199 protein-coding genes, 3 tRNA genes, 1 other RNA gene and 1 pseudogene are annotated in these 214,192 nt (G+C 36.0%); 104 read left to right on the top strand and 100 right to left on the bottom strand.

Annotated features, from left to right (window positions below; all coding sequences use genetic code 11):
- Positions 1 to 374 precede the first annotated feature (374 nt).
- The 7 genes from RCH13_RS07840 to leuS form a co-directional block, all read right to left on the bottom strand.
- The gene (locus RCH13_RS07840; RefSeq protein WP_326986684.1) at positions 375 to 2,027 is read right to left on the bottom strand and encodes a tetratricopeptide repeat protein; all 1,653 of its coding nucleotides are present in this window, start codon (positions 2,025 to 2,027) and stop codon (positions 375 to 377) included.
- Between the two features lie 108 nt (positions 2,028 to 2,135).
- On the bottom strand, positions 2,136 to 3,008 hold the full coding sequence (locus RCH13_RS07835; RefSeq protein WP_326986683.1) for a PstS family phosphate ABC transporter substrate-binding protein: 873 nt from the start codon (positions 3,006 to 3,008) through the stop codon (positions 2,136 to 2,138).
- A 254-nt stretch (positions 3,009 to 3,262) separates the two neighbouring features.
- Positions 3,263 to 4,099 (bottom strand): energy transducer TonB, encoded by an 837-nt coding sequence (locus RCH13_RS07830; protein ID WP_326986682.1) that lies wholly within the window; start codon positions 4,097 to 4,099, stop codon positions 3,263 to 3,265.
- A gap of 19 nt (positions 4,100 to 4,118) precedes the next feature.
- Positions 4,119 to 4,688, bottom strand: coding sequence for an ExbD/TolR family protein (locus RCH13_RS07825; RefSeq protein ID WP_326986681.1), 570 nt, complete (start codon positions 4,686 to 4,688; stop codon positions 4,119 to 4,121).
- Between the two features lie 19 nt (positions 4,689 to 4,707).
- A complete protein-coding gene (locus RCH13_RS07820) occupies positions 4,708 to 5,310 on the bottom strand; it encodes an ExbD/TolR family protein (protein ID WP_326986680.1) in 603 nt (200 codons plus the stop codon).
- Between the two features lie 71 nt (positions 5,311 to 5,381).
- Positions 5,382 to 6,251 carry a MotA/TolQ/ExbB proton channel family protein gene (locus RCH13_RS07815; RefSeq protein ID WP_326986679.1) on the bottom strand — a complete coding sequence of 290 codons (870 nt, stop codon included), beginning with the start codon at positions 6,249 to 6,251 and terminating at the stop codon, positions 5,382 to 5,384.
- Between the two features lie 253 nt (positions 6,252 to 6,504).
- Entirely contained in the window at positions 6,505 to 9,321 is a 2,817-nt protein-coding gene (gene leuS, locus RCH13_RS07810) for a leucine--tRNA ligase (protein WP_326986678.1), read from the bottom strand.
- Positions 9,322 to 9,473: 152 nt separating this feature from the next.
- Here leuS and RCH13_RS07805 point away from each other — a divergent pair, with 152 nt between their 5' ends.
- Positions 9,474 to 10,226 (top strand): glycosyltransferase family 2 protein, encoded by a 753-nt coding sequence (locus RCH13_RS07805; RefSeq protein WP_326986677.1) that lies wholly within the window; start codon positions 9,474 to 9,476, stop codon positions 10,224 to 10,226.
- A complete protein-coding gene (locus RCH13_RS07800) occupies positions 10,226 to 10,837 on the top strand; it encodes a deoxyuridine 5'-triphosphate nucleotidohydrolase (protein WP_326986676.1) in 612 nt (203 codons plus the stop codon). The genes RCH13_RS07805 and RCH13_RS07800 overlap by 1 nt, the downstream gene beginning before the upstream one ends.
- A gap of 13 nt (positions 10,838 to 10,850) precedes the next feature.
- Here RCH13_RS07800 and RCH13_RS07795 read toward each other — a convergent pair whose 3' ends face one another.
- The 4 genes from RCH13_RS07795 to RCH13_RS07780 all read right to left on the bottom strand — a co-directional run bounded on the left by RCH13_RS07795 (position 10,851) and on the right by RCH13_RS07780 (position 14,443).
- Positions 10,851 to 12,098 (bottom strand): 3-deoxy-D-manno-octulosonic acid transferase, encoded by a 1,248-nt coding sequence (locus tag RCH13_RS07795; protein WP_326986675.1) that lies wholly within the window; start codon positions 12,096 to 12,098, stop codon positions 10,851 to 10,853.
- A gap of 35 nt (positions 12,099 to 12,133) precedes the next feature.
- Positions 12,134 to 12,841, bottom strand: coding sequence for a C40 family peptidase (locus RCH13_RS07790; RefSeq protein WP_326986674.1), 708 nt, complete (start codon positions 12,839 to 12,841; stop codon positions 12,134 to 12,136).
- Between the two features lie 17 nt (positions 12,842 to 12,858).
- Positions 12,859 to 13,506 carry an O-methyltransferase gene (locus RCH13_RS07785; RefSeq protein ID WP_326986673.1) on the bottom strand — a complete coding sequence of 216 codons (648 nt, stop codon included), beginning with the start codon at positions 13,504 to 13,506 and terminating at the stop codon, positions 12,859 to 12,861.
- A gap of 100 nt (positions 13,507 to 13,606) precedes the next feature.
- Positions 13,607 to 14,443, bottom strand: a complete 837-nt coding sequence (locus RCH13_RS07780; RefSeq protein WP_326986672.1) for an OmpA family protein — start codon at positions 14,441 to 14,443, stop codon at positions 13,607 to 13,609.
- A gap of 90 nt (positions 14,444 to 14,533) precedes the next feature.
- Between RCH13_RS07780 and tilS the strand changes: the two genes are divergently transcribed.
- From tilS to RCH13_RS07750, 6 genes are all read left to right on the top strand, one after another.
- A complete protein-coding gene (gene tilS, locus RCH13_RS07775; protein WP_326986671.1) occupies positions 14,534 to 15,829 on the top strand; it encodes a tRNA lysidine(34) synthetase TilS in 1,296 nt (431 codons plus the stop codon).
- 42 nt (positions 15,830 to 15,871) lie between these two features.
- Entirely contained in the window at positions 15,872 to 16,384 is a 513-nt protein-coding gene (locus tag RCH13_RS07770) for a hypothetical protein (protein WP_326986670.1), read from the top strand.
- Positions 16,372 to 17,103, top strand: coding sequence for an NRDE family protein (locus RCH13_RS07765; RefSeq protein ID WP_326986669.1), 732 nt, complete (start codon positions 16,372 to 16,374; stop codon positions 17,101 to 17,103). The genes RCH13_RS07770 and RCH13_RS07765 overlap by 13 nt, the downstream gene beginning before the upstream one ends.
- Positions 17,067 to 17,999 (top strand): DUF6695 family protein, encoded by a 933-nt coding sequence (locus RCH13_RS07760; protein ID WP_326986668.1) that lies wholly within the window; start codon positions 17,067 to 17,069, stop codon positions 17,997 to 17,999. The genes RCH13_RS07765 and RCH13_RS07760 overlap by 37 nt, the downstream gene beginning before the upstream one ends.
- A 92-nt stretch (positions 18,000 to 18,091) precedes the next feature.
- Positions 18,092 to 20,161: a protein-disulfide reductase DsbD family protein gene (locus RCH13_RS07755; protein ID WP_326986667.1), complete on the top strand. Its 2,070-nt coding sequence runs from the start codon at positions 18,092 to 18,094 to the stop codon at positions 20,159 to 20,161.
- A 190-nt stretch (positions 20,162 to 20,351) separates the two neighbouring features.
- Positions 20,352 to 21,152 carry an alpha/beta hydrolase gene (locus tag RCH13_RS07750; protein WP_326986666.1) on the top strand — a complete coding sequence of 267 codons (801 nt, stop codon included), beginning with the start codon at positions 20,352 to 20,354 and terminating at the stop codon, positions 21,150 to 21,152.
- Positions 21,153 to 21,323: 171 nt separating this feature from the next.
- On the opposite strand, the gene RCH13_RS07745 is transcribed toward RCH13_RS07750, so the two are convergent.
- On the bottom strand, positions 21,324 to 21,830 hold the full coding sequence (locus RCH13_RS07745; RefSeq protein WP_326986665.1) for a hypothetical protein: 507 nt from the start codon (positions 21,828 to 21,830) through the stop codon (positions 21,324 to 21,326).
- Positions 21,831 to 21,980: 150 nt separating this feature from the next.
- On the opposite strand from RCH13_RS07745, the gene RCH13_RS07740 reads away from it, so the two are divergent.
- Positions 21,981 to 22,478, top strand: a complete 498-nt coding sequence (locus RCH13_RS07740; RefSeq protein WP_326986664.1) for a YciE/YciF ferroxidase family protein — start codon at positions 21,981 to 21,983, stop codon at positions 22,476 to 22,478.
- A 54-nt stretch (positions 22,479 to 22,532) separates the two neighbouring features.
- On the opposite strand, the gene RCH13_RS07735 is transcribed toward RCH13_RS07740, so the two are convergent.
- Positions 22,533 to 23,063, bottom strand: coding sequence for a hypothetical protein (locus RCH13_RS07735; RefSeq protein WP_326986663.1), 531 nt, complete (start codon positions 23,061 to 23,063; stop codon positions 22,533 to 22,535).
- A 147-nt stretch (positions 23,064 to 23,210) separates the two neighbouring features.
- On the opposite strand from RCH13_RS07735, the gene RCH13_RS07730 reads away from it, so the two are divergent.
- Both RCH13_RS07730 and RCH13_RS07725 read left to right on the top strand, forming a co-directional pair.
- Entirely contained in the window at positions 23,211 to 23,432 is a 222-nt protein-coding gene (locus RCH13_RS07730) for a PspC family transcriptional regulator (protein ID WP_326986662.1), read from the top strand.
- Positions 23,433 to 23,507: 75 nt separating this feature from the next.
- Entirely contained in the window at positions 23,508 to 24,020 is a 513-nt protein-coding gene (locus tag RCH13_RS07725; protein WP_326986661.1) for a GNAT family N-acetyltransferase, read from the top strand.
- Here the strand turns inward: RCH13_RS07725 and RCH13_RS07720 are convergent.
- The 5 genes from RCH13_RS07720 to RCH13_RS07700 form a co-directional block, all read right to left on the bottom strand.
- Entirely contained in the window at positions 24,017 to 24,349 is a 333-nt protein-coding gene (locus RCH13_RS07720; RefSeq protein WP_326986660.1) for a phosphoribosylpyrophosphate synthetase, read from the bottom strand. The genes RCH13_RS07725 and RCH13_RS07720 overlap by 4 nt on opposite strands.
- Positions 24,350 to 24,385: 36 nt before the next feature.
- On the bottom strand, positions 24,386 to 25,117 hold the full coding sequence (locus RCH13_RS07715) for an SIMPL domain-containing protein (protein ID WP_326986659.1): 732 nt from the start codon (positions 25,115 to 25,117) through the stop codon (positions 24,386 to 24,388).
- Positions 25,118 to 25,314: 197 nt separating this feature from the next.
- Entirely contained in the window at positions 25,315 to 25,818 is a 504-nt protein-coding gene (locus tag RCH13_RS07710) for a hypothetical protein (protein WP_326986658.1), read from the bottom strand.
- Between the two features lie 26 nt (positions 25,819 to 25,844).
- Entirely contained in the window at positions 25,845 to 26,054 is a 210-nt protein-coding gene (locus tag RCH13_RS07705) for a carboxypeptidase-like regulatory domain-containing protein (protein WP_326986657.1), read from the bottom strand.
- 26 nt (positions 26,055 to 26,080) lie between these two features.
- The gene (locus RCH13_RS07700) at positions 26,081 to 26,881 is read right to left on the bottom strand and encodes a hypothetical protein (protein WP_326986656.1); all 801 of its coding nucleotides are present in this window, start codon (positions 26,879 to 26,881) and stop codon (positions 26,081 to 26,083) included.
- A gap of 496 nt (positions 26,882 to 27,377) precedes the next feature.
- On the opposite strand from RCH13_RS07700, the gene ssrA reads away from it, so the two are divergent.
- Positions 27,378 to 27,776, top strand: a transfer-messenger RNA (tmRNA) gene (gene ssrA, locus RCH13_RS07695).
- 161 nt (positions 27,777 to 27,937) lie between these two features.
- Here ssrA and RCH13_RS07690 read toward each other — a convergent pair.
- A complete protein-coding gene (locus RCH13_RS07690; RefSeq protein WP_326986655.1) occupies positions 27,938 to 28,678 on the bottom strand; it encodes an arylesterase in 741 nt (246 codons plus the stop codon).
- Between the two features lie 27 nt (positions 28,679 to 28,705).
- Here RCH13_RS07690 and RCH13_RS07685 point away from each other — a divergent pair, with 27 nt between their 5' ends.
- The gene (locus tag RCH13_RS07685; RefSeq protein ID WP_326986654.1) at positions 28,706 to 29,395 is read left to right on the top strand and encodes an ABC transporter ATP-binding protein; all 690 of its coding nucleotides are present in this window, start codon (positions 28,706 to 28,708) and stop codon (positions 29,393 to 29,395) included.
- 44 nt (positions 29,396 to 29,439) lie between these two features.
- Positions 29,440 to 31,932 (top strand): ABC transporter permease, encoded by a 2,493-nt coding sequence (locus tag RCH13_RS07680; RefSeq protein ID WP_326986692.1) that lies wholly within the window; start codon positions 29,440 to 29,442, stop codon positions 31,930 to 31,932.
- Between the two features lie 92 nt (positions 31,933 to 32,024).
- Here the strand turns inward: RCH13_RS07680 and pckA are convergent, their stop codons facing one another.
- The 12 genes from pckA to rimP form a co-directional block, all read right to left on the bottom strand.
- Positions 32,025 to 33,629 carry a phosphoenolpyruvate carboxykinase (ATP) gene (gene pckA / locus RCH13_RS07675; RefSeq protein ID WP_326986653.1) on the bottom strand — a complete coding sequence of 535 codons (1,605 nt, stop codon included), beginning with the start codon at positions 33,627 to 33,629 and terminating at the stop codon, positions 32,025 to 32,027.
- Positions 33,630 to 33,756: 127 nt separating this feature from the next.
- Positions 33,757 to 34,665, bottom strand: a complete 909-nt coding sequence (locus tag RCH13_RS07670) for a GYDIA family GHMP kinase (protein WP_326986652.1) — start codon at positions 34,663 to 34,665, stop codon at positions 33,757 to 33,759.
- A gap of 8 nt (positions 34,666 to 34,673) precedes the next feature.
- Positions 34,674 to 35,549 carry an ACP S-malonyltransferase gene (fabD, locus tag RCH13_RS07665; protein ID WP_326986651.1) on the bottom strand — a complete coding sequence of 292 codons (876 nt, stop codon included), beginning with the start codon at positions 35,547 to 35,549 and terminating at the stop codon, positions 34,674 to 34,676.
- Positions 35,550 to 35,596: 47 nt separating this feature from the next.
- Complete coding sequence (locus RCH13_RS07660; protein ID WP_326986650.1) at positions 35,597 to 37,522, bottom strand: amino acid ABC transporter substrate-binding protein; 1,926 nt, start codon at positions 37,520 to 37,522, stop codon at positions 35,597 to 35,599.
- Between the two features lie 37 nt (positions 37,523 to 37,559).
- A complete protein-coding gene (bshC, locus tag RCH13_RS07655) occupies positions 37,560 to 39,146 on the bottom strand; it encodes a bacillithiol biosynthesis cysteine-adding enzyme BshC (RefSeq protein WP_326986649.1) in 1,587 nt (528 codons plus the stop codon).
- 9 nt (positions 39,147 to 39,155) lie between these two features.
- On the bottom strand, positions 39,156 to 41,084 hold the full coding sequence (locus RCH13_RS07650) for a putative porin (RefSeq protein WP_326986648.1): 1,929 nt from the start codon (positions 41,082 to 41,084) through the stop codon (positions 39,156 to 39,158).
- Between the two features lie 100 nt (positions 41,085 to 41,184).
- Positions 41,185 to 42,636, bottom strand: coding sequence for a RagB/SusD family nutrient uptake outer membrane protein (locus RCH13_RS07645; protein WP_326986647.1), 1,452 nt, complete (start codon positions 42,634 to 42,636; stop codon positions 41,185 to 41,187).
- An 11-nt stretch (positions 42,637 to 42,647) separates the two neighbouring features.
- Complete coding sequence (locus RCH13_RS07640) at positions 42,648 to 45,503, bottom strand: SusC/RagA family TonB-linked outer membrane protein (protein ID WP_326986646.1); 2,856 nt, start codon at positions 45,501 to 45,503, stop codon at positions 42,648 to 42,650.
- 307 nt (positions 45,504 to 45,810) lie between these two features.
- Positions 45,811 to 46,869 carry a RagB/SusD family nutrient uptake outer membrane protein gene (locus RCH13_RS07635; protein WP_326986691.1) on the bottom strand — a complete coding sequence of 353 codons (1,059 nt, stop codon included), beginning with the start codon at positions 46,867 to 46,869 and terminating at the stop codon, positions 45,811 to 45,813.
- Between the two features lie 53 nt (positions 46,870 to 46,922).
- Positions 46,923 to 49,781: a translation initiation factor IF-2 gene (infB, locus tag RCH13_RS07630; RefSeq protein WP_326986645.1), complete on the bottom strand. Its 2,859-nt coding sequence runs from the start codon at positions 49,779 to 49,781 to the stop codon at positions 46,923 to 46,925.
- Between the two features lie 73 nt (positions 49,782 to 49,854).
- On the bottom strand, positions 49,855 to 51,102 hold the full coding sequence (gene nusA / locus RCH13_RS07625) for a transcription termination factor NusA (RefSeq protein ID WP_326986644.1): 1,248 nt from the start codon (positions 51,100 to 51,102) through the stop codon (positions 49,855 to 49,857).
- Between the two features lie 22 nt (positions 51,103 to 51,124).
- Positions 51,125 to 51,592, bottom strand: coding sequence for a ribosome assembly cofactor RimP (gene rimP, locus RCH13_RS07620; RefSeq protein ID WP_326986643.1), 468 nt, complete (start codon positions 51,590 to 51,592; stop codon positions 51,125 to 51,127).
- Between the two features lie 394 nt (positions 51,593 to 51,986).
- On the opposite strand from rimP, the gene RCH13_RS07615 reads away from it, so the two are divergent.
- From RCH13_RS07615 to RCH13_RS07550, 14 genes are all read left to right on the top strand, one after another.
- A complete protein-coding gene (locus RCH13_RS07615) occupies positions 51,987 to 53,297 on the top strand; it encodes a UDP-glucose dehydrogenase family protein (protein ID WP_326986690.1) in 1,311 nt (436 codons plus the stop codon).
- A 38-nt stretch (positions 53,298 to 53,335) separates the two neighbouring features.
- Complete coding sequence (locus RCH13_RS07610; protein ID WP_326986642.1) at positions 53,336 to 54,313, top strand: hypothetical protein; 978 nt, start codon at positions 53,336 to 53,338, stop codon at positions 54,311 to 54,313.
- A 33-nt stretch (positions 54,314 to 54,346) separates the two neighbouring features.
- Positions 54,347 to 55,195 (top strand): ABC transporter permease, encoded by an 849-nt coding sequence (locus tag RCH13_RS07605; protein ID WP_326986641.1) that lies wholly within the window; start codon positions 54,347 to 54,349, stop codon positions 55,193 to 55,195.
- A 69-nt stretch (positions 55,196 to 55,264) separates the two neighbouring features.
- Positions 55,265 to 56,542 (top strand): ABC transporter ATP-binding protein, encoded by a 1,278-nt coding sequence (locus tag RCH13_RS07600; protein WP_326986640.1) that lies wholly within the window; start codon positions 55,265 to 55,267, stop codon positions 56,540 to 56,542.
- Positions 56,539 to 57,399, top strand: a complete 861-nt coding sequence (locus RCH13_RS07595) for a glycosyltransferase family 2 protein (protein WP_326986639.1) — start codon at positions 56,539 to 56,541, stop codon at positions 57,397 to 57,399. The genes RCH13_RS07600 and RCH13_RS07595 overlap by 4 nt, the downstream gene beginning before the upstream one ends.
- 224 nt (positions 57,400 to 57,623) lie before the next feature.
- Positions 57,624 to 58,475 (top strand): glycosyltransferase family 2 protein, encoded by an 852-nt coding sequence (locus tag RCH13_RS07590; protein ID WP_326986638.1) that lies wholly within the window; start codon positions 57,624 to 57,626, stop codon positions 58,473 to 58,475.
- Positions 58,472 to 59,335, top strand: a complete 864-nt coding sequence (locus RCH13_RS07585; RefSeq protein WP_326986637.1) for a glycosyltransferase — start codon at positions 58,472 to 58,474, stop codon at positions 59,333 to 59,335. Before RCH13_RS07590 ends, RCH13_RS07585 begins: the two co-directional genes overlap by 4 nt.
- Before the next feature lie 9 nt (positions 59,336 to 59,344).
- Positions 59,345 to 60,286 carry a glycosyltransferase family 2 protein gene (locus RCH13_RS07580; RefSeq protein ID WP_326986636.1) on the top strand — a complete coding sequence of 314 codons (942 nt, stop codon included), beginning with the start codon at positions 59,345 to 59,347 and terminating at the stop codon, positions 60,284 to 60,286.
- 36 nt (positions 60,287 to 60,322) lie between these two features.
- Positions 60,323 to 61,270, top strand: a complete 948-nt coding sequence (locus RCH13_RS07575) for a glycosyltransferase family 2 protein (RefSeq protein WP_326986635.1) — start codon at positions 60,323 to 60,325, stop codon at positions 61,268 to 61,270.
- Positions 61,271 to 61,338: 68 nt separating this feature from the next.
- Positions 61,339 to 62,100: a class I SAM-dependent methyltransferase gene (locus tag RCH13_RS07570; protein ID WP_326986634.1), complete on the top strand. Its 762-nt coding sequence runs from the start codon at positions 61,339 to 61,341 to the stop codon at positions 62,098 to 62,100.
- Between the two features lie 32 nt (positions 62,101 to 62,132).
- The gene (gene asnB, locus RCH13_RS07565) at positions 62,133 to 63,929 is read left to right on the top strand and encodes an asparagine synthase (glutamine-hydrolyzing) (protein ID WP_326986633.1); all 1,797 of its coding nucleotides are present in this window, start codon (positions 62,133 to 62,135) and stop codon (positions 63,927 to 63,929) included.
- A 9-nt stretch (positions 63,930 to 63,938) separates the two neighbouring features.
- The gene (locus RCH13_RS07560; protein ID WP_326986632.1) at positions 63,939 to 64,871 is read left to right on the top strand and encodes a glycosyltransferase family 2 protein; all 933 of its coding nucleotides are present in this window, start codon (positions 63,939 to 63,941) and stop codon (positions 64,869 to 64,871) included.
- Positions 64,872 to 64,874: 3 nt separating this feature from the next.
- The gene (locus RCH13_RS07555) at positions 64,875 to 65,879 is read left to right on the top strand and encodes an acyltransferase family protein (protein ID WP_326986631.1); all 1,005 of its coding nucleotides are present in this window, start codon (positions 64,875 to 64,877) and stop codon (positions 65,877 to 65,879) included.
- A gap of 2 nt (positions 65,880 to 65,881) precedes the next feature.
- A complete protein-coding gene (locus RCH13_RS07550) occupies positions 65,882 to 66,823 on the top strand; it encodes a glycosyltransferase family 2 protein (RefSeq protein WP_326986630.1) in 942 nt (313 codons plus the stop codon).
- On the opposite strand, the gene RCH13_RS07545 is transcribed toward RCH13_RS07550, so the two are convergent.
- Genes RCH13_RS07545 through RCH13_RS07535 form a run of 3 tightly spaced genes read right to left on the bottom strand, consistent with a single transcriptional unit; the run spans position 66,815 to position 69,961 of the window.
- Complete coding sequence (locus RCH13_RS07545; RefSeq protein ID WP_326986629.1) at positions 66,815 to 67,741, bottom strand: hypothetical protein; 927 nt, start codon at positions 67,739 to 67,741, stop codon at positions 66,815 to 66,817. The two genes, RCH13_RS07550 and RCH13_RS07545, sit on opposite strands and share 9 nt — an antisense overlap.
- Positions 67,742 to 67,744: 3 nt before the next feature.
- Positions 67,745 to 69,178, bottom strand: a complete 1,434-nt coding sequence (locus tag RCH13_RS07540; protein ID WP_326986628.1) for an MBOAT family O-acyltransferase — start codon at positions 69,176 to 69,178, stop codon at positions 67,745 to 67,747.
- A 12-nt stretch (positions 69,179 to 69,190) separates the two neighbouring features.
- Positions 69,191 to 69,961 (bottom strand): class I SAM-dependent methyltransferase, encoded by a 771-nt coding sequence (locus RCH13_RS07535; RefSeq protein WP_326986627.1) that lies wholly within the window; start codon positions 69,959 to 69,961, stop codon positions 69,191 to 69,193.
- Positions 69,962 to 70,053: 92 nt separating this feature from the next.
- Between RCH13_RS07535 and RCH13_RS07530 the strand changes: the two genes are divergently transcribed.
- The 10 genes from RCH13_RS07530 (at position 70,054) to RCH13_RS07485 (ending at position 79,659) form a co-directional block, all read left to right on the top strand.
- On the top strand, positions 70,054 to 70,890 hold the full coding sequence (locus RCH13_RS07530; protein WP_326986626.1) for a glycosyltransferase family 2 protein: 837 nt from the start codon (positions 70,054 to 70,056) through the stop codon (positions 70,888 to 70,890).
- Complete coding sequence (locus RCH13_RS07525) at positions 70,891 to 72,057, top strand: glycosyltransferase (RefSeq protein WP_326986625.1); 1,167 nt, start codon at positions 70,891 to 70,893, stop codon at positions 72,055 to 72,057.
- The gene (locus RCH13_RS07520) at positions 72,054 to 72,614 is read left to right on the top strand and encodes an acyltransferase (RefSeq protein ID WP_326986624.1); all 561 of its coding nucleotides are present in this window, start codon (positions 72,054 to 72,056) and stop codon (positions 72,612 to 72,614) included. Before RCH13_RS07525 ends, RCH13_RS07520 begins: the two co-directional genes overlap by 4 nt.
- A gap of 49 nt (positions 72,615 to 72,663) precedes the next feature.
- Entirely contained in the window at positions 72,664 to 73,815 is a 1,152-nt protein-coding gene (locus RCH13_RS07515) for a glycosyltransferase (RefSeq protein ID WP_326986623.1), read from the top strand.
- Positions 73,816 to 73,921: 106 nt separating this feature from the next.
- A complete protein-coding gene (locus RCH13_RS07510; protein WP_326986622.1) occupies positions 73,922 to 74,473 on the top strand; it encodes a serine O-acetyltransferase in 552 nt (183 codons plus the stop codon).
- Positions 74,474 to 75,094: 621 nt separating this feature from the next.
- Positions 75,095 to 75,790 carry a DUF2490 domain-containing protein gene (locus tag RCH13_RS07505; protein ID WP_326986621.1) on the top strand — a complete coding sequence of 232 codons (696 nt, stop codon included), beginning with the start codon at positions 75,095 to 75,097 and terminating at the stop codon, positions 75,788 to 75,790.
- A 28-nt stretch (positions 75,791 to 75,818) separates the two neighbouring features.
- Complete coding sequence (locus RCH13_RS07500; RefSeq protein WP_326986620.1) at positions 75,819 to 76,571, top strand: carbonic anhydrase family protein; 753 nt, start codon at positions 75,819 to 75,821, stop codon at positions 76,569 to 76,571.
- Between the two features lie 358 nt (positions 76,572 to 76,929).
- Entirely contained in the window at positions 76,930 to 77,610 is a 681-nt protein-coding gene (locus RCH13_RS07495; protein WP_326986618.1) for a carbonic anhydrase, read from the top strand.
- An 18-nt stretch (positions 77,611 to 77,628) separates the two neighbouring features.
- Entirely contained in the window at positions 77,629 to 77,922 is a 294-nt protein-coding gene (locus tag RCH13_RS07490; protein WP_326986617.1) for a hypothetical protein, read from the top strand.
- Between the two features lie 138 nt (positions 77,923 to 78,060).
- Entirely contained in the window at positions 78,061 to 79,659 is a 1,599-nt protein-coding gene (locus tag RCH13_RS07485; RefSeq protein ID WP_326986616.1) for a SulP family inorganic anion transporter, read from the top strand.
- 101 nt (positions 79,660 to 79,760) lie between these two features.
- Here RCH13_RS07485 and pth read toward each other — a convergent pair whose 3' ends face one another.
- Genes pth through mfd form a run of 4 tightly spaced genes read right to left on the bottom strand, consistent with a single transcriptional unit; the run spans position 79,761 to position 85,380 of the window.
- Positions 79,761 to 80,324, bottom strand: a complete 564-nt coding sequence (pth, locus tag RCH13_RS07480) for an aminoacyl-tRNA hydrolase (protein WP_326986615.1) — start codon at positions 80,322 to 80,324, stop codon at positions 79,761 to 79,763.
- Between the two features lie 9 nt (positions 80,325 to 80,333).
- A complete protein-coding gene (locus tag RCH13_RS07475) occupies positions 80,334 to 81,221 on the bottom strand; it encodes a hypothetical protein (RefSeq protein ID WP_326986614.1) in 888 nt (295 codons plus the stop codon).
- A 51-nt stretch (positions 81,222 to 81,272) separates the two neighbouring features.
- Positions 81,273 to 81,998, bottom strand: coding sequence for a hypothetical protein (locus RCH13_RS07470; RefSeq protein WP_326986613.1), 726 nt, complete (start codon positions 81,996 to 81,998; stop codon positions 81,273 to 81,275).
- Positions 81,999 to 82,008: 10 nt separating this feature from the next.
- Entirely contained in the window at positions 82,009 to 85,380 is a 3,372-nt protein-coding gene (gene mfd, locus RCH13_RS07465) for a transcription-repair coupling factor (protein ID WP_326986612.1), read from the bottom strand.
- A gap of 222 nt (positions 85,381 to 85,602) precedes the next feature.
- On the opposite strand from mfd, the gene RCH13_RS07460 reads away from it, so the two are divergent.
- The 3 genes from RCH13_RS07460 (at position 85,603) to RCH13_RS07450 (ending at position 88,164) form a co-directional block, all read left to right on the top strand.
- The gene (locus tag RCH13_RS07460) at positions 85,603 to 85,977 is read left to right on the top strand and encodes a hypothetical protein (RefSeq protein WP_326986611.1); all 375 of its coding nucleotides are present in this window, start codon (positions 85,603 to 85,605) and stop codon (positions 85,975 to 85,977) included.
- Positions 85,974 to 86,585 carry a hypothetical protein gene (locus RCH13_RS07455; RefSeq protein WP_326986610.1) on the top strand — a complete coding sequence of 204 codons (612 nt, stop codon included), beginning with the start codon at positions 85,974 to 85,976 and terminating at the stop codon, positions 86,583 to 86,585. The genes RCH13_RS07460 and RCH13_RS07455 overlap by 4 nt, the downstream gene beginning before the upstream one ends.
- A gap of 79 nt (positions 86,586 to 86,664) precedes the next feature.
- A complete protein-coding gene (locus RCH13_RS07450; RefSeq protein WP_326986609.1) occupies positions 86,665 to 88,164 on the top strand; it encodes a GH3 auxin-responsive promoter family protein in 1,500 nt (499 codons plus the stop codon).
- A 73-nt stretch (positions 88,165 to 88,237) separates the two neighbouring features.
- On the opposite strand, the gene RCH13_RS07445 is transcribed toward RCH13_RS07450, so the two are convergent.
- Positions 88,238 to 89,101, bottom strand: a complete 864-nt coding sequence (locus RCH13_RS07445; RefSeq protein WP_326986608.1) for a T9SS-dependent choice-of-anchor J family protein — start codon at positions 89,099 to 89,101, stop codon at positions 88,238 to 88,240.
- A gap of 123 nt (positions 89,102 to 89,224) precedes the next feature.
- Positions 89,225 to 89,563: a DMT family transporter gene (locus RCH13_RS07440; protein WP_326986607.1), complete on the bottom strand. Its 339-nt coding sequence runs from the start codon at positions 89,561 to 89,563 to the stop codon at positions 89,225 to 89,227.
- A gap of 80 nt (positions 89,564 to 89,643) precedes the next feature.
- Between RCH13_RS07440 and RCH13_RS07435 the strand changes: the two genes are divergently transcribed.
- The 12 genes from RCH13_RS07435 (at position 89,644) to RCH13_RS07380 (ending at position 104,105) form a co-directional block, all read left to right on the top strand.
- On the top strand, positions 89,644 to 90,882 hold the full coding sequence (locus RCH13_RS07435; RefSeq protein WP_326986606.1) for an MFS transporter: 1,239 nt from the start codon (positions 89,644 to 89,646) through the stop codon (positions 90,880 to 90,882).
- A 239-nt stretch (positions 90,883 to 91,121) separates the two neighbouring features.
- Complete coding sequence (dnaB, locus tag RCH13_RS07430) at positions 91,122 to 92,708, top strand: replicative DNA helicase (RefSeq protein WP_326986605.1); 1,587 nt, start codon at positions 91,122 to 91,124, stop codon at positions 92,706 to 92,708.
- A 3-nt stretch (positions 92,709 to 92,711) separates the two neighbouring features.
- Positions 92,712 to 93,188, top strand: coding sequence for a ribonuclease HI (gene rnhA, locus RCH13_RS07425; protein WP_326986604.1), 477 nt, complete (start codon positions 92,712 to 92,714; stop codon positions 93,186 to 93,188).
- A 98-nt stretch (positions 93,189 to 93,286) separates the two neighbouring features.
- A complete protein-coding gene (locus RCH13_RS07420) occupies positions 93,287 to 93,916 on the top strand; it encodes an NAD(P)H-dependent oxidoreductase (protein WP_326986689.1) in 630 nt (209 codons plus the stop codon).
- A 37-nt stretch (positions 93,917 to 93,953) separates the two neighbouring features.
- Positions 93,954 to 94,175, top strand: a complete 222-nt coding sequence (locus RCH13_RS07415) for a hypothetical protein (RefSeq protein WP_326986603.1) — start codon at positions 93,954 to 93,956, stop codon at positions 94,173 to 94,175.
- A 295-nt stretch (positions 94,176 to 94,470) separates the two neighbouring features.
- Positions 94,471 to 96,042, top strand: coding sequence for an L-aspartate oxidase (gene nadB, locus RCH13_RS07410; protein WP_326986602.1), 1,572 nt, complete (start codon positions 94,471 to 94,473; stop codon positions 96,040 to 96,042).
- 108 nt (positions 96,043 to 96,150) lie between these two features.
- Positions 96,151 to 96,993 carry a sulfurtransferase gene (locus RCH13_RS07405; protein WP_326986601.1) on the top strand — a complete coding sequence of 281 codons (843 nt, stop codon included), beginning with the start codon at positions 96,151 to 96,153 and terminating at the stop codon, positions 96,991 to 96,993.
- A gap of 39 nt (positions 96,994 to 97,032) precedes the next feature.
- Positions 97,033 to 97,893: a carboxylating nicotinate-nucleotide diphosphorylase gene (nadC, locus tag RCH13_RS07400; protein WP_326986600.1), complete on the top strand. Its 861-nt coding sequence runs from the start codon at positions 97,033 to 97,035 to the stop codon at positions 97,891 to 97,893.
- 219 nt (positions 97,894 to 98,112) lie between these two features.
- The gene (locus RCH13_RS07395) at positions 98,113 to 101,424 is read left to right on the top strand and encodes a TonB-dependent receptor (RefSeq protein ID WP_326986599.1); all 3,312 of its coding nucleotides are present in this window, start codon (positions 98,113 to 98,115) and stop codon (positions 101,422 to 101,424) included.
- Positions 101,425 to 101,561: 137 nt separating this feature from the next.
- Entirely contained in the window at positions 101,562 to 102,008 is a 447-nt protein-coding gene (locus tag RCH13_RS07390; protein WP_326986598.1) for a hypothetical protein, read from the top strand.
- A 25-nt stretch (positions 102,009 to 102,033) separates the two neighbouring features.
- Positions 102,034 to 103,026 carry an aspartate-semialdehyde dehydrogenase gene (locus RCH13_RS07385; protein ID WP_326986597.1) on the top strand — a complete coding sequence of 331 codons (993 nt, stop codon included), beginning with the start codon at positions 102,034 to 102,036 and terminating at the stop codon, positions 103,024 to 103,026.
- A gap of 77 nt (positions 103,027 to 103,103) precedes the next feature.
- Positions 103,104 to 104,105 carry a cation diffusion facilitator family transporter gene (locus RCH13_RS07380; protein WP_326986596.1) on the top strand — a complete coding sequence of 334 codons (1,002 nt, stop codon included), beginning with the start codon at positions 103,104 to 103,106 and terminating at the stop codon, positions 104,103 to 104,105.
- On the opposite strand, the gene RCH13_RS07375 is transcribed toward RCH13_RS07380, so the two are convergent.
- Positions 104,102 to 104,542, bottom strand: a complete 441-nt coding sequence (locus tag RCH13_RS07375) for an exosortase F system-associated membrane protein (RefSeq protein WP_326986595.1) — start codon at positions 104,540 to 104,542, stop codon at positions 104,102 to 104,104. The two genes, RCH13_RS07380 and RCH13_RS07375, sit on opposite strands and share 4 nt — an antisense overlap.
- Positions 104,529 to 105,095, bottom strand: coding sequence for an exosortase family protein XrtF (xrtF, locus tag RCH13_RS07370; RefSeq protein ID WP_326986594.1), 567 nt, complete (start codon positions 105,093 to 105,095; stop codon positions 104,529 to 104,531). The genes RCH13_RS07375 and xrtF overlap by 14 nt, the downstream gene beginning before the upstream one ends.
- Positions 105,096 to 105,130: 35 nt before the next feature.
- Here xrtF and RCH13_RS07365 point away from each other — a divergent pair, with 35 nt between their 5' ends.
- The 6 genes from RCH13_RS07365 (at position 105,131) to RCH13_RS07340 (ending at position 109,126) form a co-directional block, all read left to right on the top strand.
- Entirely contained in the window at positions 105,131 to 106,141 is a 1,011-nt protein-coding gene (locus RCH13_RS07365; RefSeq protein ID WP_326986593.1) for an aminoglycoside phosphotransferase family protein, read from the top strand.
- Positions 106,142 to 106,176: 35 nt separating this feature from the next.
- Complete coding sequence (locus RCH13_RS07360; protein WP_326986592.1) at positions 106,177 to 106,587, top strand: GxxExxY protein; 411 nt, start codon at positions 106,177 to 106,179, stop codon at positions 106,585 to 106,587.
- Positions 106,588 to 106,633: 46 nt separating this feature from the next.
- The gene (locus tag RCH13_RS07355; RefSeq protein WP_326986591.1) at positions 106,634 to 107,047 is read left to right on the top strand and encodes a RapZ C-terminal domain-containing protein; all 414 of its coding nucleotides are present in this window, start codon (positions 106,634 to 106,636) and stop codon (positions 107,045 to 107,047) included.
- Positions 107,048 to 107,132: 85 nt separating this feature from the next.
- Positions 107,133 to 107,846 carry a nucleotidyltransferase family protein gene (locus RCH13_RS07350; RefSeq protein WP_326986590.1) on the top strand — a complete coding sequence of 238 codons (714 nt, stop codon included), beginning with the start codon at positions 107,133 to 107,135 and terminating at the stop codon, positions 107,844 to 107,846.
- Positions 107,847 to 107,855: 9 nt separating this feature from the next.
- Positions 107,856 to 108,614 (top strand): TIGR00730 family Rossman fold protein, encoded by a 759-nt coding sequence (locus tag RCH13_RS07345; RefSeq protein WP_326986589.1) that lies wholly within the window; start codon positions 107,856 to 107,858, stop codon positions 108,612 to 108,614.
- A 41-nt stretch (positions 108,615 to 108,655) separates the two neighbouring features.
- On the top strand, positions 108,656 to 109,126 hold the full coding sequence (locus RCH13_RS07340; protein ID WP_326986588.1) for a DUF6702 family protein: 471 nt from the start codon (positions 108,656 to 108,658) through the stop codon (positions 109,124 to 109,126).
- 262 nt (positions 109,127 to 109,388) lie between these two features.
- Here the strand turns inward: RCH13_RS07340 and RCH13_RS07335 are convergent, their stop codons facing one another.
- Positions 109,389 to 111,446: a DUF5689 domain-containing protein gene (locus tag RCH13_RS07335; protein WP_326986587.1), complete on the bottom strand. Its 2,058-nt coding sequence runs from the start codon at positions 111,444 to 111,446 to the stop codon at positions 109,389 to 109,391.
- 18 nt (positions 111,447 to 111,464) lie between these two features.
- Positions 111,465 to 114,206, bottom strand: a complete 2,742-nt coding sequence (locus tag RCH13_RS07330; RefSeq protein ID WP_326986586.1) for a carboxypeptidase-like regulatory domain-containing protein — start codon at positions 114,204 to 114,206, stop codon at positions 111,465 to 111,467.
- Positions 114,207 to 114,440: 234 nt separating this feature from the next.
- Here RCH13_RS07330 and RCH13_RS07325 point away from each other — a divergent pair, with 234 nt between their 5' ends.
- Positions 114,441 to 115,640: an endonuclease/exonuclease/phosphatase family protein gene (locus RCH13_RS07325; protein ID WP_326986585.1), complete on the top strand. Its 1,200-nt coding sequence runs from the start codon at positions 114,441 to 114,443 to the stop codon at positions 115,638 to 115,640.
- Positions 115,641 to 115,718: 78 nt separating this feature from the next.
- A complete protein-coding gene (locus RCH13_RS07320) occupies positions 115,719 to 116,135 on the top strand; it encodes a DUF6146 family protein (protein WP_326986584.1) in 417 nt (138 codons plus the stop codon).
- Between the two features lie 52 nt (positions 116,136 to 116,187).
- Here RCH13_RS07320 and RCH13_RS07315 read toward each other — a convergent pair whose 3' ends face one another.
- Together RCH13_RS07315 and rho are read right to left on the bottom strand one after the other, a co-directional pair.
- Positions 116,188 to 116,784, bottom strand: a complete 597-nt coding sequence (locus RCH13_RS07315) for a superoxide dismutase (protein WP_326986688.1) — start codon at positions 116,782 to 116,784, stop codon at positions 116,188 to 116,190.
- A 218-nt stretch (positions 116,785 to 117,002) separates the two neighbouring features.
- Positions 117,003 to 118,925: a transcription termination factor Rho gene (rho, locus tag RCH13_RS07310; RefSeq protein WP_326986583.1), complete on the bottom strand. Its 1,923-nt coding sequence runs from the start codon at positions 118,923 to 118,925 to the stop codon at positions 117,003 to 117,005.
- Between the two features lie 156 nt (positions 118,926 to 119,081).
- Here rho and RCH13_RS07305 point away from each other — a divergent pair, with 156 nt between their 5' ends.
- The 4 genes from RCH13_RS07305 (at position 119,082) to RCH13_RS07290 (ending at position 122,840) form a co-directional block, all read left to right on the top strand.
- The gene (locus RCH13_RS07305; RefSeq protein WP_326986582.1) at positions 119,082 to 119,471 is read left to right on the top strand and encodes a DUF4293 family protein; all 390 of its coding nucleotides are present in this window, start codon (positions 119,082 to 119,084) and stop codon (positions 119,469 to 119,471) included.
- A 98-nt stretch (positions 119,472 to 119,569) separates the two neighbouring features.
- Positions 119,570 to 120,493 carry a M28 family peptidase gene (locus RCH13_RS07300; RefSeq protein WP_326986581.1) on the top strand — a complete coding sequence of 308 codons (924 nt, stop codon included), beginning with the start codon at positions 119,570 to 119,572 and terminating at the stop codon, positions 120,491 to 120,493.
- Between the two features lie 47 nt (positions 120,494 to 120,540).
- Positions 120,541 to 122,379, top strand: a complete 1,839-nt coding sequence (locus RCH13_RS07295) for an ABC transporter ATP-binding protein (protein ID WP_326986580.1) — start codon at positions 120,541 to 120,543, stop codon at positions 122,377 to 122,379.
- A 17-nt stretch (positions 122,380 to 122,396) separates the two neighbouring features.
- Positions 122,397 to 122,840, top strand: a complete 444-nt coding sequence (locus RCH13_RS07290; protein WP_326986579.1) for an energy transducer TonB — start codon at positions 122,397 to 122,399, stop codon at positions 122,838 to 122,840.
- A gap of 39 nt (positions 122,841 to 122,879) precedes the next feature.
- Here the strand turns inward: RCH13_RS07290 and mutS are convergent, their stop codons facing one another.
- Positions 122,880 to 125,465, bottom strand: coding sequence for a DNA mismatch repair protein MutS (gene mutS, locus RCH13_RS07285; protein WP_326986578.1), 2,586 nt, complete (start codon positions 125,463 to 125,465; stop codon positions 122,880 to 122,882).
- 123 nt (positions 125,466 to 125,588) lie between these two features.
- Positions 125,589 to 125,735, bottom strand: a complete 147-nt coding sequence (locus tag RCH13_RS07280) for a hypothetical protein (RefSeq protein ID WP_326986577.1) — start codon at positions 125,733 to 125,735, stop codon at positions 125,589 to 125,591.
- Between the two features lie 248 nt (positions 125,736 to 125,983).
- Here RCH13_RS07280 and RCH13_RS07275 point away from each other — a divergent pair, with 248 nt between their 5' ends.
- Both RCH13_RS07275 and RCH13_RS07270 read left to right on the top strand, forming a co-directional pair.
- Positions 125,984 to 126,520 carry an RNA methyltransferase gene (locus RCH13_RS07275; protein ID WP_326986576.1) on the top strand — a complete coding sequence of 179 codons (537 nt, stop codon included), beginning with the start codon at positions 125,984 to 125,986 and terminating at the stop codon, positions 126,518 to 126,520.
- Positions 126,521 to 126,559: 39 nt separating this feature from the next.
- Entirely contained in the window at positions 126,560 to 127,390 is an 831-nt protein-coding gene (locus RCH13_RS07270; protein ID WP_326986575.1) for a mechanosensitive ion channel family protein, read from the top strand.
- A 104-nt stretch (positions 127,391 to 127,494) separates the two neighbouring features.
- Here RCH13_RS07270 and RCH13_RS07265 read toward each other — a convergent pair whose 3' ends face one another.
- The 4 genes from RCH13_RS07265 to RCH13_RS07250 are packed head-to-tail and all read right to left on the bottom strand — an operon-like array spanning position 127,495 to position 133,802.
- Positions 127,495 to 128,904, bottom strand: a complete 1,410-nt coding sequence (locus RCH13_RS07265; protein ID WP_326986574.1) for a TolC family protein — start codon at positions 128,902 to 128,904, stop codon at positions 127,495 to 127,497.
- A gap of 24 nt (positions 128,905 to 128,928) precedes the next feature.
- Positions 128,929 to 132,078 carry an efflux RND transporter permease subunit gene (locus tag RCH13_RS07260; RefSeq protein ID WP_326986573.1) on the bottom strand — a complete coding sequence of 1,050 codons (3,150 nt, stop codon included), beginning with the start codon at positions 132,076 to 132,078 and terminating at the stop codon, positions 128,929 to 128,931.
- A 1-nt stretch (position 132,079) separates the two neighbouring features.
- The gene (locus RCH13_RS07255; protein ID WP_326986572.1) at positions 132,080 to 133,306 is read right to left on the bottom strand and encodes an efflux RND transporter periplasmic adaptor subunit; all 1,227 of its coding nucleotides are present in this window, start codon (positions 133,304 to 133,306) and stop codon (positions 132,080 to 132,082) included.
- A 49-nt stretch (positions 133,307 to 133,355) separates the two neighbouring features.
- Positions 133,356 to 133,802 carry a transcriptional regulator gene (locus tag RCH13_RS07250; protein WP_326986571.1) on the bottom strand — a complete coding sequence of 149 codons (447 nt, stop codon included), beginning with the start codon at positions 133,800 to 133,802 and terminating at the stop codon, positions 133,356 to 133,358.
- 182 nt (positions 133,803 to 133,984) lie between these two features.
- Between RCH13_RS07250 and RCH13_RS07245 the strand changes: the two genes are divergently transcribed.
- Positions 133,985 to 134,308, top strand: coding sequence for a translation initiation factor (locus tag RCH13_RS07245; RefSeq protein WP_326986570.1), 324 nt, complete (start codon positions 133,985 to 133,987; stop codon positions 134,306 to 134,308).
- A 202-nt stretch (positions 134,309 to 134,510) separates the two neighbouring features.
- Positions 134,511 to 135,365, top strand: a complete 855-nt coding sequence (locus RCH13_RS07240; RefSeq protein WP_326986569.1) for a nucleoside phosphorylase — start codon at positions 134,511 to 134,513, stop codon at positions 135,363 to 135,365.
- A gap of 50 nt (positions 135,366 to 135,415) precedes the next feature.
- Here RCH13_RS07240 and RCH13_RS07235 read toward each other — a convergent pair whose 3' ends face one another.
- Positions 135,416 to 135,973: a DNA-3-methyladenine glycosylase I gene (locus RCH13_RS07235; RefSeq protein WP_326986568.1), complete on the bottom strand. Its 558-nt coding sequence runs from the start codon at positions 135,971 to 135,973 to the stop codon at positions 135,416 to 135,418.
- Positions 135,974 to 136,138: 165 nt separating this feature from the next.
- On the opposite strand from RCH13_RS07235, the gene RCH13_RS07230 reads away from it, so the two are divergent.
- Both RCH13_RS07230 and RCH13_RS07225 read left to right on the top strand, forming a co-directional pair.
- The gene (locus RCH13_RS07230; RefSeq protein WP_326986567.1) at positions 136,139 to 136,405 is read left to right on the top strand and encodes a hypothetical protein; all 267 of its coding nucleotides are present in this window, start codon (positions 136,139 to 136,141) and stop codon (positions 136,403 to 136,405) included.
- 104 nt (positions 136,406 to 136,509) lie between these two features.
- Complete coding sequence (locus RCH13_RS07225; RefSeq protein WP_326986566.1) at positions 136,510 to 137,319, top strand: enoyl-ACP reductase FabI; 810 nt, start codon at positions 136,510 to 136,512, stop codon at positions 137,317 to 137,319.
- Positions 137,320 to 137,379: 60 nt separating this feature from the next.
- Here the strand turns inward: RCH13_RS07225 and RCH13_RS07220 are convergent, their stop codons facing one another.
- Both RCH13_RS07220 and RCH13_RS07215 read right to left on the bottom strand, forming a co-directional pair.
- Positions 137,380 to 138,723 carry a M28 family metallopeptidase gene (locus tag RCH13_RS07220; protein WP_326986565.1) on the bottom strand — a complete coding sequence of 448 codons (1,344 nt, stop codon included), beginning with the start codon at positions 138,721 to 138,723 and terminating at the stop codon, positions 137,380 to 137,382.
- Positions 138,720 to 139,751: a threonine aldolase family protein gene (locus RCH13_RS07215; protein WP_326986564.1), complete on the bottom strand. Its 1,032-nt coding sequence runs from the start codon at positions 139,749 to 139,751 to the stop codon at positions 138,720 to 138,722. The genes RCH13_RS07220 and RCH13_RS07215 overlap by 4 nt, the downstream gene beginning before the upstream one ends.
- A 242-nt stretch (positions 139,752 to 139,993) precedes the next feature.
- Here RCH13_RS07215 and RCH13_RS07210 point away from each other — a divergent pair, with 242 nt between their 5' ends.
- The 4 genes from RCH13_RS07210 to RCH13_RS07195 all read left to right on the top strand — a co-directional run bounded on the left by RCH13_RS07210 (position 139,994) and on the right by RCH13_RS07195 (position 143,840).
- Positions 139,994 to 140,644: a metal-dependent transcriptional regulator gene (locus RCH13_RS07210; protein ID WP_326986563.1), complete on the top strand. Its 651-nt coding sequence runs from the start codon at positions 139,994 to 139,996 to the stop codon at positions 140,642 to 140,644.
- A gap of 74 nt (positions 140,645 to 140,718) precedes the next feature.
- Positions 140,719 to 142,344 carry an L-glutamate gamma-semialdehyde dehydrogenase gene (gene pruA, locus RCH13_RS07205; RefSeq protein ID WP_326986562.1) on the top strand — a complete coding sequence of 542 codons (1,626 nt, stop codon included), beginning with the start codon at positions 140,719 to 140,721 and terminating at the stop codon, positions 142,342 to 142,344.
- A 221-nt stretch (positions 142,345 to 142,565) separates the two neighbouring features.
- A complete protein-coding gene (locus RCH13_RS07200; RefSeq protein WP_326986561.1) occupies positions 142,566 to 143,483 on the top strand; it encodes a YncE family protein in 918 nt (305 codons plus the stop codon).
- Positions 143,484 to 143,597: 114 nt separating this feature from the next.
- Positions 143,598 to 143,840 (top strand): YtxH domain-containing protein, encoded by a 243-nt coding sequence (locus tag RCH13_RS07195; RefSeq protein WP_326986560.1) that lies wholly within the window; start codon positions 143,598 to 143,600, stop codon positions 143,838 to 143,840.
- 87 nt (positions 143,841 to 143,927) lie between these two features.
- On the opposite strand, the gene ypfJ is transcribed toward RCH13_RS07195, so the two are convergent.
- The gene (gene ypfJ, locus RCH13_RS07190) at positions 143,928 to 144,785 is read right to left on the bottom strand and encodes a KPN_02809 family neutral zinc metallopeptidase (RefSeq protein WP_326986559.1); all 858 of its coding nucleotides are present in this window, start codon (positions 144,783 to 144,785) and stop codon (positions 143,928 to 143,930) included.
- A 139-nt stretch (positions 144,786 to 144,924) separates the two neighbouring features.
- On the opposite strand from ypfJ, the gene RCH13_RS07185 reads away from it, so the two are divergent.
- From RCH13_RS07185 to RCH13_RS07175, 3 genes are read left to right on the top strand one after another with little or no spacing between them, the layout of a single operon-like run.
- Entirely contained in the window at positions 144,925 to 145,254 is a 330-nt protein-coding gene (locus tag RCH13_RS07185) for a hypothetical protein (RefSeq protein ID WP_326986558.1), read from the top strand.
- Positions 145,255 to 145,261: 7 nt separating this feature from the next.
- Positions 145,262 to 145,591 (top strand): hypothetical protein, encoded by a 330-nt coding sequence (locus tag RCH13_RS07180; protein ID WP_326986557.1) that lies wholly within the window; start codon positions 145,262 to 145,264, stop codon positions 145,589 to 145,591.
- A 5-nt stretch (positions 145,592 to 145,596) separates the two neighbouring features.
- Complete coding sequence (locus RCH13_RS07175) at positions 145,597 to 146,724, top strand: glutathionylspermidine synthase family protein (RefSeq protein ID WP_326986556.1); 1,128 nt, start codon at positions 145,597 to 145,599, stop codon at positions 146,722 to 146,724.
- Between the two features lie 40 nt (positions 146,725 to 146,764).
- Here RCH13_RS07175 and RCH13_RS07170 read toward each other — a convergent pair whose 3' ends face one another.
- From RCH13_RS07170 to RCH13_RS07120, 11 genes are all read right to left on the bottom strand, one after another.
- Entirely contained in the window at positions 146,765 to 148,852 is a 2,088-nt protein-coding gene (locus RCH13_RS07170; protein WP_326986555.1) for an LTA synthase family protein, read from the bottom strand.
- A 57-nt stretch (positions 148,853 to 148,909) separates the two neighbouring features.
- Entirely contained in the window at positions 148,910 to 149,419 is a 510-nt protein-coding gene (gene ribH, locus RCH13_RS07165) for a 6,7-dimethyl-8-ribityllumazine synthase (RefSeq protein ID WP_326986554.1), read from the bottom strand.
- 16 nt (positions 149,420 to 149,435) lie between these two features.
- Positions 149,436 to 150,146: a tetratricopeptide repeat protein gene (locus RCH13_RS07160; RefSeq protein WP_326986553.1), complete on the bottom strand. Its 711-nt coding sequence runs from the start codon at positions 150,144 to 150,146 to the stop codon at positions 149,436 to 149,438.
- Positions 150,147 to 150,274: 128 nt separating this feature from the next.
- Positions 150,275 to 150,811, bottom strand: coding sequence for an adenine phosphoribosyltransferase (locus RCH13_RS07155; RefSeq protein ID WP_326986552.1), 537 nt, complete (start codon positions 150,809 to 150,811; stop codon positions 150,275 to 150,277).
- Position 150,812: 1 nt separating this feature from the next.
- Positions 150,813 to 151,964, bottom strand: coding sequence for a DUF6694 family lipoprotein (locus RCH13_RS07150; RefSeq protein ID WP_326986551.1), 1,152 nt, complete (start codon positions 151,962 to 151,964; stop codon positions 150,813 to 150,815).
- A 78-nt stretch (positions 151,965 to 152,042) separates the two neighbouring features.
- Positions 152,043 to 153,374: a quinol:cytochrome C oxidoreductase gene (locus tag RCH13_RS07145; RefSeq protein ID WP_326986550.1), complete on the bottom strand. Its 1,332-nt coding sequence runs from the start codon at positions 153,372 to 153,374 to the stop codon at positions 152,043 to 152,045.
- 13 nt (positions 153,375 to 153,387) lie between these two features.
- Positions 153,388 to 154,110 carry a c-type cytochrome gene (locus RCH13_RS07140; RefSeq protein WP_326986549.1) on the bottom strand — a complete coding sequence of 241 codons (723 nt, stop codon included), beginning with the start codon at positions 154,108 to 154,110 and terminating at the stop codon, positions 153,388 to 153,390.
- The gene (locus tag RCH13_RS07135; RefSeq protein WP_326986548.1) at positions 154,103 to 154,624 is read right to left on the bottom strand and encodes a DUF3341 domain-containing protein; all 522 of its coding nucleotides are present in this window, start codon (positions 154,622 to 154,624) and stop codon (positions 154,103 to 154,105) included. The genes RCH13_RS07140 and RCH13_RS07135 overlap by 8 nt, the downstream gene beginning before the upstream one ends.
- A complete protein-coding gene (nrfD, locus tag RCH13_RS07130) occupies positions 154,611 to 156,011 on the bottom strand; it encodes an NrfD/PsrC family molybdoenzyme membrane anchor subunit (protein ID WP_326986547.1) in 1,401 nt (466 codons plus the stop codon). The genes RCH13_RS07135 and nrfD overlap by 14 nt, the downstream gene beginning before the upstream one ends.
- Positions 156,012 to 156,029: 18 nt before the next feature.
- Positions 156,030 to 159,095 (bottom strand): TAT-variant-translocated molybdopterin oxidoreductase, encoded by a 3,066-nt coding sequence (locus RCH13_RS07125; RefSeq protein ID WP_326986546.1) that lies wholly within the window; start codon positions 159,093 to 159,095, stop codon positions 156,030 to 156,032.
- Between the two features lie 21 nt (positions 159,096 to 159,116).
- On the bottom strand, positions 159,117 to 160,478 hold the full coding sequence (locus RCH13_RS07120) for a c-type cytochrome (protein ID WP_326986545.1): 1,362 nt from the start codon (positions 160,476 to 160,478) through the stop codon (positions 159,117 to 159,119).
- Positions 160,479 to 160,664: 186 nt separating this feature from the next.
- On the opposite strand from RCH13_RS07120, the gene RCH13_RS07115 reads away from it, so the two are divergent.
- Entirely contained in the window at positions 160,665 to 161,213 is a 549-nt protein-coding gene (locus RCH13_RS07115) for an SPOR domain-containing protein (protein ID WP_326986544.1), read from the top strand.
- A gap of 103 nt (positions 161,214 to 161,316) precedes the next feature.
- Here RCH13_RS07115 and RCH13_RS07110 read toward each other — a convergent pair whose 3' ends face one another.
- Together RCH13_RS07110 and RCH13_RS07105 are read right to left on the bottom strand one after the other, a co-directional pair.
- Entirely contained in the window at positions 161,317 to 162,003 is a 687-nt protein-coding gene (locus RCH13_RS07110) for a response regulator transcription factor (RefSeq protein ID WP_326986543.1), read from the bottom strand.
- 61 nt (positions 162,004 to 162,064) lie between these two features.
- Positions 162,065 to 163,627, bottom strand: a complete 1,563-nt coding sequence (locus RCH13_RS07105; RefSeq protein ID WP_326986542.1) for a sensor histidine kinase — start codon at positions 163,625 to 163,627, stop codon at positions 162,065 to 162,067.
- 185 nt (positions 163,628 to 163,812) lie between these two features.
- Between RCH13_RS07105 and RCH13_RS07100 the strand changes: the two genes are divergently transcribed.
- On the top strand, positions 163,813 to 164,304 hold the full coding sequence (locus tag RCH13_RS07100; protein WP_326986541.1) for an SRPBCC family protein: 492 nt from the start codon (positions 163,813 to 163,815) through the stop codon (positions 164,302 to 164,304).
- Positions 164,305 to 164,314: 10 nt separating this feature from the next.
- On the opposite strand, the gene RCH13_RS07095 is transcribed toward RCH13_RS07100, so the two are convergent.
- The 4 genes from RCH13_RS07095 to RCH13_RS07080 form a co-directional block, all read right to left on the bottom strand.
- Positions 164,315 to 164,671 carry a hypothetical protein gene (locus RCH13_RS07095; RefSeq protein WP_326986540.1) on the bottom strand — a complete coding sequence of 119 codons (357 nt, stop codon included), beginning with the start codon at positions 164,669 to 164,671 and terminating at the stop codon, positions 164,315 to 164,317.
- Positions 164,661 to 166,715, bottom strand: coding sequence for a S9 family peptidase (locus RCH13_RS07090; RefSeq protein ID WP_326986539.1), 2,055 nt, complete (start codon positions 166,713 to 166,715; stop codon positions 164,661 to 164,663). Before RCH13_RS07090 ends, RCH13_RS07095 begins: the two co-directional genes overlap by 11 nt.
- A 103-nt stretch (positions 166,716 to 166,818) precedes the next feature.
- Complete coding sequence (locus RCH13_RS07085) at positions 166,819 to 167,559, bottom strand: uroporphyrinogen-III synthase (RefSeq protein WP_326986687.1); 741 nt, start codon at positions 167,557 to 167,559, stop codon at positions 166,819 to 166,821.
- A 10-nt stretch (positions 167,560 to 167,569) separates the two neighbouring features.
- Positions 167,570 to 168,211: a DUF4271 domain-containing protein gene (locus RCH13_RS07080; protein ID WP_326986538.1), complete on the bottom strand. Its 642-nt coding sequence runs from the start codon at positions 168,209 to 168,211 to the stop codon at positions 167,570 to 167,572.
- 142 nt (positions 168,212 to 168,353) lie between these two features.
- On the opposite strand from RCH13_RS07080, the gene RCH13_RS07075 reads away from it, so the two are divergent.
- From RCH13_RS07075 to RCH13_RS07060, 4 genes are read left to right on the top strand one after another with little or no spacing between them, the layout of a single operon-like run.
- Positions 168,354 to 169,070 (top strand): polyprenol monophosphomannose synthase, encoded by a 717-nt coding sequence (locus RCH13_RS07075; protein WP_326986537.1) that lies wholly within the window; start codon positions 168,354 to 168,356, stop codon positions 169,068 to 169,070.
- Positions 169,067 to 169,432: a DUF4296 domain-containing protein gene (locus tag RCH13_RS07070; protein ID WP_326986536.1), complete on the top strand. Its 366-nt coding sequence runs from the start codon at positions 169,067 to 169,069 to the stop codon at positions 169,430 to 169,432. Before RCH13_RS07075 ends, RCH13_RS07070 begins: the two co-directional genes overlap by 4 nt.
- A gap of 5 nt (positions 169,433 to 169,437) precedes the next feature.
- Entirely contained in the window at positions 169,438 to 170,571 is a 1,134-nt protein-coding gene (tgt, locus tag RCH13_RS07065; RefSeq protein ID WP_326986535.1) for a tRNA guanosine(34) transglycosylase Tgt, read from the top strand.
- Between the two features lie 15 nt (positions 170,572 to 170,586).
- Positions 170,587 to 171,681, top strand: a complete 1,095-nt coding sequence (locus RCH13_RS07060; protein WP_326986534.1) for an LptF/LptG family permease — start codon at positions 170,587 to 170,589, stop codon at positions 171,679 to 171,681.
- On the opposite strand, the gene RCH13_RS07055 is transcribed toward RCH13_RS07060, so the two are convergent.
- Complete coding sequence (locus tag RCH13_RS07055; RefSeq protein ID WP_326986533.1) at positions 171,675 to 172,391, bottom strand: biotin--[acetyl-CoA-carboxylase] ligase; 717 nt, start codon at positions 172,389 to 172,391, stop codon at positions 171,675 to 171,677. The two genes, RCH13_RS07060 and RCH13_RS07055, sit on opposite strands and share 7 nt — an antisense overlap.
- Positions 172,392 to 172,476: 85 nt before the next feature.
- Here RCH13_RS07055 and rsfS point away from each other — a divergent pair, with 85 nt between their 5' ends.
- From rsfS to RCH13_RS07030, 5 genes are all read left to right on the top strand, one after another.
- Positions 172,477 to 172,839 (top strand): ribosome silencing factor, encoded by a 363-nt coding sequence (gene rsfS / locus RCH13_RS07050; protein ID WP_326986532.1) that lies wholly within the window; start codon positions 172,477 to 172,479, stop codon positions 172,837 to 172,839.
- Positions 172,840 to 172,892: 53 nt separating this feature from the next.
- Positions 172,893 to 174,887, top strand: a complete 1,995-nt coding sequence (gene ftsH, locus RCH13_RS07045) for an ATP-dependent zinc metalloprotease FtsH (protein WP_326986531.1) — start codon at positions 172,893 to 172,895, stop codon at positions 174,885 to 174,887.
- Positions 174,888 to 174,998: 111 nt separating this feature from the next.
- Positions 174,999 to 175,580 (top strand): LUD domain-containing protein, encoded by a 582-nt coding sequence (locus tag RCH13_RS07040; RefSeq protein ID WP_326986530.1) that lies wholly within the window; start codon positions 174,999 to 175,001, stop codon positions 175,578 to 175,580.
- A 55-nt stretch (positions 175,581 to 175,635) separates the two neighbouring features.
- The gene (locus RCH13_RS07035) at positions 175,636 to 176,511 is read left to right on the top strand and encodes a phosphatidate cytidylyltransferase (protein WP_326986686.1); all 876 of its coding nucleotides are present in this window, start codon (positions 175,636 to 175,638) and stop codon (positions 176,509 to 176,511) included.
- 9 nt (positions 176,512 to 176,520) lie between these two features.
- On the top strand, positions 176,521 to 177,174 hold the full coding sequence (locus RCH13_RS07030; protein ID WP_326986529.1) for a phosphatidylserine decarboxylase family protein: 654 nt from the start codon (positions 176,521 to 176,523) through the stop codon (positions 177,172 to 177,174).
- Between the two features lie 139 nt (positions 177,175 to 177,313).
- Here RCH13_RS07030 and RCH13_RS07025 read toward each other — a convergent pair whose 3' ends face one another.
- Together RCH13_RS07025 and RCH13_RS07020 are read right to left on the bottom strand one after the other, a co-directional pair.
- Entirely contained in the window at positions 177,314 to 177,634 is a 321-nt protein-coding gene (locus tag RCH13_RS07025) for a bacteriophage spanin2 family protein (RefSeq protein WP_326986528.1), read from the bottom strand.
- A 51-nt stretch (positions 177,635 to 177,685) separates the two neighbouring features.
- Entirely contained in the window at positions 177,686 to 178,894 is a 1,209-nt protein-coding gene (locus RCH13_RS07020) for an NAD(P)/FAD-dependent oxidoreductase (protein ID WP_326986527.1), read from the bottom strand.
- 292 nt (positions 178,895 to 179,186) lie between these two features.
- Here RCH13_RS07020 and RCH13_RS07015 point away from each other — a divergent pair, with 292 nt between their 5' ends.
- The gene (locus RCH13_RS07015) at positions 179,187 to 179,726 is read left to right on the top strand and encodes an acyl-CoA thioesterase (protein ID WP_326986526.1); all 540 of its coding nucleotides are present in this window, start codon (positions 179,187 to 179,189) and stop codon (positions 179,724 to 179,726) included.
- 42 nt (positions 179,727 to 179,768) lie between these two features.
- Positions 179,769 to 180,821, top strand: a complete 1,053-nt coding sequence (gene thiL / locus RCH13_RS07010) for a thiamine-phosphate kinase (protein WP_326986525.1) — start codon at positions 179,769 to 179,771, stop codon at positions 180,819 to 180,821.
- Between the two features lie 197 nt (positions 180,822 to 181,018).
- Here the strand turns inward: thiL and RCH13_RS07005 are convergent, their stop codons facing one another.
- The 4 genes from RCH13_RS07005 to rplU form a co-directional block, all read right to left on the bottom strand.
- Positions 181,019 to 182,590: a M20/M25/M40 family metallo-hydrolase gene (locus RCH13_RS07005; protein WP_326986524.1), complete on the bottom strand. Its 1,572-nt coding sequence runs from the start codon at positions 182,588 to 182,590 to the stop codon at positions 181,019 to 181,021.
- A 97-nt stretch (positions 182,591 to 182,687) separates the two neighbouring features.
- The gene (locus RCH13_RS07000) at positions 182,688 to 183,533 is read right to left on the bottom strand and encodes a UDP-2,3-diacylglucosamine diphosphatase (RefSeq protein ID WP_326986523.1); all 846 of its coding nucleotides are present in this window, start codon (positions 183,531 to 183,533) and stop codon (positions 182,688 to 182,690) included.
- Between the two features lie 106 nt (positions 183,534 to 183,639).
- The gene (rpmA, locus tag RCH13_RS06995; RefSeq protein ID WP_326986522.1) at positions 183,640 to 183,897 is read right to left on the bottom strand and encodes a 50S ribosomal protein L27; all 258 of its coding nucleotides are present in this window, start codon (positions 183,895 to 183,897) and stop codon (positions 183,640 to 183,642) included.
- 26 nt (positions 183,898 to 183,923) lie between these two features.
- Positions 183,924 to 184,352, bottom strand: coding sequence for a 50S ribosomal protein L21 (gene rplU, locus RCH13_RS06990; RefSeq protein ID WP_326986521.1), 429 nt, complete (start codon positions 184,350 to 184,352; stop codon positions 183,924 to 183,926).
- A gap of 125 nt (positions 184,353 to 184,477) precedes the next feature.
- Here rplU and RCH13_RS06985 point away from each other — a divergent pair, with 125 nt between their 5' ends.
- Positions 184,478 to 185,572, top strand: coding sequence for an acyltransferase family protein (locus RCH13_RS06985; protein WP_326986520.1), 1,095 nt, complete (start codon positions 184,478 to 184,480; stop codon positions 185,570 to 185,572).
- 28 nt (positions 185,573 to 185,600) lie between these two features.
- Here RCH13_RS06985 and RCH13_RS06980 read toward each other — a convergent pair whose 3' ends face one another.
- Positions 185,601 to 185,840 (bottom strand): hypothetical protein, encoded by a 240-nt coding sequence (locus tag RCH13_RS06980; RefSeq protein WP_326986519.1) that lies wholly within the window; start codon positions 185,838 to 185,840, stop codon positions 185,601 to 185,603.
- A 101-nt stretch (positions 185,841 to 185,941) separates the two neighbouring features.
- Here RCH13_RS06980 and RCH13_RS06975 point away from each other — a divergent pair, with 101 nt between their 5' ends.
- Both RCH13_RS06975 and RCH13_RS06970 read left to right on the top strand, forming a co-directional pair.
- Positions 185,942 to 186,520, top strand: a complete 579-nt coding sequence (locus RCH13_RS06975; protein ID WP_326986518.1) for a tRNA-(ms[2]io[6]A)-hydroxylase — start codon at positions 185,942 to 185,944, stop codon at positions 186,518 to 186,520.
- Positions 186,521 to 186,592: 72 nt separating this feature from the next.
- Entirely contained in the window at positions 186,593 to 187,222 is a 630-nt protein-coding gene (locus RCH13_RS06970; protein WP_326986517.1) for a DUF502 domain-containing protein, read from the top strand.
- Positions 187,223 to 187,335: 113 nt separating this feature from the next.
- Here the strand turns inward: RCH13_RS06970 and RCH13_RS06965 are convergent, their stop codons facing one another.
- Complete coding sequence (locus RCH13_RS06965; protein WP_326986515.1) at positions 187,336 to 189,462, bottom strand: elongation factor G; 2,127 nt, start codon at positions 189,460 to 189,462, stop codon at positions 187,336 to 187,338.
- 204 nt (positions 189,463 to 189,666) lie between these two features.
- On the bottom strand, positions 189,667 to 190,617 hold the full coding sequence (locus RCH13_RS06960; RefSeq protein WP_326986514.1) for an isopenicillin N synthase family dioxygenase: 951 nt from the start codon (positions 190,615 to 190,617) through the stop codon (positions 189,667 to 189,669).
- A gap of 296 nt (positions 190,618 to 190,913) precedes the next feature.
- Between RCH13_RS06960 and menD the strand changes: the two genes are divergently transcribed.
- Positions 190,914 to 192,578: a 2-succinyl-5-enolpyruvyl-6-hydroxy-3-cyclohexene-1-carboxylic-acid synthase gene (gene menD / locus RCH13_RS06955; RefSeq protein WP_326986513.1), complete on the top strand. Its 1,665-nt coding sequence runs from the start codon at positions 190,914 to 190,916 to the stop codon at positions 192,576 to 192,578.
- On the opposite strand, the gene RCH13_RS06950 is transcribed toward menD, so the two are convergent.
- The 3 genes from RCH13_RS06950 to RCH13_RS06940 form a co-directional block, all read right to left on the bottom strand.
- The gene (locus RCH13_RS06950; RefSeq protein ID WP_326986512.1) at positions 192,579 to 195,053 is read right to left on the bottom strand and encodes a DUF5686 family protein; all 2,475 of its coding nucleotides are present in this window, start codon (positions 195,051 to 195,053) and stop codon (positions 192,579 to 192,581) included.
- Between the two features lie 143 nt (positions 195,054 to 195,196).
- Entirely contained in the window at positions 195,197 to 195,823 is a 627-nt protein-coding gene (locus RCH13_RS06945; protein WP_326986511.1) for an aminotransferase class IV, read from the bottom strand.
- Positions 195,807 to 196,784: an aminodeoxychorismate synthase component I gene (locus RCH13_RS06940; protein WP_326986510.1), complete on the bottom strand. Its 978-nt coding sequence runs from the start codon at positions 196,782 to 196,784 to the stop codon at positions 195,807 to 195,809. Before RCH13_RS06940 ends, RCH13_RS06945 begins: the two co-directional genes overlap by 17 nt.
- Positions 196,785 to 196,861: 77 nt before the next feature.
- Here RCH13_RS06940 and RCH13_RS06935 point away from each other — a divergent pair, with 77 nt between their 5' ends.
- The 4 genes from RCH13_RS06935 (at position 196,862) to RCH13_RS06920 (ending at position 199,808) form a co-directional block, all read left to right on the top strand.
- Complete coding sequence (locus RCH13_RS06935; protein ID WP_326986509.1) at positions 196,862 to 197,584, top strand: hypothetical protein; 723 nt, start codon at positions 196,862 to 196,864, stop codon at positions 197,582 to 197,584.
- Positions 197,585 to 197,650: 66 nt separating this feature from the next.
- On the top strand, positions 197,651 to 198,385 hold the full coding sequence (locus tag RCH13_RS06930) for a beta-carotene 15,15'-monooxygenase (protein WP_326986508.1): 735 nt from the start codon (positions 197,651 to 197,653) through the stop codon (positions 198,383 to 198,385).
- Between the two features lie 78 nt (positions 198,386 to 198,463).
- Positions 198,464 to 199,546: an AI-2E family transporter gene (locus RCH13_RS06925; protein ID WP_326986507.1), complete on the top strand. Its 1,083-nt coding sequence runs from the start codon at positions 198,464 to 198,466 to the stop codon at positions 199,544 to 199,546.
- Between the two features lies 1 nt (position 199,547).
- A complete protein-coding gene (locus tag RCH13_RS06920) occupies positions 199,548 to 199,808 on the top strand; it encodes a DUF3820 family protein (protein ID WP_326986506.1) in 261 nt (86 codons plus the stop codon).
- A 21-nt stretch (positions 199,809 to 199,829) separates the two neighbouring features.
- Here the strand turns inward: RCH13_RS06920 and RCH13_RS06915 are convergent.
- The 3 genes and pseudogenes from RCH13_RS06915 to RCH13_RS06905 form a co-directional block, all read right to left on the bottom strand.
- Positions 199,830 to 200,305, bottom strand: a pseudogene (locus RCH13_RS06915) (GlcG/HbpS family heme-binding protein); the annotation flags it as partial.
- Positions 200,306 to 200,353: 48 nt separating this feature from the next.
- Positions 200,354 to 202,345, bottom strand: coding sequence for an excinuclease ABC subunit UvrB (gene uvrB, locus RCH13_RS06910; RefSeq protein WP_326986505.1), 1,992 nt, complete (start codon positions 202,343 to 202,345; stop codon positions 200,354 to 200,356).
- Positions 202,346 to 202,443: 98 nt separating this feature from the next.
- Entirely contained in the window at positions 202,444 to 203,940 is a 1,497-nt protein-coding gene (locus tag RCH13_RS06905; protein ID WP_326986504.1) for a S41 family peptidase, read from the bottom strand.
- A 46-nt stretch (positions 203,941 to 203,986) separates the two neighbouring features.
- Between RCH13_RS06905 and RCH13_RS06900 the strand changes: the two genes are divergently transcribed.
- Both RCH13_RS06900 and RCH13_RS06895 read left to right on the top strand, forming a co-directional pair.
- On the top strand, positions 203,987 to 204,367 hold the full coding sequence (locus RCH13_RS06900) for a hypothetical protein (RefSeq protein WP_326986503.1): 381 nt from the start codon (positions 203,987 to 203,989) through the stop codon (positions 204,365 to 204,367).
- 64 nt (positions 204,368 to 204,431) lie between these two features.
- A complete protein-coding gene (locus RCH13_RS06895; RefSeq protein WP_326986502.1) occupies positions 204,432 to 205,670 on the top strand; it encodes a PQQ-dependent sugar dehydrogenase in 1,239 nt (412 codons plus the stop codon).
- A gap of 7 nt (positions 205,671 to 205,677) precedes the next feature.
- Here the strand turns inward: RCH13_RS06895 and RCH13_RS06890 are convergent, their stop codons facing one another.
- The 8 genes from RCH13_RS06890 to RCH13_RS06855 form a co-directional block, all read right to left on the bottom strand.
- Positions 205,678 to 206,187 carry a DUF6973 domain-containing protein gene (locus RCH13_RS06890; protein WP_326986501.1) on the bottom strand — a complete coding sequence of 170 codons (510 nt, stop codon included), beginning with the start codon at positions 206,185 to 206,187 and terminating at the stop codon, positions 205,678 to 205,680.
- Positions 206,188 to 206,241: 54 nt separating this feature from the next.
- Positions 206,242 to 207,093, bottom strand: a complete 852-nt coding sequence (gene accD, locus RCH13_RS06885; protein WP_326986500.1) for an acetyl-CoA carboxylase, carboxyltransferase subunit beta — start codon at positions 207,091 to 207,093, stop codon at positions 206,242 to 206,244.
- Positions 207,094 to 207,155: 62 nt separating this feature from the next.
- Positions 207,156 to 208,223: a class II fructose-bisphosphate aldolase gene (fbaA, locus tag RCH13_RS06880; protein ID WP_326986499.1), complete on the bottom strand. Its 1,068-nt coding sequence runs from the start codon at positions 208,221 to 208,223 to the stop codon at positions 207,156 to 207,158.
- Between the two features lie 70 nt (positions 208,224 to 208,293).
- A complete protein-coding gene (locus RCH13_RS06875) occupies positions 208,294 to 209,163 on the bottom strand; it encodes an NAD kinase (RefSeq protein WP_326986498.1) in 870 nt (289 codons plus the stop codon).
- On the bottom strand, positions 209,164 to 209,817 hold the full coding sequence (locus tag RCH13_RS06870; RefSeq protein WP_326986497.1) for a CBS domain-containing protein: 654 nt from the start codon (positions 209,815 to 209,817) through the stop codon (positions 209,164 to 209,166).
- Positions 209,818 to 209,984: 167 nt separating this feature from the next.
- Positions 209,985 to 210,869 (bottom strand): DMT family transporter, encoded by an 885-nt coding sequence (locus RCH13_RS06865; RefSeq protein ID WP_326986496.1) that lies wholly within the window; start codon positions 210,867 to 210,869, stop codon positions 209,985 to 209,987.
- Positions 210,859 to 211,503, bottom strand: coding sequence for a leucyl/phenylalanyl-tRNA--protein transferase (gene aat, locus RCH13_RS06860; protein WP_326986495.1), 645 nt, complete (start codon positions 211,501 to 211,503; stop codon positions 210,859 to 210,861). The genes RCH13_RS06865 and aat overlap by 11 nt, the downstream gene beginning before the upstream one ends.
- Before the next feature lie 65 nt (positions 211,504 to 211,568).
- The gene (locus RCH13_RS06855; protein WP_326986494.1) at positions 211,569 to 211,940 is read right to left on the bottom strand and encodes a DUF3127 domain-containing protein; all 372 of its coding nucleotides are present in this window, start codon (positions 211,938 to 211,940) and stop codon (positions 211,569 to 211,571) included.
- Between the two features lie 155 nt (positions 211,941 to 212,095).
- On the opposite strand from RCH13_RS06855, the gene RCH13_RS06850 reads away from it, so the two are divergent.
- The 3 genes from RCH13_RS06850 (at position 212,096) to RCH13_RS06840 (ending at position 212,402) form a co-directional block, all read left to right on the top strand.
- Positions 212,096 to 212,180: transfer RNA gene (locus RCH13_RS06850), tRNA-Leu, on the top strand.
- Between the two features lie 57 nt (positions 212,181 to 212,237).
- Positions 212,238 to 212,310, top strand: a tRNA-Gly gene (locus tag RCH13_RS06845).
- Positions 212,311 to 212,318: 8 nt separating this feature from the next.
- Positions 212,319 to 212,402 (top strand) — tRNA-Leu (locus RCH13_RS06840).
- A gap of 373 nt (positions 212,403 to 212,775) precedes the next feature.
- On the opposite strand, the gene RCH13_RS06835 is transcribed toward RCH13_RS06840, so the two are convergent.
- The 3 genes from RCH13_RS06835 to RCH13_RS06825 all read right to left on the bottom strand — a co-directional run.
- On the bottom strand, positions 212,776 to 213,195 hold the full coding sequence (locus tag RCH13_RS06835; protein WP_326986685.1) for an RHS repeat-associated core domain-containing protein: 420 nt from the start codon (positions 213,193 to 213,195) through the stop codon (positions 212,776 to 212,778).
- A gap of 31 nt (positions 213,196 to 213,226) precedes the next feature.
- Positions 213,227 to 213,610, bottom strand: a complete 384-nt coding sequence (locus RCH13_RS06830) for an RDD family protein (protein ID WP_326986493.1) — start codon at positions 213,608 to 213,610, stop codon at positions 213,227 to 213,229.
- 11 nt (positions 213,611 to 213,621) lie between these two features.
- Positions 213,622 to 214,192, bottom strand: a 571-nt coding sequence (locus RCH13_RS06825) for a hypothetical protein (RefSeq protein ID WP_326986492.1), incomplete at its 5' end; no start/stop codon positions are given.

Genomic DNA, 214,192 nt, shown 5'->3' with positions numbered 1-214,192 from the left:
TCCACATTACTCATTTTAACCTCTTTTAATATCAATCTGCAGTCTAATCGCAATAAATCCAACTTCTACTAACTAAATACCAAACAAAAAACACAAGCTCATGGTGGTGGTTTTGTAACCTATGCTACTTATTAAAAAAACTTTATACGCGGATAACAATTTTTTAGAAGTGATGAATCGCCCATTAATATGAGCCTTAAGTAAAGGAAGCTTCAGTAAAGTCACCTAAATTGAATTACAATTCCACATTGTAGATTTAACCACACTCGAAAAATTTTTGATTAATAATTAATTAGATATGCACCAACATTCTACATAAATGTACGCGCAAAAAAAAATCCCACTTTACAGTGGGATCTTTATTTCAAATAATATTACTTATTGAGCTTTTGTTTCAGTTGAAGAGCACTTGTAGATGTTGGATCATACATGATCGCTTTATCCAAGTTTTCTTTTGCTTTCATTGGATCAGAATTCTTTACAGATTCTGCAATAGTATAATACGCGTATGATAGCGCTTTTCTATTCGTCTCGGCATCTGCTGGATTGATAACATCCAGATACTTCTGAAAAGCAATATTTGCCAATTCGTATTTTTCAATTTGCTGATAAGCTATTCCTTGACTATAGTAAGATGGCGCCCAATCAGGAAGCAATCCACTCATCTTTTGCCAAGCTTGTATTTCACCATTGAAATTTTTCGCTGCTTGATAAGCATTTGCTAATTCAAATAAAGCATTTGTATCCTGCGGATTTGCCGCTACTTTAACTTTTGCAGCTTCGATGGCTGGAGTTGTAGGTCCTTTCTCGATGCTTGCCTGCGTAATTCCACCGCCACCTTTAATTTTAATAAGCTCTGCATCCCAATTTAATGTCTCATCTTTAGCTGCTTTCGCAATTGCTACTTTTTGCTGAGCCGTCAAAAGATAAGCTGCTTTTTTAGTTGCATCTGTTTCTTTTTCTGCTAACCCTGCCGCTATCAGACCAAGTAATCCTTGATCAGCTGCTTGTACTCTACTTTTATCTGCTTTGGATATAAATTCATCCATATTAGATTTAGCTCCAGTATACTCCTGATCAGCATATAATAAATATGCACGCAACTTATATTTGATTGGATCTGTTACTTTATCAAATACTTTATCCAAATATAATTTGGAGTTAGCGTAATCTTCATTCGTGAAAAACAATTTGGAAATTTCCAACTGCGTATCAGAATCTTCATCAGCATATTTTGCATAATTTAAAAGGTCTTGCGTTGCCAATGCATTTTTCTGATATTTAATGTCATATCCAGCCATCGCTTTATAAGCGGGAGCATAAGTAGGATCTGCTGAAATTGCCCGGTCAATACTTTCCTTAGCTTTTTGCCATTGCTGTGCTTGCATCCACAATGTTCCAATTCTTGTAAAAACAGATGCTTTATTTTTTGCTATAGGTAGTGCTTTATCATAGGCCGTCATAGCTGAACCTGCAACTTGTGGGCTATTTGTCAGTTTTAATCTGTACGCATCACCTAAAGTATAATAATAATTGGCTGGGGTTCCATTTTTTTGAGATTTCTCAACTGCTCTATTTAAATAATCAATTGCAACATCTGCATTCTTTGCTCCACCAAATAAGGTTAAAGCTTCTGCTGCTCTATACAATACTTCTGCATCTTTATCTCTAGCATCTTTTACAATACCTGCTATTTCTGAAACACCAGATGTATTTCCTTTACCTAATTTTACAGAAGCTAACCCAATCCGATTTAGATTACTTTTTTTGTCGGCTTCTAGACCTTTATTAAAATTTTGTTCAGCAGCCTCAAAATTTGGTTCAAACTGAGTTAAGTAGGAGTTACCTAAATAAAAGTAGTTCTCAGCAGTTGGTGATTTTGTAATCATCTGATTAAAAACTTCTTTTGCTTTTGCATATTTATGACTGTCTGCATTTGCTACTCCCTCTTGAAGAGTCTGCCCGAAAGCGAAGTTGGTAAAAAAACCAACAGCGAGTCCTAAAGCAGCTTTCTTTGTTAAATTCATTCTATTTTTCATTTTAATTGTTTAAGATTAATCATTCTGAGTCAAAAAACACCCAATTATTATACCAATTTAAATTATGGTCAACAATTCTGCTATTTTTATGATTCATTAACGCATTTGAACTTCTCTTTTAAATATATTATAAGGTTGTAACCCTTCTTTTTCCACAATGATTTGACCCAGGTTTTGACAAGAAAATCTAATAAACCCATTACCTAAACCATAATAATTTTCATATGTTAAAAAATAAAGTACTCTGGTAAATGGATAAGACATATCTTTTAAATTTTCAAGTTCTGGCTGATAAGATTTTCCCTTATTGACCACAGGAAGGATTTTAACAGATTCTTTAAGTTTTTGCATTTCGTTGTTATACGGTCTGCTAATCGTGTTTAAGCTGATAACGCCAATCTTAGTAGGATAGTTACTTATTTCCTGCAACACATTTTTATTTCCACTAATAATGGAAAATTTTAGATTTTCAGGATTGACCCCTATCTTCTGTGCGACAAAATTTAAGTTGCTCGAATTAGTACCATCAAAAATTATATTCTTACTGTCAGAATTTAACTCTGCTTTAATCTCCTCGACAGATATGGACTCTCTCGTACTGTTTTTTGGAACGATAAAGACGACAGCATCAGCCGCAAATTTCGCGGGTTGTATATCATCTCTCACTTTTTCTCTAAAGGCCTGCTTTTCTTTCTCATTTAATTCACGAGACATTACGATAACTCGTACCTTTTTTTCCAAAAGATCCAAAAGTGCTAAGTCTTCCTTTTTAACTTCTAATTTAATTTTGGCGTCGGGATATAACGCCATGTACCTTTCAGTGAGGGCTTCAGAAACACTACGGAAAGATTCATCCACTGCGATAGTTATACTACCTTGGTGAGGATCATCTAATTTTTCCTGGGATTTTTTGCATGAAACTGTAATGGCTACAATCATAAACAGTAGCGCGATGTGAATTTTTCTCATTTTTGTCTAATTCTATATATTGCTCTTCCGATTCTGAATAAACCATATAAAATAAGCAGCCCACCCAAAGGATAAGCGATATTCGGTTCTAAAAAAATAATGAAGAATTTATAAATAATTACTGCTATTCCTAAAATAATATAGAAAAAACCAGTAACGAGGGAGAGCCAGTGAAACATCATAAAACAAAAATACAAAAAAATTAAAAAAAGAGAAGCAAATGCTTCTCTTTCTATGATAATGTGAGTGAGTACTTACTCGAACTGCATTGTTAATGGCAACCTGAAACGGTATCTTACCGCCTGACCATTAATTTTTGCTGGAGACCATTTATTTTTAATGGATTTAATGGTTCTCATTGCTTCTGCATTAAAGTCAGAATTACCTCCATTGGCTTTTACATCAGTAATACTTCCATCTCTTTCTACAACGAAAGTAATTTCTGTAGTTACTTTACCTTCATCTCCCTCCATTGCATCAACATCAAAACTGTTTTGAACTTTGGATCGGAAAGAGTTAATTCCTCCTGGAAATTCTGCTAACTGCTCTACTTCCGTATAAACTTGCGTTGCGGAAACCTGTGGTTTAACTTCAACTGTAGTTGATTTAGTTGGTCCCGCTGGCGGTGGGGGTGGCGTATAAACCGGAGTTTTTACCCCTTCTTGAGCAACCAAACCTGTAGTTGTTTCCAACTGCTTAGTAATTGGCGGCGGTGGAGTTTCCACTTTAGGCGCTTTCACTGGTTCCGGTACTACATTCTGAATAACTTCTTGTTGTTCTTCTTCTTTTGGAGGCGGTGGTGGAGGTGGTTCTTCCTCTTTCACCTCTTCAATAATAGGATCCTCTTCCAAAATATTCACCAATTCAGCTTGTACCTCTACCTTTTCTGGTTCAGTAAGTCTTTTTATAGTGCTATAAATTAGCGGAGACATTGCCATGATCAAGAATAACACCGTTCCAATAATGAAAGCTTTCGTTAACATTCTTGGATACGTAGTTCTTAAATCATAAGCACCATATTCCTTATTTCTATTTTCAAATACGAGTTCGTCTAGGGAAAGATTACTATCGTTTTGTCCTTCGTTTGCCATTTGTAATTAAATTATGTAATTATTTTACTTCTGCAGCTGCAGGAGCGGAATCCGCTACCTTTCTTTGATAAATTGCATCTTCCCAATCTTTAATATCGGTTACCCCATATCGTTCGTTTTTGGTAATTGCCATTTCATCTAAAATGTCTACAAAATTCTTATATACCGCATCATCTGTCGGCTTAATAATAACAGTAAAAATATCCTGTTTTATAGCTCCAGCTTTTGCTCTCTCAATTACTTTTGTAATCCCTTCTCTATCAAAAGTTGTTTCTTGTAAAGTCTCATCATTGAGGCCCGCTTGATCTAACTGATGATAAAATATTCTATTATTCTTACCAATGATTAAAGTGATAGAATTTTTAAGATCAACTTCAGTTGGTGGTGGTTTCGGCATATTCTCTTTAGGTTTTGCCGGCAAACCAAGATCCATCACATTCGGTTTACTAAAAGTAGTAGTAAACATAAAGAAAGTAATTAATAAAAATCCTAAATCCACCATTGGTGTCATATCTACTCTGGTATTCTGCTTTTTCGAGCGTACTTTACCGCCGTCCCCGCCTTTTTCCTGTACTTGTACTTCTGCCATTTCTAATGATTAATGTTCGTTAGTTTTTTCCTTCTTGGGACGTGATCAGCCAGAATTTAAGAAAATCGATATCTCTTAAACCTTCAAATAAATATTTAACCTTCGGGTATTCTGTTTGCACATCTCCTTTCACAGCCATTTTATAGCCTGGATTTACTGCTAAACTTTGTTCAACCCAATCAATTAATTCTCTTTTTGTACTGTCCATCGGAATACCGGTTGGACTTATATAATCTTTCTGCTCATCTTGGGACAAGTTCAGATAACTTTTTAGTTGAGACATTGGAACTCCAACTGCCTGAACATTTGTAAATGCTACTTTTTCATTATTTGTAAAAGTAACTCCATATTTCTGTCCCATATTGTCCAAAAGCTTTAATCTTTCGGTACCATTTTCTACGGGTTGAAAATAGAATTTCCCTTGTGGGGTAATATTTACAGTCATCAAACTTGCATCAGGTAATAATTTCTCTGATATCGAAGACGGCGGTTTTATTTGCTCCACATCCGGTTTCTTAAACTGGGTGGTCAATATAAAGAACGTGAGTAATAGAAACGCTACGTCGCACATCGCGGTCATATCGGTTATTATCCCATGTCTTTTTGGTTTAACTCTCGCCATTTGTAACTTAAATTTTTAATTAATACTTCTAAATAATTTGCAATTTTATATGCAAAATTTTGCCTCAAATCTTAGTGAAATTCAGCGAAAGACTGCTGGATAGACATTGCGATTTCGTCAATCTTGTAAGTCAATCCATCAATTTTAGAAGTAAAGTAATTGTAAAGAATAATTGCAATTGCAGATGTACCAATACCTAAAGCAGTATTAATCAATGCTTCTGCAATACCAATTGATAATGCGGCTGCATCTGGAGTACCTCCACCAGAACCTAAGGCAAAGAACGCTTTAATCATTCCGATTACTGTTCCTAGTAAAGCTACCAAAGTTGCAACTGTACCTAAAGTAGAAAGAATCATCATGTTTTTCTCTAACATTGGCATCTCCAAAGTAGTTGCCTCTTCAATCGCCTTATTTAATGCTACCATTTTTTGCTCTTTGGACAAGGTAGTATCGTGTGCTAAAGCTTTATATGTGGTAAGACCTTCTTTTACAACATTCCCTACAGAACCTTGTTGTCTATCACATTCTTCAATTGCTTCATCAATTTTATTTTGATTTAGTAAACTTCTAATTTTTACAACGAAGTTATCTAAGTTCCCAGCTCCAGATGCTTTTCTTAAAACGAAATATCTTTCAAAAGAAAACACAATCACAATTACCATAAAAGTAATTAATACCGGTACAATAACTCCACCCATGTAAACAATCCCCATAAATGAACTTGGCGTTAATTCCTTAACATCAATATCAGTAAACGCTAGTGAAGCAGCTCCTGCCGTTCTAGCATCTTGCTCGAAGTTATTTGGGCTTCCTAAAATAAAAATGTAGATTGCAATACCTACTAGTAATAAAATTGGTAAGATGAAAGTAGGATTTAATCCTCCTTTTTTCTTTGGTGCAACATCTACGTGCTCGTTGTTTGAAACATTCATTTCCATACTTAACTAAATTATAATTGTTATTTTTTAAATTTTTAGTGCTGTAAAATAAAGTCAAAATATTTAATAATGCAAGTGTTTACCAACTATTGCATTGATTTTAATTTGAATCAACAAAAAATGTAATTGCAAGATTAATAAAAATAGTAATTATTACTGATGATAATCTCTGTAATCAATTAGACTCTTAAAAATTCAAAGAAATATGGGACTTATTTTTACGATTGCTTTAGAATATTTTTTTATAAATATTTTACCAGCTCACAATGTTAATGATTTTTTTCGGGACAATGATGATTTTCTTAGGAATAATTCCTGCCAATTGGTTTAAAATCTGTTCGTTTTTACTGACGATTTCCTCTATTTCAGTAATTTTTAAGTGTGCAGGCAAAGTTAATTTGAATTTCATCTTGCCATTAAAACTTACTGGATAATGAATTTCATCCTCTACCAGATAGTTTTCCTCAAATATCGGGAATTTTTCAAATTCAATAGTCTGCTCATGACCTAATTTCTCCCAAAGTTCCTCGCTGATGTGTGGCGCGTAAGGTGAAAGTAAAATGGCTAAAGGTTTTAAAACCTCCCTTTTATTTGTTTTCAGCTTTTGAAACTCATTTACAGCAATCATAAAGGATGAAACCGAGGTATTAAAGGAGAATTGATCAATGTCCGAAACTACTTTTTTAATCAAGGTGTGCAGGATTTTACACTCTTCCTTGGTGGGTTCTTCATCAGAAACCAAAAAGTTATCTTCATTGTAATAAAGATTATAAAACTTTTTCAAAAATCCGTAGACCCCACTTAAACCTTGCGTATTCCACGGCTTAGATTGCTCTAAAGGTCCAAGAAACATCTCATACATGCGCAAACAATCAGCCCCGAATTCTTCACAAATATCATCTGGATTAACCACATTATATTTCGATTTAGACATTTTTTCTACTTCTCGCTCTGTAATGTACTTGCCGTCTTCTAAAATAAATTCTGCTTCTTCAAACTCCGGTCTCCAATTTCTGAAAAGATCAGTATCTAATTCGTCCGTTCCTCCTTTTAAAAGCGAAACATCTACGTGCATTTTTTGTACTTGATAATCCTTTGCCAATGCTTTTGAAACATATTGATTCGTTCCTTCAATACGTAATACAAAAGCACTCATGCCCAAAATCATTCCTTGATTAATGAGTTTCTTAAACGGTTCATCTTGCGAAATAAAGCCTCGGTCCTTCAAAAACTTGTTCCAAAACCTCGAGTATAACAAATGTCCTGTCGCATGTTCACTTCCCCCAATATACAAATCAACTTGCCCCCAATATTCTGTTAAACTCTTCTCCACAAATTCTTCTTGATTGTGTGGATCCATGTATCTTAAAAAATACCAGGAACTTCCTGCCCAACCCGGCATCGTGGATAATTCTAGAGGAAACACCTTTTTATTATCTATTAAATCTGTAGAAACTACGCGCTCATTTAACTCATCCCAAGCAAATTCTTTTGCATTGCCTAAGGGTGGATCTCCATCTTCTGTAGGTAAATATTTTTCAACTTCGGGCAGTTCTAAAGGAAGCGAAGATGTTGGTAGGCAATACGGCATTCCTTGCTTGTAATAAACTGGAACTGGTTCTCCCCAATATCTTTGTCGAGAAAAAATAGCATCTCTCTGTCTGTAGTTCGTGGTTCCATTACCAATCTTTCGTATTTCAATTTCACTGATGACTAATGTTTTTGCATCGTTGTAATTCAGTCCGTTTAAAAATTCTGAATTCACGCATTTTGAATCCTTGGAGTCAAATGATTCTAATTGAATATCATTATCATTTTTGATCACATTTTTGATCAGCAAACCAAATTTCTTCGCAAACCGATGATCTCTTTCATCATGCGCAGGTACCGCCATCACTGCACCCGTTCCATATCCCATCAAAACATAATCAGAAATATAAATCGGAATTTTTACCTGCGTGAAAGGGTTGATCGCGAAACTGCCTGTAAAAGCTCCACTCACATTTTTAACATCAGCCATACGATCCCGCTCCGTCCTTTTCGAAGTTTCTTCAATATAGTTGTCGACTTCATCTTGGTTATTTACTGTGGTAAAGTTTTTAACTAAAGGGTTTTCTGGAGCTAAAACAATAAACGTTGCTCCAAAAATGGTGTCAGGTCGGGTGGTAAAAACAGAAATTTGTTCGGCAGAATTATCTACATCAAAAGTCACCAAGGCTCCCTGCGATTTTCCGATCCAATATTCCTGCGCATCTTTCAAAGGTTGTGGCCAGTCTATCGAATTTAAATCCTGCAACAATCTTTCAGAATAAGCACTGATTCTCATGCTCCACTGCATCATTTTCTTTTGAAAAACAGGAAAATTACCCCGTTCAGATTTTCCATCTTTCACTTCATCATTGGCTAAAACAGTTCCTAAACCTGGACACCAATTTACCGTAGTTTCTGCACGATAAGCCAATCGATAATTTAGCAGAATATCCTGTTGATCTATTTCACTTGCATTATTCCAATCTTCTGCAGTGAAAGAAAGGTCATCATTCTGAACTGCTAATAAATCGTCTGAACCCTTGTTTTGGAAATGTTCAATCAGCTGCGGAATAGGCTCGGCTTTGTCTGTCTTCTTATTATACCAAGAATCAAACAATTGAATAAAAATCCATTGCGTCCATTTATAATAAGAAGAATCTGAGGTTTTAAATTCTCGGCTCCAATCGAAAGAAAAACCAATTTTTCGCATTTGCTGCTCATATCTTGCAATATTTTCTTCTGTGGTTAATGCAGGATGTTGACCGGTTTGTATGGCATATTGCTCCGCTGGAAGTCCAAAAGAATCGTACCCAATTGGATGCAAAACATTATATCCTTCATGTCTTTTGTATCGGGCATAAATATCTGAAGCGATATAACCTAAAGGATGCCCCACATGCAAACCCGCTCCAGACGGATAGGGAAACATATCGAGCACATAAAATTTTTGCTTATCGGTTTCTGTGGAGGTTTTATAGGTTTGATTTTCTTTCCAGAAATTCTGCCACTTCTTTTCAATCGATTGATGGTCGTAAAACATTGCTTATATTTAAAATGAAGCACAAATTTAAGGTTTTGAAATGGAAAAATCTTTGCGGAGTGAAACGTACTTCTACTTTGACTCAATTTCAGAGAAATCAATTCTTTAAATTGTACAGATATTAAATTATATTTGCTTTGAAATAAAAATTTATGCCCGAAATTTCTATCATCACCCCTTGTTTTAATTCTGAAAAATTTTTGAAGGAAACCATTCATTCAGTTCTTAGTCAAAGTTTTCAAAATTGGGAGTGGCTAATTACTGACGATTGTTCCACAGATGAGTCAGTAAAAATTATTAAAAATATTGGTGATCCCAGAATTATATTATCAAAAACCGACCATAATTCTGGCGCTGGAGCAGCAAGAAACATATCTTTGGAAAAAGCGGCAGGAAAGTACATTACTTTTTTAGACGCAGATGATTATTGGGAACCTGATTTCTTGGAGGAAATGGTAAATTTTATGAAAAAGGAAAATGCTGAACTCGCCTACTCCAATTATTCCCGCTGCGATGAAAATTTAAAGCCTGCAATCGGCGATTTCCACGCAGATACTGATGTAACTTTTGATAATTTATTAAAGACCTGCAGGTTGTCTTTATTAAGTTCCATGTACAATTCTGAAAGGGTGGGCAAAGAATATTTTCCGGCAGGAAGCAAAAGAGAGGATCACGTGATGTGGCTCAATTTACTAAAGAAAATCCCTCTAGGAAAACCCTTAAATAAAACAATGGCAAAATACAGAATGCACGCCACAAGCATCTCCAGAAAAAAAACCAATATCATCAAAGATCAATATCTAGTGTACAAAGATCACATGCATTTTTCTACGTTAAAATCTTTTTATTATACCGCAAACTGGGCAATGAACGGTTTTCTAAAATATTCTAAAATCTTTAATTGATGGAATATTCCAAAGAATTTAAACAGGCAATTTCAGCCTTTTCTCCGCAAGAAAAAGACAAATTGATTATTCGTTTGCTGAAAAAAGATAGAATTCTTTCTCACCGGTTGTACTTTGAATTGATAGATCCAGAAACAGCTGATGATAAACGAACTCAGCTGGAATCCATCATCAAAACGGAAGTTTCTGCCGCGGCAAAGCGATATGGAAGAACAAAATATTTCCTCACCCACATTCGGAAAGTCAGTTCAAAAATAACTGAACACGCAAAAATAACCACGGATAAATTTGGAGAAGTGTCTCTAAATCTTCTGCTCATCACTGAAACTTTAAAAAACTTACCAAAGAGTGGCGATCATTACAAACTTTATATCTATTTCTTGACCAAAATTTTCCGAGCTTTAATCCTGACTAAAAAATTAGAGTCAGATTATCATTTAGAACTGCGGGAAGATTTTGAAAATGTTCAGAAACAAATTCTAGCCAATAAAACTTTGGAGGAAATGACGCTCCATCACGGACTATTCTTCACTTGGTTTGAACCAGAAAATATTCCAGATCATATCGATATGATTTTGAAAGAAATTAAGAGTGACGGATTACTTCGCTAAAATTAATTGAGGATTAAACTTTTTGTTCTTTTAGAATATGATCTATAATCACATCTGACGCAATTGGTTGCGAGTTGATAAAATCTGCAGCATTCTTACCCATTTTCTCCAGGTTTTGGTCATCTTGCAGAAATCCAGTGAGATAAGCTGCGGCAAAGAATTCATCTTCAAAACATTTTCCGCCATTTCTGGCGATCAATTCATCGGCTTCAGGATTTTTGGTGTATTGATTCCCGAAGAAAACCGGAATTCCAAAAGTAGCAGCTTCGAGAATATTATGCAGTCCTTTTGCGTGAAAACCACCACCTACAATTGCTAAATCGCCATAAGAATAAAGTTTAGAGAGCAATCCAATGCAGTCTATAATAAGAATTTTCACACTAGAAAGTGACGAAGATTGTTTGTCCGTAATTTGAGAATACAAAAGTGAAGCGGGAAATAAAGTTTGCAAGTGATCTACTCGGCGCAAATCATGGGGCGCAATGATGATTTTTATGTTTCTGTTTTTAGAGGCAATTATTTCTGCCAATCTTTCCTCTGCTTCCCAAGAACTGCCAAAAACTATGGTTTTGTGACCGTCTTTAAATTCATCAATATATTCTACGGAATTATCTCTTTCTCGTAATTGTTTTACACGATCATACCGCGTATCTCCCGCCGTAGAAGAGTTTTTCAAGCCCCGTGCTTTTGCTATGGCGGTAGAATGTTTGGTCTGATGAAAAAACCAGTCTACATTCTTTTTTAATTGTTTCACAAACCAGCTTCCGTAAAATTTAAAGAAGACTTGCGTTTCATAGAAATAGGCAGAAACCACATAAATTTTTGCACCCTGACTTTTCAAATTTTCTAATAAATGATACCAATAGTCATATTTGACGGTAAAAAAGATCTTTGTTTTAAAGTTGTTCGTAAATTCCTGCACCCAATTTTCCGTGTCAAAAGGGAGGTAGCAAATTGCATCTGCAATAGTATTTTTCTTAATAACATGATCGTAACCAGATGGAGAAAAAAAAGTAATCAAAATTTTATGCGTCGGTAATTTCTGTTTTAGCTTTTCCAAAACAGGTAAACCCTGTTCATATTCGCCTAAACTTGCAGCATGCATCCAAATAACCTCATCTTCTGCCGAAAATTTCGCTTTTACTATCGCACAACTCTGTCTTCTTCCCGCTAAACCTTTCTTTAATTTATAGTTAAAAATGGCACCGATTTTCATAGCGAAAATCAGGAGTGGAATAAATAAATTGTATAGAGATTTCATTGGGAATTATTAGAATAAACTTCAGAAGATTTAATTTAAAATATACTTCTTATAAAACGAAGTTTGTGCGTGTGCTTTTTTAACTCGCTATTAAAAATTCCGGAAGAATCTAAGAAATCAATCCGAACTTTGCCAGAAGCATGTATAATCTGATGCGTAGAAATCATCATCCCAACATGGGTAATTGCACCTTCTTCATTCTCAAAAAATGCTAAATCTCCAGCTTTACATTCCTCTACAAAACTTAAAACCTCACCTTTTTCTGCTTGTTGAGGTGCTTCTCTTGGTAAATTAATCCCATGGATTTTATAAAGCAACTGAATAAATCCACTGCAATCTACTCCAAAAAAACTTCTTCCACTCCAGAGATAAGGAACGTTGAGAAACTCCTTTGCATGGATATCAATTTGATCTACGTTTAGAAAATAAGGCAGATTTTCAGCGTCAATTTCGCTTCCTGTGGAAAGCAAAATATTTTTTCCCTCTTGCTTTTGAACCTCAAAATTATTGGTAACGATTTGTACTTTTCTCTGCTCAAATTGCTCTTCGGAGATTAATTTTATTTGACTGGAATCAACCCAACCCTCATATCCATCAAAATGCATGTTTACTTTTGTAAACTTGCGCTCTCTTTCCAGAATATCTACGGCTTCTCCAAACAAAATTTGCGAGGTCATCTCTGATTGATGAGATTGCTCTAGCCGAAGTGCCGCGACTGAAACGGTACAAATTCCTATATCCATTCTGCTTTTCTAAAGTTTTATTTTTTTCGAACGATATGAAGTCCATCTCGCAAAGGTAAAATAAGATTTTCAAAATTATTGTCTTTGGAAATCATCTCATTCAGTTGCTGAATTATTTGGGTGGATCTTTGTTTTGGATTTTCTTCTAAAACCTTTCCATACCAGAGCACATTATCAAAGAGGAGAACTGCACCACTTTTAATTTTATCTTTCAGCAATAAAAAATATGCTACATAATTCTCTTTGTCTGCATCAATGAAAATGAAATCAAAATCTTCTGTGGTTTCCTTTAAAAATTGCGCTGCGTCTTCTAAGTGAAAATTAATTTGATCACGAAATTCACTTTCTTGGAAATACTTTTTCGGCAAATAAGATAACTCCTCGTTCACATCCACGGTTGTAATTTTTCCATCTTTTGCCAAACCTTCTGCTAAACACAAAGTGGCGTAACCCGTAAAAGTTCCTATTTCTAAAATACTTTTTGGTTTCGCCATTTGAGAAAGAATACTCAAAAATCTGCCTTGCAAATAACCAGAAATCATGTGAGGTTGCGTAGTTTTTTGATACGTTTCTTTCCGCAATCGCTTTAATAAAGCAGGTTCTTCAGACGTGTGATTTTCTAAATAGCGATCCATCTCCGGACATTGTTGCTCAAAAAAACTCATACCTTCTTATTTTAAGTTCAAATTTAAGCATTTAAAATAAAAAGCGTCGCCGGAAATTAATTCCAGCGACGCTTTGTTTGCTATGTAAGAAAAAAAAATCTTAGTTTTTCACAGGAGCGATGTCCATCAACTTCATGAATTCATCCAATTTAGGCATGATGATAATCTCTGTTCTTCTGTTTTCTGCTCGTCCAGAAACTGAAGCATTGGTGGTTTTCGGATTGTACTCACTTCTTCCTCCGGCTGTGATTCTCGCTGGATTTACACCAAATTTCGTTTGAAGTAATTTCGCCATAGAAGTTGCTCTCAAAGCTGATAAGTCCCAATTATCCTTCGGTACGGTAGAAGAATTTAAAGGAACATTATCTGTATTTCCTTCAATCAAAACAGAATACGTATCATAATCATTAATTACTTGAGCAACTTTACCTAGAACATCTTGTGCATTAGGCAAAACATTGTAATCTCCAGTTTTGTATAGCATATTGTCTGAGAGGGAAATTAAAACCACTCCTTTTAGAACTTTCACCTGTACGTCTACATCGGCAATGTTATCTAGGGAACGTTTTAATTTATTAGACAGTGCTAAATTTAAACTGTCATTTTTAGAATTGGTGGAAATCAGTTGCTTGATGTATTTGTTAGAAGAATTAATCTCGCCAATTAATTTGTCAATATTTGCGGATCCTTTTCCACTGTTCGCCAAACACGCATCCAAAGAAGATTTTAATGCATCATTCTGGCGATTAAGCAAAGCATTTTCACTTGTTAAACCTGCATTTGTACCTTTCAATTCTTGGATTTCACGTTGTCTCTCCCCAATATTGGTAATACATTGGTTATAATTCTCATTCATGGCGTCAAACTTTTTTTGGCTTACGCAAGAAGTCAACATTACCGCCATTCCCAGAACAGCTCCAATTTTTCCTAAGTTCATAATTTTTATTTTTAGTGTTCCAAAAATAGGGTTTTGGATTTGTACAGAAAAATTATCTTTGCTAAATGTTCCTTAAAAAATCCTTAAAAATTGCTTAATTTAGAAAGCTTTAAAAGCGCCTTGAAAAGAATTTGCCCCGAAGCTGAAAAGCAAAAATTTTTGCTTGCAATTAGTGGTGGTGCAGATTCGATGGTTTTGCTGCATTTTTTCAAGATTTCGAACTTGGATTTTGAGGTAGCGCATATTAACTATCATTTGCGTGGAGAAGAGTCTATTAAAGATCAAAAATTGGTAGAAAAATATTGCAAAAAAAATAGCGTTCCACTTCATATCTATATAGTTTCTGAAGATGATCTTCAACCAAAAAATTCTATTCAAGAATGGGCAAGAAATCTTCGGTATACGTTTTTTAAGCAAATTTTAGAAGAGAGAAATCTCAATTTTATTGTTACAGCGCACCACCTCAATGATGAGTTGGAAACATTTATCATCAACTTATCAAAAGCTTCAGGAATTAAAGGGTTAAGTGGAATACCTACGAACGAAAATAAGATACTCAGACCCTTATTGGATTTTTCCAAGGAGGATATTTACAAAAGTGCGAAGTTGAATGACATAGAATTTCGGGAAGATTTATCAAATCAGAAAAATGACTATTTGCGAAATAAAATTAGAAATGAGGTGGTGCCTCACCTGATGCAAGTTAATGAAAACTTTCTCTCTAATTTTGGTAAAAGTATTTCATACCTTCAGCAAACGAATCAGTTTGTACAAGAGCAAATCCACTTTATCGAAAATGAAACCATTACGCAGAAAGATTCATATTTTCTAGTGGCGAAAGAAAAGTTTTTTACTCAAAGTCAATTTGTTCAAGTTGAAATGCTGCGCAAGTTCGGATTTAACAGTTCCGTGGAGCTTGAAAAATTACAAAATGCAGCGGTTGGTAAAATTTATAAATCCGTAAGCCATCAAATGACGGTTGACCGTGAATTCTTAATTATCAAAGAATTGAAAGTAGTGCAAGTTGATGAGGTGGAAATACACCTTGAAATCAATAATTTAGGCGAAATTTTGATTCCCGAAAATATCCACCAAGAAATTTCAGTACTTGGGAAAGTTAATTGGAAAATTGGAAAAGAAAATATTCATTTGCCTTTAAAATTAAGAACGAAAAAAGAAGGAGAAGTCTTTTATCCGCTTGGGATGGTGGGGAAAAAGAAAATTTCTAAATTTATTAAAGACGAAAAAATTTCTCTTCTACTTCAAGAAAAAGTTTTCCTTCTTTGCGATGCGGAAGATCAAATATTGGGAGTCCTTCCACTCCGGCAGGACCGAAGATTTTTACCGAAAGGAGATGAACCATTCCACCGCATTTTATTGGCATAATATTTTTTAAAATTTGCCGAAAATCTAAATCGCAATCTTTGATTGCTTCCAAATAACATTGACATTCTATTTATGATCAACAATCTTATTCCTAATTTAAATGAACTCAAACTTCTGCTCCAAAAATTGCAGAATTCTGATTACATAAAACCTCTTACCGTTTTTAATGGTTCTACGATTGGTCAACATTTTCGGCATTTGGTAGAATTTTACAACTGTGCAATCCAATCTCCAATCCACTCGGTTAATTACGATTGTAGAGAAAGAAATCTTCAACTAGAAAATGATTCTCAATATTGCGAAAATCAAATCGACGACCTCATTTCTAGGATTTCTTTGATGGAAAATACAGACCATGAAGTAATTGTAGCAACCGACTTCGGGGATTTTAAAAGTAGTTTTCAAAGGGAATTACTATATGTTTTGGAACACAGCATTCACCATCAAGCTTTAATAAAAATTGGCTTGATAGAACTTAAACTTGAAGAGCTCATTTCCGCAGATTTTGGCGTTGCACCTTCTACCAAAAAATTTAGAAATCAATGTGCACACTAACTTTCATTCCGCAAAAGGAAGGTTTTATACTCACTTCTTCTCGAGATGAGATCGTTTCTCGCCCCACTTTAAGTCCGAAAGAGTATACGCTGCATCAGCAAAATCTTGTATTTCCAAAAGATGAATTAAAAGGCGGTACTTGGTTGGTGATGGGTAAGAATAGAGTGATTTGTGTGCTTAATGGCAGTGAAAAAAAATTTACTTTGAAAGAAAATTATACTGAAAGCAGAGGAAAATTGGTTTTAAATCATTTTAAATTTGAAAATTCTGAGCAGTTTCTAGAGGAAACTTCTTTCGAAAATGTAGCACCTTTTACCATGGTCATTTTCAATTTAGACTTTGAAACTTCCATTGAAGAAATTTCGTGGAATGGATCAGAGAAACAAATTCAATATTTCAATCGCAAGACTTCGAAGATTTGGTCTTCAGCTACTTTGTATTCGAAGGAAAAAAGAGAAGAGAGAGAAATTTGGTTTTCCAAATTTTTAGCTGAAAATAATCTGGAGGAACGTGATTTATTACATTTTCATCAGCAAGAACATACCAGCGAATCAGCCACGAATATTTTAATGAAAAGAAGTGATGGGAAGCAAACCACCAGTATTTCACAAATTAGTGTGAGTGCAAATGAAAACACTTTTTTCCATCATGACCTTCTAAACAATTCAACCTCAAAAATTTTATGGACAAAAGAAGAAATGGATTCGCCATCGCTTTAGCTTGGCCAGAAACTTTTTGTAAACAACCTGCAGCGTGGTACAATCCAATCATGGATTTTTTAAACATCACAACCAACAATCATTATCAGGTTGGACATGCTGCCGTGGTTTTGGTGGATGAAAAAGGTGAATGTCATTATTTCGATTTTGGCAGATATCATGCGCCTTTTGGTTTTGGAAGAGTTCGTTCTGCGGAAACAGATAGTGAACTAAAATTGAAAACCAAAGCTACAATTCAGAATCAAAAAATTCTCAATTTCTTCCAAATTACCACGGAACTTGCTGAAAAGAAAGCTTGCCATGGCGATGGTAGATTATGGAGTTCTTACACTCCCATCAACTTTCAGCGGGCAAAAGAGGTGGCGGAGAAGATGCAGAAGCAATCAGCAATCCCTTACGGTCCCTTTATATTGAAAGGAACGAATTGTTCCAGATTTGTGCGGAATACTATCTTAAAAGGCAATCCAAAGATTACTGTTGCCTTGAAATTAATTTTGCAATATACCTTGACGGCAAGTCCAACTTTAAACGTAACGGCTCTAGGTTTCCCAAACATTTCTAAATCCTCGGGAAAAGTGGAACACCCAAAAGCAGGAAAAATTCTAAAAGACGTTTTATTGTCTCCCCAGAATCCGCCGTCTCCACAAGCGAAATGGTTTGCTGGCGAAGGTGCAGGATCTTGGTTTACCATTGAGTTCAGAAAAGCACAGAAATATAAGGTCAACAAATATGCTCCAGACTTAGAATTGGAGTCGAGTTCTATTATGATTTTAGATAACGAGCGAATCTTTCATGATGAAGAAGATTTTCAGTTGGTATTTCCTTGCAATTCCAAGGAGATTAATGGAATTCAAAACGGCAATCCTCTGTCTTTGCGTAGAATAGAAGACAACTGAGTAAACTATCTTTACAATAGGCAGTATGAAACGGCTTAGTTGGTAGTATTTAATATCTTTGCAGGCTAAATAAGTATTTGAAAAAAGTAAAAATGAAAAAATATCTGATATTTCTATTTGCGATTTGCATTCAATTTTTTTCTGCGCAAATTAAAGATCCAGTAAAATTTAAATACAATATCAACTCACTTCCAAATAATGAATTTGAGGCAGTTTTAACGGCCACCATTGAGAAAAATTGGCACATTTACTCCCAGGATTTACCTGAAGATTCTGGAATTCCCACGGAAATGAAACTCAGTTCCAAAGACGGAATTGTTCTGGTAGGTAAGGTTGTAGAAGTTGGGAAAAAGTATGAAGAATTCTCTGAAGCATTCGGAGCGCAAATTGTGTACTACTCCAACAAAGTACTGTTCAAACAGAAATTTAGACTTAAGAATAATGAAAAGCCAGCTACCGTAATTGCTGAAATCACGTACCAAACTTGTGATGATCGCGTTTGCTTGGCTCCAAATACTTTAGAATTTGAACAAAAAGTAAGTGGAACAGGAAGCAGCGCTACAATTCTACCAACTTCGGCGAACGAAGAAACTGCCACTTCCTTGCCTTTAACGAATTCAGATACTTTAACGACTGCCGAAGTTGATGAAACAGGAAGTATTGAAGCTGTTGCAAAACCGCAAGTAGGATTAAAAGTAGAATCGCTGGATTTTGCGAATCCTCAAACAGATTGTGGAATTGCGCAAGAACAAAATACAGAAAATTTCTGGACCTATTTATTATTAGGATTTTTTGGGGGATTGATTGCTTTATTAACGCCCTGCGTTTTCCCCATGATTCCACTCACCGTTTCGTTCTTCACGAAAGGCAATAAAGATCCTTCAAAAGGCAAAAGAGACGCATTCATATATGGATTTTTTATCCTTCTAATATTTGTTTTGCTCAGCGTTCCTTTTCATATTATTGATGGAATTGCAGGAAATATTTTCAATCAAATTTCTACAAGCGTTTGGCTGAACGTTACTTTCTTTATCATTTTTATATTTTTCGCCGGGAGTTTCTTCGGGTATTATGATATCACTTTACCCAGTTCCATTGCGAATAAATCCTCCAAGGCAGAAGATGCTGGTGGAATTATCGGGATATTCTTCATGGCTTTAACCTTGGTGATTGTTTCTTTTTCCTGTACCGGACCAATCCTGGGAAGTTTGTTAGGAAGTGCGGTGACGGGCTCTGCCAATGTTCCCATGTTGCTCACTTTTGCGCTTGCTGGATTTGGATTAAGCTGGGCGATTGTTTTTGGATTGTTGGCTTTGTTCCCACAAGCATTGCAAAGTTTGCCAAAATCTGGTGGTTGGATGAATACTGTGAAAGTTGTTTTAGGATTTATAGAATTAGGTTTAGCGCTAAAATTCTTGTCTAAAGCAGATTTGGTTTCTAAAACATTCTTTTTAAAGAGAGAATTATTTATTCTCATCTGGATTATCATTGCGATTGCTTTGGTGCTCTATCTCTTCGGGAAAATTAGATTTCCACATGATGATAAAAAAGCAAAAGTTTCTTTGACCAGAAAATTATTTGGTGTCCTTGGAATTGGATTTGTGATTTATCTGATCCAGGGATTATTTCCTGCAGAACGGCCTACCCTTTCCAACTTGAGTGGAATTTTGCCTCCAATTAATGTGAGCTATCTGCATAAAGAAGGAGATGGAATTTTAGGAATGCAACCATCACATGATTATTTTGAAGCTTTAGAAATTGCGAAAAAAGAAAATAAACCCATTTTGGTAGATTTTACCGGTTATGGGTGTGAAAACTGCAGAAAGATGGAAGAATTTGTTTGGAGTGAACCAGATATTCTACCCATTCTTCAAAATGAAATTGTTTTAGCCTCGCTTTATGTAGATGATAAAGAAGAGTTGCCAGAAAGTGAGCAAACTTCAATTGACATGGGTAATGGTCAGAAAAAACGAATTAAAACAATTGGCGATAAATGGAGTTTATTCCAACAGATTAATTTCAATAACAACTCGCAACCGCATTACGTTTTGGTTTCTCCAGACGGAAAAGTGATCAACACACCCATTTCGGGATATATGCCAAAAGAGGATTTCAAAAAATTCCTGGAGTGTGGTATTGCTTATTTTAAAAGTGGAAAGTAGGGACGAATAGAGGATAGATAATAGACTTATGGTCTTGATATAAAAATAACCGGCAGTAATTGTCGGTTATTTTTTTGTAGAAAATTGTCTTGTTGAAAACAGACGATTCAGGAAGCGAATAATACCATTCAGAATTTTTATTTTTGAGAAGTAAGCCGATCAATTTACTTTCGCACCATAATTAAACAACATGAAAACAAAATTCTTAGGACTTCTTCTAATCGTGGCTAATTTCATTTTCGTTAAGGCGCAGATGGATGACAAATTCTATTTTCCCAGTAAAAATTTAAAAGCAATTGAATGGGTGAATCAGCAAGAAATACAATTTACAGTAGAAAGCGATACGATTAATGCCATTATTTTGAAACCTGTAAAAAACGCGAAGGCAACCATTTTTTATTTTCATGGTGCGGGTGGAAACATCAGTAATTACGGTCCAATTTTAACACCGCTTCTCAATGACAATTTTCAAGTTATTTTGGTGGTTTTCCGTGGGTATGGTAAATCGAGCGGAATACCAACACATAAAAATATAGCTACCGATGGAGAGAAAGTCTTTACGAAACTCTCTAAAATGGACGGCATTAAAAACACGAAAAAGATTATTTACGGGGCCTCGATAGGGACACAAATCGCCACTCACTTAGCGAAAAACCATGAGACAGAAATCAGCGGTTTGGTTTTGGAAGGAACCATTGCATCTTTTGGGGACATCGCTGCGGTTTACGCGCCGGAACATAAAGATTATCTCGAAAGCAATTTTGTCTCACCTTATTCAGCGAAGGAGGACATTAAATCTATAACAAAAATTCCAAAACTTATTATTCATAGTAAAGAAGATAAAGATGTTCCTTATGCTCAAGGAATTAAAGTGTTCGGAAACGCGCCAGAACCGAAACATTTTATAGAATTCCAAGGAGAACATTTATTTGCCTTGAAATATGAAAGCGAAAAAATTCTGGGACAAATTAACAAAATGATTGCGCCTTGAACCACAAAAAGCCATCGATAAACGTTGGCTTTTGTATATATAAGTGTACTTTGTTTCTAGCCCGGATTGAACGGTTTGTTTGAGCTCTCCCGCTGCATTTGAGCGGGAAGCGAGCCGAGAAAGCCGGACTGATCTTCGGAAAAAGAAAAAATCTTTAAGCTCCGAAATTTTTTAGTTGGTCATAGGAACGCTATTAAATCCAATTGAAGTTTTTACAGAAACATCTGTAGTCGGAGATTTTTTCAAAACGTAAACCATTTTCGCTTGTACATTTCCTGCTTTCATCAACTGATCAAATCGTTGAGAAGAATTAACGTCTAATGAAAGTGAACTGCCTACATTATCTGGAATAGATTCTCTGGAAGCAACTAAAGTTTCATTACTTCCACCGTTAGAAAGATATATTTTTACAGAGCTGAACATTCCCAGACTGTTGTTAGAATCTACAGAAACCGTAGCATTAGATACACGAATATCTTTCACATTGGCTCCGGAACCTGTCAATTGATTTACACTTTGTGCTACAGATACGTTAGACAACTGTACGTTTGCAGGTGAACCAGCGGTTACCAAAACAGTAGCGTTGTAGGGAAAAGTATTTTGTAGAATAGAAGAAACGGTTGAACAGCTTACTAATGTTGCGGTAGCAACGACTGCGGATAAAAATAAATTTTTCATATTGTTAAATTTTTTAGGTAAAACCTTCTATTCAGAAATTAGACCAAATGAGGTCTTTAACATAAGATTAACTTTAGAATGTTGCCGATGGAAAGCTTCTTGCACTAAAAAAGTCTAACCTTAAAAATTTATATTATGATATCTGAAAAAATGAAAAACTCCGACTTCCATAAATTTTTTGTTGACGAATTAAAAGATTTGTATTGGGCGGAAAACGCGTTGTTAAAAGATCTTCCAAAAATGCAGGCTGCAGCAACCAGTGAAGAACTTGCGAAGGGTTTTGAAAAGCATGCAGAGGAAACAAAACAACATATTTCTAGATTAGAAAAAGTTTTCGAAAGTTTAGGAGAAAAAGCAGAGGGAGTAAAATGCGAAGCAATGGAAGGAATTCTGAAAGAAGGCAGATCCATTATTGAAGACACAGCAAAAGACACCATGATCAGAGATGCCGGATTGGTTTTAGCCGCACAAAAAGTAGAACATTACGAAATTGCGACGTACGGAACTTTAAAAGTTTTCGCAAGTCACATGGGACATAGAGAAGCGGAAAGATTATTGGCAGAAACACTGGATAATGAGAAAGCTACAAACGGATATTTGACTGGTTTGGCAGAGCGATTCATCAATGCAAAAGCAGTTGCAGAATAATGTAAAACCTATTTAAACTTGTAAAATCCATCTTGATGATGGATTTTTTTTGTCCTACTTTAGCGTTACGTTAAATTTTCCTGTTGTTTCACCAGAGGCCATATTGTTTTTCCCTATCATTAACCAAATTTCTCCGCTTTCCTTAATATCGTAAACAAGATCCCGGCTGAAAGGTCCATCCAGAGTTCCGTTTGGCAATTTGATCTGATTGAATCGAATGTTCATCTGCGGATTTGAAGGATTAATTTGTCCATTTATTTTTTTTCCGCTGAAATTTTTTATTTTGAGGATGAGTTCGGATTGATCTGCGGTGAATTCCTCTGTGATTTTTAAAGGAATCATGTCTCCATTGAGCGTTTTTACGATTTTATTGCCTTCAAGTACGCGGAATGTTTTTGAGACTTCCTTCAGTGTCGGATTTTCGTTGAGTTTAATCACACCCTGTTCCACGGGCTCCACGAGATTTTCAACCACAATTTGATCGGACGCTTTTAAAGAATCTTGGTTTTCCGTGGTTTTGGTGACTGAATCTTTCTTTGTGCAGGAGATGATAAGAAGTGGAAGTATTAAGAGGATTTTTTTCATTGTTGAATTTTTAAGTTGGATGTTATTAAGTATCAGACTTGATGCCATTAATTGGCTGAAATTTCATTTAAGTTAATTACAATAATCAACGTAAATGAAAATCGTACCGTTTTTAATTAAGTATCTTTGGATATCAAATTTTTAAAGATGTTTAAAAAACTTCGGAATAACATGGAAAAAGAGTGGTTTGGCGTTCTCACCAGAATGGGCGCGAAACTTGGAATTCCCGTGTCTAAACTGCGGGTGTTTTTCATCTATTCCACTTATGCTACTGCTGGAATTTTTTTCATCATTTATTTAACCTTGGCTTTTACGCTTTGGATAAAAGATATGTTTATTACCAGAAGACCCAGCGTTTTTGATTTGTAAGTGACCTCCTTAGATCAAGTAATTCTTCGGCTTAGAATTTGTTTAGGACAGCGTAACCTAAATTCACAAACTTTCATGGAATATTTACACGTTACGTCTTTTGACGATTTTCGCGCACAAGAAATTTATAAATCTTACACAGAAACTTTTCCGCCGGATGAACGGCGAAATGAAAATCAGTTTCGTCAATTATTCAGTAAGCAGAAAGTAAAAGTTCTCACCGTTCTTCATGAATTAGAAAACATAGGATATTTGATTTGCTGGCAAATGACGGACTTTATTTTTCTGGAACATTTTGAAATTTTCTCCGAATTTAGGAGCAAAAAATATGGACAAACTATCATTTCTGATCTGTTCAAAGATTACACGCATATCGTTTTAGAAACGGAACCTGCAGCGTTTAGCCCTGAAGCAAAACGCAGAATTTCTTTCTATGAAAAAACAGGTTTCGGTGTTATTGATGAGCATTACGTACAACCTTGCTATGAGGATGGAAAAAATTCTCTCGACCTTTGGTTAATGGCGAACTGGAAACCGGAAAAAACGGACTGGATCAAAGAGGAAATATATGATGTGGCATATTGTTAAAGTTTAGCCGCATGCGTTTCTAACATCTCTATAATTTTTGAAGTTTTTTTGTCAGATGAAATGCCGTACCCGTTTACTAATGTACCTTTCAAATCATGCTTCGCAGAGGAAATAACGTAAAGAATCGCTTGATCATCCGGATCAGATATTCCCTCAAAACGATAAACTTTTTCAATAAGAAACTCATCTGGAGAAAGTTTTATATTCTCGTTATGACAAGTAATACATTCCTCCAGAATATTAAAATCGTGGATATATCCCAATTTAATTAAGCCATTTATGGTCTCAGACAAAGTTCCGAAACTTTCTTGCAAAACATTATTATTCATTTTTTTAACTTTAAATGTTTATCAATTCATAATAAATTAATTCACTTCGTATTCCAATTTGATTGTGATATTCGCTTCTTTATCTTTGGAGGAGGTGTTAAAAGTTCCGCCGTAGGAATACTCTTCTGTAGAATTAGGGGCCGTAATTTGCGTAATTCCCATGGTCGCTTTTTTTAAATTTCCGAGTTTTGACCCTGAATTTTCCGCAATTTTTTCCGCGCGTTGCTTCGCGTCTTTTGTAGCGTCGGCAATCATTTGATGTTTAACATCAGCTAATTTGGTATAAAAATAATTTGGAGGAGAGGAAGTGAATTCAATTCCTAAATTGATGATTTCTGTAATATTACGGGAAAGATTTTCCACTTTTGCTACCTCCTTACTATCAATGGATACGGTTTGAGAAAGTTGATACCCATTAAATGTTTGTATGCTTCTTCCGTTGGCATCGGAGCCATAATTAAATTGTTTCTGAATATCCACCGCAGAAAAAACCATTTGATTTTTCGGAATTCCTTTAGAAATTAAATAATTTTCAATCACTTTTTTATCATTGGCGAGTTCGTCATAAGCAGATTTCAGTTCAAAACTATTTCGGGAGAAATTTCCACTCCATGCAATAAGGTCTGAGGTAAATTTATTAGAACCCAATCCTGTTACGGAAATGGTATTTTCACCTTGATTTCTATTTTTAATGGCGCTTCCTAAAAAAGCAAGACCTATAATAAACCCTGCAGCTGCAATAGCGATAACGATAATATTTCTGTTCATGAAAATGTGTTTTTAAGTACTTAAAGGTAGTCATTAATTGGCGAAACCCCAGAAAGGAATTTTCGAAATACTCTTTTCTCTGAGCGAAAAATTCATCGGCCATTATTAAAAACTCAGCTAAAAAAATTAATTGCTAAAATCTCCAATTTTAAAATTGAATGCTCGATAATTTCGCAGTAAGTATTTCGAAAGAAATCTTATCGGTTTAGATATATTGGGAACGTTTCTTCTAGCAGCAAAAGTATTTTGGAGACATTTCTCGCTTTGATGTATTTGATGAAATCAGGTCTCTGAGAATAGGAATACTGGAGGAATTCTGGGATTTCTTTCGCGGGAATATCCATTTCTGTAAAATAGTCGGCGGGGACTTTGGACTGTATCCAGGCGATATTTTCCTGCAGATCTTCATAGCGGTAAAGGCGTTTCTTTTTCTTTGCCCTTCCACTGATGACGTCATAAACAGCCTGAACATTAACCATGGGCGGAATACGAAGGAGCGGTTTTAATATATCTTCTTTTGCATCTGCCACTTTTTCCCGCGGTTTTTCAGGTGGTCCCGGAACGCCAATTTCTCTTTGAAGCTGCTCAACCGGATCAAAGCGCGTTAAATTTCTAGAGTCCTGGTTTAAATCTCCAGTTAGGCGCACGGGAGAAACATTTACTTCCTCAATTTCTGCAGCGATCCTGATCAAAGAAATCATGAAAGGTGAATTAAATTCCCAGGAATTTACAATCTTGGAAGACCGTTCAAACCTTCCCGCACAAAACGCAATCCTTGACTGGGCTTTGCTTCAATGGTAAATTGACCGTTGAGATCAGTGTAGGCTTTTTTCTCAGTTTGCAGATTAAAAACCAAAACTGCAGGAAGTGGATTCTGATCTTCGTCCGTAACAATTCCGTATAATTGCTGGGAAAAAAACTGGAGGGAAAAGCACAAAAATAAGAACAGTAAAATACGAGTTATTAAGATCCGAATTTATGCGTTTTCTGATATTCTACAAACGCGATCTTCAATTCCGTTTCTATGGCAACACGGTTGAAATTCTTGTGAAATCTTTTGGCAAGAGATTGATTTTGATCTGCATACGCCAGAAAAATCTCAAAATCATATTCTGAAAGTCCATAATTTTTATAATAATTCAAGTCGATGACATCTTTTACACGACGGTAAAAGTCTTGCACTTCTGCATAATTGGGTGGCGTGAGCGGTTGACTCGTTGCTTTGTTTAATAATCCTTTCAGGGCAGAAACAACTCCCAATACATTTACTTGTCCAGCTCCATAATTTGGCGGAGCAAAAGAGGAAGGCATCTTATTCTGCGGAGTAACCTCTGCTAAAGGCTTCATCATATATAGATTCATTTCCTTGTTCAATTTTTCTGTTCGTGCAGGGGTTTTAAAGTAGGTCAAATCTTTTTTCAGATTTCCACTCGGTTGAAAAGCGATGACTACTTCTTCTATATCAAAGGGAAGTTTACTCAATGTAACCTGAAGCGGTTTAGAAAAATTTACTGCAGCAACTTTCACGACTAGCCTTTCAAAACCTGATTTGACCATGCGGATTTCATCACTTGGAATTGCGGAAATGATAAAGTTGCCAGAAATATCAGTTTGCGTGAGTTCTTCTGTGCGCGGATTGTAAATATAAGTTTGAGGTATATTATCCTGTACTTCATTTTTTACATTACCGACTACATATTGCGTTTGGGCGGAAAGAAAGGTGAGGGAACAGAGAAGAAATAGAAAAAGTAATTTTGTTTTCATGCAGGAAAATTAGTACCGTAAATGTAGTTGGATAAAAGGCCGCAATCTTCTTTTGCAATTTCGTTGAACTGAACTTTAACCGTCTTTAACCGCTTTTATGATTTATTTAGAATTTCAGGATTTGTTTTTAGTTAAGGTTTTTAAATATTCAGCAATTGTACACACCAAATGATTAAGCTTGACTAATCATAATTTATTTACGAGACTTGATCGACTTTAGTTTGTCGGAAGTTATTGTCAATGAGTTCAACTCTGAACAGAAGGCGCGAACTGCATAAGGGATCGCAGCGGAAATCCTTTTTTGTCTCGTCCTTAGTCGAGACAAAAAAGATTGTAACGGAGAGCCCGACCTGAAGAAGGAAATGGGCGCGAGCCGCCGAAGGCGGAGAGCGCCCATTTCCCGACTGAAGGATACGCCCAAATTCAAATTCCGCTCATTTTAAATGAATTTATTTTTAGAAATAATTTGTTTATCTTTGGGGTCTTACAAAAACATGGGGTTGACTGGTTTCGACAGCAAGATCAATGGGTAAGTAAGCATGCAGAGAACCGTAGCGCGATCTCTTTAATCCCTTGCTACACAATTTTAACTGGCGACCAAGAGTTTGCTCTTGCAGCTTAATCCGAATTACAGTAGGATTCAGCGCTCTCCCGAAGATAGTAAGGAGGTAAGATATCCCACAGAAGTTCTGTTTCGCGACGTCTGATTCCGGGGTATAGCAATGCGGAAATAAGGTTTTAGTTGCTTCGGCTAATCCACGAAAATTTCAGGAGATAAGTTGTAAGTTGGGTGTCTGTGCTCTGTTTGCAATCGAAAATTAAATGCAGAATAAGCATGTAGAAGTCTTATGTGTTGCTTGTTTGGACGAGGGTTCGAATCCCTCCAACTCCACCAATACACTGTAAATGAGTAATTTACAGAATTTAAAAATTAAATCAGGAACTGTCGTTCCTGATTTTTTATTTTTAGTTTTTCAATTCAAATAATTTTAGAAAAACATCATTAGTTTTCAAACTTGAAAAAAAATATAGTTGAATATATCATTGTATGACTTTCTATTTCAAGAGCGGTTTTAACACATCCCAAACATTATCCGCCAAAATTTCATGACCTTCTTTTGTAGGATGAATTCCATCTGCTTGATTTAAATCTGCTACACCACCAACATTATCCAGTAAGAAAGGAATTAGAGTAACATTGTTTTTTTCAGCCAATGCAGGAAATATATTTTTAAATTCTGTGGAGTAAGATTGACCCATATTCGGGGGAAGTTGCATACCCGCCAAAACAATTTTTGCGGATGGATATTTTGTCTTTACCGCATCTATAATGCCTTGCAAATTCTTTTTTGTCTGTTCCAAAGCCACTCCTCTCAAACCGTCATTGGCACCCAATTCTAAAATGAAAATTTTTGGTTCTTCATTTAAAACCCACTCAATTCTATTGATGCCGCCAGAAGTTGTTTCGCCACTTACGCCAGAATTGATAATGGTATAATCCAAATTCAAAGAATCTATTTTGTCTTGAATGAGACCTGGAAAAGCATTCTTAACATCTTCTAAACCGTAACCTGCAGTTAAACTATCACCAAAAACAATGATCTTTTTTGATTGCGTATTGGGGGTATTTTTAGCAGTTCCTGTTGAAGATGTTGCGGAAATGGTTTCCTTTTTGCCATTCTCGGGTTTGCAAGAACTTAAGAATAGCAGTGCGAAAACACAGGTAAACTTTACGAAAACATTTAGATTTATTTTGATGGATTTAAAGAACAATTGGTTATTTTTCAAAGTCAGCATATTATAGAAAATATTTAAATAAAATTAATGTCAAATATATTAAAGATTAATGGTTTAGAAAAAACTTACACGAGTGGTTCTAAAAATTTAACAGTCATTAGCAATATCTCCTTTGAAGTAGAAAAGGGTTCTATTTTCTCTATTGTCGGACCTTCTGGAAGTGGAAAAACGACCTTACTTGGTCTTTGCGCCGGTTTGGATTATCCAAGTGCGGGAACGGTTGAACTCTGCGGGACACCTTTAGAAAATTTGAATGAAGATGAGCGCGCTGCCTTAAGAAATAAAGAAGTCGGTTTTATTTTTCAGAATTTTCAATTGTTGCCAACGTTAACCGCCTTAGAAAATGTGATTGTTCCTTTAGAATTGCAAGGTGAAAAAAATGCAGCAAAATTTGGAATTTCCTTATTGGAAAAAGTTGGTTTAGGCGACCGTTCGCATCATTATCCGTCGCAATTATCTGGCGGTGAGCAACAACGGGTGGCCTTGGCGAGAGCCTTTTCTAACAAACCTTCCATTCTATTTGCAGATGAACCTACCGGAAATTTAGATGAAGAAACTGGGGAGAAAGTTATTCAATTGCTTTTTGATTTAAACAAAGAAACAGGAACAACTTTGGTGATGATTACCCACGACTTAGATTTAGCCAACCGCACCCAGCAGATTTTACGCTTAAAAGGTGGAAAAATTATTTCAAACGAGAAAACAAGCACTATTTAATGGACCATAAGAATTCAAAATTAAATTTTCCGTGGCTTTTAAAAATGGCTTGGCGAGACGGTAAAGCGAGTCTTTCTCGATTGATGCTTTTCATGGCCTCCATTATTTTGGGTATCGCAGCAGTGGTTTCCATTCAATTGTTCAGTGAAAATTTAAAGCAAAACATCCAACTTCAGTCTAAAGCTTTAATGGGTGCTGATTATGTTATAGACAGCAAGCAAGTACCTTCCAGAAAAGTTTTAGCGATCATCGATTCTTTAGGAGCAGATGCAGCTGAAGTCAACTTTGTTTCGATGGCTTCTTTTCCTAAAAATGATGGAACAAAACTCGTGAAAGTGCGGGCAATGGAAGGATCGTTTCCTTTTTATGGCGATATCACAACTGTTCCAGGTGATGCTGGCAAAAATTACCAAACTGCAGGTGGCGCTTTGGTAGATGCCACTTTATTACTACAGTTCAATATTTCCCCAGGAGACTCCATAAAAATTGGCGAATTAACGCTACCTGTCTTGGGTACTTTGCAATCTATTCCGGGAAGCACCGCAATTTCTTCTTCAGTAGCGCCAACGGTTTTAATTCCCTTTAATCTAATAGAGAAAACCGATTTATTACAATTGGGAAGCAGAAAAGAATACCAATATTTTTTTAAAGACCCAACAGCAAATCTAAATCTCTTAAGTGAAAAACTGAATCCTATTTTAGAAGCTGAAAATGCTAATTTAGATACGCACATCAGCACCAGTGAACGTTTAGGAAAACGCTATGATAATGTGAGTAGATTTTTAAATTTAGTAGCATTTATCGCACTCTTATTGGGTTGTATTGGAATTGCAAGTTCGGTGCATATTTACATCAAAGAAAAATTGAAAAGTGTGGCTGTGCTCAAATGTTTGGGTGCTTCACGAAAACAAACTTTTCTTATCTTTTTAATTCAAATCATCGTCATCGGTCTTGTGGGTGGAATTATTGGCTCTGCCATTGGAACTGGTTTACAATATGCCTTTCCTTATATTTTACAAGAGTTTTTACCTTTTAATGTTAAAGTAATTTTATCCGTTCAACCAATAATAATGGGTATCTCTTTAGGTATTTTAATGTCGGTATTATTTGCTTTATTACCTTTATTAGGCACTTGGTATGTATCGCCCTTGGAAGTTTTGAGAGGTGCAGAAGACAATTTAAAGAAACCTAAATACGCACAAATTGCAGTATTTCTTCTCATCATCATTTTTATATTTCTCTTTTCTTTTTGGATGTTGAAAGATGCGGTAAATGGCTTGATTTTCACGGCTGGTATTTTTATTACCATTGCGATTTTAGCTGGAGTGGCACATTTATTCATTCAGTTGATTAAGAAATATTTCCCGGCATCTTGGGGTTATACAAAACGGCAAAGTTTGCTCAATTTATTTCGTCCAAATAATCAGACGATGGTACTTATTTTAGCCATTGGTTTAGGGACTTTCTTAATCAGTACATTGTATTTTACGAAAGATATTTTACTCGCAAAAACATCTATCAATAATAAAAAAAGTGAAGCCAATGTTATTTTGCTCGATGTACAAGCCGAACAAGAAACTGCCTTGCTCCAAACTTTTAAAAATAAAAATTTAGAAGTCATTGATAATATTCCAATTATCACCATGCGTTTGGAAAGCATTAAAGGTAAATCTGTGAATGAAATTCGTGTGGATAGCACTAAAAATAAGCGCAACTGGGTTTTAAATCACGAATTTCGAGTGACTTACAGAGATCAATTTTCGGACACGGAAGAATTAATAGAAGGGAAATGGACACCAAATGCCACTCCTGGAAGTCCTATTCCAATTTCCATTACGGATAATATGGCGGAAGATGCTGATTTAAAATTGGGAGACCAAGTGGTATTTAATGTTCAAGGTGTTCTAATGGAAACTGTTGTAGGCAGCATTCGGAAAGTAGACTGGACGAGTATGCAAATCAATTTCATGGTGTTATTTCCAACCGGAGTTTTAGAAAAGGCACCTCAATTTAACGTGATGACAACTTATGTTCCCTCCAAAGAACGTTCTGCAGACTTGCAGCGGGACTTGGTTCAGCAATATCCAAATGTTACCATTTTAGATTTGCAACAAGTATTTACCATTGTGGAAGATATTTTAGATAAAATTTCCTGGATTATTAATTTCATGGCTTTCTTCAGTATTCTTACAGGATTAATTGTGCTCGTTGGTTCTGTTCGAAATAGCAAATACCAACGAATTAAAGAAAGTGTTCTATTGAGAACTTTGGGTGCAAAAAGCAAACAGATTTTACAAATAACGGCTTTGGAATATGTTTATTTAGGATTATTGGGAAGTTTAACGGGCGTTTTATTATCCTTAGTCGGCAGTCAATTATTAGCGCTATTTTTATTCAGAGAACCATTTATTCCTTCAGCCATACCGTTCTTAGTTTTTCTACCGGCAATTACTTTATTGGTAGTTTTGATTGGCTTAAGCAATTTAAAATCTGTTTTAAACAGTCCTCCCTTGGAGGTTTTGAGAAAGGAAGTTTAGCATGTAAACTTTCATCAACTCAATTATAAACTATTTTTTTGAAAAAAAATCCCCAATATAAAAATTGAGGATTTGTTATTAGAAATAAATTTTTATAATTGTGGTCCTGCCGCAATTAGTTTTTTCGCTTCGTCATTATCGCAATATTGTTCGAAGTTTTTGATATATCTTGCTGCTAAATCTTTCGCTTTTGCTTCCCATTCAGATTCGCTTGCATAGGTTGCGCGTGGATCCAAAATTCCTTCAGAAACATTCGGTAAAGAAGTTGGGATTTCTAAATTCATTACTGGGATGGTAATTTTTTCTGCTTTGTCAATTGAACCATCAATAATGCCATCAATAATTGCACGCGTATCTTTTAAAGAAATTCTTTTTCCCGTACCGTTCCAACCCGTGTTCACCAAATAGGCTTTTGCATTATGCTCTTTCATTTTACCTATTAAGGTTTTGGAATACATGGTTGGATGCAAAGTTAAAAATGCCTCACCAAAAGCGGGAGAAAAAGATGGTTCTGGTTCTGTAATTCCTCTTTCAGTTCCGGCCAATTTAGAAGTATAGCCACATAAAAAGTGGTATTGAGCCTGATCTTCATTTAAAACAGAAACCGGAGGCAAAACTCCAAATGCATCTGCAGAAAGGTAAACGATTTTTTTCGCGTGTCCTGCTTTTGAGGGCAATACAACTTTGCTGATATGATAAATGGGGTAAGAAACTCGGGTATTTTCCGTGATCGAATTATCTGTATAGTCGGCTTCACCTTTGTCATTGACCACTACATTTTCCAATAAAGAATCTCTTCTAATGGCTTTAAAAATGTCTGGTTCTTTTTCTTCGGTAAGGTCAATCACTTTTGCATAGCAACCACCTTCGAAGTTGAAAACGCCGTTATCATCCCATCCATGCTCATCATCACCGATCAAGTATCTTTTTGGATCTGCAGAAAGTGTTGTTTTTCCTGTTCCAGATAAACCGAAGAATAATGCTACATCGCCGTCTTCACCTACGTTTGCAGAACAGTGCATTGATGCCATTCCTTTTAGGGGCAGGTAATAGTTCATCATGGCGAACATTCCTTTTTTCATTTCTCCACCATACCAAGTTCCACCAATAATCTGCATTTTCTGCGTAAGGTTAAACATGACGAAATTCTCTGAATTCAATCCTTGCTCTTTCCAGTTTGGATTGGTTGTTTTAGAACCATTCATTACGATGAAATCTGGCTTGCCGAAATTTTCAAGTTCATAATTAGAAGGACGAATGAACATATTGGTAACAAAGTGCGCTTGCCACGCCACTTCCATAATAAATCTTACTTTTAATCTGGTGTCTGGATTTGTTCCACAAAAAGCATCAACTACATAAATTTTATCTGAAGAAGAAAGTTGCTTCAAGACTAATTTTTTACAACTTTCGAAAATTTCGGGTGTGGTAGGCAAATTCACTTTTCCATCCCAAAAAATAGTATCTCTACTCACCTCATCTTCTACAATAAAACGGTCTTTTGGCGATCTCCCTGTAAACACGCCCGTTTTCACTGCTACAGCACCGGATTTTGTATTTACACCTTTTTCAAAACCTGCATTTTTACCAGACATTTCTGCTTCGTACAGCTCTTCGAAAGATGGATTATAGGAAACCTCATCGTATCCTGTTATTCCTAAATCATGGAGTTGCTGAATAATTTTAATGTTCTTCATATCGTCTATATATTTCTACGTTTTATTTAAAAACAAATTTACTATTTATTAAAAGTAATGATGTTTTAAAATTACTGATATTAGTCAGAATCCACAAGAAAATTAATTTTTGATATTTAATTGGTAATCAACTAATTATCTTATCATAAGAAAAGAAGGTTGAAAAGCCTTTGTCCCGAAAATAGGACTCGAAACCAGAAAATTTTGCCGTCATTACAAAATCGCCGCCCCAAGCGCCAAGGCTTTTCACAAATACCGGACAGTCTGAAAAACACTGTTCTTTCACAGTTTTCAAACCGAGAAATCCTGATAATTTAGTCTCGTGAATTTCCATTAATGCTGAAAATTCTGCCAATGTCTTACACTTTACAACTTGCTTAGTAATTTGAGAAAATTCTTCCACCAAGCTGGTAGAATTTTCTTTGGAACGATAGAGGTCAATTCCTTCCCTGCTGTTTTGTTTCGCATTTAAATGCACAAATAGTAAGTCCTGCTTAAAATCTGGTTCATAATTAATGACTTCAATGTGCCGATTATTTTCAGAATTTCGGTAAAGAAGTGCAGTTTTTTTTTGAGCTACCGCAATATCATAACCGCTGCCGCCTAAATTGTTTTCATTGAGAGTGAATGCATCAATTTCTGCCCACGCAGCAAGGTTATTCATCAAAGTAGAGCTGCTTCCTAAGCCAAAATTGGAGGGAAACTGAAGGTTAGTTTTTAAATGATAAGTGTGTGTGTTTTTAAACTTCGAAGGAGAAAGTTCTTGAATATTCTTTAAAATCTTTAGAATAAAATCTGCGGATTCCGCTTTATTGGTTTCAATAATTTCCCAAGTGCTGTAATCAATTTTAATCTGAAGCCAAAGTTGATTTTGATGGTAGGCAGACCAAATGATATGGGAATTGCCATCTATAATTTCCTCATAAAAAAACTCTTGCCCCCATTTTGTAGGTACGGCAAGAGCCAATGCGCCATCTAAGACCACATATTCTGAGGTGAGCAACAATTTTCCCGGGGAAAAAACTTTACCCTTCATTTAATTTTTTATAGTGCAGAAGTAATAATAGCTTCTGAACTTATTTTTTTTATTAAGCCCTGTAAAGTTTTGCCAGGTCCTACTTCAATAAAAGTTTTGGCGCCGTCTTTTACCATATTTTGCACAGATTGTGTCCATTTTACGGGACCTGTTAATTGCTTTATGAGATTTTGCTTAATTTCTTCAGGATCCGTAATGGCAGTAGTGGTAATATTTTGATAGACTGGAATCATGGCATTCCGGAATTTTGTTTTTTCAATGGCCGCTGCTAATTTTTCCTGGGCAGGTTGCATTAAAGGAGAATGAAATGCGCCATTCACAGGAAGCATCAATGCTCTTTTTGCACCGGCTGCTTTCATCTTTTCGCAGGCTGCTTCTACCGCAGAAGTTTCGCCAGAAATGACCAATTGTCCGGGACAGTTGTAGTTCGCGGGAACAACAATACCGTCAGTTGAGGCACAGATTTCTTCTACTTTTTCATCTGGCAAACCAAGAATTGCTGCCATTGAACTGGGATGTGCGTCACAGGCTTCCTGCATCGCTTTCGCGCGGGCAGAAACCAAGCGCAGTCCATCTTCAAAAGATAAAACTCCATTGGCAACCAGAGCAGAAAATTCTCCGAGAGAATGCCCTGCAACCATTGCTGCGCCTAAACCGTTCACCGTTTTAAGCATGGCAACGGAGTGAATAAAAATAGAAGGTTGTGTAACTTCGGTCTTTTTTAAATCTTCATCTGTTCCTTTAAACATCAAGGTTAGAATATCAAATCCCAAGATGTCATTTGCAGATTCCATGAGGTCTTTAACGTCTTTCCGGGAATCATAAAGTTCTTTTCCCATTCCCACAAATTGTGAGCCTTGGCCAGGAAATACAAGTGCTTTCATATTTATATTTTAAACGGACGTGGTGATTAGTTGGCGAAGAACTTCATTTAGTTTGGTACTAAACGTACTACGCGATAACCTTTGTTAATGTAAGTTCCAGTTTTGGTTTTTTCAAATTCAAATTTGGTCGCCAACTGGGTTTGTACTTTGTTTATTTGTTTGAAGATTTCTCCTTTTTTATTCTCGCGGCTTAACATATCGTTCATGATATCAAATCCGATCACTGAATATTTAGAGGGAGTTTTACAATATTTTTTCTTGTACTCTTCTAAAATTTCCTTTTCGAAGTCTCCATCCATGTTAACTTTTCGATCCATTAAATAAACCAAATTAGCTTGACTTAATTCATCCACTTTTTTTTCAAAAATAGGATAGTAAAACATGCTGAAAGCTTTCATGTTCTGAACTTCTTTGGACAATTCAATAACTCGGTTGGCAAAATCAGTACCCTTAGAATCATCGTCATTTACTGATATCGCGATAATTGGAGCAGTTTGACCGGTCATCATATTTCGATCTACTTGGATTTCCGAGGCGTTGTTAACGACCATGACTAATGGTTTCTTAAGCTCACCTTCCAATTGCGCTTTCAAACTATTGGCTCTGGATTTGTCAGTATCTGCAAGAATATAAATTTTTTGATCAGAATAAATGTCTTTTACTTCCTTCACAATCCTTTCGACATAAACAGATTCTTTGGTCTCTATCAAGATCAAATTATCAAACTTCATCAAATCATCTGAATTAGCAAAAGGTGCAACCACGGGAATTTTTGAAGTTTTAACATAATCTAAAACTTGTAAAACACTTGATTTAAAGAAAGGTCCAACAATTAAGTCGGTGTTATCTCTATTAATTTGGCTTAAAGAGTTTTTAAAACTTTCCGCATTGCCCGCATCAACTACTTTCACATCTAATTTCTGTCCGCGTTTTGCGTTTCTTTCGATAGCTAGTTTTGCACCGGAAAGAAAATCCAGAGAAAGTGTTCTATATTTAGAGTCATTCGTGTCAAATCCGAAGGGTAACATTAGAACTATATTAAGTGCATCCCCATATTTTTTAACGTAACCTGCATCTAATTTTTTAATTTTTAATATTTGACCAGATTTTAATCCGGCAGATAATTGAGGGTTTAAACTAATTAATTCATCTAAAGAAATTCCAAACTTATTCAAAATTCCGAAAACAGTATCTCCACTCTGCACTGTGTACGTCACGAAATCATCTTCCACAGAGGTGGAAGTATACTTATTGACAGGTTCGGTTTGAGCAACGGTTGAAGTTTGCGTTTGCGGCGAAGTATTTTGCACGTCAGATTTAATTTTAATTACTGAACCTGGTTGTAATCCTTTCGCTTCTAAACCTGGATTCATCGCAAATAATTCTGATTGCGAAACATTAAATTTTCTGCTTAGCTTGTAGTAATTATCTTTTGCCTGAACCTGGTATGAATCATTTGTTAAAGCTTTTTCTACAATAGGTTCTACAATAGGTTCTACAGTTTGCATTACTGGTTTTTTCTCTTCTACAACTACTGCAACAGCTTGGTTACCTCCGTATTTGTTAATCTGCGCTAACGGTAAAGTCACCTGATCCCCAATTTTCATGTTGGAATCTAAATCCGGATTTAATCTGCGAAGTTCTGTTTCAGAAATCTGATATTGCTTCGTAATACCATATACGGTTTGTTTCGGTTGCAAAGTTATTTTGCCAAATTCACCTGCTGTAGACACTGCTTTTACAGTAGCGTTTTTAGGCGTGTTTTTCACAGAATTTTGAACAATTAAAACATCGCCAATTGCCAATTTTCCGTCTTTTGTTTTTGGATTGAGCTGGTATAATTCTTCCAGACTGATGTTGTATTTCTTAGAAATATTGTAAGGATTATCTCCTTTAGAAACAGTATGTGTTTTCTGGGAATAAAGGGAGGAGAAGGCGATTAAACCTGATATATAAAAAAATTTCTTGATCATTTTTATGTGATATATTTACAAAAATACTGCTTTAATATTAAATAGGGAGGATAATTAATTCAGAATGCTCTACCCTGATTTCACGGTAACAATTCTGAAGCCACTCTGGACCCAAAGTACAATAAAAGGAGGAAAAATTTAAAGTGCGTTCTTGCCATTTATTTCCGGGATGAACGGTTTCAAATAAATTCTTTGTGCGATTCAATTTTTCGCTCTGCTTAATTTTCTCTGCACGCAAAAGTCTTTTCTGCATGCGTTTGAATGATTTCAGTTGACGTGTTTTCTCTGCATCCACTAAATTTCCAAAAGTAACATCTGTTTTCTTTGCAGATTCTTTCAATTTCTGGAACTGCTGTTCAAGTTCATTTTTCTGTTGATTTAGCAAAGTAAGAATGTCATGATCTACCAGTAAAAGTTCTTTGGAAACTTGATCTAAATCTCGAAAATAATCATCTCTATTTAAACCAAGAGTTTCAGTTTTATCTAAAGTTTTTTGGTTTAACACCAAAACTGAGGCACGCGGAATAAGAATAGGAAATGGAATATTAATTTTTGCAAAATAATCCTTTAATTCTAACCAATACATAATCTCTGCATTACCCCCAATGTAGGCTAAATTAGGTAGTACAACTTCTTGAAAAACGGGACGCAGCAAGGCATTTGGACTAAAACTTTCTGGAAATTGTTCTAATGCTGAGAGCAATTCTTCTTTACTAAAGGATTTATCTTTATCAACAAGGATAAATTGATCATTTTCAAAGGCAATTCGATCTCTTGTTTCTGTGAGGTAGAACAAATTTATTTCGCGCGGATTCACTTGAACTTTTCCGTATCTCCCTACTAAGAAATCAATAGTGTCTTTGGTTGATTCAAAAACAGTTTGATGCAGCAATTCTTCTTTGAAAAGCGATTTCATCTGCATTTTTAAATCTCTGTTGTCTCCATCTAGAACAAGTAAACCATATTGTGAAAATAGTTGGTGTACGATGATTCTGGTTGCTTGTGCTAAAGTATTTCCTTCCTTATATGCCTTTTTCACTAATGCAATTAATTCTTCACCAAATGGTGAATCTTTAAATTCTTCTTCGAAAGCTGCAATAAATGGTGTGTCTTTAACTTTAATTCTACCTACTGCTCCACCAGAGTCAGCGGAAATTTCGTAGTAATTTTTGTCTGTGCTGAAATGATTAATTTCTTCAAAATCATGATCTTCTGTAGCCATCCAAAAAACTGGGATCACTTTACTTTCCAGAAAATGGGTATTTAAAAAATCCGCCAATTTTATAGTCTGTAAAATTTTGTAAATGAAAAAAGCGGGACCTGTAAATAGGTTTAACTGATGTCCTGTTGTAACAGTGAAGGTATTATCATTTGATAAAAGTTCAATGTTTTTAGTCTGAAATTCCGTTAGCTCAAATCCTTTATATTGACTTATAAAAGTGTTTGATAGAATCGCTCTTTGTTCAGCCGAAAATGTATTTTTCTTAGCTTCAAGCTGCAATTTCATATTTTCCAGATTGAAAACTGCAGTTTCAAACCCTTCAATATCTTTCGCCAAAAAATCTTTGATGAGTTGCGGAATACTCTCAATTTCTAGGAAAGGGAAATGGGTTTTATTCTTCAAATTCAAAGTTTAACTAAAAAGATACCAAACTAAACCGATATTTAAGCGGAAATCGTAAAGCGGATAATCGGGTGCAGTGAACGATTTATTTTGCAAAAAGGATGTATTGACATGTTGTGCTTCAATAAAAAAGAAAAATCTTTTCACCTGCATATTAAAATATACATCTACGATAGGTTGTCCCCCAATACTGTAAGAATTAGATCCGGGCAAAATAAATTCATTTAGAACCGGAAAGTATTCTCTAGAGGCAAATTTAGTGAAATAATATACTTTAATTCCTGCTTGTATTTCTGCTGCTTTTTTAAAAGCTTTAGACTGGAAATAAAAATTGGCTCTCCCTACAAAATTAGGCATGGGAAACAAATCTTTGTTGGCGAGGCCACTTTGAAAAAGAACTTTTGGATTCAAATGAAATTTTCCATAATTAAAGGTTGCTTCACCACCGAGCTGAGAAATATTAAGGGCAGAATTGCTTTGCTGCGCAATTCCATCTTCATTCAGATATGTGTAATTGTCAACCCGAAAATAGGTGGCGGATAATACACTTTGAAACCATTTAAGATTTACATTTCCCCCGATTTCTGTGGTCGTTTCATTCGCCGGATCTTTCAATTCATAAATAAAACGTTTGTAAACAGAAGGATTTTTCAATAAATTAAACGTGGGCGAAGAGGATTGAAAATTGACTTTGGCATCTACAAAATAATTTGGAATTGGTTCAAATTTTAACTTATTTCGAGACCTGAAAAAACTTCCGAACTCACTTCCACTCGATATTTCCAGATTTGAATTCAATTCTACCCGATCCCAAAGATTGATAAATAAATTTCCGACTGCACCTATTCTGTTTTCCGTAACCTCTTGGGAAATACCGAAAGAAGCTGGCAAAGGCTCCCCAATTCCAAACTTGATATTTTGATGTCTGATTCCCGCATCCAATTTGAATTTCTCCTGGTCCAAAAGCACACTGACCGTGTTGCTTAAGTTCTTTGAATATTTTTTAGAAGAAAGTGGATACGCGATTAAATCACCCTGTTCTTCGAAATAAAAAGATTCCGGTGATGTTTGCGAAAAGTAATATTTATTAGACTGGTGAAAAATGGTGTGCCTTATTTTAAACGGAAATTTTTCTGAAGCAAAAGGCCGGAACTCATGGCTGAAATAATACCGTCTGTAGGCAAATCTGGAATTTGAAGCAATAAGATTAACAGGCAAGTTCAAGCGGTTATTGAAATCGCTATCGCCATTCAAAAAAAGATTAATATCTTCTATCCCTCCATTCTCCTGATTATTCATATTTTGATGAAGGTAATGCGCAAAAGCTTCGTACTTGCTGTTTTTTGTCTTAAAATGACCAGAAAAAACAATGTTATTTTGAGCGGCAAGGGAATTTAAGTAAGCGCCGAGGGAACGGAGTCCCATATATTCTACTGCAAAATTAAAGTTCTTCCCAATATTCTGCGTGTAGGTAGTTTGCAAGGCTGCACCACTTTTAACTGCATTGTGATAAATGAAAGAGGTGGTCGGCGTCTTTACATCATAATATCGAACATCATCTATTCCTAAAATAAAGTAGGATTTATTGGTCGGTAATACGGCGAGATTTTTTTCCGGATTAAATTCAAAAACTAAATCTTGAAATCCAGCGCCAATATTAGCAAACTGAATCCTACCAAAATTATCTCGGTTATTGTATTGCGTGAAAATGAAGGTTTTATTTTGGGTGAAAACCGTATCGAAAATCTTTTTTTCTGTAAACTGGGTTTGGTATTTATAATCGTAGATGGTCGGTTTAAATATCTTCAAAGAATCTTTTGTTCCAGAATCCACCACCAATGTATCTTGTGGTTTTACTCGGTTAGAATCGGTTTTATTCACCACTTGTGCTTGCATGTAGAAACTGCAGCATAAAAGGCAAAGAAGAAGATATTTCATTTTTTAACTTTGAGGTACAAATGTAAGAAAAGTGCGGAAATAAAAAACCCCGTAAAATACGGGGTTCTGATATATAAAATTTAGCTTGAGTGATGAAGTTTTACCAACCTGGGTATTGCGTCATGTTCGTATTAATGTTCATCTCTCTTAAAGGCATTGGAATAACAAATATTTTGTCATTTGCAGGCACGGAGCATACAATGCTGTAACAATTGGTAAGTCTGGAAAAACCTAGATTATTTCTTTTCAAATCAAAAAAACGTTGACCTTCTGCAAAAAATTCCTTTCTTCTTTCAGCTAATATTGTTTGAATGGTGGCTTCTGTATAAGTGGACCCACCTCTTAAAGTAGCAAATGCATTTAATTGAGTTAAAGCTGGACCTGTACTACCACTTTTAAATAAAGCTTCTATTTTATTGAGGTATGCTTCAGACATTCTAAAAATCTTGATATTGTGTGCAAATGGACCTTCATCTGTATTTCTGATATACTTTCTTGTCCAAATTCCTTTCGGATCATCGGCCGCTGGTACTTGTGCAGAGGTGAACAAAGATCTTCTGATATCTGTAGTTGGGAAAGACGCATAGAAATCTTGTGTAAATAAAAATCTTTTCTTAGCTCCAATAAATTCATAAAAAGACGCTAATGAACTGTTGATCCCTGGATTTTCATTTCCGGTGAAGGTCATATTAATTTCCCAAACAGTTTCTGGTTGATTTTCCGAAACAGCCGTGGATTGAGAAGTGAAATAATTAACGTATTTGGCTCTCTCTACAAAGCTAAAAGTTCCACCGGGAGCTCCTGCATTAATCACTTGATCTGCATACTCTATAGATTTTTGATAATCGCCAGTAGAACCTCTGGTTAAATACACTCTAGAGAGCAATAATCTTGCAGCCGTTTTACTAAGAAACCCTTTATTCACTGGTGTTTCATTTGTCATGGTACTTAAGGCAGTTGTTAAATCCGTGATAATTTGATCATAGACAGCAGAAACCGTAGCTCTTGGTAACTGCAGATTTGGATCATACACTCCAAGATTTAGAGGAACACCAAATTCTTGATTCACATTGGAGGTAGGATTTGGAGAGTAAAAACTCACTGCATAGAAATATCCCACGGCTCTGGCAATTCTTGCTTCACCTTGCAAATTTAAAACGTTCGTGGTTTGAGGCAATGCAGTATTGTTAATTACCGTATTTGCTAAGATGATTCCATCATAAAGATCATCAATCATTCCGAAATCAGATACATCTGCTGACCAGTTTAAAAACCCAGTGTTTCTGTAAGATACATCTGTTGGAAGTGCAGTAATAAAAACATTATCTGAAATTAAATCTCCGAATGCTAATATATCTGCTCCAAATGCCCTGGAAGTAGAGTATTGATCATAGACCCCATTTAACAAACTCCTCATATCATTTTCACTACGGATTGCTTCAGCAATTGGAAACTGATCTACGGGTTCTTCTATAAGTCTATCTTCTGAACAAGAAGGCAAAAGCATCACTGATGTAAATGCGGTTACTATAAATAATTTTGTAAATTTCATTGTAATAAATTTTAAAAGTCTAACGAAACACCGAATGAAAAACTTCTCATAATTGGTGATGTATAGTCATAAAGTCCTTTACCCTGCCAAGATGCACCGGCTCCATTTGAATTGGCTTCTGGATCAAATGTTAGGTTTTCGTCAAAAGTATAAATCCAGAGATTTGTTCCTCTTACATACACCGTAAGATTATCTACTCCCGAATCTTTTAAGACACTGCCGAAACTGTAACTCACTTTTGCTTCTTTTAATCTGATATGATCTCCATCTCTCATCCATCTTGTAGACGGTCCTGCAGCGTTGGAAGGATTATTGAGAAGTTGAATTGGATTAGAAGCATCAGTATTGGTAGGAGTCCAACTGTCATACAGTGCATCTGTAATCTGATTATTAATTGCGGATCCATCTCCTAAAATATAATTTTGCCATCTGTTATGAACAGAATATTCAAACTGACCTGTGAAGAACGCGCTTAAACTGAATTTTTTGTATCTAAATTCACTTTTTAAGCCCGCTGTATATTTAGGAAATGGTGTTTTTCCTTGCCATACGCGCTTCGCTGTAGTTCTGTTTGTAGTAGTTGCAGTACGCGTTTCATCAGTATAGAAAAGACCGGCGCCAGTTGCGGGATCTACTCCCGCCCATTGATAAGTATAATATTCACCCAATAAATGACCTTCACTAATTGCACGCATGCTATTAGAAACGCCAGATAAATCAATTTGACCTGGGTTAGAAATACTTTCTATGGTATTTTTATTATAAGCAAAGTTCCCGTCTATAAGCCATACGAATTCTTTGTTGAAAGGCTTAATTCCAAAAGTTAGTTCAACACCTTTATTCAAAATATCACCAACATTCGTCAAATAACTATCTGGTCCACCTGCGGTTGGCGCTGTAGTATAAGCATAAATTGCATCTACTGTTTTTCTCTGATAAACGTCTATTGAGGCATTAAATGCATTTTTTAAAATGGTAAAATCTAATCCGAAATTATATTGTTTAGAAATTTCCCACTTTAAATTAGGATTACCTGGTTGCGCAATTGTAGTTGCTTGATCAGCACCGTATAAAGAAGTAGGACTCACCAAAGCCAAAGCGTTGTATTGTACATACCACTGATCTGCATACGGTATATTTCCAATTTGCCCATAATTCGCTCTCAAGGTAAGGAGATTAAAGAATTCTGGAATAAAATTCTCCTGTGATAAAGTCCAGGCTCCAGCTACAGACCAAAAATTACCATATTTTTTAATCCCTAGAGTAGAATTTCCATCTCGACGCATCTGAGCTGACAAAGAGTATTTTTTATCGTAATTATAGTTTAATCTGGAATAGTAAGAAATCTGAGTCCATTTTAAACGATCTTCTCCTGGCTGACCATATTCAGTTCCAAATGAAATGTAAGGAAGGGGTTGAGACAAATCCGTTGCTTGAGCGATAAGGGTGAAATATTTATGTTCCTGATATTCCATTCCCGCATAAGCTTGAACTTCATGTTTCTCTGCAAAAGTATTTCTATAACTGATGGAGTTATTCCAATTCCAGTCAAATGCACTGGTTCTACCCTGATAAACATACCCATTTACGTTTAAGCCATCACCGATTCTTGGATCCCAATATAGTTTTTCATCCAGCGCTTGATACTGAACTCCAAATAATGAATTTACATAGACGTTTTTCATTACTTGCAGCTCTGCATTAACAGAGGAAACAAATGTTTTGATGGAACCTTTGCTAAAATTCATCTGCTGAATTGCAAGCGGATTAAAGTTATCATTCCCGTTTCCTAAATTGGTTTGATTGAAAGATCCATCAGGATTATATGCTCCATAAATTGGAGCGATGTACCAGTTTGTAAGCCAAGGATTACTGTATGCACCACCATCTTCATACGTTTTTCTTTCTACGTTTGTAAAGTTTGCGTTAAATCCAATATTGAGTCTATCCTCAATTTTATGATCTACGGCAGCGCTTAAACTTATTCTATCAAAATTACTGTTTAAAACCAAGGGCTCATTTTCATAGAAGGAGCCTCCCAATCGGAAAGATGTATTTTCACCTCCACCAGCTGCGGAAAAGTTATACGTGTTTACAATAGAAGTTCTTCTTTGTACTCTTCTTTGCCAATCCTCATCAGAAAACCCATCATAGTTATTATCCGTGGCGAATTGCTGCTTTGCTAAATTGAGATCCGTAAAAGTACCTCCATTTACGAGCATTAAAGCTCCCCAATTCAAATATTCGTCGGCATTCATGTATTTTTGTTCGTCAAAAGCTACATCCTGTACAGACATATCACTAGACAAATTAAATCTTGTTTTTTGATTGTACCTTCCTCTTTTAGTGGTTACTACAATTACCCCATTTGCACCTCTTGCACCATATAATGCAGTTGCAGACGCATCTTTCAATACAGCAACACTTTCAATAGAGTTTGGATCAATACTGGCTAAAGGATTCCAAGATTCCATCACCTGAGAATTATCCGATCCTTTACCGACCACAACCCCATCAATAACATAAAGTGGATTCGGAGTTCCAATTAAGGATCCTACCCCTCTGATGGTAATTAGATTGGTAGAACCAGGATCACCTCCGTTTGTAGAAAACGTCAAACCGGCTACTCGCCCATTTAAAACCTCATCAATGGAAGCTACTGGTGTAGACTCAAAATTTGCTTTGGATACTACAGTGTAAGAACCCAGCTTTACGGCGGGATCAAGTTTAATTCCTCCTACCAAAACAATTCCTTCAATTTCTTTCGTCTTTGTAGTGGTATCGCTTCTCTTGGTATTTTGAGCCATCAGCGAATGCCCTGCAAAGAATAATACGCCGATACTTATAACTCGTAAATTTAAATTCATATTAATACTATTTAAATATTTTAATACCGCAAATATGTTAATTTAATTTAACATATCCAAACTAAAATTCCCAAATCAAGAACATTATTTTTGAAACATTAACAATCAAATAGTTTTTTGAGGTTAAATTTTTAAAAATGATAATGTTTCACTGCTAATACTTCTGAAATCATTAATAACGATTTAAAAGATCAAAATCGCTTTCTTAAAATTATGTAAGAATTTTTTAAATAGAAAAACCGCCATTACTGGCGGTTTTTTTATAATGAAAATATAATTTGAGTTATATCTCTTTTAATGAACACATTTAGAGTTCATTTTGTATTACTAATCCTTGTGAAGCATCAATTTCTGCCTGTGGTAATAACCACGTCCATCTTTTGTCTCCTGCTGGAACTGTTAGTAAATTATTAGTTACCACTGAAGAGTGATTTGCACCCGTTCTGTCTAATGGTAAATTCAGTCTCTTAAGATCCAAGAATCTGAAACCTTCACCCCAAAGTTCTATTCTTCGGCTGTTCATGATTTCTTCTACATAGGCTGCTCCTATAGTAGCTGCTCCTGCATAAGCTGGATTTCTATTTTTTTCGAATTCATTGAAAACGATTTTAGATGGACCATCCTGGCTGCTTCTTGCTAAAGCTTCAGCTTCAATCAAGTACATTTCTGCAGCTCTCATAAAAGGAATATCTCCCAAACTGGTACTGTTATCAGTTGCTCCTGCATTATTGGTAGACAAAAATTTCTGAGAGGTGTAAGGAAATTTAGAGTAAGTTGTAGGCAATGCCAACGCAGTATGAGCTCCAGTTGGATCTACAACCTGTGTTCTTACATCTGTAGCAGGGAATTTATTGAACAGTAATCTGTTCATCACCTTCGGTGCCTGACGGATTTGAGATGAGTTGTAGTTTCTTGACATATATGCCATGAAATTACCAAAGAAATCTGATGTTACTTCTGTCGGTTTGTAACCCCACATCCATTCAGCATTAGAGAAATTGTTAAATCCAGCTTTGTACGTGGTATTGTTCATTAAGGTAAATCCTGCTCTCGCTTCTTTCGCAAAAGTTGCTGCTTCTGGATATCTGCCTTGAGTTAATGCTACTCTAGCCATCAAACCTTTAATTACATTTACATTAAAGTGTGATTTATCTGCTCTTGTTTTTCCTGTTAATAAGGTTAAAGCTGATGTTAAATCATTGTTGATTTGCGTATACACTTCATCTACCGTATTCCGAGGAATCGCATCAAAAGAATCATCTAATCTTAAAGGAACTCCAAGCTGCGAGTTTGCAGTACCGGGAACATATCTCTTAGCATAGATTTGAACCAACATAGAATAAGAAAAAGCACGGAAAGATAAAATAAGCCCATAAAAAAAGCCCGCAATAATGCGGGCTTTCTATTTATATAAAAAAATTATTTCAATTTTTTCTTCACAGAAACCTCTTCATAAACTTCTAGAATATCACCGGTTTCTATATCGTTGTATCCTTTAATGTTCAATCCACATTCATAACCTTTGGTTACTTCTTTCACATCATCTTTGAAACGTTTTAAACTTTCCAGTTCTCCTTCAAATTTTACAATTCCGTCTCTTAACAATCTGATTTTCGAATTTCTGGTTACTTTTCCGGTAAGAACCATACAACCTGCAATGGTTCCCACTTTCGTAATTTTGAAAGTTTCTCGTATTTCTACGTTACCGATTACCTGTTCTTTAATTTCTGGAGAAAGCATTCCTTCCATCGCTTCTTTCACCTCATCAATTGCTTTGTAGATAATAGAGTAGGTTCTGATTTCGATTTCTTCTTTATCTGCCAGTTCTTTTGCATTTACACCAGCTCTTACATTAAATCCGATCATAATCGCATCCGATGCTGCTGCTAAGAGTACATCAGATTCAGTAATCTGTCCAACTCCTTGGTGAATAATATTTACGCTAATTTCTTCCGTGGACAAACTTTGTAACTGATCAGATAGTGCTTCTACAGAACCATCCACATCACCTTTCAAGATAATGTTCAATTCTTTGAAATCACCAAGAGCAATACGTCTTCCTAACTCATCAAGGGTAAGGTGTTTCTTGGTTCTTACGGATTGTTCACGTTGCAGTTGCTCTCTTTTCGTAGCAATTGTTTTCGCTTCTCTTTCGTCCTCAAATACTCGGAATCGATCTCCGGCAGTTGGTGCGCCATCTAATCCCAGAATTGTTACTGGAATTGAAGGTCCTGCAGATTCCATCGGTTTCCCTCTTTCATCAAGCATCGCTTTCACTTTACCGTGGTTTTTACCGGCCAAAACATAATCACCCACTTTTAGCGTTCCTGCCTGAACAAGAATAGTTGAGATATATCCTCTTCCTTTATCCAAAGATGCTTCGATGACAACTCCACTGGAATTTTTATCTGGATTTGCTTTAAGATCTAGCATTTCTGCCTGAAGTAAAACCTTCTCCAATAAAGCGTCCATGTTGTTACCAAATTTCGCAGAAACTTCCTGCGATTGTACATTACCACCCCATTCTTCTACTAAAATATTCATGGTAGAAAGTTGCTGACGGATGTTATCTGGATTCGAGTTTGGCTTATCAACTTTATTAATTGCGATAATCATTGGAACTCCCGCAGCTTGTGCGTGAGAAATTGCCTCTTTCGTTTGTGGCATTACATCATCATCTGCTGCAATTACAATAATCGCGATGTCAGTAATCTGAGCACCTCTGGCTCTCATTGCCGTAAATGCTTCGTGACCTGGAGTATCTAAGAACGTAATTCTTTGATCGTTTTCCAACTTCACATTATAAGCTCCAATATGCTGTGTAATTCCACCAGATTCACCAGCGATTACATTTGTTTTTCTAATATAATCGAGTAAAGAGGTTTTACCGTGATCTACGTGACCCATTACGGTTACGATTGGTGCTCTTTGTAATAAATCTTCTGCAGTATCTAAATCCTCTTCCATTGCGGATTCTTCTACATCTGCATCTGAAAATTCTATGGTGTATCCAAATTCATCCGCTACAAGCAATAAAGTATCTGCTTCTAAACGCTGATTCATGGTTACCATTACTCCTAATGAGAAACATGCAGAAATCACTTCAGTAGGACTAACGCCCATTAAAGATGCTAATTCGCCTACGGTAATAAATTCTGTTACCTTAAGCGTTCTGTCAGCTGCATCAAGTTCATCTTGACGTTCATCTTGTTCTCTTCGGTAAACTCTTTTCTCTTTTCTATATTTTGCCCCTTTATTTTTACCGCCTTTGCTGGTTAATTTTTCTAGGGTTTCTTTAATCTGATTTTTAACCTGCTCATCTGTTAATTCTACAGGCATAGATGGGGCTCCTCTTCTTGATCCACCCGGTCCAGAAGGTCTGTTATTTCCACCTTGATAACCACCGGGTCTGTTTCCACCTGGTCCTGGAGGTCTATTCCCACCGGGTCCTGGAGGCCTGTTTCCGCCGGGTCCACCTGGACGATTTTGGTTTGCACCTGCTGCTGCGGTATTGCTTCCGGGTGCAACTGGTTTATCAATTCTTTTTCTTTTTTTCTTCGCAGCTGCACTATTTGCAGAAGGTTTTTTCGCAAACTGCGATAAATCTACGGTCTGCTTCAAAATTTTAACGCCTCCTAATTTTTGGTAAACCGTCTCAATTTTATCAGGTTCTGCAGAGTCAGCAGTTTTTGGCTCTTCTACTACTGGAGCAGGAGTTTCCTCTTTTGCAGGAGGAACAATCACCTCTTTTTCTTCTACCTTTTCCGCAGGTTTGTCAGCTTCTTTTTTAGGAGCAGCTGGTTTAGAAGATTTTGGTTTGTTGCCTTGAATCTGAGATAAGTCAATTTTATCCAAAACTTTAAATTCCTGCTTTTCCGAAGCGGCAGTAATTACCGGTTCTACCGCCGGTTCTTTCACTTCCGGTGCAGGTGGTATTTCTACTACTTCAGCAGCTTCTTGCTTTTTAGGATCAAGATCTATTTTGCCTAGAATTCTGGTTTCAGGTCTTACGTTTGCTTTGGCTCTTATTACTTCCGGTTGTGCGGGTTCAATCTCCAATTTTTCTTCGGGGACTTTAGTAATAACCACCTCATGCGAAGCTTTCCTCTGTTCACTATCCTTCGCGAACTCAGCTTTTAGTGCAGAATATGCCGATTCTTCCAATTGAGCGTTTGGGTTTTTTTCCACCTCGATTCCTTTGGACTGCAGAAATTCTACCATCCTTGTCATCGAAATATTAAATTCCTTAACCGCTTTGTTTAATCTAATTTTTGGCATGTATATTTTATACTTTTTATTTTAATTTTTGTAAAGTTAAATTATTTAATTTTACTTATTATTTTTATTGAAGTTATTCTTCAAATTCAGCTTTCAAAATTAACTTAACTTCTTCAATGGTTTCTTCTTCTAGATCTACCATTTTTAGCAATGCTGCCGTTTCTTTATCCAGAATACTTTTCGCAGTAGTTAATCCCACTTTTTGGAATTCTGCAATGATCCAGTTTTCTATATCTCCTTCATCTGATCCTGCAAATTCTTTCAATTCTACATCATCATCTTCACTTGCTTCTCTGTAAACATCGATTTCAAATCCACTCAACCAAGACGCCAAACGAATATTTTGACCTTGTTTACCAATTACTCTAGAAATTTCATCAACTGGAGTATAGACCAACGCGTAATTGGTTTCCTCGTTGATTTCAATTTTATTGATGGTTATATTTCCTAAAGCTCTTTTGACCATAATTTCCGGGTTTTTCGACCATTGAATTACGTCAATATTTTCATTTCTTAATTCACGAACAACACCATGAATTCTAGATCCTTTTACTCCAACACATGCTCCAACTGGATCAATTCTGTCATCATAAGCATCTACCGCAATTTTTGCTTTTTCACCAGGAATACGCACTACTTTTTTCAAAATAATTGTACCGTCTTGAATTTCTGGAATCTCTAGCTCTAACAATTTTTCCAAAAATTTAGGAGCCGTTCTAGAAACGATGATCTGAGGTTTTGCTCCTTTGAAATCAACACTTTCTACAATTGCACGAATATTTTCTCCTTTCTTAAAGAAATCTGAAGGGATTTGGTTTTCTTTCGGTAAAATAAATTCATTATCCTCATCATCTAATAAAATGACATGTTTGTGACGAATATGGTGAACTTCTCCAGTTACTATTTCTCCAATTCTATCTCGGAACTGTTCATATAACAAAGCGTTGTTGTGTTCCTGAAGTTTAGTAGCTAAAATCTGCTTCAACGTAAGGATACTTCTTCTTCCTAATTGCGCGATTGGAATTTCTACCGTAAAATCTTCTCCAACTTCAAAAGTGGGATCAATTTTTTTCGCTTCAGAAATTTCTATTTCCAAATCATCATCTTCAGACATATCATCTTCCACGATGGTTTTATTCAGAAATATTTGAAAATCCCCTTTATCTGGATTTACAATCACATCAAAATGATCATCAGAATCAAATCTTTTTCTCAATAGCGTTTTCAATGAATCTTCAATAATCGCCATCAAGTCAATCTTGCTGATATTTTTATCTTCTTTGAAATCGCCAAATGCTTCAATCAATGCTAAACCGTCCATTTATCTTCTTTTTTATCTAAAGTTAAAATTTTATCGCAACAAGTGCTTTCTTAATGTCGGTGTAGAGAATTTCTCTTTCTTCCACTACATCTACTTTTCCTTTCCCAATATCTTTGGGCTTTCTGTACTTCAAAATCAAGGTGATTTTATCTTCTTCCACTTTTAAAAGTTCGCCTTCTACTTCGGTAGAATCATTTAACAAAATCTCAATTTCTCGTCCAAGATTTTTATTAAACTGTCTCTCTGAAGATAGAGGTTCGCTTAAACCCGCACTCATTACCTGCAAAGCAAAGTCATGTTCTTCCCGATCCAAATTATTTTCTATAGCGCGACTTGCATCTAAACAATCCTGTAAAGTCACTCCATCATCACCATCCAAAATCACTGTAATGTCGTCTGCTGCGGAAAATTTAAGGTTTATGAGAAATAAATCTTCTCTTTCTGCCAAAAATTCTTGTAGTAATTCTTCGACTCTTTTTCTAAATTCCATACTTTTCTTTTTGAGTTACGAAAAAAGGCATTCTTGCGAAGGCCTTTTCATTGTTTTCCGTAATTCCGATGCAAATATACAATATTTTGATAAATCAACAAAATTTGTATAAGCTGCCATTAATTGTTGATTCACTTTAAGTAAAATAAACACAGACAAAGTCATGGAACCAAAAATTGGCATTTAACTATCGGAAAACATTAACGCTTACTTAAAGAAGGGTAGGGAAATTTTTTCGCCTTTTCAAAGTATTTCTAAACATATTAAGCTCCATCCAAAACCATTCTCAAAATGAATGAGAAAAGGAAATTTCACAACTGCAACCAATAATTTCTGCCCAACCACCCATGCAAGAAATTCTCTATATTTGCATCAATTTCTAAAAACTCAAATTTTGAATATTACGATTGTTGGTACAGGTTACGTAGGTTTAGTTACGGGAACTACTTTGGCAGAATTAGGCAATACTGTTTATTGCGTGGACATTGATGCAGAAAAGGTAGAACGCATGAAACAAGGTCATGTCCCAATTTATGAACCTGGTTTAGAAGAAATGTTTTTAAGAAATATTCAGGCAAGAAGATTATTTTTCACCACCAATCTGGAAGAAACTTTACCGAAAAGTGACGTTATTTATTTGGCTTTACCGACTCCACCGGGTGAGGATGGTTCTGCGGATTTATCCTATGTACTCTCGGTTTCTAACCAAATTGGAGATTTACTCACGGATTATAAAGTCATAGTCAATAAATCCACGGTTCCTGTGGGAACTGCGGATAAAGTTCGGGAAACGATCGCTGCAAAAACGAAAATTCCTTTCGACGTAGTTTCTAATCCAGAATTTTTGCGGGAAGGATTCGCGGTGGAAGATTCTATGAATCCCGCAAGAGTAATTGTTGGAAGTGAATCTGAACGTGCAAAAGAGGTGATGGCGCAAATTTATCAGCCTTTCACAAATATCGGAATTCCTATAATTTTTATGGATGAAAAATCTTCGGAACTGACGAAATATGCGTCTAATTCTTTTCTGGCAGTAAAAATAACCTTCATGAATGAAATTGCCAATTATTGCGAAAAAGTAGGAGCTGATGTGGATAAAGTTCGCCTCGGAATGGGTTCTGATGACAGAATTGGCCATCGTTTTTTATTTCCCGGGATCGGTTACGGCGGAAGTTGTTTCCCGAAAGATGTGAAAGCTTTAATCAGATCCGGTAAACAAGAACATTTCGATTTTCAAATTTTGGAAGCGACGGAAAATGTGAATCAGGCGCAAAAAGTGATCTTGGTTTCGGAAATTGAAAAATATTTTGGCGGAAATGTTCAGGGCAAAAAAATTGCGGTTTGGGGTTTGGCTTTCAAGGCGAATACGGATGATATTCGGGAAGCTTCGTCCTTGGATAACATTGAAAAATTATTAGATAAAGGAGCTTTAATTACCGCTTATGATTCTATCGCAGAAGAAAATGTAAGAAAAATTCTGGGCGATAAAATTTCTTATGCGAAAGATATGTATACCGCTTTAGAAAACGCAGACTGCCTTTTGATCGCCACAGAATGGAGCGAATTCAAAAATCCAAATTTCAAGATGATGGCAGAAAAAATGAATAATAAAGCGATTTTCGACGGTAGAAATATGTTTGCTTTGGAGCAAGTAGAGAATTCTGGTTTCTTTTACAAATCAATCGGAAGGAAAACATTGGGCTAAAGTCAAATTGAAATTTTTCTGAACAAAAACACATGATTTTGAAAATAAATTTACTTCCTAAACTTCTATTTGCAGTGCTTTTGGCTTTTACGCTGAGTAGTTTTGTCTATTTTTCTTTCGGGAATATTTACTCTTCAAAAATCTTAAATTACCAAGATTTTTCGCAGCAATTTAATTCCGGAATTTATCAGTATCGAGTTTTAAGTGGGTACTTTCTACTTTGGATCTATGACTTTTTAACCACTTTAAATATTGATTATTCCATCTTTAAATTAAAGTTTCTGGATCCTGATGCGGAGCCGCAAATGTATTTGTCTTTCTATATTTTAAATACTTTTTTTCTGGTTTTAAGTTCGATGATATTGGTTTTCATCACAGAAGCAAGGAATTTCATTGCCACAAATTCCGAGAAAATTTTGATGATTAGTATAGCAATATTTGCATCGGTTTTCACGCAGTTTGTGATTGTTCCTTATGATATTTCGAGCTATTTTTTCCTACTTCTATTTTACTATTTTTTCTTAAAATATTTGGAGAACAATTCAGTCTCGATCTTGGTTTTATTAATGGGATTAATGGTGATTTCTACTTTAAATCGGGAATCATCAGCACTTTCACTTTCTTTGGCCGCAACACTTTTGTATGAGAAATTTGGTCTTAAAAAAGAAATGATTAAACCATTATTGACGTTGACAGTCACCTTTGTCGGGGTTTATTTTGGAATGCGATTTCTAAATGAAAGTTTCTCTACGAATGACGGCAATTTACTAGCGCAAAATTTTACAGATCCCAAAAACATGTTAGGAATTCTGTTTTGGATAATTTTTTTCGTGTTCACCATATTCCTTTCCAAAGATGAAAAAACGAAGCGTAATATTTTGATATTTCATCTTTTCTCTATTCCTTATATTATCATGTGTTTTTACTCGGGTATAATTTATGAAATTAGACTCTATATTCCGATTTTTCTTACCTCATTACTACTTGGTAGAACGGAACAAACAAGAATTCATTAATTTACGCTATTTTTGCAAAAACTATAAACACAAATGACGGAACCTCAACAGGAATGGACAGAAACCATTGAATCCAACCACTCTTTATTCGACCTGAAACTCGCTGAAGTTTGGCGCTACAAAGATTTGGTTTATATGTTCGTAAAGCGGGATTTTATTTCTGGTTTTAAACAAACGATTCTAGGACCGATCTGGTTTTTCATCAATCCTATTTTCACGACCATTGTATATCTTATTGTTTTTGGAAGTATTGCAGGATTGTCAACAGATGGTGCTCCAAAAATTTTATTTTATTTGGCCGGAGTTACTTTATGGAATTATTTTTCAAGTTGTCTTACAGGAACGTCTAATGTATTTATTGGAAATGCCGCGATTTTCGGAAAAGTTTATTTCCCGCGGTTGGTAATGCCATTAACCATTGTAATTTCGAATTTAATGCGTTTCGGTGTACAAATGATATTATTTATCGCTGCATTTTTATACTATTATTTCAGGGGAGAAGTTCACCCAAACATCTGGATTTTAGCAACGCCATTTTTAATTATTTTAATGGCTGCCTTTGCATTAGGAATGGGAATGATTTTTTCTTCCTTGACCACAAAATACCGTGATGTGCAAATGCTGTTGGGTTTCGGCGTGAGTTTATTTATGTACGTAACTCCAGTAATATATCCCATTTCTGCTCTACCTGCAAAATTAAAAATTATCGCTTTTTATAATCCCCTTTCTGGCATTTTCGAATGTTTCAAATACGGTTGGCTCGGTGTAGGAGAATTTTCTTCTTCCATGCTCATAATCAGCAGCGTAATTATATTTGCGTTGTTGGCGATTGGAACAGTCACTTTTAATAAAGTAGAAAAAGGCTTTATGGATTCCGTTTAAATCATGACCAATGGGTCATGAGTAATAAATAGGTGGTAAAATTCAAAAAAAAAAAATTAAATAAATAAAATGCTTGCATTAAAGGCAGAAAAAATATCGAAACAATATCGACTGGGGCAAGTTGGAACGGGAACTTTATCCCATGATTTGAACCGTTTTTGGCATCAAATTCGGGGAAAAGAAGATCCTTATTTAAAAATAGGTGAAGCTAATGATCGTACCTCAAAAGGAACAAGTGATTATGTTTGGTCTTTGCGAGATATTAATTTTGAAATTGAACAAGGTGATGCTGTAGGAATCATCGGTAGAAACGGTGCTGGAAAATCAACTCTTTTGAAATTATTAAGCAAAGTTACCAAACCAACTACGGGGAAAATTTACACCAATGGAAGAATCGCCTCTTTACTGGAAGTAGGAACTGGATTTCACCCGGAAATGACGGGTCGGGAAAATATTTTTTTGAATGGCGCAATCCTCGGAATGACCAGAAAAGAAATCAAACGTAAATTTGATGAAATCGTGGATTTTTCTGGAGTTGAAAGATATATTGATACGCCCGTAAAAAGGTATTCTTCCGGAATGTATGTCCGTTTAGCCTTTGCAGTTGCCGCACATCTGGAATCAGAAATCTTAATTGTAGATGAGGTTCTCGCCGTTGGTGACGCTGATTTTCAAAAAAAATGTTTGGGGAAAATGGGCGATGTAAGCAGAGGTGAAGGGAGGACAGTTTTGTTTGTCAGTCATAATATTGCTGCGGTGAAAAACCTTTGCCAAAAGGGAATTCTTCTTAAAGACGGGAATTTAATTACACAAGGCGCCATTGAAAAAGTGATAAACACCTACGATTTAGAATTTATATCTAAGGATAAAAATTTTAAAATTGAATATCCGGTGCAGCCAGAATTGGATATGCAACTCTTGCACGCGGAACTTCACAAACCATCTAGCCATAACCGATTGTTTACGAATAATGTATTGAATTTTGAATTTACAATTGATGTGCGGATTCCTGTTCCCAATTCTTACATCACCATTGATGTTAAAGATAAAAACGATGAGTTAATTTACTGGACTTCTGATTATACCACCGAGCGGTTTATTAAAAATGAAAAAGGAATATTTAAAGTGCAGTGTATTTTCCCTCAATATTTACTTTCCAGCGGATTTTATTATATAACGTTCGCAATTTACTCACCATCTTCTAACAAAATATCTCACCATCAACCCGAATTTAAAATTTCCTTTGAGATCGAGGAACATGAAGATTCTTTTTTACAAAAATTTGGTATTGTAAGACCAGGAAAGATCGGTATCGAAAGCAGTTGGAAAAGTGAATCCCTATTATGATTTCAATTGTTACCGCATATTATAACAGAAAGCAATTGTTCTTGAACACGCTTCGAAGTATTAAACAGCAAAACTCAAAATATTTGCTAGAAGTGATTGCAGTGGATGATGGGAGTGAGGAAAGCGAGAGACTAGAAGATTTAGTTCCGGAATTTCCTTTTTTAAAAATCATTCGTTTAGAGAAAAAAAATAAATGGTATCATAATTCCTGTATACCTTTCAACATAGGTTTTAGAGCTGCAAAAGGAGATAAAATCATTATACAAAATCCGGAATGTTTTCATTATGGAAATATTTTAGATTACACTCAAAAAAATCTTAATCAAAATTCATATCTTAGTTTTGGGTGTTTCTCCCTTGATAAGACATCGACTGATCACATCGAGGAAATTTTTTCTAAAAAAGAAATTGCGCATGTGATTAAAAAAAATAACGATTTTGCACGGAAAGATGGAGGTATAGGATGGTATAACCATTCTTTATACAGACCTAAAGGCTATCACTTTTGTACCGCAATTACTGCGAAGGACTTGAAATCTATGGGCGGATTTGATGAACTTTACGCTTTAGGAATTGCTTATGACGATAATGACTTTTTATCACGGATTAAGAAGAAAAAGTTAGACATTCGTTTTATTGACGACGAATTGGTTCTGCATCAAAATCATTATTCGCCAGATTCCGATTCTTTTGAGAATAGAAATCATAAAATGCATCTTATCGTTAGAAATGAAAAGCTTTGGGATCAACTTTCAAAAACATCTTACAGGAAAGCTAACGTCATTTCTAAATATTTAGGTCTACGATTGAAAAAGTATTATATTAAAATGGTACTTAACATTCTTGAACGTGTTTAATTAATAAATTTCAAAATTATAATTTTCTATAAGAAAACTGAGTTCCGACCGGCATCCAACTATATGTTAGCGAACTACCTTATAAAAGACTTCGATTTTACGTGCCTCAAGGTCTAAAGAGAACAAATATCATTAAGAAAATGATACTAATATGAAGATGAATTGGAAATTTAGTTTGATATTTAGACCTGAAATTTCCTTATCTTCTCCCATCTTTAAATATTATGCAATACTCACATATCTCCATCATCGTTCCTTGCTATAAGCAAGCTGAATATTTGAATGAGTGCTTGCAATCTGTTTTAGATCAAACCTATAACCATTGGGAATGCCTGATTATTAATGATGGTTCACCAGATGCTACAGAGGAAATTGCACAAAAATGGGTGGCCAAAGATGCACGGTTTAAATACCACAAGAAGGTGAACGGCGGTGTCGCTTCCGCGCGCAATTTGGGCATTGAAAAAGCTTTTGGAGAATGGATCCTTCCGCTGGATGGTGATGATAAAATCGGCAGTGAATATTTGCAAAACGCAGCGCACTACTTCAACAAAGGTTATAGAATCATTTATTGTAAAGCAAGATTTTTTGGAGCTTTGAATGAGCCGTTCGCGCTTAAACCATTTACGAAAAAAGATTTGTTAAGAGAAAATATTATTTTTGTTTCAGGCCTGTATCTCAAAAAAGACTGGGAAAACACTAAAGGATATGATGAGAATTTTGTGCATGGCTTTGAAGATTGGGAATTTTGGATCCATATGATTAAAGAAATAGATGAATCTAAAGTTATTAAAATGGATTATACCGGATTTTACTACAGGAGAAAAGAGGAGTCTAGAGATACAGCAATAAATAAGAATGAAAAAGAAAAGAAAATAATTAGCAGTATGATCTACCTCAAACATCTTGATACTTACCATCACGAATTTGGAAGTTACCATGATTTGCTTTTAATAAATAAAAAATTACGTACCGAAAAAGAAAACTTTGCTGCGAAGAGCAGGTCTCTTCTAAAAGCAATAAGAAAAAATATGGTAACAAAGTTTTTGTACACCTTGATTGAAAAGTTGCAATGATAACTATTATCATATCATCCTACCAACCCAATTTTTATACTGCGCTTGAAAAAAATATCGCTGAAACTTGCGGTGTAACATATGAAATAATAAAGATTGAAAATCCCGGTGTAATGGGAATTTGTGAGGCCTATAACAAAGGAGCTGAAAAAGCGAAATCTGATTATCTGCTTTTTTTACATGAAGACGTCTTATTTCATTCCAAAAACTGGGGCGAGAAATTAATTAGTCATCTGGAAAATCCGGAAACAGGTATCATCGGAGTTGCGGGATCGAATTATGTTCCCATTGCACCGTGCGGATGGTATGTGGAAGGTTATTCTTACGTTCACCTGTTGCAAAACATTAAAAGCAAAGAAGAAAAAATCTTCGTCAATTCGGCAACGCAAAATAGAAACAGAGTTTTTGCAATGGATGGTGTTTTCCTGGCGATGCAAAAAGCTAAAGCTCAAGAATTCAGATTTGATGAAAAAATAGGCGGCTATCACGCCTATGATTTAGACATTAGTTTACGAATTTCAAAAAAATATAAAAATTATGTTGTAAGTGATATTTTTATAGAGCATTTTTCAAAAGGTAATCCCGACAAAGCATTTCTTGACGGAAATATATTGGTTAGAAAAAAGTGCGGTTCAAAATTCAAAACAGTACAAGACAATAAGATTGAAATGAGATGCTTTGCTGACTTTCTTTATACCTATTTTAAATACTCTGGCATCAATCTAAGGAATGCCTTAAGTACGGTAAGATTTATTCCTAGATCAAGAATTGGCTTTAGCGAGTACATTGTTTTATTAAAAACTTATTATCGGTATTTTAAATATAAAAATTATCATCAAGAAAAATTTGCAAAAGATTAAAATCATTTTATGTTTAGACTCGCTATTATTATACCCTATTACAAAATTAATTTTTTTAGAGAGACACTCACCTCTCTCGAAAAACAGACCTGTAAAGAGTTCAGCCTCTATATTGGGAATGATTGTAGCCGAGATGATCCTTTAGATCTTATTAAAGAAATTTTAAAGACTACACCATACAAATATCAACGTTTCCAAGATAATTTAGGAGGCAAAAATTTAGTCCAACAGTGGGAAAGGGTAATAACACATGCGAAACCTGACGAATGGTTTATGATTTTAGGTGATGATGATGTACTGTCTAAGAATTTTGTAGAGGAATTTTATAAAATACTCGATAAAGCAAATAAGCAAAATTGCAACGTTATTAGATTCGGTCAGCGGTGGATAGATGAAACGAATGAGATTCTATCACCGCTTACTCAATACCCAGAATTAATTGCACCTGCAGATCATATTCATTGGAAAATAATAGACAAAAAGAAATCAAGTTTATCCGAACATGTTTTTAGAAAATCAGCTTACGAAAAATTCAAATTTAGAAATTTTCCATTAGCATGGAATTCTGATGATATGGCTATTTTTGAATGTAGTGGTGGTAATCCAATCATTTTTTCATCCAGCGCATACGTAAATGTTCATGTAACCAGTGAAAGTATTTCTGGTAAATCAGACAATTCCGACCAAAAGCTACTTTCGAAGAAACAGTTTGAAAAAATTCTACTTAGCAAATATCACAGACAGCTGCGTAAAGATACCGTAAGACAGCTTGCAAATGAACATATCTATTTTCTACAACACCATAAGACTCCCCTTAATTTTAACCTTTTAAAAATATTTATATACACAGGCGACATAAAAAAACTTCTTCAAATCCCAATACTATATGCCTTGTCTGCTAAAATACTTTTACAATCTTTTATAAGGAACGAGATGACAAACAAGAGGTAAAATAGTATTTGGTGCTATTAAAAACACAATAATAATATGAATATATCAGTAGTAATCCCTACATATAACGCAGAACCATATATTGAAAAAGCCGTCGCTTCGGCACTTCAATTTTCAGAAGTGAAAGAAGTAATTATAGTGGAAGATGCCTCAACCGATGATACACTAAAAAAATGTAGAGCGCTTGCAAAACTTTACGATAGAGTACATCTGTATCAACATGAAGATGGTAAAAATCATGGTGATTCAGTATCAAGAAATATGGGAATAGAAAAGGCATCATGTGAATTTATCGCCTTCTTAGATGCAGATGATTACTATCTCAGCAACCGCTTTGACGCTGAAAAAGTTTTGTTTCAAGATTCCAAAGTTGACGGAGTATTTGGTGGCATAGGTACCGATTTTATAAATGAAAAAGGGAAACAAGATTATATAGATAAATTTGGTGAAAATTTTATGTGTACCGTGCAATTCGCAGCAGAAGGTAAAGATGTGTTTTTTAACATGGTGGAGGAACCGAACAGATTTGGCAGTTCATTTTCTATGATCGCATTAACGGTGCGCAAGGCGGCTCTCGAAAATCCAAAACTCCGTATGCCACCAAATTTAAAAATATCTCAGGACAAAGAATTTATTATAAGATTGGCGTATCATAAATATCTTAAAACGGGTATCATCGATCAGCCAGTAGCCAACAGATCTGCTCACGAGTCAAATAGCATAACTAAAATTAAAAATCATACTAGAAATGCTTTTAATCATCAGAGTTTATTATATGGTTCCCTCTATAATTGGGCCAAAAACCAAGAATATTTTCCTCTGCAAGTGCAAAAACTATTTAAGTATAAATATCTTTTTTCAAAAATTGCGTCCCAAAAAGGCATTACAAAATATATAAATTTTGCGCGATATGCTATATTAAATCCAGAACTGTTGCGAACGAGATACCGCTACTTTGCTATAAGGAACAATGAGAAAGAATGATTTCTGAAGCAAGCAAAACTTACCTTTCTGAAGGTTTAAATTAAACTGAGAAAAACAAAGAAAAATATATGTCTCTAAAACAAAGATTAAAAAAAATAATAAAGCTCAACCTGCATAGAGGCACTACATTTGAGTGTCCCTTCTGCGGCTTCAAATCCCGAGATTTAGAAATAGTAGGACATGATTTACCTATTTTGAAAGAAAAACATGTTATTGGCGGTGGTAGAAGAGCTGCTGGTTGTTATAAATGCAACTCTAGAGACCGAGAAAGATTGCTCTATGCATTTTTGATAGAAGATTTAAAAATAGGAGCTTCTAAAAATTTAAAAATATTACATATTGCCCCAGAACCGAAACTTTCAAAGATTTTACAAAGTCAAAATTTTAAGGAATACCTCTGCGGTGATCTTTTTACAGAAGGTTATGTTTACGCCGAAAATGTTCAGAATATGAACGTGCTGAACTTGCCTTTTCAGAATGACCATTTTGACTATGTAATTTGCAACCATGTATTAGAGCATATTGAAGAAGATGGTAAAGCCATGAAGGAAATATGCAGAGTCTTAAAAATAGGAGGAAAAGCAGTCTTACAAGTTCCGATTTCAAATAACTCCGCAATGACCCATGAAGATTTTACCATCGTTGATGCTAAAAAAAGAGCAGCGCTATTTGGGCAGTTTGATCATATGAGAATTTATGGACAAGATTACGTACAGAGGCTTGAATCTAATGGTTTTACAGTAAATAAAATTAATATATCCGTGAAATACAAAAAATTTGGACTCAATCCTGAAGAAGATTTATTCTTTTGCGAAAAACCTTTTCACTAAATATTTCTCTTCAATCCCTTTATAAAAAACCTATGTGCGGAATTGCCGGAATTATTACTCCAAACGCTAAAAATTATTCCCCGGAATTACAAAAAATGACCGATGCCATCGCGCATCGCGGTCCAAATTCTGAGCATCATGAATTTTTAGAAAATGCAGCACTTGGTCACCGTAGATTGTCGATCGTTGATTTAACAGAAACCGGAAAACAGCCCATGTTTTCCTCCACGCAAAATGAATGCATCGTTCTGAATGGGGAAATTTATGGTTACCAAGATCTGAAGAAAAGATATGCTGATTATTCTTACCGTGGAACGTCTGATACGGAAGTTATTTTAGCCATGTTTCAAGTGAAAGGCAAAGAATTGCTTAATGAACTTCCCGGAATGTTTGCGTTTGCAATTTGGGATGAGAAAAAACAGGAACTTTTCTGCGCCAGAGATCGTTTCGGGGAGAAACCTTTCTTTTATGCGATTGGCAAAAATGGGGAATTCATCTTCGCCTCAGAAATTAAAGCGATTTTAGCCTCCGGATTAATCGTGCCCCAAATAAATCAGCAAGCCATTTACCATTTCCTACAATATGGCTACGTGAATACGTACCAGAGCATTTATTCCAATATTTTCACCCTTCCACCGGCGCATTATCTCACATTCTCAAACGGGGAAATTGATCAAAAAAGATATTACAGTTTACCCAAGGATGAGTACAAAATCGGGCTCTCGGAAGCCAAGGAGGAATTTACGAGTTTGCTAAAAAACGCGGTAAAAAGTCAGTTGATTGCCGATGTAGAAGTAGGAAGTTTTCTCAGTGGCGGTCTTGATTCTTCTACGATTGTGGCCATGGTTAATGAATTTAAGCCGAAGCAAACGACGTTAAGTTTCGGGTATTCGGGGGAACATAGCGAACTGAAATTTGCGGAAGAAATTGCCCAAAAATACCAAACCAACCATATAGAAATCCATGAAAACCGCGGCGATATTGCAGCAGATCTTATAAAAATTTCTCCATATTTTGATGAACCTTTTTCCGATATGAGTTACACACCTCAATTTAAAATCTGTCAAGCTGCAGCCCGACATTTAAAAGTTGTATTAGGTGGTGATGTAGGAGATGAGCTTTTTGGCGGTTATAATTTTTACGCCATTGAACATCAACTTAGGGAACATTTTAGTTACAATAATATCATTTTAAAATTCGGATTAAAGCAATTTGGAAAATTTAGAGAAACTACTTTTCTCACGCAAGAGAATGTAAAACACAAAAATATTTTAGACTTTCATCAAAATAGGGTTCGTAATTATTTTACAGCGCAAGAAATTTCATCTTTAGGAATTACTTCAAAATTTCAGCAAGAGTATAGTTTTCAAGCCAATCCAGATTCTCTTAATGACATCATGCGCGTAGATTTAGAAAAATATGTTCCGGGCAATATGTTGGTGAAATCTGATCGCATGGCAATGGCAAATTCTCTCGAAGTTCGCACTCCTTTTCTGGACAAAGATTTCGCAGAATACTGCATTCAATTGCCAGAAAATTTAAAGCTTACTTCTGAACATGATAAAATTATCCTCAGAGAATCTATGCAGAACTACTGGACAGAAAGCATTAGAAAAAGAGTTAAACAAGGCTTCGGTTCCTCTGTGGAAAAATGGTTTGAGGAACAAAGTTTAGTGGATTTATCTGATGATTTGCTGAAAAATTCAGAGGCAAAAGCCTTCCAATTTATTAATTTTAAAGCCACTCAGAATTTTTTGAATAAAGATAAAAAGCACTGGAATTTACTGCAATTTGCAATTTGGGCAGAGAACTATAAACATTATATCTAAAGAATTATTTTGAATATTTCCGTCATCATACCGGTTTATAATGCGGAAGCTTTTCTAGTAAAAGCCGTTAATTCTGCGCTTCAATTTCAGGAGGTAAAAGAAATTATTCTCGTTGAAGACTGCTCTACTGATGACTCTTTAAATATTTGCAAAAAGCTTTCGTCGGAAAACGCCAGAATAAAATTACTTCAGCATCCAGATCGAGGGAATCACGGTGCTGCTGCTGCTAGAAACCTGGGCTTAAATCAAGTGAAACAGGAGTTTATGGCCTTTTTAGATGCAGATGATTATTATTTGCCGAACCGTTTCTCTGCTGAACATGAAATTTTTAAAGATGAAAAAATTGAGGGTGTTTTTGGAGCTATTGGTGTAGAATTTCTCTCGGAAATTGGTCAAAAAGAATACGCAGAAAAATTCAACAATGCCACCTTGACAACGGTTAAAAAAGCATGTGAAGGTCAAGAAGTTTTCCGCGGGTTACTTGGCTTAGATTCCAGCATTGGAACTTTTTTTCACCTCAATGGTTTAACGATTAGAACCCGCAGCATCCATAAAAACAATCTAAGGTTTGCAGATCAATTAAGAGTTCATCAAGACAGTGATTTTATTCTCAAATTAGCTCATTGCTCTTATCTAAAATCCGGCGAAATATCCCATGCTATAGCGATTCGCGGCATACATGACGACAATAGAATCACTAAAATAAGAATATATTCCCAGAAATATGTAGAACGTCAATATCTGCTTTGGAAATCCATTTACGATTGGGCAAAAAACAATCATCTGCAACCAGATGAATTAAATCACATTCTGCTTCAAAAAAACGCTTTCGAAATTGCCACTAAAAAAGGTTTCCCTAAGATAATGAAATTTCTAAATATTGCTTTTCGTCATCCTCATATCTTAAAAACGAGATACCGTTTCACCTTTTTGAAGAGATAAATAATGAAACTCAACAATCTCCAAATATTACGCGGAATCTCAGCACTTTTGGTGTGCTGTTTTCATTTTAAAGATGATCTTAATTTTGCGGACAGCGAATGGGGAAATGTATTGTTTGGCAAAGGCAGCGTGGGAGTCCCTATTTTTTTTGTCATTAGTGGCTACATCATGGTCTACAGTACGAAAAAATTTAAAAATGATGAGATAAAAAGCAATATGATCTCTTTTATCAAAAAGAGAGTGATCAGAATTATTCCCCTTTATTACTTGCTCACTTTAGGTTGGATGATTTTGGGCGGCAGCGTTTTACTCTACTTTCAGGATGATTATTTCAGTCGGTTAATTCATTCGATTTTATTTCTTCCTCAGAATCAAAATTTTCCTGTTTTATTTTTAGGATGGTCTCTTAATTATGAGATGTTTTTCTACCTCATCTTCGCAATTTCATTGCTCTTTCAAAAGTGGCGTTATTTCGCTATTTTACTCTTCTTTTCGACTTTGATACTGCTCGGATTTTTGTTTTCTCCCGAAAATGCTTTTTTAAAAATGATCACAGGATTCTTAAATGTTTACTTTCTCCTGGGAATTGTATTAGGATTATCTTTAGACAAAATTAAAGTGGATGAGCGAATTCTAACTGTTTTTTCCGTGCTTTCAATATGCATTTTCATCTTATACCTTTTCAATATTATTTCGATTTCTAACCCATTTATAAATACAATCCCAATTCTACTCTTTGTCATTACTTTTTTAATTTTCGACTTATTTTTAAAAGTGAAAGCCAATTCATTCCTGAAAATGACGGGTGACATCTCCTATTCAATTTATCTTTGTCATCCCTTTGTGGGGATTTTATTTACTAAATTTCAGACAGATTCAGTTTTGCTATCAATCTTGCTTTTCTTAATAAAAATTGTTCTTGTTATTTTTATCTCTAAAGTTTTATATGAATTGGTAGAGAAAAGATTTACTCAATTTCTAAAAGAGAAATGGTTACCTCAATATTAAATATGAAAATTTCCGTCATCACACCGGTTTACAACGCCGAAAAATATGTCACTCAGGCTGTAGAGTCTGCGCTACAGTTCCACGAAGTTTTTGAAATAATTTTGATTGAGGACCAATCACCCGACAAGGCTCTGGAAGTTTGCAAAAATTTAGCTGAAAAATATGAAAGAGTGAAACTTTTTCAACATGCAGATCACGGAAATCACGGCGCTGGAGCCAGTAGAAACCTGGGATTAGAAAAAGCCACCGGAGATTTTATTGCTTTTCTCGATGCCGATGATTATTACTTACCAAACCGTTTCGAGGCAGAAAAAGAATTTTTTAAAAATCCAGAAGTTGAAGGTGTTTATGGCGCAATCGGCGTTCATTATTATTCAGAAAAAGCGAAAGAACAGTATTTTAAAATTTTTGGAGATCGATTGACCACTGTTTATAAAAAACACGCTCCAAAAGACGTATTCCGTGGACAATTAGGAATGCTTGGAAGTTTTGGATTATTTAGCATCGATGCTTTAACTATCAGAAAATCTGCTTTGGAAAAAAAACTTTTCCCAATGATGAAAACGCACTTAAGGCTTCATCAAGACACTGAATTTCTCTTCCGGCTTTCCTTTTATTTAGATTTATATCCAGGCATTTTGGACGAAGCGGTGGCGATTCGTGGCGTTCACGAAAGCAATAGAATTACACAAGTTGATTCTGGTAAAATAAAGCCATCTATTTCTAAAGTTTTGCTTTGGGAAGAAATTAAAAAGTGGGCAGAAAGAGAAGAAAATTTCCCGAATGAAGAATTCCTTCATATTCAAAGAATGCATAGAAGTTTTCAGATTGCTAATTCGCCACTCTTAGAAAAATGGGGAATGATTACCAAATATTTACTGGTTGATTTTAGAAGTATCCGTTCTGGATTATACAACATCAATTTCCGGAAGAATTTATTTTAGTTTTGCTTTATAAGCATTAATTGAATCCGCAATTTCCGCGGTAAATATTTTGCTGGACTCTTTGTACATGTGGTTTCCATCAGTATATTGATAGGCATTAAATTTCCCGGTAAAATCAAAATATGGAATATTTTTTCTTCGCGTAATATCCTGCATGACTTGGTTAAAATTTGGCCTGTATTGATTTTCAATCTTCATTATTTCTTTGGAAGCGGGGATTCTAACTACATAAACTTGACCTTTTGTTTTTAAAAAATCAATCGTCTTTTCAAAAGATTGTAAACGTAGCGGAGAAATTGCCTGATCTTTTGCGAAAAGTTTATAAAATTCAACTTTTTCTGCCGTTCTTTTTCTCAGCACGGATTCCTTCATATCTACCGTAACTTCTAGCCAACCATCTTCATGAAGGTAGGTGTTGGATTTGCCTTGCGATTCTCGATCTCTAAAAAGCTGGAACCAACTGTGATTGAAATTTTTGATCAGATATTCATAATTCGGATTCAGATTGTAAAAATTCATATTTTTCAGGGGTGAAATTTCATTTTCGGGCAAATCTTTCATTGCTGAAACATTTTTGGGAGCAGAGAGATTCCAGGGTCCTACCGTCAAAATGAAAACAGCTTCTTTCGTATCTGGTTTAATTTTTTTCTTTACCGCTTCCAAGTATAGGGGTCCATAAGGTGAATGTGATATATTCAAAGAGAAATTATCAAATTTTTGATGCTTAATTTTTTCATTGAGAACGGAAGGAACTATTGCTTGTGAACCTCTGGAATCACCCATAATGAAAGAAGTCGCTTGCGAAGTAAAATGCCGATAATTGTCATCTGTGTTTCCATCTGCAAATGCACCAAGAATTAGCTGCAACCCAATCAATGGAACCATCCAAAACGCTGTTTTTATTAGGAATCTCTTCATCTCTTAAAATTGAAAATAAATAAATTCATTATTGCCGAAACTTGCATACCTTAAAATAATAAAAGCCACCGCTAAATATGTAGCTCTTCTAATAATTGGATGAAATCTTTCGATCTGTAAACCATGATGTTCTGAGCGATTAATCCATTCTACCATAAACATAAAGCCAACTAAACCCATAATTTTAAAAGAGAAATTACCCGGAACCGTAAAAAAAGACGGACTGAAAATTCTTTCGATATAATGAAAAGCCTCTGTAATATTTTCTGAGCGAAAAAAAATCCAGGCAAAACATGTGAGGGAGAAGGTGAGGATGATATTTAAAGTATCTCTTACGGAAGGGAGCAATTTTCCCAAGGCTACATCTTCTAAATTACTTCTATTCTTTTTTGCGAGCAAGAGCGGCAAGAAAAATAAGGCATTGAGTCCACCCCAAAAAATAAAGGTCCAGTTTGCGCCATGCCAAAAACCACTGACGAGAAAGATGATAAAAGTATTTCTGATTTTCATCCAAATTCCTCCTTTACTGCCGCCTAACGGAATGTAAAGGTAATCTCTAAACCAGGAGGAAAGTGAAATATGCCACCGGCGCCAAAATTCTGCAATATCTCGAGAAAAATAGGGATAGTTAAAATTCTTCAATAACTCAATTCCAAAAAGCCGCGAAACTCCTAAAGCAATATCTGAATACCCTGAAAAATCTCCGTAAATCTGGAAAGCGAATAAAACCGCCCCAAACACGAGATTACTGGCGCTTTCAGTTTGGTAATTTGCGAAAATCTCATTCACAATTGGCGCACAATTATCGGCGATTACCATTTTTTTAAAAAGTCCCCACAAGATCTGCCGAACACCATTTGCAGCCTGATCGTAATTGAAAATTCTTATTTTTTTAACCTGTGGCAAAAGATGTGTTGCCCGCTCAATTGGGCCCGCTACAAGGAGGGGGAAATAACTTACGAAAAGTGAATATTCCGTGAAGTTGCTCTCCGCTTTAATCTTTTTCTTGTACACATCTATAATATAAGATAAACCATGAAAAGTGTAAAATGAAATACCGACGGGAAGAATAATTTGTAAGGTCCAGGGATGAACATTGAGACCGAAACCACCTAATAATTCCGCAAAACTATCTGCAAAGAAATTATAATATTTAAAAAAGCCCAAAAAACCAAGATTAATGGCGATACTCAGGATCAACCAAAATTTTGCGGCTTTCTTATGATCACTTTTCTCAATTTGCAGGGCGGAAAAATAATCCAGCACGATAGAAAAAACCAGGAGAAATAAAAACCGCCAATCCCAGCATGCGTAAAAATAAAAACTTGCACCTAAAAGTAAAAAATTCTGTTGCTTTTTTTTGTTTTTTAAGACAAACCAATACAATACAAAAACGATTGGCAGAAAGATCGCAAAAGCAAAAGAGTTAAATAACATTCAGAAAATATTTTACTTAATGAAAACCCCTACAAATTTACCCTCAAATTCTACTACAGTAGAATCAATCTGAAGTGATTCACAGAAATCTTGGTAGGCAGAATTATCTCCAATATCATCACTTAAAAAGACTCCACCTTCTCTCAGATGCTTGTATAATTCCTTATAGGCCCACATTCTTCCCTCATAACTTTTATCGGAGTCATAGTGAACGACGTCAAACATATCGTTTTGAACGAATATCTTAGGTAAAGATTCTCGGTCTGCGTGGCGAAAAAGTTTCCAGTTTGATTTTAGATTTTGAGGAACAATGCAGCCTACATATTGATCGCCATCTTGACCTAAATAAGGCATGTCTGAACTGTACAAGGTGCCGTTTCTCTTTTGCAGAGAAACCAAAGCGGCCAAAGAAGACCATCCATAAGCAACTCCTGTTTCTACGGTATTTTTAGCTTGAGTAAATTCGCAGGCATGATAAATTAATTCTAATGCGCCCGCGCCGCCCATTTTGATGGGACAAGATTGTTCTGCTTCTACCGCTTGTGCCAATTCATTCGGAAACATTTCCTTAAATGAAGACATTCGCATGCCGAAAAGTTGGCGAATTGCGTCAGATTGTGCAATCGCTTTTGAAAACGCCCAAGAATAAGTCTTATCCTTTCCCTTAAAAGCGCTCTTACGGTTGAAAATATTTTTAATAATTTTCCGTCCTAATTCAGGATAGAGATCTGGTCGTTTTGCATATCCCAAAAGGGTTTTTGCCACTCTTTTTAATTCGCTCACAGTTTTTTATTAATTATTCAAAAATAAGCAAAATTCACCTACATTTTAAAAAACACTGTATCTTTGTTTATAGCCATTCCATTTTTATTTTGATGAAATTTTCTATTTTGATTGCCCATTTCAATAATGCTATCTATTTTAAAGAGTGTTTTGATTCATTAGTGGCGCAAACCTATCCCAACTGGGAAGCCATTATTTTAGATGACGGTTCTAGACAGGAAGAAAGCAGCATAATCAAAGATATCATCAAAGAAGATTCCCGATTTAAATATTTTACAAACAGCAGGAATGAAGGCGTTGGATTTACTAAAAGTAAACTGATTGAATTGGCTACCGGCGATATTTTAGGATATGTAGATCCTGATGACGCACTATTCTCCTCTGCAATTGAAAAAAGCATCGATGTTTTTGAAAAGAATAAAAAGGCAGTCCTTACCTATTCGCGTTTAATTTTTTGTGACAAAGATTTGAAACCTCTTGCTCCCTTTCAATCGCCCATGCAAGTAGAAAATCATAATCCTTATTTTTTCAATTGTCCCATTCAAATCAACCACTTTGTTTGTTTTAGAAAAGATATATACGAAACCACAGAAAAGATAAATCCAGATCTTAAAATTTCCGAAGATCAAGATTTGTATTTGAAAATGTACGAAAAGGGAGATGTGGCCTTCATTAACGACACCAATTATTTATACAGAACTCACGCTGGCGGAATTTCCCAAAATGAAAACAAGGAGAAATCTTACGATTATTGGGGAAAAGTAATCTGGTCTGCGATGCAAAGAAGAGGTCTTACTACAATTAACGGGAAAAAAATTCCTACAACATTTACATCGTCCCAGGAAATATTCAAGTTATTGAAATATCAAAATTCTATTTCCTACCGCATTAGGAAGAGACTTAAAATAATTTTGCAAAGCTTTTCTTAAATGGCAGACTTAAAGAAAATAAAAATTCTCTTTCGCCATCGTTCCATGGAAATGGGTGGTGTAGAAAAAGTGATGCTCAGTTTGCTTCAAAATCTGAATCAGAATAGATTTGAATTAACGGTTTGCCTCAACTTAAATCAAGGTGAATTAAGAAATGAATTCCCTTCTCATGTAAGAAAAGTTTACTTGGCAGAAGGCAAAGAGGATTTTTCTAAAAATATATGGCTACAAAAATTTCAATTATTCCAAAGAAAAAATAAACTGCAAAAACTGCAAAGAAATCCAAAGCTCATTGATCAAAAATATTTGAAGGAAAACTATGATATTGAAATCGCGATGACCTACAATGATTTTGAGTCGGTTTTAAACGCTTCCAACAAAAAATCTAAAAAGATTGGATGGTTTCATTCAGAAATCAATGTTCCGAAACTTCAACCCTTGGTCCCCGCCATTCTGGACCATTTCCCAAAATTCGATCACATGATCTACTGTTCAGAAAAAATTCAGAAAATCATGCATGAATTCTATCCAAATCTGCATTACCCGAAAGAAAGTGTTATTATCAACGCTATTCCCATTGAAGAAATTAAGATGAAAGCGGAAGAAAAAATCACTGAATTTCCAAAAAGTCCAGTTTTTATTTCCGTGGGAAGGTTGCACACCAGAAAAGGATATCACAAATTGATGGAGGCACATGCTCAACTTTTAAAAGATGGTTTTCAACATTCCGTAATGATCATCGGTGATGGGGAAGAATTAGCAAGTCTTTTAATTCAACAGAATAAATTAAATGTTGAAAAAACATTTATTTTCGCTGGAAATAAAATGAATCCCTATCCTTACCTCAAAAAAGCTGATTTTTTTATCATGCCTTCTGAATCTGAAGCTTGGCCTCTGGTAATTGCAGAAGCTTTAATTTTACAAAAACCTATTATTGCGACCAAAGTTGGCGATGTAGAAACTATGATTAAAGACCGAAAAACAGGCTATCTAATTGATTTTGCAACAGATGAAATATATACTGCGATGAAAGAATTTCTTACCAATGAAAAGCTGGTTTCCGAAATAAAAGAAAACATCATAGACATTGAAAAAGACTTCGATAATGAAAAGATTTTTTCAGCGGTTGAAGAAATTATTTTAAATTTATACAAAGGAAAAAAATGATCTATTTCTACCGAATACTTTTAAAAATTCATACTACTTACCAAGAATTTATCCAACATATCTACTTGCAAATTTGTTTGGCGAAAGGCTTGAAAGTAGGTAAAAATGTGCGTTTCGTAGAAGTTCCTCAATTTGGGACCGAACCTTTTTTAATAGAAATCGGCGATGAATCTACTTTTTCCAATAACGTAAGATTTGTAAATCATGATGGCGGACAAAATGCTTTGCATTTCATGGAAAAATATAAAGATGTTCGAACTTTTGGGCGCATAAAAATTGGAAAGCAATGCTTTATCGGGGCAGACTGTACCATTATGCCCGGCGTGGAAATGCAGGATAACTGCGTTCTGGGAGCCGGTTCCATATTAACAACTTCTATGAAAAAAGGATCCGTTTATGCTGGAATTCCTGCAAAATTTATATGTACTATAGAAGATTATGGCGACAAATTATTGGCTAATAATCTACTTTACCCCCGCGAACTGGAAAAAGATCGACCAAAACTGGAAGCGTATATTAAGAATAATTTACCTCAAACTTATAAACCTGTCAAGTAAACTTTGTCAAAGTTATTGAACTTTGACAAAGTAAATCTGCTCAAGAAAAATGGGAGAAAAGAAGAAAATCCTCATCAGAATCGGTTCTCTTCGTCATGGCGGAGCAGAGAAAGTATTGGTGACTTTTCTGAAAAATTTGCCGCAAGAGAAGTATGAAGTTGATCTTTTATTGAATTTATATTCGGGGAAATATTTACCAGAAGTGCCTAGTTGGATCAATGTTTATCACCTGAATAAAGGCGAAATGATCACCACCAATCGCCTGCAAGATATTCCTCAAAAAGCTTTTCGTGTCATCTACCAGAAAGTATTAAAGGTCTTTCCGAACTTGCTTTACCAGTCAATTTTAAAAGGTAAAAAATACGACATCGAGCTTGCAGCCATTCATGGGTTTCGGGATGAAATTTTGAATTCCCCTTTAAAATCATCCAAGAAAATAATTTGGATTCACAATGATTTAAAGAAAACTGAATTTCACAATTACAGCGATGAGGAGATTCGGAAGTTTTTTGGCTTTGAAAAAATCATGGTTATTTCGGAGAAAATTGAGAAAGATTTCCATAATTTAACTCAGAATCAAGCGGAAAAGAATAAAATAGTACGTATTTACAACCCTTTGGATACGGAAGAAATTCTTAAAAAATCGGAAGTTGGAATTAGGACGTCAGAAGATTTGGTGCCGGTTTTTATTTCTGTTGGAACTGTTTTTCCACAAAAAGGCTTTGACCGATTGCTGAAAGTGCACAAAAGACTTTTGGAGGAAGGTTTTCCGCATAAAATTCAAATTTTGGGCGATGGTTATGATTTTTCAAACATCAGAAAACTTCAGGAAGATCTAGGCGTTACGGAAAGTTCTACTCTTTTTGGTTTTACAGATAATCCTTATCCATTAATTAAAAATGCGGATTTTTATATTTTAAGTTCGAGGTATGAAGGTTTTCCGACGGTTTTGTTTGAAGCCATTACGCTGAAGAAAAAAATTATAGCAACCGATGTATCTGGAGTTCGGGAAATGTTAGAAAACGGAAAACTCGGTTTAATTGTAGAAAATTCAGAAGAAGGAATTTATGCCGGGATGAAAAAAGCACTCATTGAACCGAATGGTTTCGTAGCATATGAAGAAAATTTGAAAGACTTTGAAATGCCTTTTACATTGGAAAATTCTGTAAACTCAATCATCAAAATTATTGATGAATTATAATATTTTAGCAGTTGTCATTCCGAGGCAACGAGGAATCTCTATCTTAAAGATTCTTCACTACACTTTGTTTCGTTCAGAATGACAAAAACATTACTTTTGTAAACTGATGAAAAACTCTATTATTCAACAAGATTTCTACCGTGAAAGCGGAACTTATCTTTCCAAAATTCAGATTTGGAAAAAATGTTTTAGCCCAAATCTCCATTTTATTTATCTCTTAAGAATTACACAAAAATATCCAAAGAACACGATTATAGGGAAAATTTGGCGACTTATTTTACGTCACTATCAAATTAAGTATGGCTTTCAGATTTATCCCGAAACTCAGATTGGACCAGGATTTTATCTGGGACATTGGGGCGCGTTGGTCATCAATCCGAAAACGATTATTGGGAAAAACTGCAATATTGCGCAAGGAGTTACAATTGGTCAGGCGAACCGCGGAAAAAATGAAGGCGTTCCAAAAATTGGTAATGAAGTATGGATTGGTCCGAATGCTGTACTTGTAGGAAATATTACCGTCGGCAATAATGTTTTGATTGCACCCAATTCTTTTGTCTGCTTTGATGTACCTGCAAATTCAGTGGTGATGGGGAATCCTGGAGTTATTTCTCCCAATGAAAAAGCTACGTTAGGTTACATCAACCATAAGATTTAATAAATTATGTAAAATTATCAATAGTAGATTTATAAAAAAATTCTTCATTCTATTTCATTTCTTACCCTTTTAAAACCAAATTTTCCAGAAATTTTCTGGTAAATCCTTCGCTATTTTTACATGCAACGACTCTATTGGTGTAAAGATGCTGTTCTTGGGTCAAAATTTCAATAATCAATTTTTCTTTCTTCTAGTGATCGTCCAGATTTAAAAGCCGAGTTGCAATGATGTAATTTGTGTAAAACCAATGGCAAGATGTGGTGTAGCGCAAAAGGCAGTTCTCTTTTTTAAATTGACGATGTCAGGAAGCTTCAATAGTAGCAATTTTTTACGCTAAATATTTAAACTTGAAATTTACTAATCCAATCGTAAAAATCCAGTCAATACTGGATTTTTATTATTTTTCTCCTTAAATCCCTACTTTCAGGATCAGATAAATACCCTTGGTAAAATAAAAAGTCAGCTTAAATTCCATATTCATATTTACGCAGCAATTTAAAATTATATTTTTCATTTGTAGTAAATCTTTAAACATTAATATTTTAACATTTATTTATGATAGTAATACTATTTTTTAAAAATTTAATTATATATTTGCATCTGATAGTAAAGCTATTATAAATGAAACTAAAACACCTTTTAACTGTATCCTTTGTGGGATTTTCATTTTTGGGGAAAGCACAGATAGATGAAAACAAAATTGGAAGTTGGTACATGTATTTTTTCAATGCAGATTTTAAAGAAAGCCAATTTGGCGTGCAAGGAGACTCGCAATATAGAAACTGGAACTTAGGTGGAGATTTAGAGCAATTACTTTTAAGAGGCGCAGTGACTTATCGCTTACAAGACAAATCTGCAAAATTTGCGCTTGGGTATGCACACATCACTTCGGGAGCTTATGGCGAAAGCAATGAAACCTCCGCGGAAAGTAGAATTTATCAGGAGGCCTCACTGCCACAAAAGATATTTGATGGAAGATTCCATTTAACGCATCGTTTTCGGTATGAACAAAGATTTGTAGAAAATCAAGATTTCAGAACCAGGGTCAGGTATAATTTATTTGTAAATGTGCCCTTAAATTCAAAAGAAATTCAAAAGAACACATACTATCTGGCTTTGTACAATGAGCTTTTTATTAATGGCGAAAAAGAAATCGGTCAGGGCAGAATGGTTGAAATATTTGACAGAAACCGAGCTTATATCGGCATAGGATACGCTATTAATGATAAAATACGCGTGCAAACAGGTTATATGAATCAGGCTACAAATACCGTCTCCAAAGGGCAATTGCAATTAAGTTTGCATCAAAATTTTTAGAGAAAATCAATTAATAAATTCAAATATCATGAAAAATCAAATTTTAAATTTATGCTTGGGGATTAGCTTTTTAGGATTCGCAGGAAGTTGTACAACAACGAACAATGCAGCAACCAATGCCGATGATAGCAAAGTAATCTTATCCAAAATCGTAAATAACAGCGTTTTCACCAAAGCTGAACAAGACAAATTAACTCCCGAAGCAGTTCTTGCGGATTTTAAAGCTGGGAATGCGCGATTTAGAAGCAATAATATTACGGTGAGAAATCATCAGCAGCAAACAAGAAAATCTGCGCCCGGTCAATATCCAAAAGCTTTTGTTTTAGGCTGTGTAGATAGCAGAGTCCCGATAGAAGATATTTTTGATCAAGGAATTGGTGACATCTTCGTTGGAAGGGTTGCTGGTAATTTTGCCAATGAAGATCAATTGGGAAGTATGGAATTTGCGTGTAAAGTAGCAGGAGCAAAACTGATTATGGTAATGGCACATCAGCACTGTGGCGCGGTGAAAGCAACTATAGATGATGTGAAATTAGGTAATATCACTTCTTTGGTTAATCAAATAAAACCAGCAATTGGAATGAGTGCCGCTTTCGCCGGACAAAAAAATTCCAGTAATGAAGCGTATGTAAAAGAAGTTGCAGAAAATAATGTGCGACATACCATAGACCAGATTAGAAAAAACAGTCCAATCTTGAAAGAAATGGAAGATAAAGGAGAAATAAAAATTGTAGGAGTATTTTATACCCTTACAAAAGGAGAGATGATTTTCGTAGAATAATTATAGTTTTATTTAGTGAAGCCAAAACAATTAAATTGTTTTGGCTTTTTTTTTGCAAAATTTTAACTAATCCCGATTCAGATTTTGGATGTACCTTCACTCTCTAAAAAATTAATCTTAAATTTTGCATTTATATCTGCATTAATGGGCGTTTATATTGCTAACTGAACAGATAAAAAAGGGTTTCATGAGGAAATATCACAGAGAAAATCTAATAAAAGTCATATCCTAAACTTTGTTAATATTTCTTTTATCTAAAAATGATAGTATATTTTTGCACCTTTATTAATTTTACCTATTGAATTTGAAAATAATTCAGACGAATCAGTATAATATAAACCTTTAAATATTTTACATTATGAAAAAATCGTATGAAGTTATTTTTGAAAACAACAGAAAATGGGTAGAGTCGAAACTCGCTGAAGATGCAGATTTCTTTAAAACATTATCTGCAACACAGACACCAGAATACCTCTACATCGGTTGCGCGGATAGCCGTGTTTCTGCTGAAGAAGTAATGGGAATGAAACCTGGAGAACTTTTCGTGCATCGCAATATTGCGAACGTAGTGAATTCCTTGGACATGAGTTCTACAGCCGTGATACAATATGCAGTGGAACACCTGAAGGTGAAACACATTATAGTTTGCGGACATTATGGGTGTGGTGGAGTAAAAGCAGCGATGACTCCGCAAGATATGGGATTGCTAAATCCATGGTTGCGGAACATTCGAGATGTGTACAGATTGCATCAAGCGGAATTAGATTCTATTGAAGATGAACAAAAGCGTTATGATCGCCTTGTAGAACTCAATGTTGAGGAGCAATGCATTAACGTGATTAAAATGGCAGTGGTTCAAGAGCAGTACTTGCTTGATGAGTATCCTATTGTTCATGGGTGGGTTTTCGATTTGAAAACAGGGAAGATTATAGATTTGGAAATTGATTTCGAGAAGATCTTGAAAGACATTCAAAAAATTTACAACCTTACGGATTCAGATTGGGTGATGAGTAGAATAAAAAACAAAAACCTCATCTAAATTTTTAGATTTTTCTTTATGAAATTTTGGAATATCATTACATTAGCGGTCTTTATCAATTTCATGGCTTTACCAAGTATTGCCACGATTTTTGACTGGAATTTACCCGCAAGTAATGTCATTATTTCTGAAGAAGAAACGCAACATCCACCTTTGGTAATCAATGAGAAAACGGTTCCAAAAACCTTGAACGTTCATGATTTTCTGAAATTTTTTAAGAATGATTTACTCGGTAAATCTTTCATCATGGCAGATGATTCTATTCATCTGACCCCCTTTCTTGCCATCTTTTCTCCGCCTCCGAACGCTTAATTTTTTCTCCAAAATAATCAAAACACTCATCTCAAATTGATTTGGGCAGTATCTCTTTGATTAAAAAAATTAAATGTCAATCTTATGTAAGTGTAAAGCAAATCGCCATACAATTACATTTCAAAATTTTTTTCAAAAATGAAAAAAGCTATTTCAGCAATAGGAGGAATTAAAGAAAATTTCCCTTCAGGTCTCGTCGTATTTTTAGTCGCTCTTCCTCTCTGTTTAGGAATTGCCTTAGCTTCTGGCGCTCCACCACTTTCCGGAGTTATTGCCGGAATCATTGGTGGATTGGTCGTAGGATTTTTAAGCAACTCTAACATTTCAGTTTCTGGTCCTGCCGCAGGTTTAACTGCAATTGTATTAACCGCCATTACAGATTTAGGCGCTTTCGAATTATTTCTGTGTGCCGGAATCATTGCCGGTGTGCTTCAACTAATCTTAGGATTTATTCGCGCCGGAAGTATTTCCAGCTATTTCCCCAATAACGTCATCGAAGGAATGTTGGCGGGAATTGGAATTATTATTATATTAACTCAAATTCCGCACGCTTTAGGTTTTGATAAAGACTTTGAGGGAAATGAAAGTCTCTTTGGAAATGGTTATAACCCTAACTATTTTTCGGAATTAATCGCGGGCATAAACCCTGGAGCTGTTATTATTACTGTGGTTTCATTGGCAATACTATTAGCTTGGGACAAAATTATAGTGTTAAAAAAATTAAAAATGATTCCTGGTGCTTTGGTAGCAGTGGCAGTAGGAATTTTATTAAATTATCTCTTTAAAATTTCTGGTAGTTCCTTGGCAATTGGCGCCGACCATTTGGTTGCCTTACCTGTTCCGCAAAGTATAGATGATTTTAAAAACATGATTGTTTTTCCAGATCTACAAGGATTTCTTAATCCAAATGTTTGGATTGTAGGTTCCACCATCGCGATTGTGGCTTCTATAGAAACGCTTTTATGTATTGAAGCTTCAGATCGATTAGACACACAAAGAAGAATTACGGATACTAACTTAGAACTAAAAGTTCAGGGAATTGGAAATTTAATCAGTTCCGCCATCGGAGGACTGCCCATGACTTCTGTAGTGGTGAGGAGTTCTGCGAATGCAAATGCTGGGGCAACCTCCAAAGTTTCTGCCATGATTCATGGAGGCTTGTTATTCATTTGTGTCCTTTCCATTCCTTTTATTTTAAATTTAATCCCACTCGCAACTTTAGCAGCAGTTTTAATTTTAGTAGGCTATAAATTAGCAAAACCGGCAACAGTAATGCACTTTTGGCACAAAGGGAAATACCAGTTTATCCCTTTTATCGCAACTATTTTAGCAGTTGTATTCTTGGATTTATTAAAAGGAGTAGGTATTGGATTGCTCATTTCCGTCTTCTACATTTTACAGGGAAATATGAAGCGAGCTTATTACTTAAGCCGCGAAGAATTAGATGATGCCGATGAAATCCAAATAAAATTAGCAGAAGAAGTTTCCTTTCTTAATAAGGCTGCGATAAAGAAAACTTTAAAAAACATCAGACCAAATTCTGTAGTTTCTATTGATGCAAAAGGAACCTCTTATATTGCGAATGACATTTTGGAAATGATACAAGACTTTGCGAATATCCGCGCAAAAGAAGAGGATATTGAAGTGCGGTTAATCGGCTTCCGGACCTCTTACCAAGAGTTTGAAGACACCGCCGAAGACTCACATGTTTTGATCGCACACAGACGAGCAATGTGATGATTTTTTAATAAATTGTGGAGTATTTGGAGGATTGAGCTGAGCATCTTTCGACCTCATAAATTAAAGTTGGTAATCACTGAAAAACCCAGGAACTCTAATTATTTACCATTAAAACTAGTCATTGCATTCTGGATTCCTGCGAAAACAAAGGACAGACACGCTTTAGAAAACTTCTCGATTCTTTCGGGAAGTTTTTCTTTTTCTTCACCTTCCCATTTTCCTAAAACATAATCGACTTGTTTACCCTCCGAAAATTCAGCCGAGATTCCGAATCTTAAGCGTGGATAATTTTGCGTCTGAAGTTGCTCTTGAATACTTTTCAACCCATTGTGTCCGGCATCAGAACCTTTCAGTTTCATTCTTAAAGTTCCGAAAGGCAGCGATAAATCATCCGTCACAACCATTAAATTTTCCAGAGGAATTTTTTCTTTTTGCAGCCAAAATTTTACGGCATTTCCAGACAAATTCATGTAGGTGTCTGGTTTTAAAAGGAAGACTTTTCTGCCTTTATATTTCCCCTCAGCAAGCAATCCGAAATTAGAAGATTTAAAAGGTACTTCTAAAGTTTCTGCTATTTTTTCTACAACTTTAAACCCGACATTATGCCGGGTTTCAGTATATTCTTCGCCTTTGTTTCCGAGACCTACGATTAGGTATTTCATGTGCGTAAGTTATTTAATATATTCAAAACTTAAAGTTCCTAAATTATTACTTGCCACTCCTTTTGTAGGGTATCCATCTGCATCATAAGAGTAAATATAGGTTGCAGTTTGCGTATCTCCTTGAGTAGAAACCGTTATTTTTCTATAGTTATTGGCAGAAAAACCCGTTACCGCAGCCGCCTCAAAACCACTAATGGAGCTGATAATATTGTAAACTTCGGGGAGTGTATTAAAAGGATTTTTCTGTGCATCATACTCACTCAATGTGGCATTTAATACAAGTGCAGGAAAAATAATTGGTGGAGTTGCAGGAAACGTGGTGGTAAATTTCCAGGTAGAAATATTATTTCCAGCGTAGGTTAGGTCACTTGTATAAGTAAATAATTCATACAGAATAGTGGGATCAGCACTATCAATTCCTACTAGTTTTGAAACTATTTTAGAAATTTTATTATTGGTATACGTTGCCGTTAACTTATTGGTGTATTTATTTCCTGTATCTTCCGTTCCGGTGCCATTTGCTTCTACGAATTTACCATTATTGTAAGTGATTGTAAAATTGGTAGTCGTAGTGATGCCGCCATCATCTTCTAAGATATTCATCTTGGTGATCAGGTTATTTTCATAGAATAAATCGTACGTAAAAGAGTTATCACTCGTGGTTACTTGCACCAATTTATTCGCTAAGTAGTTGTAATTATAAGTAATTACGTCTCCTGAATCATCTGTTGAGGTTACTGATTTCAATTTCTTTTCTACCGTTGTTCCGCCGCCGCCTGTTCCTGCTGGATTATTTACTCCAAAAAGAAAATCCCCATTTTCATCCCGGCTGGGTTCACAGGAAACCAGAAATATGAAACTGAATAAAATGGGCAGAAGTGCAAGGATTTTTTTCATCTTTTTAAAGTAATTTTAGCAAAAGTAAGGTTTTTTTCGGAAGGGATAATCTTAGAAATCACAACTGTTAAAATTTGAAATTACTCCTTTATTTTCTTTATCAAAAAATAGAATTAAAGTTACTTCTTCATTCCTAACTTCACTCATCATATCCCGAAGAATGGTGAATTCTCTCTTTATAATGTCCATAATTTCCGCGTCTTTATTGGTGCCGAAATTTTGAATGGCATTAATAGAATCTATTCTGGATTTTGAATTAACTTTTAAGTGATAAACACCAAACGCATTTTTTGGAATCAGATCTTTGTAATTTTCGAAAAAATCTCCGGAAAAGTAGAAAACGTTGGTATCTTTTAAATGTTCGGCTATTAAAAAGTGGATCGCTTGTCTTTCTACTTCTATTTTTGAATCCGTCAACAGTTTTCTTGGTGTGCAGGAAGACATCCCAAATTCCCCTTCAGGATTTAAATACACCAAAAATTGCTCACCTTGATGGAGTTCAATTTCACAAGCTGGCCCGGAAGTTTTTCCAATTTTGCCTCTTACCAGGATGGAAGTAATAGGTTGTCCTTTGTATAATTTTAAAATTTTAATGTCAGCTTTGTAAAAGCGATCTCCTTCATCTGTCTTAAAATCTACATCATACGCTTTTAAAATTTCGATCTCCGCCACGAAATCATTCTGTGCAAAATTTTCCCCAAAACTTTGAATGTGACATTTGCAAGCTAGAACCATGCTCGAGCACAAGAGTATAATAAATAAAATACTTTTTTTCATCACAATTTTTCTACAGGTTATTTCCTAAAATACGCTCCAAAACGGCATTCACCTCTTCTACATTTTGCACATTTTCTTTTCGCATCATCAATTGGTTGCCCTCTTTATTTGATTTTTCTTTCAATGTTGCCTCCCGCGGATTTTTGTGCAAGTAAGAAATAATGTTCCGGAATTTTTCACTCTGGTAGAATTTATCTTGTGGATTGGATGGAAAGTAGCCTAAGAAAATTCCATTTTTCACCACAATTTTATCGAAGCCAATTTCTGCCGCAATCCATTTTAAAGCCACACTTTTCAATAAATTCTTGGCTTCTGGCGGCACAGGACCAAAACGGTCCATCAATTCATTTTCAAAGGCCTGCAAATCATTTCTATTTTCAATATCTGCAAGTTTTTGGTATAAGGACAATCTTTCTTCAATGCTTTGAACATAAGAATCCGGCAGCATGAGTTCCATATCAGTGTCAATGTTCACTTCCCTCACCGACTTGAATAATTTTTTACGGTCATCTTCATTCTCAAATAGATCTTCGAATTCTGCCTCATTTTGCAACTCTTCCAAAGCTTCCTGCATAATTTTTTGGTAGGTGTCAAATCCCATTTCATTGATAAAACCACTTTGTTCACCACCCAATAGATCTCCAGCTCCACGAATTTCTAAATCTTTCATTGCGATTTGAAAACCACTTCCCAAATCAGAAAACTGTTCGATGGCTTCTAATCTTTTTCGTGCGTCAGAAGTCATCATATCAAACGGTGGCGTGATGAGAAAACAAAACGCTTTTCTATTGCTTCGTCCAACCCGGCCACGCATTTGGTGCAAATCTGCCATTCCAAATCTTTGGGCATCATTAATGAAAATGGTATTGGCATTTGGAACATCCACTCCACTTTCTATGATGGTGGTAGAAACCAAAACATCATATTTCCCTTCCATAAAATCCAGTACGTTTCTTTCCAGCTGTTTACCGTCCATTTGTCCGTGACCTGTAATTATTTTAGCATCAGGAACTAAGCGCTGAATCAGCCCGGCAATATCTTTTAAATTTTCTATTCTATTATTGATGAAATAAACCTGTCCGTCTCTCTGAATTTCATAAGATATGGCATCCCGAATAATCTCTTCACTAAACCCTACGATATTGGTCTCTACCGGTTGTCTGTTTGGCGGTGGCGTTTTAATAACGGATAAATCACGCGCTGCCATTAAAGAAAACTGCAATGTTCGTGGAATCGGTGTTGCCGTCAAAGTCAACGTATCAATATTGCTTTTTAAAGTTTTCAGTTTGTCTTTTACATTTACTCCAAACTTGTGTTCCTCGTCAATAATGAGCAATCCTAAATCTTTAAACTTGACACTTGGACTTACCAATTGATGCGTTCCAATAACGATATCTATTTTCCCATCTTTCAATCCGGCTAAAGTTTCTGATTTCTGTTTTGCACTTCGAAAGCGGTTCATATAGGAAATAGTCACCGGAAAATCTTTTAATCTTTCCGTAAAACTTCGGTAATGCTGAAAGGCTAAAATGGTAGTAGGAACTAAAATGGCGACCTGTTTTCCATCCGTTGCAGCTTTAAACGCTGCCCGAATCGCAATCTCCGTTTTTCCGAAACCTACATCACCACAAATTAAACGATCCATCACGGTGTCGTTTTCCATGTCCACTTTTACATCTACGGTTGCTTTTTCCTGATCCGGCGTATCTTCATAAATAAAACTGGCTTCTAACTCATTTTGCAAATAAGAATCGGGAGCGAAGGCAAATCCACGCGCCGTTTTTCTTTCCGCATATAGTTTAATGAGGTTGAAGGCGAGTTGTTTAACCTTGGCTTTCGTTTTCTGTTTTAAAGATTTCCAGGCAGGTGAACCAAGTTTAGAAAGGACAATATCTTTTCCATCTGCTCCATTAAATTTCGAAATTTTGTGAAGGGAATGAATACTTACATACAGTAAATCTCCATTTTTATAGATGAGTTTGAAACATTCCTGCACTTTTCCATCGTTATTGACCTTCACCAAGCCCATAAACTTCCCAATTCCGTGATCGATGTGCGTAATATAATCGCCCACTTTCATCTGCATCAAATCTTTCAGGGTGAGCTGTTCAGATTTCGCGAAGGAATTCTTTGCTTTAAATCTTTGATACCGGTCAAAAATCTGATGATCTGTATAGACAGAAATTTGATGGTCTGTATCTACAAAACCTTCATGCAATTCGGATTTAAAAGATTTAAAGGGGATATTGCTTTCTAACTCTTCAAAAATAGATTCTAATCTATCCTTCTGCTTTTCGGAGGAGAATGAAATCCAAATATCAAATTGATTCTCCCGCTTCTCTTCCAAATCTTCTATCAGCAGTTCGAAATTTTTATGAAACGTAGGTTGTGGCGTTTGCTTAAGTCGGATTTCTATTTTATCTACTGCCGCATCTAAAGTTGTTAAGGTAAAATCTATACTTTTAAATAATTGGTAATCAGCTAATAATCCATCTTTTGAGACAAACAATTCTGCGGGTGTTCTGTACTGAATGTCCTTATTTAAAGTCAAGTATTTCTCCTCTGCTTTGGCGTAAAAGTCATTCATCTTTAAAACGCCTAAAAAAGCATTCTTTGAAATAATGAAGGTGTCTTTTGGCAACAATTGCAGGAGGGAAACCTTATTGGCGGCACTTGCAAAATTCATATTAGAAACCAGCTGAAATTCTTTCACTATTCCATTGGTGAGCTGCGTTTCTATATTAAAGGTTTTAATGCTTTCAATTTCATTCCCGAAAAAAGTAATCCGATAAGGTTCTTCATTGGAAAAGGAAAAAACATCTACAATTCCTCCTCGAACAGAAAATTCTCCCGGTTCGGACACGAAATCGCTCAAGTTAAAATTAAATTGATGCAGCAATTCTTCCGTGAAATCAAAATCCAGACTTTCTCCCGCTTTGATTAAGTGAGAAATCGCCTTGAAATCTTCTTTCTTCAAAACCATTTCTGAAATTGCCGAAAATCCTGCGACAATTACTTTCGGTTTCTTACCGGAATTAAGTTTATTCAGCACCTCTGTTCTTAAAACCAAATTCGCATTCTGGGTTTTCTCAATTTGATAGGGCTCCAAATGCGTGGCAGGAAAATAAAGCACATTTTCTTTGCCCAATAAATCTTCCATTTCTGCCGTCACGTAGAGAGATTCTTCGCGATCTTCGATAAGAAAAAGTATGGTTTTTTTCCGGGCTAAAAAAAGTTCTGCCGCAAAAACAGAGGGTGATGATCCCGCGAAACCCTTCACAGAAAGATGCTGATGTTGCTCTAAACCCGCGAAAATTTCTTTTCCAAATTCATTTTTAAGAAGATCCGGTAAAAACAATTGATGAATTGGTTTTAATTGCATGTAGAAAAAATATATATGATAAGATTACAAACGACAAAAGCGATTTCGGGACTTCCCGAAATCGTTTTGAACTGCAAATTTACGTAATTTATGGTTACTCTAAATTCTACTTGATTTTAGATCTCTTCGATATTCACTACAATGCGCAATCTCCTTGTCACTACTATTTAAATTGGGTACATTTATGATCTTCCTTTTTGTATTTTTAAAAAAAATTATTCCATGTTTAAAAGACATCCAATATTTCTATTGCTACTCGGATTGCTCCTCATAATTGGGTGCAGATCAGATTCCACGGAAAATTCCCGAGCTTATGTGGAAGGAAAAGTAAGAAGCAGTTTCATTGATTTTGACATTTATAAAATAAAAATTGTGCAAAACGACAGAATTGTTGCAGAAGCTTTTTTGGAAAAAGACGGAACTTTCAAACTTTCTGGACCAATTTCAAACGAAGGTTATTCCATCACTTCTCCAGAGAAAATAGCGTCTTTTTCCAGTGATAAGCAAGGGCTGATTCTTTCTCCAGATCAACATTCTATTGCAGTTCCCACCGGAAACACCTATCTCAAGTTCAACGAAATAAAATTAGAAGAATGAAATTTATACAACTCCTCTTTCTTCTCTTCAGTCTGGTGATGTTTGGGCAGAAAAATAAAAAAGGTTTAGATGTGGTTTCAAACATTGAGGCAAAAGTAATTGCAATGAAACCCGTTGGAAATAATTCTTTATCCAAAGACCTGCAACCCTTTTATGGTTTTGCATTTGGTGGAAATTTAATGACGCCTATTAATTTTGGGATTGGAGCAGATTTCAGCATGTTGTTTTCCAATGTAGTTTTTGGCAGACAGAATTTGTACGGAAATATTGGGTCACCTAAATTAACCATCATCGATGTTTTTTTATCGCATCGAGAAAACATTTCGGAAGATTTTAAAATAGAAGAAATGGCAGGTTTCAGTTACTATTCCCAGTCCAATCTGTACATAGATCAAGGGCAAGCCAAAAATAAAAATTCTGGATTAGGTTTTAATGTTGGCGGAAAAGCCCTTTATATTTTGGACCCAGAAGGTTATCAAGCTGTTTTTGTAGCGGGGAAAGTGAATTATTACCTGAATAATGTGTACAATGAAAATCCAGAAATTCAGAACTATTACAATAGATCCACTTTCTTAAGTTTAAGTCTCGGCTACCGATTTAATTTTTAAAAACGTTTACTATGAAAACAGCTTTCTTAATTTCTACTTAGGTTTAAGGTTATATTTCTAAAATCTTTTAAATTTGCCCATGCTTAATTTTTTTAAAACAACAATTGCTTTACTCTGGGCAAAAAATCATATTAAAGGTGCCAAAACCTTTAAAAAAAATGCGGTTACCGATCAGGAAAAATTGCTTTTATCTTTTGTGAAGACGGCAGAGAAAACATTATTCGGGCGTGTTCATCAATTTGAGGCTATTAAAAATATAGAAGATTTTCAAAGCCAAGTTCCCATTGCGGATTACGAAGATTTAAAGCCATTTATTGAAAAAGTAAAACATGGTGATGCCAATATTTTGTGGCCCGGAATCCCGGAATATTTTGCTAAAACCTCTGGTACCACTTCTGGCTCTAAATACATTCCCATTTCGAAAGAAGGTATGCCCTTCCAAATTGCCGGTGCCCAAAGTGCACTTTTCCATTACATTGCTAAAAAAGACAGTGCAGATTTTGTGGGTGGGAAAATGATTTTCGTGCAGGGCAGTCCTGAATTAGAAGAAATGAATGGCATCAAAGTCGGACGATTATCCGGAATTGTAGCGCATCACATTCCGAAATATTTACAGAAAAACAGACTGCCAAGTTTAGAAACCAACCTCATCGAAGATTGGGAAAGTAAAATTGAAGAAATTGTAAAGGAGACGGAAAAGGAAAACATGACTTTAATTTCAGGAATTCCACCCTGGTTGATTATGTATTTCGAAAAATTGATTGAGCGAAACGGGAAGAAAATAAAAGACCTCTTCCCAAATTTAGATCTTATCATTACGGGCGGCGTCAATTATGAACCTTACCGTGAAAAAATGGAAGAATTATTGGGTGGAAAAGTGGATATCATTCAAACATTTCCAGCAAGTGAAGGGTTCTTTGCTTTTCAAGATGATTTTGAAAAGGAAGGCTTATTGCTCCTGACAAACCATGGAATTTTCTACGAATTTATTCCCTTGGAAGAATACGGAAAACCGACTGCGAAAAGATTGACTTTGAAAGAAATTGAATTAAATAAGGATTACGCCTTAATCTTAACCACTAATTCTGGACTTTGGGCTTATTCTATCGGTGATGTAGTTCGCTTTATTTCTAATGCTCCACACCGAATTTTAGTTTCTGGCAGAACCAAACATTTTACGTCTGCTTTCGGGGAGCACGTGATTGCCTTTGAAGTAGAAGAAGCCATGAAAGCCACGGTTGAGAAACATTCAGCTCAGATTACAGAATTTCACTTGGCACCAGAAGTAAATCCTGTAGCAGGTTTACCTTACCATGAATGGTTTATTGAGTTTGAAAAAGAACCAGAAAATTTAGATGCTTTTAAAAATACCTTAGACGAAGAATTGCGTAAGAGAAATACCTATTATGATGATTTAATCACAGGGAAAATTTTGCAGCCTTTAATCATTTCCAACCTAAAGAAAAATGCTTTTCTAGATTATGCGAAATCAGAAGGGAAATTGGGTGGTCAGAATAAAATTCCGCGTCTAGCCAATGATAGAAAAATTGGCGATTTCCTAAGTACACTCAAAAAATAATGCGAGAGCGAGAAACTTTTTGCAAAAGAAAAAACCCTCTTGCGAGGGTTTCTTATAATTTATTTGAAGAGTATTAGTTTTTAATAAACTTCGTCACTGCAGTTCCATCTGCATTAGTAATTTTAAGGACATAAGAACCTTTAGACAAATTCTGTACATCTACTTTACCGTCAACAAGGTCAACATTAATTTTCTTACCAGAAATATCATAAACTTCTAAAGAAGAAACCTTAGTTGCTGAATTTACATTGATGAAGTCTGTAGTTGGATTTGGATAAATCGAGACTCTCGCTTTGTTAACATTAGAAACTCCTAGAGCTGGTCTTACTACACTAAAAGTATCAATTCCAATAAAATTAGAATTAGCTCCCGCTGGACCACCATTTTCTACAAAATAACGGAAAGCAAATTTCATTGCAACTGGTGTAGCAGAAACTCCCGCAACTGTAATTGTATACTCTCTCCAAACATCTGGATATCCTGTGGGTCCTGCTAATAATGTAGGATTAATATCAAGATGAAGGGTAGTAAATGAGCCTAAACCCGTAGGTCCACTTGGTAAAGTGGTGGTACCTGTAGAAGATCGAACCTGTAAACGATCAGGGAACGTTGCTCCAGTACTTGTTCTTGTCCAGAATTTTAATACGTCTCCGTCTTGCGCTAAAACATCTGGAGTAATCATCCAATTGCTGATCGTATTTGCTCCAGTTGTATTATTAAAGTTTGCCCCAATGTAAGCTGTTGGAGCTCCTGCTTGTGCAGGAAAAACACCAGAGCTCCCTTGGAACCATGTTGTACTTCCTAGAGGAACACTCTGATTTGTTAAGGTCCAACCTGGCAAAGTAATCGCATCAAAACTTTCTGCGAGAAGCGTAGTTTGTGCATTACCAAATGTTAGCATTCCAAATGCTAAAAGAGAGAATAATTTTGTTTTCATAATAAATTGTTTAGGGGTTAATTAGAGCCAAAGATAAAAAATTTATTAACAAATAGTAAATAAATTAACACTATCGTTTACAATCTGTAAAATAAATCAAAATATGATAAATTTCATTCACTTTTAATTACTCACCACTTTTAATCCCACCACAGACGCGATTAAAGTAGTTACAAAAAATATTCGCCAAAACGTGGCGGGTTCGTCAAACAGAAAAATCCCCATCAGCACAGCGCCTACTGCGCCAATTCCCGTCCAAACCGCATAAGCAGTTCCAATAGGAATCGGTGTGGCTCCTACAGAAATTGCTTTGTACAATAGAAACATACTGAGAAAAAGTGAAATTGCAAATCCAGCCCACCAATAATAACTTTCTCTTCCTGTGGTTTCTTGCGCTTTTCCTAAGCACATGGCAAAACCAGTTTCAAATAGTCCACCAATAATGAGTAATATCCAGTTCATAAGCCAAAGATAATTTAATTTTTTTCTCTAAACTTCACTTCAATTTCCTACATTTCCCGCCGAAAAATGATCCTCCCAAAATGATTTCACTGGAACCCATCCAAACACTAAAAATTCCGGAATTTAGAAACCTCATGACGGGCCGATTTTTTCTCGTGCTTTCATTCCGTATGCTCGCAACAGTAATGGGTTGGTGGATTTACAAATTGACCAAGGATCCTTTTGCCATCGGTTTAATAGGATTGTCAGAAGTTATTCCAGCCGTTTCTACCGCACTTTATGCAGGTCACGTCATCGATAATTCTGAAAAGAAAAGATTGCTTTTAATTTGCAATTACGCTTATGTATTTTTAATCGCTCTGCTTTTAATTCCCGCCTTTTACGGAGAAAGTTTATTGCATTTCAGCAATCTGCAAATCTCCTACTTTATTTACGCCGTCATATTTTTTACGGGTTTTTGCCGCGCTTTTATTGGTCCCATCATTCCCTCTATGATCCCGAAAATCGTGACGAAGGAAAAACTTCCCAATGCAATTACCCTCAATCAGGCTACTTTTCTTACCGCTTCAGTTACAGGTCATGCACTCGGCGGATTTCTTATTCATTGGATAGATATTTCTGGAACTATTGCTGTGGTGGTTGGTTTAATGATTTTTTCTTCGCTTTTCTTTTGGTTTTTAAAGGAGCATCATTCAGAAAATACGTCGAAGGAAATTGGAGTGGTCCAAAGCATGAAAGAAGGAATCGCCTATATTTATAAGACGAAGGAAATTTTGGGCGCCCTCTGTTTGGATATGTTTGCCGTGCTTTTCGGTGGTGCAGTTGCCATGGTTCCCGTTTTTGCCGCAGATATTTTAAAAGTGGGCTCCGAAGGTTTTGGTTTACTCAATGCTGCCTCCGATATTGGTGCCATGTGCGTGATCGTATTTCTGGCTTTTGTTCCGCTGCGTAAAAATCAAGGGAAAATTCTGTTGGTGGCGGTGGCAGGATTTGGATTGTGCATCATCGGTTTTGGTTTGTCAGAATTATATTGGCTCTCTTTCTTCTTACTGGTTCTCAGTGGGATATTAGATGGCATTTCAGTCGTGATTCGTGGAACAATTGTGCAGCTCAAAACGCCAGATTATATTCGCGGTCGCGTTTTAAGTGTAAATTCCATCTTCATTATGTCTAGCAATGAAATGGGCCAGTTTGAAAGTGGCGTTGCAGCCAAATTGTTAGGCGTGGTTCGCTCCGTAGTTTTTGGCGGAACTATGACGGTTTTAATCGCACTTTTTGTAGGAACTACGGTACCGAAACTTCGCAAAATGAATTACTAATTCCTTTTTTTGGAGCGTGAAGAATTGAGATTCTTTTTTAAAAACAGACCGGCTTTCCGTTTCTCCCGAAAAATCGGGATCCACTACAATCCGGGCTAAAACTTCTGGGAGTACTATATTTCACAGGAACTCATTTACTAACATTTTATCCTTATGATTTCTAGGAACTTACCCTAATCCTACAACCTTTTGTTGATTAAAAAATCCCCTTAGATTTTAAAAAAATCTATCTTTGTATCATGACACAGAAAGAAACATTATCGTCTCTCACCCACGGTAATTTTGCGAAGGAGCTCTCTATTTCAGACGGTAAAATGCCGCCAAACGCCGTAGATTTCGAAAAATTAGTGATCGGTACTTTCTTAATAGATAAAAAAGGTTTAGACCATTCCATTGACTTGTTGACCGCTGAGGTTTTTTACGATCCAAGACATCAAGAAATATTTCGCGCCATCGTAAAATTGTTCGAGGGTAACCATCCCATCGATTTAATGACGGTAATCCAAGAACTAAAGAAAACAGAAAGGCTTGGTTTTGCGGGTGGAGACCATTATATTATTGACTTAACCATGGGCGTTTCTTCCAGTGCGCACATCGAATACCATGTTCGTGTTATCCTGGAAAAATTTATTCTCAGAAGTTTAATTAATGTTTCCGCAAATGTCATCGATAGTTCTTATAAAGAATCCACAGACGTTTTCGAACTTTTAGATAAAGCCGAACAGTCATTCTTCGAGATCACCAACGGCACCATCAAAAAAGGTTTTGATACTGCGAATACATTGGTGAAAGCTGCCATCGAAACCATTAAATCTTTAAAAGATAAAGAAGGAATCTCCGGAATTCCCTCCGGATTTAAAGATCTCGATAAAGAAACGGGTGGTTGGCAAAATTCAGATTTAATTATTATTGCAGCCCGTCCTGCCATGGGAAAAACAGCATTCTTGCTTTCTATGGCAAGAAATATTGCAGTTCAACATAATGTTCCACTCGCGCTATTCTCTCTGGAGATGGCTTCTATTCAGTTAATTACCAGAATGATTGCCTCAGAAACAGGTATTTCCTCAGATAAATTAAGAAAAGGACAGATGACCGATGAAGAGTGGCAAAGACTTTTCACCAATGTTGCAGATTTAGAAAATGCACCTTTATTCATTGATGAAACTCCCTCTCTTTCCGTCTTTGATTTTCGCGCGAAATGCCGAAGATTGGTGATGCAGCACGGCGTGAAAATTATCATGGTAGATTACCTTCAGTTAATGACGGCCAACTCTGGAAAAGGTGGCGCAGGAAATCGGGAGCAGGAAATTGCCACCATTTCCCGATCTTTAAAAGCCATCGCAAAGGAATTAAATGTTCCAGTTATCGCACTTTCTCAACTTTCTCGCTCTGTAGAAACACGTCCGGGAAAAAGACCGCAACTTTCCGATCTTCGGGAATCTGGAGCCATCGAGCAGGATGCGGATATTGTGTCCTTTATTTTCCGTCCGGAATATTATAAAATCACCACCTGGGATAATGATGAAGGCGGTGCTGAAACAACTACAGAAAATCAGGCAGAATTAATCATCGCGAAACACAGAAATGGAGCAACCGCAGATGTAAGAATGTCTTTCTTAAAAAACATTGCAAAATTTGCAGATCTAGATCCGTTCGGAAATAGTGGTTATCAATCCTCCAATTTTGCACAGCAAGATGTACCAAGCGGTTTTGAAAAGATTAAAACGACCATTGATCCAGGAGCAGCTTTTGATTTGCCAAAAAGTCAAACTTTATCCGGTTCTTCCATGAACGATCTAGATGACGATGATGATTTTCAATTCTAATTCATGCGAATAGAAATTTACACGGATGGCGCCTGTAGCGGAAATCCCGGCAAAGGCGGTTACGGAATCGTGATGCGCGTTCCGGAAAAAAATTACGAGAAACACTATTCGAAAGGATATCGATTAACGACCAATAACCGTATGGAATTATTGGCAGTCATCGTGGCATTAGAAAAACTGAAATCTACAGATAATGACATTCACATTTTTACCGATTCAAAATATGTGGTAGATGCCATTGAAAAAAAATGGTTGCAAAACTGGGTCAAAATAGGTTTCAAAAACAAAAAAAATCCAGACTTGTGGCGCAGAATAATTCCTTTATTGAAGGAACATAACACTGCATTTCACTGGATTAAAGGACATGCTGGACATCCGGAAAATGAAATCTGTGATGAACTCGCTGTAAAAGCCGCTCAGTCTGCAATTCTTTTAACAGATGAATATTTTGAAGCCCAAAAAGAGGGCGGACTTTTTTAAATGGAAAGATCACCATCCAGAAATACCTAAAAAATTGGGAACATCATTATTCATTTTTTCGATGGAAAAAATGATAATCAATGAATTATATTTGTGAGATGAATTACCTAGATGCCCTGAAGAAAAGATATTCCGTAAAAAAATTCGATGCAGAAAAATCCGTTTCGTCGGAGGTTCTTCATCATATTCTTGAAGCCGCGCAACTCTCGGCAAGCTCCTTGGGATTGCAACCCTACAATATTCTCATCATTGAAACTCCGGAAATGAAGGAAAAATTAATTCCGGCATTTTACAATCCTTCCCAAATTTCTACATGTTCCCACTTGATTGCGATTGTTTCTAAAAAGGGAATCGGGGCGGATTATCTTGGGAAATATTTCAGTTATATTTCTGAGACTCGAGAAATTCCTTTAGATGAATTAAATCCCTTTAAAAATAGTATTTCTAAGCACATGGGCAGTTTAAGTGAGGAGGAAATGTTGAATTGGTCGCAAAAACAAAGCTATATTGTTTTAGGAAACCTCATGTTTGCAGCTGCTCTAGAGGAGGTAGACACTTGTCCGATGGAAGGATTTAAACAAGAACTTATTGATGAAATCTTAGCAATTAATACGGAAAAAGAAAAAGTATCGGTCACTTTGGCAATCGGTTATCGGTCTCAGGATGATGAATTTCAAAATCTAAAAAAAGTGCGAAAACCGAATGATAAGCTCTTTAAATTCATTTAAAATTTTTGAGTAAATTTGAGATGTAAAATAATAAGTCATGAATGTTATAAGACAAATAGTGGAAGTAAAAAACCACAAAATAAATATAGAATTGCCCGAAAATTTTAATGCAGACAAAGTTGAGATTATTATTTTTCCAATAAACCAAGATGAATTTTTTATTTCTGAAGAAGAAAAAGAATTGATGCGCGAAAGAGTAAAAAATACCAATCCGACGGAATTTAAAAAATGGAGAGAAATTAGAGAAAAATATCTATAATGTTACCGTTGAGTTTTCGGAGAAAGATTTTGAAGATTTTGATATTGCATTAGAATATAATCGCGATATATCTTTTGAGTTGGGAAACAAATTCATTAGAAATTTTGAAGAAAGCGCATTACAGTTAGAAAATATTCCATTTTTTCAAGTTCGTTATGATGAAATACGTCTTTGAAAAATCAAAAATTTCCCATTTATTATACATTTTACTATTAGTACTAAAAAAATTGTGATTGTTCACGGAGTTCGCTTTGCACAGCAAAATCCTGAAAATTATCCTAAACCTTAATAATCAATGATAAAAGCAGACGTACTCGTCATCGGATCAGGAATCTCTGGTCTTTCATATGCGATAAAAATTTCCGAAAGAATGCCCGAAGCCAAAATCATTATCGTAACGAAAGCCGATGAAGACGAAAGCAACACCAAATATGCGCAAGGCGGTTTATCTGTAGTAACAGACTTTGATAGAGACAGTTTCCAAAAACACATCGACGATACCATGAGAGCCGGCGACGGGGAAAACAATCTTGACGTGGTGAAAATGGTCATCGAAGAAGGTCCCGAAAGATTTAAAGAACTCGTGGAATGGGGAACTCAATTCGACCAAAAAGATGGACATTTAAGCTTAGGCAGAGAAGGTGGACACACAGAAAACAGAATTGTTCATCACAAAGATATTACAGGCCAAGAAATAGAACGCGCTTTATTAGAAACCGTGAATAAATCGCCTAAGATAGAAATGATGGCGCACCATTACGTGGTGGATTTAATTACGCAGCATCATGTGCCAGATAAAGTTTTTGACCTCAATAAAATTGATTGCTATGGCGCATATGTTTTAGATGAAAAAACGAAAAGAATAAAGAAAATTACGGCAAAAATCACTTTGGTCGCCACCGGTGGCGCTGGACATGTCTATAAAAATACCACCAATCCGATTATCGCAACGGGTGATGGAATTGCCTTCGTGCACAGAGCACGCGGAAAAATTTCCAACATGCAATATTATCAGTTTCATCCCACCGCTTTGTATTCGAAGCGAGATGGAATGTTATTTTTAATTTCAGAAGCGGTTCGTGGAGATGGCGCGAAAATCAGAACGAAAGACGGTGGAAAGTTCATGCATAAATATGATGAACGCGAAGAATTAGCCTCCCGCGATATCGTGGCACGAGCCATTGACAGTGAGCTCAAAATTTCTGGTGATGATTATGTTGGATTAGATTGCCGAGATATGGATCATGAGAAATTCGTGGACCATTTTCCGAATATCTACCAAAAATGTTTAGACGAAGGAATAGACCCTTTCAAACAGCTTATTCCCGTGGTTCCAGCCTGTCACTATTTAATGGGTGGAATTGAAACTGATATGAGCGGTCAAAGTTCCATCAAAAATCTTTTTGCAGTTGGGGAATGTACCAATTCAGGTTTGCACGGCGCTAATCGTTTGGCTTCCAATTCTTTATTAGAAGGAATGGTCTTTGGACATAACGCTGCTTTAAAAACGGTAGAACTTTTAAAAATAAATGATTTCAATTTCGATGATTTAAAAGCAATCCCAGAATGGAATGAAGCCGGCATGAAAATGATGGACGAAATGGTGATGGTTTCTTATCTAAGAAGACAGCTGCAAGAAATGATGAGCGATTTGGTAAGTATTGTTCGAACCCAGGACAGATTGCTTTTGGCCAAGAAAAAGCAACAAGAAATTTTCGAAGCAGTGAATGAATTGTATAGCTATTCTATCTTGTCACCCAAACTTTCGGAACTTCGGAATTTGACGAATATCTCTTATTTAATAATTAAGCAATCCCTTTTGATGAAAGAAAATAAAGGAGCTTTTTTCAATAAAGATTTGGTGTAAATTAAATACTTTTATTTGGGCAGCTTAATCCGCCTTCCGTTCCCTCCTGATTTTAATTCGGGATCCGCTTAAGAAGGACTGCAAGAATTACTCTAAAATTAAATAAATATGAAAATTTCTCCTATCATTTCCGCAGAAGAATTGCAAGATTTAAATAACGAAAACCTTGTCATCATTGACGCTGGAAGTGGTGATGCTGCTTTTGAAAATTATCAAAAAGAACATTTGGAGAATGCTTTGTATGTTGATTTAAATAAAGACTTGGCAGACATTCCAGAAAACGCAAAAAATGGCGGAAGACATCCGCTACCGAGTTTAGAAAAATTCGCGGCTCTTTTGCAACGTTTGGGAATTGCGGAAAATTCTCATGTCATTGTTTATGATGATAAAAATGCCGCCAATGCTGCTGCAAGATTTTGGTGGATGCTACGATCAGCAGGAATTGAAAATGTTCAGGTTTTAGACGGTGGTTTTCAGAGTGCAAAAGCAAAAGGTTTATCCCTCGAACTTAAAATTTCCGATGCGAAAAAGTTAGAAAAACTTAGTTTAAAAGAATGGAAACTACCCTTGGTCGATATTAATTTCATTGCAGAACATGCTGGAAATCCTGATTTTGTGGTCATTGATGTAAGAGAAAAAGACCGATATGAGGGAAAATCAGAGCCGATAGATGAAATTGCAGGACATGTTCCGGGCGCAATCAACATTCCCTTTAAAGAAAATCTGAATGAAGATGGTACTTTTAAAGACCCAAAAATCCTTCATCAAAAATATGCTGAAGTTTTAAAAAATATACCCTCAGAAAAAATTGCCATTCATTGTGGATCTGGTGTTACGGCGTGTCATACTCTATTGGCGTTGGATTACGCTGGATTTAAAATCCCAAATCTGTACATCGGTTCGTGGAGTGAATGGTCCAGAAATGAAAAAAAGATAGCAACAACCCATTAACTAAAATTGAAACTTAAAAAAGTTTCGAAATATATTGAAATGAAAAAACCAGCATACGTCACTAAATCAGCCTTAAAAACCTTTGTCACCAATGCATTAGCGGAAGATATTCAAGATGGAGATCATTCTACCCTTTCTACCATTCCAAAAAATTTACAGCAAAAAGCCAAACTTTTGGTGAAAGAAGACTGCATTTTGGCCGGAGTTGAAATGGCAGAATATATTTTTAAAACTTTTGATAAAAATTTAAAGGTAGAAATTCTTCTCAATGATGGCGATTCTGCAAAAGTTGGAGATATTGCTTTTTACGTTACCGGTAGCGCAAGATCAATTCTTTCCACAGAAAGATTGGTTTTAAATTGCATGCAGAGAATGAGCGGAATAGCCACTTTAACACATGATTGGGATTCCCGTTTACTGGGAACTAAAACAAAGATCCTAGATACCAGAAAGACCACGCCAAATTTCAGAATCTGCGAAAAATGGGCGGTTGCAATTGGAGGTGGAACCAACCACAGATATGGTCTTTATGATATGATTATGTTAAAAGACAATCATATTGACTACAATGGAAGCATTACGAATGCAGTAGGAATGGCGAAAGCGTACAATAAAAAATTGAAGAAACCTTTAAAAATAGAGGTGGAAACCAGAAATTTAGAAGAAGTTGAAGAAGCTTTAGAAGCGTGTGTAGATCGAATTATGCTGGATAATATGGATACACAAACCATGAAAAGAGCGGTGAAATTGGTAAATGGAAAATGTGAGACCGAAGCTTCTGGTGGAATTACGAGAGAAATGCTAAAAGATATTGCAAAAACAGGGGTGGATTATATATCTGCAGGCGCACTTACCCACTCTGCTGCGAACATCGATTTGAGTTTAAAAGCAATAAAATAAATTATGGAATGTATAATTTAATATGCAAAAAGTAAATTATTACGCAATGTCACTGTGAGAATGTAATGATACATTAAGTGTCCTAAATGATTTACCTTCAACTTAATATGTCGAATTTTAAGAAAACTTTAAAAATTAACATTTAATTAATAATAGTTCCATTTTTTTTGAATATTTTTGCAAAAATTTAACACTAGAAGTAATCAAAAATCAACAAAAATGAATTTTAATCCCTTAAAGAAAACAGTTCTTATTGCGGCTTTGGCATTTGCAGGCTACGGCACTGTTCATGCACAGGTTACTACAAGCAACATGTCTGGTACGGTAACTACTACTGATGGTACGAAAAAATCTGGTGCAACAATCGTTGCAACTCACTTACCTTCTGGAACTATTTACTCTGCCACAGCAAACTCTGCAGGAGCCTTTAACTTAGCGAATATGCGAGTTGGTGGACCTTACCGAGTAGTAATTACCTCTGGAAGTGATCAACCACTTATCTATGATGATGTTTATTTAGAATTGGGACAACCTTTTGTGTTAAATCCAGTTGTAGGTGAAAAAACTGCTAACATTGCAGAAGTTGTAATTACTGCAGCTAATGGGAGAAATGTTAACAAAACAGGAGCTGCAACGAATGTAGGTCAAAAATTAATTCAAGAACTTCCACAATCTAGTAGAAGTATAACTGAATTTACAAGATTAACACCACAAGCGAACGGAAATTCCTTCGCAGGTAGAGATGCAAGATATAATAACTTGCAGATTGATGGTGCTAACTTTAATAACGGTTTTGGTTTAAGTGGAAATCCAATTCCAGGAGGAAGCTCTCAGCCAATTTCCCTAGATGCGATTCAAGAAATCTCTGTAAATATTGCACCTTTTGACGTTACCCAATCTGGTTTTACTGGTGCAGGGATTAACGCCATTACTAAATCTGGTACTAATAAATTCCACGGTTCCCTATACGGTTACTACAATGGTAAAGAATTAAACGGATGGAAAATTAACGGTGAAGAAATTGAGAGAGTCTCTGGAGCTAAAGTTACCAATGGTTTCACAATCGGTGGGCCAATTCTTCAAAATAAATTATTCTTCTTTGTAAGTGCAGAAAGAGAAACTGCTACTGGAGCAAATGCTTCTGGTGCAAATCTTTGGAAAGCTTCTCAAAATGGAATTGCAGATCCCGCAAATAATATCTCAAGAGTTAGAGAATCTGATCTAATCGCTGTTCAAAATCACTTGAGAAACAGATGGGGTTACGATCCAGGTCGATATCAAGGTTACGCAAATGAAGCGGAACAACAAGGTGATAAATTCTTAGCTCGTTTAGACTGGAACATTAATGATAAGCATAAATTTGCGGTGAGATATAACATCTTACAAGGAAATTCTCAGCAAGTTGCTAACGGTAGCTCTGGTCCACAACCACGTTCTGCTTGGAACCGTGTAAGTGATAGAGCAATGACTTTTGAAAATGGAAACTATGCTTTTGAAAATAAAGTACAGTCCTTAACAGCTGAATTAAACTCAACTTTCAATTCTGCTATTTCTAACAAATTATTATTCACGTATTCCAAAATACAGGATACTAGAACTACACCATCAGACACTCTTTTCCCTTTTGTTGATATCTGGGATGGATCTGCTAGTGGTGGAAATTACATCAGTTTCGGTACAGAATTATTCTCTTACCTTAATGATGTTATTAATGATAACTTCTCTATCACCAATAACTTAACGTATACTACTGGTAAAAATAACTTTACAGCAGGTGTTGCGTATGAAGTACAAAAATTTGGTAATTCCTTCACGCGTATGGGGACTGGATATTACAGATATGCTTCTGTAGCGGATTTCTTGAAAACAGGAACATCTGCTGAGGTTGCACCAATTATGTTTGGTCTTACTTATCCTTATGCTAACCAAGACACTTATTCTAGAGTAAACTTTGGTTTAGCTTCTGCTTATTTGCAAGATAGAATTACCTTAACCAATAACTTTAACGTAACAATTGGTTTAAGAGCAGAATTACCTACTTACTTAAATGATCTTACGGCTAATCCTGCTATTGATGCATTAACTTTGTTAGATAAAAATGGTAATCCAAAAAATTATACTTCTGGTGAATGGCCAAAATCTAAAGTAATGCTTTCTCCACGTTTAGGATTTAACTATGACGTCTTAGGAGACAGAAGTTTAACCCTACGTGGTGGAACTGGAGTATTTACAGGACGTGTTCCTTTTGTATGGTTAACAAACATGCCAACAAATGCAGGGGTATTACAAAATACAGTTGAACCAGGTTCTTACGCTCAAGTGGCACCTTGGATCGGAAATATTAGATTCCAACCGCAAGACATTTACTATTATGTAAATAATGTTCCAGCAGGAGCTGAAAACGTTTTCATTAACAGCCCAAAAGCAGGTCCACCATCTTCTTTTGCATTAGTTGATCAAGATTTTAAAATGCCATCTGTATGGAGATCTAGTTTTGGTGCAGACTACAAAGTTCCGAACTCTGTATTCACTTTAACTACTGATATTCTTTATACCAAAGATGTAAACGCAATCTTCCAATATGGTGTAAATAGAAAAGCAGCAACGCAGAAAATGACTTATGCAGACCGTGATTATTATCCAACTGCAGCATCTTACCAATACAACAATGCGATTGGAGCAAACAATGCAACTGTTTTAACAAATACTGATATTAAAGGAACAGCGTTCTCTGCAACTTTCGGAACTACCATGAGAACATGGAAAGGTCTATCTGGATCTGCGTTCTACACGTATTCTGAAGCAAAAGAGATTTCTGCAAATGCTGGATCTAGTGCAAGTTCAGCTTGGGGAGGTTCACCAACAATCAACTCTCCGAATGAGCAAAATCTGAACATCTCTAACTTTGCTACGCCACACAGAGTTGTAGCGAATGTAACCTATACTTTAGCAAACACTACTTTAGGTGTTTATTATTCAGGTTCTAACCAAGGAAGATTCTCTTACTACTATTCTAATGACGTAAATGGTGATGGAATCGCGAATGATTTAATGTATATTCCAACGGTAGCAGAAGGTGTAAAATTCGTAGACATCAGACAGGGAACTAATACTTTGTTTACTGCACAACAGCAGCAAGCAGCATTTGACCAATTTGTTTCTGAAAACGGATTAGAAAAATACAGAGGTCAAATTGTTCCACGTAATGAGTTCTTATTGCCATGGTTAAACCGTGTAGATGTAAGATTAACGCAGAACTTATTTACGGATATGGTTCAGAAAGGAGACAAAGTTCAGATTACATTAGATGTATTGAACTTCGGAAACATGCTAAACTCAGAATGGGGAATCCAGGATAATAACGTAAGTTCGAACGGAGCAGCTATTTTAGGAAGATCAGGTAGTGTTTCTCCAGATCCAAGCTTCACAATGCTTCGAGATGGTGCAAATCTAATTTCTAGTCCAACCAGACCAGCAAGTTCAAGATTTACTACATGGAGTGCTATGTTAGGATTTAAATATGCTTTCTAGTATTTCTCTTTAATATTAAAACTGCCCTACAATTAATTTTGTAGGGCAGTTTTTTTGTCAAATATGCAGAAAAGGAAAGGCCTGCAACACAGGTTACATCAGGATTTTTTTTATCTTTGCCATTAATAAAAATTACTATGGATACATTTAACATTATCACCGAGGCACACAAAGGATTTGCTTACTTAATTCTGCTTGCGGGCATCATTTTCGTCATTGCATTAATTGCTACCATGTTCGGTTTCTCCGGGAAAATATCAAAATTATTAAGAGTTTCTACATTGGTAACCATGATTTTATTTCATGTTCAATTATTAGTAGGTGTTGCCATGCTTATTTTCTCTCCAGGATTAAAAGGCGCTTTGGAAACAGGAACTTTAATGAGTAATGCAGCGGCAAGATTTTCTTATGTGGAGCATCCGGTATCCATGTTAATTGGCGTAGTATTGATGACCATCATTAATAAATACATGAAATCTCATGAAACTTTAGCTATGAAAATTGTAATCATGGGCGTTGTTGCATTTGCTTTGTTTGCCTATGCATTCCCTTGGACTAGAGTTTTTCCTTCACTTTTCGCATAAACTTTTTTAATCAAAGATATTCTGAATGAAAATTGCAGTAGTAGGAGCAACAGGAATGGTGGGTCAGGTCATGCTGAAAGTCTTGGAAGAAAGAAATTTTCCCGTGACTGAATTGATACCTGTGGCTTCCGCAAATTCCGTTGGCAAAAAAATCATATTTAAAGGCGAAGAAATCGCAATTGTTTCCATGGAAACGGCCATTTCTAAAGAGCCACAAATCGCTTTGTTTTCTGCAGGTGGTGATATTTCTTTGGAATTTGCGCCTCAATTTGCAGCTGTGGGAACTACCGTTATTGATAACTCTTCTGCCTTTCGCATGAAATCGGAGCATCAATTGGTGGTGCCAGAAATCAATGCTTCTTTATTGACAAAAGAAGATAAGATTATTGCCAATCCAAACTGTTCTACCATTCAGTTGGTGATGGTGTTAAATCCGCTTCATCAAAAATATAAATTAAAACGAGCCATCGTTTCTACGTATCAATCCGTAACGGGAACGGGCAAAAATGCGGTAGATCAACTCAATGCAGAAATTGCCGGAGATCAATCTGTGGCAAAGGTTTATCCTTATGAAATCTTCAAAAACGCTCTGCCGCAGTGTGATGTTTTTTCTGAGGATGATTACACCAAAGAAGAAATAAAACTCATGACGGAACCCAAGAAAATTTTGGGAGATGATTCTTTCAGCATTACCGCAACTGCAGTACGTGTTCCCGTACAAGGTGGACATTCTGAAAGCGTGAACCTGGAATTTGAAAATGATTTTGACTTGGATGAAGTTCGAAAACTTTTAGCAGAAACTCCGGGCATTACCGTGAAAGATAATGTGCAGAATAGTGAATATCCCATGCCACTTTATGCAGAAGGTAAAGATGATGTCTTTGTTGGCAGAATAAGACGGGATCGTTCCCAACCGAACACCATGAATATGTGGATTGTAGCAGATAATCTCCGAAAAGGTGCCGCTACAAACGCGGTTCAGATCGCAGAATATCTCTATAAAAATAATTTAGTTTAAAAGTAATGCTCACAAAAAGTGAGCATTTTTTTATCCTTAGACCTTTCAAACATTTTTACGCTCCTAAGTAAAACTCAATGACTGACCAACCTTCTTCTTCACAAAATAATTTCACCTTTCAGAGATGGGTTGCCGTTATTGGTATCATTCTTTTTGTAGCCAAATTAATTGCCTGGAATCTAACCAATTCAGATGCAGTTTTCTCGGATGCTATGGAAAGTATCGTGAATATTATCGCAGCCTTTATGGGACTTTATTCTCTTTATCTTGCGGCTAAACCACGAGATCGGGAACATCCTTATGGCCACGGAAAAGTAGAATTTGTAACCTCTGGAATAGAAGGAGCCCTTATTATTTTTGCGGGAGTAATCATCATTGCACAATCTGTAAACTCTCTCCTCCAAGGCAATATCCCGAAACAATTAGATTGGGGAATGATCATCATCGCCATCACGGCGGCAATTAATTATTTGTTAGGTTATATTTCTTATCAAAAAGGGATCAAGGAAAATTCTTTGGTTTTACAAAGTTCCGGGAAACATTTGCAAAGTGATACCTTAACTACTCTTGGAGTTGTAATCAGTTTAATTCTGGTCTATTTTACAAATTTATACTGGATTGATGCGGCAGTTGCGCTTCTTTTCGGTGGATATATTATGATCGTAGGGTATAAAATTATCCGAAAAGCGCTGAGCGGAATTATGGATGAAGCAGACATTGGAATGCTCTCCAAATTAGCCTGTTTTTTAAATGAAAACCGAAAACCTGTTTGGATTGATTTGCACAAAATGCGGATTCAGCAACATGGCAGCGGACTTCATATTGACGCACATTTGACTTTGCCATGGTATTTAGAACTTCGGGAAGCACACCGGGAAATGGAGGAAATGTATAAGTTAATTGGGAGCAATACTGATCGCGTCATTGAGTTTAATTTCCATCTGGATGACTGCAAAACAACTTCCTGCGAAATCTGCGAAATATTTGATTGCCCCGTTCGAGAAATGGCTTTCGTAAAGAGAGTGGAATGGAATGATAAAAACATTGCGCAGGTTCCTAAACATACTTCAAAATCTTAAATCTTCGGAACAATCTGCAGATGCTTTCGGTAATAAAAAAGCGGAATAATTAAGAGTAAAATGAGAGGTTGAATTACAAATCTCCTCATATAAAAAGAGAATAAATAACCGATCTCAAATTCGGTGTAAATGCTGTAAAGGTAAAGACTGAAGGTAAGGACGAAAACAAGAAGCATCAGAACGATCGCCTGAACAGTCCATCTTTTATTTTTGAAAATAAAATAAACCACCAGAGCAGAAAACATCAGATTCAAGAGAAAACGAAAGAGATAATTCAAAATTAATTTTCCCCAAATAAAGTCCGGAAACGGTGCGTTTTTATTGGCCTCATGAAAATAATTGAGAAATGGATCGTAAAAGAGTTGATCTTCCAGCATTCTCACGCTGATCAATCCGAATATTCCCAATGCAACTATAAACCAGTTAAGAATTTTCATCAGCCATCGTTTCTATTGCAAAATATTTGATCCAAATTAACCAAAGAACCACCACAGTTCCATAAATGATTGCAGGGAAAAGATAATCATGCCCAATTTTTGAATATTGCGGAAATTCTACGAGTAAAATATTAAGTCCCGCAATTCGTAACACATTCATAATATGCAGTACTACAATTCCTACCGCAGCAAAAACAAAAGTTTTGCCTTCTTTAAAAAATGCTAAGATAAATGCCAGAAATAGAATCATGACTGAAATAACATTGCAACCTTCCACCATGCGAGAAACATACTGCTCACTTACGTAAAACCATGTTGTTTCTTCCACCGGCTTACCTGGAACCAATACAGTGGGATAACCCAAAGCTTCTTGTACAAAAACGGTTTGTTCTGCGACCCAAGTTGAGATAGGATCTAACCCAGAATTGGCATATCCGTTAAGATAAAGTTGATAGCCCAAAACCATCACCACATAAAAGATGATGAACCGCAAAAGCACTTTAAGAACAGGTTTGAAATCGCTAAACATTGCGGTAAAGATACCAATTTCCAAAATTCTATTTTCCCTATATTTGCGAAAGAATAGTTATGGAAGACGCACAACATTTTTTCGAGGAATACATAGGTGAAAAAGCCGAAAATTTTAAAATTTTAGCCCAAAGTGGATCTGCCCGAATTAATTTTGTAGGAGAAAGTTCTACTCAAAAATACATCATCACTTCCAATGAGAATCTTGCGGAAAACGAAAGTTTCTTCTATTTTTCTCAAATTTTTTCTGATCTAAAATTAAATTCCCCCGAAATCTTTGCCATTTCCAATGACAGAAAAATCTATGCTCAAGAATTTTTGGGCGGGAATACTTTATCAGATCTAATTGAAAAAGAAGGTTTGTCTGACGATGTGAAATTTTTAGTTCAAGCTACCCTTGAAAAATTATTTGCCCTTCAGCATCAAACAATAAATCAAATCGACTATTCAAAAACTTTTGAATATGAAAAATATGATGATTTACCCATCACCAATGACTTGTTTTATTTTAAAAGTTTCATCATCGATGTTTTAGAAATTTCCTATCAAAAATCAATTTTGCTGAAAGAGTTTAAGATCATAACTTCCCTCCTCGAAAATCTCCAACCGCAAGGTTTAATGATTCGCGATTTTCAGGCAAGAAATATTATGGTGAATGATGATAACGAAGTACATTTCATCGATTATCAATCTGCCATGAAAGGACCTTTGATGTATGATGTAGTTTCTTTTCTTTTTCAGGCGAAAGCTAATTTTCCCGCAGAATTCCGAGCAGAAATGCTAACTTATTATTATTCGCTTTGGGAAAAGGAAGCTGATCAAATCAGTTTAAAAGAATCATTAGAGCCGCTTCAGTTGATTCGCTTTCTGCAGGTTTTAGGGGCGTATGGATTCCGTGGATTAATTCAGCGTAAGAGGCACTTCTTGGCAAGTTTGGAAAAAGGAATAGAAAATTTAGTGCAACTTTCAGAAACTTGGGATAAAATGAGTGACTTTCCGGAAATGACGAAATTAATCGGCGAGTTGCAGACCGTGGAAACGAAAGAGAAGATTGAAAAATTGCTTAAATAATTAACCATTAAGAAATTAAGATAAATGAAGTAATTATGGCTGTTACAAAAAAATTAGTAACTCAACTTTCCTATGATATTACGGGCTATGCCATAAAAGTCCATAAAAATCTCGGCCCTGGGTTATTAGAGAGTATATATGAAAAATGCTTAAAATTTGAACTGGAAAGAAATGGTTTTTCAGTGAAGCAACAAGTAGTCGCAGACATAGTGTATGACGGACTTTTAATTGAAACAACATTAAGATTGGATTTACTCGTTAATGATTTGGTGATTGTAGAATTAAAAACGGTGGAAGATTTAAAACCGGTTCATCAGGCTCAGTTATTAACCTATATGAAATTGCTGCAAAGACCTCAGGGACTGCTCATAAACTTTTTCACTGATAATATCACAAAATCGATGAAACCATTTGTGAATGAATATTTCACAGCTCTACCAGATTAATCTTAATCAATCTTAATACCTTAATGTTTAAAAATAGTTATAGAAAATGAGTTTAAAAATAGAAATACATAGTTTTTCCTACAAAAAAGGTGGCATACCGAAAGACAATTCGGGAAATGGAGGTGGCTTTGCCTTTGATTGCCGGGGAATCTTAAATCCAGGAAGACTAGAAGAATTTAAAATTCAAACTGGTTGCGACATCGGTGTTCAGGAGTTTTTGAAGGAGAATACAGAAATGCCGAAATTTTTGGAAGCCGTGAAAAATTTGGTTTCCATTAACATTGAAAATTATTTAGGTCGAGGTTTTGAGCATCTTCAAATTAATTTCGGCTGTACTGGTGGACAGCACCGCTCCGTTTATTCTGCGGAAAAAATTGCAGAATATGTAAAAAACAAATATCCTGAAGCAGAGGTTACTATCAACCATGATGAACAACCACAACTCAACCACCATTCCTAAATAATTAGACTTTAAAGTAAAGCACATCTATTTTTAAATAAAACAGGTTGCTTATATCCTCGGTCATCACAAATTATTCTACAAAATGAAAGCACTCATCTTCGCCGCGGGTAAAGGAACTCGACTAAAACCTTTCACAGAGCATCATCCAAAAGCGTTGGTGCAAGTAAATGAAATTCCTTTGTTGGAGCGCAATATTAAGTACCTTCAAAGTTTTGGCATCAATGAATTCGTGATTAATGTGCATCATTTCGGGGAGCAAATCGTAGAATTTTTAAGGAAGAATGATAATTTCGGTACGAAAGTAGAAATCTCTGATGAAAAAAATGAGTTGCTAGAAACGGGCGGCGGATTGGTTTTTGCGCGAAAATTTTTGGACTTCGAGGAGGATTTTCTTATTTTGAATGCAGATATCCTCACCGATTTAAATCTGAATGAATTCATAAAGTTTCATAAAGAAAAGAAAGATTTTGCTACATTAGCAGTATCAGATCGCGTGAGTTCTCGCAAATTACTTTTCAATGAGGAAATGGTTCTGAGAGGATGGCTTAATGTGCAAACGGGAGAACAGCGATTGGCAGAATTCAACAAAGGATTTAAACCTTTGGCTTTCAGTGGAATCCACTGCATCAATCCCAAAATATTTGATAAAATTAAAAGGACGGGTAAATTTTCTATTATGGAAGAATACTTGGATTTGATGCACACCGAGGCTATTCAAGGTTTTCTGCATGATGCAAGATTTATTGATGTAGGAAGGCCAGAATCTGTGTTAGAAGCAGAACAATATTTTAAATAAGAAAAAAACATGTCAAAGATAAATAGAGGAAAAGGGACGACTAAAGTTGCGGCGGGTGATGAATTTGAAATTGACCAGAAAGTCCAGCGTTCCTTTACAGAAAAAACCTGGGATGAAACCATTACTAAAGACAGCTGGATGGTCTTTAAAATCATGGCAGAATTTGTAGATGGATATGAAAAATTGGCGAAAATTGGACCATGTGTTTCTATCTTCGGATCGGCTAGATTAAGCCCAGGAAGTGAATATTACGATTTGGCCACAGAAATTGCACAAAAAATAACGGACATTGGTTTTGGAGTTATTACTGGCGGTGGACCGGGAATTATGGAAGCGGGAAATAAGGGCGCAAAAAATGGGGGTGGTAAATCCATCGGTTTAAATATCGACCTTCCCTTCGAGCAGCATTTTAATCCTTACATTGATAAAGGTTACAGTTTAGACTTCGATTATTTTTTCGTGAGAAAAGTAATGTTCACAAAATATTCTCAAGGTTTTATTGTGATGCCGGGTGGATTTGGTACATTGGATGAATTGACAGAAGCCCTAACCTTAATCCAAACCAATAAAATTGGAAAATTCCCCATCGTTTTGGTAGGAAGCAAATTTTGGAGTGGTTTAATAGATTGGTTTAAAAACACTCTTGTGGAGAACGGAATGATTGCCGAAGAAGATTTAAAACTCTACAGAATAGTAGATACAGCAGATGATGCAGTGGCGCATATCAAAGCATTTTATGACAAGTATACGGTGAACGTAAACTTCTGATTGGCACCATATTTGAGCCTAATCTAATACAAAAAAATACAATGAAAAAGTTTTTACAGTTCACGGGAATTTTAAGCTTGCTGTTTGTGATGAGCTTCACAGCGGCAGATTTCTATTCCTCGATGACGAAAGTAGATTTTATGGAGGGGAGCAAAACTTTAAAGTTTACCACTAAAATGAATACGGCTCACATTTCAGATGCCATTAAAATCAATCCCAATACAGCAAGTTTCGAGGCAGAAGTGAAAAAATATGTGAATAACAATTTTGATCTTTACATCAACGGCGGTGCGAAAAATCTTACTTTCACGGGTAGCCAAGTAAACGGAGAATCAGTTTGGGTTTATTTTGAGGCAAATGGTGTTACAGAAATTAACTCTATTAAAATTAAGAATACAATTTTACTCAGCACTTTTCCGAAACAGTTCAATTTGGTGAATGTTGCTTACAAAGGAAGTCAAAAAACCATGAATTTTCAGAGAGGAAAAGAAATTAATGAAGTAAGTTTTTAAAAAATTTACTTTAGATAAATAAAGAAGACTGCAGAATTTGCGGTCTTTTTTGTACTGAGATTCTTGCAAAATTCCATAGCGTGCCGCATCTTATATGGGTTTAAACATGAAAGGTTAATGGTTGACAGCGTTATTTACTACTCGCGCTCGAAGGAATACTACGCTCATTAGATTTCTAAACAAACATTCACTGATTTACCGCTAGCTAAAAAAAAGGACTGCAATACCTGCAGTCCTTTTTTTATGATATAATAGAAATCTTTTATTTAGATCCTTTCACGGCAACATTATCCAGTTCCCATGCGGTGGAACTTCCAACTACAGAGGTATACTTAAAGGCGATCACAACTTCTTTGTTGTTATAAGCATTCAAGGTCACTCTACCAGAACTTACAAAGCCTGCATAGTTGTTTAAATCCGTGTCTAAGGCAGCATTTAACTTCACCCAAGTTGTAGTAGTAGGATCTCCAGAATAGTTTTCTGTGATATATACTTCTAATGGATTACCTGTGAATCTACCGTCGGTTTCAAAAGAAAGGAAAGAATCTGCCATTCCCGTTAAAGCAATCTTTGGAGAAATAAGCCAGTCTTCATTTTCTAATCGGTTACCATCCATAAATGCACTTGGTCTAGGATTACCAAAATTGGTTGTTCCCCAGATCTGAGCACCTTTAACGCTTTTTGTAGTCCATTTTGCCAAGGTTTCAAATCCATCGGAGAAAATGCTGGTATAAACCGCTGGAATAGTTCCATCACATCTTGGATTATCAAAATCAGCATCTCTTTGGAAAGGAATCCATAATTGATAAACACCATTAAAGATGCTTACAATTGCATTTACGTCGCCTTTTCCGCCATCAACTTCTTTTCCCGCGAAATCTGCAAAACCACTTGTTCTTAAAAATACTTTATCATTGGAACAATCTTGCAATGTTAAATTGGTGGTAGAAGTTCCTACAGCGTAGGTTTTAAAAAGATCTGTGTCAATAAACTGTACTCCTTTAATTTTCACATATCGTCCTACATCTGCAGCGGTTAGCTGTGCAATCGTTCTTTCTGTTGGTATAACCGCCGTTTTTGGATTAGTACTGCCTACAAAGAATTTGTAAATGTCTAACTCATTAATTTGTCCAGCATTGCCATTAAATGGCTGACCAATTTGAAGCTCGCCGTTCACATTACCAATGTAAAGATCTTTTAGTTTAACGATCAATTCTTTGCCGACTCTAAATCTGGCATCTTGGTAAAGATTTAATTTATTGATGTTGATTCTAATTCCACCTGTAGCATCTTCTAGATAGAGGTATTTGTAAAGATTACCTGTTTCATCATTTGCAGTGATTTGTCCTTTGAGAATAAAATCCCCTTTAAATTGAGTTAAAGAACCGCTGAATAATTGCTTCACTTCTGCTACCGTTTTATTGGTTCCACTGTTTGGATCAAATATACAAGGATCAGAAGTAATTCCATCTTTTCTTGGGAAGTTCACCATGTCTTTTAAATCTTCTATCCTATTGATATACATTTGATAAGATGCGTTAAACTTACTGTAAATCCCAATGAATTTTCCTTTACCTGCAGGTAGGGTTTGGTTTGCAAAAGTAGCATATCCACTATTTCTCACAACTCTGGTAGTGAGGGAAGCGGTAGGGTCATTTATTTGACGGTCAACAGAAAAACCTCGTGGGGCAAAAGCTCCACATAAATTTTTTCTGTCAAATTCTGCATCATTCACTTGGATTAAAGCTCCTAACAATGCGTCATTTGCAGTAACCATTTCCGCCAGTGTAATAACTCTTGGAATAATATTTTCCCGGATGGTACAAGATCTGAACAACTTATTCGGAACGTCCTTTTCTGGGATTCTCGCAACTCCATTGGTGCTGGTAACGGTGCTGTTTTTCACTCCTAATTGTACCAAACCTCCATAAACTCCCAAAGCTAAATCTGCAAGTTTTACATAAATTTTAGATCCTTGTGGATATTTGGTGTACGTACTTACTGCATCTACACTGATCGTAAATCCTTGAGTTGGATTGGCTGCTTTATCTTGAATGTATATGGTCTTATAAATATTTCCAGACTCATCGGTAGAGGAAACATATCCTTCCATAACAGCGGTAGAAGTACTTGGGAATACATATGTAGTACCTTTATAAAGTGCTTTCACCTCAGCAATGGATACTGTAGCTACTAAATCCTGACACTGGAAATTATCCAGCGTAGGATCATCATATTGGTCATCGTGCACACAGCCTGTAGTAGCAAGCGCGGCAAACGCGACTAATAGAAATTTGAAAAATGAATTATATTTTTTCATGGGATGTATTGTTAAAAATTAAAACCTTAAATAAACATTGGCGAAAAAGGTAGTTCCTCTATCGTACCATAATTTAGGGGAAAAGTAAGGCGTTTCTCTATTCGCATCAGCAAGTGCTTCTGGGAAATTGACCGCTCTACCTTGTTCAAATCCACCTGTTACATACTCTCTATTGTTCAAAATGTTATTAACACTTAAACTCACTCCCAATCTATAGTCACCAAAACGGAAAGATTTACCCGCATTTGCATTCAGCATAAACTGATCGTCAAATTTTCTCTGCGCGGTTAATCTTGCAATGGTTTCGGGTGTTGCACCTGGATAATTATCTCCTGTAATTGGATTTATGTACAAGTTAGTGCTTTTATTAAGTGCTGAGAAATCTAAGTATTGATCTTGCAAATAATTTGCAGAAGCTCCTAACCACCAATATTTTGGAGAATTGTATCGCAATCCTGCAGAATATGCTTTCTGAGGAGTTCCAGCTACTTTATAATTTTTAATAGAAGCTGTTCCTCTTTTTTCATAACCGAAATCATCACTAAAACTAGCAACATTCGGGTTGTTTGTGTATTCATAATCACCGTAACTCGCCACTGCTGTTGCACTAAGCGCTGGAGTAATTTTCACTTCCACCCCTAATTCTAAACCTTTGTACGTTTTATCTACTCCGGTTAAAACTTCGGCAATAAGGGCGTCACCATTATTACTACCTGTTGGAGTAGATCCTGGAGTAGAATCTGTTAAATCTGCGTAATATCTAGAGATTTCTGTTGCGTTACTAATGTTTGTTAAGTAAGCGCTTAATCTAATTTTTAAAACCTGACCTCTTAAGATATAACTAAGGTCATTGGAATTAATGATTTGATTATCAACTTCTGGCGTGATTCTGTTGGTAACCCTTGGACTGATGAAAATTTCATTTAAAGTTGGGGCTAAACTGAAGAATGCTCCATTGTAAACGATGAAGTTTTTTCCATTAATTTTATAAGTCAATTTCCCTTTTAAACCTGCATCCAAAGATGTGAACAATTCACCTTTACCTTTGCTGTCTGCATAAGCATGATGTCTAAATTTACCATCTCTTTGTGATTCAGCATAAGAAGTAAATACAGAACCTACAACATTCCATTTTGCAAAATCTACTTCCGTAGAAGCATTAAAGCTGTACTGATTTTTCGCTAAATCATAAGAATATTGAGTACGATCTCCTTCTCTAACCGCAGTATCTGGATTATCTAAATCATAAGGCTGATCATTACCAAAAGCATTCAAGTTATTCGCAAAGGAAGCTCCTAATAAATCTTTCACTTCTCTGAAGTTATCTGATTTTAGATTTTGGTAGTTGAAATTTAAGTTTAATTTCCAGTTACTCTGCAATTTGGTATCAAAATGCGATGCAAAGTTGATGGTCTGATCTTTATTAACGTCTTCTACAACGGTATAAATAGCGCCACGTTCGGAACCATCCATATTAAATCGGTTAATGTAATTGGCTTGGTAAAGAGATTCCCAATCAATCTGAGACTGTGCGCGAAACTCTTCTACCGAATTTAAACCATAGCTCGGTAATTTTCTGTAATACGTAGGATTTGGATCTGCGGCATGAAACCAATCTAATCTTCCTCTACCGTCTCTACCAGTTTGGTAAGAAATGGTATTATTCCAGTTGCTGCTTTTTCCTAATTTTAAATAATCCGTTATCATGAACATTGGTTCAAAAACTTTTCGGATTCTGGAATTTCTTTTTTCCCCATCTTGCCAACCCCAATAAGAGTTGTAATCTTTGCCCATAATGTCATAAACTTCTTGGGTATTAGGCGCATTACTCGCTCTGTAAGTTGGTGAACCAAATGCAGTTAAGTTAATAGCGTGTCTGCTGCTAAATTGCTTTTCTATAGCACCAAAGTAGCCATAAGCATCAGAGTAAGTTCCTTCTATCGTTCCTTCATCTGCCCATCTTCTACTGGCAGAAAATGTAAATGCCCAGCCGTTTTTGGACAAACCACTAGAATAAGTAGCCATCGCACGGTGCAGATAACTTCTGTTCGTAAATGAATATGCTAAAGAGGTCTGTTTTCTGTAGCTGGAGGCTCTGGTGTTATAATAAACTACTCCCCCTAAATTTCCGAAAGAATATTCTGAAGGCGTAATATTATCTGCGGATTCGTATGGATATCTGGTTACATCATTAAGACCACCCCAGTTTCCGAAGTCAATTCTTCCATCATCATTTTTAGACATTGATACTCCATTGAAAAGTACGTCTTCAAAGCGATTTTCTATTCCTCTCGGGCGAAACCAATACGCTCCTAATTCAAAAGCGGAAACATTTTGGAAAACGTCTCTCCCTGCACTGAGCAATCCTACGGTAGGTTGCATAGAACCACCTTCATCAGAATCATTCATGGCATCATCAATGAGCATTACACCTGCATTAACGGTTAGTGGTTGTGTAAGCTTAACAACTCCTAAATCTTTCCTTTTTTCTTCTGCTGTTACATCAAACTCAATTATCTTAGATTCTAATGTTTCCTTAGAAACGGTAATTAAATAATGACCAGGTTGTAAATCAACAAACTGGAAGTATCCGATTTTGTCTGCTTTTACTTTCTCGGTAGACTGTCCCAGATCAATCTCCGCATTCTCAATTGGATTTCCAGCCTGATCTTTCACATAAGCATAAACCGTAGTTTGCGCAAAGTAAAAAGATGCAGGGAGCAAGGTAAACAATGAGAGTAAGGATAATTTTTTTATCATAACTAATTATTTTTAGGTCCCTAACAGTTAAGGGAAGCCAAATTTAAGGTTAATTTTTGTTAAGTTAAAGATTTTTAACACTCCTATGCGAAATGTCATTCATTTGTTCATAATCTCTGTTAACTTTCTGTCAATTTATTAATCAAAGAAGATATCTGTCACCTTTTAGCATTCCTTTAAATGAGCTTTAGAAATTAATTGTACTTTTACCCTTTCAATTTTAGTATTCAACCTATGAAAAAACATTTTATTCTTTTCGCCCTATTTGCTTTCGGGATTATTTTTTCTCAACAAACTCGGGTACAACGCGCTACCGTAGCATTTATGAATGTGGAAAATCTATGGGACACAGTTCCTTCTGCAGATTATATTGATGGTACAAAAGACGTTCACAATCCAGCTTTTCACCGTAGTGTACCTTTGGATTCCTTACGATATTTAGAAGTAACAGAAGAATATAAAGGCGAATGGAGTAATGATTTACTGATGGGCAAAAAAGTGATTCGCCCCCAAATTCTTGCTGATGATTTCACAGAAAACAGTTCCAAAAACTGGACTCCGGCGAAGTACAAAGAAAAAATGGGAAACCTCGCAAAAGTAATCTCAGAGTTAGGCAGACAATATACCAATGACAATCCGGTAATTGTAGGTCTTATTGAGATAGAAAACAGACAGGTTATTGTTGATTTATTAAAAGAACCTTTGCTAGCGAAAAGCAATTACGGCATTGTTCATTATAATTCTTATGATGCGCGTGGGATAGACATTGCCATCATTTACCAGAAAGCCAGATTTAAAGTAACCGATACGTATACCAAAGAAATTAAAATTTTTGGAGATGAAGGTAAAAGATCTTACACCAGAGATGTATTGGTTGCAAGAGGCGTTTTGGATGGAGAAAAAGTTGCATTTTTTATGAATCACTGGCCGTCAAGAAGTGGAGGTGAAGCTAGATCTTTACCCAGAAGAATCGCAGCAGCTACCGTTTTAAAAAGTGAAATGGATAGAATACTTGCAGAAGACCCATCCACAAAAATGTTTGCAATGGGAGATTTTAATGATGATCCTGTAAGTCCAAGTTTAAAGAAATACTTAGGCGCCGTAGGGGAACCTTCGCAACTATCAGATAAAACTCCTTATTATAATCTAATGACCAAGCTTTATAAAGCGGGAGTTGCGTCATTAGCATATCGAGATGCTCCAAATCTTTTTGATCAGATCATTGTTTCTAAGAATTTATATTCCCCGGAAAAATTAAGTAAAACCTACAGCGTTTATCGCACAGAAGTATATGCACCTTCTTATTTAATTAACAACCAAGGACAGTGGAAGGGTTATCCGCTCCGCTCTTGGGACGGAGACAATTATACAAGTGGTTATAGTGACCACTTCCCTGCCTTTACCGTAATTCAAAAAGAATACTTAGGAAAATAGATAATACTTGCGATCAATAAAAACCGGAATAATTTATTTCGGTTTTATTTTTGCCTAATTTTAAATCAAATTTTTGATATGAAAAAGTTATTGGCCGTGATAATAGTTTCTCTTGTTATTATTAGCTGTGTGCCTCAGAATAATACTGCAACAAACCAAGGAAAATCTGAAATTAAACCGGAAAAAAATGCAGAAGATGAATGGGAATTGACGGTTATAGATTCTCAGTTTGATTATTTCGTAAATGCGGTTGCAAAACCAAAAAGCATGTATAGCGAATCTTATTTAAAATCCAAAAATTCCTTTCTGGTAACAGAGTGGAACGGATTATATATTTCTGGCCGCCATAGAAATGTGATAGAATCCTCCATTGATTATGACCGGCAAGAAAATTATGGGTTTGATTTCGAATATAAATTATACCAAGTCTTTGCTTTTGTTCAATGGAAATATGGATTACGACTTCAGGGATTAAGCCAATCAGATGTGCGATAAACAAAAAAAAAGGTTCAGAAATTCTGAACCTTCACTTCTAACGAATAGAAATTTACTTATTAAATTTTTCTTCTACTTTATCCCAGTTAATTACATCAAAGAAAGAAGTAACATAATCTGGTCTTCTGTTTTGATAATTCAGGTAATAAGCATGTTCCCAAACATCTAATCCTAAAACTGGATTTCCTTCGCAATCCGCAACGGGCATTAATGGGTTATCTTGGTTTGGCGTAGAACAAACAGCTACTGAGCCGTCACTTTTCTTACACAACCAAGCCCAACCTGAACCGAATCTTGTTTTTGCCGCTTCTGTAAAGTCCGTTTTAAATTTGTCAAAGCCGCCATAGTTTTCTAAAGCTGCTTTTACATTTCCAACAGGTTCTTTGCTTCCGCCTGGTGTTAAAATTTCCCAGAAAAGGGAATGGTTAAAGTGACCACCACCATTATTTCTCACTGCAGCTTTGTCTGTACCTGTTTTGCATATTTCTTCAATTGATTTTCCTTCTAAATCCGTTCCTTCAACTGCTTTATTTAAATTGTCAACATATCCTTGATGATGTTTTCCGTGGTGAATCTCCATTGTTTTCGCATCAATAGTTGGCTCTAAAGCATCGAAAGCATATCCTAATTCTGGTAGTGTGAACATAATAATATTTTTTTGTTAATACCCAAATTTACTCATTAATCGACCCAATTCCAAAGATCACGCGTTACTTTAATAAATCTTTAACATTGATGAGAAGAAAAAATCGCTTGCTTTATTACTAAATTACTGGAATAAATCAGGTTTAATTATTCTGAATTTTAAAATTTCACGATAAAAAAAACCGCTCTTTCAAGCGGTTTTCATAAATTTCATTAAGAAAGTTATCTATTCATAGACATTAAAAACTCTTCATTATTCCGAGTTCCTTTGATGTTTTTATTCACCCATTCCATGGCTTCTACCGGATTCATATCTGCTAAATATTTACGTAAAATCCACATTCTCTGTTGTGTTATATCATCCATTAACAAATCATCTCTTCTGGTACTTGATGATACCAAATCAATGGCTGGATAAATTCTTTTGTTTGCAATTTTTCGATCTAATTGAAGTTCCATATTTCCAGTTCCTTTAAATTCCTCGAAAATAACTTCGTCCATTTTAGATCCTGTATCAATCAATGCGGTTGCAATAATCGTCAAAGATCCACCGCCTTCAATATTTCTAGCCGCCCCAAAAAATCTTTTCGGTTTATGCAATGCATTGGCATCCACACCCCCTGATAAAATCTTACCGGAAGCTGGCGTTACCGTATTGTAAGCTCTTGCCAAACGCGTAATAGAGTCTAATAAAATAACCACATCATGGCCACATTCTACCATTCTTTGCGCTTTGGATAAAACCAAATTTGCCACTTTCACGTGTTTATCCGCAGGTTCATCAAAGGTAGATGCAATTACTTCTGCATTTACACTTCTTTCCATATCCGTAACCTCTTCTGGTCTTTCGTCAATCAGTAAAATCATCATGTAGGCTTCTGGATGATTGGCAGAAATTGAATTCGCAATATCCTTTAACAACATGGTTTTACCCGTTTTTGGCTGTGCTACAATCATGGCGCGCTGTCCTTTACCAATTGGTGTAAATAAATCAACAATTCGCGTAGAAAGTGTAGCATGTTCACCCGTCAAATTAAATTTTTCTTCTGGAAACAAAGGCGTCAGAAACTCAAATGCAACACGGTCTTTAATAAATTCTAAATCTCTACCATTCACTTCTGTTGGCTTCAACAAAGAAAAATATTTCTCTCCTTCTTTCGGCAAACGCACAATTCCTCTTACGGTATCTCCCGTTTTTAAAGCATAATTCCGAATCTGATTGGTAGAAACATAAACGTCATCTGGGGAAGAGATGTAAGAAAAATCTGAGGATCTTAAAAATCCATAGTTATCCGGCAAGATTTCTAACACCCCTTCAATCGTTACTAAACCATCAAAGTTGAACTCTTTTTTTGCAGGCTCATCTTGCGGATCAGCATTCTGATTATTCTTGTTCTGGTTAGGATTTCTATTTTGGTTAGGATTTTTATGCTGAGGTCTTTGCTGATTCGGGTTGTTATTCTGGTTCGGATTAGCGTTCTGATTGGGATTACTATTTTGGTTTTGGTTTTGGTTTCCACCAGTATTTTGGTTTCCGTTTGATCTCAGATTTTGATTTGGGTTCGGATTCCCAATTTGCCTTTCCGGCGTATTTTGTCTTTCCGCTGTATTTTGACTTTGCTTTAGAGGCTTTGGAGCCTGCTCAGTTGTAGCAGTTTCAGTCTCCATCTCGGAGCTCGATGCTTGTTGAGCATCTGAAGCAACTGTATTATCTTGCTCATTGGTCCGCTGTCTTCGTTTCTTTTGTTGGTCTGCAGCAGAAGTTTTAGATTGTTCTTCTTTAGGTGAACTATCTTCTTTTACTAATGTTTCAGAATTCGCCTCCTCTACCATTGCCGCTGCATTATCAGTTTCCGCATTATTTTCCGGCGCAACTTCTACCGCTTTCTCTACTTTTTTTCTTGGCGCTGCTTTTTTTGCTGCAGGCTTCTTTACTGCAGGTGCAGGAGTTAATGGAGGAGTTACTGGAGTTTCCGTGGTGTTGTAATAGTCTTTCGCGACTTTACTGTTTGATGCCTGGAAATCTAGAATTGCAAAAATTTTGTCGTTATCTGTGCTCGTTTTAGCAAGTTTAACGCCTAAATCCTTCGTGATTTTGGCCAACTCGGAATCCGATTTAGACCTTAATGTTTCAATATTGAACATAAATTGTTATGTGAAAAAGTGATTTATAAGTAACTGTAAGTAAGAAAGTTAAGTCAGGCGACTTTTCTTATATTAGATCGTTTGTACTGCAAATCTACACTAATTTTCGAATAATGCAAAAAATTATGCCTATTTTTGCCCTACAACTCTATTAAAATGTTGCAAAGAATACAGACTGTTTGGATATTTTTGTCGATCATCGGCACTATATTTTTGTTCATCACTGGACAAGATTATTCGCTTTTCGGACCGGTTCCTTTTATATCTATAGTTTGCGTAATTCTCGTTTTTTTAGGGTTCATAAGTATTTTAAGTTTCAAAGACCGCAAAAGACAATCGCTGCTGAATAAAATCAGCATCTTTATAAACGCTTTGTTGCTCGGTTTATTGGCGTATTGGTTACTCACTTTATCTGGAGGAATTAATTTTCCTGAGAAAGGTATTGAGCCCCTCTTTCCTTTATTATCTATAGTCTCATTGATTATTGCTAATGTTTACATCGCGAAAGATGAGCGGCTCGTAAAATCTGTAGACAGACTCCGCTAAACGTACAACGATTTTTTTTGAGTGAGACAGTTCCATTAATTTGGAGCTGTTTTTTTTATGTACTTCTAATTTAATATTTATCTTTAATAAAAAAATTCATGAAAAAAATCCCTTTGGTATTAACCATTTTCTGTTCTCTTTCTATTTTTAGTCAAGATATTTCTCTCTCAAAAGTTACCCAGGTTTTATCAACACTTGCCTCGGATGAAATGAATGGTAGAGAAATTGGAACGCCCGAAAATGATTCTGCCGCTGTCTATATTGCCAAACAATTCAAAGAAAACAATCTGGATTTCTGTGTGGGAGAATCTTACTTGGTTCCCTTTCAATACAAAGGAAAAGTGGCGTACAACGTTTGTGGCATACAAAAAGGAAAGTCTGAAAAAACATTAGCATTCACCGCCCATTTTGATCATATCACTTCTACTAAAATCAAAGGTGATCACATTTACAACGGCGCGGATGATAATGCAAGTGGCGTGACAACTGTAGTGGGTTTAGGAGAATACTTTAAAGCAAAAAATTCAGAATTTTCACTGCTGTATATTGCCTTTAATGGAGAAGAAAAAGGCATGAAAGGTTCAAAAGCCATCGCAGATTTACAAAATCTACAATCCAAATACCAAAAAATCACAGCGCTTTTTAATTTTGAAATGATGGCAACTGTTTCTCAATTTGGACCCAACGCTGTGTATATGACAGGTGATGAGTTTTCGGATGTAGATGAAATATTTAACGCGAAGGCTGTAAATAATTTGAAAATAAATGCTGATCCGTATTTAGGCCAAGGACTATTTTACCGCTCAGATAATGTAAGTTTTGTAAAGAAAAACATCATCGCGCACTCCATTTCCACCGTAGACATGACTACAGCTGAACATTACCACCAGCCAAACGATGATATCACGGTGGTAAATTTTAAAAATCTTACGCAAATCATCAATAATTTTGGGAAAACCATTGAGAAACTAACTCCCGAAAATTTCAGTCCGAAATATACGGATCAAGTAAATCTGAAGTAAAAAACCACAAATCTAATTTCCGTATTTTTGCGCCCTAATTCCCTTACATGAAACCATTCCAAAGAATTCTATTCTTCGCAAAACCTCATCAGAAATATCTTTTTGCGAGTATGTTTTGCAATATCATGTACTCTCTACTTAATATATTTTCCGTAGCCACAATGCTGCCGATTTTAGGATTGATGTTTGGAACGGTAGAAAAAGTAGACACCACCAATCCACCGGTAAACTCCGGAAGACTGGTCGATTTTTTTGGTTATGCGAAAGACTGGGCATATTACAGCATTCAGACAGAAATTGATCAGCACGGCGCCGTGAGAGTCTTGGCGATTCTATGTTCCATCACAGCTTTTGCTTTTTTACTGCGGAATTTATTTCGCTATTTAGGCGCCTATCTTTTGGTGAATTACAGAGTAGGAATCACGAAAGATTTAAGAACTGCGATGTATGATAAATTTTTGAAATTGCCGGTTTCTTTCTTTACAGAAAAAAGAAAAGGGGATATGATGTCTCGTATTTCTAATGACATTGGCGGTGTAGAAGGGGGAATTATGGGAAGTTTAGTAGATATCATCAACTCTCCTTTTATGATTATCACTTCATTAATCACGCTGTTTATTCTTTCGCCACAATTAACTTTATTTTCATTGCTCGTTTTTCCTGTGATGGGCTGGTTAATTTCTTGGGTAGGAAAAAGCTTAAAAAGGCAAGCCACTGCGGCACAAGAAGAATTGGGCAATCTATTTTCCTTAGTTGATGAAACCTTGAAATCCTCTAAAGTCATCAAGATTTTTAACGCGGACAAAATTCTTAAAAACAGATTCAATACCACCACAGACAATTGGCAAAAATATGCCATCGGGATGAGTAGAAGACGGGAATTGGCGTCACCAATGAGTGAGTTTTTAGGGTCTGTAACCATTTTAATCATCACTTGGTTTGCAGGCGTTCAGATATTAACTGAACAAACCATGGAGCCAGAGACGTTCTTGGTGTTTATTGCCATGTTTTTCCAGATTTTGGATCCAGCAAAAAAATTATCCAACGCTATTTCTAATATTCAGGGCGGAATGGCGAGTTTAGATCGGGTTTCCGAAGTTTTAGATTATGATTTGAAGATTGATGAAATTGCAAATCCAGTTCCGATTTCCACTTTAAAAAACCAGATAGAGTTCAAAAATATTGGATTTTTCTATGACAAAGACAATGTGATTTTGAAAAGTTTTAACCTTATTATTCCAAAGGGAAAAACCGTGGCTTTAGTGGGACAATCTGGCTCTGGCAAAACAACGATAGCCAACTTACTAACGCGTTTTTATGATGTTTCCGAAGGAGAAATTTTAGTTGATCGAGAAAACATTAAGAATTTAAAAGTCACTGATTACCGAAATCTCCTAGGAATGGTAACACAGGAATCCGTATTATTTAATGATTCTGTTTTCAATAACATTTTAATGGGGAAACCCGAAGCGACTGAGAACGAGGTAATGGAAGCCGCAAAAATCGCCAATGCACATCAATTTATTGATCAACTGCCAGAAAAATATTACACCAATATCGGGGATGACGGAAATAAATTGTCGGGTGGACAAAAACAAAGAGTTTCCATCGCAAGAGCCGTTCTAAAAAATCCGCCGATCATGATTTTGGACGAAGCCACTTCAGCACTTGATACGGAAAGTGAAAGATTTGTGCAGGATGCTTTAGAAAAAATGATGGAAAACCGAACTTCATTGGTTATTGCACATCGACTTTCAACCATTCAAAAAGCCGATTGGATTGTCGTGATGGAAAGGGGGATTATTGTGGAACAGGGGACTCACCAGGAATTATTTGATAAAAAAGGAATGTACCGAAGATTGGTTGAATTACAGAATTTCGGGTAATTGAAGATTAAAAATTTATGAAGAAAATTATATTAATAGTATTTGTCTTGTGTACAGCGTTAGCTTTTGCTCAAGAAAATCAGCCTAAAATTTTTGATGTTACTAAAATATCAAATTATTCCTATCTAAAAACGAAAATCGATTTGTCCGATATCCCGCTACTTATTGATACACTTCCCGAATTTCCCGGCGGAATAAATGCTTTTAGAACAAAAGTTACTCAAAAAATTAATCTATTTAATTTTAATTCTCAAGGTAACCGGAGATTATCGACTATGATTTACTTTACGATTGAAAAAGATGGTAAAATGACCAATGTTATCGGAGTTGGACATATTAAATATTCTGAAGCCGTCGAGAAAGGTATTCGGAAAATAAAAGATATTTGGGAACCCGCGAAAGTGAATGGTGAACCTGTACGTTATCTTTTTACGTTACCGTTATCAATTGTATTTAATTAAAACGATTGACTTGTAAGAGGTCAACTTTCCTTTTCATTTTTATCTCCCAATCATTTTCTTAATCGAATTCAACTTCATCAATGCTTCAATCGGCGTCAAAGTATTAATATCGATTTTCAATAATTCTTCTCTGATATTTTCTAAAACAGGATCGTCTAACTGAAAGAAAGAGAGTTGCAGACTTTCCTCGGTGATTGATTTTGCAGAATTTTTGGATCCACTGTGGGAACGGCTTTTTTCTAAAGTTTTCAAGACTTCGTTCGCACGATTTACTACTTTCGCAGGCATTCCAGCCAACTTCGCGACGTGAATTCCGAAACTGTGTTCACTTCCGCCCGACAATAATTTCCGCAGAAAAATAATGGTCCCTTTATGTTCCTGAATAGAAACGTGGAAATTTTTGATCCTTTCGAAATTTACCGTCATTTCATTCAATTCGTGATAATGCGTGGCGAATAAAGTTTTCGGTTGAGTTGGATGTTGATGCAGATATTCCGCGATTGCCCAAGCAATAGAAACACCGTCATAAGTGGAAGTTCCGCGACCGATTTCGTCTAATAAAATCAAACTTCTTTCCGAAATATTATTGAGAATATTCGCAGCTTCGTTCATTTCCACCATGAAAGTAGATTCGCCAGAAGAAATATTATCAGAAGCTCCAACTCGAGTAAAAATTTTATCTAAAACTCCGATCTCTGCATGTTTTGCGGGAACAAAACTTCCGATCTGTGCCATTAAACAAATAATTGCAGTTTGTCTTAAAATGGCAGATTTTCCCGCCATATTTGGTCCTGTAACCATTATGATTTGTTGCGAATCTTTCGACAAAAACAAATCATTAGGAATATATTTTTCACCTAAAGGCAAAGCATTTTCAATGATCGGATGTCGTGCTTCTTTCAAGTCAATTTCAAAACCTTCATTCAAAACTGGCTTCGTATAACTTTCAGAAACAGCAAGTTCCGATAAGCCAACTCCACAATCTAACTCGGCGATAATTTTTGAATTATCCTGAATTTGATCGATGTAGATCATCACATTTTCACAAACTTTCCGGTAGAGTTGATGTTCAATTTTAGAGATCTTTTCTTCCGCGCCGAGAATTTGTTCTTCGTATTCTTTCAGTTCTTCCGTGATGTATCTTTCCGCATTCACCAAGGTTTGCTTGCGGATCCAATCGTCTGGAACTTTGTCTTTATGGGAATTTCTAACTTCAATAAAATAGCCAAAAACATTATTAAAACTGATTTTCAAACTCGTGATTCCAGTGCGTTTTACTTCGCGGTCGCACATTTCCTCTAGAAAACCTTTTCCTTTCGTTTGAAGTCCGCGCAAATGATCCAATTCTTCAGAAATGCCAGTTTTAATGACATTCCCTTTTGAAATATTAACGGGAAGTTCCTCATTTAGATAATTCCTTAAATAATCGATGAGTTCATCCACATTGACCAAAGGTGACAACCAAGCTAAAACTTCATCGTGAGGATGAAGAAGTTTTTTAATTTCCTGAATATTCATCAAACTCTGCCGAAGATAACCGACTTCTTTTGGATAAATTTTTTCCGAAGCCAACTTTCCCATCAAACGATCGAGATCAGATATGGATTTTAACAACTGTAAAATCTCATATTTCAGATTTTCTTCTTTGTTAAAAAACTCGATCAGATCTAATCTTCTGTTGATTTCATTTACCGATTTTAAAGGGAGAATCAATCTTCTGCGCAATAATCTTCCACCCATCGGAGTTGAAGTTTTATCAACGATATCGAGCAAAGATTTTCCCTGCGGATGACTTGAATAAACGATTTCTAAATTCCGCAATGTAAAATGATCCATCATCAAATACTCCTCTTTCGGAATGAGCTGAATCTTTGTAATATGTTGTAAAAGGGCGTGATGCGTATCTTCAACCAAATAAGCGAAAATTGCTCCGGCTGCAATTATCCCAAGATTTAAATCTTCAATTCCGAAACCTTTTAAAGAATTTGTTTTGAAATGATTCGTCAGTTTTTCGTAAGCATAATTATACTGAAATGCCCAATCTTCTAATTTAAAAGAACTGCGATTGCCGAGCTGTTTCGGAAGTTCGGTGCGCCGCTGATAAATAATTTCACTTGGATCAAAAGTTCCGACAATGTGAAGCAACTGCTCCAAATTCCCTTCTGAAGTCAAAAATTCTCCCGTGGAAACATCGACCAAAGCGAGTCCATATTTTTCTTTTTCCTTATGAATAGAAAGGAGAAAATTATTTTTTTTCGATGTTAAAACCTGCTCATTAAAAGTTACTCCAGGAGTCACGAGTTCTGTGACGCCACGTTTTACGATTCCTTTTACGGTTTTTGGATCTTCCAACTGATCACAAATCGCGACACGAAGTCCGGCTCTTACGAGTTTCGGCAAATAAGTATCGATGGAATGATGCGGAAAACCAGCGAGTTCGATGTGACCGTCTCCATTTGCTCTTTTCGTGAGAACAATTCCTAAAATCTGGGAAGCTCTGATTGCATCCGTACCAAAAGTTTCATAGAAATCTCCCACCCGAAACAGCAAAAGCGCATCAGGATATTTCGCCTTGATGGTGTTATACTGCGTCATTAAAGGAGTTTCTTTCTTTTCTTTTGCCATTATAGTTTATAAAAATTGTCTGTAAGATAAAAAATGGTATCTATAAAAAATAGGATACCATTTTGTGAAATATATTTTCGTCGTAAATTTTCTTTCTTAGAATTAAATTACACTTGTTTCTTATTAATTGCGATACTGGAATTTCGGATTTTTGACACCTGGGATTTCATTTACTCTAAGGTAAACTTGCGCTTTTTTGATAAGGCATTTATCGCCAGTTTTTCCATTTCCTGTAATGATATTTTGTAATTCACTTTTAATGGTTTTCATTTAGAAGTTATTCTCACTACAAAAATACATATTTTTTATGCATTTTTTTTATCAGGTAATATGTTCATTATGCCGCAAAAATTTCATAGCGCACAGATTTCACAGATTTACACGGATTGATAGCAATTTAAATATCAATTTATGCATTTTCAAAAAAAAATTATTTTATCTGTGCAAATCAGTGAAATCCGTGTGAGATAAAAAAAAATTAAGAATTAAAAAACCTTAGTTTTGCCAAAAATACGAAAATGTCATCCACAAAGAAACTGAAACTCGAAGAATTAGGAAGAATTGATGTCGAAACCTTTAAAGAAACCAAGAAAACGCCGCTTGTTGTAGTTTTAGATAATGTTCGAAGCATGCATAATGTGGGTGCGATTTTCCGGACTGCAGATGCATTTTTGATTGAAAAAATTGTGCTGTGCGGAATTACGCCGCAACCGCCACATCGGGAAATTCAGAAAGCTGCTTTGGGTGCAACCGAAAGTGTGGATTGGGTTTATGAAAAAAATATTACCGAGGCTTTGCAAAATTTAAAGACAGAAACCTTTAAAATCATTGGAATTGAACAAACTTCAAATTCAGAGATCATCACGAATTATACCATCGATAAAACCCAGAAATACGCCTTAGTTTTGGGTAATGAAGTAGATGGATTGAGTGAGGAAGCTCTTCCTTATTATGACACTTTCCTGGAAATTCCGCAGTTGGGAACGAAACATTCTTTGAACGTTTCTGTTTGTGGTGGAATTGTGATGTGGGAATTTTTTAAAAATCTTTCGTAAATTACAGTTCAACATTTATTAATCAAGTATCAAAAATAGATGGATTTCAATCAAATTAGTTTAGATAATATCAACATCAATTGGATCGCCGAAAAGGTTACGACATACGGTGTAAAGATCTTAACGGCGCTCTTAATCATATTTGTAGGTTTTTGGATTGTTTCAAAAATATCAAAATTAATCAGGCACGAAATGGCCAAAACAAATCTTACCATTTCCTTGAAAAAAGTGGTGGGAGACGTCATTTCAATTTTGATGAAAGTTTTGGTGGTGCTCATCGCGATGAATACTGCGGGAATGGAAATTACTTCATTGGTTGCACTTTTGGGTGGATTAGCAGTTGGAGTTGGATTGGCATTACAGGGCAGTTTAGCCAATTTTGCAGGCGGAATTTTAGTTCTTTCTTTCAAGCCTTATAAAGTAGGAGATTTTATAGAGTCACAAGGAAAATCTGGTTTTGTAACAGAAATTACTTTGCTCCAAACCAAACTCCTTACTTATGAAAAAAGGACCATTATTTTACCGAATGGCAGTACTTTTAATAATCCGATAGAAAATTTTTCAAGCACAGGAGTTCGTCGTGTAACGATTGGAATTGGAATTGGTTACGATGATAATTTTGAGTTGGCACAAAAATTACTTTTGCAGGTTTTTGCAGATGAACCTTTGATTATAGAAGAAAATGGATATGTTGTAGAAATTAATGAGTTTGGGGACAACAGTGTTAATCTCGCAATGTTCGCCTATGCTAAAACTGAAGATTACAAAAGAGCACTTTGGAATGTGAACCGCGCCACCAAGAGAACATTGGACGCAAATGGGTTCAATATTCCTTATCCACAAAGAGATGTTCATATTATTTCTAAATAAAAGATGACCTTTTTGAAACAGATATTTCAAGAATTAAAACTTTAAAAACGAAAAAACTCTTTCATTTCTGAAAGAGTTTTTTTTATAAATATTCTTGAAAGAATTTATCTCCAGCCACCACCAAGTGCGCGGTATAATTCTATTCCGGCATCTAACTTAGAATATTCTGCATTAGAGATATTCAATTCTGCATTAAGCTGATTCACACTCGCATTGATGACTTCCAGATAATTTGCCAAACCGTAATTCACCAGTTCCTGAGAATATTCTACCGAGTTTTTGTAGGCCTCCATTTCCTGCCTTTTTAAACTGATAAAGCCATCTTGAGAATTATACACTTTCAAAGCATCAGAAACTTCTTTCCCTGCGGTCAATATCGATCTGCGAAAGTTTAAATAAGCGATTTCTTTATTCGCCATACTTACTTCATATTGCGTTTTAATTTGTCTCTTATTTAAAATGGGCTGCGTTAAACCCGCCACAACATTGGCAAAAAGAGAATTAACATTGAAGAGTTGATCTATTTCGCCAGCGGTAATTCCGCCACTTCCTGTTAATCTTAAAGTTGGATAAAAATTAGCACGCGCAGCATCGGTCAGTTCAAAAGCATTCATTAATCGGTATTCCGCAGCTTTCACATCTGGGCGGTTTGCCAATAAATTTGCGGGATAACCCAATTTCAGACTGAGAGGCATTTGCTGAGCAGAAATGGTAGATCGCTCAATATCGCCAGAAGGTTCCGCCATCAATAAACTCATCGTATTTTCTAACAAAGCAATCTGCACATCAATACTAATTAACATTGATTGTGCATTAAAAACCAAAGCTTCACTTTGTTGAACTGCAACCTCTGTAAGATTTCCAGCTTCTTTTAAAGCAGAAGTCGTTTCTAAATTTTTCTTCCGTAAGGTGATGGTCTCATTGATAATTCTTTTCTGATCATCAAAAGTCAATAGTTGATAATAAGCCGATGCTACAGAAGCTACCAGATCACTTTTTACCGCTTGGTGCGTAGAAACGGTGCCTAAATAGCTTGCCAATTCGGCTTTTTCCTGAGCTTTTAATTTACCCCAAACATCAACTTCCCAGCCTACATTTGCACTCACATCAAATTGATTTCTGTATACTCGCCCGCCAAAAAGCTGAGCATTTTGCGTATTGAGAGATTGGGTTTGAAAAGTATAATTTGGTCCAGCCGAAAGGGTAGGTAAATAAGCAGCTTTACTTTGCTTTAAGTAAGAATCTGCCGCATTGATGTTTTGAAGCGCCACTCTTACATCTAAATTATTTTCTAAAGCTTTCGTTATATGTTTTTGCAAAATGGCATCAGTGAAAATCTCCTTCCAAGAAACCGTTGCCAGACTCAGAGAATCCTGCGGCAGTAAATCGGTTCGGAAAAGATTTTCATCAATAGCTTCGGTTGGTCTCTCGTATTTTTCACGGGTTATACAAGAAGTCAAAAAGAAAGACGCAAAAAGGATTGATAAAAGTTTTATGGGAAGGTATTTATTCATTTTTTTAATTTTTCTTACCCTTAATTATTCGGATAAATTAACGCTTTTGTCCTTTAAAGGTGAAATTTTCTCCTGCAGATATTGGAAGATCACATACAAAACAGGAATCGCCATCAGACCGAAAATAGTTCCGATTAATAATCCTGCTGCTGCACCCGTTCCGATTGATCGGTTACCCACGGAACCAATTCCACTAGCAAAAATAAGGGGTACCATTCCAAAAATAAAAGCAAATGAAGTCATTAAAATTGGTCTCAAACGTGCCTTCGCCGCATTAATTGCAGACATAGCAATGGATTCACCGTGATGACGCCTCTGTAAAGCAAACTCTACAATCAAAATGGCATTCTTTGCTAATAATCCAATCAGCATGATGATGGCAATTTGGAAATAAATATTGTTTTCAAGACCGAAAACTCTTTGACCAAAAAATGCACCTGCAACACCTAATGGTAAGGAAAGAATAACAGAAAAAGGCAATAGATAACTTTCATACTGCGCAGCCAAAATAAAGTAGATGAAGAGAAAACTCAATAAAAATACCACGTACGTTTGCGCTCCAGCCTTCATTTCCTCTTTTGATAATCCCGTAAATTCTACATCATAATTGGCGGGTAAACTTTCAGCTGCTACTTGTTGAACTGCTTTAATAGCATCACCCGTAGAAAATCCCGGATTACTTGAACCACTGATTCCCACCGAAGTAAATAAGTTATAGCGTTCTAAAGATTGTGGTCCAAAACTTCTTTTCAAAGTTACAAATTGAGAAATCGGAGCCATGGCTCCAGATGCGGTTTTCACAAAAATTGAATTTAATTTTTCTGGCGTTGTTCGATCTTCAGGTAAAGCCTGAATCATCACCCTAAACTGTTTTCCGTATTTCGTAAAATCTGAGGCATAAATGCCACCAACGTATCCTTGCATGGTGCTTAAAATACTATTTAGAGAGATCCCACTTTCTTTCGCACGCGGAACATTCACCACCATTTCAAACTGTGGATAATTGGTGTTGAAAGAAGTATTTGCGAATTGAATTTCGGGTTTCTGTGAAAGTGCTGCCACAAAATCTTGGGTTACTTTACTCAATTCCGTTATTTCTCCTCCCGATTTATCTAATAAAACGGCAGAAAAACCATCACTGGAACCAAATCCGGGAACACTTGGTGGAGAGAAGAAGACAATTTTCGCATCTGGATATTTCCCCGTTAATCCAAACAATTTTTTCGTAATTGATTCTATATCTTGTCCTTCTTCGTTACCACGTTCCTTAAATGGTTTTAGTCGAATAAAAGCTTGACCCACATTGGACCCACTTCCAGACATAAAACCTCTACTCGCTGTGAATGTCACATTCATAACACCGGGAATTTTTCTTGCTTCTTTCTGGAGGTCCGATAAAACGTTGTAGGTTCTTTCCATGGAGGCTCCCGGTGGTAACTGCACGTCTGTAAATAAAATTCCACGATCTTCCTTCGGTATAAATCCAGATGGCATAGTGGAATTGGCCCACCAAAAAGTAAGTCCCGCTGCGGCAAACAGAATGATGGTTACCCATTTATGACGCAATAAAAAGGCAAAAGAATTACCGTATCTTCGAGTGGTTGCAGTGAAACCAGCATTAAACTTCATGAAGAATTTCTGCATGAAATTCATATTCGAATATTCTTTGCTGTGGTGCGTAGGTGGCTTTAAAAATAAGGAACAAAGCACGGGGCTCAAAGTCAATGCATTTACGGCAGAAATTAAAATCGCGATGATTAAGGTGATACCAAACTGCTGGTAAAAAACTCCAGTTGGACCCGTTAAAAAGGTCACAGGAATAAACACCGCCGCCATTACTAAAGTGATCGAAATAATTGCACCCGTAATTTCGTCCATTGCTTCTACGGTGGCTTTTTTGGCATCTGTGATTCCACTTTCCATTTTAGCATGTACCGCTTCTACAACCACAATGGCATCATCCACCACAATTCCAATGGCTAAAACCAAAGCAAACAAGGTGAGAAGATTAATAGAATAACCGAGTAAATTCAAAAAGAAGAATGTTCCTACAATAGAAACAGGTACTGCAATTGCAGGAATTAATGTTGATCTGAAATCCTGTAAGAATAGAAAAACAACTAAAAACACAAGGACAAACGCTTCTAATAAAGTAATAATCACCTTATTGATGGACGCTTCTAAAAATTCATTAGTATCAAAATTGATATTGTATCCAACTCCTTCTGGCAAAGTTTTTTGCGTTTCGGCAAGCAAGACATTAATGTCTTTAATGATGTCTTGCGCATTGGAACCGGGCGTTTGAAAAATACCCATACTGATGGCTCTTCGACCATTATTTTCTCCAATTCCGCCGTAGTTTTGGGCATCTAATTTAATTTCCGCCACATCTTTTAACCGCAAATAATCGCCATTACCAAGAGCACGGATGATTATATTTTCAAATTCGTCTACTTCATTATATTTTCCTTTGTAGGTAATAATATATTGAAAAGAACTTCCGCTATTTTCTCCTAAAGCACCGGCAGCAGCTTCACGCGATTGATCATTAATTGCCGCAGAAACTTCTGATGGTTCTAAACCGTAGGCTGCCATTTTTGCTGGATCCAACCAGATTCTCATGGCGTAATTTTTTCCCCCGAAAGCTTGAGCATCTCCAACTCCATCTACCCTTTTCAAGGCTGGAATAATATTGATGTTCATGTAATTTTGCAACCAAACTTCATCCAGTTTTGGATTAGCCGTATAGAAACTTAAATACATCAAAGCACTTGTTTGTTGCTTATTAACCTGTACTCCAGAACGTGTAACCTCTGAAGGCAAAAGCGGGATTGCTCGCTGAACTTGATTTTGAACATTTACGGCAGCAATATCTGGATCTACTCCTTGCTTAAAGAAGATTTGAATAGATGCGGAACCATTATTCCCGGCAGAAGAGGAAATATAATCCATTCCTTCTACTCCATTTACCTGTTCTTCTATGGGAATTATGACACTGTTCATTACCGTTTGCGCATTGGCTCCTGTGTAATTTGCAGAAATTCTAACGGTAGGTGGAGCGATATCTGGATACTGCGTAACTGGTAAGGAAATCAATCCTAATATGCCCATAATCACAATCAAAATTGAGATTACGGTGGATAAAACCGGTCTATTGATAAACTTTTTAATCATCTTAGAAAATCGGTTTTATGGCGTTGATAATATCATCGAATTTTTTAGGCTGCGGCTTAACAGCAGTTCCAGATTTTATAGAACCAACACCTTCAGCAACGACCACTTCACCTTTGGTAACACCTTTATTAATGACCACCATATTATTGACTCTGTCTAGTACGGAAATTACATCACTTATTGCGGTATCTTTTTTCACTTTGTAGACGTAAACCAAACCTTGCTGCTCATACGTAGCACTTTCTGGCAATACCAAAGCTCCATCATACGTAATCGGAATTCTTATGGTTCCGCTATTTCCATTACTCAACAATTTGTTGGGATTAGCAAAAGAAACTCGAAACTGAATACTTCCTGTAGCTGCATCAATCTGACCTGTTACCGCTTTTACATAACCTTTCTCTGAATAAACGTCACCGTTTGCCAAAAGCAATTCTACAGCGGGCATATTTTTAATTTTCTCTGGAATGGTAGCGCCCAGAGAATTCTTTAGGAAATCTAAATATTCCTTCTCATTCATGGAAAAATATGCGTAAAGTTCACTCGTGTCTGATACGGTAGAAATTGGCATTGCATCTCCTGGACCAACCAAACTTCCCGTTCGATAATTAATTTTACCAATGACGCCAGAAATTGGAGCTCGGATCACAGAATAATTAATGTTTGCCTGAACGCCTTGGAAATTTGCCTGCGCTTGTGCCACTCCAGCACTTGCTTGCTGCTTCGCTGCGATGGCTTGAGAAACTTGTGCTTGTGCTCTGGCTAAATTGGCTTGTGCCGTTTGTAACTGAACATTGCTTATGATATTTTTTTCTACCAAAGGCCTCAATTTATTCACTTCAACTTGTGCGACTGCAACTGCAGCTTGTGCAGCTTTCACACTTGCATCAGAGGCGGAAACATTTGATCGTGCAGCACCGACCCCAGCTTTCGCCGCATTGGCTGACTGACTTAATGCGTTAGTTTCTAGTCGAAAAAGAGGTTGTCCTTTCGTAACATATTGCCCCTCATCTACCAAAACTTGGGTGATGTATCCCTGAATTTTTGCGCGTACATCATTATTAACCCTACCTTCAATATTTGCAGGGAACGTAGAATAACCAGTTACATTTCTGGTTTCTACCATTACAGTAGCCACTACTTTTGGACCTTGTGGAGGTTTTTCTTCATTCTTTGTACAAGAAAGCACAGCTAAAATGGAGAAGGAGAGCAGAATAATTTTTTTCATGAACTTCGTTTTATTTTTTGCTTCAGGTAGAATTTGAAGAATACTTTCTTTATAATTGACTTATACTTTCTTTAATGGTAAAAATATTTTTTTCAAAGAGCTTACAGTAAAAACAAAATTTTTCTCGTTCTTCAACTGTTTCCGGTTTCCGGAAATCCTTGAGTTTATTTAAGATGGCCAATTCCCTCTCCATTTTGAGGGCAATTTCCTCAAAACGGATTTTCATGTACTTTTCATTCATCACGAAGGTCCGTTTCCGCTCATCAATTTTATTATAATCTTTAATAATATTGAGATTCAAAAGCAGATTAAGATTAGAGGAGACCGAACTTTTACTAGCCGCAAAAACTTCAACGAACTCGTCAAAAGAAACACCGTTTCTCTCAAAATCAAAGATGAGGTATGCGTAGATCTTTGCAGCAAGTGGCGGTAAATGGAAAGCATCTCCATAAAAACTCACCATTTCTCGAAAAATTTGCTTGTCTATTTCTATCATTTATTAAATCTAGAATGCAAAACTACAACTTCGTTCGGAACCAAACGAACCAAGTTCTTATTTTATGATAATATTAGCGTTTAGTTTTATCAATTACAGCCAATATGGATATTCTTGCAATTTTGAATTGAAGTGAATTTGAATCTTAGCATTATCAAACAGAAAATCGTTAATTTTGAATAATGGATTTAAGAGATCAACTAAAAAATATGTTTCCTGATCATGAAGAGCAGGATTTTCAAATGCCAGAAGAAAAATTTGTACAGAAAGAACCACTTGTCTGTAAGTTTGAAAAGAAAGGCAGACATGGAAAACCCGTAACTTTAATTGAAGGCTTCGAAGGAAGTGAGGAAGATTTGAAAAAAATTTCAAAAAGAATAAAAACCACGTTAGGAATTGGCGGTTCTGAGAAAGACGGAATTGTAGTTATTCAAGGAGACAACCGCGATAAAATTATGGTGATTTTAAAAGAAATGGGTTATAAAACGAAGCGAGTGGGAGGATAGGAAAAGACGAATCGATGAAAGACCTTTAAATAAGAAAAACATGAATTTAAGCAAGAAAATCTGCAGCGCTAATTGAGTGGATCCCGATATAAATCGGAGGGAACGGAAGACGGAAATGCCTGCAATAAAAAAAATAATAAAGTGGCATTCGACGAAGTCAAATCTCTACAAAAAAAATAATACTAAAAATAAAAAATATACTATGCTGAATAAATTAGCTGCATCTGAATTGGTGCTTAATGAGGATGGAAGTGTTTATCACTTGAATCTATTGCCAGAAGATATCGCGGGAAAAATAATGTTGGTAGGTGATCCGGATCGCGTTCCGAAAGTTTCTAAATATTTCGACAAGATAGAAATCAAGAAAAATAAACGGGAATTTTATACGCATACCGGAACTTTGCGCGGGGAAAGAATTACGGTAATGTCCACTGGAATTGGAACGGAAAATATCGACATCGTGATGAACGAACTGGATGCTTTGGTGAATATCGATCTGAAAAATAAAGAATTTAAAAGTGATCACATCGCGCTGGAATTATTCCGGATGGGAACTTGCGGAAGTGTGAATCCTGAGGTGGAAGTAGATAATATGTTGGTGACGGAAAATGTGGTTGGTCTTGATGGATTGCTGCATTTTTATCAGGATTATGAGTTTGAAAATGAATTCTCCAGAAATTTTATGGCGAAATTTCCCTACGAAAAAATTAAACCGATGCTCTATTTTTCGGATTGGTCCAAAGAAATGGGTGAATATTATAAAGATGCAAAATACCACGGAAATACGGCAACTTTTCCAGGTTTTTATGCGCCACAAGGAAGACAGCTTCGGTTGAAAGCGCTCGATGATCAGTTTTTGGAAACTTTGAATGATTTAGGAGTAACGAATTTCGAGATGGAAACTTCGGCGATTTATGGACTTTCTAAATTATTGGGACACAAAGCGATTACGGTAAATTCTGTAATTGCGAACAGAAGAAGAGGCGAGTTTTCCGCAGATCATGCTGCTTCGGAAAGAAATATGATCGAATGGGTTTTGGACCGGATTATTAAGTAAAAGATATCATTATATAAATGCGGTTAAGAAATTAGCCGCTTTTTTTTAAATTAATTCCTAAAACTGCAATCCACCAAATGATCATTTACCATTCCGGTTGCTTGCATAAACGCGTACATCACAGTTGAACCCAGAAATTTAAAACCTCTCTTCTTTAAATCTTTCGAAATTTTATTAGAAATTTCTGTAGTTGCAGGAACATCATTTGAAGTTTGCGGCTGATTAACAATTGGATTTCCATCAAGGAATCCCCAAATATAGGTAGAGAAACTCCCAAATTCTTTTTGGATTTCTGAAAACTTCTCCGCGTTATTAATGGTGGCTAAAATCTTTAATCGATTTCGGATAATTCCGGAATTTTGCATCAACTCCTCTATTTTCACTTCATAATATTTTGCAATTTTTTGGTGATCAAAATTATCAAACGCAGCTTTGAAGTTTTCTCTTTTCTTCAAAATCGTATACCAAGATAAACCCGCCTGAAAACTTTCAAGCACTAAAATTTCGAAAAGGGTTTCATCATCATAAACTGGTTTTCCCCATTCTGTATCGTGATATTTTCTGTACAAATCATCCTTTTCACACCAACCGCATCTTCTAATTTCCATATTCTAAACATATTAGCAAAAATAAAAAACATTTAATTATGATTTTAACAAAACTTTAAAACATATTTAACAAATTATTAAAATATTTCGGAATAAATATTGCAACTAAGTACGAATCAAAATATAATTTTCATTCAATATTTATTAATTAAAAAAAATACTATTATGGACAATCAGGATTACAACAAAGCAGAAAACGCAGTAGATCAAGCAAAATGGAAAGCAGAAGATTTAGCGGACAGAGCGAAAGATTACATCAAAGATACCCGTGCAAATGATGAAGAAGCTACGCACGAAGGATGGTTAGACAGAGCGAAAGATAATGTATCTGATGCTTGGGAAGACACCAAAGACGCTGCTTCTGACGCTTGGGAAAAAACGAAAGACTGGTCAGAAGATGCGAAAGCAGAAGTAAGAAAAACGACGAACTAAATTCATTTTAGGACGCATAAAAAGAGAATCATTTAAAATGATTCTCTTTTTTTATGGTTTAAACAATATAAATTTTAAATTTGTCTAAATAAACAACATTAATTATGTCCTACGGATTACTAAAAGGTAAAAAAGGAATTATTTTCGGCGCCTTAAACGATCAGTCAATTGCCTGGAAAGTCGCAGAAAGATGCCACGAAGAAGGTGCAGAATTTATTTTGTCCAACGCTCCGATCGCCATGAGAATGGGCGAAATTGACCAACTTGCAGCAAAAACCGGCTCAGATGTGGTAGCAGCGGATGCTACTTCTATGGAAGATCTGGAAAAATTATTTGCGCAAGCGGAAGCAAAATTTGGAAAACTTGATTTCATCATGCACTCCATTGGAATGTCCGTAAACATTAGAAAAGGAAAAACTTACACCGATCTTAATTACGATTTTCTGGAAAAAGGATGGGACGTTTCTTCTGTTTCTTTCCATAAAGTAATGAAAGTTGCGTGGGATAAAAATATTATGAATGAGTGGGGTTCCATTTTGGCCTTAACTTATATAGCCGCACAAAGAACATTCCCCAATTACGGTGATATGGCTGATAATAAATCGTATCTAGAAAGTATTGCGAGAAGTTTTGGATATTACTGGGGTGATAGAAAAGTACGTGTGAATACCATTTCTCAATCACCAGTGATGACGAAAGCGGGTGCAGGGGTAAAAGGAATCAGTGGTTTCTTTAATTTCGCAGATAGCATGTCTCCACTAGGAAATGCAGATGCACTAGATTGCGCAAATTACTGTGTAAGTCTTTTCTCGGATTTAACGAGAAAAGTGACGATGCAAAATCTTTTCCATGATGGTGGTTTTAGTAAAACTGGAGTATCTCAAAAAATTGTAGAGAAATTTGAGGAAGAATAAATCGTTCGCGCCTCAATAATAATAGAAAATCCGTCCCGAGTAATCGCGACGGATTTTGATTTATCTGGCAAGGCCCGGAATCACGGGTAAACTTTCATTTCCTGATGCAGAAACACTTTGCACCGCGAAAATATAGTTGTCTTTTGACAAAGGAACAGTGTACGTTTGCTCTCTTGTGAAAATCTTGTTGGTCCAAGTCGATTGGTCAGTTTCTCTGTATAAAACATTATATCCTTTGATATTTCCTGTACTTGGCTTTTCCCACATGAGTCTTGTAGAGTTGGACAATTCTTTTACATCCATCAAAACATTTGCGGGCGGTGGAGTAGATTTTGCAAGGTTTGCCATCACCGCGATGTTTACTGCGGTATTGGTTTTCAAATAATCAAAGTCCATGAACTCAATTAAATCTCCATATTTTTTATTGTTCTCTGTGCGGATATCTTGATGTTGATGATCGTAATTCTCATAGTAATCCGTTAAGCGAACCGCAGTAAAACCTTGAATAACGAAAGGAGTATGATCTCCGCCACGAAGAAAACGGTCGTTCCTATATATCAATTTGATGTCGATATTCTTCACATAACGCTCCCCAATTTCTTTTACATATCTGGCAAGTTGTCTCGCATTTCCATCATTCTCCATACCGAAATTTCTAATTTTGGTTGCTGTTTTTTCCGTTTCAAAGGCGGACAAACCTTCACTGAAAACTCGCAATTTTGGAGTTCCTTCATTTTTTGGTGCATCAAAACTGTTATTTCCTATCATATCATTATTGAGTACCGCCTGAATGGACCAATTTTCTGCTTTAGCTTGATCTGCGAGCATTTTTGCACCCAATAACCCTTGCTCTTCGCCGCTTACCGCCACAAAAAGGATGGTGGTTGGAAATTTTGAAGTACTTAAAATTCTTGCACTTTCAATCACGGCTGCAACACCGCTTCCATCATCATTCGCTCCTGGCGAGTAAGCAGTATTGTTCATCACATTAGAAATCCTGGAATCCAAATGACCAGATATAATGATAATTCTTTTGTCATTCGGATCGGTACCTTTTAAAAGTGCAATAGCATTTCCTAAATTAGTGACTTTATCAATTCTCTTTCCGTCTGGCTGTAAATCTTTATTTTGGAGATAGACTTCCATATTTCCGTCGGAATTCTTTGCGTAGGTCTTAAACTTTGAGAGTACCCAATTCCTTGCGGCTCCAACTCCTTTTCCATTATCAGTAGTAGAACTCAGGGTATGTCGTGTTCCAAAACTCACTAATTTCACTACATTGGCTTTTAGGGAATCTTTGCTCACTTTATTCAGATACCCCAAAATTTCAGCATCTTTTTCCTGTTTTTGCGCCACGACACCTATCGACAATAGGACACTTAAAATAATTACCGTTTTTTTCATTTTAAATTTTTTATTTCATTGATAAATTGTTCAATCACCTTATTTGTGGTTGCCCAAGAAGTAATTAAACGCACAGCGGATTTATCGTTATTCAATTTTTTCCATACATAAAAGTCAAAGTTTTCAGCTAATTTCTCGATTTGAGAATTCTTCAGAATGGGAAATATTTGATTGGTAAATGTTTCAGAGAGAAAATCACAACCCTTTTCCGCAAAGGCTGATTTTATTTTCATGGCTTGTTGATTAGCATGATTTGCCAGTTCAAAATACAAATCATCTTTCATCAATTCTTGAAATTGGATTCCGAGTAGCCTGCCTTTCGCAAGCATCGCACCTTTTTGCTTCAGATGAAAACCAAATTCTTTTTGTAACTTTTCATTATTGATGATAATGGCTTCGCCAATTAAAGCTCCATTTTTAGTTCCTCCTAAATAGAAAGCATCTGTGTACTTTGCTAAATCTTCTAAAGTCAAATCATTATGCTCTGCCATTAAAGCGTGCCCTAATCTGGCTCCATCTAGAAAGAAATATAAATCATTCTTCTGGCAGTATTCAAACAGAGATTTCACCTCTGCCTTAGAATAAATAGTTCCTAATTCTGTAGGATTAGAAATATAAACCAACTTTTGTTTAACCTGATGAGGTTTATTTTGATGCACGTCTATAATGGCCTGAATATCTTTTGGTTGAATTTTACCATTGGCAGTTTCTACCGCATGAACTTTGTGGCCAGTTGCTTCAATGGCGCCACTTTCATTGGTTAAAATGTGTCCTGTCTCTGCAGAAACTACACTTTCATGAGGCCGTAAAAAAGCAGAAATAGCAATTAAATTGGCTTGCGTTCCGCCAGAAACAAAATCAACACTAGACTGCGGATTATTAATTTTTTCTCTGATGATATTTTTCGCATTAATGGAATATTCGTCTAAACCATATCCATTTTGCTGGCTTAAATTTGTTTTGATGAGTGCTTCTAAAACCCTTGGATGAGCTCCTTCTGCATAATCATTCTTAAAAGAGTATTTCATGAGGATAAATGTAATAAAAATACGTTGAAAACGCCCTTTTTAAATAGGTGCAAAAGGCGGTAGTTCTATGAGATATAAATAACACTTTTGTGTTAAACATGATGAGATCTTGGGACTTCTGTCTCTAGTAATTTTCTTTATAGATAATATTTAATTACCTGTTAAAACGAAACGCATTCTGCCGGTTGCGTTTTTTTTGCCTCAAAAAAGTGTTAGATTTGCAATTCATTTAATCTAACAATATGATTTCCCTTACCGAAGAAAATTACTTGAAAGCTATTTTTCACCTGATGACACAAGATAACACGGTCACCATCAATGAGTTGAGTAAATTTTTACATGTAAAAATGCCGAGCGTAAACAACATGATGAAAAAGTTTGCGGATAAAAAATGGGTCATCTATGAAAGTTACAAACCCTTAAAAATAACAGATTCTGGGCAGAAAGAAGCAGCTTTAATTGTTAGAAAACATCGGTTAACAGAAATGTTTTTGGTGCAGAAAATGAATTTCGGATGGGAAAATGTACACGAAATTGCGGAGCAAGTAGAACACATCAAGTCAGAAAAATTTTTTGATAAAATGGATGAGTTGCTCAATCATCCCCAATTTGATCCGCATGGCGAACCGATTCCAGATAAGGAAGGCAATATTATTTCCCTCGATTTAAAAAAATTAAGCACATGTGGCGTTGGGAATAAAGTTGTTTTCACTTCAGTAACTATCTCGGATGATGATTTTCTAACCTACCTCACTGAAAAAAAGTTACAGTTAGGCAAAATATTGGAGGTGAAGGAAATTCAGAAATATGACAAATCAATGCTTATTTTAATTGAGGGGAAAGAAATTCTACTGAGCAAAATTATTTGCGAAAAAATCTTGGTGAAACACTAAGTCCCCCTTTTGGCGCATTCGGTGAATTCCCTTAACTTTGTAACAATCACATAAAATCTATAAAAATTTAATAAATGTCAAAAGCAATATCGCAAGTTCCGTTTGCTATAAACGAACCCGTAAGAACCTATGAACCAGGTTCTGAAGATGTAAAATCATTGATTTCTACCTACAAAAAAATGTGGAAAGAAAAAGTAGAAATTCATATGGTTATTAACGGAAAGGAAGTTCGCACAAAAAACGAAATCAAAATTACATCTCCACAAGATCATCAACATGAACTAGGAATTTACTATAAAGGAGATATGACTCACGTAGATGCAGCCATAGAAGCAGCGCTTGGAGCCAGAGAAAAATGGAATAATTTAGGGTGGGAACAGCGCGCTGCCATTTTTTTAAAAGCAGCAGAATTAGTTGCAGGTCCGTATAGAGATCGACTGAATGCAGCTACTATGATTGGTCAGAGTAAAAATGTGCATCAAGCAGAAATTGATGCATCTTGTGAATTTATTGACTTTCTACGTTTTAATGTAGAATTCATGACCGATTTATATAGCGAACAACCTGTATCTGATGCGGGAATCTGGAACCGCTCCGAGTACCGTCCGTTAGAAGGATTTTGTTTTGCCGTAACTCCATTTAATTTTACTGCAATTGCGGGGAATTTACCAACTTGTATGGCAATGATGGGAAATGTAGTGGTTTGGAAACCCTCCGACAAGCAAATTTATTCCGCACAAGTGATTATGGATATCCTCACAGAAGCAGGATTACCGGCGGGAGTTATTAACATGGTTTTCGCAGATGGAAAAGATACTGCGGAAAAGATTTTGAAACACCCAGATTTTGCGGGTCTTCATTTCACGGGTTCTACGAAAGTATTTCAGGGAATGTGGAAAATGATCGGGGAAAATATTCATCAATACAGAACGTATCCAAGAATTGTAGGAGAAACAGGTGGAAAAGATTTCATCATGGTTCATCCTTCTGCAAATGTAGAAGCTGTAGCAACTGGAATGGTTCGTGGCGCATTTGAATACCAAGGTCAAAAATGTTCTGCAGCTTCCAGAGCTTACATTCCAGCATCACTTTGGGAAGATGTAAAAAAAGTTTTAGCGGCTCAATTAAAAACCGTAAAAATGGGATCCCCAGAAGATCCATCTAATTTTGTAAATGCAGTGATCGACAAAAATTCTTTCGATAAATGTAAAGGATATATTGAACGAGCTGAAAAATCCAGTGACGCAGAAATTTTATTTGGTGGAAAATGCGATGACAGCAAAGGATATTTTGTTGAACCAACCATTATTTTAGCTTCTAATGCAAAATATGAGTCAATCTGTGAAGAGATTTTCGGACCGATTCTTTCTGTTTATATTTACAAGGATGAGGAGTGGGCAGAAACTTTAAAATTGGTAGATGAAACTTCTCCTTATTCTTTAACGGGAGCAATTTTCGCGCAGGATCGTTATGCAATTGCAGAAGCCTATAAAGCTTTGGAAAATGCCGCAGGAAATTTCTACATTAATGATAAACCAACCGGAGCTGTAGTTGGTCAACAACCTTTTGGTGGTGCCAGAGCATCTGGAACTAATGACAAAGCAGGATCTAAAATGAATTTATTGCGTTGGGTTTCTGTACGAAGTATTAAAGAAACTTTTGTTTCTCCGAAAGATTATAAATATCCATATCTGGGTTAAGAGTACTTACATCGAAATTTAAATCCTGTCTTTTTGGCAGGATTTTTTTTTGGCTTAAAGTAGAAAATTTAAAAATGGGTAAAGCAAATAAAAAATTAATTTAACTTTATAAAAATTTCAAAATGATAAAAAAATATTTTATAAATACGCTCAAAATCATGATTCTATGCCTCATTTTTTCAAGTTGTAGGAAAGAAAATGAATTACCAGATGTCCAAAAAATGGAAGAAATTGTAGTTGTTGCGAACAGATTAAGTGGGAGCATCAGTTTTATCGACACCAACACAAATCAAGTCATCAAAACACTTGAAATTGCAGGTTCGGATCCAATGTATGTGGTTTATGTTCCCTCAAAAGACAAAATTTATGTGGGTGACCGAAAAGCGAATAAAGTTCATATCATAAATCCTGACACAAAAGCGCTGGAAAACTCCATCAATGTTGGTAAAGGTGTCTTTCACATGTGGGCAAATGGAGGTCAGCTGTGGATTATTGGAGACATTGATAAAACAATTTCTGTCCTTGATTTAAATACCAATTCTATCATCAAAACAATCAATGTTGGCTTGACTCCGCATGATATTTTTCTTACTAAAGATGGTACAAAAGCGTTTGTTTCCGCCTTTAATCCAGTTTTCGGACAACCGGATAGTGTCTTAATGTATTCCATAAAAACTTTTGAAAAAACTGGGGAAGTTACCGTAGGTCAAGAACCGCATCTTTTTCATCTATCAAGCACCAATAAGTTATACGTTGCTTGTCAATCTGGGCAACTTTATATTTTAAATGGAAATGACCTGACCACCTTTAAAAATACGGCATATGAAGGAGCGCATGGAATTTTCGCTTCACCGGATCAAAATTCTATTTTCATGACCAATATTACCGGTGCTCAGATTTTTTCTGCGAATGCTACTACGGGAACAAGCAATGGGTCGCCGTTAAATACACCAATTCCAACTCCGCATAATATTGTGCTTAACGAAGTGGGAAATAAAATGTTTGTCACGCATTCAGGACCTGCTGCAAATACGGTTACTACATATTCTGTAAATGCATCCACATTGAGTCCAGGTACCACAATCACGGTAGGAAATAATCCTTTTGGAATTACGTATTATAAAAGAGCAAATAAATAACGTATTTTGTGTAAATTATTTTAACAAAGATTTATAATTTGATTCAAAATTATGGCACGTTTTTTACAATAGTTAGGTATCAAATTAAATTTTATAACAACTAAAAATACAATTATGAGTACTAAAAAAAATGGTTTATTAGCTTTATTAGGATTAGGAGCTTTAGCATGGTGGAAATATAAAAATTCTACCCCAGAAGAAAAACAAGTGGTGAAAGATACCATCAATACTGCAAAAGATAATTTCAATAAGTTCGGTAGCGATATAAAATCAAAAGCAAGTGACGTAGCATCTCAAGTTCAAGATAGAGTTGGACAAGCTACTAATTCTGCTGAGAAAACAATGAATCAAAACTAAGATTCACTTGAAAAATAAAAAAACCGCAATTCATTGCGGTTTTTTTTTGTCTTATCATTTCGATGTGTATAATCTAACAAATTAAAATTAGTTCAATAAAGCATTGAAAGTATCACCCTGTTTGATATCTCCGGTGTTATATCCTTTCATGAACCACTCTTTTCTTTGAGCTGAGCTTCCGTGCGTAAAACCTTCTTGGTTCACATAACCTTGTGATCTTTTCTGAATGTTATCATCACCTACTGCTTCTGCGGCTGAGATTGCAGATTCGATATCACCAGGTTCCAAAAACTTTTCCCGATTGTCTGTTTGTCTCGCCCATACTCCCGCATAAAAATCCGCCTGAAGTTCTGTGGCGACAGAAACTTTATTCATATCCGTTTCCGAATATTTACCACTTGCTCGAAGCTGATCCACTTTCTGCGTTGTTCCTAATAACGTTTGTACATGATGCCCAATTTCGTGCGCCATAACATATGCAATGGAGAATTCTGTCACCTCTGCTCCAAATCGTTGCTCTAATTCTTTGAAAAAACTCATGTCCATGTAAACCATTTGATCTGCAGGGCAATAAAAAGGACCCATTGCTGCTTGCGCAGTTCCACATCCAGATTGCGTTACATTTTCAAACATGACCACTTTTGGCGCACTATATTGCATGCCATTATCCTGAAAAATCTTTGACCAGGTTTGTTCATTTTCTGCTGTAATCATTGAAACGAATTCCCGTACTTTAACTTCCTCCACAGAGAGATCACGTTGCTCAGTTTGCGCAGAAGAATTGCCCATACCAGAAGAAAGAATGGCAGACGGATCACCGCCCAGAAAAAATACAATTGCGGCAATAATTAAAGTTCCTAAACCACCGCCAACGAGCATTCCGCCACCGCCGCCACTTCCACGCCTATCATCTACGTTGCCACTTCTATCGTTTGTCCATTTCATATCCTAATTTTTTAAATGCTTTTAAGTAAATTAATGTTCTTTTTTTCTACAAATAGTTTAAACCTGTATCTTTGGAGTAAAGTTAAATATTTTAATAAATAACGAAGTATTTTACGTTCTAAATTTCTACTTTTAAGCCATGATACAAAAAATAAGCCGACTGGCAATTCCTCTATTTATTCTACTCCTGGTTAATTCCTGTACGGAAGAAGTATCTCCAGAAGATGCAGTACAATCACTGTCTAAAAACGGATCTGTGGAGACCGTTGTTTCCATTGAGAATGCGGATTCTATGGATGTTTTAGTTACGAAGCATAAAGTCTGGGTAAAGAACAGTTTAGCAAAAGAAATAACTACGAGAGACACGATTCCCACTTTAGGTGACACCATTATTTCAGTGAATGATAATGGTACTAAAATTTCGAAGACCATTAAAAAAGACTACGAATTTTATATCACGGTACAATAATTTTAGCATGAAAAAAAGCAAACAGATCACACTGATCTTCGTTACCGGAATACTGGCAAGCTGTACTACTAAACCTGAAGAAAAATCCTGGGATACTGAAAAAAAAGTATACATGAGATCTGATTCTACCGCTCAATACAGCCCGTCTCATGGGTTTGTGACTGGCCTTTTGCTCTACCATGTTTTTCGACCATACGGATTCAGTGGCGGTAGTGGCTTTCAAAGAGGATATTACAGCAACTCAATTTCCCCCATGTCCAACATCGGAAAAAACACCTACAAAGGCAATGTGATCCGTGGCGGAATGGGCAGAACAGGTTTCAGTGCATCTTCATAGTTGGTATGAAAAGAATTCTTACTTCGCCCAGAAAAAATTGGCAGGAAAAGCTGGAAAAAATTGGTTTTGGATATCATTCTGTAGACGATGTTTATTGGGATGAAAGTGCTTATTATGAGTTCGAACCAAACGAAATAAACCATTTGGAGAAAGCAACGGCGGAACTTTGGCAAATGTATTTAGTTGCTGTAGAACACGTAATTTCTAAAAATCTTTTTTATCAATTTCACATTCCAGAATGGTTTCGAAATACGATCACTGAAAGTTGGGAAAAAGATTTTCCCTCAATTTATGGAAGGTTTGATCTAGGCTTTGACGGGACCCAAATTAAATTACTGGAATTTAATGCAGATACACCTACTTCTTTATTTGAAGGCTCCGTGGCACAATGGTTTTGGCTGCAAGATAAATTTCCAAATAAAGATCAGTTTAATTCTATTCATGAAAAACTCATTGCCTACTGGACCTATTTGAAACCTTATCTAGGCAGTAATTACGTAAGATTCGCCTCTCTAACAAATATAGAAGACGTCACAAATGTGGAATACATGAGAGATTGCGCTTCACAGGCAGGATTGGAAACGTCATTTATTGCAATTTCGGATATCGGATGGGCAGATGAAATTAAAGAGTTTGTGGATGAAAACAATGAATTGATCAACGTAATCTTTAAGCTTTATCCCTACGAATGGATTCTGGAAGAAAATTTTGGAAAAAAAATGGTAGAGAACGGTTCTAAAACACAGTGGATTGAGCCGCCTTGGAAAATATTGGCCTCTTCAAAAGCAATGTTACCAATATTGTGGGAGCTTTTTCCGAATCATCCCTATTTGCTGGAAAGTTATTTCGAACCACGCAATCTTCTTAACTACGCTAAAAAGCCTATCTATTCCAGAGAAGGTGCAAATATTTCTCTCTTTAAAAATCATATTCCGATTGAGCAAAACAGCGGTATTTATGGTAAAGAAGGGTACATTTATCAGCAGTTTTTTGATCTTCAAAATTTCGCTGGAAATTATCCTGTTGTAGGGAGTTGGATCATTGGACAAGAGCCAGCGGGAATTGGTATGCGAGAAAGTGTGAATTTGATCACCAACAACCAAAGTAGATTTGTACCACATTTAATCAGCTAAAATTCTTCACCTCAAAGTAATGAGTGTATTCAAAGTACATTTAGAGAGTCAGTTTTTTTCCCTTCACCCAATAACTGGTACTTTGGTAAGCTGCTATACATTCTTCTACCAAGGGACTCGCTAACTTTTTGACTGGAAGTTCAGTGTATAATAACTTGAAGTTTTCGGCTAAATTTGAAGGCTGCAATTCCAAATCGTACTGCTTGATTTTTCTTGTTGGTGAAAGTATGGTGAGTTTATTCCCTTTGATTAAACCTAAATCTTGATACGTCGCAATATATGCTTTCGGCTGAAATTGATCACTGAACACGTCTTGTCCTAAAAATTTAGTTTCATAGTTGAAATTAAGTAATCCTAGTAATGATGGCATTACATCAATTTGCGACATTAATTGATTAAACTTTTGAGGCTGAATAAATCCTTCCGAAAAAATCATACCTGGAATTCTGTATTTGTCTAAAGGCAATTCGGTTTTGCCTGCACTGGAAGCACAATGGTCAGCCACGATTACGAAAACCGTATTTTTATACCAAGTTTCCTTTTTTGCCATTTGAAAAAACTTTCTCAGCGCATAATCTGTGTATTTCACGCCACCTTCGCGGGACTTCGCAGTTCCAGGAATATCAATACGACCCTCTGGATAAGTAAAAGGGCGATGATTAGAAACCGTCATCCAATGATTGAAAAAAGGTTTTCCTGCATTCGCTTCCGCATTTATCACTTTAATGGCTTTGTTTGCCATATCTTCATCTGAAACGCCCCAAACATTTGCAAAGGCAATTTCTTCGGGTTTAAAGTTGCTGCGATCCACTACTTCGTAACCATTTCCTTTGTAGAAATCCTCCATATTATCAAAATAGCTGTACCCGCCGTAAAGAAATTTTACCGCATAACCTTTCGATTTAAAGACGCTACCTGTGGTAAATTCGTTTTTATTTTCTTTTCTTTTGATGATGCTTTCTCCCGCAGTTGGAGGAATGCAAAGCGTTAATGCTTCCAAACCACGAACGGTGCGATTGCCTGTTGCATAGAGATTGGTAAACATTAATGATTGATCGGCTAAACTATCTAAGAATGGTGTTATTTTTTTGGTGTTGCCGTAGTGCTCCAGAAAATCTGCAGACAAACTTTCAATGGAGATTAGCATGACATTTTTCTTTATTTCTGGAGTGGTCGGAGTTATTTTACGGGTAATTGCAATCGGGGAAAATTGATTAAGAAAATTTTTCTCTGCTACAGCTTCTTCAATTGTGGGATAGAACTGAAAATAATCGAGTTCATTATTGGTAAAAGCGTGATAAAATTTCGGAAATCCGTTGGCTTGAATTTCTCGAGCGAAAACATTTTTAGTTGTTACCGAATCCATTTTTGGAATTAGAAAAAGACTAATGGTGCACAATAACAAAAAAACTGCGAGCAGGGAAAGCTTTTTGAAAAAATTAGGCAGAGAAAGCAGCTGTGCTTTTGTTTGCTTGTAGATGAACCAAGTTACTAAAAGTGTTCCTGTAGAAATTGCAGTAAAGAGTGGTACAATCGGATAGCTTTCTAGGATATTACCAATTACTTCATTGGTATAGATTAGATAATCAACCGCTATAAAATTGTACCTTAAACCAAATTCATTGTAGAAAAAATATTCGCTGACACCATTGAAAATTATTAGAAGTACATAAAGAAATAGGATGATAAAATACAGCACATTTCTAATTTTGATTCTTTGGGTAGGCAAAAATAACATCAATCCAAAAAGAAAAGTTTTAAAACCTACAAAGATCATCGCTACTTCTGGGAAAGAGCCTCCATATTGTTTAAAGATGTTACCCGGGACGAAAGCAGTATATATAAAAGCAGCTACAAGGAGGCCGAAAATAAGGTAACCATACGGTTTTTTGTATTTTGAATTGGAGAGGAATAAAAAATAAACTGCGAGAAAAGAACTTGCCACGGCAAAAACCAAAACATCTGTTATTAATCCAAAAAAGAGAATCCCTACAATTTGAAAAAAATCAAATGAAGCCGTGGTGATGGGATGAAATATAAAAATGATGCGCAATACAAATGAAACCAACAAGTAAAAAAATCCCAAATAGAGAAAGGGCTTTACCTTCTGAAAAATTGTATTTTGCATGGTAGAAGATTATTAGCGGAAAAAGGAAGTATATTTTAAAAAACTAAAGTTCGGAAATTAAAATCCAATATTACCCTGCTTTTCAGAAAGACTTTGTTTAAACTGAATCATTTGCAAAGCCGTAACTCCAGCTTCGATTCCTTTGTTACCTAGACTTCCACCGCTTCTGGCAATGGATTGTTCTTTCGTATCATCTGTTAATAGGCAAAAAATGGCAGGAACTTCGGTTAAAATATTGCAATCTTTGATTCCTTGTGCTACGGCAGAACATACATAATCAAAATGCGCTGTTTCTCCTCTGATTACGCAACCTATAGCAATTACTGCATCATAAATTCCTTCTTTACACAATTGCATAGCGGCGAAATTTAATTCAAAAGCACCCGGAACTTGAAAGATTTTAATATTCTCTACTTTAACCCCTTCTTTTTTCAGAACTTCTACAGCTCCGTCTCTAAGGTTAAACGTTACGAAATCATTCCATTCGGAAACAACAATGCCAATTCTAAATGAACCGGCATTGTTAATTTCTAATGGTTTGTAATCTGAAAGATTTACAGTTGCCATCTTTAAATTTTTATTTTTAGTAGTATTTTACCATTTCAATATAGGATTCAGACATTCCATTGTCATAATCCTGATACTTTTCGTCAATAGAGGAGAAGTATTTTTTAGCTTCAGCATTTTTCTTCAACGCCAAGGCTACTAATCCAGCTTTTCTGGTAAAATAATAAGAGGTATAAGGATCATCTGAAGCACCAATCGCTTGATCCAAGAGCGCTAAACTTTCATCTGCTTTGTTTAGATTGGATTGGCAATCTGCCATGGCTCCATATTTTAAAGCCATTAAAGCTTTATTGTCCGAGGAAAATGAATCTAATAAATCAAAAGCTTCTTGGTATTTCCCTTCTTTAAATTTTAAAAGTCCCGCGTTGTAGGCAGAAAGTTTTCCCACTTTAGTTCCAGAGAAATCATTAAATGTCCCAAGATATCCTGGATTTGCAGCAGTTTTACCACCTAAAGCCAATTCTTCTTTACCGTCTGCCAAATTTTTCTGCGCAGCCAAATAACTAAGAGTTGCTTCTTCATTCTTTGGTCCGATATAAAATTGTTGGTAGGCAAAATACCCTAAAACACCTAATACCAAGACTCCAAAAAGAATCATCAAATTTTTAGAATGTTTCTCTAAAAATCTTTCGGTATCAAGAGCTCCTCTGTCTAAGTCTTTAAAAACCTCTACTGTTTCCTTTCCTTCCATCTCTTTTTTGTTGGAATGCGGTTTATCTTTTGCCATAATAGTTGTAAAAATTGAAGTGCAAATTTAACTGTTTTTGAACGATAAACAAAATTATGTCTGTAAAAACATTTGCGTTTAAAAGTATGGAATTTTTTGCGCTCTGATCTTTTAAATATAAATCGTGATTAATACTTTAAAATACTGTAGACTTCTGCTTCTAAATGGTTTAATCGCTCGACACCATGCAATTCTTCAAGTTCTATGAGGAAACTAAACTGCGCTACAGTTGCGCCTTGTTTCTTGACCAGTCTCGCTGCTGCTTCGGTTGTTCCGCCGGTGGCTAAAAGATCATCATGAATTAAAATTCTTTGTCCTGGTTGTAGATGGCCGGTTCGCATTTCTATCTCTTCGGATCCGTATTCTAAATCATATTTTTCTGAAATAAATGGTGGCGGCAATTTTCCTTTTTTTCTGATGAGAATAAAAGGAACTCCCAGTGCAACTGCGATTGCTATTCCAAATAAGTAACCGCGACTTTCTATGCCGCAAACTGCATCAACTTTACCTCTACTGAAATTGGCGAGGTCTTCAATGACTTCTTCATAGAGTTTCGGGTTTAAAAAAATAGGCGTGATATCTTTAAACTGAATACCAGGTTTAGGAAAATCGGGAATATTTTGAATGGTATTTTCTAACTGATGAGCAAGGTCTGATTTTGTCATTTTAGTTAATTTTATAACTCGCAATTTTCCAATCTCCGTTTACATTCTTTAAACCAAACGTAACCTGAAGAGCTGTGGTTTTTCCAGATTTATCGGTTACATCATAGATCGCATTTACACTCGCTGCGTTAGCTGTTGCTTGATTGGTTGCTATGTTTTTCACCGTTACATTTTTTACACCTCCAAATCCTGAAGTTGGATTAGAAAAGTTCTCAAAAGAACCCCAATTCGGATTATCCGCCGTTTCATAGGCGCCTCTTAGATTTTGGGAATTCAGATTATTTAAAAATTTACTTACGCTTGATTTAGGGTCGCCACTGGGAGTAATTGGCTTAGTGTCTACTGGAAGTGATGAATCAATGGGAATTAATTCTGGATCATCTATTATCACATTTGCGGGATTATCTTGTGGGTTTCCAGCGGGCATTAACAAAGCTTTCGGATTTACGGGAACTCCGATTTTTGACATTTTTAAGGTTTTCTTGGATGTTTTTACATTGATGGTGATGTCAATTTTATTATCCGCGATTTTTTCTTTCGGCAAAGAGGCGAACCTGATGGTAAATCCTTTAAATTTATTATCCTGCATTAAATTTTTAGATGTTGAAATTCTTCTTCCATTACTGAAAATTTGCATTTCCACTTCTAAAGCGGCACCAGAAAACACAAGGTCTTTTCCAGCTGCATCTAATAAGCGTGGAATAACTTGAAGAGATTTAGGACCTAAAATACTATCTGCTGCGGGAGTGTTTACGGCAAATCTTAAAGAACTTGCAGAAACATCATTCGGGTCAGATTCTTGTGCATCTTCAAAAATGTTAAGAGATCCCAAAGTTGGCGGACCAGTACTCGTCCATTCTATTCCATTTTTCTGCGCTACTTGATCAGCTAAAAGGAAAATTTCCGGTACTTTTTTGCCATCGATCATTTTACCCAACTCGGCTAATTCACTAGTATCTCCTTCAGCTTCTACCCCAAATGTTTTGAGAATGTACAGGGCTTCATTGAATTTATCCTGTTGCAATGTATTAAGACTGGAAGTCATATCATTAATACTGGATTGCAATGTTTGGGTAGATGTAGCATCTACTTGATCTTTTTTGCAACTGCTTAAAATAAGACATGTACAGATCAGAAATAGCACTCGTTTCATAGGGTGAGGGTTTATACAAATTTAAAAATAATCCCGACATGAAGCCGGGATTATTTATTTGAATGAAAATCTAATCAGTTAGAACGGATATTCATATATTTTTGATTCTTTCAAGAATGGATTTCCTTCTGGAATTAATTTTAATTTACTTAATGCGGAGAATACAGCAAAAACAAATAAACCAAGTCCAAATAAAACTGCACCTACATTAGTGAGCAATCCTGTAATGTTTTGCCAGTATGGTCCAACGGTTCCAGGCATTACCATATTGTAGTACACTAACCAATGACCAGAAATTATGATTACTGCCATAGTAGACATCACTTTATAATTTCTCTTAATGCTTGAACTTACCATTACAGACAAAGGAAGTGCAAAGTTTAAAACTAAGATCAACCAAAACGCCCAACCGTAATATTCAAATCTACCGTAGAAGTAATTAACCTCTTCTGGAATGTTTGCGTACCAATAAAGCATAAATTGTGCGAACCAAGTATACGTCCATAACATGGTAGAAGCAAATAGAAATACTCCTAGATCATGCAAATGATTGTCGTTAAAATGAGGAAGATATCCACTTTTCTTTAAATAAACACTGATCAACATGATAGTAGCAATTGAGGAAGCAAGCGTACTTACCATTGCATACCAAATGTACATGGTAGAATACCAGTGTGGATCGATGGACATTAACCAATCCCATGCCCAAGCTGCAGAACAGAAACCGAAGAACACAATGTATCCTACATTCCAGCTGTAATATTTTGCATAAACACTTCTACTCTTCGTTTCGTCCACTTTTTTGGATAGACTTTTTAATTTCCAAGCGAAGAATGAAGCTCCAAGTACATAGATCAGCGTTCTTACAATGTAGAATGGAATATTTAGGAATGTTTTCTTCTCGTATAAAATTGGATCAAAATGAGGATTGGACTTATCCGTCAACTCAGGATCCATCCAGTGGAAAAGATGCCCGAAATGGGTAACATTCATGATCATAATAATAATAATAATTGCTCCGGCCCACGGAATAAAAGAAGCAATCGCTTCCATTACTCTTAAAATAATGATTGACCACCCTGCATGAGATGCGGTTTGAATAGCATAGAAAAATAATGCACAACAACTTAATGCGAAAAGAAACACAGAAACAGTATGAATTGCAGCTAGCGGCTGGTTTTTAAACTGCATTTTTGCGTGCTCTAAGTGAGCCTCTTGATCTTGTGGTCCTATCAATTCACTAGAATGGGAAGGAAGATCATTTCCGCCGGCATGTACTGCCTCCATCATGTGCTCTATCTGAGTATCATCTGTTGCATGATTCATAAAATAACCAGCGCCAAATAGTACCACTCCCAGAACGATAAGTATGATTGAATATAATCTTAATTTCGGTGAAAAACTATACATGTTTTATAACTTTTTATTTTTTAGGACTAGTGGTTACTGTTGCTGCTGCGGCATCCATTGTGGGAGCTGCATCCGTAGTAGTTGCGGCTACAGCAGCTGCTGGAGTTGCGCCACCTTTAAAGGCATTCATAATATACATAGAGACTCTCCATCTATCACCAGGATTTAATTGACCTGCGTAAGAACCCATTGCATTTCTACCATTGGTTAATACATAATGAACTGAACCAACCGTAAGTTCCCGGTCTGCATATTTAGGAACACCTGCATAGGCACCGCTTACTACGATAGGACCTTGACCATCTCCACCTGTTCCGTGACATGCTGCACAAACCTGATTATATAAAATTTTGCCTCTCTCCATATCTTTGGCCTGATTGCCAGCAATGAGAGGAGAAACAAGAGTTGCTTTAGATTCATCGTAACCAGAGTTGTACTGATCTGGAGTCATCGGTACATTAGATGCTTGATCTGCAATACCATCTTTATTCTGAGCTACACTTCCGCTAACCGGACCTAAACCTGTAGCACCATTATTTTTTACAAATACTGGCAAAACATTTTCCCTATCTGTATAAGCATCTTTCGCTTTACCCAATGGATCATAGGCCACAGGAAAATACATATCTGGGAAATATACTAAAGGCGGATTTTCATCGCTGCAAGAGCTTAAGGAAGCTGCTGCGAATCCAAGAATAGCCGTGACTTTAATTATCTCTTTTATCATTTTAAGCATCTTTTACAGTTATTTCTTCAACTCCGGTATCCATTAAGATTTGCTTCACTGCTTCTACATCATCTGTTACAAATTCCATCATGAATTTATCATCCGTAGTTCTAGGATCTGGATTCTGAGGAGGGCAACCTGGATACATTTTGTTTCTTACTAAGAAAGTAAGGGACATTAAGTGAGCCGCGCAGAAAACCATTAATTCAAACATTGGAACAACAAATGCCGGCATGTTCTCTCCCCAAGTAAAGGAAGGTTTACCCCCAATATTCATCGGCCAGTCATGATTCATCGTGTAGTATGTAACTAATGAGCCAATACTTAATCCATAAATTGCATAGAGAAAAGCTGCATCTGAGATCCTAGTTTTTCTCAGGCCTAAGGCCTTGTCTAAACCATGTACCGGAAAGGGAGTATAGACTTCTGCAATAGCAATACCTTTATCATTGAAAGCTCTAACGCCATCTAACAAATCATCATCATCGGCATACATGCCATATATTCTTTTAGTGGTGCTCATCTTCTTCTTCTTTAGCTTTATAAGTTTCACCGGATATTTTCAAAATCGTCTTCAATTCTGCCTGTGCAATAACAGGGAATGTTCTAGCATATAATAAGAAGAGTACTCCGAAGAATCCAATTGTTCCTAAATAAACACCTACATCAATAATTGAAGGTTTAAACATAGTCCAAGAACTTGGCAAGTAATCTCTGGCAATGTTAATTACAATAATATCAAATCTTTCAAACCACATCCCAATGTTAATAATCAAAGCGATGATGAATGTTGCCATAATATTTGTTCGAACTTTTTTGAACCAGAATAATGCAGGAACTATCAAGTTACAAATAATCAATGCCCAAAACGCCCACCAGTAAGGGCCTGTTGCGGCACCTGGCGATAGATAAGTAAAATCTTCATATCTAGAACCAGAATACCATGCGATGAAATATTCTGTAGCATAAGCTACGGTTACCATTCCACCTGTTACTACAATCACGATATTCATGATTTCAATATGGTACATGGTGATATAATCTTCTAAGTGTGCCACTTTTCTCGCTACCAAAAGTAAAGTTTGTACCATTGCAAATCCAGAGAAAATAGCTCCGGCAACAAAGTACGGTGGATAGATCGTGGAGTGCCATCCTTTAATAACAGATGTTGCAAAGTCAAAGGATACCGTGGTGTGAACTGAGAATACAAGTGGAGTTGCTAAACCTGCTAAAACCAAGGATAATTCTTCAAATCGTTGCCAGTGTTTTGCTTTACCACCCCAGCCGAAAGATAAGAATGTATATATTCTTCTCGTCCATGGAGTTTTCGCGCGGTCTCTAATCATTGCAAAATCTGGAATCAATCCCATAAACCAAAATACAGTGGATACGGAAAAGTACGTGGAGATTGCAAATACATCCCAAAGAAGTGGGGAGTTAAAGTTAGTCCAAAGTGAACCAAACTGATTCGGCAAAGGGAATACCCAATATCCAACCCAAACTCTACCCATGTGAATTACAGGGAAAATTGCTGCCTGAACTACGGCGAAAATGGTCATCGCCTCCGCAGAACGGTTAACAGACATTCTCCATCTTTGTCTAAATAATAAGAGTACCGCAGAAATTAAGGTCCCGGCGTGACCAATACCTACCCACCAAACGAAATTGGTAATATCCCATCCCCAGTTATTGGTTCTGTTAAGTCCCCATGCACCGATTCCTGTACCAATGGTATACGCAATACAGCCAAATCCATAAATGAATAATGCTAATGCGATCCAAAAAGATACCCACCAGAGTTTTCCGGCTCGTTCTTCGATAGGTCTTGCGATATCTTCTGAAATATCGTGATAAGTCTTGTGACCAATAATTAAAGGTTCCCTTATCGGAGCTTCGTAATGTCCTGACATTTTTTACCTATTTATTATTTAAACTATGTTTTCTTTTCTATTTCTCACTTTCGTATGGTAGAATACGTTTGGCTTGGTACCGATTTCTTCTAGCAAAGTGTATCTTCTATTGGTGCTGTACAATGCTCTAACCTCAGAGGCTTTGTCATTCATATCTCCAAACTTCAGAGATCCTGTAGGACACGCATTAACACAAGCAGTGGAGAATTCTCCATCTTTGATTACTCGTCCATCTTTTTTCGCCTCAAGAATAGTGTTCTGTGTCATTTGAATACACATAGAACATTTTTCCATTACCCCTCTGGTTCTTACCACTACATCTGGATTCAAAACCATCCTTCCTAAATCATTGTTTTGATTAAAGTCGAACTTATCATTAAGATTGTAAGTGAACCAGTTGAATCTTCTTACTTTGTATGGACAGTTGTTTGCACAATATCTAGTACCAATACATCTGTTGTAAGCCATTTGATTCTGACCTTGTTTCCCGTGGGAAGTTGCAGCAACTGGACAAACTGTTTCACATGGTGCGTGATTACAGTGTTGACACATTACTGGTTGGAAGATCACATCTGGACTCTCATGAGGCTTGATAAGGGATTTGTACATTCCTGGAACATCCAAACCTGCATCTACCGTTTCAGTGGTAGATAATTTACCATCATTGTTCGTATCAGCATTTTCCGGCATCTCCGTAGTATAGTAGCGGTCAATTCTTAACCAATACATATCTCTGGACATTCTAACCTCTTCTTTACCAACTACCGGTACATTATTTTCTGCCTGACAAGCGATGATACAAGCACCACATCCTGTACAAGAATTTAAATCTACTGATAAATTAAAGTGAGGACCATCTAAGTCATCGAAAGCGTTCCAAAGATCAATTTTTCCTGCTGGCAAAGCGCCACTAATCGTATGATATTCCAAAGGCTTATTCCACCCTAATTTTTCATCATCAAATTTTACGTTTAAGAAGGTATCCAAAGGAACTTCCCTCGCGATTTCATATCTACCCATTAACGTATTCTGAAGCTGCATCCCTGCAAATTCATGCTCCACTCCAGTTTTCTCAATAGTAACATTGGACAAAACTGAATTAGAACCATCAAATAAAGGATAAGCGTTAACGCCTGTTTCGGCAACTTTACCAGAAAGTTTTTTACCATAACCTAAAGCAAGACCCATTGATCCTTCTGCTTGACCTGGTTGTACAAATACTGGAATATCTTTTAATGTTACTCCATTAACCGTAAGATTGACTAATGAACCATCTAATTGCAATCTACCATTAAGGTCATTCACAATATTTAAACGCTCCGCGTCTTTCGGGGAAATGGTTAGGTAATTATCCCAAGACATTCTAGAAATTGGATCAGGTAATTCTTGCAACCAAGGATTATTCGCCTGAGTTCCATCACCCATAGAAGTTTTGGTATATAAAACCAATTCCATGTCTGAAGCTTTGAAACCTCCTAACTCTGTAACTGCCTGTGCAGCGTTACCACCAGCATAGGAAAGTGATGCTGAGTTTCCGCCAGCTAAAACACCATTATACAATGCTTTATTAAATGTGGTTCCACCAATATAGGTAGCTGCATTTAATTTTAAATAATCGTAGTAATTATTGGCAGGGTTATTTTTACCATTTGTCCAAACAAGAAGTGAATCTTCTATCTGTCTGGATTTATAAATCTTTTGAATTGTTGGCTGCATCAAGGTATAAACACCTGTTTGCGGCGTCATATCTCCCCAAGATTCTAACCAGTTTGCACAAGGAATTGCGGCTTTCGCAGCTTTGTACATTTCATTTTTCTTATCAGAAACAGCAACCACATATGGTACTTTCTCTAATGATTTTCTAAATGCCTCTCCTTTATTGTTAGAATAGATTGGATTTACATTGTTAGCGATTAAAACGCCAACTTGTCCAGAGTTTAACCATCCTAAAAATTCCTGATATCTTACAGCATCAAATTCTTTAAGGAAATTAGCTTTTCCAGTAAAGGCTTTTGATCCTAATTTTTGATTAATTAAATGTGCTAAAACATGTGCCGCTTTTGAACCATCTGCTAAAACAACCGCGTTGTTTCCTTTCGCTTGTAATTCTTTAATAATTGATCCAGCTTCTTTACTTACTGCACCACCGGAAAGACCATTGTAAACTTCTACTAAAACCTTGTTTACTCCACTTGGCTTCAATTTAATTCTCGAATCTGCATTGGCTCCCGTAAGAGACATGTTAGATTCTATCTGAATATGTCTTAACATATTCGGTCCGGGCACCCTTGCCGCAGCATAGGAAGTATCTAAAGATGCTCCATTAAAATCTCCTAAGAAATCTGCTTGGAAAGAAACTACTAATTGTGTGGTGGACAAGTCATAAACAGGCAAAGCTCTTTGACCAAAAACCTCTTGTGCTGCATCCAATGCTGCAGTGTAAGGAATTGCGTCATACGTAACGAGTTCTGCGGAAGGATATTTTGACTTAAAATCTGCGAATAATTTTTTGAAAGTTGGAGATGGAAAAGAGTGAGAAAGAACTACAATTTTCTTAGAACCTGCCTTCGACAAACCTTCTAATACGTAATCATCAACTTTGTCAAACGTTTCATCTTTACCGTTTAATTTGGGCTGCTTAATTTTATCATTATCATATAAAGACAAAATTGAAGCTTGCGCTCTGGCGTTCGTTTTACCTAATAGACCAGCAACGGGATTAGGTTCAATTTTAATTGGTCGCCCTTCTCGGGTTTTTACTAATACACTGGCGAAATCATAACCATCGAAATAAGAAGTGGCATAATAATTTGGAATTCCAGGAATAATCTCATGCGGTTTTACCACATATGGAATACTCTTAATTACTGGCGCCTCACACGCAGCTAAAGTCACTGCCGCTGTAGAAAATCCAAGAAGTTTTAAAAAATTTCTTCTGGAGCTTCCGGATTCTTTCGAATTTCCACTGCCTAGTAATTCATCCACTGGAATTTCGCTCTGAAATTCTTTTTGAGCCAACTTTCCGTTAAGACTTGGATCTTTCAGTTCGTGAATACTTCTGAATTGTATTTTATTTGAAGCCATTGATACTTCTAATTTTTATTATTAATAGTGACATTTACCACACTCAAGACCTCCAATAGCAGCTACCGTAACTTTGGTTCCGGAACCGTATTGTTTTTTCAGTTTATCGTGTAGATTTTTAAAATACTCTTTGTTGTAGCCATTGTCCATGTCAATCTCTGTAGTTCTGTGACAATCAATACACCATCCCATCGTGAAGTCATTTGCCATTTGCACCACATTCATGGTATCAATCTGACCGTGACAAGCTTTACAGACTACGTCTATTTTCGCTTCAGGATTTTTCTTGTTATAAGAACTGATAATTGCCTGTTCACCTGCTACCACGTGTTGTGCGTGATTGAAGTATACAAAGTCTGGCATATTATGAATTCTAGTCCACTCCACGGGCTGTGTTTTTCCAGTATATTGCTGTTTTTCCGTATCCCAACCTGTCGCAGCGTAAATTTTCTGAATTTCTCCATCATAGAAAGCCTTATCTTTTCCTGGCTCCATGTATTTACCATTATATTCTGCAATAGTTCGGTGACAGTTCATACAAACGTTCATGGATGGAATTTCTGAAACCTTCCCGTATTTAGCGGAAGAGTGACAAAGCTGACAGTCAATTTTATTTTCTCCCGAGTGAATTTTGTGGGAGAAATAGATTGGTTGTTCTGGTTTATAACCCTTGTAAACGCCAATCCACATTAAACTGTTCCAAAGACCGTAGGCTGCAAAGATTCCTAAGAAAACCACAAGTCCTTTTCCAACATAGTGATACTTTTTATATAAATCTGCGAAGGAAACGGCTCTACTTGCGTTAATTCCTTGTAATTCTTCTGATTGCTGCAGTTTTACCAACTGACGCAATTTAAGAAGCAACCAAAGCAGTAATCCACCAATGGCCAGCAAAGAAATTAAAATTATTTTTGAATTTGAAGAGTCTCTATTAGAAGCTTCAAGTGCAGCTGCAGAATTAGTATCTACCGCGGTAGCTACATCTGCTGCAGGTTCTGGCGCGGGAGGATTGGTGGTGTACTCTAAAATGTCAGTAACATCCTGATCTGTAAGATTAGGAAATGCTGTCATTTCAACTTTATTGAATTTTTCGTAAACCTCGTTTGCGTATTTGTCTCCGGATTCTCTAAGTGATTTATTGTCTTTAATCCACTTGTTCAGCCATTCCGTGTCTAAGTTTTGCTCCGTTTTAAGTCTGTCTACAACGCCCCCTAAAGCTGGACCGACAAGTTGCTTGTCTAATGCGTGACATGCGGTACAGTTTGCTTTAAAAAGCTTCTCCCCGTTTTTCGCATCTCCCTGAGCGTAAATAGAAGCACTGGTCGTGAGCAACAAACCTATTGCGATGAGACCTCTTTTGTAATGCTTTCTCCAACTAATCATTTATAAAATCTTGGGTTAGTAAAATGTATTGTGTTTGCTTTTAGTTTGGCAAAAATAAGATATTTAACAGAAAATTAACGGTAGAAGAGAAGAGCATTCTACGATTGCCATTAATTTGTAACTGTTCTAAATAACAAATGTTGGTATAATTTTTATTTGTTATAAATTTGCCTAAAATAAATGTAGATGAAAATTATCCCTAAAATATTTGCCCTAATTTCCTTACTCCTTATTAATATAGTTGATGCCCAACAAGTTGTGAAGAATGATACCATTTCAGGAACTCCACTCGCTGTAACAATGGACAAGAAAATAGGTGATTTGCTCGCTAATATAGAAGATAAATGTGCAACTTCCTTTGAAGAAGGAAGCAACAAATCTTGGAATAGTAGCAGTGATGAACCGACCAGAACCACCACTCCAAAAATAAATATTCCCGAAAGGGAGATGTCTCAGGCAGAAATCTGCCGCCGTAATCCACGAATAATGGGATATAAAATTCAATTAGCTGTGGTGAAGAGCAATGAGGAAGCCAGAGAGGTAGGAATGTTTTTCAGAAGGAGATTCCCCAATATGAAGGTTGAAATTGATGCGTCACTAAGACCAAATTATAAAGTAATGGCCGGAAGTTATCTAACAAAACAAAGTGCCGCACCAGATTTAGCGAGAATTAGACAATATTTTAAATCTGCTTTATCGATTCAGTATCGGGTTTTCTGTGTAGAAGCAAAATAAGAATTGTAAATTACGTTACAAAGAAGCCGCTCTCCCAGGAAAGCGGCTTCTTTTATATATTGAAATAAAATGCACTTTTTATCATTCTATTCTCCATTATTTTTTAATTCTTTACCAAGAGACGGAATCCTTCTCCATGAACATTGATAATTTCTAAGCCATCATCAGCTTTTAGAAGCTTTCTTAATTTTGCAATATAAACATCCATACTTCTAGCCGTGAAATAGTTCTCTTTTTTCCAGATCTTTCTCAGTGCTAAATCTCTTGGCATAAAGTCGTTTCTGTGCATACAAAGCAGCTTTAACAATTCATTTTCTTTCGGAGATAATTTATACTCATTATCGCCCACTTTTAATTGGCGCAACATTGAATCAAAATAGATATTACTGATCTTAAATTGCTCCTGCTCATCATCTTCTAAAATCGCGCTACGTTGTAGAATAGCTTTAATCTTATAAAGCAAAAGCTCTGTATCAAAAGGCTTCGTGATGTAATCATCTGCACCCAATTGATATCCTTTTAAAATATCTTCACGCATATTTCTCGCGGTTAAGAAAATAATAGGAATATTTTTATCAATTCTTTTAACATCCTCTGCCAAGCTGAAACCATCTTTTTTCGGCATCATCACATCAAATATACAGATGTCGAATTCCTTTTCTGTAAATTCTTTTAATCCTTGTTCCCCATCAACAGCCAAAGTAACTTCGAAATTATTGATGGATAAATAATCCTTTAACACAGCGCCGAAACTCTGGTCATCTTCTACTAATAAGATTCTATTGCTCATAATTTTACTTTTTATTTCTATTTTTTTATCTAATCTTAATTCCCGATGCCAAGCTTTTCATTTATACCGTAATCATTGGCAATTTAATCGTGAAGGTACTGCCCTTGTCTTTTTCTGATTCTACGATGACAAGGCCTTTATGAAGCTCTACAATTTTCTTTACATAAGATAACCCTAATCCTTGACCTTTCACATTATGGATATTTCCCGTTTCCTCTCGGAAAAACTTTTCAAAAATCTTCAATTTATTATCCGTTTCCATTCCCATTCCTTTATCCGAAATTTCGATGACGTACCAATTTCCTTCGTTTCGAGTTCTAACTGTGATCTCCGGCGCGTCTGGCGAATATTTATTGGCATTGTCTAGAAGATTTACCAAAGCATTAGAAAAGTGAAACTCATCAATTTTAAAATGATATTTTTCTGTATTAAATTCCTGAATCAAAACCCCATTTCTTTGTGCTACAATTAAACCGAATGATTCTGTAATTTGCTTAATTAAAGAGCGAACATCAGTTTCTTTTAAAAACAATTTAACTTCATTACGCTCTAATTTAGACATATTTAAGACATTTTCAACCTGCTTTTTCATCCGCAGATTTTCTTGCTTAATGAGCGCGGAATAGTATTTTACCTTCTCTGGATTGGTAGCAATTTTATCATTCGCCAAAGAATCAGTTGCTACGGAAATAGTTGCCAAAGGGGTTTTAAACTCATGAGACATATTATTGATGAAATCTGTTTTTACATCAGCGATTTTTTTCTGACGCATCATGTAGTTAATGGAAATGATATAAATCCCCAAAATGGTCAACAAAGACATGATTGTTCCCAGAAGCATCGGTGAATTGGTCTTCGCCAAAGAATAATCTTTACTGGGAAAAACCACGGCCAATGTATATAAAGTTCGATCCTCACCATCTGTAAAAAGTGGATAGGTATAATTCTCTCTATTCTCTTTATCCTTTTGATCCGCATATATATTATTGACAACTTTCGTGACTTTGTTTTGCTTATCCATTACCGCAAATCCAAAACTAGAATTCAATCCATTTAACCGCAGCTCTTTCGCTAAGACGGAGTCTAAGATTTTTGTCTCCACTCTTTTTTCTATGGGCACATTAGACGCCACAAGCTTAGCAAACTCCCGCAGTGCAAAAGTGTTATTGTTGATGTCTTTACTAAGTTGAGCAGTTAAAGGTTCCGACGAATTAGCTTCTTTTTTAAAGTTTAAGATGCCTTCATCCGTATACAATTTCGTCAGTTTCAAACTATCTCCTCTCTGAGAAATTGGGAAGTTTTGACTCTCTACAATGCTTTTTTGAAATGTTAAAGTGGTACTTTTTCCAGAATCAGAATTTTGCTGTATGTAAGTTTGGGTAGGCTGACTGTTATTTCCAATCACCGTTTTACCAAAATTTTTATTGTCATCATTCAGATATTGATCTACCTCTATCTGAGAAACTTTAAGTGATGTATTTTCTAGTGCAGAATACACTTTATTGCTAAAATCTTGATTTAAAGCAGAATACAATTCCTTAATCCAATACAATTGCAACGTTACAAAAACAACCATAGAGATTGTCATTAATATAGAGATGATCGGAATAAAGCGGTTGCTCATTAGAAGTATTTAATATGAAGTGTTAAAATTACTCATTTTAAGAATATAATAACAATATAAACTCACTAATATTGTGTTTAATTTCTTAAAAACCATTTTTTTAACAAAATAAACGGAAACAAGCTTAAATATTTGGGAAACGTTTAATCTTATTTTTATTATCTAAATTTGTTCAAAATCAAAAGATGAAAAGCACAATAGTATTTAATAAAGATGAGAGCGCTGCTACTTTATATGTGATGAAAGTATTTTCTACCGACGTGAAAACGGTGTGGAATTATTTTACCAAAGCGGGATTGTTGGATTTGTGGTGGGCGCCAGAACCTTGGAAATGCGAAACGATGGAACTAGACTTTAACCCTAATGGAAAATGGAGATATGCCATGATAAGTCCAGAAGGCGAGAAGCATTTCTCTGCAGCTCAATTCAATGAGATTAATGAAGAGCGAAGTTTTGACCGTTCAGATTATTTCTCGGATGAAGATGGAAATCAATTACCGACTTCTGCGGCAAGCAACTGGCTAATTGGATTCACGGGTGTGGAGGAAGGAACAAAGTTGACCGTCAACATACATTTCAAATCTACTGAAGACCTTAATAAACTTTTGGAAATGGGCTTTGAAGGCGGGTTTAAAATGGGTTTGAATCAACTGGAGCAATTAATTGAGAAAAAATAAAGTCTGACCTTTAGTTTTGAAGCAACTCTTCGTCTAAGAAATATTGAATAATCGCCTTTTTCATTAAAATTTGTTGCTCATTGGGTTTTAATTCTGGGAGTTGATCAGTTTCTTCAAAGTGCGGATAACCGTCTTTATCATAATGAGAAAATTTGTAGTACCCGAAAGGTTCCAGAAGTCTACAAACCGCAATGTGCAGAATGTTTAGCTTATCATCTTTGGTATATTTCTGCTGACCGCTGCCCAATTCTTGAACGCCGATTAAAAATAAAACCGTGTCAATCTGCGGATGTTTTTCGGTGTCAAAGTTTTTTACGAAAAAAGCTTCTACTTCTTCCCATAACTGGCTTTCTGATTTATTTTCCATCAATCTTATTTTCTAATTTTATTAAAAAAGCATATTCCAAAGCATCTTCCTTTAAAGATTCAAATCTACCACTTGCACCACCATGACCCGCACTCATATCAGTTTTAAAGACCAAAATATTGTCGTCTGTTTTCATTTCCCTTAATTTTGCGGTCCATTTTGCAGGTTCCCAATACTGAACTTGGGAGTCATGCAAACCTGTAGTGATTAACGTGTGTGGGTAATTTTTGGCTTCCACGTTATCATAAGGGGAATACGATTTCATGTATTCATAATATTCTGCCTCTTTTGGATTGCCCCATTCATCAAATTCACCTGTGGTCAAAGGAATGGTTTCATCTAACATTGTTGTTACTACATCTACAAAAGGCACTTGAGCCACAATTCCATTGTAAAGTTCTGGCTGCATATTCATAATTGCACCCATCAAAAGTCCACCTGCACTACCGCCCATGGCATATAAATGATTTGCAGAAGTATAATTTTCTGCAATCAAAAACTTTGAAGCATCAACAAAATCATTAAATGTATTTTTTTTGAAAAGCATTTTTCCTTCTTCGTACCATTCTCTCCCCAAATATTCTCCACCGCGAATGTGCGCAATCGCGAAAATAAATCCACGGTCTAAAATGGAGAGCCGCACATTAGAAAAACTGGCATCTACAGTATGTCCATAACTTCCGTAACCATAAATTAGCAGAGGTGTTTCCGTGGACTTCAAGGTATCTTTATGATAAACCAGTGAAATAGGAATTTCATTTTCTCCATCTCGAGAAGGAGCCCAGATTCTTTCCGAAATGTAATTTTCTGCTAAAAAATTTCCACCCAAAACTTCCTGCTGTTTTAGTAATGTTGTGCTCTTCTTGCGCATATCATACTCCATAGTAGAATTTGGTTTGGTCAAAGAAGTATATCCGAAGCGTAATTTTTCCGTATTAAATTCTAAATTTAAACCAATGTATGCGGTATAAGTGGGATCTGAAAAATCCAGATAGTGGGAATTTCCAGTTGTATTTTCAATGATTTTAATTTGAAGTAAACCTTGAGTCCTTTCTTCGATGACAAAGAAATCATTAAAAATCTCAAAACCTTCCAATAAAGTTTCTCCGCGATGTGGGATTAATTCTTTCCAATTTTCTATTCCAGGTTGTGCAACTTTGGTGGTTACAATTTTAAAATTGGTTGCGTCATCTGCATTGGTGATGATATAGAATTCATCTTGATAATGTTCTACCGCATATTCCAAATCGTCAATTCTAGATTGAATAATTGTCCAGGGTGCTAAAACATTGTCGGCCGGAATAAACCGATGCTCATCTGAAATAGAACTTGAACTGGCAATAAAAATATATTCTAAGGACTTGGTTTTAAAAACATTAACGTCAAAAGTTTCATCTTTTTCATGAAAAACCAAAACATCTTGGGAAGAATCTGTTCCCAATTGATGCATGAAAACTTGATACGCTCGCAAACTTTCATCTTTTCTGATGTAGTAAACATGCTCATTATCATTGGCCCAAATGGCTTTTCCTGTGGTATTGGGAATTTGATCTTGAAGAAGTTCTCCCGTCTCTAGATTTTTAAATTTAATAGTATAAATTCTTCTTCCCATATTGTCCGAAGAAAAACTCATCAATTTGTTATCATTGGAAACCGCGACACTTCCGACCTCGAAAAATTTTTGACCCTCGGCTAAAATATTCACGTTTAGCAACATTTCTTCTTCGCTTTCGAGAAATTCTAATTTTCTTGTAAATAAAGGATGCTCTTGCCCGGTTTCATACCGAACGATGTACCAATAATGATTAAAGAAATAAGGCAAACTTTCGTCATCCTGCTTATACCTCGCCTTCATTTCTTCGAAAAGAAGATTTTGAAAATCCTCTGTATCTTTCATCATGAAATCACAGTAAGAATTTTCTGCTTCCAGATATTGAATAACTTCGGGATTTTCCCGCTCATTCATCCAATAATAAGGATCGACTCTGCGGTCTCCATTACACTCAAGAATTTTTTCTATTTTTTTCGGTCGGGGTGCATTCATATTTTCTGATCTCAAAGCATTTTTTTAAAAAATCGCTTTTTTTAAAAAATAAAACCACCTTTTAATTGCAGAAAAGATGGTTTTATTTAGAAATTTGACAGTATTATTTCGCCATACTGCGAATGTATTTCTCAATAGCCATCGTCATAGATGGGCTTTCTTTACTTGGTGCCATTACATCTACTCTTAAACCTGCATCAATAGCCGCTTGTTCTGTAGTAGTTCCAAAAACTGCAATCTTTGTACTATTTTGTACAAAATTTTCAAAATTGATTCCCAGTGATTTAATTCCCTGTCTGCTAAAGAAAACCAGCATGTCATAATCTGCAATATTTACATCTGTAAGATCACTGCAAACTGTTTTATACATGGTAGCTCTGGTCCAATCGATTGGAGCGGATTCCAAAACTTTCAACACATCTGGACTTAAAACATCTGCTGCTGGCAAAAGATATTTTTCCGTCGGGAATTTCTTAAATAATGGCAGCAAATCTGCAAAGTTTTTCTCTCCAAATGAGATTTTTCTTTTGCGGTAAACGATATGTTTCTGCAAATAATTCGCTATCGCTTCAGATTGGCAGATATATCTCATGGTATCTGGAACTGCAAAACGCATTTCTTCTGCAAGACGGAAAAAATGATCAACTGCATTTTTACTGGTGAAAATAATTCCTGTAAAATGCGTCAAATCAACTTTTTGCGCGCGAAGCTCTTTCGCATCTACACCCTCCACATGAATAAAAGGGCGAAAATCAATTTTAATTTTTTCCTTCTTTGCCATTTCCAAATAAGGAGAAGACTCGTTAGGTGCAGGTTGAGAAACCAGTATAGATTTAATTATCATCATTGAAATTTTAAAAGAAGAGTACTCTCCAGAGTACAATCAGAGGTACAATTTGGAGGGTGCAAATATACAAAAATTTATAATACCATTTTGCGGGTAACACATTGTTGGCGTGGAGAAAATAAAAAAGCAATTTGAATATAAAGAGTAAAAAAAAGATGCTTGTATAAATTCCAAAAGCTTTAAAAGGATTTAAAGTAAAATAGAAATTAATCAGACATAAGATCATCAATCCGACTGAAGCACAAAAGTAAAATTTGGAGGCTGTGAAGTAAAAAAGTTCCCATTTTTTAAGGGAACCCGTTCCTGCGTAAAATAAATAACTGAATAGGCTTCTTACTAAAGTGAGACCAGAAATAGTGGCCAATGCAAAACCGAATTTTGTGAGTTCAAAACCGAAGAAGGAAAAGGCCTGCACTTTTTCTGGAACTACCGGAATAAATGGAGAGATAAATGCGGCAAAAAGCACGCAAAAAACCACACTGATGATTACCCAACTCAAAAAATTATTCACGGAGTCCGGGAATTTCTGACGCAGAAACTCTTTTACTGTAGAATCTCTCTTAAGTGAAAGAAGCATAAAAACATAAAGGAAAATACAGCCTACTATGAGGAAAATTACCCAATCATTCTGCTGTGCGATTCTTATCAATGCTTAGTTTTTTGCAAAAGTAAGCATATTAATAGAACGGAAACTTAAATTTTCTCATTAAAAAACCGATACTCCTACAAGCCTTCGATCTTCGGCAAAAAAAATTGCGGGAATAGTTTATATTTGCACCTTAAAATACAGGATGAAAAAACTCGTCATCATTCCTACTTATAATGAAAAGGAAAACATTGCCGCTATCATTTCCACCGTTATAGCTTTGGAAGAGGATTTTCATATTCTTATTGTAGATGATTCTTCCCCAGATGGTACCGCGGAAATCGTCAAGAAACTTCAAATTGATCATCCGCACCAATTGCACATCAGTGTAAGAAAAATTAAAGATGGATTAGGGAAAGCTTACATTCATGGTTTCAGATGGGCTTTACAGAATAACTATGATTACATTTTCGAAATGGATGCCGATTTTTCTCATAATCCGAAAGATCTTGACAAATTATTTCGAGCCTGTAAAAAAGCAGACATGAGTATTGGTTCACGCTATTCGAAAGGGGTAAACGTGGTCAATTGGCCCATGGGAAGAGTTTTACTCTCTTACTTTGCTTCTAAATATGTGAGAACTATTTTAGGAATGCCGATTCATGATACTACTGCTGGATTTGTGTGTTTTTCTCGAAAAGTGTTGGATGAAATAGGTTTGGACCGGATCAAATTAAAAGGCTACGGTTTTCAAATTGAAATGAAATACAGAGCTTATAAGAAAGGATTTCAAATTGTTGAAGTTCCCATTATTTTTACCAATAGAGAATTGGGTGAAAGCAAAATGAATGGCGGAATCATTCACGAAGCAGTTTTCGGTGTGTTAAATTTAAAATGGAAATCTTTCCTCGGTCAATTATGAAGAACATTTGTCTGTTTTCCCTTTGTGTCCTGATGAGTTGTTCCGAACTTATAGATCCGCCCAAAAATTTAATCCCAAAAGATAAAATGGCAATGGTGATTGCAGATTTTGCTTTAAATGAGCAGATCAACAACATTACTCCAAACAATAATTTTGAGAATACCACGCGATTTGAATTACAGAAACATAAGATAAAAGGAGTAGATTTTGCTGAAAGTTATAAATATTATACCGCAACGCGCGACTTAGAAGAAATATTGAACAATGCTCAGGAAATCGTTTTAGATAGAGATCCTGCAGCGAAAGATTCCATTCTTACTAAATTTAAAGAAAATACAAATGCTCCTGCATTTGAAAGATAGATAATATGCCTCCATTTTTTGAAATAAATAAAACTACCACCGGGAAAGCCAGAGCCGGAACCATCACTACCGATCACGGAACCATCCAAACTCCTATATTTATGCCAGTTGGAACTGTGGCTTCTGTTAAAACTGTTCATCAGCGAGAATTGAAAGATGATATTAAAGCCCAAATTATTTTGGGAAATACGTATCACCTTAACTTACGCCCGAAAATGGAAATTATGCAGCAAGCCGGTGGATTACACAAATTCATGAATTGGGATCTACCTATTCTAACTGATTCTGGCGGCTATCAAGTTTTTTCTTTGTCCAAGTCTAGAAAATTAAATGAGGCAGGCGTTAAATTCAAGTCGCATATTGACGGAAGCACGCATTTTATTTCTCCTGAAATTTCTATGGAAATCCAAAGACAAATTGGTGCAGATATTTTCATGGCCTTTGATGAATGTGTAGCCTATCCCGCAGAATACAATCAGGTGAAAAAATCTATGGATCTCACCCATCGATGGTTAAAGAGATGTATCAAGTGGAATGCAGAAAATCCAGAATTATATGGACACAAACAAGCATTTTTCCCCATCGTTCAGGGATCTTGTTATTCTGATTTAAGAAAAAAATCTGCAGAATTTATTTCTGATCAAAATGCAGTTGGTAATGCAATTGGGGGATTATCGGTAGGGGAACCAGAAGATGAAATGTACAGAATAACAGATGAAGTCACGGATATTCTGCCAAAAGACAAACCGCGATATTTGATGGGAGTTGGAACTCCATGGAATATTTTGGAGACTATTGGGCTTGGAATTGATATGATGGACTGCGTAATGCCGACCAGAAATGCAAGAAACGCAATGCTCTTCACTTGGAAAGGTGTGATGAACATGAAAAATGAGAAATGGAAAGCAGATTTCTCTCCGCTGGATGAATTTGGCGTAAGCTATGTGGACTCAGAATATTCCAAAGCTTATGTGCGACATTTATTTGTAGCAAAAGAATATTTAGCAAAACAAATTGCGTCTATTCATAATTTAGCTTTTTATCTGGACTTGGTAAAAGTAGCGCGTGAGCATATTGTGGCAGGAGATTTCTATGAATGGAAAGACTCCATTGTTCCTGTTTTAAAACAGAGACTCTAACAGATACAGAATTTAATGAAGATACTGGATTTATATATTATCAAAAAATACCTCGGAACTTTTGGGTTCATGTTGGCTTTGCTGACGATTATTGTTTTGGTGATCGATGTACAGGCAAAAGCGCCGCGAATAGAATCCAATGGATTTAAAGTAACTGATTTTCTCATTGAGTTTTATCCTTTCTGGATTATCAATTTGATCATCACCTTTATGTCTATTCTCGTTTTCATTTCTGTTATATTTTTTACTTCCCGTATTGCAAACAATACAGAAATTGTTGCCATCATTAGTTCTGGAACGAGCTTTCATCGTTTTGCGAGACCTTATTTAATAACTTCCGGTTTAATTGCAATTTTTGCACTTCTTCTCAACCATTATGTTTTGCCCCTCGCAAATATTAAGAAAAATGAGCTAGAACCTTACACCTATAATGCGGTCTCTCGGGAGCAAATCATTGGTAATGCCGAAGTTTCTACCCAACTTTCTAAAACAGAATACATTTTTATTAAGAGTTATAACAAAAAAGAAAAGCGCGGTTCAGGTTTAATTTACCAGAAATTTGATGATAAGAGAAGATTGATTTATCAGCTCAACGCCGGCGAATTCAATTGGGATGCAAAAAAAAATTATTTTGTACTCAATAATTATTTAGACAAAACAATCCTGAAAAACGATACTGGAAAACTGGGCAATGGCAATTCTATGAAAAAAGATTTTGGTCATCCGCCAGAAGAACTTTTTCCAGATGCACTTTTGGGTCAAAATAAAACAACGCCAGAGTTGCTGCAGTTCATAAAGCGGGAAAGGGAAAAAGGAAATGCCAATTTAAATACCTATTTAAACGATCTACATCAAAGGACTTCAATGCCGGCATCGGTCATCATTCTCACATTTTTGGCTTTATCACTATCCTCGGAAAAGAAAAGAGGGGGATTAGGATTAAATCTCGCCCTCGGAATTGCGTTGGCTTTCATATTTGTTTTCTCTTTTGAGGCATTGAAAGTAGTTTCCGAAAATAAATCGATGGACCCTTTGCTTGCCATGTGGTTGCCCAATCTTATTTTCGCTCCAATATCTTTGTTTTTATATTTCAGACGAGCCAATCAATAAAGAAGTTCTATTTCTTTGTGATTGAAATTCTGCAATATTTCGTTTTCAAACTCGACACATAATAAACCGTTTTCCTGTACTTTTCGGATAATGCCATTTTGTCTGACTCCATCAAGCTCAAAAACGGAAATTAAATCTTTTCTAAATAAATTTTCATTCAAATTGTTCCAGATTACATCCTCTGAAATTGGGACAGTTAATTTTGCAACTAAAAAATCGTGCAATTCATTCGCAATTTGATGCAAATCGAATTTTTGCTTTGTTTGTGTCCACAACGAACCAGCTTTAGGCAAACCCTGAAAGTTTTCTTGTAGAACATTGACTCCAATTCCGATGACGAAGTAAAATTGACCGCCTATTTTTTTCTTTTCTAGAAGTAAGCCTGCAATTTTTTTTCCTCTAATGATTATATCATTTGGCCACTTGATGTGTACATGCTCATTTGTCAAATTGGCAAAAAAATCAGCCACCAATGCAGCGGTATGAAAATTGAATAAAACATTTCCGAGTTTTATAAGATGCTCAGACACTGAAATTGTAAATGCTAAATTTATATTTTCAGCCGTTTCCCAGCTATTTCCATACTGTCCTTTTCCTTGAGTTTGATGAAAAGTATAGAGGGTTAAAAAATCAGATTGATTTTGAATTATGAACTTCTCAATATCAGAATTGGTAGATTCGCACTTATCGACATAAATAATAGGAGTCATTGAGGAAAAATATAGATTTAGAGTAGGGTAACGTGAAGCAATTTAAATAAAAAAACGATAAATTTGCAGACTATACAAAAAATTAATGAATAAAATCACAGACAAGCAACTACTCATCGATAAAATCGTAGATGCCATTCAGGATACTAAAGGAGAAGATATTTTAATTTTCGATTTAACAACAATTGAAAATTCTGTAGCAGAAACATTCATCATTTGCAGCGCTAATTCTAATACGCAAGTTGCGGCTATTGCCGGGAACGTGGAGAAAAAAGTACGCAATGATTTGCAAGACAGACCATGGCACGTAGAAGGAACAGAAAACGCACTTTGGGTTTTAATGGATTATGTTTCCGTAGTGGTGCATATCTTTCAAAAAGAAACCAGAGAATACTATGAAATAGAAGAACTCTGGGGTGATGCTAAGATTACCAAAATAGATAATTAACTTACTGATATTTGACGAAATTCACTTTTCGTCAAAATTTTTATAAAATAAATATGAATAATAATAAAGGATTCAACTGGTTTTTTCCCATCGCACTTGTAGCGATTCTATTCTTTTTCTTTTCTAATATAGGTGGCGACGCTAAAGACAGTACTATAGATGAAGAGGAGTTTTTTCAATTGATGACTCAGGGGAAAGTACAGGATGTTTTAATCTACAAAGATACAGAAAAAGCTGACGTATTTTTAACCAAAGCCGCGAAAACAGCTTTAACAAAAGGGCAAAAAGCTCCAGAAAGAAGTCCCTTAGACGCTTTCGACTTTGCTCCGAAACCTGATTACACTTTGAGTTTTGGAGATTTACAATTGTTCTTGCAAAGATTTGATAAAATCAAAACTGAAAATCCTGCATTAATTACCAAAAAGGATTTCGGATTAGGTAAGAACCCGGTCACAGAATTGCTATTTACTGCACTCTTCTGGATTGGAATCATGGCGTTATTCTACTTCGTGATTTTCAGAAAAATGATGGGCGGCGGCGGCGGCGGTGGCGGCGGCCAAATATTCTCCATCGGTAAATCAAAAGCCAAACTCTTTGACGAAAAAGATAAAGTACAAGTTTCATTTAAGGATGTAGCGGGCTTAGAAGGTGCAAAAGAAGAAGTACAAGAAGTAGTAGATTTTTTGAAAAACTCTGAAAAATATACAAAATTAGGTGGTAAAATTCCAAAAGGAGTTTTATTAGTAGGCCCTCCAGGAACCGGTAAGACACTTCTGGCAAAAGCAGTTGCAGGTGAAGCTAAAGTTCCATTTTTCTCCCTCTCCGGATCAGATTTCGTGGAAATGTTTGTGGGAGTTGGAGCATCTAGAGTACGTGATCTGTTTGCGCAAGCAAAACTTAAATCTCCAGCAATTATTTTTATTGATGAGATTGACGCGATTGGTAGAGCCAGAGGAAAAGGCAATATGACAGGCGGTAATGACGAAAGAGAAAATACGCTGAACCAATTACTAACCGAAATGGATGGTTTTGGAACAGATACCAATGTCATCATCATGGCAGCAACCAACAGAGCAGACATTTTGGATAAGGCATTAATGAGAGCTGGACGTTTTGACCGCTCCATATATGTAGACTTACCAGAATTGCATGAAAGAAGAGAGATTTTCGATGTTCACTTGGCGAAAATTAAATTAGAAGATAACATTGACCGAGAATTTTTAGCGAAACAAACACCCGGATTTAGTGGAGCAGATATCGCAAACCTTTGTAATGAAGCAGCCTTAATTGCTGCAAGAAATTCCCACGAATCGGTAACTAAACAAGACTTCTTAGATGCAGTGGACCGAATCATCGGCGGACTCGAAAAGAAAAACAAAGCCATTAAACCTTCAGAAAAAAGAAGAGTTGCTTATCATGAAGCCGGTCATGCTACCATTTCTTGGTTAGTAGAACACGCATCACCTCTGTTAAAAGTAACGATTGTACCAAGAGGACGTTCTTTAGGAGCAGCTTGGTATCTTCCAGAAGAGAGACAATTAACCACTACAGAACAAATGCTAGATGAATTGTGTGCAACTTTAGGTGGTAGAGCGGCAGAACAAACTATTTTTGGCAATATTTCTACAGGTGCACTTTCAGATTTAGAAAGAGTGACCAAGCAAGCAAATGCCATGGTTACCATTTATGGACTTAATGACAAACTTGGGAATATTTCTTACTATGACAGTACGGGACAATCTGAATACAGTTTCGGGAAACCTTATTCTGAGCAAACCGCTAAAATGATTGATGAAGAAATTTCGAAAATCATCGAAAATCAATATATACGAGCATTAGAGATATTGGCAGCCAATAAGGATAAATTAGATGCTTTGGCAGCTAAACTTTTGGAGAAAGAAGTCATCTTCCGAGAGGACTTAGAAGATATTTTTGGAGAAAGACAATGGGATCCAGAATTAACGGAGCACCCAGTTTCAAATACCCAAAATCCAGAAACAATCTCTCCGGAAACTGTTCTCGGGCCAGAGAGCAACACGCAGATCTAAAAAAAAAATCCTGATTTTTACTTTTAATGTAAATTTTCAGGATTTTTTTTATAAATTTAATAACTAATTAAATAATTTCTATTTTTGCAGGTAGAATCGCAAAAGCTTTAGATGAGTCTATTCAAAAAAATTGTCGGTAAAATACTTAATCAACCTGAAGACGAAGAAAAACAGGATGTGATCAAACTTGGGGATCAGCTAAAAAATGCTGATTTAGATTACAAGTTTGCGCAACTCTTTACCCACTCTGGCGGTTTTTTCAATTATTGTGCAGATGAAGCTGAAGCGCTGCAAACCTTAAATCATATTCTGAAAATTGAAGATGTGAAATCAGTTTTCTGTTGGGACCACGATTTGAAAAACTTCTTGGATGTTGTGGATATTCCGTACACCACAGAACTTGAATTGTTTAATGACTGTGCTTTTATTACGGGCGAATATTTAATCGCTTATGATGGTCGCATCATGCTTTCTCACAATAATATTCTTCATTATCATTCTTCCAGATTACCCGAAAAAGTAATTATCATGGCGAATGTTTCCCAAATCGTCAACAATCTTAATGACGCCATGGGGAAAATAAAACGTAATGGAAATATCAGAAATTTAACTTCCATTAGTGGGGGAAATTCTAAATTAGATACTCCAACCAAAGACAATACAAAACTTTTTTTACTTTTGCTAGAAGATTAAAATATTCTGTTTTTTAAAGCACAGAATGTATTTCTTAAATTATAATCAAGATATTTTGGATAAAAATTTAGTTGAGCGGCTCTTTGGAGGATTTCTATATGGTTTTCTTGTCATCTTCTGCACCACGCCTTTGGGCGCCTTTCTTTTGAACAAAATATCCCCGAACTTAATTCAACAAGAGCAATTATTCTACGGATTGATTACCTTTTTCCTTTTCATAGGAGCCTGGGAATGCATGAAGATGATGAAGTTTAGTCCGACAAGTTGGGAAAAATGGGCAATCTTCCCGCTCGTGATGATTGTTTTTTACCGTTTTTCTAATCGATATTTTAAACACGGATTTTATTTTGATTATAATTTATCAGAAATATTGGCACTTTCGCTTATTGTAATTGCGGTCATTACGCTTTTCAGATTCTCAAAAGAACTCTATTATGACAACGGAAAATTAATTTTTGCCGTAATTTATACCGCGCTCCCATTTGGATTTGCGCTTGGTCTTCCTAAATTTTCAACTACGGATCAAACTTTTACTTTAGAGGTCTTCTTCTTGTTTGTGCTCATTTGGAGCAGTGATACCTTCGCTTATTTTGTAGGGAAGTTCTTCGGCAAGCATAAAATGGCACCTAAAATTTCTCCAAAGAAAACTTGGGAAGGTTTTGCGGGTGGCGTTGTACTAACATTGATTGCAGGCTTTTTTGTGGAACAATATCATCCAGACCTTCGCGGTAATTGGATGGTTGTTGGATTCCTAGTCTCGGTTTTTGCACCATTAGGAGATTTGGTGGAGAGCCAGTTAAAGCGAAATTTTGGCGTGAAAGATTCTGGAAACATTATTCCGGGCCACGGTGGTATATTGGATCGTTTAGATAGCTTTATTATCTGCGTTCCTGTTGTATATTTGTACTTTATTTTAGAAAAAACTATTTAGAAAAAACTCATGAAACTACATAAAGAATCGAAAGGGACCATTATTGTGGCAAGTATTGCTTTTGCAATTATTGCTTTTTTAGCGGTTTACTTCCTTCAGGAATGGGCGCTCTTCCTTATTATTCCAACCCTGCTTTTATACGGATTGGTTTTTTGGTTCTTTCGTGTTCCGAATCGAGAAATTCAAGATCATCATGAAAACGTTATTGCTCCCGTAGATGGAAAAGTGGTGATGATTAAAGAAGTGATGGAGGAGGAATTTATTAAAGGTAAAGCAATTCAAGTTTCAATATTCATGTCTCCCGTAAATGTTCATATCTGCAGGTATCCAGTTTCTGGGAATGTCGTGTATAAAAAATACCATCCAGGAAAATATTTGGTTGCTTGGCATGAAAAATCATCAACAGAAAATGAAAGAACAACTTTAGCGATTAATAGTTTGACAAATCACGCCGTTGTTTTCCGACAAATTGCAGGTTACGTGGCAAGAAGAATTGTTTTTAATAGTCAAGAAGGCGATACTGCAAAAGCAGGACACGAGTTTGGATTCATCAAATTTGGCTCACGTATGGATATCTTTCTACCTTTAGACACAGAAATTCTCTGCAAAATTGGAGATAAAACAAAAGGTGGAATTGATGTAATTGCGAAAATGCAAGAATAAAGTTTTAACAATCTTAATATATTATCCGAAGTTTTACACTTCGGATTTTTTTAATCTTATTTCTGAGAAATCAAGGTTTTTTAAATAAAAAAAAGAGTCAAACTCACACTTGACTCTTCTATATTTGGAGAGATATTTTTTAAATCGGCACGAAGATCACCGCTGCAACCGCTGCAACTGCAATGGCGATTGTAGAAAGAAGATTTAGTTTCTTTACTTCACGCACATCACTTTTATTGACCGTGATGTCTTCGCCACTTTTTGTTTTTCCGTAAATTGTTTGCTCATCTTGTCTTAGAACCTCCATTTTAATTTCTTGTGCATCATTGGTCTGAATGGTGTACCGCTGGTAAAGCTCTAAAGAATTGCTTTTTATGGGATTTTCTGTAGAGACTACCCTAGTTTGGCAAGAGGTGGCAAAAATAAGCAGCAACATTAATATAGGAAGACTTCTTTTCATTGTAAATTTATTTTGTCAAATTTAATAAAATAATCGAGAATGAGTTTACGCTTATTTTGCATTTAAATCTTGAGCAATGAGCCAAGCTTCACTCCAACACGCCTGGAAATTAAATCCACCAGTTACCGCATCAATATTTAGAACTTCGCCCGCAAGATAAAAATTGGGTAGTATTTTCGAGGTCATATTTTTAAAGTTAATTTCTTTTAAATCTACGCCACCTGCAGTTACAAATTCATCTTTGTAGGTCGATTTTCCAGTAACACTCATAACATTAGCAACTAAATTTCCTATAATCATTTGCAGCTCCTTCGCGGAAATTGTAGAAATATTTTTTTCTAAATCCACTTTTGAAATCCAAAGGACACGATGCCAGAATCTGGTAGTAATGTCGAAAATTTTAGATTTACCAATTGTTTTCTTCGGATTTTCTTCTCGAAAGGTCTTGAAAAGTTTTTCTGCATCTTCTTCATCTATTCCCAAAAAATTCACTTTGATGTCAAATTTATATTTCAAATCCGCCAATTCGCGCGCTTTCCAGGCGGAAATCTTTAGGATTGCGGGTCCAGAAAGTCCCCAGTGTGTGATGAGCATTGGACCAGATTCATCCATTTTCAAAGCGGGGATAGAAACTTCTGCATGCGTGAAACTCGTGCCCATCAAATCGCTCAGCATTTCATTTTTAATATTGAAGGTGAAGAGGGAGGGAACTGGTTCTACCATTTGATGCCCCAATTTTTTCAAAATCTTAGAAGACTTGGGAGAGCTCCCAGTAGCATATACTAAGTAATCAGCATCATATTCCCCAGAATTGGTCAAAACGGTGTAGCCATTTTCTTTTGCAATAATATCCGTGACTACCATTTTTGTCTTGATCTCAAAATTTTTGTTTTGAACTTCTTTCATCATACAATCAATGATGGTTTGGGAAGAATTGCTTTCGGGAAAAATACGGTTATCTGCTTCTATTTTTAATGGAACATTTCTTTTCTCGAACCAATCCATGGTGTCACCCGGTTGAAATTTATGAAAGACACTTAATAATTCTTTCGTTCCGCGTGGATAAAATTGAACCAACTCTTTGGGATCAAAACACGCATGCGCCACGTTGCAACGTCCGCCACCAGAAACTTTCACTTTTTGCAAAACGTCTGAATTTTGTTCAAAAATGGTAACATAAAACTTCTCTGCATCTAAATTTGCGGCACAGAAAAATCCTGCAGCGCCACCGCCAATGATGAGTATTTTTTTCTTTTTCAAAGTTAATTTTTCAATGTTTAAGGGAAGTATTCTGAACGCTGTAGAGCGCAGAATCGGTGCAAAAATACAATTTTTCTAACCCATGATTAATGCTTAATTTTGGGCTTCTTTTAAAATCCTAATTGCCCTGCAAATTCTTCATTGCAATAGGGATTGAAAGGGAAATCCTTTTGTGGAGCTTTGGCGCGGCTTCGCCGCGCCAAAGCTCCACAAAAAATTGTACTGAAAAGCCCGACCCGAGCTGCTGGATAAGCCTTGGAACGGGGATTGCCCAAAATAAATACTTATAAAAATGTCTGATTACCATTATAAATTTGATGTTCGCTGGAGCGACATCGACGCCAATAAGCATTTGGCAAACTCTTCTTACGTAGAATATTGTGCGCAAACGCGCATGGCATTTATGAACACGCACCAAATGGGTTTGAAGGAACTAAGTCGTTGGGGAATTGGTCCGGTGATTTTGCATGAACGGTATTCATTTTTTAAAGAAATCTACGCGGATCAGACAGTTTATGTGTCTGCAGAAATTTCCGGGATGTCTGAAGATGCGAGTATTTATCAATTTGTCCACAAATTTTATTTGCCAGATGGAACGCATTGCGCAACTGCGGAAGCAACGGGTGTATGGATTGATTTGATGTTGAGAAAATCTACGTCACCGCCCGATGATATTTTAGAAGTTTTGCAAGAATTTTCGAAAGAGAATATGAAGCTGCTGACAAGGCAAGATTTAAAAGATTTACCCTTCAAACCAGAAAATGTAGAAGCTTTTCATAAAAGAAATACCTTTACCTGGAAAAAAGACGCCGCTGAAAAAACGGAAGATTAGTTTACTTTAAAACTTAATATCGCCACCTTTAAATAAAAAATTATGTTAGAAGATAAAAATCCGGAATTGACACCAATCTCTACCTATGGAGAATTTGGACTTATAAAACACTTGACTGAAAACTTTAGTTTTAAAAATTCATCCACAGAAATTTCGGTGGGTGATGACGCTGCCGTGATCAATCCTGAAGGCCAGAAAGTAGTTTTAACCACTGATGTTTTGGCAGAAGGTGTGCATTTTAACTTGGGGTACGTTCCGTTAAAGCATTTAGGATATAAAGCGGTGGCAGTGAATCTTAGTGATATTGCAGCCATGAATGCTACACCCACACAGATTCTGGTTTCCCTTGCGATGTCTAACCGTTTTCCGGTTGAAGCTTTGGAAGAAATTTATGCTGGAATTTATCTGGCCTGTAAACATTATAATGTTGATTTGGTGGGTGGTGACACTACAAGTTCCACGTCTGGATTAGTCATGAGTATTACGGCAGTTGGTTTAGAACATTCTGAAAATTTGGTAAAAAGAGATGGTGCAAAAGCCAATGATTTACTTGTAGTTACAGGAGATTTGGGTGGTGCTTACATGGGATTGCAAATTTTAGAAAGGGAACATTCTGTGTATTTGGCGAACCCTAATATGCAACCAGAAATGGAAGGCTACGATTATATTTTAGAAAGACAATTGAAACCAGAAGCGAGAACAGATATTAAAAAAACTTTGGCGGAATTGGATATTAAACCAACTTCTATGATTGACGTATCTGATGGTTTATCTTCAGAAATCTTACATTTAAGTGATCAAAGTAAGGTGGGGTTCAGATTGTATGAGGAAAAAATCCCCATGGACTCTTTAACAATTTCTACAGCCGAAGAATTAAACTTAAATCCTGTGATGTGCGCTCTGAGTGGGGGTGAAGACTATGAATTGCTTTTCACCATTTCTCCAAATGATTTTGAGAAAATTAAAAATCATCCGGACTTTACGATTATTGGTCACGCCTTGGATTTGGAACAAGGAAACTTTTTAGTAGCAAGGGGAAGTAATGAATTGGTTGCGCTAAACGCACAAGGTTGGGATGCTTTTTTGAATAAATAAAATTAATTTGACTTTTCATATTTCATAGGGTTTACCCGATATTGAAAAGTTCATAGGGCTTCACCCGATGCTATTCAAAATTACCACTTCGTGGCTTAGAAATTCGAAAGCAAATATAAAATTATAATTCTTTTTTATTCAATACAAAAGCGACTCATTTCAGAGTCGCTTTTGTATTGAGTATTTTCGAAGATAAATTATTTATAATCTTTGCTGCTTCTGGTTGGCTCTTTTTGTTCTGGCCATTTCATAGGTTCTCCTTTTTCATTTAAAGGCATTGCGCGTTTTTCCCGGCTCGTAAATTCTGGATCTTCTGAAGCCATATACGCTAAAGTTGCGGTAAGAATCACATTATTCTTCACCTCATCAAAAACGATTTTGTCAAACGTGTCTTTTGTTGTATGCCAAGTGTAACCAAAATAACCCCAGTTTAAAGCACTTAAAGAAAATCCTGGAACGCCTGCTGCTACAAAAGAAGCATGATCAGATCCACCGCCGCCCGGCATTCCTGGAAACGTGGATTTAATTTGATCTTTAATATTTTTAGGTGCTGCACTCAACCATCTACCGATATAATTGTAAGAATCCACAAATCCTTGACCACTGATATCGATTACTCTACCCGTGCCATTATCTTGATTGAAAACCGCCTGGGTTCCTTTGATAATTTCTGGATTATCTGAGACAAACCCGCGTGAACCGTTTAAACCTTGTTCTTCACTTCCCCAAAGTCCCACTACAATGGTCCGTTTGTTATTCGGATAATATTTTTTGAGAATTCTGATGGTTTCTAACATGGTTAAAACTCCAGTTCCATTATCAGTAGCGCCTTGAGCACCATCCCAAGAATCCAAATGCGCAGAAAGAATCACATATTCATTTGGTTTTTCCTTCCCTTTAATCAGTCCAATGGTGTTGAACGAAGGTGCATCTGGTAAAAATTTAGATTGTGTATCAATTTTGATGCGCGGCTTTTTTCCATTTTCTGCCATTCGGTAAAGCATTCCGTAATCTTCCAAGTCAATATCAAACATGGGAATTTTCTTCGTTTTTGCGCCAAAAATTCTATTAGCGCCCATAATTCCTGTCCAGTTAGATATAGCAATTCCAGCAGCTCCAGCTTCTTCTAAAGCTTGCGGCAAAGTATTATTATCATATCCAATATTTCTTACATAATCCCGAAACTGTTTTGCTGCCTCCGCTCTTTCTGCTTTTAACTTCTCATACAATTCGGGGGTGGCAAATTCTTTAATTTGCTCATCTGAACGACCTATATTTTGATATTGTGCCATAAGCACAACTTTACCTTTTGCAGAAGGAAGCCACTTGTCAAAATCTGCTTTAGAGGAAACGTTCGGCATGATGATTACTTCTGCTTCTACGGCTTTTTTCGTCACTGGACTCCAAGCAAGTTGCGTTGCTACCAAACTTTTTACTCTTGGGTATACCATATCTACATGCGTTATTCCACGTTGCCATCCTTTCCAAGTTCCAAACTGTTGCAGCTCTGCTTCCACGCCCCAAGAACGCATTTTATCTGCGGTCCAATTATTAGACGCCAACATTTCTGGGGTCCCGATCAATCGCGGTCCGATACCATCTAATAGTTCATGCGCCATTGCTTCTAATTGCGAATTGTTTTGAACTTCGGTTACAAAATTTTGAACGGTGGGATTTAATACTTCTGCGGGACGGGTTTGAGCCGTGATTAACGATAGCTGCGCGGTAAGGAGCAAAGCTGAAATCGATAAGATGGTATTTCTCTTCATATTTTTAAATAGATTTCCGTTAAAGATAAGAATTTAGGGCAAAGAAGGGAAAATTCCAAAAATAAAAAGTCGAATTAGTCGAGAGCACGCAAACGTTTTACATATTTTTCTTGCCGAAAGCGGACATGATTTCAGGATGAATTAAAGAATCTAGATTTACGGAAATATCATTGTCTTCAATATCTGGTTTTGCGTAGTCTTTTTCATCAAAAAAGAGTAGTTTCCATTCCCGTTGATTGTATTCGAGATAACTTAAATTTTCTATCCAGTCACCAGAATTTAAATAGCGGACGGAACCTTTAGAAGTAGTTTCAAACCGATCTGCAGGTTGATGAATATGGCCACACAAAACCAGATCATATTTATTTTCAATGGCTAATTCGATGGCCTTTTCTTCAAAATTGCTAATGAATTTTACTGCATTTTTTACAGAATTTTTAATTTTTTTCGATAAAGAAACTTTCTTTTGCCCAAAAATTTCAAACATAAAGTTAATAGCCCTGTTCACCATTATCAACCAGTCATATCCAATTCCTCCGATTTTAGCAATAAATTTGGCGCCCCCTTTTGTGGTATGATCAAAAATATCACCATGGAAAAACCAATGTTTCTTACCGTCAATTTCCAGCAAATATTTATCTGTCAGAAATAGGTTTCCCATTTTTAAATCGGAATATTTCCGCAGAAACTCATCGTGATTTCCCGTGATATAAATAATTTCGACTCCATCTTTCATCATCCGGAAAAACTCGGTGATGACTGCCATATGAGAATTAGGAAAATAACTTTTAGAAAAAGCCCACCCGTCAATAATATCACCATTTAAGATAAGCATCTTTGGGGAAATACTTTTCAGATAAGCCACTAATTCTGTTGCGTTACAACCATAAGTTGCCAAATGAATATCTGAAAGCACTACAATCTCTACAGCTCTCTTCTCCATGAATTAGTTTCTTTCAAAGTTAGTTTTTCACGTGGAAATATATAGAATTTAAAAAAAAATTCCCAATCTTTCGATTGGGAATATATATAATCCGAAGTGTAATGAATTACGCGTTCGGCTCTACAGATACAAAAGATCTGTTATTTTGTTTCTTTCTGAAAACTACTTTTCCAGCAACTAAAGCGTGCAACGTGTGGTCTTTACCCATTCCTACGTTTTCCCCAGGATGGTGTGTTGTACCTCTTTGTCTTACGATAATGTTACCTGCGATAGCTTCTTGTCCTCCGAAAATCTTAACTCCCAATCTTTTGGAATGCGATTCTCTACCATTTTTGGAACTACCAACTCCTTTCTTATGTGCCATTTTATTCTAAGGTTTTTTGGTTAAAATTATTCAGCGGTTTCGCTGTCTGATTTTTTACTTGTTGTTTTAGCTGCAGGCGCTTCTTCAGTTACTGCTGCTTCTTTTTTAGGTTTTGGTGCCGCTTTCTTTTCCTCTTTTTTCTTTTCAAAACCTGTAATACCAGTAATTTGAATTTGAGTTAAAGATTGTCTGTGACCGTTTTTCTTTTCGTATCCTTTTCTTCTTTTCTTTTTGAAGATGATTACTTTATCCGCTTTCACGTGATTTAAGATTTCGGCATCAACAGTGATACCGCTTACAGCTGGGGCGCCGATGGATGTAGAACCGTTTACAGTAAGAAGAATTTTATCAAAGGAAACTTTTCCTCCTATATCTCCTTTCAAACGGTTTACAAACAACTTCTGGTCTTGCTCAACTTTATATTGAAGCCCTGCTATTTCTACAATTGCAAACATTGTCTATAAATTTTGTTAGTTAATTCGAGGTGCAAAGATATAAAATAAAATTAGATTATAAATTATTAATTTTAGATTTTAACTCCGGAGTAAATTATCTATTTTTGAGCAAGATAAACCATAATATGACAAGAGATCTATACATTGATTTTGCTAAAGGTATTGCCACTTTAGCAATTATATTTATTCACACCGTTTTCTGGTCTGGTCAATATTATATTCCTACTGAATGGCGTGTTGCCTCCTTGCTTGTAGATGTTCCCTTGTTTTTTGCATTGAGTGGGCTTACCTCTGGAAATAAAGTTGAAAAAACTTTATATCGCCTCCTGAAGCTTCAGATTACGTTCATGATTTTCGTAACCTTCCTCTTTTTCGTAGATTATTTATTTAAAGTCTTCGGATTGAATATTTTCGGTTTAGATTGGATGAAAAACTTCTATTCTACCTTTGGCACAAAGTACGTTCCCAATAATATTTCTGATGTTCCACAATGGCAAAACCTCGGAAACTGGTTTCTGCATCAATATACGAACGCGGATACATTTCCTGTAGTGATGGGGAGTTTCTGGTATTTGAAAGTCTATTTTATTTTGACCGTCTTCGGCGTGCTGGTTTTAAGATTTTTTCCAAAACACATCAATTGGTTTATTGCACTCTGTTTCGGACTGACTCTACTTTTCAATATTTTTCCGCATTATTATCCTACTGGTCAAGTTGGTTATGTTGCATTATATCTGGGATTGTTTCTTGTTGCTCATCAATTGAAAGGAAAAATTATCGCGAAAAAATTGATCCCGGTTTTGTACGGAATACTCATTTTAATTTTTCTTTTTCTCCTTTGGAACTTCGGCGAAGAAATGTTTTTGAAGATGAACAAAGCAAAATTTCCACCGAAATTACTTTATATATTTTGGTCGAGTTTTTCTTTACTCACCTTATTTGTCCTGTACAATCGTTTAAAAATCACCAAGGCAAATTTCATCACCTATATTGGGCAAAATGCAATTTTCTATTATTTTGCTCAAGGAATTAGCTCATCTCTTGTTTACTTTATTGTAGTCGCTGCAAAAGATTCTATGAATTGGTGGATTCTTATGATTATTATTTACGCATTAAATGTATTACTCGCGATTATTATCGCAGAAGGATTAAAGAAAATTGATTCTTTTGGGTGGAGTATCTTGGAAAAATTGCGCAAAAAAACCGCCTCAATAAAATGAAACGGTTTATAATTTAAATAGTAAAGAATTAATCCTTATTACTGTTCCCTCTTGCAACAATCGCAATAATCACTATGAAAATTAAGGCACCAATTACCCAATAAATTGGATTCGTGTACCATTCTTCAGTTGTTGTAGTGGTAGATGTTGTTGTAATGTCTACAGCTGGTGCAGTAGTTTCCTGCGCAAAAGCAAGTGCAGACATAAAAAATGTTAGAAGTAAAACTCCTAAATTCTCGATTCTTTTTGAAATAGTTTGAGTGCTCATAATTGATTTGTTTAATGTTATTACTAAAACTTCAAGTTTTGTGCCATAATGAGAGAGGATTTATCATATTATAATTAAATTTACACCGAAATTTACAGAATATGTTCAAACTGAAACTTTTAACTGATCCCAGATGGGCAAATATTGCAGAAGGAAATTTAGAAGAAATTCTTACCGATCATGCGTGGTGTGAACAAAAAGCCACCACTAATGCGATTACCATTATCACAATGGTTCCTGAATATCCAGAAATCATCACTGAGCTTTTAAAAATTGCGCAAGAAGAGTTAGAACATTTCCAAATGGTTCACGAGATCATTAAAAAACGCGGATATACTTTCGGCAGAGAAAGAAAAGACGATTATGTGGGGCAACTGTTTAAATTCATCGTACAGGGCAAAAGAGAAGACTATATTGTAGATCGAATGCTGTTCGCGGCCATGATTGAAGCCAGAAGCTGTGAACGCTTCAAAGTGCTTACAGAAAATATTAAAGACGAAGAATTAAAAGTTTTTTATAAAGGCCTTATGATTTCTGAAGCGGGACATTACACCACATTTATCGGCTTTGCCAGACAGCTTGGCGGCGTAGAAAAAGTAAATGAGCGCTGGGAAGAATGGTTAGAATATGAAGCAGAAATCATAAAATCATACGGAAAAAAAGAATCCATTCACGGATAGAATATTTGCTAATTCCTCCCTTTATAATTCCTATTTTTACATTGATTCTTTCTAAGGAGTCGCTCAATTTATATGACAAAACAAAAGTTTGAACAGTTAATTAATCTCATGGTTAAATCTTTTTTCCAAGGATTATTAATTTTGGGACCATTTGCCATAACCATTTGGATTATCTGGTACATTGTTTCCAGCATAGACAATATAATTCCCGCACTTTCCGAAAGAATGTATCCCGGAATTACTTTCTTAATTGTCATTTTATCAACCACCTTAATTGGGTTTTTGGGTAGTAAATTTATCATCGGAAGAGTGGTGGTAGATAGTTTCGATTATATTTTGGAACATACTCCAGGAATTAAATTTATCTATACCTCTTTAAAAGACGTGATGACTTCTTTTGTGGGAGACAAAAAGAAATTTAATCAACCCGTTCTGATCAAAACCGCCATAGATCCAGAAGTTTGGCGGATAGGTTTCTTGACCCAAAGGGATTTGTCCTCCGTTGGTTTCCCGGATTATGTGTCGGTTTACTTGCCTCATTCTTATGCAGTTTCTGGGTGGGTTGTTTTTGTTTTAGCCACCAATATTGTAATTCTTGAAAATGTAAGTGCCGCACAAGCCATGAAATTTGCCGTAAGCGGTGGTGTTGCAGGCTTTCATACCGATGAACCTGTCTTCAAATCGCCCGACTCTATTATCTAAATTGAATTTCTCAAAATTGATTTGAAATAATAAACCTCGGCTTTCGTCGAGGTTTTGCTTTGAAAATTTATAATTTGTTCTTATAATTACGGCTTTTCACACTCAGCTGATCATCATGCTTCTTCCAATTGTGAATGGTTTTTAACCAATTGCTGTTGCACATTATTCGGAACCAACTGATAATCCGAAAATTTCATTTTGAATTTTGCGCGTCCCCCTGTGATGGAGCGCAAGGTGGAACCATAATCATGCATTTCTGAAAGGGGAATTTCGGCCATGATTTTTTGGTAGTGATTCACTGAATCCAACCCGGAAATGATGGCGCGGCGCGTTTGCAAATCACCCATCACATCACCTGTATCCTCATCTGGACAAAGTATTTCTACAGAATAAATGGGTTCCAAAAGCTGCGGTTTTGCATCATGAAAAGCTTCGCGGAAAGCTCCAGACGCGGCAAGCTGGAAAGAAATATCATTGGAATCTACACTGTGCATTTTTCCATCATAAACCGTAACACGAATGTTTTGACAATGAGATCCCGTTAATGGTCCTTCTTTCATCTGCTGCATAATTCCTTTTTTAATAGCACCGATATATCGGTTATCAATGGTACCACCAACGATGCACCAGTAAAAAGCAAGTTTGCCGCCCCAAGGTAAATCTTCGATATCTTTTTGTCGAATATTTACACCTGTCGGCTCATCCATGCCGTCAAAATAATTTTCTACGCGCATGTGGATTTCTCCAAATTGCCCAGAACCACCAGACTGTTTTTTATGCCGGTAATCACCTTCCGCTTTTCCCGTAATGGTTTCTCTGTAAGGGATCTTTGGATTTGCGAAATTCATTTTCACGCCAAATTCTTTCTGCAATCGCTGCTGAACCAAATCTAAATGCAGCTGACCTTGACCATGAAGTATCGTTTGTTGCAACTCCGCAGATTGCTCGACTTTTAAAGTTGGGTCTTCTTCTTCGATTTTATGGAGCGCGGTGACTAATTTTTCCATATCAGTAGCAGATTCGGCGGAAACTGCTTTCCGAATTCTGCTTTCTGGAAATTCCATCGGTCTAATTTTTCGCTCAATTCCTTTTGAATTAAGGGTGTTATTAGAATGTCCGTACTTTAGTTTTACGGTAACGCCTAAATCGCCTGCAAATAATTCCTTCACGGGAATTCTTTCTTTTCCTTCTGCTACAAAAAGTTGAGAAATCCTTTCTGTTTCGCCGTTATTGGCATTCACCAATTCGTCTCCGGGTTTTACTTTTCCACTAAGAACTTTGAAATAAGATATCATTCCAACTTGCGGTTCAGAAAGTGTTTTATAAATAAAAAGTGTTGTGTGATCCTCTGGATCGTAAGAAATTTCTTCGCCATTTTCTAAAACTCGGGCGGGTCTGTCTGCTGGCGAAGGCGCTATATCATCAATAAATCCCATCAATCTGCCACTTCCCATATCTTTTAATCCACTCGTCACCAGCACAGGAAAAAACTGCTGATTTGCAAGCGCGATGGTGATACCTTTCGATAAATCCTCTTCCGAAAGGTTGCCTTCTGCAAAATATTTTTCCATCAAACCTTCCTCATTTTCTGCAGCAATTTCTACCAAAGCATTGTGCATTTCATTGGCTTTTGCCGTTTCACTATCTGGGATCGGTTTTTTCTCTGGTTTACCTCCATTTGCCGGGAATACATACATCACCATTCTTAGAGTATCAATAATAGCATTGAAATTTTCACCGGAATTGTAAGGATATTGAAGTGGAACCACTTTGGCTCCAAATCCTTCTTTAGCTTGCTCCAAGGTTTTCTCAAAATCTGCTTTCAAATGATCCATTTGATTGATGACAAAAATGGCGGGCGTTTTATAGTTTTCTACATATTCCCACACGATTTCTGTACCGACCTCTACTCCATTTGCCGCGTTTAAAACAATAACGGCGGTATCTGCAACTTTCAAGGAGGAAACAACTTCACCCACGAAATCATCAAATCCTGGAGTATCAATAATATTAATTTTATTGTTTTTCCAGTTCACAAACATTTGATGAGAAAAAATAGTTTTCCCTTTCTCATGTTCTAAATCGGTATTATCACTCACCGTGTTTTGTCCTTCTACGCTACCACGGCGGTTAATCGCCCCTCCTTCGAACAACATGGCTTCTATCAATGTAGTTTTACCACTGTCTGAATGTCCGAGTAAAACAACATTTCTTAAATCTCTGGTATTAGCACTCATCATATATAGTTTTAATTAATTTAATGGAAATGCTAAAAAGGAAATGGCAGGCATTTGATTTTTAGAAACCTAAAGTTACGAAAGTTTTGAATCGATTTTATGAAAAAGAAACTTTTGAGAAGGTGATTTTTGGCATTAATCTGAAAAGTATTCCAAAAAAAGAACGGACAAAAATGCCCGTTCTCCTTACGATTCAAATAATCGGAATTATATTTTTATCAAACCCAATTCCACCAATCTTTCATATAAAAATTCACCGGCGGTGGTGTCCTCATATAATTTTGGATTGTTTTCATCTACACAATTTTCTAAAGCAATCAGGGGCATTTCTCCCACTGGATGCATAAAAAACGGAATCGAATATCTGGAAGTTCCCCACATTTCCCGAGGTGGATTAACCACTTGGTGAATGGTAGATTTTAGTTTATTGTTCGTTAATCTAGACAACATATCACCCACATTAATCATCAACTCATCGGGTTGTGCGATCGCATCAATCCACTCGCCATCGTGATTCATCACTTGAAGACCTTTGCCTTGAGCGCCCATTAAGAGGGTTATCAAATTAATGTCACCATGAGCCGCTGCTCGAACTGCGTTATCTGGTTCCGAAGTTATGGGTGGATAATGAATGGGTCTTAAAATAGAGTTTCCTTCGCCCACGAATTTATCGAAATAAAATTCATCTAAGCCAAGATGAAGTGCCAAAGCTCTAAGAACATAAATTCCCGTTTTCTCGAGCATTTTGAAAGCTTCTTTACCGACTGCATTAAACTTGGGATTTTCTGCAACTTCTACATTATCTGGATACGTTTCAGCATACGCAGAACCTTCTTCCAAATACTGACCGAAATGCCAGAATTCTTTTAAGTCTCCTTTTTTGAAACCCTTAGCAGTTTCTTTCCCAAAACCCACGTAGCCACGCTGCCCACCGATTCCAGGGATTTCGTATTTCTGTTTTGTTTCTACACTCAGATCAAAGAATTGCTTCACTTCTTCATAAAGTTCAGCAACCAATTGGTCATCTAGAAAATGTCCTTTTAGCGCCACGAAGCCGATTTCTTCGTAGGCTTTTCCGATTTCATTTACAAATTTTTGTTTGCGTTCCGGGTCACCCGAAAGGAAATCACGCAAATCCACACTTGGGATCTGATTCATTTTGTTAGATTTAAAATTGAGTCGTAAAAATAAGATATTTTAGATTAAGGATTTAGTAGATTTATAAAGTGCAATTGCATTGATTGATGTAAAATAAAAAGCAGACTAAACTTTTAGCCCCGATCACAAGGAAAATCCTTTTTTTTGCAAGGGCAAATGCAGAGGGAAGAAAGATTGTAGTGAAGAGCGGGACTAATCCTCGGGATGTAAACTAGTCTTCACGCTTCGAAAAAACATAGTGCTGCGTTTTGTATTTTGATTTTTATTATGAGTAAATTTGCAATTCAACCCTTTTTATGAAACAATATTCTTCTAAAAGAAGCATTCAGATTTTAGCACATCTCCTAAAAGAATACGGAATTTTCGACATTGTAATTTCACCCGGTTCCAGAAACGCGCCCTTGGCAATACATTTCTCAGAAACCGATGCCTTTAATTGCTACAGCATTGTGGATGAAAGAAGTGCGGCTTTTGTGGGAATGGGAATGGCAAAAAGCACGAAAAAACCCGTAGCAATTACGTGTACAAGTGGTTCTGCATCGGCAAATTATTATCCTGCAATTACGGAAGCTTTTTACCAAAATACGCCTCTTTTAATTTTAACCGCAGACCGACCGACGGATTATGTAGATATTTTTGATGGTCAAACAATACGTCAGAAAGATCTCTATCAACAACATTCTTACGGTGATTTTCAGCTTTTAGAAGACGAGAAGGAAAACTCTGATGAAGAAAATTTTAACCTCATTAAAAAGGCTATTGAACTCTGCATAGAAAAACAAGGTCCGGTTCATATTAATATTCCCTTGACGGAACCTTTGTACCAATTGGTTTCTGAGCAACCTGCTTTTCCACCCGTGGAAAAAACCCTCCGTAAAAAAAAGGAAGAAATTCCGTCTCACTTAATTGCAGAATGGAATACGGCGAAAAGAATTATGATTTTGGTGGGAACACGGGATTACACGGAAAAGTTGGAAATGCAACTTTCTCAAATTGTTAAAAATCACAGTGCGGTGATTTTAAAAGAAGCCAACTCCAATTTAAAACACGATAAGTTTTTCGCCCATATTGATCGCTACATTTTTAATTTCAGCGAGAGTGACATGCAGCTTTACGCACCGGACTTACTCATCACGATTGGGCAAAATGTAGTTTCAAAAAAAATTAAACAGTTTTTAAGAAAAGCGAAACCAAAAAATCATTGGCACATTGATGAAGTGTGGCATCCCGATACTTTCTTTTCTCTTACGGCAAAAATAGAAAGCACAGCAGAACATTTTTTCGGAAAATTACTGAACCATATTCGCTTAGAACCTCAACCGTACTACAATTTATGGGATGTTTTACGGGATAAAAAAGATTTAAAACATGACGAGTATTGCTTGAAAACTCAATTTTCTGACTTTAAGCTCTTCGAAATTCTGGCAGAAAAAATTCCAAATAACATCAATCTTCATATCAGTAACTCTTCCGCCATCCGATATGCGCAACTATTTGATTTTCAAAAAAACAAGGTGTATTGTAACCGTGGAACAAGTGGAATTGATGGTTGTACTTCTACCGCGATGGGATTTGCCATGAAAAGCGTGGAGCAAACCGTGTTGGTAACAGGAGATTTAAGTTTCTTTTATGACATCAATGGTCTATGGAATAATTACATTCCGCCCTACACCAGAATTATTGTCTTTAATAACGGCGGCGGCGATATTTTCAAAATCATTCCGGGTCCAGATTCTACGAATGCTTTGGAGGAATTTATCTTAACTAAGCACCACAGATCCGCAGAACATGCCGCGAAAGATTTCGGATTTCAGTACACCAAAGTGGAAGATGAAGTGACGCTTGACCGCGTTTTGGATAATTTCTTTAAACATGATACGCGACCAAAAATTTTAGAAATTACTACGCAAGACATTGAAAATGCAGAAGTTTTGAAAGGGTACTTCGACTTTATGAAATAATTAGAAATTCATTTGCAAGCCGAACTTCACGCCAAATTTTGAAACATCTGGCCGATCTAAATAATTACCACGCCAGTTAAAATCTACGCGCAGAATTTTTAAATTGCCAAATCCAATATTTTCGAACCCAAAACCGTACTCATAGTAAATTTGCTCATTCGGCGCAGAATACAATTGATTTTCAAAATTGATATCTTTTGAAGCTTGACTTAAACTTCCGTATGCACCGCGCCAGAAAATAATTTCCCGAAGCTTCAACTTGTTGATCAAAGGAATAAAGGAAATCAGTTTCCCCTGAAAATGATGTTCCACATGCATGGTTGTATACGCATCGGCCACAAATTCATAATATTTTAAAAGGGCAAAAGTATTGGGAGCCAAGAAGTAAGATTGATTGCCAGGAATAATATTTTGAAGCGCCAAAGGGACGGTATTGAAATTTTTACCTGCTTCTACATTTAAAATCGTTCGACCCAAATTCCCTAAAATAATAGGTTGAGAATACAAAAACTGCAACTTATTATAATCAAAATCACCCTCTAAAACATTTTCAAAACCATGCGTAAACTTCAGCACAAATGTGGGCGAAAGAGTAGTGAAAGCATAGCGATCAACGCCATATTGGGAATATTTGGCGCCAGGAGTTGCCATCAAGGAAAAAGTAGTGTGAAAATCTGTAAGTTTAGATTTTAAACTGTTGTTTTTGTAGAAGTCTAAATTAAAATTTTGGGGGTTCGCAGATTTTATATTCTGGGTAGAAGCATCTAAACGCACTTCAAAATTTTTCACAGGCTCCAAGGAGAAGAAGAGATTATTCTGTTTTACGAAACTTAAAGAAGCATTAGTCCCGGAAGAAAAGACAGATGATGAAGCAAAAGATCTCGTCATAATTCCATCATCTGTGGTGAGTTGCGCACCCAACTGCATCACATCATTTCTACTACCAAAACCTAAAGTTGCGCGATTATCACGGTTAAACATGTAGCGACCTTCAAATCCATATTTGAATTTTTGATCATTAAATCCGTAGGCGGTGTAACCTTCAATTCTCCACATGTCATTCGGAGAAAAATAGGTTCTTGCGCCCAATCTAATGCGGTCACCTTCCACTTCATTATTTCCGTACACTGAAAAGATATCTCCAAAATCGATGGCTTTCCACGCGTTGATATAGCCAGATTCCAGAATTTCAACGAGTTTAACAATGCGTTTGAATTTTGGAACATTCTCCAATTCCGAAACCATTTTGTAGACATTCTTTTCGGATTCTAGCAAAGGTTCTTCGCGCTCTTCTTCCCAAAAGCTGTCTGGTTTTGTGAGGTCTGTATCGCTTAAAGTTTGGTTTTGATCCGTTAAAAATGAATCGGCAAAGTTTTGATCAAAAAGGTAATCGCTGAAAATATCTGTCTTTTTAAAAAGTACGCCTTTCGAATCTTTCTTCTTATTAAAAATGGACATCTCCAGTTCTGTGTATGTTTTTTTCGGCAGAAAAATGGTGTCATTGGGCGAATCATATTCCAGTTCCATGTAGATTCCATTCACGAAATTAACATTGATATTAGTGGTTGATTTCAGGGTAGCTTTCACCACGTTAAAAGTATCTCTTGAAATGTAGAGATTTCCTTGAAAAGCCAAAACTTCCTTTCTTTTCGGGCTGTATTTGATCATGTACGATTCGGTTCCATTTACAGAAAGAGAATCTGTAATTTCATAGTCATACGTATTAAATCCCTCCGAACCAACGGGACTTGGGAAACCAATATTGAAAAAATTGAGCGTGTTGTCGTAAAGATTTACGTCTTTAAACTGATTTTTTGCAGTAGAAGCGATCAGCTCATTGTTATTAAAACCAGAAAATTTATTGGCAACAATAATTTTGTTCTCCTTGTTTTCTAGAGCATTTTTGCCGTAGGTCTTATAAATCGTTTCATTAAAAAAAACAGGGAGCGTCAATTTTTTCTCATAATTAGCAGAATCTGCATAATCGAAAACAAACTCCAGTTGATCGAAAATCTTTCTCTCTCTAAAAGTACTGTCGATATTGTTTAAACCAATTTCAATTTTCTCATAATTCTTAAACTGGTAATCTTTGTAATTCGCAAGTCCATTGGTTTTTTTGCGTTTCCAAACTTCCTGCATTATCGCGTAGGCGGGATTTTCTTTTTTGTTCTTGTACTTCTTCTTCGTATTCCCTGCCAAAATAACTTCCTGAAGAACTTCAATTCTTTCCGGTTGTAGTTTGATGGTTAAGTTTTCAAATTTCAAATCGCTGAAATTCAACACTTCTGATTTGTAATTTTTTTTAGAAAAAGTGGCAGTTGCGATCCCAGAATCAGCTTCTATTAAAAACTGCGAATTGAGTGTAGTGGTTTTTGCAGCGTTTTGGTTATTGATAAAAATATCCACGCCAGAAAGAGGTTTCTGCGTTTTTTGATCAATTATGCTTCCAGAGATTTTGGATTGGGAAAAAACCATGGACCCCAAAATCAAAAAAAATAGGATGTTTAGCGAAAGGAATAATCGAAATATAAACGGACTTTTTTTATTCATAACCAAGTTGGCAATTTCCGGTGCGGAAAAATACAGTGGGGAAATCTACTAACGAGAAATTGGGTGATTTATTCCAAAGAAAAATCGGAGTCTGTAGGTAAATTACTGATTTTAGACATAGGATAAACAAACATATCATCAAAATCATTCATGGCATTAATGATCTGAAAATGCGAATATTGATCTAAATTCTGAAGTGTAATTTCTGCCTCTTTAATTTTTTTAGTTTTCAATAAGTGCTGTCTTTGCACTCCATTTAGCAAATATGTTTTCGGCGTAAACCAATCTTTTCCTTTCTTAAATAAGATATTGGAGTAAGAAGTATCTGTAATATAGTTGTTTTTTACGATAATGATTTCGTCTGCTTTCGCTTTCAATTTCATATTCTCTAATTCTTTTCTATCTGCAAATTTGTAGGAATAATCATAGGAATTATTTTCTACAAGCTGCACTTTGGCGATTTCGGAAATCGCGTAGGGAATTAGTTGTTTGGTAAATGTTTTATCCAAATTGTAGGTCAATTTCCATTTATACAGCCCATCTTCATCATGCTGCATGTCTGTAAATATTTTACCTAAATCTAGAGAACCTTCTTTTCCGAAATTTGCAAACGTAGCATTAACCCTTTGTTGGTGGAGATCTAAAAGAAAAACCTTTTGATCTTCTACTTTAATGCTTTCAATAAATTGGGACATAAATCTTATTTTTCATTTCTTCGTATTCGTCGGCAAATGTACTTAAATGAGTTATGCCACCACCACTTTTAAAGAAGAATTTGTCTTTTTCTTTTTCAATGAAGCGGATCATCACACAAGAATTTAAATCCTTACCATCAAACCAGCCACAAACGCCCGTGTAATAATTTCTGGGGAAATTTTCGGCTTCTAAAATTATTTCTAAAGTTTTTCTTTTCGGTGCGCCTAAAATTGAACCCGCAGGAAGCAAAGTTTTTAAAATACTTCCAACCTTTCCTTTAAATTCCTTTTTCACCACGCCAGAAATTTCGGAACTCATGGCATATAGATTTTTTTGTTGCGTTCTAAGAAAATCAATTCTCTGAAACTCATCCAGTTGAACCTCATCTGCGACCATGCTTAAATCATTTCTTAGCAAATCCACAACAGTATAATGTTCAGCCTTTTCCTTCAGGTCATTTTTTAATATCTCTGCGGCATTTTCTTTAGCGGCGTCAATGGTTCCTTTCATAGGATGCGTAAAAATTTTATCATTAATAATTTCCACGAAAGTTTCTGGAGAAAAAAAGACGAATTTTTCTGGATAGCACACTTTATATTTTGCTTTGGTGGCGTAGAAAAGTTCTTCTAAAGTATAATTGGTTTTAATTTCCGACTTGCACGTGTAATTGGTGAGATAAGAATTCCCTAATTTGAGGTTCTGCTGTACATGTTTAAATCCTATCTCGTACTCTTTTGCAGATGGTGGAAAGGAACTAAATTGAAAATCTCTTTTGATCGCTTCCGGATTTTTAGCATTGGTAAAGTTTTCAAAATCAATTAATAAACTTTTTTCTTCAATTTGCTCTCTTGTGAAAACTTCTACATTTTCCATAAAAAAATCGACCATAAAAAAGAAGGGAATTTTTCTTTGAGAAAAATCATCCATGAGGTCGAAATTGGAATGCGGTGCAGAAAACATGGGCACAAAAATAGGGAAAAGCGTGAAGATATCTTAAAATGTGAAGGGTTTAAATCTTAAAAGATTATTTTTGCGCCATGGAAAATAAATTAGCGAAAAACTCCCCTATAGAACTGCTTTTGAAAACTGCATTTATGTATTGGAAGAAAACCTTACTCTTTCAATTGGCGTACAGTTTACTTTATTTTTCCTTGTTCTTTTTAGGATATTATTACCTCTTCCAATATTTCGGATTGTGGGACGAGTTTACCAAACACAGCGATTTGTGGAGAACAGATTTGCCTGCTTTTAATAAAAAGATGGAAGAAGTAGCCGCTTTGCCCCAAATGCGAAATTTTGCTTTGGCTTTTTTTGTACTACTCGCTTTAATCAATCCGCTCAATGTGTCTTTTTATAAGATCTACAGAAAAATAGATTTGAAAGAAGAAGTGAAACTAAATGATTTGTTCGCGGGCTATTTGGGCTTTGATTTCTTCAAATTTTTTGGTTTCTACTTATTTTGGATTATCATTTTCACTTACGCAAATGCATTATTACTCTTAGGTTTTGTCTGGATTTTTATCACTTTATTTTCTATTCCGCTCATGTTTTTTCAAAATGTAAAAACGTTTGAAGGCATCTCTTTAGGATTTAAAGGAATTCGAAGAAACTTTACCACTATTGCAGTGTGTATGTTGGTTGCACTGCTCTTCGGGGCAAGTGGAATATTATTATGCGGATTTGGATTGTTGCTTACCTATCCTTTTTGGAATGCCATGGTTTACACCCTTTATCAACACATTTATAAAGAAGTAGGTTAAGATTCTACTTGCTCTTGTTTTTAATGAAATAAATTTTAAATTTGATTAACTTAAAAACTTAGCACTATGGAAAATTTTACAGATTTAAATCAATCTTCTGGACCCGAAAGGAATGCGTCCGCAATTATCAGTCACGCCCTCGAAATGTTCAAAGGAGTATTTGGTTACGGTATTCTCTTGATGGTCATTTACTTGATCGCCTCTCTGCTCGTTCAGCCTATTTCTGGATTTAATTCTCAAGAATTTTCGGAAGAAATAATGTCTGCAGATGGCGATTATTCTGCACTTAACTTTAGAAACATCCCAGGTCTAGGGGTTTATTATGGTTTAACCGGCTTGCTCGGGATATTAATTGCACCACTTTATGTAGGATTTATTTATATGGTAAATAAATATAATCTTAAGGAAGCCATTTCTTTCTCTGATTTATTTATTGGGTATAAGCAAAATTTTGTCAACATTATCATTTATGCTTTAATTTCAAGTATCATCCTTGCAATTTCGATGCTGCTCTGCGTAATACCCGTATTCTTCGTTTTCCCTTTGTTGCTTTTAGGCTATCCTATTCTGCTTTTTGAAAACGCGAGCTTTTCGGAAGCATTGAGCAAATCTTTCAACATCGCAAAAGAAAACTACGGAACTTTTCTCGGCACCGGACTTTTAGGGATTTTAATAAGTATTTCTGGAGTCTTACTTTGTGGAATCGGAATTTTAGTTACATTTCCTTTTTACTTAATCGTAATGTATTCTATTTACTGTGCTTATTGCGGAAGACCAAGACCCATCCTTTTACCTAAATAATTACTAACACAATATCCTTTTTTATTGTATTTTTGAAAGCGACAGAAAATTCTGTTGCTTTTTTTTAAATTCTAAGCTATGTTAAATACAAAAGATCAAATCAGCGGGACCAAAATTAAACAGGTGTTTTTACTAGCTCTAATCATCATTTTTTTGGGACTGGCTGCTTTTCACTTGGCTTTATTTATTCCAGCGCTTTTGGGAGCCATCACATTGTATATTGTGACGCGTAAATACAACTTGTATTTGCAAGAAGAGCGCAAATGGAAACCGTGGGCAGCTTCTACCGTGATTATCATGGCTACGCTGATTATTTTGATTTTGCCAATTTATTTTATCGTTGATATTTTGGTAGATAAGCTCGGCAATGCCGATGTTTATATGGAGAAGTTTAACATTTTCATCGATAAGATACATGATTTTGTTTATGACAAAGTAAAAATTGATATCCTGAGCAAAGAAAATATGGACAGCTTAAAAAGTACCGCCGGTAAATTTTCTACTGGGGCCTTAAGTACCACTTTTAATACGTTGACCATCATTGCGTCCATGTATTTCATCCTTTATTTTATGCTAGAGAAACCAAGATTTTTGGAAAGAATTGTAGCCAGCTCTGCGCCTCTAAAAAAATCCAACATGAATTTATTGGGAGAAAAATTCAGAAAAATGGTTATTGCCAATGCGATTGGGATTCCAGTAGTTGCCTTAGGACAAGGAGTGATTGCTGTTATTGGTTATTTTATTTTCGATGCGCCAAGTCCAGTTCTTCTCTTTTCTCTTACGGCTTTTGCCGCCATGTTGCCTATAGTAGGGGCGGCTATTATTTATTTACCCGTCTGTATTTTTATGATTGCAGAGGGAAATATCGGTGGCGGTGTCGGTTTGGCAGCCTACTGTATAATTGTGGTCGGCTTAACAGACAATCTTTTACGATTTACATTACTAAAAAGGCTGGAAAACATTCACCCCTTGAATACTGTTTTTGGGATCATTATGGGTATTAGCTTATTTGGATTTATGGGATTAATTTTCGGTCCCATCTTAATTTCCATCACGGTTCTCTTAATTCAGGTGTACAGAGATGAATTTTCTGAAGATGAAAATGAATTGATTATGCCAGAACCCAGGGAAATAGAACAAAAAATTGATCTGAGCATTTAAGATGGAGGAATTAAATACAGAGATTTTAAAGGAAATTTGTGAAGTAAAAATGCCCTTCGGGAAATACAAAGACATAATATTAGCAGATTTACCCATTAATTATTTAGAATGGTTTCAGCGACAAGGAATGCCCAAAGGTAAATTAGGCATGCAACTTTCTACAATTTATGAGATCAAATTAAACGGTTTGATGGATTTGCTCAAACCATTTCGTGGAAATTCTGAACCTAAAAAATCTAAAAAGACCGTTTATAAATTCTAAAGTTATAGAAATTTTGGGCGCAACCGTAAACCCAGAATTCTGAGCTGCTTTAATTGCAATATTGTGATCATTTAAGCCACCGCCACCTCCAGAAACTCCAATTCCGCCAACAAGAATTCCATCTTTAAAAATTGGAGTTCCGCCGCCTAACAATAACAATTCCGGCACGGAATTAAGATTTTTTGCATCTACACTTTTTTTCGCATTTTCCATTAAAGTGTAGCTCGCGGTTTTCGTGGATAAAGAAGTGAGGGCTTTTCTGCGCGAAGCCTCAGAGTTATGAGGTCCCACATTGTCGCCTTTCAGAATTAATAATGTTACTCCAGAAGCGTTAAGGACTGCTACAGAAATATTTTTATTCAGCTTTTTAGCCTCTAGATGGCTTGCTCTGCCAATAGTAGGGCTCCTTTTTAATTAAGCTCTAAGGATTTATCAACCGTTTGTGCAAATGAAAAGGTGGTAAAAACTAAAAATAGAACTGAAAAAGTTGGTTTAATTGATTGATCATTTTTTTTGTAATTAATTTTAAAAAATTGTGCAGAAGCTTATGCTTTTAAAACTGCAATTTCATCGCGTAATTTCGCAGCGGCAATGAAGTCTAAATTCTTGGCTGCTTTTTCCATGGCTTTCTGTTTTTCAGAAATTAAACCCATCAAATCTTCACTACCGTAAGTCGCTTTTTGCTCTGCAACTTTTTGCAGAATTGCCTTCTGTGTGTATTTCGGATCAGGAAAATCTTTGCTTCTGCCGACCAAAATTTCAGAGATTTTTTTGTTTAATGAAGTTGGAACCATGCCATGTTTTTCATTATATTCTATTTGCTTTTGGCGGCGATAACCTGTCTCATCGATGGTTGCCTGCATAGATTTCGTCATTTTATCGGCGTAGAGAATCGCTTTACCATTCAAATTTCTTGCAGCCCGACCTACAGTTTGAATCATGGATCGGCGGGAACGCAACATTCCTTCTTTATCGGCATCTAAGATTGCAACCAGAGAAACTTCTGGTAAATCTAAACCTTCTCTTAATAAATTGACACCTACCAAAACATCAAACAATCCGACGCGTAAATCCTGCATAATCTGAATTCGATCCAAAGTTTCTACATCGGAGTGAATATATCTGGTTCTAATTCCAAATTTTGTAAAATATTTGGTGAGTTCTTCGGCCATTTTCTTCGTTAAAGTCGTCACCAAAGTCCGCTCATCAACTTCTGCGCGTTTTCTGATTTCTTCCATCAAATCATCAATTTGATTTAAAGAAGGACGAACTTCAATGATTGGATCCAGCAACCCTGTTGGACGAATTAATTGTTCAATATAATCTCCACCCGTTTTCTCCATTTCATAATCTGCGGGCGTAGCGGAAACATAAATCACTTGATTTTGAATGGCTTCAAATTCTTCAAACTTCAAAGGACGGTTATCCATCGCAGCTGGAAGTCTGAATCCGTGCTCCACCAAAACTTCTTTCCGGCTTCGGTCACCACCATACATGGCGTGTACCTGCGGAACGGTTACGTGACTTTCATCAATGATCATCAAATAATCTTTTGGAAAATAATCCAGCAGACAGAAAGGTCTGGAACCTGGTAATCGTCCATCAAAGTAGCGGGAATAATTTTCTATTCCACTGCAATATCCCAACTCCTTCATCATCTCCAGATCAAGTTCTGTTCTTTCCTGCAATCTTTTTGCTTCAAAGGGTTTTTCAATGTCATTAAAGAAATCAACCTGTTTCACCATATCATCCTGAATTTCCCGAATTGCACCTTGCTGCGTCTCTTTGGAAGTCACAAACAGATTCGCGGGATAAATCTGAATCTGATCAAAATTGGCCATTACATTTCCAGACAATGGATCAAAACTTTGAATGGTCTCAATCTCGTCCCCAAAAAATTGGATGCGTATTGCATTATCTGCATACGCGGGAAACACATCTACCACATCACCTTTTACACGAAACGTACCTCGCGTAAACTCGTGCAACGTTCTTGAATACAAGGCATTAACTAAAGAATGAAGCAAATGAGTTCGGGTAACCTTTTGATTAATTTCGATTGAAATTAAGGACTTTTGAAATTCAGCTGGGTTTCCAACTCCATAAATACAGGAAACGGACGCCACAATCAAAACATCTCGTCGGCCGGAAAGTAAACTTGCCGTTGCAGAAAGACGTAATTTTTCGACTTCTTCATTGATAGATAAATCTTTTTCGATGTACGTATTGGTAGAAGCGATGAAAGCTTCAGGCTGGTAATAGTCATAATAAGACACGAAATATTCCACCGCATTTTCTGGGAAAAACTCTTTGAATTCCATGAAAAGCTGTGCGGCCAATGTTTTATTGTGTGCTAAAACCAAAGTTGGTTTTTGAACATTCTGAACTACATTTGCAACGGTAAAGGTTTTTCCGGACCCAGTTACTCCGAGAAGCGTCTGATATTTCTCCCCGATCTCAAGTCCTTCCGTCAATTTTTTGATGGCGTTGGGTTGATCTCCAGTTGGTTTATATTCTGATTCTAGTTGAAATTGCATAATAATTAAAAGTTGTCACCTATGTATAATTAGCGGGTTCACAAAAATACAAAAAGAAAGAGCAGAATTTTCTGCCCTCTGATCAATTGTTTATATAATTATTTTCTATTTTTGGAAAAACTATTGAAATCTTCGATTACCAGTCCGCTGCCTTCATTTATAGGTTGAAATCGAATGTTTTTGTTGTTATAAATAGGCAGATTTTCTGCTGTCTTTGAAATGGGTTGTCCGCTGATCAACTGCAGTGCTTTTTTAAGTTCAGGATCAGAAACATTACCGAATTCTTTGATATTATTAATTGCCTGATAAGGACTGATTAAATACGTGGGAAGAATTCCGCCAGAGGGATTCGCGTCTTTATCTTTATTAAAATAAGAAAAGCTGATGGGCTGCAGTTTCCAATTATGTGCTGTATTACGAGTTGTATATGAAGTATAATCGGATGCGGGAGAATCGTAAAGTGTAATAGATCCAACAAATTTTCCATAAGTTTCATTTCCTATGGTGGTCACCGGTACGTATTTATTAAGACAAGTGATCGTAAGTTCACTTGCAGAAGCGGTTTGAAAAGAAACTAAAACGGTTATTTTGCTAACATTGAGACTGTTCACTGACTGTTGACCTGTAGGTTCTGGATAACCATTTACTACATTGTAAGTTTTCACGGTATTGCTTAAGTAATCTAATCCGTCTTCACTATTATGTTTGGCGTTAAAATCCAGATATGCATAAGGTTGACCCGTGAAATTCCCATTGATCATCTGCGCTAATGCGGTAGCAGTTTCCAGCGAGCCGCCCCCGTTATACCGTAAATCTAGGATTAGCTCCGTAATTCCATCCGCTTTCATTGCTGCAAAAGCAGAATTAAGCTCATCATTGTAATCAGACTTGAAACCGTTATAAACGAGATATCCAATATTTTTCCCTCCGTACGTGTATTTTTTGTAGAATGCCACTGGATTCTCGTCAATATTTGCTTTAAAAATACTAATGTTCTCTACCCTGTCTGTGGTAACTAAGGCAGTTGCCGTCATCACTGCAGTTGCGGCTCTCGTCACCGTAAATTGGTCTTGGGAAAATTGGGAATAATTACTAAGTGTTAATGGTGTTCCATTCACTTTAGTGATAATATCGCCCCGCTTAATACCTGCATTTGCAGCCGGAGATCCGGGAACTACGTAATTTACCAGCGCCACCGCAGAAGTGTTTGAATTGTCTTTGGGATAAACGGCGTAATCAAAGCCGGTAATTTTTTTTACCTCAGCAGTTCTAGAAGCCTGTACAACAGTATTATTGTTCTCTATCCAAGAAAATCGATCTGTGTTTCCATAATCATACAGAAGATTATAAAACAATCCATCGGGAGTCTTGGAGTTAATATACGGTAAATACTCGGCAGAGTTTTTGAAGCTATCTGCTAATCTGGGAACATTCGGTTGCCAGTAATACCATGAATTCATTGCTTTCCATACAAAATCATTGATAGAATTTGTCGGTGAGGAGGTGGGTGGACTAACTGGTCCGCTATCTCTGGAGCAGGAGATGAGTAGTAATCCTACTGCTGCGAAACTTGTGATGTATATTTTAATATTCATTTGTAAAAATTTTGATAAATTTGAATTCAATATTCAACGGAAAATTATGAAAATCAATATAATAACCCCAGTAATTGTACTGAGCTTGCTTGCATTAATATCAACATCATGTATTGCAAACGCATTGCCAAAAGTGCATAATCCTTCTTATCAAACATATGATCGTGATGGTGAGAAAGGTTACTTTGTTACCTTTGAAGTGAGCCACGATTCAATTTCTCCAAGCTCGGTGGTAATTAACCGAATTCAACAGACCATTTCCCCTCAAAACAAGTTGGGTTTAAATTATAAAGTGAACGTTATTTCACAGTCGAGAAAAATAATAAATTTTAAATCAAAAATTACCAACTTGGAAAACGGAATTTTTTTTAAGACCGATACAGCGCAGGTATTTAAGCCAGTGAATTTCAAATTACGGACCCCATAAAGTTTGTAAAAAGCGTAATTTTTGATGTTAAACAAATACTATAAATATCCAAAAAATTATAATTATGAAGTACAATTCTCTGAAAAACATCCCATTATTGGGGTTTATTTTCCTCGTCTCTTGCGGCGGAAATTCACAAACAAGCAATTCCCCACAGGAAATAAATGCGACTGACCCTATTTCCAATCCAGAAACTGCAGATAAACATTCCCCAGAATACCAATCAGCTTTTGTGGGGCAAACAAGAGCGAAAGGGATTAAAACTTCTACACCTTATGTAGTTGAAGAAATTAACTCTGATTTGGGCAAACCTTGGGGGATTACGAATTTACCAGACGGCAGATTTCTAATAACGGAGAAATCCGGTTTCATGCAAATTGTTTCCGCAGATGGAAAAATGAAAATGAAAGTAGAAGGGTTGCCAAAAGTAGATGCGAAAGGTCAAGGCGGATTATTGGACGTGATTTTGGATCCTGATTTTGCCACAAATCGAATGATTTTTTATACTTATTCTGAACCCGTAAATGGCGGAAATCATACGGCGGTAGGAAAAGGAAAATTATCTGCAGATGAAAAGATGATCGAAAATCCACAAGTTATTTTCCGCGCAACGCCTACTTATGATGGAAAATTGCATTACGGAAGCAGACTCGTTTTTGCACCAGATGGAAATCTTTTTGTGAGTACCGGTGAACGTTCGGATATGGAAACCAGACCTTTAGCTCAAAATACCATGGCGTATCTAGGAAAAGTTCTTAAAATAACAAAAGATGGAAAACCAGCACCTGGAAATCCGTTCATCGGACAGGCGAAATATCAGCCAGAGATTTATTCTTATGGATTGAGAAATCCTCAAGGATTTGCGATGGATGAAAAAGGTCAACTTTGGGACGGAGAAATGGGACCAAAAGGTGGCGATGAGCTTAACTTAATCCAGCCTGGAAAAAACTACGGTTGGGGCGATGTTACTTACGGAATTGAATACAGCGGTAAAAAAATTAATGAAGGAACAACAAAGAAGGAAGGAACTGAACAACCAGTTTATTATTGGGATCCATCAATCTCGATGAGTGGAATGACTTTTTACACGGGAAATATTCCGGAGTGGAAGAACAATTTATTCTTGGGATGTTTAAGCGGAGAAAAAATCATTCGACTTACTATTGAAAATAACAAAGTAACGGGTGAAGAATGGCTTTTAGTAGATAAAAAAGAAAGAATCAGAGATGTTTTAGATGGAAAAGATGGAAATCTGTATGCCATTACGGACAGCGGAAAACTTTTTAAAATCTCTAAGAAATAACTGGCTTTTAGTCCAAATAAACCAAATCCTCGTCAAAATGCTCGTCAATATTTCTGACGATTTTGGCGGTTTTTAGCTTTTCTAAAAGTTTCTCATGGAAAAAACTGGTCTCAAAAAATTGACGGTGAATTCCTGGAAGTAATTCCATAAATAGGTCCATTCCTACTTTATTGTTATGCAAATCCATTTTCTTCTCCAAAGGCTCATTAGGAAAAAGCTCCTCGTGCATATTAGTCATGCGGAGACAAAAATCTAAGGCTTTTTCTGGGGAAGAAACTTTAGAACAATACATTAAAATCAGACACGTCCACAATGCGTGTCGATAAGCGTTTCCGATTCCGCTTGTCGCGCTGGTTTTCGGAAATTCTTTTTGAGCCAGTGCAAAACTTTTTGCAGTAGCGTACAAGGCCAATAAAGAAAATAAAGGGTGCGGCAACGTGAGTTTCAGCAATTTTAAAATTTTACTAAAACTTAAAGAAGATAGTGTATTGAATATAATTTTAACCGTTCTTTTCATAACAGAAATCTCTCCAATTACGGAGAGATTATTTAGTTGATTATTGTGATTTTCTTAAGAGTGAACCAATAAATTCACGGTCTTAGAAACTTTATCTTTCATTTCCGTTCTCTTTACAATAAAATCTACAAATCCTTTTTCCTGCAAGAATTCTGAGGTTTGGAAGCCTTCTGGTAAATCTTTACCGATGGTTTCCCGAATAACGCGCGGTCCTGCAAATCCAATTAATGCGCCTGGTTCTGCCATAATAATATCAGCAGTCATGGCGAAAGAAGCTGTAATTCCACCGAACGTAGGATCACATAAATATGCGATGTACAATAATCCAGCTTCGGAGAGTTGTGCTAATTTGGACTGAACTTTTGCCAATTGCATTAAAGAATACGTTGCTTCCTGCATTCTGGCTCCACCCGATTGACAGATAATCATGTAGGGAAGCTTATGCTCCATACAGTAATCCACCGCTCTGCGAATTTTTTCACCCATCACGGAACCTAAAGATCCACCGATAAAACTGAAATCCATACAAGAAACCACCATCTCAGTATCATTAACTTTTCCTACCGCATTTCGGATAGAATCTGTCAATTTTGTTTTGGCTTTCACCTCTTTTAAGCGATCTGTATAAGATTTGGTATCCTTGAACTGTAGCATGTCTACACTTTCTACATTTGCATCTAGTTCAGTGTATTGATTGCCATCAAAAAGAATAGAGAAAAACTCGGTACTGCCAATTCTCACATGGAAACCATCCTCTGGGGAAACATAATTATTGGCTTTCAACTCTTCGTGCTCAATGATTTTTCCCGTTGGCGTTTGATGCCAAAGTCCTTTCGGAACATCTTTTTTATCTTCCGTAGAAGTGGTGATATTTTGTGTTTTTCTTTTAAACCAGTCGAATGCCATTTCTTAAATTTTAGATTTTAAATTAAAAATTTTGAGTTCATCTTCAAAAACTTAAAGGTAATTTAAAGCGTATTTACGTTGTTAAGATCTTCAAAAGCTTTTACCAATCTTGTGTTGAAAGTTTCTTCGCCTTTTCTCACCCAAACTCTTGGATCATAGAATTTCTTGTTAGGATTCTCTTCTCCATCAGGGTTTCCCACTTGCGTTCTTAGGTAATCAACTTTATCATTCATATAATCCCGAATTCCTTCTGCATAAGCAAATTGTAAATCCGTATCGATATTCATCTTAATCGCGCCATAACTGATTGCCTCTTCAATTTCTGCTTCAGTAGATCCAGATCCACCGTGAAATACAAAGTTAATTGGTTTGTCTTCAGTACCAAATTTCTCTTGAACGTACTTCTGAGAGTTGTCCAAAATTTTCGGCGTCAATTTTACATTTCCGGGCTTGTAAACACCATGAACATTTCCAAAAGCTGCTGCAATGGTAAAGTTTGGAGAAATAGCATTTAATCTTTCGTATGCATAAGCAACTTCATCTGGTTGCGTATACAATTTAGAAGAATCAACATCAGTATTGTCTACGCCATCTTCTTCTCCACCAGTTACACCCAATTCAATTTCCAAAGTCATTCCCATTTTCGCCATTCTTTCGAAATATTTACAAGAAATATCTAGATTTTCTTCGATAGGCTCTTCCGATAAATCAAGCATGTGAGAAGAGTACAGCGATTTTCCGGTTTGTGCAAAGAATTCCTCATTTGCATCCATCAATCCATCAATCCAAGGCAATAATTTTTTTGCACAGTGATCGGTATGTAAAATAACAGTAGCTCCATAAGCTTCTGCCAAGGTATGAATATGTTTTGCTCCAGAAACGGCTCCTAAAATTGCAGATTTTTGATTCTCATTAGATAGACCTTTACCAGCGTTGAAAGCTGCTCCACCATTAGAGAATTGAATGATCACGGGGGAATTTAATTTGGCGGCAGTTTCCATCACTGCATTTACATTACTAGAACCGATTACATTAACCGCGGGTAGTGCGAATTTGTTTTCTTTAGCATAATTAAAGATGTCTGTAACCATTTGACCTGTGGCAACTCCTGCCGGAAAACGTCTGCTCATAATTGTATTTTTAGAAGATTTATTCTATGTTTTTTGGAAGCGTAAAGTTAAGCAAATTATGCGACAAATATTAGTTTCGCTTGTCTTTTCCCCAAAGTAATTTCTGGCGAATGGTCTCATAAAAACTCAGATTATTAGGGTGAATGAGGAGGATTTGGAAAGATGCTTTTCTCAATATAATTTCCATATTGGTCTCCATGTGAATTAATCGGGAATCTAAAGAAAGTGAATATTGCGGAACTCTACTTTCAACTTTTAAACGAATTTCTACGTCATCATTAACGATCAGCGGACGAACATTTAAATTATGGGGTGCGATTGGTGTGATGACAAAATTTTTGTTATTCGGTGTGATAATTGGGCCTCCACAGCTTAGAGAATATGCCGTAGAACCTGTTGGCGTAGAAATAATGACCCCATCACCCCAAAAAATATTTAAAAATTCACCATCAATATAAGAATCGATCGTGATCATCGCCGTCGTTTCTTTGCGAGAAATGGTGACATCATTCAAAGCGTATGGAAAAAATTTCTCCGACTTCGGATCCAATATTTCTATCACCGATCTGCGGCTGACTTGTACTTCACCTTTTAAAATATCATCCAGTTCCAAAAAAATTTCCTCCTTTGTAAAACTCGCTAAAAATCCCAATCGACCAGTATTGACACCTACTACTGGAATCTCCAAATCCTGAACAAAAAGCAAGGAATTTACGATGGTTCCATCTCCGCCAAAGGTGAAAAACAAGTCTACTTCATTTTGCTGCAAATCATCTTTTCCGGCAAATGTTTTAAAACTTTTCGAAAACTGCATTTCATCCGCCATGGTCTTATACAAAATTGGCGTAATCCCTCTTTTTTCTAGTTCCGACACAAATTTACTTAAATACAGAAAAGTATCTAGGTCATTTTTTTGGGAATAAATAGCGGCGTTCTTCATTTAAAATTCTAAATATTTTTGAAAGAATCCAAACCTTTCTTTCATCAAATCATCTTTCTCATCGTTAAAGTATTTTTGAACAATAATATACCCATACCGCTCGAAAGTTTCTTGGATGGAAACTAAATTATCAGTAGTAATTTTTAAGGTAATTTGGGTAAAATCGTCTGTAATCATATTGATGTAGGATCCGAATATTTTACCGTTGTTAGATTCCACAATTTTTGAAACTTCCGTGAAAGAATAGGTTCTATCGGAAGTCTGTACAATCATAATTGCTCCATTTTCTGAAAAGAGCGGATACTTTGAAAATTCATTAAAAATATCGTCGCAAGAAAGGTAACCTACATATTTTTCTGCTTTAGAAATAACAGGAACTACATTAGAGTTAAATGTGTGAAAAAGCTTGATTGAATCCAGCAAATTTCCGTCTTCTACAATAGCGAACCGCTCAAAGTGCATTGCTAAAGATCCCAAGTCCCCTTCTGGACTTTCTTCTAAAAAAGACTGGCTGATTGCGCCTTGATAAATCCCTTTTTTCTTCACGAAAATATGCGTGTAACCAAATTCTTTCGCAAACTCATTGGCGTCTTCAATTCGATCGCTGGTGTTGAATGCTTGATAGTCTTTGGAGATGTAATCTTTGATAAACATGAGGCTAATTTAGGAAAATAATAAAAATGAAAAGTCTTTTTAAAAAAATTATAGAAAAAATAAAATTTAATTTGCATCATATTGAAACAAAATATATCTTTGTCGCCTTTCATTTTTACTTTTTATTAGATTTATTTAAACTGCGACGCTTTCGAGTGTTGCAGTTTTTATTTTTGGACCAAAGGTTTTGCACGTAAAAAAATGAGTCCGCCCAAAATAACAACTCCTCCGAAACCCTGCATCACACTCAGCTTTTCGCCATCTAAAAACCCCCACATCACGGCCACAACGGGCATTAATAAAGTAACTGTGGATGCGAATAAAGGAGTGGAAACACTTAGCAAGCGATAGTTCATCATCATTGCTAAACCAGTTCCAAAGATGGAAAGCAAACTCACATAACCTAATCCAATCCACAAATCATTTTCGGGTTTTACGTGACTAAAAAATCCCGCAGCAACTAAAGAAATTAGGGACGGAATAATCAACACAAAAGAGAAAACAAAAGCGGACAGTATTTTCGCTGGTACATCGTGTAATTTAGACTTCACTGTAGTAGTAGAAATAGCGTAACATAAAGTAGCAATGAGCAAAAGAATAATCGGGAATAACTTCAATTCCCCACTTTCACCCCCAGATAATGCTAAAATACATGCCCCGAAAAAACTTATCCCTACTCCAATCAATTGTCTTTTGCTTGTAGAAAACTTCCAAAAAAGGGAACCCACAATAATCACGAAAATTGGCATCATGGAATTTACAATCCCTGCAATACTGCTGCTAATTTGAGTTTCTGCAATCGGAAAAAGAAACATGGGAATGAAATTTCCTGTAATGGCGGCAATAATCAACCATTTTAAATGCCGCATGGGAAATTTCTTGCGGTTTAAAATCGCAATCGGCAGTAATAAAATTCCTGCAATTAAAACCCGTAAAGATCCCACTTCATAAGGCGTAAAATGATCCAGTGATTTTTTGATCAATATAAAAGAAGAACCCCAAATCACAGAGAGCGACAAGAGCAAAATCCATTTTTCTTTTTCAGGATTCATGGTTTGATTTTAAAATTTTTAAATATTCTATTTTAGAAATCATTGTTGCGCCCAAACTTTCCAAATGTTCGGAATAAATTTGACAATCAATGAGTTCTAAATCTTCTTTCAAAATAAATTGAATAAATCCTGCCTTTGAAGCATTACTAACTTTTGCAAACATGCTTTCTCCACAAAAAACTTTTCCGAATTGTAGTCCATAAAATCCTCCGACTAATTCTTCTCCTTGCCAAACTTCAAAGCTTTTCGCAAGTCCATGCTGATGCAGAATTACAAATGAATTAATCAATTCTTCAGAGATCCAAGTGCCATCTTGATCTTTTCGGTAGGTATTTTGGCATTCTTCCATAACCCGTCGGAAACATGTATTTTCTGTAAAAGAAAAAACGTCATCCCGGAAAATCTTTTTCATGGATTTAGAAATTTTCAAATCTTTTGGAAAAAGGACAAATCTTGAATCGGGACACCACCAGAGAATTTCTTCTCCCGGATTAAACCAGGGAAAAAGCCCGAGTTGATACGCAAATAGAATTCTCTCTGGAGAAAGATCACCGCCTACTGCCAACAAACCATTTTCTGACTGTGTAAATTCAGGGTCGGGAAAGGAGATTTCATCAGGATTTAAAAAGACCATAGAAAAAAATTAAATCCCACTCATAGAAAAGCGGGATTTAGGTTGTATATTTTTAGAAAATATTTTTAGAAAGGCAGGTCGTCTTCTTCATCATCGAAAACGCTTTTATCTGAAGTTGGCTGAGTTGTAGATGATGCAGCTACAGTTGGCTCAATTCCTCCATCTTCTACTTTTTCTACTCTCCAACCAACGATGGAATTGAAATATTTTACTTCATTTTGGGGAGAAGTCCACTCTCTACCTCTAATATTGATATGAACTTTTACTTTTTCACCTTCTGCAAGGTTATTTAAAAGGTCTGCTTTATCTTGTAAAAATTCAATATTGATTGGCTGTGGATATTGCTCTTCCGTCATTAAAACCATTTCTCTTTTCTGAAATCCACTTGCAAAAGTCTGTATATCAGTTAATTTTTTAATTGTTCCCTGTAATTCCATAATTAATTATTTAGGGGTAAAATTACTAAAAGTTAGAGAGAAAAAGAAGGGCAAAAAATAAAATTTTTGGTTAGTAGAAAATTTGTAAAATTTTCTTGGTTTAAAAAGGAAAAAGTTTTTATATTTGCACCTCAGTAAAAGAGAAGAAGATAATTGCGGATGTGATGTAATTGGTAGCCATGCCAGACTTAGGATCTGGTGCTTCACCGCGTGGGGGTTCGAGTCCCTTCATCCGCACCATTTTTTTTTGATCTATTTTTCTAGAAAATTTTTCGGAATTTTTTGAAAAGTTTATTTGCGAAAATAGCTCAGCTGGTAGAGCACGACCTTGCCAAGGTCGGGGTCGCGGGTTCGAATCCCGTTTTTCGCTCTCCACATGCCTTGGTGGTGGAATTGGTAGACACGCAGGACTTAAAATCCTGTGTCCGTAAGGATGTACGGGTTCAAGTCCCGTCCGAGGTACTTTAACCCCTCTGTAACGCAAGTTAACAGAGGGGTTTTTATTTTTAGGGTGGCTAAAAGGGTGGCTTGATTTAAGTTCAGTAACATTTATTTTGATTCTATAATAGATTTAACCATAAACATTATCCCTATGTTTGTTAAATGAAAATCTATTTTGAATTTTTGGCGAATGAAAATAATAGTTTACATAATCAGTTAACTTACTCGTTTATAGACTAACTGATTGTTTTTATAATTTTCTATTGTCCTATACTTTCTTCATTTGCACATATACAATCCAACCTGCTACTGCTGCTATTGTTCCAGGATGATTATCCCAAAATGCAAAATCCTTATTATTATCTGTATTAAACTGGTTCATTATTTCATTGAACTAGTCTTGTATTCGCTGCCCCCAATCTGATGACTTTCCTTTTATAAAAACTTCTTGTAAATCAATAATAGGTAGATTATCATTAATGCTACTTCCACCATTGTCACCTTGGCAATATCCAATTCCTGTACTACTTGGTGAAAAATCACCAAAAGATGAGTATTGTGATGATGGCGATGAACTGTTCATCCAACTTGGTGTACCATCAGAGGAAAAGCCACCAAATGTAATATTTTGTCCTTTCTTTGTTGCACCCCATAAGATGCTCATCCAAGGCGCCATATCTCTGCCATCTGGATCGAAGAACATCGCAGGATTGTTCATCACATAGGCATAAGGACTTGCATTATGAAATTTTTCAGACAACTGATCCATGCCGTTCCATCTACCAATATCGGGCATGTAATTTCTCCAACCAATCGTACATTCCGGTCTCCTGGAGTTCTTTTGATTATTCTTGGACTTTTTTTGTTTCTACAACATCAGTTTTTGATAAAATATCATGTAGTGTTTTTTTATAAATTAAAATAAAAAACACATCTATTGGAACTAATCTTATTATAGTTCTAATGATGATAGTTTTAAGATCTCTTCTAGTAAAAATTACTTCTAGTTTAAATATTCGTTTTCCTATTGTTTTTCTAAATAAATATTCAGAAATAAAATAATATAGTAAAAAGAAAAAAACAAATAATATTCTAAAATCATCTATAACATATAACATACTAAGACGAAATTGTCCAACACGAAAAAAGTTATATAAAGTATACATTAATAATTGAATTAATGTCACCAGATATATATCTAAAACACAAGCTAATACTCTTTTAATCATATTATATATTTTTAATATTTCCAACCAAAAGTTAATTTTCCTCCACCGCCGAGAAGTACTGATGCTTTTCCTTCTAAAACAGTCCATTCAACACTTTTTTCACCGGTTACAGAATTAAATTTAAATCCGATAGGACCATACGTTTGGGTATATTCCCTCTCTTCGCCAAACATTTTTCCTTTATATGAGGTGTCAACCCCATATACAAATATTCCATAACCAAAATTATTTTCAGTTTGTTCAGCCATCATCACTCTACTATTTACTGTGTTATTGTTAATATTTAGAGCAAAGCCAAATTTTTCAGTATGCCTGTTTTCAATATTTAAACCAAAAGGAATACCGAGAGCTTTTACTTTTAACTCAAGTTGTGCTCCTGCATCTACATAAGCTTCTCCATCCATATATAAATGATTACCAATAAATTTCATAGTTTTATAAAACCAACTTTCATTTCTATCTGCTTTATTAATATTAGTTCTATGAGTGGAAAAAACGCTCAAATTGACCACCAATTTTCGGAGCAAATTGACCACCTGTTCCGGAGTAAACTGACCACCAAGATTCGGAGCAAATTGACCA

It is taken from the genome of Chryseobacterium sp. MP_3.2, from assembly GCF_035984805.1.
Lineage (GTDB): Bacteria > Bacteroidota > Bacteroidia > Flavobacteriales > Weeksellaceae > Kaistella.
Note: the sequence above shows the minus strand (reverse complement) of the source record. Positions and strands in the feature narration are given on the sequence as shown.

What these genes read in the sequence shown, in the direction of transcription:
- RCH13_RS07720 (WP_326986660.1), bottom strand. Translation starts at nt 24,349, where the DNA reads ATGAATAATAATGTTTTGCAAGAAAGTTTCGGAACTTTGTCTGAGACC.
- RCH13_RS07495 (WP_326986618.1), top strand. Translation starts at nt 76,930, where the DNA reads ATGAAAAAATCGTATGAAGTTATTTTTGAAAACAACAGAAAATGGGTA.
- RCH13_RS06980 (WP_326986519.1), bottom strand. Translation starts at nt 185,840, where the DNA reads ATGAGCACTCAAACTATTTCAAAAAGAATCGAGAATTTAGGAGTTTTA.
- RCH13_RS07005 (WP_326986524.1), bottom strand. Translation starts at nt 182,590, where the DNA reads ATGAAGAGAAATACCATCTTATCGATTTCAGCTTTGCTCCTTACCGCG.
- RCH13_RS07580 (WP_326986636.1), top strand. Translation starts at nt 59,345, where the DNA reads ATGTTTAGACTCGCTATTATTATACCCTATTACAAAATTAATTTTTTT.
- RCH13_RS07660 (WP_326986650.1), bottom strand. Translation starts at nt 37,522, where the DNA reads ATGATCAAGAAATTTTTTTATATATCAGGTTTAATCGCCTTCTCCTCC.
- ypfJ (WP_326986559.1), bottom strand. Translation starts at nt 144,785, where the DNA reads ATGAAATGGACAAACGATAGAAGTGGCAACGTAGATGATAGGCGTGGA.
- RCH13_RS07590 (WP_326986638.1), top strand. Translation starts at nt 57,624, where the DNA reads ATGCAATACTCACATATCTCCATCATCGTTCCTTGCTATAAGCAAGCT.
- RCH13_RS07140 (WP_326986549.1), bottom strand. Translation starts at nt 154,110, where the DNA reads ATGCTTAAAATGATAAAAGAGATAATTAAAGTCACGGCTATTCTTGGA.
- RCH13_RS06975 (WP_326986518.1), top strand. Translation starts at nt 185,942, where the DNA reads ATGTTCAAACTGAAACTTTTAACTGATCCCAGATGGGCAAATATTGCA.
- RCH13_RS07435 (WP_326986606.1), top strand. Translation starts at nt 89,644, where the DNA reads ATGATTTCACTGGAACCCATCCAAACACTAAAAATTCCGGAATTTAGA.
- RCH13_RS07415 (WP_326986603.1), top strand. Translation starts at nt 93,954, where the DNA reads ATGAATGTTATAAGACAAATAGTGGAAGTAAAAAACCACAAAATAAAT.
- RCH13_RS07185 (WP_326986558.1), top strand. Translation starts at nt 144,925, where the DNA reads ATGATACAAAAAATAAGCCGACTGGCAATTCCTCTATTTATTCTACTC.
- nusA (WP_326986644.1), bottom strand. Translation starts at nt 51,102, where the DNA reads ATGGACGGTTTAGCATTGATTGAAGCATTTGGCGATTTCAAAGAAGAT.
- RCH13_RS07570 (WP_326986634.1), top strand. Translation starts at nt 61,339, where the DNA reads ATGTCTCTAAAACAAAGATTAAAAAAAATAATAAAGCTCAACCTGCAT.
- nadC (WP_326986600.1), top strand. Translation starts at nt 97,033, where the DNA reads ATGAAAAAACCAGCATACGTCACTAAATCAGCCTTAAAAACCTTTGTC.
- RCH13_RS07800 (WP_326986676.1), top strand. Translation starts at nt 10,226, where the DNA reads ATGGAATATTCCAAAGAATTTAAACAGGCAATTTCAGCCTTTTCTCCG.
- RCH13_RS07500 (WP_326986620.1), top strand. Translation starts at nt 75,819, where the DNA reads ATGAAAAATCAAATTTTAAATTTATGCTTGGGGATTAGCTTTTTAGGA.
- RCH13_RS07680 (WP_326986692.1), top strand. Translation starts at nt 29,440, where the DNA reads ATGGCTTGGCGAGACGGTAAAGCGAGTCTTTCTCGATTGATGCTTTTC.
- RCH13_RS07485 (WP_326986616.1), top strand. Translation starts at nt 78,061, where the DNA reads ATGAAAAAAGCTATTTCAGCAATAGGAGGAATTAAAGAAAATTTCCCT.
- RCH13_RS07160 (WP_326986553.1), bottom strand. Translation starts at nt 150,146, where the DNA reads ATGGCAAAAGATAAACCGCATTCCAACAAAAAAGAGATGGAAGGAAAG.
- RCH13_RS06965 (WP_326986515.1), bottom strand. Translation starts at nt 189,462, where the DNA reads ATGATGAGTGCTAATACCAGAGATTTAAGAAATGTTGTTTTACTCGGA.
- RCH13_RS07780 (WP_326986672.1), bottom strand. Translation starts at nt 14,443, where the DNA reads ATGAACTTAGGAAAAATTGGAGCTGTTCTGGGAATGGCGGTAATGTTG.
- RCH13_RS07325 (WP_326986585.1), top strand. Translation starts at nt 114,441, where the DNA reads ATGAAAAAACATTTTATTCTTTTCGCCCTATTTGCTTTCGGGATTATT.
- RCH13_RS07455 (WP_326986610.1), top strand. Translation starts at nt 85,974, where the DNA reads ATGAAATTTATACAACTCCTCTTTCTTCTCTTCAGTCTGGTGATGTTT.
- RCH13_RS07320 (WP_326986584.1), top strand. Translation starts at nt 115,719, where the DNA reads ATGAAAAAGTTATTGGCCGTGATAATAGTTTCTCTTGTTATTATTAGC.
- RCH13_RS07395 (WP_326986599.1), top strand. Translation starts at nt 98,113, where the DNA reads ATGAATTTTAATCCCTTAAAGAAAACAGTTCTTATTGCGGCTTTGGCA.
- RCH13_RS07075 (WP_326986537.1), top strand. Translation starts at nt 168,354, where the DNA reads ATGAAAAAACTCGTCATCATTCCTACTTATAATGAAAAGGAAAACATT.
- RCH13_RS07670 (WP_326986652.1), bottom strand. Translation starts at nt 34,665, where the DNA reads ATGAAGGGTAAAGTTTTTTCCCCGGGAAAATTGTTGCTCACCTCAGAA.
- RCH13_RS07155 (WP_326986552.1), bottom strand. Translation starts at nt 150,811, where the DNA reads ATGACAAAATCAGACCTTGCTCATCAGTTAGAAAATACCATTCAAAAT.
- RCH13_RS07215 (WP_326986564.1), bottom strand. Translation starts at nt 139,751, where the DNA reads ATGAAATACTCTTTTAAGAATGATTATGCAGAAGGAGCTCATCCAAGG.
- RCH13_RS07220 (WP_326986565.1), bottom strand. Translation starts at nt 138,723, where the DNA reads ATGAAAAAAACGGTAATTATTTTAAGTGTCCTATTGTCGATAGGTGTC.
- RCH13_RS06870 (WP_326986497.1), bottom strand. Translation starts at nt 209,817, where the DNA reads ATGTTTATCAAAGATTACATCTCCAAAGACTATCAAGCATTCAACACC.
- RCH13_RS07605 (WP_326986641.1), top strand. Translation starts at nt 54,347, where the DNA reads ATGACGGAACCTCAACAGGAATGGACAGAAACCATTGAATCCAACCAC.
- RCH13_RS07690 (WP_326986655.1), bottom strand. Translation starts at nt 28,678, where the DNA reads ATGCTGACTTTGAAAAATAACCAATTGTTCTTTAAATCCATCAAAATA.
- RCH13_RS07725 (WP_326986661.1), top strand. Translation starts at nt 23,508, where the DNA reads ATGGAATATTTACACGTTACGTCTTTTGACGATTTTCGCGCACAAGAA.
- RCH13_RS07145 (WP_326986550.1), bottom strand. Translation starts at nt 153,374, where the DNA reads ATGTATAGTTTTTCACCGAAATTAAGATTATATTCAATCATACTTATC.
- RCH13_RS07390 (WP_326986598.1), top strand. Translation starts at nt 101,562, where the DNA reads ATGGATACATTTAACATTATCACCGAGGCACACAAAGGATTTGCTTAC.
- RCH13_RS07135 (WP_326986548.1), bottom strand. Translation starts at nt 154,624, where the DNA reads ATGAGCACCACTAAAAGAATATATGGCATGTATGCCGATGATGATGAT.
- RCH13_RS06940 (WP_326986510.1), bottom strand. Translation starts at nt 196,784, where the DNA reads ATGTTTTCTGCACCGCATTCCAATTTCGACCTCATGGATGATTTTTCT.
- RCH13_RS07550 (WP_326986630.1), top strand. Translation starts at nt 65,882, where the DNA reads ATGAAAATTTCCGTCATCACACCGGTTTACAACGCCGAAAAATATGTC.
- menD (WP_326986513.1), top strand. Translation starts at nt 190,914, where the DNA reads ATGAAACAATATTCTTCTAAAAGAAGCATTCAGATTTTAGCACATCTC.
- RCH13_RS07060 (WP_326986534.1), top strand. Translation starts at nt 170,587, where the DNA reads ATGAAGATACTGGATTTATATATTATCAAAAAATACCTCGGAACTTTT.
- RCH13_RS07795 (WP_326986675.1), bottom strand. Translation starts at nt 12,098, where the DNA reads ATGAAATCTCTATACAATTTATTTATTCCACTCCTGATTTTCGCTATG.
- RCH13_RS07740 (WP_326986664.1), top strand. Translation starts at nt 21,981, where the DNA reads ATGAAAAACTCCGACTTCCATAAATTTTTTGTTGACGAATTAAAAGAT.
- RCH13_RS07115 (WP_326986544.1), top strand. Translation starts at nt 160,665, where the DNA reads ATGAAAATTATCCCTAAAATATTTGCCCTAATTTCCTTACTCCTTATT.
- RCH13_RS07470 (WP_326986613.1), bottom strand. Translation starts at nt 81,998, where the DNA reads ATGAAAAAAAGTATTTTATTTATTATACTCTTGTGCTCGAGCATGGTT.
- fabD (WP_326986651.1), bottom strand. Translation starts at nt 35,549, where the DNA reads ATGAAAGCACTTGTATTTCCTGGCCAAGGCTCACAATTTGTGGGAATG.
- RCH13_RS07180 (WP_326986557.1), top strand. Translation starts at nt 145,262, where the DNA reads ATGAAAAAAAGCAAACAGATCACACTGATCTTCGTTACCGGAATACTG.
- uvrB (WP_326986505.1), bottom strand. Translation starts at nt 202,345, where the DNA reads ATGCAATTTCAACTAGAATCAGAATATAAACCAACTGGAGATCAACCC.
- rsfS (WP_326986532.1), top strand. Translation starts at nt 172,477, where the DNA reads ATGAATAAAATCACAGACAAGCAACTACTCATCGATAAAATCGTAGAT.
- RCH13_RS07270 (WP_326986575.1), top strand. Translation starts at nt 126,560, where the DNA reads ATGGATTTCAATCAAATTAGTTTAGATAATATCAACATCAATTGGATC.
- RCH13_RS06960 (WP_326986514.1), bottom strand. Translation starts at nt 190,617, where the DNA reads ATGAATCAGATCCCAAGTGTGGATTTGCGTGATTTCCTTTCGGGTGAC.
- ftsH (WP_326986531.1), top strand. Translation starts at nt 172,893, where the DNA reads ATGAATAATAATAAAGGATTCAACTGGTTTTTTCCCATCGCACTTGTA.
- RCH13_RS07040 (WP_326986530.1), top strand. Translation starts at nt 174,999, where the DNA reads ATGAGTCTATTCAAAAAAATTGTCGGTAAAATACTTAATCAACCTGAA.
- rnhA (WP_326986604.1), top strand. Translation starts at nt 92,712, where the DNA reads ATGCGAATAGAAATTTACACGGATGGCGCCTGTAGCGGAAATCCCGGC.
- RCH13_RS07825 (WP_326986681.1), bottom strand. Translation starts at nt 4,688, where the DNA reads ATGGCAGAAGTACAAGTACAGGAAAAAGGCGGGGACGGCGGTAAAGTA.
- RCH13_RS07745 (WP_326986665.1), bottom strand. Translation starts at nt 21,830, where the DNA reads ATGAAAAATTTATTTTTATCCGCAGTCGTTGCTACCGCAACATTAGTA.
- RCH13_RS07750 (WP_326986666.1), top strand. Translation starts at nt 20,352, where the DNA reads ATGAAAACAAAATTCTTAGGACTTCTTCTAATCGTGGCTAATTTCATT.
- RCH13_RS07175 (WP_326986556.1), top strand. Translation starts at nt 145,597, where the DNA reads ATGAAAAGAATTCTTACTTCGCCCAGAAAAAATTGGCAGGAAAAGCTG.
- RCH13_RS07600 (WP_326986640.1), top strand. Translation starts at nt 55,265, where the DNA reads ATGCTTGCATTAAAGGCAGAAAAAATATCGAAACAATATCGACTGGGG.
- RCH13_RS07105 (WP_326986542.1), bottom strand. Translation starts at nt 163,627, where the DNA reads ATGAGCAACCGCTTTATTCCGATCATCTCTATATTAATGACAATCTCT.
- RCH13_RS06945 (WP_326986511.1), bottom strand. Translation starts at nt 195,823, where the DNA reads ATGTCCCAATTTATTGAAAGCATTAAAGTAGAAGATCAAAAGGTTTTT.
- infB (WP_326986645.1), bottom strand. Translation starts at nt 49,781, where the DNA reads ATGCCAAAAATTAGATTAAACAAAGCGGTTAAGGAATTTAATATTTCG.
- RCH13_RS07715 (WP_326986659.1), bottom strand. Translation starts at nt 25,117, where the DNA reads ATGAACAGAAATATTATCGTTATCGCTATTGCAGCTGCAGGGTTTATT.
- nrfD (WP_326986547.1), bottom strand. Translation starts at nt 156,011, where the DNA reads ATGTCAGGACATTACGAAGCTCCGATAAGGGAACCTTTAATTATTGGT.
- rho (WP_326986583.1), bottom strand. Translation starts at nt 118,925, where the DNA reads ATGTTCAATATTGAAACATTAAGGTCTAAATCGGATTCCGAGTTGGCC.
- RCH13_RS07250 (WP_326986571.1), bottom strand. Translation starts at nt 133,802, where the DNA reads ATGATAGAAATAGACAAGCAAATTTTTCGAGAAATGGTGAGTTTTTAT.
- RCH13_RS07260 (WP_326986573.1), bottom strand. Translation starts at nt 132,078, where the DNA reads ATGATTAAAAAGTTTATCAATAGACCGGTTTTATCCACCGTAATCTCA.
- RCH13_RS07345 (WP_326986589.1), top strand. Translation starts at nt 107,856, where the DNA reads ATGTCAAAGATAAATAGAGGAAAAGGGACGACTAAAGTTGCGGCGGGT.
- RCH13_RS07730 (WP_326986662.1), top strand. Translation starts at nt 23,211, where the DNA reads ATGTTTAAAAAACTTCGGAATAACATGGAAAAAGAGTGGTTTGGCGTT.
- RCH13_RS07025 (WP_326986528.1), bottom strand. Translation starts at nt 177,634, where the DNA reads ATGAAAAGAAGTCTTCCTATATTAATGTTGCTGCTTATTTTTGCCACC.
- RCH13_RS07335 (WP_326986587.1), bottom strand. Translation starts at nt 111,446, where the DNA reads ATGAAAAAATATAATTCATTTTTCAAATTTCTATTAGTCGCGTTTGCC.
- fbaA (WP_326986499.1), bottom strand. Translation starts at nt 208,223, where the DNA reads ATGAGCAGACGTTTTCCGGCAGGAGTTGCCACAGGTCAAATGGTTACA.
- aat (WP_326986495.1), bottom strand. Translation starts at nt 211,503, where the DNA reads ATGGTCTTTTTAAATCCTGATGAAATCTCCTTTCCCGACCCTGAATTT.
- pruA (WP_326986562.1), top strand. Translation starts at nt 140,719, where the DNA reads ATGTCAAAAGCAATATCGCAAGTTCCGTTTGCTATAAACGAACCCGTA.
- RCH13_RS07230 (WP_326986567.1), top strand. Translation starts at nt 136,139, where the DNA reads ATGGACAATCAGGATTACAACAAAGCAGAAAACGCAGTAGATCAAGCA.
- RCH13_RS07755 (WP_326986667.1), top strand. Translation starts at nt 18,092, where the DNA reads ATGAAAAAATATCTGATATTTCTATTTGCGATTTGCATTCAATTTTTT.
- RCH13_RS07240 (WP_326986569.1), top strand. Translation starts at nt 134,511, where the DNA reads ATGCTGAATAAATTAGCTGCATCTGAATTGGTGCTTAATGAGGATGGA.
- RCH13_RS07150 (WP_326986551.1), bottom strand. Translation starts at nt 151,964, where the DNA reads ATGAAACGAGTGCTATTTCTGATCTGTACATGTCTTATTTTAAGCAGT.
- RCH13_RS07815 (WP_326986679.1), bottom strand. Translation starts at nt 6,251, where the DNA reads ATGGAAATGAATGTTTCAAACAACGAGCACGTAGATGTTGCACCAAAG.
- RCH13_RS07360 (WP_326986592.1), top strand. Translation starts at nt 106,177, where the DNA reads ATGGCTGTTACAAAAAAATTAGTAACTCAACTTTCCTATGATATTACG.
- RCH13_RS07070 (WP_326986536.1), top strand. Translation starts at nt 169,067, where the DNA reads ATGAAGAACATTTGTCTGTTTTCCCTTTGTGTCCTGATGAGTTGTTCC.
- RCH13_RS07375 (WP_326986595.1), bottom strand. Translation starts at nt 104,542, where the DNA reads ATGAAAATTCTTAACTGGTTTATAGTTGCATTGGGAATATTCGGATTG.
- RCH13_RS07350 (WP_326986590.1), top strand. Translation starts at nt 107,133, where the DNA reads ATGAAAGCACTCATCTTCGCCGCGGGTAAAGGAACTCGACTAAAACCT.
- RCH13_RS07030 (WP_326986529.1), top strand. Translation starts at nt 176,521, where the DNA reads ATGAAACTACATAAAGAATCGAAAGGGACCATTATTGTGGCAAGTATT.
- RCH13_RS07840 (WP_326986684.1), bottom strand. Translation starts at nt 2,027, where the DNA reads ATGAATTTAACAAAGAAAGCTGCTTTAGGACTCGCTGTTGGTTTTTTT.
- RCH13_RS06905 (WP_326986504.1), bottom strand. Translation starts at nt 203,940, where the DNA reads ATGAATATTAAAATATACATCACAAGTTTCGCAGCAGTAGGATTACTA.
- RCH13_RS07170 (WP_326986555.1), bottom strand. Translation starts at nt 148,852, where the DNA reads ATGCAAAATACAATTTTTCAGAAGGTAAAGCCCTTTCTCTATTTGGGA.
- RCH13_RS07700 (WP_326986656.1), bottom strand. Translation starts at nt 26,881, where the DNA reads ATGAAAACAAAATTACTTTTTCTATTTCTTCTCTGTTCCCTCACCTTT.
- pckA (WP_326986653.1), bottom strand. Translation starts at nt 33,629, where the DNA reads ATGAAGAACATTAAAATTATTCAGCAACTCCATGATTTAGGAATAACA.
- RCH13_RS06875 (WP_326986498.1), bottom strand. Translation starts at nt 209,163, where the DNA reads ATGAAGAACGCCGCTATTTATTCCCAAAAAAATGACCTAGATACTTTT.
- RCH13_RS06930 (WP_326986508.1), top strand. Translation starts at nt 197,651, where the DNA reads ATGGAAAATTTTACAGATTTAAATCAATCTTCTGGACCCGAAAGGAAT.
- dnaB (WP_326986605.1), top strand. Translation starts at nt 91,122, where the DNA reads ATGACACAGAAAGAAACATTATCGTCTCTCACCCACGGTAATTTTGCG.
- RCH13_RS07355 (WP_326986591.1), top strand. Translation starts at nt 106,634, where the DNA reads ATGAGTTTAAAAATAGAAATACATAGTTTTTCCTACAAAAAAGGTGGC.
- RCH13_RS07525 (WP_326986625.1), top strand. Translation starts at nt 70,891, where the DNA reads ATGGCAGACTTAAAGAAAATAAAAATTCTCTTTCGCCATCGTTCCATG.
- RCH13_RS07290 (WP_326986579.1), top strand. Translation starts at nt 122,397, where the DNA reads ATGAAGAAAATTATATTAATAGTATTTGTCTTGTGTACAGCGTTAGCT.
- RCH13_RS07280 (WP_326986577.1), bottom strand. Translation starts at nt 125,735, where the DNA reads ATGAAAACCATTAAAAGTGAATTACAAAATATCATTACAGGAAATGGA.
- mfd (WP_326986612.1), bottom strand. Translation starts at nt 85,380, where the DNA reads ATGCAATTAAAACCAATTCATCAATTGTTTTTACCGGATCTTCTTAAA.
- RCH13_RS07110 (WP_326986543.1), bottom strand. Translation starts at nt 162,003, where the DNA reads ATGAGCAATAGAATCTTATTAGTAGAAGATGACCAGAGTTTCGGCGCT.
- RCH13_RS06970 (WP_326986517.1), top strand. Translation starts at nt 186,593, where the DNA reads ATGACAAAACAAAAGTTTGAACAGTTAATTAATCTCATGGTTAAATCT.
- RCH13_RS07545 (WP_326986629.1), bottom strand. Translation starts at nt 67,741, where the DNA reads ATGAAGAGATTCCTAATAAAAACAGCGTTTTGGATGGTTCCATTGATT.
- pth (WP_326986615.1), bottom strand. Translation starts at nt 80,324, where the DNA reads ATGAAATACCTAATCGTAGGTCTCGGAAACAAAGGCGAAGAATATACT.
- RCH13_RS07510 (WP_326986622.1), top strand. Translation starts at nt 73,922, where the DNA reads ATGAAAAACTCTATTATTCAACAAGATTTCTACCGTGAAAGCGGAACT.
- RCH13_RS07305 (WP_326986582.1), top strand. Translation starts at nt 119,082, where the DNA reads ATGTTGCAAAGAATACAGACTGTTTGGATATTTTTGTCGATCATCGGC.
- RCH13_RS07490 (WP_326986617.1), top strand. Translation starts at nt 77,629, where the DNA reads ATGAAATTTTGGAATATCATTACATTAGCGGTCTTTATCAATTTCATG.
- RCH13_RS07420 (WP_326986689.1), top strand. Translation starts at nt 93,287, where the DNA reads ATGAATTACCTAGATGCCCTGAAGAAAAGATATTCCGTAAAAAAATTC.
- RCH13_RS07540 (WP_326986628.1), bottom strand. Translation starts at nt 69,178, where the DNA reads ATGTTATTTAACTCTTTTGCTTTTGCGATCTTTCTGCCAATCGTTTTT.
- RCH13_RS07055 (WP_326986533.1), bottom strand. Translation starts at nt 172,391, where the DNA reads ATGACTCCTATTATTTATGTCGATAAGTGCGAATCTACCAATTCTGAT.
- rpmA (WP_326986522.1), bottom strand. Translation starts at nt 183,897, where the DNA reads ATGGCACATAAGAAAGGAGTTGGTAGTTCCAAAAATGGTAGAGAATCG.
- RCH13_RS07200 (WP_326986561.1), top strand. Translation starts at nt 142,566, where the DNA reads ATGGAAGAAATTGTAGTTGTTGCGAACAGATTAAGTGGGAGCATCAGT.
- RCH13_RS07575 (WP_326986635.1), top strand. Translation starts at nt 60,323, where the DNA reads ATGAATATATCAGTAGTAATCCCTACATATAACGCAGAACCATATATT.
- RCH13_RS07385 (WP_326986597.1), top strand. Translation starts at nt 102,034, where the DNA reads ATGAAAATTGCAGTAGTAGGAGCAACAGGAATGGTGGGTCAGGTCATG.
- RCH13_RS07685 (WP_326986654.1), top strand. Translation starts at nt 28,706, where the DNA reads ATGTCAAATATATTAAAGATTAATGGTTTAGAAAAAACTTACACGAGT.
- RCH13_RS07555 (WP_326986631.1), top strand. Translation starts at nt 64,875, where the DNA reads ATGAAACTCAACAATCTCCAAATATTACGCGGAATCTCAGCACTTTTG.
- asnB (WP_326986633.1), top strand. Translation starts at nt 62,133, where the DNA reads ATGTGCGGAATTGCCGGAATTATTACTCCAAACGCTAAAAATTATTCC.
- RCH13_RS06950 (WP_326986512.1), bottom strand. Translation starts at nt 195,053, where the DNA reads ATGGTTTTTTCCCAATCCAAAATCTCTGGAAGCATAATTGATCAAAAA.
- RCH13_RS07265 (WP_326986574.1), bottom strand. Translation starts at nt 128,904, where the DNA reads ATGAATAAATACCTTCCCATAAAACTTTTATCAATCCTTTTTGCGTCT.
- RCH13_RS07805 (WP_326986677.1), top strand. Translation starts at nt 9,474, where the DNA reads ATGCCCGAAATTTCTATCATCACCCCTTGTTTTAATTCTGAAAAATTT.
- RCH13_RS07100 (WP_326986541.1), top strand. Translation starts at nt 163,813, where the DNA reads ATGAAAAGCACAATAGTATTTAATAAAGATGAGAGCGCTGCTACTTTA.
- RCH13_RS07475 (WP_326986614.1), bottom strand. Translation starts at nt 81,221, where the DNA reads ATGAAAAAAATCCTTGCACTTCTGCCCATTTTATTCAGTTTCATATTT.
- RCH13_RS07595 (WP_326986639.1), top strand. Translation starts at nt 56,539, where the DNA reads ATGATTTCAATTGTTACCGCATATTATAACAGAAAGCAATTGTTCTTG.
- RCH13_RS07835 (WP_326986683.1), bottom strand. Translation starts at nt 3,008, where the DNA reads ATGAGAAAAATTCACATCGCGCTACTGTTTATGATTGTAGCCATTACA.
- RCH13_RS07440 (WP_326986607.1), bottom strand. Translation starts at nt 89,563, where the DNA reads ATGAACTGGATATTACTCATTATTGGTGGACTATTTGAAACTGGTTTT.
- RCH13_RS07195 (WP_326986560.1), top strand. Translation starts at nt 143,598, where the DNA reads ATGAGTACTAAAAAAAATGGTTTATTAGCTTTATTAGGATTAGGAGCT.
- RCH13_RS07210 (WP_326986563.1), top strand. Translation starts at nt 139,994, where the DNA reads ATGATTTCCCTTACCGAAGAAAATTACTTGAAAGCTATTTTTCACCTG.
- RCH13_RS06890 (WP_326986501.1), bottom strand. Translation starts at nt 206,187, where the DNA reads ATGAAAAGAACGGTTAAAATTATATTCAATACACTATCTTCTTTAAGT.
- RCH13_RS06985 (WP_326986520.1), top strand. Translation starts at nt 184,478, where the DNA reads ATGACAAGAGATCTATACATTGATTTTGCTAAAGGTATTGCCACTTTA.
- RCH13_RS07340 (WP_326986588.1), top strand. Translation starts at nt 108,656, where the DNA reads ATGAAAAAGTTTTTACAGTTCACGGGAATTTTAAGCTTGCTGTTTGTG.
- RCH13_RS07460 (WP_326986611.1), top strand. Translation starts at nt 85,603, where the DNA reads ATGTTTAAAAGACATCCAATATTTCTATTGCTACTCGGATTGCTCCTC.
- RCH13_RS07235 (WP_326986568.1), bottom strand. Translation starts at nt 135,973, where the DNA reads ATGGAAATTAGAAGATGCGGTTGGTGTGAAAAGGATGATTTGTACAGA.
- RCH13_RS07735 (WP_326986663.1), bottom strand. Translation starts at nt 23,063, where the DNA reads ATGAAAAAAATCCTCTTAATACTTCCACTTCTTATCATCTCCTGCACA.
- RCH13_RS07125 (WP_326986546.1), bottom strand. Translation starts at nt 159,095, where the DNA reads ATGGCTTCAAATAAAATACAATTCAGAAGTATTCACGAACTGAAAGAT.
- RCH13_RS07765 (WP_326986669.1), top strand. Translation starts at nt 16,372, where the DNA reads ATGTGCACACTAACTTTCATTCCGCAAAAGGAAGGTTTTATACTCACT.
- RCH13_RS07785 (WP_326986673.1), bottom strand. Translation starts at nt 13,506, where the DNA reads ATGAGTTTTTTTGAGCAACAATGTCCGGAGATGGATCGCTATTTAGAA.
- RCH13_RS07450 (WP_326986609.1), top strand. Translation starts at nt 86,665, where the DNA reads ATGCTTAATTTTTTTAAAACAACAATTGCTTTACTCTGGGCAAAAAAT.
- RCH13_RS07505 (WP_326986621.1), top strand. Translation starts at nt 75,095, where the DNA reads ATGAAACTAAAACACCTTTTAACTGTATCCTTTGTGGGATTTTCATTT.
- RCH13_RS06925 (WP_326986507.1), top strand. Translation starts at nt 198,464, where the DNA reads ATGTTAAATACAAAAGATCAAATCAGCGGGACCAAAATTAAACAGGTG.
- accD (WP_326986500.1), bottom strand. Translation starts at nt 207,093, where the DNA reads ATGGCATTCGACTGGTTTAAAAGAAAAACACAAAATATCACCACTTCT.
- tgt (WP_326986535.1), top strand. Translation starts at nt 169,438, where the DNA reads ATGCCTCCATTTTTTGAAATAAATAAAACTACCACCGGGAAAGCCAGA.
- RCH13_RS07225 (WP_326986566.1), top strand. Translation starts at nt 136,510, where the DNA reads ATGTCCTACGGATTACTAAAAGGTAAAAAAGGAATTATTTTCGGCGCC.
- mutS (WP_326986578.1), bottom strand. Translation starts at nt 125,465, where the DNA reads ATGGCAAAAGAAAAGAAAGAAACTCCTTTAATGACGCAGTATAACACC.
- RCH13_RS07445 (WP_326986608.1), bottom strand. Translation starts at nt 89,101, where the DNA reads ATGAAAACAAAATTATTCTCTCTTTTAGCATTTGGAATGCTAACATTT.
- RCH13_RS07515 (WP_326986623.1), top strand. Translation starts at nt 72,664, where the DNA reads ATGGGAGAAAAGAAGAAAATCCTCATCAGAATCGGTTCTCTTCGTCAT.
- RCH13_RS07095 (WP_326986540.1), bottom strand. Translation starts at nt 164,671, where the DNA reads ATGGAAAATAAATCAGAAAGCCAGTTATGGGAAGAAGTAGAAGCTTTT.
- RCH13_RS07530 (WP_326986626.1), top strand. Translation starts at nt 70,054, where the DNA reads ATGAAATTTTCTATTTTGATTGCCCATTTCAATAATGCTATCTATTTT.
- RCH13_RS07000 (WP_326986523.1), bottom strand. Translation starts at nt 183,533, where the DNA reads ATGGAGAAGAGAGCTGTAGAGATTGTAGTGCTTTCAGATATTCATTTG.
- RCH13_RS07710 (WP_326986658.1), bottom strand. Translation starts at nt 25,818, where the DNA reads ATGATTTCTTTGATCAGGATCGCTGCAGAAATTGAGGAAGTAAATGTT.
- RCH13_RS07830 (WP_326986682.1), bottom strand. Translation starts at nt 4,099, where the DNA reads ATGGCAAACGAAGGACAAAACGATAGTAATCTTTCCCTAGACGAACTC.
- RCH13_RS06865 (WP_326986496.1), bottom strand. Translation starts at nt 210,869, where the DNA reads ATGAATCCTGAAAAAGAAAAATGGATTTTGCTCTTGTCGCTCTCTGTG.
- rplU (WP_326986521.1), bottom strand. Translation starts at nt 184,352, where the DNA reads ATGTTTGCAATTGTAGAAATAGCAGGGCTTCAATATAAAGTTGAGCAA.
- RCH13_RS07380 (WP_326986596.1), top strand. Translation starts at nt 103,104, where the DNA reads ATGACTGACCAACCTTCTTCTTCACAAAATAATTTCACCTTTCAGAGA.
- RCH13_RS07760 (WP_326986668.1), top strand. Translation starts at nt 17,067, where the DNA reads ATGGACAAAAGAAGAAATGGATTCGCCATCGCTTTAGCTTGGCCAGAA.
- RCH13_RS06855 (WP_326986494.1), bottom strand. Translation starts at nt 211,940, where the DNA reads ATGGAATTACAGGGAACAATTAAAAAATTAACTGATATACAGACTTTT.
- RCH13_RS06920 (WP_326986506.1), top strand. Translation starts at nt 199,548, where the DNA reads ATGGAGGAATTAAATACAGAGATTTTAAAGGAAATTTGTGAAGTAAAA.
- rimP (WP_326986643.1), bottom strand. Translation starts at nt 51,592, where the DNA reads ATGGAATTTAGAAAAAGAGTCGAAGAATTACTACAAGAATTTTTGGCA.
- RCH13_RS07295 (WP_326986580.1), top strand. Translation starts at nt 120,541, where the DNA reads ATGAAACCATTCCAAAGAATTCTATTCTTCGCAAAACCTCATCAGAAA.
- RCH13_RS07365 (WP_326986593.1), top strand. Translation starts at nt 105,131, where the DNA reads ATGGAAGACGCACAACATTTTTTCGAGGAATACATAGGTGAAAAAGCC.
- leuS (WP_326986678.1), bottom strand. Translation starts at nt 9,321, where the DNA reads ATGTTTTACGACCATCAATCGATTGAAAAGAAGTGGCAGAATTTCTGG.
- RCH13_RS07255 (WP_326986572.1), bottom strand. Translation starts at nt 133,306, where the DNA reads ATGAAAAAAATTATTCTGCTCTCCTTCTCCATTTTAGCTGTGCTTTCT.
- RCH13_RS07790 (WP_326986674.1), bottom strand. Translation starts at nt 12,841, where the DNA reads ATGGATATAGGAATTTGTACCGTTTCAGTCGCGGCACTTCGGCTAGAG.
- RCH13_RS07015 (WP_326986526.1), top strand. Translation starts at nt 179,187, where the DNA reads ATGTCTGATTACCATTATAAATTTGATGTTCGCTGGAGCGACATCGAC.
- RCH13_RS07120 (WP_326986545.1), bottom strand. Translation starts at nt 160,478, where the DNA reads ATGATTAGTTGGAGAAAGCATTACAAAAGAGGTCTCATCGCAATAGGT.
- RCH13_RS07275 (WP_326986576.1), top strand. Translation starts at nt 125,984, where the DNA reads ATGTCATCCACAAAGAAACTGAAACTCGAAGAATTAGGAAGAATTGAT.
- RCH13_RS07405 (WP_326986601.1), top strand. Translation starts at nt 96,151, where the DNA reads ATGAAAATTTCTCCTATCATTTCCGCAGAAGAATTGCAAGATTTAAAT.
- RCH13_RS06935 (WP_326986509.1), top strand. Translation starts at nt 196,862, where the DNA reads ATGGAAAATAAATTAGCGAAAAACTCCCCTATAGAACTGCTTTTGAAA.
- thiL (WP_326986525.1), top strand. Translation starts at nt 179,769, where the DNA reads ATGTTAGAAGATAAAAATCCGGAATTGACACCAATCTCTACCTATGGA.
- RCH13_RS07330 (WP_326986586.1), bottom strand. Translation starts at nt 114,206, where the DNA reads ATGATAAAAAAATTATCCTTACTCTCATTGTTTACCTTGCTCCCTGCA.
- RCH13_RS06895 (WP_326986502.1), top strand. Translation starts at nt 204,432, where the DNA reads ATGAAGTACAATTCTCTGAAAAACATCCCATTATTGGGGTTTATTTTC.
- RCH13_RS07300 (WP_326986581.1), top strand. Translation starts at nt 119,570, where the DNA reads ATGAAAAAAATCCCTTTGGTATTAACCATTTTCTGTTCTCTTTCTATT.
- RCH13_RS07245 (WP_326986570.1), top strand. Translation starts at nt 133,985, where the DNA reads ATGGATTTAAGAGATCAACTAAAAAATATGTTTCCTGATCATGAAGAG.
- RCH13_RS07640 (WP_326986646.1), bottom strand. Translation starts at nt 45,503, where the DNA reads ATGAATTTAAATTTACGAGTTATAAGTATCGGCGTATTATTCTTTGCA.
- RCH13_RS07520 (WP_326986624.1), top strand. Translation starts at nt 72,054, where the DNA reads ATGATCTATTTCTACCGAATACTTTTAAAAATTCATACTACTTACCAA.
- RCH13_RS07085 (WP_326986687.1), bottom strand. Translation starts at nt 167,559, where the DNA reads ATGATAATTAAATCTATACTGGTTTCTCAACCTGCACCTAACGAGTCT.
- RCH13_RS06900 (WP_326986503.1), top strand. Translation starts at nt 203,987, where the DNA reads ATGAAAATCAATATAATAACCCCAGTAATTGTACTGAGCTTGCTTGCA.
- RCH13_RS07585 (WP_326986637.1), top strand. Translation starts at nt 58,472, where the DNA reads ATGATAACTATTATCATATCATCCTACCAACCCAATTTTTATACTGCG.
- RCH13_RS07650 (WP_326986648.1), bottom strand. Translation starts at nt 41,084, where the DNA reads ATGAAATATCTTCTTCTTTGCCTTTTATGCTGCAGTTTCTACATGCAA.
- ribH (WP_326986554.1), bottom strand. Translation starts at nt 149,419, where the DNA reads ATGGCAACTGTAAATCTTTCAGATTACAAACCATTAGAAATTAACAAT.
- RCH13_RS07645 (WP_326986647.1), bottom strand. Translation starts at nt 42,636, where the DNA reads ATGAAATTTACAAAATTATTTATAGTAACCGCATTTACATCAGTGATG.
- RCH13_RS07090 (WP_326986539.1), bottom strand. Translation starts at nt 166,715, where the DNA reads ATGAATGCACCCCGACCGAAAAAAATAGAAAAAATTCTTGAGTGTAAT.
- nadB (WP_326986602.1), top strand. Translation starts at nt 94,471, where the DNA reads ATGATAAAAGCAGACGTACTCGTCATCGGATCAGGAATCTCTGGTCTT.
- RCH13_RS07820 (WP_326986680.1), bottom strand. Translation starts at nt 5,310, where the DNA reads ATGGCGAGAGTTAAACCAAAAAGACATGGGATAATAACCGATATGACC.
- RCH13_RS06830 (WP_326986493.1), bottom strand. Translation starts at nt 213,610, where the DNA reads ATGATTAAAAGAGTATTAGCTTGTGTTTTAGATATATATCTGGTGACA.